220 protein-coding genes, 10 pseudogenes, 1 riboswitch and 1 other annotated feature (1 of these 232 cut by a window edge) are annotated in these 230,686 nt (G+C 36.1%); of the genes and pseudogenes, 196 read left to right on the forward strand and 34 right to left on the reverse strand.

The annotated features are described in order from the left end of the window. The 23 genes from sigE to pyrE form a co-directional block, all read left to right on the forward strand. Positions 1–160, forward strand: the end of a protein-coding gene (gene sigE, locus JFU54_RS12275) for an RNA polymerase sporulation sigma factor SigE (protein ID WP_002128857.1). 560 nt of this gene lie to the left of the window's left edge; the window shows 160 of its 720 coding nt (coding positions 561–720); its start codon lies beyond the left edge, outside the window; it ends in the stop codon at positions 158–160. Positions 161–317: 157 nt separating this feature from the next. Next, positions 318–1,097, forward strand: a complete 780-nt coding sequence (gene sigG / locus JFU54_RS12280) for an RNA polymerase sporulation sigma factor SigG (RefSeq protein WP_002014725.1) — start codon at positions 318–320, stop codon at positions 1,095–1,097. A gap of 293 nt (positions 1,098–1,390) precedes the next feature. Continuing rightward, positions 1,391–1,669, forward strand: a complete 279-nt coding sequence (locus tag JFU54_RS12285; protein WP_012261605.1) for a YlmC/YmxH family sporulation protein — start codon at positions 1,391–1,393, stop codon at positions 1,667–1,669. Between the two features lie 116 nt (positions 1,670–1,785). Then, positions 1,786–2,595: a peptidoglycan editing factor PgeF gene (gene pgeF, locus JFU54_RS12290; RefSeq protein WP_002128855.1), complete on the forward strand. Its 810-nt coding sequence runs from the start codon at positions 1,786–1,788 to the stop codon at positions 2,593–2,595. Positions 2,596–2,600: 5 nt separating this feature from the next. After that, complete coding sequence (locus JFU54_RS12295; RefSeq protein ID WP_002033757.1) at positions 2,601–3,275, forward strand: YggS family pyridoxal phosphate-dependent enzyme; 675 nt, start codon at positions 2,601–2,603, stop codon at positions 3,273–3,275. Between the two features lie 19 nt (positions 3,276–3,294). Further along, positions 3,295–3,765, forward strand: coding sequence for a cell division protein SepF (locus JFU54_RS12300; protein ID WP_002014721.1), 471 nt, complete (start codon positions 3,295–3,297; stop codon positions 3,763–3,765). Between the two features lie 6 nt (positions 3,766–3,771). Continuing rightward, a complete protein-coding gene (locus tag JFU54_RS12305) occupies positions 3,772–4,035 on the forward strand; it encodes a YggT family protein (protein ID WP_002014720.1) in 264 nt (87 codons plus the stop codon). Positions 4,036–4,050: 15 nt separating this feature from the next. Beyond that, positions 4,051–4,818 carry a YlmH family RNA-binding protein gene (locus tag JFU54_RS12310; RefSeq protein WP_002033759.1) on the forward strand — a complete coding sequence of 256 codons (768 nt, stop codon included), beginning with the start codon at positions 4,051–4,053 and terminating at the stop codon, positions 4,816–4,818. A gap of 89 nt (positions 4,819–4,907) precedes the next feature. Further along, complete coding sequence (divIVA, locus tag JFU54_RS12315) at positions 4,908–5,414, forward strand: septum site-determining protein DivIVA (RefSeq protein WP_001131609.1); 507 nt, start codon at positions 4,908–4,910, stop codon at positions 5,412–5,414. A gap of 51 nt (positions 5,415–5,465) precedes the next feature. Then, positions 5,466–5,690 (forward strand) — a binding site (T-box leader). Positions 5,691–5,762: 72 nt separating this feature from the next. Beyond that, the gene (gene ileS2 / locus JFU54_RS12320; protein ID WP_201064511.1) at positions 5,763–8,528 is read left to right on the forward strand and encodes an isoleucine--tRNA ligase; all 2,766 of its coding nucleotides are present in this window, start codon (positions 5,763–5,765) and stop codon (positions 8,526–8,528) included. 158 nt (positions 8,529–8,686) lie between these two features. After that, complete coding sequence (locus JFU54_RS12325; RefSeq protein ID WP_002014715.1) at positions 8,687–9,016, forward strand: TraR/DksA C4-type zinc finger protein; 330 nt, start codon at positions 8,687–8,689, stop codon at positions 9,014–9,016. A gap of 125 nt (positions 9,017–9,141) precedes the next feature. Beyond that, on the forward strand, positions 9,142–9,600 hold the full coding sequence (gene lspA / locus JFU54_RS12330; RefSeq protein WP_002128849.1) for a lipoprotein signal peptidase LspA: 459 nt from the start codon (positions 9,142–9,144) through the stop codon (positions 9,598–9,600). A gap of 4 nt (positions 9,601–9,604) precedes the next feature. Then, positions 9,605–10,513, forward strand: coding sequence for an RluA family pseudouridine synthase (locus JFU54_RS12335; RefSeq protein WP_002033761.1), 909 nt, complete (start codon positions 9,605–9,607; stop codon positions 10,511–10,513). A gap of 203 nt (positions 10,514–10,716) precedes the next feature. Beyond that, on the forward strand, positions 10,717–11,259 hold the full coding sequence (gene pyrR / locus JFU54_RS12340) for a bifunctional pyrimidine operon transcriptional regulator/uracil phosphoribosyltransferase (RefSeq protein WP_001156489.1): 543 nt from the start codon (positions 10,717–10,719) through the stop codon (positions 11,257–11,259). 146 nt (positions 11,260–11,405) lie between these two features. Then, positions 11,406–12,698, forward strand: a complete 1,293-nt coding sequence (uraA, locus tag JFU54_RS12345) for a uracil permease (RefSeq protein WP_002014712.1) — start codon at positions 11,406–11,408, stop codon at positions 12,696–12,698. Between the two features lie 147 nt (positions 12,699–12,845). Further along, positions 12,846–13,760, forward strand: a complete 915-nt coding sequence (pyrB, locus tag JFU54_RS12350; protein WP_002128846.1) for an aspartate carbamoyltransferase — start codon at positions 12,846–12,848, stop codon at positions 13,758–13,760. Beyond that, the gene (gene pyrC / locus JFU54_RS12355) at positions 13,744–15,030 is read left to right on the forward strand and encodes a dihydroorotase (RefSeq protein ID WP_002088243.1); all 1,287 of its coding nucleotides are present in this window, start codon (positions 13,744–13,746) and stop codon (positions 15,028–15,030) included. The genes pyrB and pyrC overlap by 17 nt, the downstream gene beginning before the upstream one ends. Further along, a complete protein-coding gene (locus JFU54_RS12360) occupies positions 15,027–16,124 on the forward strand; it encodes a carbamoyl phosphate synthase small subunit (RefSeq protein WP_002121861.1) in 1,098 nt (365 codons plus the stop codon). Before pyrC ends, JFU54_RS12360 begins: the two co-directional genes overlap by 4 nt. Further along, positions 16,109–19,327: a carbamoyl-phosphate synthase large subunit gene (gene carB, locus JFU54_RS12365; protein WP_201064514.1), complete on the forward strand. Its 3,219-nt coding sequence runs from the start codon at positions 16,109–16,111 to the stop codon at positions 19,325–19,327. The genes JFU54_RS12360 and carB overlap by 16 nt, the downstream gene beginning before the upstream one ends. Then, positions 19,324–20,103, forward strand: coding sequence for a dihydroorotate oxidase B electron transfer subunit (gene pyrK, locus JFU54_RS12370; RefSeq protein WP_201064517.1), 780 nt, complete (start codon positions 19,324–19,326; stop codon positions 20,101–20,103). Before carB ends, pyrK begins: the two co-directional genes overlap by 4 nt. Beyond that, the gene (pyrD, locus tag JFU54_RS12375; protein WP_002088238.1) at positions 20,100–21,029 is read left to right on the forward strand and encodes a dihydroorotate oxidase B catalytic subunit; all 930 of its coding nucleotides are present in this window, start codon (positions 20,100–20,102) and stop codon (positions 21,027–21,029) included. Before pyrK ends, pyrD begins: the two co-directional genes overlap by 4 nt. Further along, positions 21,014–21,730: an orotidine-5'-phosphate decarboxylase gene (pyrF, locus tag JFU54_RS12380; RefSeq protein WP_012261600.1), complete on the forward strand. Its 717-nt coding sequence runs from the start codon at positions 21,014–21,016 to the stop codon at positions 21,728–21,730. Before pyrD ends, pyrF begins: the two co-directional genes overlap by 16 nt. Beyond that, a complete protein-coding gene (gene pyrE, locus JFU54_RS12385) occupies positions 21,727–22,359 on the forward strand; it encodes an orotate phosphoribosyltransferase (RefSeq protein WP_201064520.1) in 633 nt (210 codons plus the stop codon). The genes pyrF and pyrE overlap by 4 nt, the downstream gene beginning before the upstream one ends. Positions 22,360–22,475: 116 nt before the next feature. Here pyrE and JFU54_RS12390 read toward each other — a convergent pair whose 3' ends face one another. Beyond that, positions 22,476–22,730, reverse strand: coding sequence for a YbeF family protein (locus JFU54_RS12390; protein ID WP_012261598.1), 255 nt, complete (start codon positions 22,728–22,730; stop codon positions 22,476–22,478). A gap of 164 nt (positions 22,731–22,894) precedes the next feature. Further along, positions 22,895–23,002 (reverse strand): annotated as a pseudogene (locus JFU54_RS29720) (MFS transporter); the annotation flags it as partial. Here JFU54_RS29720 and JFU54_RS12395 point away from each other — a divergent pair. Next, positions 22,986–23,162 (forward strand): annotated as a pseudogene (locus JFU54_RS12395) (phage holin family protein); the annotation flags it as partial. The pseudogenes JFU54_RS29720 and JFU54_RS12395 overlap by 17 nt on opposite strands. Positions 23,163–23,283: 121 nt before the next feature. On the opposite strand, the gene JFU54_RS12400 reads toward JFU54_RS12395, so the two are convergent. The 3 genes from JFU54_RS12400 to JFU54_RS30205 all read right to left on the reverse strand — a co-directional run bounded on the left by JFU54_RS12400 (position 23,284) and on the right by JFU54_RS30205 (position 25,469). Then, entirely contained in the window at positions 23,284–23,769 is a 486-nt protein-coding gene (locus JFU54_RS12400) for a DUF2247 family protein (RefSeq protein ID WP_193651961.1), read from the reverse strand. Between the two features lie 12 nt (positions 23,770–23,781). Beyond that, on the reverse strand, positions 23,782–24,747 hold the full coding sequence (locus tag JFU54_RS12405) for a WXG100 family type VII secretion target (RefSeq protein WP_201064523.1): 966 nt from the start codon (positions 24,745–24,747) through the stop codon (positions 23,782–23,784). Positions 24,748–25,076: 329 nt separating this feature from the next. Beyond that, positions 25,077–25,469 carry a hypothetical protein gene (locus JFU54_RS30205; protein WP_201064526.1) on the reverse strand — a complete coding sequence of 131 codons (393 nt, stop codon included), beginning with the start codon at positions 25,467–25,469 and terminating at the stop codon, positions 25,077–25,079. Between the two features lie 101 nt (positions 25,470–25,570). On the opposite strand from JFU54_RS30205, the gene JFU54_RS12415 reads away from it, so the two are divergent. Next, entirely contained in the window at positions 25,571–26,002 is a 432-nt protein-coding gene (locus JFU54_RS12415; RefSeq protein WP_193651960.1) for a YoqO family protein, read from the forward strand. A 15-nt stretch (positions 26,003–26,017) separates the two neighbouring features. Continuing rightward, complete coding sequence (locus JFU54_RS12420; RefSeq protein ID WP_201064528.1) at positions 26,018–26,386, forward strand: YoqO family protein; 369 nt, start codon at positions 26,018–26,020, stop codon at positions 26,384–26,386. Between the two features lie 32 nt (positions 26,387–26,418). On the opposite strand, the gene JFU54_RS12425 is transcribed toward JFU54_RS12420, so the two are convergent. Then, positions 26,419–26,943, reverse strand: coding sequence for a DinB family protein (locus JFU54_RS12425; RefSeq protein WP_002066772.1), 525 nt, complete (start codon positions 26,941–26,943; stop codon positions 26,419–26,421). An 85-nt stretch (positions 26,944–27,028) separates the two neighbouring features. Then, on the reverse strand, positions 27,029–28,099 hold the full coding sequence (locus JFU54_RS12430) for a M24 family metallopeptidase (RefSeq protein WP_201064531.1): 1,071 nt from the start codon (positions 28,097–28,099) through the stop codon (positions 27,029–27,031). Between the two features lie 445 nt (positions 28,100–28,544). Here JFU54_RS12430 and JFU54_RS12435 point away from each other — a divergent pair, with 445 nt between their 5' ends. Next, positions 28,545–29,726, forward strand: a complete 1,182-nt coding sequence (locus JFU54_RS12435; protein WP_201064534.1) for a lysozyme inhibitor LprI family protein — start codon at positions 28,545–28,547, stop codon at positions 29,724–29,726. 40 nt (positions 29,727–29,766) lie between these two features. Here JFU54_RS12435 and JFU54_RS12440 read toward each other — a convergent pair whose 3' ends face one another. Beyond that, positions 29,767–31,476 (reverse strand): Rqc2 family fibronectin-binding protein, encoded by a 1,710-nt coding sequence (locus tag JFU54_RS12440; RefSeq protein WP_201064537.1) that lies wholly within the window; start codon positions 31,474–31,476, stop codon positions 29,767–29,769. Between the two features lie 105 nt (positions 31,477–31,581). Here JFU54_RS12440 and JFU54_RS12445 point away from each other — a divergent pair, with 105 nt between their 5' ends. From JFU54_RS12445 to spoVM, 17 genes are all read left to right on the forward strand, one after another. After that, complete coding sequence (locus tag JFU54_RS12445; protein WP_002033778.1) at positions 31,582–34,305, forward strand: calcium-translocating P-type ATPase, SERCA-type; 2,724 nt, start codon at positions 31,582–31,584, stop codon at positions 34,303–34,305. 99 nt (positions 34,306–34,404) lie between these two features. Continuing rightward, positions 34,405–35,280: a YicC/YloC family endoribonuclease gene (locus tag JFU54_RS12450; protein ID WP_002088227.1), complete on the forward strand. Its 876-nt coding sequence runs from the start codon at positions 34,405–34,407 to the stop codon at positions 35,278–35,280. 67 nt (positions 35,281–35,347) lie between these two features. Further along, complete coding sequence (gene remA, locus JFU54_RS12455) at positions 35,348–35,611, forward strand: extracellular matrix/biofilm regulator RemA (RefSeq protein WP_001251456.1); 264 nt, start codon at positions 35,348–35,350, stop codon at positions 35,609–35,611. Between the two features lie 13 nt (positions 35,612–35,624). Continuing rightward, the gene (gmk, locus tag JFU54_RS12460; RefSeq protein WP_002014492.1) at positions 35,625–36,242 is read left to right on the forward strand and encodes a guanylate kinase; all 618 of its coding nucleotides are present in this window, start codon (positions 35,625–35,627) and stop codon (positions 36,240–36,242) included. A gap of 2 nt (positions 36,243–36,244) precedes the next feature. Beyond that, the gene (rpoZ, locus tag JFU54_RS12465) at positions 36,245–36,457 is read left to right on the forward strand and encodes a DNA-directed RNA polymerase subunit omega (RefSeq protein WP_016100710.1); all 213 of its coding nucleotides are present in this window, start codon (positions 36,245–36,247) and stop codon (positions 36,455–36,457) included. A 197-nt stretch (positions 36,458–36,654) separates the two neighbouring features. Further along, positions 36,655–37,860, forward strand: a complete 1,206-nt coding sequence (coaBC, locus tag JFU54_RS12470; protein ID WP_088040048.1) for a bifunctional phosphopantothenoylcysteine decarboxylase/phosphopantothenate--cysteine ligase CoaBC — start codon at positions 36,655–36,657, stop codon at positions 37,858–37,860. Then, positions 37,857–40,262, forward strand: a complete 2,406-nt coding sequence (gene priA / locus JFU54_RS12475; protein ID WP_201064539.1) for a primosomal protein N' — start codon at positions 37,857–37,859, stop codon at positions 40,260–40,262. Before coaBC ends, priA begins: the two co-directional genes overlap by 4 nt. A gap of 11 nt (positions 40,263–40,273) precedes the next feature. After that, the gene (gene def / locus JFU54_RS12480) at positions 40,274–40,744 is read left to right on the forward strand and encodes a peptide deformylase (RefSeq protein ID WP_002014496.1); all 471 of its coding nucleotides are present in this window, start codon (positions 40,274–40,276) and stop codon (positions 40,742–40,744) included. Positions 40,745–40,766: 22 nt separating this feature from the next. Continuing rightward, positions 40,767–41,711 (forward strand): methionyl-tRNA formyltransferase, encoded by a 945-nt coding sequence (gene fmt / locus JFU54_RS12485; RefSeq protein WP_002014498.1) that lies wholly within the window; start codon positions 40,767–40,769, stop codon positions 41,709–41,711. Next, on the forward strand, positions 41,708–43,042 hold the full coding sequence (gene rsmB / locus JFU54_RS12490) for a 16S rRNA (cytosine(967)-C(5))-methyltransferase RsmB (RefSeq protein ID WP_002128834.1): 1,335 nt from the start codon (positions 41,708–41,710) through the stop codon (positions 43,040–43,042). The genes fmt and rsmB overlap by 4 nt, the downstream gene beginning before the upstream one ends. A gap of 4 nt (positions 43,043–43,046) precedes the next feature. Beyond that, a complete protein-coding gene (gene rlmN / locus JFU54_RS12495) occupies positions 43,047–44,135 on the forward strand; it encodes a dual-specificity RNA methyltransferase RlmN (protein ID WP_002014500.1) in 1,089 nt (362 codons plus the stop codon). Positions 44,136–44,139: 4 nt separating this feature from the next. After that, positions 44,140–44,892 carry a Stp1/IreP family PP2C-type Ser/Thr phosphatase gene (locus JFU54_RS12500; RefSeq protein ID WP_002066780.1) on the forward strand — a complete coding sequence of 251 codons (753 nt, stop codon included), beginning with the start codon at positions 44,140–44,142 and terminating at the stop codon, positions 44,890–44,892. 8 nt (positions 44,893–44,900) lie between these two features. Then, entirely contained in the window at positions 44,901–46,874 is a 1,974-nt protein-coding gene (gene pknB / locus JFU54_RS12505) for a Stk1 family PASTA domain-containing Ser/Thr kinase (RefSeq protein WP_201064542.1), read from the forward strand. A 270-nt stretch (positions 46,875–47,144) separates the two neighbouring features. Then, positions 47,145–48,026 carry a ribosome small subunit-dependent GTPase A gene (gene rsgA / locus JFU54_RS12510; protein ID WP_002014503.1) on the forward strand — a complete coding sequence of 294 codons (882 nt, stop codon included), beginning with the start codon at positions 47,145–47,147 and terminating at the stop codon, positions 48,024–48,026. Positions 48,027–48,028: 2 nt separating this feature from the next. Continuing rightward, positions 48,029–48,673, forward strand: coding sequence for a ribulose-phosphate 3-epimerase (gene rpe, locus JFU54_RS12515; RefSeq protein WP_002014505.1), 645 nt, complete (start codon positions 48,029–48,031; stop codon positions 48,671–48,673). Positions 48,674–48,773: 100 nt separating this feature from the next. Beyond that, on the forward strand, positions 48,774–49,454 hold the full coding sequence (locus JFU54_RS12520; RefSeq protein WP_002014506.1) for a thiamine diphosphokinase: 681 nt from the start codon (positions 48,774–48,776) through the stop codon (positions 49,452–49,454). A 66-nt stretch (positions 49,455–49,520) separates the two neighbouring features. Continuing rightward, positions 49,521–49,601: a stage V sporulation protein SpoVM gene (gene spoVM, locus JFU54_RS12525; RefSeq protein WP_001213599.1), complete on the forward strand. Its 81-nt coding sequence runs from the start codon at positions 49,521–49,523 to the stop codon at positions 49,599–49,601. A 73-nt stretch (positions 49,602–49,674) separates the two neighbouring features. Here spoVM and rpmB read toward each other — a convergent pair whose 3' ends face one another. Then, positions 49,675–49,863, reverse strand: coding sequence for a 50S ribosomal protein L28 (gene rpmB / locus JFU54_RS12530; RefSeq protein WP_000124776.1), 189 nt, complete (start codon positions 49,861–49,863; stop codon positions 49,675–49,677). Positions 49,864–50,241: 378 nt separating this feature from the next. On the opposite strand from rpmB, the gene JFU54_RS12535 reads away from it, so the two are divergent. The 56 genes and pseudogenes from JFU54_RS12535 to dpaB form a co-directional block, all read left to right on the forward strand. Beyond that, the gene (locus JFU54_RS12535) at positions 50,242–50,604 is read left to right on the forward strand and encodes an Asp23/Gls24 family envelope stress response protein (RefSeq protein WP_002014507.1); all 363 of its coding nucleotides are present in this window, start codon (positions 50,242–50,244) and stop codon (positions 50,602–50,604) included. Positions 50,605–50,626: 22 nt separating this feature from the next. Continuing rightward, positions 50,627–52,303 (forward strand): DAK2 domain-containing protein, encoded by a 1,677-nt coding sequence (locus JFU54_RS12540; protein ID WP_002033789.1) that lies wholly within the window; start codon positions 50,627–50,629, stop codon positions 52,301–52,303. Positions 52,304–52,727: 424 nt separating this feature from the next. Next, positions 52,728–54,776, forward strand: a complete 2,049-nt coding sequence (gene recG, locus JFU54_RS12545) for an ATP-dependent DNA helicase RecG (RefSeq protein ID WP_002014510.1) — start codon at positions 52,728–52,730, stop codon at positions 54,774–54,776. Positions 54,777–54,864: 88 nt separating this feature from the next. Beyond that, positions 54,865–55,458: a transcription factor FapR gene (gene fapR / locus JFU54_RS12550; RefSeq protein ID WP_000747354.1), complete on the forward strand. Its 594-nt coding sequence runs from the start codon at positions 54,865–54,867 to the stop codon at positions 55,456–55,458. Continuing rightward, positions 55,455–56,447, forward strand: a complete 993-nt coding sequence (gene plsX / locus JFU54_RS12555) for a phosphate acyltransferase PlsX (RefSeq protein ID WP_002128828.1) — start codon at positions 55,455–55,457, stop codon at positions 56,445–56,447. Before fapR ends, plsX begins: the two co-directional genes overlap by 4 nt. A gap of 14 nt (positions 56,448–56,461) precedes the next feature. Next, complete coding sequence (gene fabD / locus JFU54_RS12560; protein ID WP_088040046.1) at positions 56,462–57,406, forward strand: ACP S-malonyltransferase; 945 nt, start codon at positions 56,462–56,464, stop codon at positions 57,404–57,406. Then, positions 57,406–58,146, forward strand: coding sequence for a 3-oxoacyl-[acyl-carrier-protein] reductase (fabG, locus tag JFU54_RS12565; protein WP_002014514.1), 741 nt, complete (start codon positions 57,406–57,408; stop codon positions 58,144–58,146). The genes fabD and fabG overlap by 1 nt, the downstream gene beginning before the upstream one ends. Before the next feature lie 69 nt (positions 58,147–58,215). After that, positions 58,216–58,449: an acyl carrier protein gene (gene acpP, locus JFU54_RS12570; RefSeq protein WP_002014515.1), complete on the forward strand. Its 234-nt coding sequence runs from the start codon at positions 58,216–58,218 to the stop codon at positions 58,447–58,449. A gap of 58 nt (positions 58,450–58,507) precedes the next feature. Continuing rightward, complete coding sequence (gene rncS, locus JFU54_RS12575; protein ID WP_002033792.1) at positions 58,508–59,245, forward strand: ribonuclease III; 738 nt, start codon at positions 58,508–58,510, stop codon at positions 59,243–59,245. Between the two features lie 148 nt (positions 59,246–59,393). After that, complete coding sequence (gene smc / locus JFU54_RS12580; protein WP_201064555.1) at positions 59,394–62,963, forward strand: chromosome segregation protein SMC; 3,570 nt, start codon at positions 59,394–59,396, stop codon at positions 62,961–62,963. 14 nt (positions 62,964–62,977) lie between these two features. Further along, positions 62,978–63,967, forward strand: coding sequence for a signal recognition particle-docking protein FtsY (gene ftsY, locus JFU54_RS12585; protein ID WP_002088200.1), 990 nt, complete (start codon positions 62,978–62,980; stop codon positions 63,965–63,967). A 132-nt stretch (positions 63,968–64,099) separates the two neighbouring features. After that, on the forward strand, positions 64,100–64,432 hold the full coding sequence (locus tag JFU54_RS12590; RefSeq protein WP_002033794.1) for a putative DNA-binding protein: 333 nt from the start codon (positions 64,100–64,102) through the stop codon (positions 64,430–64,432). A gap of 12 nt (positions 64,433–64,444) precedes the next feature. After that, entirely contained in the window at positions 64,445–65,794 is a 1,350-nt protein-coding gene (ffh, locus tag JFU54_RS12595; RefSeq protein ID WP_002014519.1) for a signal recognition particle protein, read from the forward strand. A gap of 100 nt (positions 65,795–65,894) precedes the next feature. Continuing rightward, positions 65,895–66,167: a 30S ribosomal protein S16 gene (gene rpsP, locus JFU54_RS12600; RefSeq protein WP_000268750.1), complete on the forward strand. Its 273-nt coding sequence runs from the start codon at positions 65,895–65,897 to the stop codon at positions 66,165–66,167. A 14-nt stretch (positions 66,168–66,181) separates the two neighbouring features. Next, the gene (locus JFU54_RS12605; protein ID WP_002088196.1) at positions 66,182–66,409 is read left to right on the forward strand and encodes a KH domain-containing protein; all 228 of its coding nucleotides are present in this window, start codon (positions 66,182–66,184) and stop codon (positions 66,407–66,409) included. A 121-nt stretch (positions 66,410–66,530) separates the two neighbouring features. Next, positions 66,531–67,046 (forward strand): ribosome maturation factor RimM, encoded by a 516-nt coding sequence (gene rimM / locus JFU54_RS12610; RefSeq protein ID WP_002014521.1) that lies wholly within the window; start codon positions 66,531–66,533, stop codon positions 67,044–67,046. Then, the gene (gene trmD, locus JFU54_RS12615) at positions 67,046–67,780 is read left to right on the forward strand and encodes a tRNA (guanosine(37)-N1)-methyltransferase TrmD (RefSeq protein WP_002014522.1); all 735 of its coding nucleotides are present in this window, start codon (positions 67,046–67,048) and stop codon (positions 67,778–67,780) included. Before rimM ends, trmD begins: the two co-directional genes overlap by 1 nt. A 146-nt stretch (positions 67,781–67,926) precedes the next feature. Next, positions 67,927–68,271, forward strand: a complete 345-nt coding sequence (gene rplS, locus JFU54_RS12620; protein WP_002014524.1) for a 50S ribosomal protein L19 — start codon at positions 67,927–67,929, stop codon at positions 68,269–68,271. A 100-nt stretch (positions 68,272–68,371) separates the two neighbouring features. Then, entirely contained in the window at positions 68,372–68,923 is a 552-nt protein-coding gene (gene lepB, locus JFU54_RS12625; protein WP_002066791.1) for a signal peptidase I, read from the forward strand. A 20-nt stretch (positions 68,924–68,943) separates the two neighbouring features. Next, entirely contained in the window at positions 68,944–69,834 is an 891-nt protein-coding gene (gene ylqF / locus JFU54_RS12630; protein ID WP_002014526.1) for a ribosome biogenesis GTPase YlqF, read from the forward strand. A 55-nt stretch (positions 69,835–69,889) separates the two neighbouring features. Beyond that, a complete protein-coding gene (locus JFU54_RS12635; protein WP_002014527.1) occupies positions 69,890–70,663 on the forward strand; it encodes a ribonuclease HII in 774 nt (257 codons plus the stop codon). Positions 70,664–70,856: 193 nt separating this feature from the next. Next, positions 70,857–72,017, forward strand: coding sequence for an ADP-forming succinate--CoA ligase subunit beta (gene sucC, locus JFU54_RS12640; protein WP_002014529.1), 1,161 nt, complete (start codon positions 70,857–70,859; stop codon positions 72,015–72,017). 19 nt (positions 72,018–72,036) lie between these two features. Beyond that, entirely contained in the window at positions 72,037–72,939 is a 903-nt protein-coding gene (sucD, locus tag JFU54_RS12645) for a succinate--CoA ligase subunit alpha (RefSeq protein WP_002033796.1), read from the forward strand. A gap of 88 nt (positions 72,940–73,027) precedes the next feature. Beyond that, a complete protein-coding gene (dprA, locus tag JFU54_RS12650) occupies positions 73,028–73,897 on the forward strand; it encodes a DNA-processing protein DprA (RefSeq protein WP_201064568.1) in 870 nt (289 codons plus the stop codon). 144 nt (positions 73,898–74,041) lie between these two features. Then, complete coding sequence (topA, locus tag JFU54_RS12655) at positions 74,042–76,120, forward strand: type I DNA topoisomerase (protein WP_002088184.1); 2,079 nt, start codon at positions 74,042–74,044, stop codon at positions 76,118–76,120. A gap of 48 nt (positions 76,121–76,168) precedes the next feature. Next, a complete protein-coding gene (trmFO, locus tag JFU54_RS12660; protein ID WP_002014534.1) occupies positions 76,169–77,473 on the forward strand; it encodes an FADH(2)-oxidizing methylenetetrahydrofolate--tRNA-(uracil(54)-C(5))-methyltransferase TrmFO in 1,305 nt (434 codons plus the stop codon). Positions 77,474–77,544: 71 nt separating this feature from the next. Continuing rightward, the gene (gene xerC / locus JFU54_RS12665) at positions 77,545–78,444 is read left to right on the forward strand and encodes a tyrosine recombinase XerC (protein WP_201065582.1); all 900 of its coding nucleotides are present in this window, start codon (positions 77,545–77,547) and stop codon (positions 78,442–78,444) included. Positions 78,445–78,486: 42 nt separating this feature from the next. Then, the gene (hslV, locus tag JFU54_RS12670) at positions 78,487–79,029 is read left to right on the forward strand and encodes an ATP-dependent protease proteolytic subunit HslV (RefSeq protein WP_002014538.1); all 543 of its coding nucleotides are present in this window, start codon (positions 78,487–78,489) and stop codon (positions 79,027–79,029) included. A 22-nt stretch (positions 79,030–79,051) separates the two neighbouring features. After that, positions 79,052–80,443 (forward strand): ATP-dependent protease ATPase subunit HslU, encoded by a 1,392-nt coding sequence (hslU, locus tag JFU54_RS12675; protein ID WP_002014539.1) that lies wholly within the window; start codon positions 79,052–79,054, stop codon positions 80,441–80,443. Positions 80,444–80,520: 77 nt separating this feature from the next. Then, positions 80,521–81,300: a GTP-sensing pleiotropic transcriptional regulator CodY gene (codY, locus tag JFU54_RS12680; RefSeq protein WP_002014541.1), complete on the forward strand. Its 780-nt coding sequence runs from the start codon at positions 80,521–80,523 to the stop codon at positions 81,298–81,300. A 354-nt stretch (positions 81,301–81,654) separates the two neighbouring features. Further along, the gene (gene rpsB / locus JFU54_RS12685) at positions 81,655–82,356 is read left to right on the forward strand and encodes a 30S ribosomal protein S2 (RefSeq protein WP_002088178.1); all 702 of its coding nucleotides are present in this window, start codon (positions 81,655–81,657) and stop codon (positions 82,354–82,356) included. 103 nt (positions 82,357–82,459) lie between these two features. Continuing rightward, on the forward strand, positions 82,460–83,347 hold the full coding sequence (gene tsf, locus JFU54_RS12690) for a translation elongation factor Ts (RefSeq protein WP_002088177.1): 888 nt from the start codon (positions 82,460–82,462) through the stop codon (positions 83,345–83,347). A 66-nt stretch (positions 83,348–83,413) separates the two neighbouring features. Then, the gene (gene pyrH / locus JFU54_RS12695) at positions 83,414–84,136 is read left to right on the forward strand and encodes a UMP kinase (protein ID WP_002014544.1); all 723 of its coding nucleotides are present in this window, start codon (positions 83,414–83,416) and stop codon (positions 84,134–84,136) included. Positions 84,137–84,139: 3 nt separating this feature from the next. Beyond that, positions 84,140–84,697, forward strand: a complete 558-nt coding sequence (gene frr, locus JFU54_RS12700; RefSeq protein WP_000531506.1) for a ribosome recycling factor — start codon at positions 84,140–84,142, stop codon at positions 84,695–84,697. Between the two features lie 85 nt (positions 84,698–84,782). Beyond that, positions 84,783–85,559, forward strand: a complete 777-nt coding sequence (locus tag JFU54_RS12705; protein WP_002014545.1) for an undecaprenyl pyrophosphate synthase — start codon at positions 84,783–84,785, stop codon at positions 85,557–85,559. Between the two features lie 17 nt (positions 85,560–85,576). Further along, on the forward strand, positions 85,577–86,368 hold the full coding sequence (gene cdsA / locus JFU54_RS12710; protein ID WP_002088171.1) for a phosphatidate cytidylyltransferase: 792 nt from the start codon (positions 85,577–85,579) through the stop codon (positions 86,366–86,368). A 23-nt stretch (positions 86,369–86,391) separates the two neighbouring features. After that, the gene (gene dxr / locus JFU54_RS12715) at positions 86,392–87,534 is read left to right on the forward strand and encodes a 1-deoxy-D-xylulose-5-phosphate reductoisomerase (RefSeq protein ID WP_002014547.1); all 1,143 of its coding nucleotides are present in this window, start codon (positions 86,392–86,394) and stop codon (positions 87,532–87,534) included. A 17-nt stretch (positions 87,535–87,551) separates the two neighbouring features. Continuing rightward, the gene (gene rseP, locus JFU54_RS12720) at positions 87,552–88,808 is read left to right on the forward strand and encodes an RIP metalloprotease RseP (RefSeq protein ID WP_201064571.1); all 1,257 of its coding nucleotides are present in this window, start codon (positions 87,552–87,554) and stop codon (positions 88,806–88,808) included. A gap of 109 nt (positions 88,809–88,917) precedes the next feature. After that, the gene (locus tag JFU54_RS12725; protein ID WP_201064574.1) at positions 88,918–90,618 is read left to right on the forward strand and encodes a proline--tRNA ligase; all 1,701 of its coding nucleotides are present in this window, start codon (positions 88,918–88,920) and stop codon (positions 90,616–90,618) included. Positions 90,619–90,742: 124 nt separating this feature from the next. After that, entirely contained in the window at positions 90,743–95,044 is a 4,302-nt protein-coding gene (locus tag JFU54_RS12730) for a PolC-type DNA polymerase III (protein ID WP_002033677.1), read from the forward strand. 333 nt (positions 95,045–95,377) lie between these two features. After that, entirely contained in the window at positions 95,378–95,848 is a 471-nt protein-coding gene (gene rimP, locus JFU54_RS12735; protein ID WP_002088165.1) for a ribosome maturation factor RimP, read from the forward strand. 17 nt (positions 95,849–95,865) lie between these two features. Next, entirely contained in the window at positions 95,866–96,972 is a 1,107-nt protein-coding gene (nusA, locus tag JFU54_RS12740; RefSeq protein WP_002014554.1) for a transcription termination factor NusA, read from the forward strand. An 11-nt stretch (positions 96,973–96,983) separates the two neighbouring features. After that, positions 96,984–97,256: an RNase P modulator RnpM gene (gene rnpM, locus JFU54_RS12745; RefSeq protein WP_002088161.1), complete on the forward strand. Its 273-nt coding sequence runs from the start codon at positions 96,984–96,986 to the stop codon at positions 97,254–97,256. Continuing rightward, positions 97,257–97,568, forward strand: coding sequence for a YlxQ family RNA-binding protein (locus JFU54_RS12750; RefSeq protein ID WP_002033679.1), 312 nt, complete (start codon positions 97,257–97,259; stop codon positions 97,566–97,568). It abuts the gene before it with no gap. Between the two features lie 4 nt (positions 97,569–97,572). Further along, the gene (gene infB, locus JFU54_RS12755) at positions 97,573–99,639 is read left to right on the forward strand and encodes a translation initiation factor IF-2 (protein WP_002014558.1); all 2,067 of its coding nucleotides are present in this window, start codon (positions 97,573–97,575) and stop codon (positions 99,637–99,639) included. Then, on the forward strand, positions 99,636–99,917 hold the full coding sequence (locus JFU54_RS12760; protein WP_002088157.1) for a DUF503 domain-containing protein: 282 nt from the start codon (positions 99,636–99,638) through the stop codon (positions 99,915–99,917). Before infB ends, JFU54_RS12760 begins: the two co-directional genes overlap by 4 nt. A 15-nt stretch (positions 99,918–99,932) precedes the next feature. Then, positions 99,933–100,289, forward strand: a complete 357-nt coding sequence (gene rbfA, locus JFU54_RS12765) for a 30S ribosome-binding factor RbfA (RefSeq protein ID WP_002146104.1) — start codon at positions 99,933–99,935, stop codon at positions 100,287–100,289. 90 nt (positions 100,290–100,379) lie between these two features. After that, positions 100,380–101,303 carry a tRNA pseudouridine(55) synthase TruB gene (truB, locus tag JFU54_RS12770; RefSeq protein ID WP_201064577.1) on the forward strand — a complete coding sequence of 308 codons (924 nt, stop codon included), beginning with the start codon at positions 100,380–100,382 and terminating at the stop codon, positions 101,301–101,303. Positions 101,304–101,346: 43 nt separating this feature from the next. After that, positions 101,347–102,318 carry a bifunctional riboflavin kinase/FAD synthetase gene (gene ribF / locus JFU54_RS12775; RefSeq protein WP_002128800.1) on the forward strand — a complete coding sequence of 324 codons (972 nt, stop codon included), beginning with the start codon at positions 101,347–101,349 and terminating at the stop codon, positions 102,316–102,318. 100 nt (positions 102,319–102,418) lie between these two features. Beyond that, on the forward strand, positions 102,419–102,688 hold the full coding sequence (gene rpsO / locus JFU54_RS12780) for a 30S ribosomal protein S15 (RefSeq protein WP_001229392.1): 270 nt from the start codon (positions 102,419–102,421) through the stop codon (positions 102,686–102,688). Positions 102,689–102,849: 161 nt separating this feature from the next. Then, on the forward strand, positions 102,850–105,003 hold the full coding sequence (gene pnp, locus JFU54_RS12785) for a polyribonucleotide nucleotidyltransferase (protein ID WP_201064580.1): 2,154 nt from the start codon (positions 102,850–102,852) through the stop codon (positions 105,001–105,003). 154 nt (positions 105,004–105,157) lie between these two features. Continuing rightward, positions 105,158–106,057: a polysaccharide deacetylase family protein gene (locus JFU54_RS12790; RefSeq protein WP_002033683.1), complete on the forward strand. Its 900-nt coding sequence runs from the start codon at positions 105,158–105,160 to the stop codon at positions 106,055–106,057. An 86-nt stretch (positions 106,058–106,143) separates the two neighbouring features. Continuing rightward, on the forward strand, positions 106,144–107,385 hold the full coding sequence (locus JFU54_RS12795) for a M16 family metallopeptidase (RefSeq protein WP_002088150.1): 1,242 nt from the start codon (positions 106,144–106,146) through the stop codon (positions 107,383–107,385). A gap of 135 nt (positions 107,386–107,520) precedes the next feature. After that, a complete protein-coding gene (locus JFU54_RS12800; protein WP_002014571.1) occupies positions 107,521–107,769 on the forward strand; it encodes a YlmC/YmxH family sporulation protein in 249 nt (82 codons plus the stop codon). Between the two features lie 172 nt (positions 107,770–107,941). After that, the gene (gene dpaA / locus JFU54_RS12805; RefSeq protein WP_002088148.1) at positions 107,942–108,844 is read left to right on the forward strand and encodes a dipicolinic acid synthetase subunit A; all 903 of its coding nucleotides are present in this window, start codon (positions 107,942–107,944) and stop codon (positions 108,842–108,844) included. Beyond that, positions 108,841–109,266 (forward strand): annotated as a pseudogene (gene dpaB, locus JFU54_RS12810) (dipicolinate synthase subunit B); the annotation flags it as partial. The gene dpaA and the pseudogene dpaB, both read left to right, overlap by 4 nt. A gap of 32 nt (positions 109,267–109,298) precedes the next feature. On the opposite strand, the gene JFU54_RS12815 reads toward dpaB, so the two are convergent. The 4 genes from JFU54_RS12815 to JFU54_RS12830 form a co-directional block, all read right to left on the reverse strand. Beyond that, on the reverse strand, positions 109,299–110,846 hold the full coding sequence (locus JFU54_RS12815) for a recombinase family protein (protein WP_201064583.1): 1,548 nt from the start codon (positions 110,844–110,846) through the stop codon (positions 109,299–109,301). 143 nt (positions 110,847–110,989) lie between these two features. Continuing rightward, on the reverse strand, positions 110,990–111,754 hold the full coding sequence (locus tag JFU54_RS12820; RefSeq protein WP_201064586.1) for a hypothetical protein: 765 nt from the start codon (positions 111,752–111,754) through the stop codon (positions 110,990–110,992). Between the two features lie 120 nt (positions 111,755–111,874). Further along, complete coding sequence (locus tag JFU54_RS12825) at positions 111,875–112,327, reverse strand: ImmA/IrrE family metallo-endopeptidase (RefSeq protein WP_201064595.1); 453 nt, start codon at positions 112,325–112,327, stop codon at positions 111,875–111,877. Between the two features lie 12 nt (positions 112,328–112,339). Continuing rightward, positions 112,340–112,774, reverse strand: coding sequence for a helix-turn-helix domain-containing protein (locus tag JFU54_RS12830; protein ID WP_088034502.1), 435 nt, complete (start codon positions 112,772–112,774; stop codon positions 112,340–112,342). A gap of 155 nt (positions 112,775–112,929) precedes the next feature. Here JFU54_RS12830 and JFU54_RS12835 point away from each other — a divergent pair, with 155 nt between their 5' ends. The 13 genes and pseudogenes from JFU54_RS12835 (at position 112,930) to ltrA (ending at position 121,206) form a co-directional block, all read left to right on the forward strand. Continuing rightward, entirely contained in the window at positions 112,930–113,118 is a 189-nt protein-coding gene (locus JFU54_RS12835; RefSeq protein ID WP_016105994.1) for a helix-turn-helix transcriptional regulator, read from the forward strand. A 52-nt stretch (positions 113,119–113,170) separates the two neighbouring features. Beyond that, complete coding sequence (locus JFU54_RS12840; RefSeq protein WP_201064598.1) at positions 113,171–113,419, forward strand: hypothetical protein; 249 nt, start codon at positions 113,171–113,173, stop codon at positions 113,417–113,419. A 90-nt stretch (positions 113,420–113,509) separates the two neighbouring features. Then, complete coding sequence (locus tag JFU54_RS12845) at positions 113,510–114,097, forward strand: sporulation sigma factor-processing peptidase (protein ID WP_078177823.1); 588 nt, start codon at positions 113,510–113,512, stop codon at positions 114,095–114,097. A 13-nt stretch (positions 114,098–114,110) separates the two neighbouring features. Further along, entirely contained in the window at positions 114,111–114,332 is a 222-nt protein-coding gene (locus JFU54_RS12850) for a hypothetical protein (RefSeq protein WP_016092216.1), read from the forward strand. A gap of 180 nt (positions 114,333–114,512) precedes the next feature. Beyond that, positions 114,513–114,797: a hypothetical protein gene (locus tag JFU54_RS12855; protein WP_201064601.1), complete on the forward strand. Its 285-nt coding sequence runs from the start codon at positions 114,513–114,515 to the stop codon at positions 114,795–114,797. A gap of 278 nt (positions 114,798–115,075) precedes the next feature. Continuing rightward, the gene (locus tag JFU54_RS12860) at positions 115,076–116,026 is read left to right on the forward strand and encodes a DnaD domain-containing protein (protein ID WP_201064604.1); all 951 of its coding nucleotides are present in this window, start codon (positions 115,076–115,078) and stop codon (positions 116,024–116,026) included. Continuing rightward, positions 116,023–117,344: pseudogene (dnaB, locus tag JFU54_RS12865) on the forward strand (replicative DNA helicase). Before JFU54_RS12860 ends, dnaB begins: the two are co-directional and overlap by 4 nt. Positions 117,345–117,346: 2 nt before the next feature. Further along, entirely contained in the window at positions 117,347–117,535 is a 189-nt protein-coding gene (locus tag JFU54_RS12870) for a hypothetical protein (protein ID WP_201038924.1), read from the forward strand. After that, positions 117,510–117,872, forward strand: a complete 363-nt coding sequence (locus JFU54_RS12875) for a cell division protein SepF (RefSeq protein ID WP_201038925.1) — start codon at positions 117,510–117,512, stop codon at positions 117,870–117,872. The genes JFU54_RS12870 and JFU54_RS12875 overlap by 26 nt, the downstream gene beginning before the upstream one ends. A 72-nt stretch (positions 117,873–117,944) precedes the next feature. Then, positions 117,945–118,136 carry a DUF3954 domain-containing protein gene (locus JFU54_RS12880; RefSeq protein WP_000512853.1) on the forward strand — a complete coding sequence of 64 codons (192 nt, stop codon included), beginning with the start codon at positions 117,945–117,947 and terminating at the stop codon, positions 118,134–118,136. Between the two features lie 40 nt (positions 118,137–118,176). Continuing rightward, positions 118,177–118,482, forward strand: coding sequence for a hypothetical protein (locus JFU54_RS12885; RefSeq protein ID WP_201064606.1), 306 nt, complete (start codon positions 118,177–118,179; stop codon positions 118,480–118,482). Between the two features lie 545 nt (positions 118,483–119,027). After that, a complete protein-coding gene (locus JFU54_RS29435; protein ID WP_215561127.1) occupies positions 119,028–119,177 on the forward strand; it encodes a hypothetical protein in 150 nt (49 codons plus the stop codon). Between the two features lie 229 nt (positions 119,178–119,406). Further along, positions 119,407–121,206 carry a group II intron reverse transcriptase/maturase gene (gene ltrA, locus JFU54_RS12890; protein ID WP_201063563.1) on the forward strand — a complete coding sequence of 600 codons (1,800 nt, stop codon included), beginning with the start codon at positions 119,407–119,409 and terminating at the stop codon, positions 121,204–121,206. Positions 121,207–121,345: 139 nt separating this feature from the next. On the opposite strand, the gene JFU54_RS12895 is transcribed toward ltrA, so the two are convergent. The 3 genes from JFU54_RS12895 to JFU54_RS12905 all read right to left on the reverse strand — a co-directional run bounded on the left by JFU54_RS12895 (position 121,346) and on the right by JFU54_RS12905 (position 125,072). Then, positions 121,346–121,540 carry a hypothetical protein gene (locus JFU54_RS12895; protein WP_107134808.1) on the reverse strand — a complete coding sequence of 65 codons (195 nt, stop codon included), beginning with the start codon at positions 121,538–121,540 and terminating at the stop codon, positions 121,346–121,348. Between the two features lie 1,302 nt (positions 121,541–122,842). Further along, positions 122,843–123,919 carry a BclA C-terminal domain-containing protein gene (locus JFU54_RS12900; protein WP_201064610.1) on the reverse strand — a complete coding sequence of 359 codons (1,077 nt, stop codon included), beginning with the start codon at positions 123,917–123,919 and terminating at the stop codon, positions 122,843–122,845. A gap of 937 nt (positions 123,920–124,856) precedes the next feature. Continuing rightward, on the reverse strand, positions 124,857–125,072 hold the full coding sequence (locus tag JFU54_RS12905) for a spore germination protein (protein ID WP_002144261.1): 216 nt from the start codon (positions 125,070–125,072) through the stop codon (positions 124,857–124,859). A gap of 253 nt (positions 125,073–125,325) precedes the next feature. On the opposite strand from JFU54_RS12905, the gene JFU54_RS12910 reads away from it, so the two are divergent. The 4 genes from JFU54_RS12910 to JFU54_RS12925 all read left to right on the forward strand — a co-directional run bounded on the left by JFU54_RS12910 (position 125,326) and on the right by JFU54_RS12925 (position 126,784). After that, a complete protein-coding gene (locus tag JFU54_RS12910; RefSeq protein ID WP_085960919.1) occupies positions 125,326–125,448 on the forward strand; it encodes a DUF3983 domain-containing protein in 123 nt (40 codons plus the stop codon). Between the two features lie 113 nt (positions 125,449–125,561). Then, a complete protein-coding gene (locus JFU54_RS12915) occupies positions 125,562–125,732 on the forward strand; it encodes a hypothetical protein (RefSeq protein ID WP_002066658.1) in 171 nt (56 codons plus the stop codon). A gap of 27 nt (positions 125,733–125,759) precedes the next feature. Beyond that, complete coding sequence (locus tag JFU54_RS12920) at positions 125,760–126,242, forward strand: ArpU family phage packaging/lysis transcriptional regulator (protein WP_201064611.1); 483 nt, start codon at positions 125,760–125,762, stop codon at positions 126,240–126,242. Then, a complete protein-coding gene (locus JFU54_RS12925; RefSeq protein ID WP_201064614.1) occupies positions 126,242–126,784 on the forward strand; it encodes a site-specific integrase in 543 nt (180 codons plus the stop codon). The genes JFU54_RS12920 and JFU54_RS12925 overlap by 1 nt, the downstream gene beginning before the upstream one ends. A 354-nt stretch (positions 126,785–127,138) precedes the next feature. On the opposite strand, the gene JFU54_RS12930 is transcribed toward JFU54_RS12925, so the two are convergent. Then, entirely contained in the window at positions 127,139–127,468 is a 330-nt protein-coding gene (locus JFU54_RS12930) for a WGxxGxxG family protein (protein ID WP_201064623.1), read from the reverse strand. 346 nt (positions 127,469–127,814) lie between these two features. Between JFU54_RS12930 and JFU54_RS12935 the strand changes: the two genes are divergently transcribed. The 23 genes and pseudogenes from JFU54_RS12935 (at position 127,815) to JFU54_RS13040 (ending at position 149,195) form a co-directional block, all read left to right on the forward strand. Beyond that, entirely contained in the window at positions 127,815–128,330 is a 516-nt protein-coding gene (locus JFU54_RS12935; RefSeq protein WP_000512143.1) for a DUF3231 family protein, read from the forward strand. Between the two features lie 564 nt (positions 128,331–128,894). Beyond that, complete coding sequence (locus tag JFU54_RS12940; RefSeq protein ID WP_201064625.1) at positions 128,895–129,062, forward strand: hypothetical protein; 168 nt, start codon at positions 128,895–128,897, stop codon at positions 129,060–129,062. A 56-nt stretch (positions 129,063–129,118) separates the two neighbouring features. Continuing rightward, positions 129,119–129,382 (forward strand): hypothetical protein, encoded by a 264-nt coding sequence (locus tag JFU54_RS12945; protein ID WP_016127471.1) that lies wholly within the window; start codon positions 129,119–129,121, stop codon positions 129,380–129,382. Then, positions 129,369–129,704 (forward strand): HNH endonuclease, encoded by a 336-nt coding sequence (locus tag JFU54_RS12950; protein ID WP_016127470.1) that lies wholly within the window; start codon positions 129,369–129,371, stop codon positions 129,702–129,704. The genes JFU54_RS12945 and JFU54_RS12950 overlap by 14 nt, the downstream gene beginning before the upstream one ends. Before the next feature lie 124 nt (positions 129,705–129,828). After that, positions 129,829–130,140 carry a P27 family phage terminase small subunit gene (locus JFU54_RS12955; RefSeq protein WP_002128755.1) on the forward strand — a complete coding sequence of 104 codons (312 nt, stop codon included), beginning with the start codon at positions 129,829–129,831 and terminating at the stop codon, positions 130,138–130,140. Then, positions 130,137–131,804, forward strand: coding sequence for a terminase TerL endonuclease subunit (locus JFU54_RS12960; protein ID WP_201064627.1), 1,668 nt, complete (start codon positions 130,137–130,139; stop codon positions 131,802–131,804). Before JFU54_RS12955 ends, JFU54_RS12960 begins: the two co-directional genes overlap by 4 nt. Before the next feature lie 8 nt (positions 131,805–131,812). Then, positions 131,813–132,958 (forward strand): phage portal protein, encoded by a 1,146-nt coding sequence (locus JFU54_RS12965; protein WP_201064630.1) that lies wholly within the window; start codon positions 131,813–131,815, stop codon positions 132,956–132,958. Further along, positions 132,958–133,701, forward strand: a complete 744-nt coding sequence (locus JFU54_RS12970) for a head maturation protease, ClpP-related (RefSeq protein ID WP_201064633.1) — start codon at positions 132,958–132,960, stop codon at positions 133,699–133,701. The genes JFU54_RS12965 and JFU54_RS12970 overlap by 1 nt, the downstream gene beginning before the upstream one ends. A 3-nt stretch (positions 133,702–133,704) precedes the next feature. Then, the gene (locus JFU54_RS12975; RefSeq protein WP_201064636.1) at positions 133,705–134,862 is read left to right on the forward strand and encodes a phage major capsid protein; all 1,158 of its coding nucleotides are present in this window, start codon (positions 133,705–133,707) and stop codon (positions 134,860–134,862) included. 5 nt (positions 134,863–134,867) lie between these two features. Further along, entirely contained in the window at positions 134,868–135,167 is a 300-nt protein-coding gene (locus JFU54_RS12980) for a hypothetical protein (protein ID WP_201064639.1), read from the forward strand. Position 135,168: 1 nt separating this feature from the next. Beyond that, complete coding sequence (locus JFU54_RS12985) at positions 135,169–135,519, forward strand: phage head closure protein (RefSeq protein WP_201064642.1); 351 nt, start codon at positions 135,169–135,171, stop codon at positions 135,517–135,519. Position 135,520: 1 nt separating this feature from the next. Next, positions 135,521–135,865, forward strand: coding sequence for an HK97 gp10 family phage protein (locus JFU54_RS12990; RefSeq protein WP_201064645.1), 345 nt, complete (start codon positions 135,521–135,523; stop codon positions 135,863–135,865). Next, the gene (locus tag JFU54_RS12995; protein ID WP_201064647.1) at positions 135,862–136,191 is read left to right on the forward strand and encodes a hypothetical protein; all 330 of its coding nucleotides are present in this window, start codon (positions 135,862–135,864) and stop codon (positions 136,189–136,191) included. Before JFU54_RS12990 ends, JFU54_RS12995 begins: the two co-directional genes overlap by 4 nt. Then, a complete protein-coding gene (locus tag JFU54_RS13000) occupies positions 136,192–136,788 on the forward strand; it encodes a major tail protein (protein WP_201064649.1) in 597 nt (198 codons plus the stop codon). Positions 136,789–136,794: 6 nt separating this feature from the next. Continuing rightward, entirely contained in the window at positions 136,795–137,157 is a 363-nt protein-coding gene (locus tag JFU54_RS13005; protein WP_201064651.1) for a hypothetical protein, read from the forward strand. A gap of 53 nt (positions 137,158–137,210) precedes the next feature. Continuing rightward, positions 137,211–137,372 (forward strand): hypothetical protein, encoded by a 162-nt coding sequence (locus JFU54_RS29440; RefSeq protein WP_075313545.1) that lies wholly within the window; start codon positions 137,211–137,213, stop codon positions 137,370–137,372. A gap of 16 nt (positions 137,373–137,388) precedes the next feature. Beyond that, positions 137,389–138,615: pseudogene (locus tag JFU54_RS13010) on the forward strand (DUF2207 domain-containing protein); the annotation flags it as partial. Between the two features lie 258 nt (positions 138,616–138,873). Next, a pseudogene (locus JFU54_RS13015) lies at positions 138,874–141,255 on the forward strand (phage tail tape measure protein); the annotation flags it as partial. A 41-nt stretch (positions 141,256–141,296) separates the two neighbouring features. Continuing rightward, the gene (locus tag JFU54_RS13020; protein WP_201064655.1) at positions 141,297–142,754 is read left to right on the forward strand and encodes a distal tail protein Dit; all 1,458 of its coding nucleotides are present in this window, start codon (positions 141,297–141,299) and stop codon (positions 142,752–142,754) included. Next, positions 142,751–147,595: a phage tail spike protein gene (locus JFU54_RS29735; protein WP_242489422.1), complete on the forward strand. Its 4,845-nt coding sequence runs from the start codon at positions 142,751–142,753 to the stop codon at positions 147,593–147,595. The genes JFU54_RS13020 and JFU54_RS29735 overlap by 4 nt, the downstream gene beginning before the upstream one ends. Positions 147,596–147,613: 18 nt before the next feature. After that, positions 147,614–147,967 carry a hypothetical protein gene (locus tag JFU54_RS13030; RefSeq protein ID WP_012261545.1) on the forward strand — a complete coding sequence of 118 codons (354 nt, stop codon included), beginning with the start codon at positions 147,614–147,616 and terminating at the stop codon, positions 147,965–147,967. A 38-nt stretch (positions 147,968–148,005) separates the two neighbouring features. Further along, positions 148,006–148,446 (forward strand): phage holin family protein, encoded by a 441-nt coding sequence (locus JFU54_RS13035; protein WP_201064658.1) that lies wholly within the window; start codon positions 148,006–148,008, stop codon positions 148,444–148,446. After that, positions 148,446–149,195 carry an N-acetylmuramoyl-L-alanine amidase gene (locus tag JFU54_RS13040; RefSeq protein ID WP_201064661.1) on the forward strand — a complete coding sequence of 250 codons (750 nt, stop codon included), beginning with the start codon at positions 148,446–148,448 and terminating at the stop codon, positions 149,193–149,195. The genes JFU54_RS13035 and JFU54_RS13040 overlap by 1 nt, the downstream gene beginning before the upstream one ends. 360 nt (positions 149,196–149,555) lie before the next feature. Here JFU54_RS13040 and splB read toward each other — a convergent pair whose 3' ends face one another. The 3 genes from splB to JFU54_RS29740 form a co-directional block, all read right to left on the reverse strand. Next, a complete protein-coding gene (gene splB / locus JFU54_RS13045) occupies positions 149,556–150,584 on the reverse strand; it encodes a spore photoproduct lyase (RefSeq protein WP_001039642.1) in 1,029 nt (342 codons plus the stop codon). Continuing rightward, positions 150,581–150,844, reverse strand: coding sequence for a transcriptional regulator SplA domain-containing protein (locus JFU54_RS13050; protein ID WP_064475375.1), 264 nt, complete (start codon positions 150,842–150,844; stop codon positions 150,581–150,583). Before JFU54_RS13050 ends, splB begins: the two co-directional genes overlap by 4 nt. A 174-nt stretch (positions 150,845–151,018) precedes the next feature. After that, positions 151,019–151,192, reverse strand: coding sequence for a hypothetical protein (locus tag JFU54_RS29740; protein WP_000354585.1), 174 nt, complete (start codon positions 151,190–151,192; stop codon positions 151,019–151,021). 273 nt (positions 151,193–151,465) lie between these two features. Here JFU54_RS29740 and JFU54_RS13060 point away from each other — a divergent pair, with 273 nt between their 5' ends. Next, positions 151,466–151,828: a carboxymuconolactone decarboxylase family protein gene (locus tag JFU54_RS13060; RefSeq protein ID WP_201064664.1), complete on the forward strand. Its 363-nt coding sequence runs from the start codon at positions 151,466–151,468 to the stop codon at positions 151,826–151,828. A 119-nt stretch (positions 151,829–151,947) separates the two neighbouring features. Here the strand turns inward: JFU54_RS13060 and JFU54_RS13065 are convergent, their stop codons facing one another. Next, a complete protein-coding gene (locus JFU54_RS13065) occupies positions 151,948–152,403 on the reverse strand; it encodes a TspO/MBR family protein (protein WP_201064667.1) in 456 nt (151 codons plus the stop codon). Positions 152,404–152,799: 396 nt separating this feature from the next. Between JFU54_RS13065 and JFU54_RS13070 the strand changes: the two genes are divergently transcribed. Beyond that, positions 152,800–153,150 carry a hypothetical protein gene (locus JFU54_RS13070; protein ID WP_207192618.1) on the forward strand — a complete coding sequence of 117 codons (351 nt, stop codon included), beginning with the start codon at positions 152,800–152,802 and terminating at the stop codon, positions 153,148–153,150. 43 nt (positions 153,151–153,193) lie between these two features. Here JFU54_RS13070 and JFU54_RS13075 read toward each other — a convergent pair whose 3' ends face one another. Continuing rightward, entirely contained in the window at positions 153,194–154,702 is a 1,509-nt protein-coding gene (locus tag JFU54_RS13075) for a hypothetical protein (protein ID WP_242489423.1), read from the reverse strand. Positions 154,703–155,116: 414 nt separating this feature from the next. Further along, a complete protein-coding gene (locus JFU54_RS13080) occupies positions 155,117–155,686 on the reverse strand; it encodes a hypothetical protein (RefSeq protein ID WP_201064675.1) in 570 nt (189 codons plus the stop codon). A gap of 195 nt (positions 155,687–155,881) precedes the next feature. Between JFU54_RS13080 and spoVFB the strand changes: the two are divergent. The 34 genes and pseudogenes from spoVFB to JFU54_RS13250 form a co-directional block, all read left to right on the forward strand. Beyond that, a pseudogene (gene spoVFB, locus JFU54_RS13085) lies at positions 155,882–156,070 on the forward strand (dipicolinate synthase subunit B); the annotation flags it as partial. Between the two features lie 149 nt (positions 156,071–156,219). After that, a complete protein-coding gene (gene asd / locus JFU54_RS13090; protein ID WP_002014577.1) occupies positions 156,220–157,266 on the forward strand; it encodes an aspartate-semialdehyde dehydrogenase in 1,047 nt (348 codons plus the stop codon). Positions 157,267–157,289: 23 nt separating this feature from the next. Beyond that, positions 157,290–158,522 carry an aspartate kinase gene (gene dapG, locus JFU54_RS13095; RefSeq protein WP_002088068.1) on the forward strand — a complete coding sequence of 411 codons (1,233 nt, stop codon included), beginning with the start codon at positions 157,290–157,292 and terminating at the stop codon, positions 158,520–158,522. A gap of 11 nt (positions 158,523–158,533) precedes the next feature. Next, the gene (gene dapA, locus JFU54_RS13100; protein WP_002014579.1) at positions 158,534–159,412 is read left to right on the forward strand and encodes a 4-hydroxy-tetrahydrodipicolinate synthase; all 879 of its coding nucleotides are present in this window, start codon (positions 158,534–158,536) and stop codon (positions 159,410–159,412) included. A gap of 606 nt (positions 159,413–160,018) precedes the next feature. Next, positions 160,019–161,689: a ribonuclease J gene (locus JFU54_RS13105; RefSeq protein WP_002014581.1), complete on the forward strand. Its 1,671-nt coding sequence runs from the start codon at positions 160,019–160,021 to the stop codon at positions 161,687–161,689. A gap of 102 nt (positions 161,690–161,791) precedes the next feature. After that, positions 161,792–162,541, forward strand: coding sequence for a translocation-enhancing protein TepA (gene tepA, locus JFU54_RS13110; RefSeq protein ID WP_002014582.1), 750 nt, complete (start codon positions 161,792–161,794; stop codon positions 162,539–162,541). After that, positions 162,538–162,741 carry a YlzJ-like family protein gene (locus JFU54_RS13115; RefSeq protein WP_201064677.1) on the forward strand — a complete coding sequence of 68 codons (204 nt, stop codon included), beginning with the start codon at positions 162,538–162,540 and terminating at the stop codon, positions 162,739–162,741. Before tepA ends, JFU54_RS13115 begins: the two co-directional genes overlap by 4 nt. A 235-nt stretch (positions 162,742–162,976) precedes the next feature. Next, complete coding sequence (locus JFU54_RS13120) at positions 162,977–165,361, forward strand: DNA translocase FtsK (protein WP_002014584.1); 2,385 nt, start codon at positions 162,977–162,979, stop codon at positions 165,359–165,361. A 203-nt stretch (positions 165,362–165,564) separates the two neighbouring features. Continuing rightward, a riboswitch (purine riboswitch) is annotated at positions 165,565–165,666 on the forward strand. 233 nt (positions 165,667–165,899) lie between these two features. Then, positions 165,900–166,625 carry a GntR family transcriptional regulator gene (locus tag JFU54_RS13125; RefSeq protein ID WP_002088063.1) on the forward strand — a complete coding sequence of 242 codons (726 nt, stop codon included), beginning with the start codon at positions 165,900–165,902 and terminating at the stop codon, positions 166,623–166,625. Between the two features lie 90 nt (positions 166,626–166,715). Further along, positions 166,716–167,792: a BMP family lipoprotein gene (locus JFU54_RS13130; protein WP_002190493.1), complete on the forward strand. Its 1,077-nt coding sequence runs from the start codon at positions 166,716–166,718 to the stop codon at positions 167,790–167,792. A 120-nt stretch (positions 167,793–167,912) separates the two neighbouring features. Further along, positions 167,913–169,445, forward strand: a complete 1,533-nt coding sequence (locus tag JFU54_RS13135) for an ABC transporter ATP-binding protein (RefSeq protein ID WP_098636008.1) — start codon at positions 167,913–167,915, stop codon at positions 169,443–169,445. Beyond that, positions 169,438–170,496 carry an ABC transporter permease gene (locus tag JFU54_RS13140; RefSeq protein WP_002190491.1) on the forward strand — a complete coding sequence of 353 codons (1,059 nt, stop codon included), beginning with the start codon at positions 169,438–169,440 and terminating at the stop codon, positions 170,494–170,496. Before JFU54_RS13135 ends, JFU54_RS13140 begins: the two co-directional genes overlap by 8 nt. Further along, positions 170,497–171,456, forward strand: coding sequence for an ABC transporter permease (locus tag JFU54_RS13145; RefSeq protein WP_002033690.1), 960 nt, complete (start codon positions 170,497–170,499; stop codon positions 171,454–171,456). A 210-nt stretch (positions 171,457–171,666) separates the two neighbouring features. Continuing rightward, the gene (yfmF, locus tag JFU54_RS13150; RefSeq protein WP_201064680.1) at positions 171,667–172,941 is read left to right on the forward strand and encodes an EF-P 5-aminopentanol modification-associated protein YfmF; all 1,275 of its coding nucleotides are present in this window, start codon (positions 171,667–171,669) and stop codon (positions 172,939–172,941) included. Further along, on the forward strand, positions 172,942–174,228 hold the full coding sequence (yfmH, locus tag JFU54_RS13155) for an EF-P 5-aminopentanol modification-associated protein YfmH (protein WP_201064683.1): 1,287 nt from the start codon (positions 172,942–172,944) through the stop codon (positions 174,226–174,228). 113 nt (positions 174,229–174,341) lie between these two features. Continuing rightward, positions 174,342–175,055, forward strand: a complete 714-nt coding sequence (gene ymfI / locus JFU54_RS13160; RefSeq protein WP_002014593.1) for an elongation factor P 5-aminopentanone reductase — start codon at positions 174,342–174,344, stop codon at positions 175,053–175,055. A 75-nt stretch (positions 175,056–175,130) separates the two neighbouring features. After that, positions 175,131–175,379: a DUF3243 domain-containing protein gene (locus JFU54_RS13165; RefSeq protein ID WP_000114449.1), complete on the forward strand. Its 249-nt coding sequence runs from the start codon at positions 175,131–175,133 to the stop codon at positions 175,377–175,379. A 139-nt stretch (positions 175,380–175,518) separates the two neighbouring features. After that, a complete protein-coding gene (locus JFU54_RS13170) occupies positions 175,519–176,304 on the forward strand; it encodes a DUF3388 domain-containing protein (RefSeq protein ID WP_000574107.1) in 786 nt (261 codons plus the stop codon). Between the two features lie 21 nt (positions 176,305–176,325). Beyond that, on the forward strand, positions 176,326–177,237 hold the full coding sequence (locus JFU54_RS13175) for a helix-turn-helix domain-containing protein (RefSeq protein ID WP_002142844.1): 912 nt from the start codon (positions 176,326–176,328) through the stop codon (positions 177,235–177,237). Positions 177,238–177,300: 63 nt separating this feature from the next. Next, positions 177,301–177,879 carry a CDP-diacylglycerol--glycerol-3-phosphate 3-phosphatidyltransferase gene (pgsA, locus tag JFU54_RS13180; protein ID WP_002014596.1) on the forward strand — a complete coding sequence of 193 codons (579 nt, stop codon included), beginning with the start codon at positions 177,301–177,303 and terminating at the stop codon, positions 177,877–177,879. Positions 177,880–177,899: 20 nt separating this feature from the next. Continuing rightward, positions 177,900–179,138 carry a competence/damage-inducible protein A gene (locus tag JFU54_RS13185; protein WP_201064686.1) on the forward strand — a complete coding sequence of 413 codons (1,239 nt, stop codon included), beginning with the start codon at positions 177,900–177,902 and terminating at the stop codon, positions 179,136–179,138. A 143-nt stretch (positions 179,139–179,281) separates the two neighbouring features. Further along, positions 179,282–180,313 carry a recombinase RecA gene (recA, locus tag JFU54_RS13190; RefSeq protein WP_002014599.1) on the forward strand — a complete coding sequence of 344 codons (1,032 nt, stop codon included), beginning with the start codon at positions 179,282–179,284 and terminating at the stop codon, positions 180,311–180,313. Between the two features lie 483 nt (positions 180,314–180,796). After that, a complete protein-coding gene (gene rny / locus JFU54_RS13195; protein ID WP_002014600.1) occupies positions 180,797–182,362 on the forward strand; it encodes a ribonuclease Y in 1,566 nt (521 codons plus the stop codon). A gap of 179 nt (positions 182,363–182,541) precedes the next feature. Then, positions 182,542–183,336, forward strand: coding sequence for a TIGR00282 family metallophosphoesterase (locus tag JFU54_RS13200; RefSeq protein ID WP_002014601.1), 795 nt, complete (start codon positions 182,542–182,544; stop codon positions 183,334–183,336). Between the two features lie 149 nt (positions 183,337–183,485). Further along, on the forward strand, positions 183,486–183,746 hold the full coding sequence (gene spoVS / locus JFU54_RS13205; protein WP_000404341.1) for a stage V sporulation protein SpoVS: 261 nt from the start codon (positions 183,486–183,488) through the stop codon (positions 183,744–183,746). 59 nt (positions 183,747–183,805) lie between these two features. Next, on the forward strand, positions 183,806–184,729 hold the full coding sequence (locus tag JFU54_RS13210; protein WP_201052804.1) for a dipeptidase: 924 nt from the start codon (positions 183,806–183,808) through the stop codon (positions 184,727–184,729). 227 nt (positions 184,730–184,956) lie between these two features. After that, positions 184,957–186,714: a 2-oxoacid:acceptor oxidoreductase subunit alpha gene (locus JFU54_RS13215; protein ID WP_002014603.1), complete on the forward strand. Its 1,758-nt coding sequence runs from the start codon at positions 184,957–184,959 to the stop codon at positions 186,712–186,714. After that, entirely contained in the window at positions 186,701–187,567 is an 867-nt protein-coding gene (locus JFU54_RS13220) for a 2-oxoacid:ferredoxin oxidoreductase subunit beta (RefSeq protein WP_002088040.1), read from the forward strand. The genes JFU54_RS13215 and JFU54_RS13220 overlap by 14 nt, the downstream gene beginning before the upstream one ends. A 432-nt stretch (positions 187,568–187,999) precedes the next feature. After that, positions 188,000–189,529, forward strand: coding sequence for a tRNA (N6-isopentenyl adenosine(37)-C2)-methylthiotransferase MiaB (gene miaB, locus JFU54_RS13225; RefSeq protein ID WP_002014605.1), 1,530 nt, complete (start codon positions 188,000–188,002; stop codon positions 189,527–189,529). Positions 189,530–189,532: 3 nt separating this feature from the next. After that, on the forward strand, positions 189,533–189,964 hold the full coding sequence (locus JFU54_RS13230) for a YlbF/YmcA family competence regulator (RefSeq protein ID WP_002033698.1): 432 nt from the start codon (positions 189,533–189,535) through the stop codon (positions 189,962–189,964). A gap of 128 nt (positions 189,965–190,092) precedes the next feature. Then, positions 190,093–190,635 (forward strand): outer spore coat protein CotE, encoded by a 543-nt coding sequence (gene cotE / locus JFU54_RS13235; RefSeq protein WP_002014610.1) that lies wholly within the window; start codon positions 190,093–190,095, stop codon positions 190,633–190,635. 180 nt (positions 190,636–190,815) lie between these two features. Then, positions 190,816–193,488, forward strand: coding sequence for a DNA mismatch repair protein MutS (gene mutS / locus JFU54_RS13240; RefSeq protein WP_012261532.1), 2,673 nt, complete (start codon positions 190,816–190,818; stop codon positions 193,486–193,488). A gap of 8 nt (positions 193,489–193,496) precedes the next feature. After that, on the forward strand, positions 193,497–195,431 hold the full coding sequence (mutL, locus tag JFU54_RS13245) for a DNA mismatch repair endonuclease MutL (protein ID WP_201064688.1): 1,935 nt from the start codon (positions 193,497–193,499) through the stop codon (positions 195,429–195,431). 353 nt (positions 195,432–195,784) lie between these two features. Continuing rightward, positions 195,785–196,771: a choloylglycine hydrolase family protein gene (locus JFU54_RS13250; RefSeq protein WP_002088033.1), complete on the forward strand. Its 987-nt coding sequence runs from the start codon at positions 195,785–195,787 to the stop codon at positions 196,769–196,771. Between the two features lie 447 nt (positions 196,772–197,218). Here the strand turns inward: JFU54_RS13250 and JFU54_RS13255 are convergent, their stop codons facing one another. Continuing rightward, positions 197,219–197,404, reverse strand: a complete 186-nt coding sequence (locus JFU54_RS13255; RefSeq protein ID WP_000461142.1) for a hypothetical protein — start codon at positions 197,402–197,404, stop codon at positions 197,219–197,221. A gap of 486 nt (positions 197,405–197,890) precedes the next feature. Between JFU54_RS13255 and JFU54_RS13260 the strand changes: the two are divergent. Continuing rightward, positions 197,891–200,673: pseudogene (locus tag JFU54_RS13260) on the forward strand (dynamin family protein). Between the two features lie 99 nt (positions 200,674–200,772). Here the strand turns inward: JFU54_RS13260 and JFU54_RS13265 are convergent. From JFU54_RS13265 to JFU54_RS13275, 3 genes and pseudogenes are all read right to left on the reverse strand, one after another. Beyond that, positions 200,773–202,691: pseudogene (locus JFU54_RS13265) on the reverse strand (LTA synthase family protein). A gap of 549 nt (positions 202,692–203,240) precedes the next feature. Then, positions 203,241–204,578 carry an NAD(P)/FAD-dependent oxidoreductase gene (locus tag JFU54_RS13270; RefSeq protein WP_002142835.1) on the reverse strand — a complete coding sequence of 446 codons (1,338 nt, stop codon included), beginning with the start codon at positions 204,576–204,578 and terminating at the stop codon, positions 203,241–203,243. A gap of 303 nt (positions 204,579–204,881) precedes the next feature. Then, a complete protein-coding gene (locus JFU54_RS13275) occupies positions 204,882–205,679 on the reverse strand; it encodes a cell wall hydrolase (protein WP_002142834.1) in 798 nt (265 codons plus the stop codon). A gap of 381 nt (positions 205,680–206,060) precedes the next feature. Here JFU54_RS13275 and JFU54_RS13280 point away from each other — a divergent pair, with 381 nt between their 5' ends. From JFU54_RS13280 to JFU54_RS13325, 10 genes are all read left to right on the forward strand, one after another. After that, positions 206,061–207,050 (forward strand): phosphatidylinositol-specific phospholipase C, encoded by a 990-nt coding sequence (locus JFU54_RS13280; protein WP_002014622.1) that lies wholly within the window; start codon positions 206,061–206,063, stop codon positions 207,048–207,050. Between the two features lie 205 nt (positions 207,051–207,255). Next, positions 207,256–208,665: a glycoside hydrolase family 1 protein gene (locus JFU54_RS13285; RefSeq protein WP_201064691.1), complete on the forward strand. Its 1,410-nt coding sequence runs from the start codon at positions 207,256–207,258 to the stop codon at positions 208,663–208,665. A gap of 30 nt (positions 208,666–208,695) precedes the next feature. Further along, the gene (locus tag JFU54_RS13290; RefSeq protein ID WP_002033710.1) at positions 208,696–209,403 is read left to right on the forward strand and encodes a GntR family transcriptional regulator; all 708 of its coding nucleotides are present in this window, start codon (positions 208,696–208,698) and stop codon (positions 209,401–209,403) included. A 193-nt stretch (positions 209,404–209,596) separates the two neighbouring features. Further along, complete coding sequence (locus tag JFU54_RS13295; protein WP_002033711.1) at positions 209,597–209,791, forward strand: hypothetical protein; 195 nt, start codon at positions 209,597–209,599, stop codon at positions 209,789–209,791. Between the two features lie 32 nt (positions 209,792–209,823). Then, positions 209,824–210,504: a bacillithiol biosynthesis deacetylase BshB2 gene (bshB2, locus tag JFU54_RS13300; protein ID WP_201065590.1), complete on the forward strand. Its 681-nt coding sequence runs from the start codon at positions 209,824–209,826 to the stop codon at positions 210,502–210,504. Beyond that, the gene (locus tag JFU54_RS13305) at positions 210,504–211,301 is read left to right on the forward strand and encodes an alpha/beta fold hydrolase (protein ID WP_002142829.1); all 798 of its coding nucleotides are present in this window, start codon (positions 210,504–210,506) and stop codon (positions 211,299–211,301) included. The genes bshB2 and JFU54_RS13305 overlap by 1 nt, the downstream gene beginning before the upstream one ends. Positions 211,302–211,368: 67 nt before the next feature. Further along, a complete protein-coding gene (pdxR, locus tag JFU54_RS13310) occupies positions 211,369–212,802 on the forward strand; it encodes a MocR-like pyridoxine biosynthesis transcription factor PdxR (RefSeq protein WP_201064693.1) in 1,434 nt (477 codons plus the stop codon). Between the two features lie 33 nt (positions 212,803–212,835). Then, positions 212,836–213,192 (forward strand): CidA/LrgA family holin-like protein, encoded by a 357-nt coding sequence (locus JFU54_RS13315; RefSeq protein WP_201064695.1) that lies wholly within the window; start codon positions 212,836–212,838, stop codon positions 213,190–213,192. A gap of 23 nt (positions 213,193–213,215) precedes the next feature. Then, a complete protein-coding gene (locus JFU54_RS13320) occupies positions 213,216–213,887 on the forward strand; it encodes an LrgB family protein (protein ID WP_016100781.1) in 672 nt (223 codons plus the stop codon). 65 nt (positions 213,888–213,952) lie between these two features. Continuing rightward, on the forward strand, positions 213,953–214,375 hold the full coding sequence (locus JFU54_RS13325) for a YfmQ family protein (protein ID WP_201064697.1): 423 nt from the start codon (positions 213,953–213,955) through the stop codon (positions 214,373–214,375). Positions 214,376–214,402: 27 nt separating this feature from the next. Here JFU54_RS13325 and JFU54_RS13330 read toward each other — a convergent pair whose 3' ends face one another. Together JFU54_RS13330 and JFU54_RS13335 are read right to left on the reverse strand one after the other, a co-directional pair. Next, positions 214,403–214,804, reverse strand: coding sequence for a CBO0543 family protein (locus tag JFU54_RS13330; protein ID WP_044442960.1), 402 nt, complete (start codon positions 214,802–214,804; stop codon positions 214,403–214,405). Then, entirely contained in the window at positions 214,779–215,957 is a 1,179-nt protein-coding gene (locus JFU54_RS13335) for a DUF2515 domain-containing protein (RefSeq protein ID WP_201064700.1), read from the reverse strand. The genes JFU54_RS13330 and JFU54_RS13335 overlap by 26 nt, the downstream gene beginning before the upstream one ends. 467 nt (positions 215,958–216,424) lie before the next feature. On the opposite strand from JFU54_RS13335, the gene JFU54_RS13340 reads away from it, so the two are divergent. The 4 genes from JFU54_RS13340 to JFU54_RS13355 are packed head-to-tail and all read left to right on the forward strand — an operon-like array spanning position 216,425 to position 219,774. Continuing rightward, entirely contained in the window at positions 216,425–217,411 is a 987-nt protein-coding gene (locus JFU54_RS13340; protein ID WP_088039991.1) for a UDP-N-acetylglucosamine 4,6-dehydratase family protein, read from the forward strand. Then, a complete protein-coding gene (locus JFU54_RS13345; protein WP_002128673.1) occupies positions 217,408–218,316 on the forward strand; it encodes an SDR family oxidoreductase in 909 nt (302 codons plus the stop codon). Before JFU54_RS13340 ends, JFU54_RS13345 begins: the two co-directional genes overlap by 4 nt. Beyond that, on the forward strand, positions 218,316–218,660 hold the full coding sequence (locus tag JFU54_RS13350; protein WP_201064701.1) for a DUF6572 domain-containing protein: 345 nt from the start codon (positions 218,316–218,318) through the stop codon (positions 218,658–218,660). The genes JFU54_RS13345 and JFU54_RS13350 overlap by 1 nt, the downstream gene beginning before the upstream one ends. 49 nt (positions 218,661–218,709) lie before the next feature. Beyond that, positions 218,710–219,774 (forward strand): undecaprenyldiphospho-muramoylpentapeptide beta-N-acetylglucosaminyltransferase, encoded by a 1,065-nt coding sequence (locus tag JFU54_RS13355; RefSeq protein WP_201064703.1) that lies wholly within the window; start codon positions 218,710–218,712, stop codon positions 219,772–219,774. Between the two features lie 107 nt (positions 219,775–219,881). On the opposite strand, the gene JFU54_RS13360 is transcribed toward JFU54_RS13355, so the two are convergent. Continuing rightward, a complete protein-coding gene (locus JFU54_RS13360; protein ID WP_016100787.1) occupies positions 219,882–222,602 on the reverse strand; it encodes a putative bifunctional diguanylate cyclase/phosphodiesterase in 2,721 nt (906 codons plus the stop codon). A gap of 425 nt (positions 222,603–223,027) precedes the next feature. On the opposite strand from JFU54_RS13360, the gene JFU54_RS13365 reads away from it, so the two are divergent. Next, positions 223,028–223,417 carry a VOC family protein gene (locus JFU54_RS13365; protein ID WP_201064705.1) on the forward strand — a complete coding sequence of 130 codons (390 nt, stop codon included), beginning with the start codon at positions 223,028–223,030 and terminating at the stop codon, positions 223,415–223,417. A 224-nt stretch (positions 223,418–223,641) separates the two neighbouring features. Further along, complete coding sequence (locus JFU54_RS13370; protein ID WP_002142816.1) at positions 223,642–224,217, forward strand: histidine phosphatase family protein; 576 nt, start codon at positions 223,642–223,644, stop codon at positions 224,215–224,217. A 67-nt stretch (positions 224,218–224,284) separates the two neighbouring features. Here the strand turns inward: JFU54_RS13370 and JFU54_RS13375 are convergent. Beyond that, positions 224,285–224,928: pseudogene (locus tag JFU54_RS13375) on the reverse strand (YczE/YyaS/YitT family protein). Positions 224,929–225,110: 182 nt separating this feature from the next. On the opposite strand from JFU54_RS13375, the gene pepT reads away from it, so the two are divergent. Further along, positions 225,111–226,343, forward strand: a complete 1,233-nt coding sequence (gene pepT, locus JFU54_RS13380) for a peptidase T (protein WP_012261523.1) — start codon at positions 225,111–225,113, stop codon at positions 226,341–226,343. Positions 226,344–226,444: 101 nt separating this feature from the next. Further along, the gene (locus JFU54_RS13385) at positions 226,445–227,509 is read left to right on the forward strand and encodes a lactonase family protein (protein ID WP_201064707.1); all 1,065 of its coding nucleotides are present in this window, start codon (positions 226,445–226,447) and stop codon (positions 227,507–227,509) included. A gap of 34 nt (positions 227,510–227,543) precedes the next feature. Here JFU54_RS13385 and JFU54_RS13390 read toward each other — a convergent pair whose 3' ends face one another. Genes JFU54_RS13390 through JFU54_RS13400 form a run of 3 tightly spaced genes read right to left on the reverse strand, consistent with a single transcriptional unit; the run spans position 227,544 to position 229,559 of the window. Next, positions 227,544–228,455 carry a DNA-3-methyladenine glycosylase 2 gene (locus JFU54_RS13390; protein ID WP_078185584.1) on the reverse strand — a complete coding sequence of 304 codons (912 nt, stop codon included), beginning with the start codon at positions 228,453–228,455 and terminating at the stop codon, positions 227,544–227,546. Beyond that, positions 228,452–228,982: a methylated-DNA--[protein]-cysteine S-methyltransferase gene (locus JFU54_RS13395; RefSeq protein ID WP_201064709.1), complete on the reverse strand. Its 531-nt coding sequence runs from the start codon at positions 228,980–228,982 to the stop codon at positions 228,452–228,454. Before JFU54_RS13395 ends, JFU54_RS13390 begins: the two co-directional genes overlap by 4 nt. 4 nt (positions 228,983–228,986) lie before the next feature. Beyond that, positions 228,987–229,559 (reverse strand): bifunctional transcriptional activator/DNA repair enzyme AdaA, encoded by a 573-nt coding sequence (locus JFU54_RS13400; RefSeq protein WP_201064711.1) that lies wholly within the window; start codon positions 229,557–229,559, stop codon positions 228,987–228,989. A 154-nt stretch (positions 229,560–229,713) separates the two neighbouring features. Here JFU54_RS13400 and JFU54_RS13405 point away from each other — a divergent pair, with 154 nt between their 5' ends. Next, a complete protein-coding gene (locus tag JFU54_RS13405; protein WP_002185106.1) occupies positions 229,714–230,472 on the forward strand; it encodes an exodeoxyribonuclease III in 759 nt (252 codons plus the stop codon). The last annotated feature ends 214 nt before the right edge of the window (positions 230,473–230,686 follow it).

Below are 230,686 nucleotides of genomic sequence, written 5' to 3' on the forward strand. Positions count from 1 at the left end.
TGAAAAACAAATTATGGAGCTTCGGTTTGGACTCGCTGGTGGCGAAGAGAAGACACAAAAAGATGTGGCTGACATGCTTGGAATTTCACAGTCTTATATTTCTCGTTTGGAAAAAAGAATTATAAAAAGATTACGAAAAGAATTTAATAAAATGGTGTGAAGAATAAGACCAGTCGGTATCTAGACTGGTCTTATTCTTTTTTTGTGCATTAGGAAATATGATATTTGTGAAAAATGATGGAAAAACCGTATGCATAAAATCCCCTTCAAAGGAAATACTTTACACTGTACAGCAACTCCCGATAGGAGGGAACACTTTGACGAGAAACAAAGTAGAAATTTGCGGTGTTGATACAGCTAAACTTCCAGTACTAAAAAATGAAGAGATGCGTAAATTATTTCGTGAAATGCAAAGTGGAGAGATAAGCGCCAGAGAGAAATTAGTGAATGGAAACTTACGTCTTGTACTGAGCGTCATCCAAAGATTTAATAACAGAGGAGAATATGTTGATGATTTATTTCAAGTTGGTTGCATTGGACTTATGAAATCCATTGATAACTTTGATTTAGGCCAAAATGTAAAGTTTTCAACGTATGCTGTGCCGATGATTATTGGAGAAATACGCAGATATTTGCGTGATAACAATCCAATTCGTGTATCTCGCTCATTACGAGATATTGCGTATAAAGCGTTGCAAGTAAGAGAAAAATTGATTGCTGAAAATTCAAAAGAACCAACAGCAATGGATATTGCGAAAGTTCTTGAAGTGACACATGAAGAGATTGTTTTTGCACTAGATGCGATTCAAGATCCGGTTTCATTATTTGAACCGATTTATAACGATGGAGGAGATCCTATCTTTGTTATGGATCAATTAAAGGATGAAAAACAAAAGGACGAGCAGTGGGTTGAAGAACTGGCGTTGAAAGAAGGAATGAAGCGTTTAAATGATCGTGAAAAAATGATTATTCGAAAACGTTTCTTTCAAGGAAAGACACAGATGGAAGTTGCCGAAGAAATTGGGATTTCTCAAGCGCAAGTATCACGTTTGGAGAAGTCTGCTATTAAGCAAATGAATAAGACGATTCAAGGATAAGGTCCTCACCAGTTATGGTGAGGTCTTTTTTATATATAATATTTTGCGCTCATAGTAGATTGGGTAGGTTCATATAATGAAAATAAAATGGATGTTCTATTAGTAGCGGTTATATACTGTTTATCCGCTTCGAAATTAGGCTGAAGTAAAAAGTTAGATGGAAGCGGGACTGCCCGTAAAAGTCCGATTGGCATGGGTTAATAATCAGTAGGGATGGGGATAATCCCACTGATTAAGGTTTCACTTTATTTGAGAGCGTACTTACGATTCATGATATAAGGGAGAGGATGAATATGATACGGATTTCGGAGTTTCAAATGAAGGATGTTGTAAATGTTTCAGATGGAAAGAGGCTTGGGAATATTGGAGATATTGATATTGATATAGACACAGGAAAGATTAGGGCGGTTATTATTTCTAAGCAGGCACGAATGCTTGGACTCTTTGGGAAGGAAGTAGAATTTGTGATTCCTTGGGAGCAAATTATGAAAATTGGAGAAGATGTCATACTTGTAAAAGTAGATCATGTTAATTCTGTAACAGAATCAATACAAACACCGACAATTTCATAAAGAATATTACAAATTCCTCTTTTTTTCTGTTGTCATTATGAAAAAATAAAAGTATGGTAAAATAGACAGGAAGTACCATACTTTTTTCTGTTATTTTAATTAAAAGGAGTCGCTTTATGAGAGAACCATTTAAATATGCGGACGGTATACTGTATTTACAAGCGTGGAAAGAACTTGGAAACATTACTGTTGGATTTACGACAAAAGATGGTGGAGTAAGTACAGGCTCCTTTCATGCGATGAATTTAGGATTACATGTGAATGATATCGTGGAGAATGTTCATGAAAACAGACGCATTTTAGCTAATAAGTTACAAAAACCATTAGAAAAATGGATTTGCTCTGAACAAGTTCATGACCATCATGTTGAGAAAGTAGGACTGCAAGAAAAAGGGAAAGGCGTTTATTCATATGAAGACGGTATTCCAAAAACGGATGGCATTTATACGACTAACAAAGATGTTCTCTTAACATCTTGTTACGCTGATTGTGTTCCGCTCTATTTTTATGCACCATCACATGATATGATAGGACTTGCGCATGCTGGGTGGAAAGGGACTGTAACAGAGATTGCGAAAGAAATGATTCAAAAGTGGAATGCAGAAGGTGTTTCAAGTGATGAAATTCATGTCGCAATTGGTCCTGCAATCGGATCATGTTGTTATGTTGTTGATGATCGTGTATTAACAGCAGCACAGCAAGTAGTAAACGGATCTGTTCCTCATAAAGTAATTTCTGATGGTCAGTATGCAATTAATTTAAAAGAAGTTAATCGTATATTATGTGTACAAGCAGGCATAAAAGAAGAACATATTGTAATGTCATCTCTTTGTACAAGCTGTGAAGAACAATTATTTTTCTCTCATCGTCGTGATCAAGGTAAGACGGGGAGAATGTTGAGTTTCATAGGTTTTAAGGAGGAGTGAAGTAAGTGACAGTGCAAGGGAATTTAGCAGATGTAAACGAAGTAATTAAAGAATCTTGTGTACGAGCTGGACGTTCGATGAAAGATATTAAGCTCGTTGCAGTTACAAAAACTGTAGGGATTGAAAAAACAAGCGAAGTAATTGAAACAGGAATTATTGATTTAGGTGAAAATAGAAATGAAGGTTTCTTACAAAAATACGAGCATTTCGGTTCAAAAGTGAATTGGCATTTTATTGGATCATTGCAAACGAGAAAAGTAAAAGAAATCATTAATGAGATTGATTATTTACATTCATTAGATCGTCTTTCGCTTGCAAAAGAAATTCAAAAACGTGCTGATAAGAAAGTTAAATGCTTTATTCAAGTGAAAACATCATCTGAAGAATCAAAGCAAGGATTGGCGATAGAAGAAACAATTTCTTTTATTCAAAGTTTGCAAGAATTGGATAAGATTGAAGTGGTAGGATTAATGACAATGGCTCCGTTTACAGGAGAAGAGGAAGAGATTCGTCGCTGCTTTAAGGAATTGCGCATGCTACAAACAGAGGTGCAGGAGCTAGAATTATTACATGCACCATGTAAAGAATTATCAATGGGAATGTCAAATGATTACACGATTGCAATTGAGGAAGGCGCTACATATATTCGTTTGGGAACGGTTTTAGTAGGAAAAGCGTAGGAGGAAGGAGAAAGTTATTATGAGTTGGTCAAAAGTAAAATACTTCTTTTTTGACACACCGGAAGAAAAAGAAGCAGCTCAATATAGTTATGAAAAGGAGCAAACAGACATGAAAAAGCAACAAGATCCCCCAGAACAACAAGATGTTCCGTTTGCGAAAGTGCAACCGAAGCAAAATGTAGTGAGTATTGAAACAGCGAAGCAATCTTCAAAAGTTGTTTTACTAGAACCACGTACATATTCGGAAGCGCAAGGCATTTCGGATCACTTAAAAGGTAGACGAGCTGTTGTAATTAATTTGCAAAGAATGTCTACAGATCAAGCTGTACGTATCGTTGACTTTTTAAGTGGTACTGTATACGCTATAGGCGGGGATATTCAAAAAATAGGCCCGAAAACATTTATGTGTACACCTGAAAATGTTGATATCGTTGGTGCGATTTCAGAGTTATTCGGTGAAGAAGAAGAGACAAATATAAAGAGGTGGTAATACGCCATGACAACAGTTTTAACAGTGTTACTTACTGCTATCGAGATTTACTCGTGGGCACTAATTATTTACATTCTCCTATCATGGTTTCCTGGCGCAAAGGAATCAGCTTTTGGAGATTTTCTTGCGCGTATTTGCGAACCGTATTTAGAGCCGTTTAGGAGGTTTATTCCACCATTTGGTATGATTGATATTTCTCCACTTGTTGCTATTGTTGCCTTGAAACTTGCTAGAGGTGGCTTAGTGAGTTTATTCAACTATTTTTTATAGTGTGAGGTTAAATACATGAGCATCTATGAGCATTTTAGACCTGATGAAGAGGTCTTTGTGGATAAAGTATTAGAGTGGAAACAGGCTGCTGAGTACCATCAAGTCAAGTTAACAGATTTTCTTGATCCAAGACAGCAACAAATTGTTTCTATGGTAATAGGGCAAGGAGATGTAGCTGTACGGTTTGATGGTGCGATGCCTGAAGCCGAACGGAAAAGAGCACTAATTTATCCAGATTATCTAGAATTAAATGAAGAGGAATTTCAAGTAGAAGTATTAGAAATTGACTATCCTTCCAAGTTTTTTACGCTAGAACATAGGCAAATATTAGGTGCATTCATGTCGCTTGGTTTAACAAGGGAAAAATGTGGTGATATTTTGCTTCAAGAAGACCGTGCCCAAATTGCAGTTGCCAAAGAAGTTGTATCGTATATTGAAATGAACTTACAATCAATAGGGAAAATGAAAGTCACACTCTCTCCTATACAAGTAGAGAAAATTTTGCGTGTAGGTGAAAAATGGGGAGAAAAATCTGGGACTGTTTCGTCACTTCGTCTAGATGTTTTATTAGCTGAAATGCTACATATATCTAGGCAGAAGGTACAGCCTCTTATAAAAGGTGGCTTAGTAAAAGTCAATTGGAAAACAGTAGAGCAAACTTCGTATGAATGTTTTCCAGGGGATGTTTTCTCGGTTAGAGGGTATGGACGAAGTAAATTATTTTCTGTAGAAGGTAAAACGAAGCGCGACAAATGGAGAGTTTTGTATGGTATACTAAAATGATTGGTTTTTTAGAAGGAAATTCTCTTATTTTGTCGAAGAAAAGATATAATTGAAAGAGGAAATTTAGATAACTACTTGGAGGTGGCGTTGTGCCGTTAACACCATTAGATATTCATAACAAAGAATTTGGTCGCGGATTTCGTGGCTACGATGAAGATCAAGTAAATGAGTTTCTTGATCAAATCATCAAAGATTATGAATTAGTCATTCGTGAGAAAAAAGCTTTAGAAGAAAAGGTTGCACAATTAGAAGGAAAGTTAGATCATTTTTCTAATATTGAAGATACGCTGAACAAATCTATCATTGTCGCACAAGAAGCTGCTGAAGAAGTGAAGCGTAATGCACAAAAAGAAGCAAAATTAATTGTACGTGAAGCAGAAAAAAATGCAGATCGTATCATTAATGAAGCGTTAGTGAAATCAAGAAAAGTTGCTTTTGATATTGAAGAGTTGAAGAAACAAGCGAAAGTATTCCGAACTCGTTTCCGTATGTTATTAGAAACACAACTTGAAATGTTAAACAACGATGATTGGGATAAACTAATTGAATTAGAAGACGAAGTGGACGAACTGTTGAAAAAAGAAGAAACAGTGTAAGCTTGACGTTTTTCTCATTATTACATATAATTTTAAACAGCATATTTATTAAGAAAAACGAAGATAGGGATAAGTACCTTTTTCATACCTTATATAGCGAACTGAGGATGGTGTAAGCTCAGGATAAGGAGATAATGGGAATATCACCCTGGAGTTCCGCGCTGAACAAATTTAGTAAGCGTAGGCGTATATTCGCGTTAAGAATATAAAGAGGACCTTATGCATTTGTATATGGTCTACTAGGGTGGTACCGCGGGAGACTTTCTCGTCCCTTTTTGGGGATGAGAGGTCTCTTTTTTATTCCCTTTTTTAAGGTCTGTCGTTTATATATTTAAGGAGGAATTGAGCATGGAGTACAAAAATACATTACTAATGCCAAAAACAGAATTCCCGATGCGTGGGAATTTACCGAAACGTGAGCCTGCAATGCAAGAAAAATGGGCTGAAATGAATATTTATGAAAAGGTACAAGAACATACGAAAGGCCGTCCTTTATTTGTACTACATGATGGACCTCCATATGCAAATGGTGACATCCATATGGGACACGCACTAAATAAAGTGTTAAAAGACTTTATTGTTCGTTTTAAATCAATGACCGGATACTGTGCACCATATGTACCAGGTTGGGATACACACGGTTTACCAATTGAGCAAGCTTTAACAAATAAAGGTGTAAAGCGTAAAGAAATGACAGTTGCTGAGTTCCGTAAGTTATGTGCAGAGTATGCATATGAGCAAGTAGAACGTCAACGTGAACAATTTAAGCGTTTAGGTGTACGTGCAGATTGGGATAATCCATATATTACTTTAGAGCCAGCTTATGAAGCACAACAAATTAAAGTGTTTGGTGACATGGCGAAAAAAGGTTATATCTATAAAGGACAAAAACCAGTTTACTGGTCTCCAACAAGTGAATCAGCTTTAGCAGAAGCTGAAATTGAATATCAAGATAAAAAATCAGCATCTATTTACGTAGCATTCCCTGTAAAAGATGGAAAGAACGTATTAGAAGGTGATGAGAAATACATTATTTGGACAACAACGCCTTGGACGTTACCTGCAAACTTAGGTATTTCTGTTCACCCAGAACTTGAATATGCTATTGTGAAAGTAAATGATGAGAAATATATCATCGCTTCTGAACTATTTGAGACAGTTGCAAAAACGTTAGAGTGGGAAAATGCTGAAGTTGTGAAAACGGTAAAAGGTAGCGAACTTGAGTATACAGTTGCAAAACATCCATTCTACGATCGTGACTCATTAGTTATGCTAGGAGAGCACGTAACAACAGATGCAGGTACAGGTTGTGTTCATACAGCACCAGGACACGGGGAAGATGACTTCGTTGTTGGTAAAAAGTATGGCTTAGAAGTACTTTGCCCAGTTGATGATAAAGGTGTATTAACAAATGAAGCACCTGGATTTGAAGGCTTATTCTATGATAAAGCTAACAAGCCAATTACGGAAAAATTAGAAGAAGTAGGCGCGTTACTGAAACTAACATTCATTACGCATTCATACCCACATGATTGGAGAACGAAAAAACCAATTATTTTCCGTGCGACAGCGCAGTGGTTTGCATCTATTGAAGCGTTCCGTAAAGAATTATTAGAAGCTGTTGCGGAAACAAAATGGGTACCAGCATGGGGAGAAACTCGTCTTCATAATATGGTTCGTGACCGTGGTGACTGGTGTATTTCTCGTCAGCGTGCATGGGGTGTGCCAATTCCTGTATTCTATGCAGAAAATGGTGATCCAATTATTACAGATGAAACAATTAATCATGTAGCAGATTTATTCCGTGAGCACGGTTCTAACGTATGGTTCGAGCGTGAAGCGAAAGATTTATTACCAGGAGGATTTACACATACAGGTAGCCCAAATGGTGAATTCCGTAAAGAAACAGACATCATGGATGTATGGTTCGATTCAGGTTCTTCTCACCAAGCGGTATTAGAAGAGCGCGAAGACTTACAACGTCCAGCTGATTTATATTTAGAAGGATCTGACCAGTATCGTGGTTGGTTTAACTCTTCATTATCAACAGCAGTTGCTGTAACTGGTAAAGCTCCGTATAAAGGCGTACTAAGCCATGGTTTCGTACTAGATGGTGACGGACGTAAAATGAGTAAGTCGATTGGAAACATCGTCGTACCGAAGAAAATTATGGATCAATTAGGCGGAGACATTTTACGCTTATGGGTATCTTCTGTTGACTATCAATCTGATGTACGTATTTCAGATGATATTTTAAAACAAGTAGCAGAAGTGTATCGTAAAATCCGTAACACATTCCGTTTCTTATTAGGAAACTTAGATGATTTTAATCCAAGTGAAAATACAGTAGCGGTAGCTGAACTTCGTGAAGTAGATCGTTACATGTTAGTGAAGTTAAATGACTTAATTACAAAAGTAAAAGATGCATATGAAACATATGACTTTGCTGCTGTATATCATGCAATTCACAACTTCTGTACAATTGATCTAAGTTCATTCTACTTAGACTTTGCAAAAGACATTTTATATATTGAAGGTGCAGATCACGCGGATCGTCGTGCAATTCAAACTGTATTATATGATGTTCTTGTTGCATTAACGAAACTTGTAACGCCAATCTTACCTCATACAGCTGATGAAGTATGGCCATATGTTCCTGGTGCAGAAGAAGAAAGCGTACAGTTAACTAATATGCCAGAAGCTACAGAAGTAGAGGGTTCAGAAGCGTTAAGAGCAAAATGGGATGCATTTATGACATTACGTGATGACGTTTTAAAAGCGTTAGAAGTAGCTCGTAATGAGAAAGTAATTGGTAAGTCATTAAATGCGAGCATTACGCTATATCCGACTGCAGAAATGAAGGCTATGCTAGAGTCTATTAGCGAAGACTTAAAGCAATTATTCATCGTCTCTGAGTATAAACTTGGTGGTACAATTGAAGAAGCACCAACAGATGCACCAAAGTATGAGCATACAGCTGTAGTTGTAGCACAGGCGACAGGTGAGACGTGTGAACGTTGTTGGGTTGTTTCAGAAACAATTGGTAAAGATGCAGAACATGAAACATTATGTGAGCGTTGTGCAACGGTTGTTAAAGAAAATTATGTAAAATAATGAAAAAAAGCTGACTGCTCATAATAGCAGTCAGTTTTTTGTTGATGATATATCAAAATAACTTTCACTCTCTTTCCTATGAAGGAAAAATGTGTGTGAGGTAAGCGTGGAAATTTCGGACACACTAATTGTACATTGCAGCTGGGAGGAATGTACACGTGAATGAAATTTATATGGAAATAAAAGAAGAATTACAATTGATGAGAAAAGAGTTGCAAGATAGATTGGCAAAAGAAGTAATGCACACATACTATATGGAATTTGGGCAAGAACTTGGATACGAAATAAAGGAAGAGACAAAGAAAAAATTGCTATTACATGATATAAAAGAGGATTTAAAAGATGTAGAACGTGCATTGTTTAAAATGGAAATAGATATGTACGGTATTTGTGAAGAAACTGGAAGAGCGATTTCTACAAAACAAATGAAAACAATGCCGACTGCTCGTACTATTCATGAATTTTTCTATGAAAAGGTAAATGTATGAAATACGCACAACGATATTATGTTACCTTTTTTTAATTTATTTTATTCTTCTACAAAGGTTCATTGTGAAAAGGTAGCAGCTATGCTAAAATTTTGAGGTACACTGTCTTTGTGGGGGAAATGAAAATGATATATTATGTAATAGCGTTATTTGTCATTGCCATCGATCAAATATCGAAGTGGCTAATTGTAAAGAACATGGAATTGGGTACGAGCATTCCGATTATCGATAATGTATTATACATAACATCTCATCGAAATAGAGGAGCTGCCTGGGGTATTTTAGAAAATAAAATGTGGTTTTTCTACATTATTACAGTCATTTTCGTAGCATTTATCGTATTTTATATGAAAAAATATGCGAAAACGGACAAGCTTCTAGGTATTTCATTAGGTCTAATTTTAGGCGGAGCAATTGGCAATTTTATTGATCGTGTATTTAGACAAGAAGTAGTGGATTTCATTCACGTGTATATTTTCTCGTACAACTATCCGGTATTCAATATAGCTGACTCAGCATTATGTATTGGAGTTGTATTAATTATTATTCAAACAGTATTAGAAGGAAAGAAAGCGAAGGAGTAATTGAATGAGTGAAGTAGTACAAGTAACAGTTGCAGAAGAACAAAAAAGCGAGCGAATTGATAAATTCGTTGCAGAAATAAACAGTGAATGGTCACGTTCACAAGTGCAGCAATGGATTAAAGATGCTGTTGTGACAGTAAATGGGAAATCAGTTAAAGGGAATTATAAAGTAAAAGGAAATGATGAAATTACAGTAACAATTCCCGAGCCAGAAGAGTTAGATATTCAACCGGAAGATATGAATTTAGAAGTTTATTATGAAGATGCCGATGTACTAGTTGTAAATAAGCCGCGTGGCATGGTAGTACATCCAGCACCAGGGCATACGAAGGGTACGCTTGTAAACGGACTTATGCATCATTGTACAGACCTATCAGGTATTAACGGTGTAATGCGTCCTGGTATAGTACACCGTATTGATAAGGATACATCTGGATTATTAATGGTTGCTAAAAATGATATGGCGCATGAATCACTTGTAAATCAACTTGTAGCAAAAACGGTAACAAGACGTTATAAAGCGATTGTACATGGTGTAATTCCACATGATAAAGGAATAATTGACGCTCCAATTGGTCGTGATAAAAAAGAACGTCAAAGTATGACTGTTGATGAAAATGGTAAGAATGCAGTTACACATTTCCAAGTGTTAGAGCGATTTAAGGATTTCACACTTGTAGAATGCCGCTTAGAAACGGGACGTACACACCAAATTCGTGTTCATATGAAATATATTGGTTATCCACTTGCAGGGGATCCAAAGTATGGTCCGAAGAAAACATTAGATATGAATGGACAAGCACTTCATGCAGGGATTTTAGGTTTCGATCACCCTCGTACTGGTGAATATATTGAGTTTGAGGCACCGATTCCAGAAGTGTTTGAAGAAGCGCTAAATATTTTACGGAAATAGTATTGACAAATCATAAGAAAACTGAGATACTGACAACAGTTAAATAATGATCCTTTAACACAGCCCCGTGAGGTTGAGAAGGTAACGGTTTGAAATACTTAGGGTATGTTGTACCCTTTTTTCAAAAGTCCTCTCGCACACGCTGAGAGGACTTTTTTTATACCATTACTCTCACGCAAGAAAAAAACTTGGAGGTGTAGAGCATGCAAGAGAAAGCTGTCGTTTTAGATGACCAAATGATTCGCCGCGCTTTAACACGAATTAGTCATGAAATCGTGGAACGAAATAAAGGTGTCGATAATTGCGTTCTTGTCGGAATAAAAACACGTGGAATTTTTATTGCACAACGTTTGGCAGAACGAATTGGTCAAATTGAAGGAAAAGAGATGGAAGTAGGAGAGTTAGATATTACGTTGTATCGTGATGATTTAACACTACAATCCAAACATAAAGAACCACTTGTAAAAGGTTCTGATATTCCTGTAGATATTACGAAGAAAAAAGTTATCCTTGTGGATGATGTGTTATATACAGGAAGAACAGTTCGAGCAGCAATGGATGCTCTTATGGATTTAGGTAGACCATCACAAATCCAATTAGCTGTTCTTGTTGATAGAGGTCATCGTGAATTACCAATTCGCGCTGATTATGTAGGAAAGAACATTCCAACATCTAGTGAAGAGCGTATCGAAGTTGATTTGCAAGAGACAGATCAACAAGATCGAGTAAGCATATACGATAAGTAAAGCCCTTTTAAATGTAGTCCTGTGAGGCTGCCAAAGGGTCTTGGCTTTCATATGTCAAATTTGGCATACGAAAGTGTAGGACTCTTTGTGCACAGGCACAAAGAGTTTTTTTATTGCAAAAATTAAAACTGAAGGAGGATGTAACAATGGAGCAAAAGCCAGTGTTAGACATTCATGAAGTACCGAAACCGGGAAAATGGTTATTATTAAGTATACAACATTTGTTCGCGATGTTTGGATCAACAGTGCTTGTTCCGTTTTTAACAGGACTGAATCCATCAGTAGCTTTAATATCAAGTGGATTAGGAACGCTAGCGTTTCTTCTAATAACGAAAGGTCAAGTACCAGCATATTTAGGATCATCATTCGCCTTTATTGCACCAATTATTACAGCAAAAACAGCAGGTGGACCTGGAGCAGCGATGCTTGGAGGAATGCTTGCGGGACTTGTGTACATCTTAATCTCACTCGGAATTAAGAAATCTGGGTCAGAATGGATTATGAAATTACTTCCGCCAATCGTAGTTGGGCCAGTCGTAATGGTAATCGGTTTATCTTTAGCACATACAGCAGTGAACATGGCGATGAACGGTGCGGATGGTAAGTATAGCATTACACACTTTTCAGTAGCATTAGTAACATTAGCAATTACAATCATTTGCTCCATATTCGGGAGAGGATTTTTCAGTATCATACCAGTGCTACTTGGAATCATCGGCGGGTATATATTCGCTTACTTCCAAGGGCTAGTAGATTTAAAGCCAGTAGCTGAGGCAAAATGGTTTGTCATACCAGACTTCACAGTACCGTTTGTAACATATACTCCGGAGTTTTCATGGAAAATTGTACTCTTAATGGTGCCAGTTGCACTTGTAACAATTTCAGAACATATCGGACATCAAATTGTACTTGGAAATGTTATTAAAAGAGATTTAATTGAAAAACCAGGTTTACATCGTTCAATCTTCGGTGATGGGATAGCAACATTGATCGCATCACTAATAGGAGGACCACCGAATACAACGTACGGTGAAAACATCGGTGTGCTAGCAATTACGAGAGCATACAGTGTATACTTATTCATCGGTTCAGCAGTGTTCGCAATCATGTTTGGATTTATCGGGAAGATTTCAGCACTGATTCATTCGATTCCAACACCAGTTATGGGTGGTGTATCAATCTTACTCTTCGGTGTAATCGCATCAAGTGGTTTACGTATGATGGTAGACGATAAAACAGACTTAGGTGACAAACGAAACTTAATGATTGCATCAGTTATACTAGTAATCGGTATCGGCGGAGCGGTACTGCACGTAGGTGAATCGTTCCAAGTAGAAGGAATGGCGTTAGCAGCAATTGTAGGTGTACTATTAAATCTACTACTACCAGAGACAAAACAAACAAATAAAACAAAACAATCTAAGCAGATTGCTTCATAAAAATAACCTTTTAATTCAGTCCTGTGAGATAGAAAAGGGTGGCTACTTTAACGCACCCTAGTCTCAAAGACTAGGGTATTTTTATACAGTTATTGTTATATAAATTCAATGGTGTTATCATAAAAAACAGAAAGATGAGGGATGACGATGAGCCATTTGTTAACGATGAGTGAATTATCGGAACAAGAAATTTCAGAAATCCTAAAAGACGCAGAAGATTTCGCGAATGGAAAAGAGAGAAAAACGACAGAGCAAACATTTGTTGCGAACTTGTTCTTTGAGAATAGTACGAGGACGAGATTTAGCTTTGAAGTTGCTGAGAAGAGATTAGGACTTGAAGTATTAGACTTTTCCGCAGATGCATCTAGCGTACAAAAAGGAGAAACTTTATACGATACGATAAGAACACTAGAATCAATCGGAACAAAAGCGGTAGTCATCCGCCATGAGCAAGATCGTTACTTCGATGAATTAAAAGATCAGGTGAATATCCCAATCTTGAACGCTGGAGATGGATGTGGAAATCATCCAACGCAATGTCTACTCGATCTTCTAACAATTAAACAAGAGTTTGGAAGATTTGAAGGTTTGAAGATTGCAATAGTTGGGGATGTTCGTCATAGTCGAGTAGCACGTTCTAATGCAGAAGCATTAACGAAACTGGGCGCGACAATTTACTTTGCAAGCCCAGAAGAGTGGAAAGATGAAGAGAACACATTTGGAACGTACAAGAGTTTAGATGAACTTGTTCCAGAAGTGGATGTGATGATGTTACTTCGTGTACAACATGAGCGTCATGACCATTATGAAACAGACATTATGAAAGAGTATCACGAGCAACATGGGTTAACAGTTGAAAGAGAAAAACGTATGAAAGAAGGAAGCATTATTATGCATCCAGCCCCTGTAAACCGTGATGTTGAAATTGCGAGTGAACTTGTCGAGTGTGAACGCTCACGCATATTCAAGCAAATGGAAAACGGGGTCTACGTAAGAATGGCTGTACTAAAACGCGCATTACCAAATGTATTAGGAGGAATGAAACATGAATTATTTGTTTAAAAATGGTCGTTATATGAATGCAGAAGGAACAATCGTAGCAACAGATCTTCTCGTACAAGACGGTAAAATTGCGAAGGTAGCAGAAAATATTACGGCAGATAATGCTGAAGTAATCGATGTAAATGGAAAGTTAATCGCACCTGGATTAGTAGATGTACACGTTCATCTTCGTGAACCAGGTGGTGAACATAAAGAAACAATTGAAACAGGAACACTTGCAGCAGCAAAAGGTGGATTTACTACAATTTGCGCAATGCCAAACACACGCCCAGTACCAGATTGTAAAGAACATATGGAAGACCTGCAAAAGCGTATTAAAGAAAAAGCACATGTAAATGTATTACCATATGGAGCAATTACAGTACGTCAAGCAGGTTCTGAAATGACCGATTTTGAAACGTTAAAAGAACTTGGAGCGTTTGCTTTCACTGATGATGGCGTAGGCGTGCAAGATGCAAGCATGATGTTAGCTGCAATGAAGCGTGCATCGAAATTAAATATGGCAGTTGTTGCACACTGTGAAGAGAACACACTTATTAATAAAGGATGTGTACATGAAGGGAAGTTTTCTGAGAAACACGGATTAAACGGTATCCCATCAGTATGTGAATCCGTACATATTGCCCGGGACATCTTACTTGCGGAAGCTGCAAATTGTCACTACCACGTATGTCATGTAAGTACAAAAGGATCTGTACGTGTAATCCGTGACGCGAAACGTGCTGGAATTAAGGTGACAGCAGAAGTAACACCGCATCACTTAGTATTATGTGAAGATGATATCCCATCGGCTGATCCTAACTTTAAAATGAATCCACCGCTTCGAGGAAAAGAAGATCATGCAGCGTTAATTGAAGGACTATTAGATGGAACAATTGATATGATCGCAACTGACCATGCACCGCATACTGCAGAAGAGAAAGCGCAAGGGATTGAAAGAGCACCGTTCGGAATTACTGGTTTTGAAACAGCATTCCCGCTTTTATATACGAACCTTGTGAAAAAAGGAATCATTACATTAGAGCAACTGATTCAATTCTTAACAGAAAAACCAGCTGACACATTCGGTTTAGAAGCAGGGCGCCTAACAGAAGGTAGAACAGCTGATATTACAATTATCGATTTAGAACAAGAAGAAGAAATTGATCCAACAACATTCTTATCAAAAGGAAAAAACACACCATTCGCAGGTTGGAAATGCCAAGGTTGGCCGGTTATGACAATCGTTGGTGGTAAGATCGCATGGCAAAAGGAGAGTGCATTAGTATGAAAAGACAACTTATCTTAGAAGATGGAACAGTATTAATTGGAAAAGGTTTCGGAGGAGAAATAGAAAAGTCAGGTGAGGTTGTATTTACAACTGGGATGACTGGATATCAAGAAACTTTATCTGATCCATCATACTGCGGTCAAATCGTAACATTTACGTATCCATTAATCGGAAACTACGGCATTAACCGTGATGATTTTGAATCAATTCACCCATCTGTAAATGGTTTAATCGTAAACGAAATTTGTGATCACCCATCAAACTTCCGTAATGAAATTTCGCTAAATGATTACTTGAAAGAAAGAAATATCCCAGGATTAGCAGGAATTGATACGAGAAAATTAACAAGAAAAATTCGTCAATATGGAACTTTACGCGGACGTCTTTGCAATATGGATGTGGATGTAGAGGACATCGTTAGCCAATTGAAAGCAACTGTCTTTACAGATCATGTGAAACGCGTATCAACAAAAGATCCATATCCAAGTCCAGGCCGTGGACACCGAGTTGTACTTGTAGACTTCGGAATGAAACATGGTATTTTACGAGAATTAAATAAGCGTGATTGCGATGTAATTGTTGTACCTTACAATACAACAGCAGAAGAAATTCTACGCCTTAGCCCAGATGGAATTATGTTAAGTAATGGACCTGGGGACCCAAAAGATGTACCAGAAGCAATTGAAATGTTAAAAGACATTATTGGTAAAGTTCCTTTATTCGGGATTTGCCTAGGACATCAATTGTTCGCCCTGGCATCTGGTGCGAATACAAGTAAGTTAAAATTCGGTCACCGTGGTTTAAATCATCCAGTAAAAAATCTTGCAACTGGAAAAGTAGCAATTACATCTCAAAACCATGGTTACGCAGTAGAAGAAGAATCAGTTGGAAATACAGAACTGGAAATTACACATGTTGCTTTAAATGATGGAACAGTAGAAGGTCTTCGTCATACGAAGTTCCCAGCATTTACAGTGCAATACCATCCAGAAGCTTCTGCAGGACCAGAAGATGCAAATGATTTATTCGAAGATTTCTTAGCAATGATTGAAAACTTCAAGAAAGAAGGGGAAGAGTTATGCCAAAACGCCTAGACATTAACACAATTTTAGTAATCGGATCAGGACCAATTGTAATTGGGCAAGCAGCAGAGTTTGATTACTCTGGTACACAAGCTTGTCAATCTCTTAGAGAAGAAGGTTACAAAGTAATCCTTGTTAACTCTAACCCAGCAACAATTATGACAGATACTGCAACAGCAGATAAAGTATATATAGAACCATTAACATTAGAATTCGTAAGCCGTATCATTCGTAAAGAACGTCCAGATGCACTCCTACCAACATTAGGTGGTCAAACAGGCCTAAACATGGCTGTTGAACTTGCGAAATCAGGCATACTTGAAGAGTGCGGAGTTGAAATTTTAGGAACAAAATTATCAGCAATCGAGCAAGCCGAGGATCGTGATTTATTCCGTACATTAATGCAGGAATTAAATGAACCAATTCCATCTAGCACGATTATTCATACGCTGGAAGAAGCACATGAATTTGTAAAAGAAATTGGTTATCCAGTTATTGTTCGCCCAGCATTTACAATGGGGGGAACAGGTGGCGGAATCTGTAATAATGAAGAAGAACTAATTGAAATCGTATCAGGTGGATTAAAACATAGTCCAGTAACACAATGTTTATTAGAAAAGAGTATTGCCGGTTGTAAGGAAATTGAATATGAAGTAATGCGTGATTCGAATGATAACGCGATTGTAGTATGTAACATGGAAAATATCGATCCGGTTGGGGTTCACACAGGTGATTCTATCGTTGTAGCACCGAGCCAAACATTAAGTGACCGTGAGTATCAAATGTTACGAAACACTTCATTAAGAATTATTCGTGCATTAGGAATTGAAGGTGGATGTAACGTTCAGCTTGCACTTGATCCACATAGCTTCCAATACTATGTAATCGAAGTAAACCCGCGTGTGAGTCGTTCGTCTGCACTAGCATCTAAAGCAACTGGATATCCAATTGCGAAGCTAGCGGCGAAAATTGCAGTCGGTTTAACATTAGATGAAATTATAAACCCAGTAACACAAAAAACATATGCTTGCTTCGAGCCAGCATTAGACTATGTTGTTTCAAAAATTCCACGTTGGCCATTTGATAAGTTTGAATCAGCAAACAGAACACTTGGTACACAAATGAAGGCAACTGGTGAAGTTATGTCAATCGGACGTAACTTAGAACAATCATTATTAAAAGCGATTCGTTCTTTAGAGCTTGGCGTTTATCACCTAGAGTTAGACCACTTAAAAGAGCTTGATAAAGAAACGATGAAAAAGCGTATTATAAAAGCTGATGACGAGCGTCTGTTCGTTGTAGCAGAAGCAATCCGTCAAGGTGTAACGAAAGAAGAAATCAACGAATGGTGTGAAATGGACTTCTTCTTCTTACAAAAAATTGAAAATATCGTAAACATGGAACGCGAAGTAAAAGCGAATGTAGGAAATATGGAAGTGTTACAATCTGCTAAAGAAATGGGCTTCAGTGACCATTACATCGCCAATGCTTGGAACAAAACAGAGCGTGAAATTTACGATATGCGTAAAGAAAGCAATATGATTCCTGTTTATAAGATGGTAGATACTTGTGCGGCAGAGTTTGAATCTGCAACACCATACTACTACAGCACATATGGTGACGAGAATGAATCGATTGTAACAGATCGTAAGAGTGTAGTTGTACTAGGATCTGGTCCAATCCGTATTGGTCAAGGTGTTGAGTTTGATTATGCAACAGTTCACTCTGTATGGGCAATAAAAGAAGCTGGATATGAGGCAATCATTGTTAATAACAACCCAGAAACAGTTTCAACAGACTTCAGTATTTCTGACAAATTATACTTTGAACCATTAACAATCGAAGATGTAATGCACATTATCGATTTAGAAAAGCCAGAAGGTGTTATCGTCCAATTCGGCGGACAAACGGCAATTAACTTAGCGGCTAAATTAGAAGCACATGGTGTGAAAATCTTAGGAACATCACTTGAAGATTTAGACCGTGCAGAAGATCGTGATAAGTTTGAAGCAGCTTTAACAAAGCTTGGTATCCCGCAACCAGTTGGTAAAACAGCAACGACTGTAGAGCAAGCAGTAGCGATCGCTGACAAAATTGGTTACCCAGTATTAGTAAGACCATCTTACGTACTAGGTGGACGTGCGATGGAAATCGTATATCGTCAAGAAGAATTACTGCACTACATGAAAAATGCGGTTAAAGTTCACGCAGATCACCCAGTATTAATCGACCGTTATATGGTTGGTAAAGAAATTGAAGTAGATGCAATTTCAGACGGTGAGAATGTATTCATTCCAGGTATTATGGAACATATCGAACGCGCTGGAGTTCACTCTGGGGATTCAATTGGAGTATATCCACCACAGAGCTTATCTGAAAAACTAAAAGAACAAATTATTGAACATACAATTGGGCTTGGAAAAGGTTTAAACATTGTTGGATTACTAAACATTCAGTTTGTAGTATTCAAAGATGAAGTGTATGTAATTGAAGTAAATCCACGTGCGAGCCGTACAGTACCATTCTTAAGTAAAATTACAGGCGTACCGATGGCAAATATCGCAACGAAAGTTATTTTAGGTCAAAACCTTGTAGAACAAGGATATGGAACTGGCTATCACCCAGAAGAGAAGGAAGTGTATGTAAAAGCACCGGTATTCTCATTTGCGAAACTACGCTCAGTTGATACAACATTAGGGCCTGAAATGAAATCAACAGGGGAAGTAATGGGTAAAGATTTAACGCTTGAAAAAGCATTATATAAAGGACTTGTTGCTTCAGGAATTAACATTCCAACGCACGGATCAGTAATCATCACTGTAGCGGATAAAGATAAAGAAGAAGCGCTGGAAATTGCAAAACGCTTCCATGAAATCGGCTATAACTTATTAGCAACAGCAGGAACAGCACAATCGCTAACAGAACAAAACATTCCGGTGCAAGTTGTAAACAAAATTGATTCTGAAGACTACAACTTACTTGATATTATCCGTCAAGGGAAAGCGCAGTTTGTAATCAATACATTAACAAAAGGAAAACAACCAGCGCGTGATGGTTTCCGCATTCGCCGTGAATCAGTAGAAAATGGTGTGGCTTGCTTAACATCACTTGATACAACGAGAGCAATCTTGAGAGTATTAGAATCTATGACATTCTCAGCTCATTCAATGAAAGAAATTACGCAAACGAAGCGTCACGAGGTGGTACATGCATGATGCAAAAGCAAAATATGATCGTCGTTAACCAAAAAGAAATCGCAAAAAACATTTACGAATTAGTGCTTCAAGGGGATTTAGTGCAGCAAATGAACGATCCAGGACAATTTGTACACATTAAGGTAGCAGAGGGCATTACGCCCCTTCTGCGCCGCCCAATTAGTATTTGTAATGTCGATCAAGACAAGAACGAATTTACAATGCTATATCGTGCGGAAGGACAAGGGACAAAAACATTAGCGAAAAGAAAACAAGGTGAACTTGTAGATGTGTTAGGACCACTTGGTCATGGATTTCCTGTAGAAGAAGCGGAATCTGGACAAACGGCTCTATTAGTTGGTGGGGGAATTGGTGTACCACCACTATATGAATTGTCACAGCGTCTTGTAGCAAAAGGAGTACGCGTTATTCACATCTTAGGTTTCCAAACGAAAGATGTTGTCTTCTATGAAGAGAAATTCGCAGAACTTGGTGATACGTATGTTGCAACAGTTGATGGTACACATGGTACAAAAGGGTTTGTAACAGATGTAATCGATAGCTATGGAATTGACTTTGACATTCTCTACTCATGTGGACCTTTAGCGATGCTTCGTGCATTAGAAGGACGCTATAAGGAGAGAAAAGCCTACATTTCATTAGAAGAACGTATGGGCTGTGGTATCGGAGCATGTTTCGCATGTGTATGCCATTTGCAAGCAGATCAGAGTGGACATTCTTACAAGAAGGTGTGTAGCGACGGACCAGTATTTCCAATCGGGGAGGTTGTACTATGAACAGATTGCAAGTTGAATTACCAGGGTTATCATTAAAAAATCCAATCATCCCAGCATCTGGTTGCTTCGGATTTGGTCGTGAGTATGCACAGTTCTATGATTTAAGTGTACTTGGATCAATTATGATTAAAGCGACAACAGAACAACCTCGTTATGGAAACCCAACGCCTCGTGTTGCTGAAACACCAGGCGGAATGCTAAATGCAATCGGGCTTCAAAATCCTGGATTAGAAAAGGTAATGAATTCTGAATTACCTTTTCTCGAGCAATTTGATCTTCCGATTATTGCAAACGTTGCGGGTTCACAAGCTGAGGATTACGTAGCGGTTGCGAAGGCGATTTCAAAGGCACCTAATGTTCATGCGCTAGAATTAAATATTTCTTGTCCAAACGTAAAAACGGGTGGTATCGCTTTTGGTACAAATCCTGAAATTGCTGCTGATTTAACGAAGCGAGTAAAAGAGGTTTCTGAAGTACCGGTATATGTGAAATTGTCACCGAACGTGGCAAACATTGTGGAAATTGCAAAAGCAATTGAAAATGCGGGTGCGGACGGTTTAACGATGATTAATACATTGCTTGGTATGCGTCTAGATTTAAAAACTGCAAAACCAATTTTAGCAAACCGTACGGGCGGACTATCAGGGCCTGCGATTAAGCCAGTAGCAATTCGTATGGTACATGAAGTAAGTCAAGCGGTTAACATTCCGATCATCGGAATGGGTGGTATTGAAACAGCGGAAGATGTAATTGAATTCTTCTATGCGGGCGCAAGCGCGGTCGCAGTTGGAACGGCGAACTTTATCGATCCGTTCGTATGTCCGACAATTATTGAAGAATTACCAGCATTACTAGATGAATTAGGATTTGATCATATTTCGGAATGTCAAGGAAGGAGCTGGAAGCAAACATGTCACAGTCGTTAATCGTTGCACTAGATTTTCCAGGGAAACAAGAGGTAGAACAATTCTTACACCACTTTGAAGGGGAAGAGTTATTTGTCAAAGTTGGTATGGAGTTGTTTTACAAAGAAGGTCCTGCAATTATTACGTACTTAAAAGAAAAAGGACATAAAATCTTCCTAGATTTAAAACTTCATGATATTCCGAATACGGTAAAAAGCGCTATGCGTAGCCTAGCTAGTCTAGATGTAGATATGGTAAATGTTCATGCTGCTGGGGGAAGCAGTATGATGAAAGCTGCGATTGAGGGATTAGAGGAAGGTAAGCAAGAAGGAAAAGAGAGACCGATTTGTATTGCAGTTACACAATTAACAAGCACTTCGGAAACTATGATGAAAAAAGAGATTGGCATTGAGAAAACGTTAGAAGAAGCGGTTGCTCATTATGCAAAATTAACGAAAGAAAGTGGACTTGATGGAGTTGTTTGTTCAACACTTGAAGTACCAAAATTACGTGAAGTATGCGGAAATGAATTTGTAACAGTAACACCGGGGATTCGTCTTGCAAGCGATGATGTAAATGACCAAGTGCGCGTAGCAACACCGAAACGTGCGAGGGAACTTGGTTCAAGCTACATCGTAGTTGGACGTAGTATTACAAAAGCAGAAAATCCGCTTGAAGCGTATAAAACAGTAAAACAACAGTGGGAAGGTGTAACAGTATGAAAAAAGAAATCGCATCGCATTTATTAGAAATTGGAGCAGTATTTTTACAACCGAATGACCCATTTACTTGGTCTTCTGGTATAAAATCACCAATTTATTGTGATAATCGTTTAACTTTATCTTATCCAAAAGTACGCCAAGCGATTGCAGCTGGATTAGAAGAGTTAATTAAAGAGCACTTCTCAACTGTAGAAGTTATTGCAGGAACAGCAACTGCTGGTATTGCGCACGCTGCATGGGTAAGCGATCGTATGGATTTACCAATGTGCTACGTGCGTAGTAAAGCAAAAGGTCACGGTAAAGGGAACCAAATCGAAGGAAAAGCTGAAAAAGGTCAAAAAGTAGTAGTAGTAGAAGACTTAATTTCAACTGGCGGTAGTGCAATTACATGTGTAGAAGCACTTCGCGAAGCTGGCTGTGAAGTATTAGGAATCGTATCAATCTTCACATACGAGCTTGAGTCAGGAAAAGAGAAACTAGAAGTAGCAAACGTAGCATCATATTCTTTAAGTGATTACAGTGCATTAACTGAAGTTGCAGCAGAAAAAGGTATGATCGGACAAGCTGAAACGAAAAAGTTACAAGAGTGGCGTAAAAATCCAGCAAACGAAGCTTGGATTACAGCGTAACACGAAAAAAGACGACCGCGGGGGAACGTGGTCGTCTTTTTTATATCATTGCTAAAATTTTATGTAAAGTTCCATCGATATCAAAGAAAATCATATTTCAATCTCCTCACTAATAACTACTTATTGTTTTCTGCAACTTCATATCCTCTCACAAACAATAGAGTCATATAAGAAATAATAAATGAGAAGATACTATACATACCGACCCAAAAGAAAAACTTTGGAGGGAAGGCGATAGCACCTACTATTAAAAAACTAGCAAACGTTACAATCGGCATTACGTAATACGTTTTCGTCTTGCGCGTTCCAATAACAGAAACGATAAAGATAAGTAATGGACAAATTAATAAGACGAAAATCAATTCATTCATAGTTATGTCCCCTTTTCTAATTGAAGTAATCTGTTGCTCGTAAACGTTTTGAAATAATTACTCTCATAATATAATTTCGCTATGTAATAAATAAACCCTTTTGAAGGTTAGTATATTTCAATATTTAACCTAAAAAGGCGTAAGCAAGTATTATCTTGCTTACGTTACAGGATAAACATCACAACGATAGTGGTGACGATTAAGCCGATAATAACTGGCAAAAAATTCCGGCGTGCGAGTTCAAATGGATCTACTTTACAAATAGCAGCGGCTTCACAAGCTGATGTGGTTATGGGAACAAATAGCGCTATTCGTGAGGCAACAATCTTTTTATTTATTGGAAATGAGTTGCTATCACTGTTAGAAAATGCTGGTCGTATGGGAATCCCTTTACCTTCAGCATTAACGAATGCATTTGAAATTTTAGATTAGTATAATGATATTTGTGTAAAATAAAATCTACTTAATTGTAAATAAAGCCTATGTATATGTGAAATAAAGAAGAGCCGTCCTGTTGGGCGGCTTTTTTCTTATTGATTCTCCTAATGTTTCCTTATTCATATTTAAATCTCGATCTCTCTAAGTTTAAAAATTTTTCAAACCTATTTATCAGATCTTCTTTCGTAGTTGGGACTTCTTGAGGCATATAATTAACAAAACTCACCATATCTTCTGGGTAGTGATGATTTCCATAAAACTCTGCAATTTCATTTAATAATTCATTATCTTCTTTACATCTTTCTTTTATTTCAGATAAACAAACAAATCTTAGTTTTCTATTCTCCTCTACTAACATTGTGCTTTCTTCATCTAATTGAGGAAAATAATTAGTTTTTATTTCTAACATCACCTTATCTAAATCTTCACTAGATACTCCCCATGCAAGTTCACTAACAAACTCACTTTCATCACCAATATCCATCAATTCTACCGCATAATCGGAAATGACGTCTTTATTAAAATAATTTTCTTGGATGCCTATAAAAATAGTTTTCCAGTCATACTTAATATGTTTATTTTTTAAATCTTTTAAGTTCATATTATTTACCTCTTACTTTTTTGGAATTTGATTTGGCTTACCCGTCATAACACCATTTTCAATGAATCTCCTGTGGCTCACATCACCATTGGGCTCAACAATCCATTCAAAAACACCTTTATTACCATTGTTACTTCCTGTTATTTGATATAATTCCCTTTTAATACGGTCCCCTCCTACTAGTGGAAACTCCTCCGCAAATCTTGAATAATTATCAATAACATCAGAAAAACCATGTTCCTTTGATACATGAGGGAACTCTTTTTCTATAAAAGGTTTCCCTTCTTCATCTCTTCCCCAAACTGGTTTTACATTATCAACCTTTTTTCCACTTCCAACTCGTTTTCCATCTATAACAGGTCCTTTAAGTTCTTCAATTACTCTAAGATTAGCTCCGCTGTTTGTCCCAGCAGTGACTTTTTTAGCTGTATTTGCAGCCTCAGTAGCCTTAGCAGTCATTTTAACTCCTTTTCCTACTTTAGCTATCTTTCCAAAGGGTGTAAGGCCGGCTACAGCCATGACACCTGCCCCAGCACGCTCCCACCCCGAAAGTTTTTCGCCAGTAGATGGATCAATACCATCCCAAACACGACGAACATCATATTCACCACTTATTTCACCAGCAATATCTCTAGCTAATTTTTTACCATCAAAGCCATTCTCTTCAGAAGAAGGTTTACCACACATTGCACCTTCTTCCATTGTAACATCTTGATTATCTGTATTGCGGAATTTTTCGGCAATTCGTTTCAGATCTTCTTCCACTTGTATAATTGAATTGATAGATGTAAAAGCTTTTGGTCTCGCTTCATTGAACATTTGAATGAACTGTTGATTAGAGGCACCAATCCATTGAAAACACAAATGATCAATTTCATTACATAAATTATTATGTATAGATTCTAATGCGATTCTGGTATTACTTGCACGATTAGCAACTTCTTCTAGCATTTCAGGTGTCACTTTGATTTGAACCATTTCTTTCTTCCCTTTTCCCAATTAAAATTATGAGATAAAAAGAAAAAAATGTAAACACAGAAATTTTAGACTAGTATAGTAATATTTATATAAAATAAAATTTGCTTAATTGTAAATAAAGCCTATGTATATGTGAAAGAAGAGCCGTCCTGTCGGGCGGCTTTTTTTATTTATATGTAATTAAAATTTACTTTTAGATAATGCTTTTAATATAGGTTTAAAGATTTTACTCAATAAACGAAATGCGTGGAAGATTGAACGAATGACTTTCATAAAGGTAGAATCTCTCCTTATTTTAAACACCTACTTTTTGTGTACTAGTTACACTTTTACTGTAGATCAGATATCTTTCTAACTTCTTTTTCCTTCGCTTTAAATTCTCTTTTATATTGCTTGAAATCCTGTTTATCTACTCTGAACGTTTCCCCAGTGGCAACATTTTTTACTAAATATGTTTTAAATGCAAATTCCCTTAAAAAAAAATACACCAAAAATAATAGCAAAGATATCCCAAGTGTTGGTAATAGCTCAGTAATGGCGTAAATGAAACTTTGAAAAATACCGCTAATAGCAAGAGGGAGAGAACTTGTAGCGGTTAATGCTAATAAAAAGATAAAAACAATACAAATAATTGTCGTATCTTTTCGAAGAATAAAAAAGGTAATAATAGTGAGTAAACAAAGAATATAGAGAGCATGTAAAAGCGTTAATTCAACTCCCATAACATTCACATCCTTTAGGCATTCGTGTAGTTCATTGTATGAAAGCGGTGAAGGTATGTGAGTATAGGAAAAAAGAAAAAAGTGAAATTTCATGTACTGTAATGGTAAGAATAATAAATGGATGTTACAATACAATTAATCCTAAAAATGGAATTAAAGGAGGACTTATGCGCAAAAAAATTGGATTTTGGGGATTCATCATATCTTGTAGTCTATTAATCATTTTAAATCTGTTTACAAGCAATGAATGGATAAGTATCATACCTGTTTTCGGGTTTGTATTTATACTTTTATATAACTGGGATGATATGAAACAATATAGTAAGAAAAGTATCGGAATTATGATAGGTATCACTGTTGTTTGCTCATTTTTCGTAGGGTTTCTTTTAATAGAAGGGCAGAAACAAATGGAGAAAATGTCTATTTTTCAAGAATGGATGTCTTCTGCAAAAGGTCTTTATATTGTACTTGTAGTTGTTATTTTTCTAAGAATTGTTATAAGCATAGCAAGTTACATATTAAAGGAGAAGTAGAATGGTGGAGTACGAATGAGAGAGAAAATAGGGTATTTTGGTGTGCTCGTTTGTTTACTATTATCAGTTGTTTCAGGGCAATTTCTTAAAAGTGAATGGGTACCAGTAATATTATGTATAGGAGTATTGATTTTTGCTCCTATGTATCGCTGGGATGAATGGAAAGCATATAGTCGAAAAAAGAAAATTGTTTTCAGCATCGAGTTTGTCATTATAATTAGCACGATTCCGTTTTTGTTATTGAAAGGAAATGAGATAATAGATGGAATTGTAATGTTTCAAGGGGGGGTATTTATTGCGAAATTGCTATATTTAATATGCATTTTAATATCGGTAGCGGTAGTCGCTAAAAAAGTAAACGAAAAGTTATTCGTTAATGAATAAAAGAAAATGCCACCTTATTCGGTGGCATTTTCTTACTTTACTGAATGAGCTTTTTGCATCTTTTTAATTAAACGAATTTGTCCGCGATGATTGATTTCATCTTCAAATACGTGAAACCATTTAAAGTAGTTATTTGCTGGTTTGTCATGCCAAAAGTCGGTCGTTTTAAATAGCCATTCGTCAGGTAAAGACTGAAATGTTTCGATCGTTTTAGAGCGCACTTCTTGTAACGTATTTATGTAAAATTCTATTGAGTTGCCTTTTATTTTCTCGCGTCCAAGATTTCCTAACTCAACAGCAGGTAACCAACGTTCTAATTCAGCATCTGTTGGTTCACGATCTTCAAAAGTATGAATTTGGTAGTAAAATTCAATAGCAGCCATATGGTACAAAAGCATACCAATTGAATTTGCTTCATCATCATATAAATAATCAAGTTCTTCAATTGTTAAGCCTTCGACAGCCTGCATTGTTGTATAGCGAGCGTAATTCATCATGGAAACAAGTTTTGAAAACTCAACTTGTAAACCATCTACCTTATCGATTACAAAGTTCAATTAAAATTCCCCCTCTTTAAACAATTACTCCAGAGAAGGAATTCTATGTGTAAAGAAAAAACTCCTGTTAAAAAGTTCATGATTTTTAACAGGGAATGACAATTAGTTCCCGATTTGCCTTTGTAATAACCTCATGGCCCTCTTTTGTGATGACAATATCATCTTCAATTCTACACCCGCCCCAGTTTGGTATATAAATACCTGGTTCAACTGTAACAACCATACCTTCTTCTAAAGTAGCCTTACTTTCTTGGGATAGACGGAGAGGTTCATGAATTTCTAACCCAAGCCCATGACCAGTAGAGTGGCCGAAATATTGACCGTATCCATGTTCTGTAATGTAATCTCTCGTTATATCATCGATACTTTTCGCAGTTTCTCCAGGTTTAATGGCTGCAGTTCCACGCTTTAATGCTTCTAATACAACATTATATATTTTTTTGAATTCTTCCGATGGTTCGCCAATCGCTACAGTACGTGTTAAATCGGAACAATACCCGTTATAAAGTGCACCGAAATCTAAGGTAACGATATCGCCGTGCTCGATTATTTTATTCGATGCAACGCCATGAGGAAGTGAAGAGCGAACGCCAGAAGCTACAATAATTTGAAATGATGAGGATGTAGCCCCTTTCTTTCTCATGAAAAATTCTAATTCATCTCGGACATCAGTCTCACTTATTCCTGGCTTTAGAAACGTAAGGATGTGGTGAAATGATTCGTCAGCAATATTAGCCGCAATTTTCATTGTTTCTATTTCAGGTGTGTCTTTAATAATGCGAATATCTTCGATGATTTCGCACACTTGCACCATTTCCGCATGTATGTATTTTTGTAAGTTTTTATATTGTTGTAATGTCATGTTATTTTCTTCAATTCCAAGTTTTTGAATGTTTAATTTCGATACTTGATTTGCGATTTCTTTTTCTAAATTTCCTTTATGCATAATAATTTTAGCTTCTTTTATTTGTGATTTCGCTTGATCTACATAGCGGAAATCAGTTATAAAAACAGCTTTATCCGCAGAGATTAAGACGACGCCAGCGCTACCTGTAAAGCCTGTTGCATATTGGCGATTTTCTTTTTTTGTAATAAGTAATCCGTCAATTTCATATTTTTGTAGTTGATTTTGGATTTTATTAATTCTTAAAGTCATGTTAATTTCCCCCTTTTCACAGTATTGAATAAAGCAAATAGCGTGCCAAAAGTTAACTTTAGAGAAAGGATAGTGGGGAATATATATAAGGGAAGGTAAAGTTCTGTCCGCCATTTGTGGGAAGGACTATTTGAAAACTACGGATTGCTTCAAAATATTAGTGAGCAAATGAAAAGAACATCGAATCGATTTTTTTACACACTGTAAAAAAATTTATACAAATACGAGAAAGTAATGTCAAATTTTTTTGGAATATCGAAGTTAGGAAAGAAAAGGATAAGCGATGTTTAGAGTGTATATTTGAAAATAACATTACATTTATTATTTATTTTAATATAAAAATTAATATATAAATAAAAAAATTATTGATACAATAGGTAATTGTTGGGTTTCTCTCGAAGATAGGGATACGTAACGAATAAATAGGATTAAGGAATGTGAGTATATGAAAAAATTAAGTAAAGTAATGTCATTTTGCTTGGTAGTTAGTATGTTTGTTCTAGCAGGTTGTGAAAAAAGTGAAAACAAAGTTCAAGTAAATGAAAAGATTGAACAGCTTGATGAAGCACCAGAAGTGACAGGAAAAGAAGCGAAAAAGATTGTACGAAAGAGCGTAGATAGGATAGCAAACGCTTTTAGTGAGATGGAAAAAGAAAATGGATGGAGCCGAAATAATCCTGGAGATATGGAGACAGCGAAAAAAGGAGTTAAGGGATTAGTTACAGATAAGTTTGTAGAAAATCAGCTTCCTAAGTCGCTTGACACATTTAATAGGTCTAGAGAGACGGATATGTTGCCATTCCCAATTCATATTGAGCCAGACGTGAGAATAACTTGTTCACAGAAAAATGATGTTTTAAAGATTGAGACGCTTATCCTTGCAAATGATATGGGGAATGAAGCGGAGACGTGGGAATTTGTTTTAGTTTATATCGATGGAAAATGGTTAATGGATAAATGGTCATCAAATACGTCAGTAGATTTAAAGTTAACTAAAGAAGAAGCTAACGAAATTCTTAGAGTTCAAGGTTTCAAGAATGTTTCTTTCGTTAGAGAAGAGAATAGTGGAAATAAGAAATATATTTTTAAAGAAAGTAACGGAGTAGTTGCTGTGGATGCCCAAACATCTGTTATTACTCACAATGTAGATGATGAAGAGCAAGAGAAGGTAACGAAACAGGATTTTATTCAAGAGCAAGAAACAGCTAAGGGAAATGATTCCAGTACGTATACTAGTTCAAAAGAAGAGAAGCAGCCAAAAAAAGAATCTTCTTCAGTATTAGGTAAAACTAAGGCTCTAAATGAGTTAGTTGCTCTAGAAAACGAAGAAAAACATACAAATGTTATGTCAACAAATGACATAGTAAATGAAATAGAAGGAAATTATCAACTATGGGATAATAAACTAAATGAAATTTACAGTACATTAAAAAATACGATGTCAGCTGATGCATTTCAGTCATTAAAAACAAAACAGATTGCATGGGTTAAAGAAAAAGAAAGTAAAGTTACAGCGATTGGTATAGATCCAAATAATGGAACGATGAGACGTATAGAGGCTTCGGAAGAGAAATATAAGATGACAAAAGAAAGATGTTACGAATTAGTTAATGGATATATGAACTAAATTAAAGAATGCGTTGCTAGCAAGCAACGCATTTTTTAATTTACGCTTTTAATTTCATTACTGTATCAGCATCTGGTGTTACATATAATGTTTGTTGATTGTCATATGTAACAAATCCAAGTTTTGCACCGCTCGGTTTTTTGACATGGCGTACCTTTGTGAAATCTACAGGAACAGAACTAGAATCTTTTGCTTTACTGTAATAAGCAGCGATTTTAGCGGCCTCTTGTAAAGTCTCTTCCGTAGGTTCAAGAGAACGAATGACAACGTGGGACCCAGGTATGTCTTTCGTATGTAACCAAATTTCATCACGACGGGAGAATTTCGTTGTTAAATAATCATTTTGCTTATTGTTTTTACCGACGAAAATTTCTGTGCCATCACTAGCTAAATATTTGTCCAATACTGGTTTTGTCGTTTTTTTCTTTGAGTTTTTCTTCTTACGATTACGTACATAACCTTCTTCGGTCAGTTCTTCACGAATCTCTTCAATATCTTTTGAAGAAGCAACCTCCATTTGTTGAAGTAAGCTATCGAAATAAAGAATTTCTTCATTTGTTTTTACGATTTGTTCTTCTACAATAGCAACTGAATTTTTCGCTTTTTGGTACTTTTGGAAATAGCGTTGTGCATTTTCAGATGGTGTTTTTAAAGGATTTAATGTGATTTTTACAGTCCCACCATTTTCGTCGTAATAGTTAACGACTTCTATCTCTTTATCACCTTTTTTCAAAGCGTACATATTGGCTGTAAGTAGCTCTCCAAATAGTTGATATTTATCTGCTTTTCCGGCATCTTGTAATGTTTTTTCTAGTTTAATTAGCTTCTTTTCGTTTTTTGTTTTTTCATTTTGCATAAAGCGTTCTAAATCGTGAGCTTGTTGTTTTACACGATCGCGCTCTGCTTTACCAAAGAAGAAACGATCTAATAATTCACTAACAGATGAAAATGTTTTTTCGTTTCCTTGTAAGTGAGAAAGAGGGAATAGGTAAAAGAACTCTTTTCCATTTGCTGTTATCATTGCTGGCACGTACTGATGTGTTAGCAAAGGTTTTTGCAAGCTGAAGAAAGCTTCAGATAATGCTTTTTCATTTGCCATACCTGCTTTTTTTACAACTTCTTTTGCAAATAATGGGGAAATTCCCATGAATGCTCCGACAAGTTGTTTGTCCATGTTGCCAGATAAAAAGTCTAGCGGTTTAATAAAATCATCTTCTGTTTCGATAAGAAGCGGATTAACTTTATGTTGTGCCGGTGGGGCAACATATTCAGCTCCAGCATATACAGTACGATGTCGGTTTACCGCTAAAGAAACGTGTTTTAAGCTATCTAAAATAACATTTGTTTTCGTATCTACTAAGATAATATTACTGTGTCGTCCCATTATTTCGATTACTAATGTTTTTACTGATTCGTCACCGATTTCATTGCGACTGCGGACTGTAATTTGAATAATACGTTCTAAGTCAATTTGTTCAATTTTTTCAATAAATCCACCTTCTAAATGTTTGCGAAGAAGCATACAAAACATCGGCGGTAGCGCTGGTGAATTGTAGTTTTGATTTGTTAAGTGCATACGCGCATATGTAGGGTGAGATGAAAGAATTAGTTTTTTGTTTTTTCCGTTTGCTCGAATATGTAATAAAACTTCATATTTTGAGGGTTGATATATTTTTGAAATTCTTCCTGTTTGAAGAGAATTTGCAATTTCATGTGTAATTGCTCTTGTAAATAATCCATCGAATGCCATGAATGAACACTCCTTTCTAACTAAAAGTTAATTATAGCATTTTTTTGGACGAGGCTGAATAAGCTTTCATTAGAGTATGTCTGGAATCAGGAGGTCGATGGCAGGATGAACTGGTATGAAATGCGAGCACATGAAGTGGAGGAAAGAACGAATACGAATGTGGAGGTAGGTCTTACAGAGCAAGAAGCAGAGGGCCGATTAAAGAAATTTGGCACAAATGAATTGCAAGAAGCAAAGCGGCCTTCTGCGCTTATGGTGTTTTTAGCGCAATTTAAAGATTTTATGGTACTTGTTTTATTTGGTGCTACAATTATTTCAGCTTTTTTAGGAGAGTATATTGATTCGATTGCAATTGTTGCAATTGTTATTATTAATGGTGTCCTCGGTTTCTTCCAAGAGAGGAAAGCTGAAAAATCGTTGGAAGCTTTAAAAGAATTGGCAGCTCCTCAAGTTACTGTACTAAGAAATGGGAAGTGGATAAAAGCGCCGTCAAAAGCGCTTGTACTAGGTGATATTATTAAATTTTCTAGTGGTGACCGTATTGGCGCGGATGTTCGCCTTGTGGAATCTTCAAGTTTATATATTGAAGAATCGGCTCTTACAGGAGAGTCATTGCCTGTACAAAAGAAGGTAGATGCGTTACAAGGTCAAGATGTTTCAATTGGTGATCAAAAAAACATGGCATTTATGGGGACGATGATAACGAGAGGTGCTGGAACAGGGGTAGTCGTAGCGACTGGAATGAATACAGCTATGGGGCAAATTGCAAATATGTTGCAAAATGCTGAGCAAATGGAAACGCCATTACAAAGAAGATTAGAACAGCTTGGAAAAATTTTAATTATTGTTGCTCTTATATTGACGGCTCTTGTTGTACTAGCTGGTGTATATCAAGGGAATGAAGTGTATCACATGTTTTTGGCTGGGGTTTCGCTTGCTGTTGCAGCTATTCCAGAAGGATTGCCAGCTATCGTTACGGTTGCGCTATCACTTGGTGTACAGCGTATGATTAAAAAGAGGGCAATTGTGCGAAAGTTGCCAGCTGTAGAAACGTTAGGCTGTGCTTCTGTTATTTGCTCAGATAAAACAGGAACAATGACACAAAATAAAATGATGGTAACACATATGTGGTCAGGCGGAGAATTGTGGAAAGTAACAGGTCAAGGCTATGAGCCAACAGGTTCGTTTATGAAAGGTGAAGAAGTAATTGACCCTACTAAGACGAAATCACTGTATCAACTACTTACATTTGGCTGTTTATGTAATAATGCGAATGTTATTCAAAAGAAAAAGACGTATGTGTTAGATGGAGATCCAACAGAGGGAGCTCTCGTTGCTGCTGCAATGAAGGCGGGAATATCACGTGAAGCTCTTAAAGGAAAGTTTGAAGTCATTCGTGAATTTCCTTTTGATTCAACTAGAAAAATGATGAGCGTTATCGTTCGTGATCGTGAAGGTAAAAAATTTGTTATTACAAAAGGAGCACCAGATGTTCTTTTGCAGATGAGTCAAACAATTTTGTGGGGAAATAAGCAGCAGCCTTTAAGTGAAATGTATCGAAAAGAAGTGCAGGCAGCGATTCATAGTTTAGGAAGTCAAGCTTTACGAACGATTGCGGTGGCATTTAAACCGTTAAAAGCTACAGATTCAATTGAACATGAAAGAGAAGTCGAGCAGGATTTTATGCTTGTTGGAATACAAGGAATGATAGATCCGCCAAGACTAGAAGTGGCGCAAGCGGTGAAAGAGTGTAAGGAAGCTGGTATTAGAACGGTAATGATTACGGGAGATCATAAAGTGACGGCAATGGCAATTGCGGAACAGCTAGGGGTTTTACCGGCGGGTGGACGCGTTGTTGAAGGTGTAGAACTTGCGAATATGGATGTAGAGGCATTAGAAGATATTGTAGAAGATACGTATGTATTCGCTCGTGTGTCTCCTGAGCATAAATTGAAAATCGTTAAGGCGCTACAAAATAAGGGACATATAGTAGCTATGACAGGTGATGGAGTGAACGATGCTCCAGCTATTAAAACAGCTGATATAGGGATTGCGATGGGAATTACAGGGACAGATGTTGCAAAAGAAGCTTCGTCACTTGTGTTGTTAGATGATAACTTTGCTACGATTAAATCGGCGATTAAAGAAGGTAGAAACATATATGAAAATATTCGGAAGTTTATTCGGTATTTGTTAGCATCTAACGTTGGTGAAATTTTAGTTATGTTATTTGCGATGTTACTTGCACTGCCATTGCCGATGGTTCCAATTCAAATTTTATGGGTGAACTTAGTTACTGACGGTTTACCAGCGATGGCATTAGGTTTGGATAAGGCTGAAGGAGATGTGATGAAGAGAACACCACGCCATCCGAAAGAAGGGGTGTTCGCTAGAGGGCTTGCGTGGAAAATTATAAGTCGTGGTTTTCTAATTGGAGCAGTGACATTAGTAGCGTTTATTATTGCATTTAACCAGCATCCGAATGAATTGAAGTATGCACAAACGGTAGCCTTCGCAACATTAGTACTGGCTCAGCTTATTCATGTATTTGATTGTCGTAGTGAACATTCTATATTTCACCGCAACCCGTTTGGAAATATATATTTAGTAGGGGCGGTTATTATTTCTTTACTGTTAATGCTTGTAGTTATATATTATCCACCATTACAGCCGATTTTTAGCACAATGCCGATACAAGCACGAGATTGGTTGTTAATTGGAGGATTATCATCTATTCCGACCTTCTTATTAGTAGGATCCTTATTAACAAGAAAAAAGGAGAAAAAGAAAAAGCCGCTGTTATATAAGAAGGGATTAAACTTGAAATAGTCAATGATATGAAAATATGATATAATTTACAGAAGGTAGTAGAGCCTTGTCTCTATTGCCTTTTTCATTGAGTTATTTCATGGCTTGGATGTGATAAAGATGATTTGTAGTATGACAGGATTTGGAAGATCGAAGGTAGAAAACGATACTTTTCAAATAACAGTAGAAATGAAGTCGGTGAACCATCGTTTTTTAGAAATGAGTATTCGGCTTCCGAAGCAAATGATGGCGTTTGAAGACAAGATTCGTAAAATAATTGCAAAGCAAGTTCGCCGTGGACGTATTGAAGTGTCTATTAGTATAACAGGTGAAGGGCTTGTTGAAAGAAAATTAACTGTGAATTGGGAACTTCTCAAGCAGTACCAATCCATTATGGAAGATATAAAAGGGAAATTTCAATTACAAGATTCTATTACACTCGGGCAACTAATGGGAATGCCCGAAGTAACGGCAGTTGAAGAAATAGAAAATGTAAATGAACAATTTGAAACCGGTTTATATGAAGCTGTTCGCCAAGCTGCTCATATGTTGAAAACGATGAGAGATGGCGAAGGAGAACGATTACATAAAGATATAGCATATCGTTTGCAAGAGATTCATAATTGTGTAAATGCAATTATTCCACATGCACCAATTGTTACACAAAAATATCGTGAACGATTAGAAAATCGCTTAAAAGAATTACATAATCAAGATTTAGATGAACAACGATTGTTGACAGAAGTAGCAATATTTGCAGAGCGTTCAGATATTCACGAAGAATTAGTTCGATTACAAAGTCATTTAGATCAATTTCGTGAAGCACTGCAAATTACAGAGCCTGTTGGAAGGAAAATGGACTTCATCGTGCAAGAGATGCATAGGGAAGTTAATACGATAGGTTCTAAGGCAAATGACTTAACAATTTCAAAATATGTCGTAGAAATGAAAAATAACCTTGAAAAAATTCGTGAACAAGTACAAAATATTGAGTAGCTTTCAAAAAATATATAAAGTTATACGTGGTGGAGAAATCGGATAGACTTACTAGGAGGCGCAAACTATGGCCATGCGGTTTTTAAATATTGGATACGGAAATATTGTATCTGCTCATCGAATTATTGCTATTGTAAGTCCGGAGTCAGCTCCTATTAAACGGACAGTACAGGAAGCGCGTGAACATAATGCTTTGCTTGATGCTACGTATGGGAGAAAAACAAGGGCGGTTATTGTTATGGATGATGGGCATGTAGTATTAAGTCCAATTCAGCCAGAGACGATTGCACATCGTTTGAATAATAAAGAAGATTTAAGTGAGGAAGGGTAGGTTTTACATATTTATGAGAAGTAGAAGAGGATTGCTCATCGTTCTTTCGGGACCTTCTGGTGTCGGGAAAGGAACGGTTCGAAAAGAGCTGTTTAGCCATGAAGACACACGTTTTCAGTACTCTATTTCAGTAACGACACGTAAACCGCGTGAAGGTGAAGTAGATGGTGTGGATTATTTCTTTAAAGAGAGAGAAGAATTTGAAGAAATGATTCGTAATGAAAAGTTACTTGAATGGGCTGAGTTCGTTGGTAATTATTACGGAACACCGATTGATTATGTTGAAAAAACGTTACAAGAAGGAAAAGATGTGTTCTTAGAAATTGAAGTGCAAGGAGCAATTCAAGTTAAGAAAGCCTTCCCAGCAGGTGTATTTATTTTCTTAGCACCTCCAAGTTTATCTGAACTAAAGAACCGAATTGTCGGCCGTGGTACAGAAACTGAAGATGTTATTGAAAATCGTTTAACTGTAGCGAAAGAAGAAATCGAAATGATGGACGCTTATGACTATGTTGTAGAAAACGATCAAGTTGAATTAGCTTGCGACCGAATTAAAGCAATTGTGGTTGGTGAACATTGCCGCCGCGAAAGAGTGGCAAAATACTATAAAGAAATGACGGAGGGTCTATAATTATGTTAAATCCATCAATTGACTCATTATTAACAAAAATCGATTCTAAATATACACTTGTAACAGTAGCTGCAAAGCGTGCACGTGAAATGCAAATTGCTGACAATTGTGTTATTGAAAAGCCTGTTTCTCATAAATGTGTAGGTAAATCATTAGAAGAAATCGATGCAGAAGTATTAAAATATGTACCAAGCGATGACACAATAATTGATTAAGACATTCTTTTCGACAAATTAAAACATAGACTTTATAATTTTCTATGTAACGGTAACAACCTATTTACAAGTAGGTTGTTATTTTTTTACGATAGGTATGAAAAAGAATCGAAAAAGACGGAACGAAATACTGGTACTGACGAGCTGGAAATTCTATTTCAGTAGAATAAGTTTGAAAAAGAAAGAGGACGAGTCATATGCTAAAAGGGAAAAAGATACTTCTATGTGTAACAGGAGGCATTGCAGTTTTTAAAGCGGCTGCGTTAACAAGTAAATTGACACAAGCTGGCGCTCTTGTAAAAGTAATGATGAGTGAGTCGGCAATGAAGTTTGTTACGCCTCTTACATTTCAAGCACTTTCTCGCCATGATGTATATACGGATACGTTTGATGAGAGAGACTCCGCTGTTATTGCTCATATTGATTTAGCGGATTGGGCAGATGTTGTACTTGTTGCACCTGCTACAGCTAATTGCATTGGAAAGTTAGCTGGCGGTATTGCTGATGATATGATTACAACTACTTTGTTAGCTACTACAGCTCCAGTGTGGATTGCACCTGCTATGAATGTGCATATGTATGAAAATAAAATTGTTCAAAAAAACATGATGACGTTAAAAACATTAGGATATACATTTATTGAGCCTAGGGAAGGTTTTTTAGCATGTGGTTATGTAGCAAAAGGAAGACTGGAAGAACCTGAAGCAATTATTGGACGATTAGAAGAGGCTTTCTCAGAACAACAACCATTGCAAGGAAAACGAATATTAATAACAGCTGGACCGACACGTGAAAAGATTGATCCGGTTCGTTTTATGACGAATTTTTCTTCTGGAAAGATGGGGTATGCGATCGCAGAAGTTGCAGCAGGCTTAGGTGCTGATGTCATACTTGTGTCAGGACCGACAGCATTAGAGTCACCATTACATGTCACAACAATACAAGTGGAATCTGCACAAGATATGTTAGAGGCAGTCCTTCAGCATTATCAGAGTGTGGATGTTGTCATCAAAACAGCAGCCGTTGCAGATTACCGTCCGAAATATGTTCATGATAATAAAATGAAAAAGAAAAATGGCGATGCTGTAATTGAATTAGAAAGAACAGTGGATATTTTAAAAACGTTAGGTGAGAAGAAGGACCGACAGTTACTTATCGGTTTCGCAGCTGAAACGACAAACATAGAGGAATACGCAACGAGAAAATTACGTGAGAAAAATGCAAATATGATTGTTGCGAATGACGTGAAAGCGCAAGGAGCTGGGTTTGGTACGGATACAAATATTGTGACAATGTATAGAAAAGATGGAGAAATCATTGAGCTGCCACTTTTAACGAAGAAAGAAGTGGCTCGTGAAATATTAAAGCAAATAGAAATGATGTTAGAAGATGATTATGTATGAAGTTTGCAAGTGTAATTGTTGATGTACCTGCACGTCAAACAGATCGACCGTTTGATTATATTATCCCTAAAAAATGGGAAGATATCGTGCAAACAGGAATGCGTGTAGTAGTCCCATTCGGTCCGAGGAAATTGCAAGGTTTTATTATTGGCATAAAGGATTCGGTTGAACTAGAAAGTAAAAAGTTAAAAGCGTTGTATGAAATATTAGATGTCACTCCGGTTTTAAATGATGAATTATTAAAACTTGGGTATTGGCTTACAAGTGAAACGTTATGTTATATGATTTCAGCTTTTCAGGTGATGCTTCCGACGGCGATTAAAGCAACATATAAAAAGCGTCTGCAACTTCGTAACCGAGAAGAAGTAGCACCAGAAATTCTTTCTTTATTTCAAGGGAAGGAAACGATAGATTGGGAAGTTATCGAAGCACAGCCGCACCTATATCGCACTATTCAACAAGAAATTAAAAATTGTACGACTGAAGTGGTTTATCAAGTAAAGGATAAAGTGCAGAAGAAGAAACAAAGAGTAGTTCAACCGGAGTTGCCGGCAGATAAATTGGAATTAGCAGCATTTGAACTGAAAAGTAAAAAACAACAAGATGTACTCTATTATTTTGTAGAAAACTACAAAAGTGTACCGTTAAAAAATTTAACAGAAGAATTACAAATAACAGATGCTCCAATAAAAGCACTTGTTAAAAAGGGTCTAATCTCAGAAAAGTATGTAGAGGTATACCGGAGTCCGTATGACGATGATGATTTTGAACAAACGAAACCATTTCCGCTTACTGAGGAACAAAAACAAGTAATTACACCGATTTTGTCATCAATTACAAATGAAACTTACAATCCATTTTTACTATATGGTGTTACAGGAAGTGGTAAGACTGAAGTGTATTTACAATCTATAGCAGCGGTGCTCGAGAAAGGAAAAGAAGCAATTGTGCTTGTTCCTGAAATTGCGCTAACGCCCCAGATGGTAGATCGCTTTAAAGGTAGGTTCGGTTCGCAAGTTGCAGTTCTTCACAGTGCGCTTTCTGTTGGCGAGAAATATGATGAATGGCGAAAGATATTAAGAAAAGAAGTGAAAGTTGTAGTTGGTGCGCGCTCAGCTATTTTTGCTCCATTCGAAAATTTAGGAATCATTATTATTGATGAAGAGCATGAATCAAGTTATAAGCAAGAGGATAACCCAAAGTATCATGCAAGAGATGTAGCAGTGTGGAGAGGACAATACCATAAGTGTCCAATCGTTCTCGGAAGTGCAACGCCGACACTTGAATCGTTTGCTAGAGCGAAAAAAGGTGTCTATGGGTTGCTTACAATGGAAAAACGTATGAACAAACAAGCTTTGCCGACTGTAGAAATTGTTGATATGCGTGAAGAGCTTCGTGATGGAAATCGCTCAATGTTTTCAAAGGCACTGCATGAAAAAATAGCAGATCGATTAGAAAAGAAAGAACAAATGGTTCTCTTTTTAAATAGAAGGGGTCATTCTACGTTTGTGATGTGTCGTGATTGTGGGTATGTCGTACAATGTCCGCATTGTGATATTTCGTTGACATATCACAAAATGAACCATCGTTTAAAGTGTCATTATTGTAGTCATGAGGAAAATATGCCAACGGAGTGTCCTGCTTGTAATAGTACGTATATTCGTTTCTTTGGTACAGGGACGCAAAAGGTTGAAGAAGAAATCACAAAACTATTCCCTGAGGCGCGGGTCATTCGAATGGATGTGGATACAACAAGCCGTAAAGGAATGCATGAAAAATTATTAAAGGCGTTTGGTGAAGAGAAAGCAGATATATTACTTGGAACACAAATGATTGCAAAAGGGCTTGATTTTCCGAAGGTGACGCTTGTTGGCGTTTTAACGGCGGATACGATGCTTCATCTACCTGATTTTCGGGCGAGTGAAAAGACGTATCAGCTATTGACACAAGTAAGTGGACGTGCAGGAAGACATGAATTGCCAGGTGAAGTTGTAATTCAAACGTATACGCCGGAACATTACAGTGTAGAATTAGCAAAGAATCAACAATATGATGTATTTTATGAGCACGAAATGCAAATGAGGCAAATGAGACAATATCCGCCATATTACTACGTTGTACTTGTAACTGTATCTCATCCGGAGTTATTAAAGGCAGTCCAAGTGACGGAAAAAATTGTCGGTCATTTACGAACGCATTGTTCAAGGCAAACAATGGTGTTAGGGCCGGTTGCTTCAGCAATTCCAAGGATAAAAGATAGATATCGTTACCAATGCATGATAAAATACAAACGGGAACCAAACTTAAAGAACGTGCTCAAAATGGTAAATGAACATTATCAAGCAGAAATGCAAAAAGAGCTACAAATCTCAATTGATTTTAATCCAACAATGTTAATGTAGCGGAGGGAAATATGGCAGTTTTAGAAATTGTAAAGCATCCAAATGAAGTGTTAGAAACACCATGCGAAAGAGTAATTAACTTTGATAAAAAGTTAGTGAAATTGTTAAAAGATATGCATGAAACAATGTTAATTGCAGACGGAGTTGGTCTAGCTGCGCCACAAGTGGGTGTAAGCTTACAAGTTGCTGTTGTTGATATAGGTGATGATACGGGTAAAATTGAATTAATTAATCCTGTTATTTTAGAAAAACGTGGTGAACAAGTAGGTCCCGAAGGCTGCTTAAGCTTTCCGGGACTTTATGGTGAAGTGGAGCGTGCAGATTACATTAAAGTACGTGCACAAAATCGTCGCGGTAAAATATTTTTATTAGAAGCGGATGACTTCTTAGCGCGTGCAATTCAGCATGAAATCGATCATTTACACGGTGTTTTATTTACATCTAAAGTGAAAAGGTATTATGAAGCAGGCGAATTAGAATAGGTTTAAAAGGAGCGGTTTTTGAATGATGAAAGTAGTATTTATGGGGACACCGGACTTTTCTGTGCCGGTGCTTCGTCGTCTTATCGAGGACGGATATGACGTAGTTGGTGTTGTAACGCAACCTGATCGTCCAGTTGGTAGAAAAAAGGTTTTAACACCTACTCCTGTTAAAGTAGAAGCGGAGAAACATGGTATTCCAGTAGTACAGCCGTTAAAAATTCGTGAAAAAGACGAATATGAAAAAGTATTAGCACTAGAGCCAGACTTAATTGTAACAGCAGCATTTGGACAAATCGTACCGAATGAAATTTTAGAAGCGCCAAAGTATGGATGTATTAATGTCCACGCATCATTACTTCCAGAACTTCGCGGTGGTGCACCAATTCATTATGCGATCATGGAAGGTAAAGAGAAAACAGGTATTACAATTATGTATATGGTAGAAAAATTAGATGCGGGCGATATATTAACGCAAGTAGAAGTAGAAATTGAAGAGCGTGAAACAACAGGTTCATTATTTGATAAGTTAAGCGAAGCAGGAGCACACCTTTTATCTAAAACGGTTCCTTTATTAATTCAGGGTAAACTAGAACCAATTAAACAAAGTGAAGCTGAAGTGACGTTTGCATATAATATAAAACGTGAGCAAGAGATAATTGATTGGACAAAAACAGGTGAAGAAGTATACAATCACATTCGCGGATTGAATCCATGGCCAGTTGCTTATACGACTTTGGCAGGACAAGTTATTAAAGTATGGTGGGGAGAGAAGGTCTCTATTACAGAGAAAGCTGAACCAGGTACAATAGTAGCTCTTGAAGAAGATGGATTTGTTGTTGCAACAGGGAACGAGACAGGCGTTAAAATCACTGAATTGCAACCATCTGGTAAAAAGCGTATGAGTTGTTCACAATTTTTACGTGGAACAAAACCTGAAATTGGTACGAAGTTAGGAGAAAATGCATGAGACAAAATGTTCGTGAGTTAGCTCTGGATGGCTTAATTCAAGTAGAAAAAAGTGGTGCATATAGCAACTTACTTTTAAATAATTTGATTGAAAAAAATACAATTGACAGAAAAGATATTGGTTTATTAACTGAAATGGTATATGGAACAATTCAACGTCGTGACACACTAGATTATTATTTACAACCATTTTTAAGAAAAAAGGTTGAAGCGTGGGTAAGAGTGTTGCTTCGCCTATCTTTATATCAAATGCTATATTTAGACCGAGTTCCAGAAAGAGCGGCTATTCATGAAGCAGTTGAGATTGCAAAGCGTCGTGGGCATAAAGGGATTTCAGGCATGGTGAACGGAGTATTGCGTTCAATTCAGCGAGAAGGTGTACCTTCGTTAGAAGAAATCGAAAATCCAGTAGAACGTCTTGCGATTGCAACGAGTCATCCAATGTGGCTTGTACAAGAATGGGCATCCGAATATGGTTTAGAGACAGCAGAGAAAATGTGTGAAGTAAATATGTTGCCACCTGTACCAACAGCACGTGTAAATGTTGATAAAGTAACGGTAGAAGAAGCGGTTGCGTTATTAGCTGATGAGGGTATAGAAGCAAAACGTGGTGAATTGTCAGAGGATGCAATTCAAATTGAAAGAGGAAATGTCGCACATACAGAAGCGTTCAAAAAAGGTTTCCTTTCTATTCAAGATGAAAGCTCAATGCTTGTAGCACGTGCTTTAGAACCGAATAAAGGAGATACAGTTCTAGATAGTTGTGCTGCTCCTGGCGGAAAAACAACTCATATTGCAGAGCGTTTGGACGGAACTGGTAAGGTAATGTCGCTTGATTTACACGCACATAAAGTACGTTTAATTGAACAACAGGCGAAGAGACTTGGTTTAGAAAATGTAGAAACGATGGCTTTAGATGCTAGAAAAGTTCAAGAGCATTTTGCAAATGAATCTTTTGACAAAATATTAGTAGATGCACCATGTTCTGGATTTGGTGTTATTAGACGTAAACCTGATATTAAGTTAGGTAAAGATAAGGGCGATAGTGAAAGGTTATCAACGATTCAACTTGCGATACTAGAAAAAATAGCACCATTGTTAAAACAAGGTGGTCGCCTTGTTTATAGTACGTGCACAATTGAAAAAATAGAAAATGAACAAGTAATAAAGCAATTTTTACAAGAGCATCCTGAATTTGAATGGGATACTACGATAAAAGATCGCATGCCAGAAAAGTTAAATCCGTATATTGATGAAGGTCAAGTACGAATTTTACCGCATTATTTTGCAACAGATGGCTTTTATATTGCTTGTTTAAGAAAGAAGGTGTAGCATCATGGAAACGACTGTAAAAAAACAAAAGAAAAATCTAGAAACAAAGAAACCATCAATTTATTCTTTACAACTTCATGAAATGCAAGATTGGTTAAAGGAACAAGGAGAACCTAAGTTCCGTGCAGGACAAATTTTTGATTGGCTATATAAAAAACGTGTAAAAAATTATGAGGATATGTCAAACCTTGCTAAAGGATTGCGCGATAAATTGTCGAATTCCTTTGATATTACTACTTTAAACACTTTAGTAAAACAAACGTCTTCGGATGGAACGATTAAATTCCTATTCCAGTTATACGATGGATACTCTATTGAAACTGTACTAATGCGACATGAATATGGAAATTCCATTTGTGTAACAACACAGGTGGGTTGCCGCATTGGCTGTACGTTCTGTGCTTCTACACTTGGTGGGTTAAAACGAAACTTAGAGGCTGGAGAAATTGTAGCGCAAGTAGTCGAAGTTCAGCGTGCGCTTGATGAAACAGAAGAACGTGTAAGTTCTCTTGTTGTTATGGGAATTGGAGAGCCATTTGATAATTATGATAACTTAATGTCATTCTTACGCATTGTAAATCATGAAAAAGGAATTCATATTGGTGCAAGACATATGACAGTTTCAACAAGTGGAATTGTTCCAAAAATTTATAAGTTCGCTGAAGAAGATATGCAAATTAATTTTGCGATTTCATTGCATGCTGCAAATACAGAGATACGTTCAAAATTAATGCCGATCAACCGTGCTTATAAGCTACCTGATTTAATGGAAGCTGTTAAATACTATGTAAATAGAACAGGGCGTCGTATTACATTTGAATATGGCTTATTTGGAGGAGAAAATGACCAAGTTGAGCACGCTGAAGAACTTGCTGCGCTCTTAAAAGGTGTAAAATGTCATGTAAACTTAATTCCGGTAAACTACGTGCCAGAACGTGATTATGTACGTACGCCACGAGAGCAAATTTTCTTATTTGAAAAGACGCTAAAAGATCGTGGAGTGAATGTAACCATTCGCCGTGAACAAGGTCATGATATTGATGCAGCCTGCGGTCAGTTGCGTGCAAAGGAGCGCAAAGAAGAGACGAGGTGACTAGATGAAAGCCGTGTTTCTATCGGATAAAGGAAAAGTTCGTCAACATAATGAAGATAGTGCAGGAGTTTTTCGCAATTTAGATGGAAATATTTTAGCGGTAGTAGCAGATGGAATGGGAGGTCATCGAGCTGGCGATGTAGCTAGCTCGATGGCTATTCAATTATTCCATGATTATTGGAAGCAAACGCATAATATGAATGAGCCTAAAAAGGTAGAAAAGTGGTTACATACTAACGTTGGAATTATTAATGAGCGCATATATGCTTACTCTCAGCAGCATGCAGAATGTAATGGCATGGGAACAACACTTATAATAGCCATTTGTACATCGAATTTTGTGACGATAGGTCATATAGGAGATAGTCGTTGTTATATGGTATCAGAGGGGAAAATGACGCTTGTAACGGAAGATCATTCGCTTGTAAATGAACTTGTAAGACATGGCGAAATTTCAAAGGAAGATGCAGAATATCACCCGAAAAAGAATGTTTTGTTAAGAGCATTAGGAAATGAAGAAACAGTTGGATTAGATGTTAAAACATTGGTGCTTGAAGAAGATGATCAATTACTTCTTTGCTCAGATGGATTGTCTAACAAAGTTTCTATTGCTGATATGCAACAAATTTTACAATTGAATGAACAGCTCGAGGCGAAGGGAGAGCATCTCATTCAATTAGCAAATGATCGTGGTGGAGAAGATAATATTACCCTCGTTATTATTGATTATACGGATTCGACAAACGAAAGTAGGTGAAGTGCAACGTGCTGATTGGAAAACGCTTAAATGACCGTTATAAGCTGCTGAAAATGATTGGCGGTGGAGGAATGGCCAATGTATATTTAGCTCATGATGATATACTCGGCCGAGATGTAGCGGTAAAAATATTAAGACTCGACTATTCAAATAATGAAGAGTTTATTAAACGTTTCCATCGAGAAGCGCAATCTGTTACAACGTTGTCGCATCCAAATATTGTGAATATGTATGATGTTGGGGAAGAGGATGATATATATTATCTTGTAATGGAATATGTACCTGGACGAACATTGAAGCAATACATAATTGATCGAGGGATGTTACCGATAGGAGAGGCTCTTGATATAATGGAGCAGTTAACGTCCGCTATGGCACACGCCCATCATTTTGAGATTGTACATCGTGATATTAAACCGCACAATATTTTGATTCGAGATGACGGAGTGGTCAAAGTAACAGACTTTGGAATTGCGACAGCTACAAGTGCAGCAACAATTACACATACAAATTCGGTGCTCGGTTCGGTGCATTATTTATCACCAGAACAAGCGCGCGGCGGTATAGCGAATAAACAATCAGATATTTATTCACTTGGGATTGTTATGTTTGAATTGTTAACAGGAAGACAACCGTTTTCTGGTGAATCTGCTGTTGCAATTGCGTTAAAACATTTACAAAATGAAATGCCATCCCCAAAAAGATGGAATGACAATATTCCACAAAGTGTTGAAAATATTATATTAAAGGCAACTGCGAAAGATCCGTTCCATCGATATCAATCTGCTAACGCGATGAAACGAGATATTGAAACAGCACTATACCCAGAACGAATAAATGAACAACCATTTTACATACCAGAAGATATGGAAGCAACGAAAGCGATTCCAATTATTCAACAAGAACAACTATTTCAAAATGTAAGTGATGAAACGATTGTATTAAAAGGAAGTAAAGTGGATGAACAAGTAAGAAAAGAAGAGACTAAATCAGGTAAGAAGAAAAAGCGAAATAATAAATGGCTGAAAGTTTTAATTACAACATTTTTACTTTTAGCGATAGGGATAACATTAGCACTTACTGTTATTCCAGGCTTCTTTATTCCGAAAGATGTGAAGGTTCCTGATGTGGCTGGTATGAAATATACGACAGCTGTAAATACATTAGTTGAAAAAGGTTTTGAAGTTACTGAACCTAATCTTGTATATACAGATGATGTTGAAGCCGGAAAAGTGATAAAAACAGATCCTATAGCAGGAAGAGTAGTGAAAGAAAACTCTAAAATTACTATCTATCAATCAGGTGGGAAAAAGAAAAGTAAGATGCGTGATTTGACAGGAAAAGATTTCGAGAGTATAAGAGCTGAGTTAGAAGAAGAATATAAACAAGTTACAATAAATTATATTGAAAATGATAAGCCGAAAGGTGAAATTGTAGAGCAAATACCAACGCCTGATCAAATGGTTATAGAGACAGAACAAGAGCTGAAAATTTGGGTAAGTAAAGGACCTTATCAAATAAGACCAGGTGATTTTTCAGGATGGACTGAAAATAGTGTAAAAGGTTATTTAAATGAAAGAAAGCTTGTTTCTGATATACAAAGAGAGTATTCAGATAAGGTTGATAAAGGTCTTGTTATTTCACAGTTACCAAAGCCTGGGACACCTTTAAAAGAAGGAGATAAAGTATCGATTGTTATCTCCGATGGTCCGAAGCCTAAAGTGACGAAAACGGTAAAAGTGGATAACATTTCTATCCCATATGAAGCTTCTGCAACAGGTGAGAAAAAGCCGCAAACAATAGAAATTTATAAAGAAGATATGCAGCAAAAAATGGATAAACCAGTTGAAATGAGAACAATTACTGAGTCAGCGATTATTTCTTTAGAATTTGTAATTCAAGAAGGTGCAAAGGGACACTATAAAATTGTCCGAGATGGAGTAACGATTATGGACAAGGAAGTACCATATCCAGCTCAATAATAGTGAATTCCATCGTCCTTATATAGAAGATGGAATTTATTACTCTTGCCTGTTATGCTGTCTACATCGTGGACTGTATAACAGGCAAAAATATATGATTCAAAAAGCTGTAAAAGTGATACTGTTGTAAATAATATTTCAAATTTGATGGTAGATTAAATATATGAACCTGGATATATATTTGGTGGGCTTTGAACTAATTGTTTACAGAACGCTAGTCTATTCATATTTAATTGCAGTTTCATTTTATACAAAATAAAGGAGAATTATATGCCAGAAGGAAAAATTGTAAAAGCTCTAAGTGGGTTTTATTATGTGCAGAATGAGGAAGGGATTACACAATGTCGTGGGCGTGGTGTATTTAGAAAGAATAAAATTACGCCACTTGTAGGAGACCAAGTTGTTTTTCAAGCGGATAATCCGAATGAAGGTTATGTGTTAGAAGTATTTGATCGGAAAAATGAACTTGTTAGACCTCCTATTGCTAATGTTGATCAAGCTATTCTTGTTTTCTCTGCGGTAGAACCAGATTTTAATCCAGGACTGTTAGATCGATTTTTAGTATTAATTGAATATCATAACATTAAACCAATTATTTGTATTAGTAAGATGGATTTAGTAGATGAAAAAATGAGAGAAACTGTTGAATCTTATGCAAATGATTATCGTGAAATGGGTTATGATGTGTTGTTTACTTCTATAAATACATCGGAAAGTATTGATATTCTGAAACCATTCTTAGAAGGTTGTATTTCCGTCGTTGCAGGCCAATCTGGTGTTGGGAAATCTTCAATGCTAAACGTATTACGTCCAGATTTAGAATTGAAAACTAATGATATTTCTTCACATTTAGGACGTGGAAAGCATACGACAAGACACGTAGAATTAATTACAGTTGGAAGCGGACTTGTTGCGGATACACCTGGTTTTAGTTCGCTTGATTTCATAGATATAGAGGTAGAAGATCTTACATATTGTTTTCCAGAGTTGAAAGAAGCGAGCCAATACTGTAAATTTAGAGGGTGTACACACCTTGCTGAACCGAAATGTGCGGTGAAAGCTGCGGTGGAAGAAGGAAAGATTACCGAATATCGTTATAAGAATTACAAACAATTCGTAGAAGAAATTAGAGAGAGAAAGCCGAGGTATTAGTCATGATTAAAATTGCACCATCGATTTTATCAGCAGATTTTTCAAGATTAGGGGAAGAGATTAAAGATGTAGAAAAAGGCGGAGCTGACTATATTCACGTCGATGTAATGGATGGGCATTTCGTACCAAATATTACGATTGGACCATTAATTGTAGAAGCAATCCGTCCTATTACATCATTACCGTTAGATGTACATTTAATGATTGAAAATCCTGATAACTATATCCCAACTTTCGCAAAAGCGGGAGCGGATATTATTACTGTTCATGTAGAAGCGTGTCCTCATTTACATCGTACAATTCAGTTAATTAAATCTCATGACATTAAAGCAGGGGTTGTATTAAATCCGCATACTCCAGTTTCAACGATTGAGCATGTATTAGAAGATATAGACATGGTATTACTTATGACAGTAAATCCTGGATTTGGCGGGCAGAAGTTTATTCATTCTGTATTACCGAAAATCAAACAAGTTGCAGAAATGGTTAAAGAGCGAAATCTAGAAGTGGAAATTGAAGTTGATGGTGGTGTCAATGCTGAAACGGCAAGACTTTGTATTGAAGCAGGAGCGAATGTTCTTGTAGCGGGATCAGCAGTATACAATCAAAAAGACCGCGGTGAAGCAATTCGTGTAATTCGCGGATAAAGAATGAACGAACCTTTATCCTAGTGAAGCTTCTAGTTCATTAAGACTTCACTATTTATACATGTTAGAGTGGCAAATAAGGAGAAAGGCAATCTACCGAATGGCAGATTGCCTTTTTACAATAGAAGGGGAAGGAAAAATGATTATTCATATTTTAGCGGGAGGACCTGCAGAATACTGCGCAGATTTTTCGCGGTATGAAAATGAAGAAGTAGTTTGGGCGGCCGTTGATAGAGGAGTGTACCGTTTGTTGAAAAGAGGAATCACTCCGGCTGTTGCGTTTGGGGATTATGATTCAGTTACTGATGAGGAATTAGCATGGATGAGGCAACAAACAAATGAATTACATATCGTCCCGCGAGAAAAAGATCAAACAGATTTAGAAATTGCAATTAGCTGGGCTTTAGAACAGAAACCAAAATTAATTCGTATTTTTGGTGCTACTGGTGGAAGACTTGATCATGGTTTAGCGAATATTCAGATGCTTTTAAAGGGATTAGAAGTAAATATAGAAATGTGTATTGTGGACAATAAAAATGAAATAATGGTGAAAAAGTTTGGTATGTATATAATTGAAGGAAACGAACATTTTCCATACGTATCATTTGTACCAGTTACTGAAAGGGTAGAAGGTATTACACTTCACGGTTTTAAGTATCCCCTTACTAATAAAACAATAGAGTGGGGATCGACACTTTGTATTAGTAATGAACTCGTTGAGGAAAAAGGTACTTTTTCATTCACTTCTGGCATATTAATGATGATAAGAAGCACTGATTGAAGAAACAATTTTGCTCCTTGCATCATATAGTGAACAAGTGGAGTAATGGGGATTAGGAGGGAAACCATGAGATTTTATACAATTAAGTTACCTAAATTTCTTGGTGGAATTGTTCGTGCGATGTTAAATACCTTCAAAAAAGACTAAAAAAAGCACCTATTACCGGTGCTTTTTCCAATGGTATAATAAAAAAAGAGCCTAGCGGCTCTTTTTTTTATTATTAAACACGTTCGATTTTGCCAGATTTTAATGCTCTAGCAGAAACGTAAACACGTTGAACTTTTCCGTCGATGCGTACGCGAACTTTTTGAAGGTTAGCGCCCCATTTACGTTTTGTAGCGTTCATTGCGTGAGAACGAGAGTTACCAGAACGAGCTTTTCTTCCAGTGATAGCACAAACACGAGCCATTTATATTTCCCTCCCTTAACTACCGTAACATACGTAATTTTTCAATATTAGTCTTTTATGCGATGCTAAAAACACTACTATAATTTAACACAACTAAAAAGAGAATGCAACACCGTAGGAAAAAGAAATCAAGAAAAAATACTTGACACTATATGTCAATGAAGAAAAGGTGAAATCAAGAAAAATTGCTTGACATATTATAGTGGTACATGTTGTATAATAACAATGGACTATTTTGCTCATCATAAAAAAATGTAATTTAAAACATAAAATATGAGAGTGAAAAAGAAAGAACGATGGAATTTTCTTTAAAAAGATTATATGATAGTAACTAAAGTAGTCTAGCTCACTTTCACCATTTATGAAGGGGGAAACGAGATGTCAATTGAAATTAAAACGAAGTACGGTCAAATTGATATTAGTACAGATGTAATTGCAACAATTGCTGGAGGTGCCGCAGTAGATTGCTACGGTATCGTAGGTATGGCATCAAAAAATCAGTTGAAAGATGGATTAACAGAAATTTTACGAAAAGAAAACTTCACTAGAGGCGTTATTGTTCGTAAAAATGAAGATGAAGTACATATTGATATGTATATTATTGTGAGCTATGGTACGAAAATTTCAGAAGTAGCACATAACGTGCAGACTAAAGTGAAATATACATTAGATCAAACTGTAGGACTAGCAGTAGATTCTGTAAACATCTACGTACAAGGAGTTAAAGTAATAAACTTGTAATGTGCATTAAGGAGGAAAATCTGTGTCAATTCAAAAAATTGATGGAAAACGTTTATCACAAATGATCATTCAAGGAGCCAATAATTTAACAAATAATGTTCAGCTTGTTGATGCATTAAACGTATTCCCAGTTCCAGATGGCGATACCGGTACAAACATGAACTTATCAATGACTTCAGGCGCACGTGAAGTGAAAGCAAATCCTTCGCAGCATGCTGGTAAAGTCGGTGTAAGTTTAGCCAAAGGATTATTAATGGGAGCTCGTGGTAACTCTGGGGTTATTTTATCTCAGTTATTCCGTGGTTTCTCTAAATCCATTGAACAAAAAGAAGAATTAACGACAGTTGATTTTGCTGCAGCTTTAGAAGCTGGAGTAGAGGCAGCTTACAAAGCGGTTATGAAACCAATTGAAGGAACGATTTTAACGGTTGCAAGAGAAACGGGTAAATATGCAGTGACAGTTGCGAAAAAACAGCGCGACTTTGTTTTGTTTATGGAAGACGTTGTAAAAGAAGCAAACGCATCGTTAAATCGTACGCCAGATTTATTACCTGTATTAAAACAAGTTGGCGTTGTAGATAGCGGTGGTAAAGGTCTTGTTGTTGTATATGAAGGATTTTTAGCTGACTTAAAAGGAGAAACGATTTCTTCTGATATGCCTGCCCAACCATCTATGAATGACATGGTACGTGCAGAACATCACCGTAGTGTACAAAGCCAATTGAGTACAGAAGATATTAAGTATGGATATTGTACGGAGTTCATGGTGAAATTAGAGCCTGGAAAAATGAAGGAACATAATTTCTCTGAACAAAAATTCCGTGAAGATATTAGTGTGTACGGAGATTCACTACTTGTTGTATCGGATGATGAGGTTGTAAAGGTTCATATTCATGCGGAACATCCTGGAGATCCTATGAACTATGGACAACGTTACGGTAGTCTAATTAAGATCAAAGTAGAAAATATGCGTGAACAGCATACTGCTTTATTAGATGAACCTACCATGGTACCTGAACAAACGAATCAGCCAATAGAGAAACAACCGTATGGTATTGTAACTGTAGCTATGGGATCGGGTATTAAAACTCTATTTGAGAGCATTGGTGCAACGAAAGTTATCGAAGGTGGCCAAACGATGAATCCGAGTACGGAGGATATTGTGAAGGCGATTGAAGAGGCGAATGCTGAAAAAATCATCATCTTACCAAATAACGGGAATATCGTGATGGCAGCAGAACAAGCAGCGTCAGTTGTAGAACAAGAAGTTATTGTTATTCGTTCAAAAACAGTTCCTCAAGGTATGGCTGCAATGTTAGCATTTAATCCAGTTGGAACGCTAGAAGAGAATGAAGAAAACATGAAAGAAGCTTTAGCTCATGTGAAAACAGGTCAGATTACGTATGCTGTTCGTGATACGGAAATTGACGGTGTAGCGATTCAAAAAGATGATTTCATGTGTATTGCAGATGGGAAAATTGTATCTACAAATGCTGAGAAAGTAGGAGCTGCAAAGCAATTACTAGAAGCGCTAATTGATGAAGATTCTGAAATCGTAACGATTCTACAAGGTGAAGATGCAACAGATGAAGAAGTGGCTAAATTAGTTGCGTTTGTAGAAGAGAACTTTGAAGATGCAGAAGTAGAAGTACATGCAGGGAACCAGCCGGTGTATTCTTTCATCTTCTCTGTAGAATAAGAAAAGATTCGATTTGAAAATAAATGGGTTACTTACTTGCTAATGGATAAGAAATAGTGATATGAAGTTTATTACTAGTTTTTATTCAAAAGGCTAGCATATTGATGATAGAAAAGAGCCTTGCTGCTAATAGTGAGGCTCTTTTCTTACGTATTGTACAACTTTGTTTTATCCCGCTATTTGTGGGCAGTAAAACTTCCACCCCCTATATTCGGCTGGAACAAAGAAGTTAAGTGGGAGATTAACTGCCCGTAAGCGCCCGCTGATTATAGTTTCACTTTATATAGAGGGATTAGAGTAGTTTCTCTTAGAATGCCTATGATAGAATATATAAGGTGAAAGAGAGCGATTACAGATGTCAATGATAATAATGGATAATCAATAGAATGAATCAAAGAAAATAATGTGACGGAGCGTGAGAATCTTGAATGAAGTTGTACAAGTTCCTGTTACGGATGTAAAGGGAATCGGAGGAGAAACATCTGAGTTGTTACACGAGATGGGAATTTATACAGTTTCTCATCTATTAGAACATTTTCCGTACCGCTATGAAGACTATGCGATGAAAGATCTTGCTGAAGTAAAGCATGACGAGCGTGTAACGGTTGAGGGGAAAGTTCATAGTGCTCCTTTACTGCAATATTATGGGAAGAAGAAGTCACGTCTTACAGTTCGTGTTCTCGTCGGTCGTTATTTAATTACAGCTGTATGTTTTAATAGACCATACTATAAACAAAAGTTAAATTTAGATGAAACGGTAACGATTACTGGTAAATGGGATCAGCATCGCCAAACAATTGCTGTATCAGAACTGAATTTTGGACCGGTTGTACGACAACAAGAAGTAGAACCTGTATATTCAGTGAAAGGAAAACTGACAGTAAAACAGATGCGCCGGTTTGTTGCACAAGCATTTAAGGAGTATGGAGATTCTATAGTCGAAGTGTTACCAGATGGTTTGTTAAGTCGATATAAATTATTATCACGCTATGAAGCGCTCAGAGGGTTACATTTTCCAGTGGGACAGGAAGACTTAAAGCAAGCGCGTCGCCGTTTTGTATATGAGGAGTTTTTCTTGTTTCAGTTGAAAATGCAAACATTACGGAAAATGGAAAGGGAAAACTCGAAAGGGACGAAAAAGGAAATTTCATTAGTAGAATTGCAAGAGTTTACTGATGCGCTTCCGTTTCCATTAACTGGTGCACAACGCCGGGTTGTAGATGAAATAATGAAAGATATGATATCTCCGTACCGAATGAATCGATTATTGCAAGGGGATGTAGGTTCTGGGAAAACAGTTGTTGCTGCGATTGCTCTTTATGCGGCGAAATTGGCTCATTATCAAGGTGCTTTGATGGTTCCTACAGAAATTTTAGCCGAGCAACATTATCAGTCGCTCGCGGAGACGTTTTCACATTTCGGTATGAAGGTTGAATTGCTAACAAGTTCTGTTAAAGGTGCGAGACGTCGAGAAATTTTGTCGAGATTAGAACAGGGAGAAGTAGACATCCTTGTTGGAACGCACGCTTTAATTCAAGACGAAGTTATATTTCATAGGTTAGGTCTCGTTATTACCGATGAACAGCATCGATTTGGTGTGGCGCAGCGCCGGGTTTTACGTGAGAAAGGTGAAAGTCCAGATGTATTGTTTATGACGGCGACCCCAATCCCGCGTACGTTAGCTATCACTGCATTTGGAGAGATGGACGTTTCTATTATCGACGAAATGCCAGCTGGTAGAAAGGTAATCGAAACGTACTGGGCAAAACATGATATGTTAGATCGTGTCCTCGGCTTTGTGGAGAAAGAGATAAAAAAAGGAAGACAGGCATATGTTATTTGCCCTCTTATTGAAGAGTCTGAGAAGCTTGATGTACAAAATGCTATCGACTTACATAGTATGCTGACTCATCATTATCAAGGGAAATGCCAAGTTGGATTAATGCATGGGAGACTATCATCTCAAGAAAAAGAAGAGATAATGGGACAGTTTAGTGAAAATAAAGTGCAAATTCTTGTGTCGACAACAGTTGTTGAAGTAGGCGTGAATGTACCAAATGCGACTGTTATGGTTATTTATGACGCGGAACGTTTCGGTTTATCACAGCTCCATCAGCTAAGGGGGCGTGTTGGGCGTGGTAGTGAACAATCATATTGTTTATTAATTGCGGACCCGAAATCAGAAACGGGAAAAGAAAGAATGCGCATTATGACTGAAACAAATGATGGATTTGTATTGTCAGAAAAAGATTTAGAGTTACGAGGTCCTGGGGATTTCTTTGGAAGTAAGCAAAGTGGTCTACCAGAATTTAAGGTTGCTGATATGGTACATGATTATCGGGCGTTAGAAACAGCAAGACAAGATGCAGCGATACTAGTTGATTCAGAAGCGTTTTGGCATAATGATCAGTATGCTTCGCTGCGTACTTATCTTGATGGGACAGGTGTGTTCCAGGGAGAGAAGCTCGATTAAAAGTAGTCTGCAAAAGTTTTTGTTGCATTCTACTTTTAATGATTATATACTACTTTTAGTACCTAGTCATAAAAATGGATGGTGCGGTATGAAAAAAAGAAGAAGTAAAAAAGAAAGACAAGAATTATTACAACAAACAATAGAAACGAATCCTTTTATAACGGATGAAGATTTAGCGGAAAAATTTCAAGTGAGCATACAAACTGTTCGTCTTGATCGTATGGAATTATCTATTCCTGAATTAAGAGAACGAATTAAGCATGTGGCTACAAAACAACATGAAGAAGACGTGAAATCTTTACCGTTAGAAGAGGTTGTCGGAGAAATTATTGATATAGAATTAGATAGACATGCGATTTCTATCTTTGAAGTAAAGGTAGAACATGTATTTAAAAGAAATCAAATTGCTCGTGGGCATCATTTGTTTGCACAAGCAAACTCACTAGCTGTTGCGGTTATTGATGAAGAATTAGCTTTAACTGCAAAGTCCACCATTCGATATATTCGTCCTGTAAAATTAGGAGAGCGTGTTGTTGCAAAAGTACGTGTTGAAGATGTAGAGAATGATAAAGGACGGACGGTTGTCAAAGTGCGTAGTTTTGTTGGAGAAGAACTTGTCTTTACAGGCACTTTTGAAATGTATCGATCTAGTAATTATAGTGAGGAAGGTAACAACTTATGAAAATCGCAATAGATGCAATGGGCGGCGATCATGCACCAAAGGCTGTAGTATTAGGAGCAATGAAAGCTATTAAGGAATACTCAGATTTACATATTACGTTAGTAGGGAAAGAAGAGGGAATTCGTCAATATTTAACGAGTGAAGAGCGAATTACTATACTTCATACGGACGAAAAAATTGAATCGACAGACGAACCAGTAAGAGCGGTTCGTCGAAAAAAACAAGCTTCAATGGTACTAGCGGCGCAGCAAGTAAAAGACGGCGTAGCGGATGCTTGTATATCAGCAGGTAGTACAGGAGCTTTGATGGCAGCTGGATTGTTTGTTGTTGGTCGTATGGAAGGAATTGAACGACCAGCTTTATCACCTACAATGCCAACTGTTGATGGAGAAGGTTTTGTTATGTTAGATGTTGGAGCCAACGTTGATGCAAAACCAATTCATTTATATCAATATGCAGTAATGGGCTCTGTTTACGCAGAGAAGGTAAGAGGAATTAAAAATCCACGCGTTGGACTTTTAAACGTTGGAACAGAGGATGGTAAAGGAAACGAGCTTTCAAAACAAGTCTTTGCTATGCTCAAGGATGCACCAATTAATTTCGTTGGAAACGTTGAATCAAGAGATTTATTGCAAGGTGTAGCAGACGTTGTTGTATGTGATGGTTTTACGGGTAATGTAGCGCTAAAATCATTAGAAGGAACAGCACTTGCGTTATTCTCTATGTTAAAAGAACAATTAATGAGTTCGTTTACGAGCAAATTAGCAGCAGCGGTATTAAAACCAAAACTTATGGTATTGAAAGATAAAATGGATTATTCGGAGTATGGTGGAGCGGCGTTGTTTGGATTGAAAGCTCCTGTCATTAAGGCTCATGGTTCTTCTAATGACCAATCGATATTTAGTGCGATTCGTCAAACGAGAGAAATGGTAGCGAAAGAAGTAATTCCTACAATTTCAAGTGTAATGGAGAAGGAGCCGCTTCAATAAGAGGAGGATTTGAAATGGGAAAAATAGCATTTCTTTTTCCGGGCCAAGGTTCACAGGCAGTTGGAATGGGTAGACAGTTAGCGGAGAATAATAAAGAGGTTGCGAAAGTGTTTGCAAAAGCGGATGAGGTTTTGCATGATTCTCTTTCAGAAGTGATTTTTGAAGGACCGCAAGAAAAGTTAACATTAACAACAAATGCGCAGCCGGCACTATTAACAACGAGCTTTGCAATTTTAACAGCTTTGAAGGAGTATGATATTACACCTAATTTTGTCGCAGGACATAGTTTAGGTGAATATAGCGCTCTTGTAGCTGCTGGTGCATTAACATTCGAAGACGCTGTATATGCTGTAAGGAAACGCGGGGAATATATGGAAGAAGCTGTTCCAGGCGGGGAAGGTGCAATGGCAGCTATTTTAGGTGCGGATCCGGATATGCTGAAACGAGTTACAGAAGAAGTAACAAGTGAAGGATATGCAGTACAAATTGCTAATATGAATAGTACGAAGCAAATTGTTATTTCTGGAACAAAGCAAGGAGTAGAACTTGCTTCTCAAAGAGCGAAAGAAAATGGTGCTAAAAGAGCAATTCCGCTCAAAGTAAGTGGACCGTTTCATTCCTCGCTTATGAAACCAGCTGCTGAGAAATTTCAAAGTGTTTTAAATGAAATTACAATTCAAGACACGAATATTCCTGTTATTGCAAATGTTACGGCAGATGTTATTACGTGTGGTACAGATATTCAAGCAAAGCTAATTGAACAGCTCTATTCGCCTGTATTATGGTACCCATCTATTGAGTATATGGTGAATCAAGGGGTAGATACATTTATTGAAATCGGACCTGGAAAAGTACTTGCTGGTCTTATGAAGTCGATTGATTCTTCAGTGAAAGCATATGCGGTATATGATGAAGAGACATTAAAAGATACCATTTCAAATTTGAGAGGAGAAAGCTGATGTTAAAAGGGAAAGTAGCATTAGTAACTGGTGCTTCACGTGGGATTGGTCGTGCGATTGCTATTGATTTAGCGAAACAAGGGGCAAATGTTGTAGTAAATTATGCTGGTAATGAGCAAAAGGCGAATGAAGTAGTTGATGAAATAAAGAAATTAGGTTCAGATGCCATTGCAGTAAGAGCAGATGTTGCAAATGCTGATGATGTTACTGCAATGGTGAAACAAACTGTAGATACGTTTGGACAAGTTGATATTCTTGTAAATAACGCTGGTGTAACAAAAGATAATTTATTAATGCGTATGAAAGAAGAAGAATGGGATACAGTTATTAATACAAACTTAAAAGGTGTTTTCTTATGTACGAAAGCAGTATCTCGCTATATGATGCGTCAACGTCATGGACGTATTATTAATATCGCTTCTGTTGTTGGTGTAACAGGAAACCCAGGACAAGCAAATTATGTTGCTGCTAAAGCTGGTGTAATTGGATTAACAAAAACATCAGCAAAAGAATTAGCGAGCCGAAATATTACTGTAAATGCAATTGCTCCAGGGTTTATTGCAACTGATATGACGGATGTATTAGATGAAAATATAAAAGCCGAAATGTTAAAATTAATTCCTGCAGCTCAGTTTGGAGAAGCACAAGATATCGCAAATACTGTAACGTTTTTTGCTTCTGATCAAAGTAAATATGTTACAGGTCAAACGTTAAATGTTGATGGCGGTATGGTAATGTAATAAAAGAATCGATTTCACCTAGTTTTTTTGGACAATATTTTATATAATATTTGAGGGGAGGTGAATAGAATGGCAGATGTTTTAGAGCGTGTAACCAAAATTGTCGTTGATCGTTTAGGAGTAGAAGAAACTGAAGTAGTACCAGCTGCAAGCTTCAAAGAAGATTTAGGCGCAGACTCCCTAGATGTAGTAGAACTTGTAATGCAATTAGAAGATGAATTCGAAATGGAAATTTCTGATGAAGATGCTGAAAAGATTGCTACTGTTGGCGATGCTGTGACTTACATAGAGAGTCATCTATAATGCTTAAGTGAAGTCCCGTTTTTTAACGGGGCTTCTCGGCTTATATCTGGAGGGACCTATGCCGTACCGAAAACATAGAGAAAAAAAATACGAAGCAAAATATCGTGAAGCTTTTAAAGTATTTCAAGAAGAGATAGGTATTACGTTTACAGATGAAAAATTATTGATTCAAGCGTTTACGCATTCATCGTATGTGAATGAGCATCGAAAAAAACCGCATGAGGACAATGAGCGTCTTGAGTTTCTTGGCGATGCTGTATTGGAACTCACTGTATCACAGTATCTGTTTCAAAAATATCCGACAATGAGCGAAGGAGAGTTAACAAAACTACGTGCAGCTATTGTATGTGAGCCATCTCTTGTTCGTTTTGCAAACGAAATGTCATTTGGTAGCCTTGTTTTATTAGGGAAAGGTGAGGAAATGACGGGTGGACGTGAACGACCAGCTTTATTAGCGGATGTCTTTGAAGCGTTTATTGGTGCCCTTTATCTTGATCAAGGGCTAGAAACAGTTTGGGGTTACTTAAAAGAAGTTGTATATCCAAAAATTAATGAAGGTGCTTTTTCTCATGTGATGGATTATAAGAGTCAATTGCAAGAATTGATTCAGCGTGATGGTAGTGGCAATGTTGAGTATCAAATTTTGCAAGAAAAAGGACCGGCCCATAACCGAGAATTTGTGTCCCGTGTAACTTTAAATAATGAGGCATTAGGTCTTGGAAGTGGTAAGTCAAAAAAAGAGGCAGAGCAACAAGCTGCTGCAGAAGCATTGAAAAAATTAAAAGAACAATCATGAGGAATCCCCCTTTGAATGAGGGGGATTCCTTATGCATAGAATGAAACTTTCCTTTTATTTATAAATAAAAGGAGTGGGAAATCCGTATAGTAGTTTGTTTTCGTACAGACAACGTTTACAACAACGGAGAATAGGAGGAAGGCCTTTCGTGTTTTTAAAAAGATTAGAAATAGCAGGATTTAAGTCTTTTGCTGAGCGTGTATCTGTCGATTTTGTTCCAGGTGTAACTTCTGTAGTAGGACCTAACGGGAGCGGGAAAAGTAATATTACTGATGCAATTCGCTGGGTACTTGGTGAACAATCTGCAAAGTCATTACGCGGTGCAAAGATGGAGGATATTATTTTTGCCGGCAGTGATACGAGAAGAGCGGTTAATGTTGCTGAAGTTACATTAACTTTAAATAATGAAGACCAACGCTTACCGATTGAGTATAACGAGGTGTGTGTAACGCGTCGTGTATCTCGTTCGGGTGATAGTGATTTTTATATTAATAAACAATCTTGTAGATTAAAAGATATTATTGATTTATTTATGGACTCTGGTATGGGAAGGGAAGCTTTTTCGATTATTAGCCAGGGGAAAGTCGAAGAGATTTTGAGTAGTAAATCAGAAGAACGTCGTGGTGTATTTGAAGAAGCTGCGGGTGTGCTGAAATATAAACTTCGTAAAAAGAAAGCTGAAGGGAAATTGGCGGAAACACAAGAAAACTTAAATCGTGTACAAGATATTATTCACGAATTAAGTAGTCAAGTAGAACCACTAGAAAGACAAGCTTCTATTGCGAAAGATTATCTTGAGAAAAAAGAAGAATTAGAGAAAGTAGAAGCTGCGCTTATTGTACATGAAATTGAAGAATTACATGAAAAGTGGGAAGCGCTTCGAAATCAATTTGGGCATAATAAAGATGAAGAAGCTAAAATGTCGGCGAACTTACAAAAAAGTGAAGAAGAGCTTGAGGAATTACGCGGGCAATTACAAGCCGTTGATGAATCTGTAAATTCCTTACAAGAAGTTCTACTTCTGTCTAGTAAAGAACTAGAAAAACTAGAAGGGCAACGCGAGCTGTTAAAGGAAAGAAAGCAAAATGCAACGACACATTGTGCGCAGCTTGAAAAGCTAATTGTTGAGTTAACAGAGAAAACTACAAGTTATGATGGCGAAATTGAAACAAGTACAGAAGCTTTAATGCAATTTGTGAATCAAGTAAAAGAATTGGAGAAGAAATTGCATGATAACGAGCAATTACTTGCGACTTTTGCTGAGAATTTAGAGGAACAAATTGAGAATTTAAAAGGTGACTATATTGAACTTTTAAATCAACAAGCAAGTCTTCGTAATGAATTATCTATGATTGAAGAACAATCAAAACAGCAAAACTCTAAAAACGAACGACTTGATGAAGAAAATGAAAAGTATGTACAGATGCGTGTGGAAATTACAGCGAAAAAGGCGAAACTTGTAGACAGTTATGAGCAAGCGAGAGAGAAAATAGCTGGCATTATTTCTAACATACAGAAGACAGAAACGGCACTTGGGAAATGTAAGTCACAGTATAGTGAAAATGAAACGAAACTGTATCAAGCGTATCAATTTGTGCAACAGGCGCGCTCTCGTAAAGAAATGTTAGAAGAGATGCAAGAGGACTACTCTGGCTTCTATCAAGGGGTACGTGAAGTATTAAAGGCTAGAGAAAATAGACTACAAGGTATTGAGGGAGCTGTTGCAGAACTTCTGACTGTGCCGAAAGAATATGAAATCGCAATGGAAATCGCCCTTGGGGCAGCGATGCAACATATCGTAGTACAAACAGAAGAGCATGCTCGTAATGCAATTGCATTTTTAAAGCAAAATAAACATGGCCGTGCAACGTTTTTACCTCAAGCTGTTATTAAAAGCCGATCGCTATCATTTGATCAATTACGCATTGTGAACCAGCATCCATCGTTTGTCGGTGTAGCGGCAGAACTTGTGCAGTACAATAATAAATATGAGAATGTAGTTTCAAGTTTATTAGGTACAGTTGTTGTTGCGAAAGATTTACGCGGAGCAAATGAGTTAGCGAAACAACTGCAATACCGCTATCGTATTGTAACACTCGAAGGTGACGTAGTGAACCCGGGTGGTTCTATGACGGGTGGAGCTGTAAAACAGGCGAAATCCTCTTTATTGGGACGTCAACGTGAACTTGAAGAGTGGACTAAAAAACTAACTGACATGGAAGAAAAAACAACAAAGCTAGAAAACTTTGTTAAAGCAGTAAAGCAAGAGATTCAAGAAAAAGAAGTACAAATACGAGAGCTACGCCAAGGTGTAGAGACCGAACGTGTAGATGAACAGAAGCTAAGAGAAGAAATTAATCGTTTAGAATTAGATGAACATCGTATTAATGATCGTTTATCGATTTACGATTTAGAGATTGAAGGATTTTTACAAGATCAAGTAAAAATGCAAGGGCGCAAAGAAGAGTTAGAAAAGATTTTAGCGACTCTTCAAGTTGAGATTGGGGAATTAGATAGCAAAATCGTCGTTTTAACGAAACAAAAAAGTGAACAATATTCTTCAAAAGAAAAAGTTCAGAAGGAAATGACGGAGCTAAAAGTACAAGCTGCTGAACAACAACAACGTTTGTCTAATCAAAAAGAAAAAGTCGAACGTTTGACGAAGGAAAAGGAAGAGACTGATGCGACGCTTGTAAAAACGAAAGAAGATTTAGCGTTCTTAAAGCAAGAGATGACATCTAATTCAAGTGGCGAAGAACAAATTACGAATATGATTGAGAAGAAAGCGTATGATCGTAATCAAACTTCGGAGTTAATTCGTTCTCGTCGTGAACAACGCGTATCATTGCAAGAAAGAGTCGAGCAGTTAGAGCGCGGTGTGAAAGAAACAATAGGTAAACATAAATATATTCTTGAGATGCTGAAAGATCAAGAAGTGAAAATTAACCGACTTGATGTAGAGCTGGAAAATAGATTGCAACATTTACGTGAAACATATACTATTTCATTTGAAGCAGCAAAACTTAAGTATACAATGATGATGCCTGCAGAAGATGCACGTAAAAAGGTGAAACTAATTAAACTATCCATTGAAGAGTTAGGCGCAGTAAATTTAGGGGCAATTGATGAATATGAACGTGTAGCAGAGCGCCATACATTCTTATTAGAGCAAAGAGATGACCTAGAAGAAGCGAAATCGACATTGCATCAACTTATTACGGAAATGGATGAAGAGATGAAAAAACGCTTTTCTACTACGTTCGAAGGGATTCGAACAGAGTTTCAATCTGTATTCTCTGAATTATTCGGAGGTGGAAGAGCGGATTTAGTAATGACAAACCCAGAAGATTTACTAAATACGGGTATTGATATTGTAGCGCAACCACCAGGGAAGAAACTACAAAATTTAGGTTTACTTTCAGGGGGAGAGCGTGCTTTAACGGCAATTGCGCTCTTATTTGGTATTTTAAAAGTACGCCCAGTTCCATTCTGTGTTCTAGATGAAGTGGAAGCAGCTCTTGATGAGGCAAACGTTGCTCGTTTTGCGCAGTATTTAAAGAAATTTAGTGATGAAACGCAGTTTATTGTAATTACACACCGAAAAGGTACAATGGAAGAGTCTGATGTATTGTACGGTGTAACAATGCAAGAATCAGGGGTGTCGAAGCTTGTTTCTGTTCGTTTAGATGATGGCGAAGAACTTGTTGCAAGTAGATAGGAAGGATGGGAAGTATGAGCTTTTTAAAAAAATTAAAAGAAAAAATTTCAAAACAAACGGATACGGTAACAGAGAAGTTTAAACAAGGATTAGAAAAAACGAGAAATTCATTTGCTGATAAAGTAAATGACTTAGTGTACCGTTACCGCAAAATAGACGAAGATTTCTTTGAAGAATTAGAAGAAATTTTAATTAGTGCGGATGTCGGAGTTTCGACAGTGATGGAATTAATTGATCAGTTGAAAGAAGAAGTGCAACGTCGTAACATTCAAGATCCGAAAGAAGTACAGGCTGTTATTTCTGAAAAGCTAGTGGGCATTTACAAAGGTGACAGCGATTTTAGTAATGAAGTTAATATACAAGAGGATCAATTAACAGTAGTTTTATTTGTTGGTGTGAATGGTGTGGGGAAAACGACGACGATTGGTAAGCTTGCACATAAATTTAAATCAGAAGGTAAGTCTGTCCTATTGGCGGCAGGAGATACATTCCGTGCTGGGGCGATTGAGCAATTAGAAGTATGGGGCGATCGTGTTGGTGTAGAAGTAATTAAACAAGGGTCAGGATCTGATCCAGCGGCTGTTATGTATGATGCTGTACAAGCGGCAAAGGCCCGTAAAGTGGATGTATTGCTATGTGATACAGCGGGACGCTTACAAAATAAAGTAAACTTAATGAATGAGTTAGAGAAAGTGAAGCGCGTAATTGAGCGTGAAGTACCAGGGGCTCCTCATGAAGTATTACTTGTTATTGATGCAACAACAGGGCAAAATGGTTTAAGCCAAGCGAAAACATTCCGTGAAGCAACGAATGTTACTGGTATTGTTTTAACGAAGTTAGATGGAACTGCTAAAGGTGGTATCGTCTTAGCGATTCGTAACGAAATGGATGTTCCGGTGAAATTTGTTGGGCTAGGAGAGCAAATGGATGATCTGCAACAGTTTGATCCAGAACAATATGTTTATGGTTTGTTTGCGAACGTAGTAGAAACAGAAGAAGTGTAAGTGAAAGAAGCGGTATTTCCGCTTCTTTTTTTATAAAAATATGTGATGTTAAGAAAAAAACTTGACACTCTTTTATACTCCATGTAAACTAAGTCATGTAAAGGGAAATCACTTAACAAAGGATGATCCAACATGCTCGAGAAAACAACGAGAATGAACTATTTATTTGATTTTTATCAATCGTTGTTAACGCAAAAACAAAGAAGTTATATGTCGCTTTATTATCTAGATGATTTATCTCTTGGTGAAATTGCGGAAGAATTTGATGTAAGTCGCCAAGCCGTGTATGATAACATTAAACGGACTGAAGCGATGCTTGAAGAATATGAAGATAAATTAGTATTACTTCAAAAGTTTCAAGAGCGACAGCGACTTGTTGCAAAGCTAAAACAGCTACTCAGCGAAGAAGAGCATGTGAATGAAGAAATGAAACAAGTTGTTGAAGCTATCGAAAAATTAGATTAGGAGGGCGGCAATATGGCATTTGAAGGATTAGCCGACCGACTTCAACAGACAATGCAAAAAATCCGCGGCAAAGGAAAAGTTTCTGAAGCCGATGTAAAAGAAATGATGAGAGAAGTTCGTCTAGCTCTTTTAGAAGCGGATGTTAACTTTAAAGTAGTAAAAGATTTTATAAAGCGTGTGTCTGAGCGTGCTGTCGGACAAGATGTAATGAAAAGTTTGACACCTGGACAACAAGTAATTAAAATCGTACAGGAAGAACTTACAGAACTTATGGGCGGAGAGCAAAGCAAAATTGCTGTTGCTAATAAGCCACCTACTGTTATAATGATGGTTGGTCTGCAAGGTGCGGGTAAAACAACGACGACAGGTAAGCTTGCAAATTTGCTTCGTAAAAAGCATAATCGTAAACCGATGCTTGTTGCAGCGGATATTTACCGTCCAGCAGCGATTAAACAGCTTGAAACATTAGGGAAGCAATTGGACATGCCTGTTTTCTCCTTAGGAGATCAAGTAAGTCCGGTTGAAATTGCGAAACAAGCGATTGCGAAAGCAAAAGAAGATCATCACGATTACGTTTTAATCGATACAGCGGGTCGCCTGCATATTGATGAAGAACTAATGGGTGAATTAGCAAAAGTCAAAGAAGTTGCGAAACCGGATGAAATTTTCCTTGTTGTCGATGCGATGACAGGACAAGACGCGGTAAATGTAGCACAAAGTTTCCATGAACAGTTAGGATTAACAGGTGTTGTATTAACGAAATTAGATGGTGATACGCGCGGTGGTGCGGCATTATCTATTAAGGCTGTAACAAATACACCAATTAAATTCGCTGGTATGGGTGAAAAACTAGATGCAATTGAAGCGTTCCATCCAGAACGTATGGCATCCCGTATTTTAGGGATGGGCGACGTCTTAACATTAATTGAAAAAGCGCAAGCTACAGTTGATGAAGAGAAAGCAAAAGAACTTGAGCAAAAAATGCGTACGCTTTCGTTTACGCTTGACGATTTCCTAGAACAACTTGGACAAGTGCGTCAACTTGGACCGCTTGACGAATTGTTAGGAATGCTTCCTGGTGCAAATAAAATTAAAGGGCTGAAAAATGCACAAGTTGATGAAAAACAAATTGGGCATATTGAGGCAATTATTCGTTCTATGACTAAAGTAGAACGAGAACAACCGGAAATAATCAATGCTAGTCGTAAAAAGCGCATTGCCAAAGGTAGCGGTACAACGGTACAAGAAATCAATCGTCTAATCAAGCAATTTGATGATATGAAAAAAATGATGAAGACGATGACGGGAATGCAAAAAGGTAAGAAAAAAGGACTAGGTGGATTGAAGTTTCCATTCATGTAAGGAAAAAAGATGGCTCTGTTAAGAAAAAATACTTTACAAAGCAATAGTCTTTTTGCTAATATAATTATCTGTGTGAAATAAATTCGGAGGTGCTTTATAAATGGCAGTTAAAATTCGTTTAAAACGTATGGGAGCTAAAAAAACTCCTTTCTATCGTGTAGTTGTTGCAGATTCTCGTTCTCCTCGTGACGGACGTTTCATTGAGGAAATCGGTACTTACAATCCGGTTGCTCAACCAGCGGAAGTTAAGATCAACGAAGAAGCAGCATTAAAATGGTTAGGAAATGGTGCTAAACCATCTGATACAGTTCGTAACCTTTTCTCTAACCAAGGTATCATGGAGAAATTCCACTTATCTAAACAAGGTAAGTAATTGAGGCAATGACAATGAAAATGTTAGTCGAGACAATTGTTAAACCTCTTGTGGATCATCCTGGAGATGTAAAAGTTACACAGGAACTTTGCAACGGAGAAATAAAGTATCGATTAACTGTACATCCTGAGGATGTTGGAAAAGTCATTGGAAAGCAAGGGAAAGTTGCGAAAGCGATTAGAATGCTCTTGTATTCAGTGGGACATCATAATGATGAGAACGTCACACTGGAAATTCAATAAACGTAAAAAGGGCGAGGAGTTATTTCCTCTCCCTTTTTTAACATTTAAAGAGAAATTGCATGTTCCATATATAAAATGGAAATGCTTAATTTATATAGAAACCAGGGGTGACATACTATTTATGACAAAATGGTTTAATGTAGGGAAAATTGTAAATACTCATGGCGTAAAAGGAGAAATTCGTGTTATTTCTCGTACTGATTTTCCAGAAGAGCGATATAAAGTAGGGAACACGTTATACATATGGGATGAGAAAGGTACAGACTATCTTACAGTGAAGGTAACTTCTCATCGTCAACATAAGACATTTGATTTATTAACACTTGAAGGATACAACAATGTAGATGAAGTAGAGAAGTTAAAAGGTTCTTTAATAAAAGTACCAGAAGAGCAGTTAGGCGAACTAGCTGAAGGTGAATACTACTACCATGAAATTATTGGTTGCAACGTTGTAACGGAAGAAGGAGAAGCGTTAGGGACAATCAAAGAGATTTTATCTCCTGGTGCGAATGACGTTTGGGTGATTAAACGTCCAAAGGGTCAAGATTTGTTGATTCCTTATATTGATGACGTTGTACTTCAAGTTAACATTGAAAATAAATTAGTAACCATTCATGTAATGGAAGGGCTACTATAATGAAAATTGACATTTTAACATTGTTTCCAGATATGTTTACGGGTGTATTTGGTTCTTCAATTTTAAAGAAAGCACAAGAAAAAGAAGCGGTAGAGCTTCGTGTTGTCAATTTTCGTGAGTATACAACTAGTAAGCATAATAGTGTAGATGATTATCCGTATGGTGGGGGCGCTGGTATGGTATTAACCCCACAGCCTATCTTTGACGCAGTAGAAGAGTTAACGAAGGAAACAGACCGTAAGCCGAGAATCGTCTTAATGTGTCCACAAGGAGAGCGTTTCACGCAGAAGAAGGCAGAAGAGCTTGCTGGAGAAGAGCATGTTATTTTTGTATGTGGCCATTATGAAGGATACGATGAACGAATTCGTGAGCATCTTGTAACAGATGAGATTTCTATTGGGGATTACGTATTAACGGGTGGGGAATTGGCTTCTATGGTAGTCACTGACAGTGTTGTACGTCTTTTGCCAGGAGTGCTTGGGAATCAAACGTCACAAGTGGAAGACTCTTTTAGCACAGGTTTGTTAGAACACCCACATTATACACGTCCTGCTGATTTTCGTGGTATGAAGGTACCGGATGTACTAATGTCAGGAAATCATAAAAACATTGATGAATGGCGCCATAAAGAGTCACTACGTCGTACGTACACACGTAGACCGGATTTGCTGGAAGAACGAGAATTATCTAAGCAAGAAGAGAAATGGCTGGAACAGATTAAAGAAGACCGATAAGGGCTTGATATATTTTCTATTGCAACAGTCCTAGCAATATGCTATTATAACATTTGTGCTACTGAAATCAGTAGCCGTATTAACGATGTTCCGCTGTAATTTAATAAGACTTTATAAGAGCATCTGTTTAAAGGAGAGAATTTAATATGCAACAATTAATCACAGAAATCACAAAAGGCCAATTGAAAACTGACCTTCCTTCATTCCGTCCTGGAGACACTTTACGTGTACACGTAAAAGTAGTTGAGGGAACTCGTGAAAGAATTCAGCTTTTCGAAGGTGTTGTAATTAAACGTCGTGGTGGCGGAATCAGTGAAACATTCACAGTTCGTAAGATTTCTTACGGTGTAGGTGTTGAGCGTACATTCCCAGTTCACACGCCAAGAATCGCGAACATCGAAGTACTTCGCCGTGGTAAAGTACGTCGTGCTAAGTTATACTACTTACGTAACCTTCGCGGTAAAAAAGCACGTATTAAAGAAATTCGATAAGACATGTATGGGAGCTTGTAAATACACAAGCTCCCTTTTTCCAATCTATATGAAATTTTGGTATAATACGAGCAGCTTACATAACAGTGGAGGGGAAAGCATGAAGAAAGAGAAGAGCTCACTTTGGGAATGGATCAAAGCAATTTTGATTGCTGTTGTATTAGCGGGCGTAATTAGACAGTTTTTCTTTGCCCCAATTCTCGTAGACGGTGTATCGATGTCGCCGACTTTACATGACCGTGATCGAATGATTGTTAATAAAATTGGCTATCACATAGGTGATCCGAAACGCTTTGATATTATTGTATTCCGAGCGACGGAAGAAAAAGATTATATTAAGCGTATTATTGGCCTGCCAGGCGACGAAATCGAATACCGTAATGATAAACTATATGTTAACGGGAAACCTTATGAGGAGCCGTATTTAGATAAGCAGAAAAAACAACTTGCTGACGGACCGCTTACATATGATTTTACTCTTGAAGAAATGACAGGAAAGAAAACTGTTCCAGAAGGTCAATTATTTGTTTTAGGCGATAATCGTCGTTTTAGTAAAGATAGCCGTTCGATTGGTACAATTTCAATGGACCAAGTGATTGGTAAAGCAAATATGCTATATTGGCCGTTAAAAGATGCGCGTATTGTGAAATAAAAGAAAAAGAAGGTGGCAACATGGTAATTCAATGGTTCCCAGGACATATGGCAAAGGCTAGACGCCAAGTAACAGAAAAATTAAAGTTAATTGATGTTGTAATTGAGCTTGTAGATGCTCGATTACCTTTATCTTCTCGTAATCCAATGATTGATGAAATTATTACACATAAACCAAGGCTTGTTGTTTTAAATAAAGCGGATATGGCGGATGATCGTCTTACAAAGCAGTGGATTGCATATTTTGATGAAAGAGGTCAAAAGGCAATTTCAATTAATGCGCAAGCTGGACAAGGTATGAAAGAAATTGCAGCAGCTTGTAAAGTTCTTGTCAAAGAAAAATTCGATAAAATGGTTGCTAAAGGCATTAGACCAAGAGCAATTCGTGCTTTAATTGTAGGTATTCCAAACGTTGGTAAATCTACACTAATTAATAAATTAGCGAAGAAGAATATAGCAAAAACAGGAGATCGTCCTGGTGTGACAACGGCCCAGCAGTGGATTAAAGTTGGGAAAGAAATGGAATTATTAGATACACCAGGTATTTTGTGGCCTAAATTTGAAGATGAATTAGTTGGTCTTCGTTTAGCGACGACTGGTGCAATTAAAGATTCTATATTAAATCTACAGGATGTAGCTATTTATGCGTTACGTTTTATGGAAAAACATTATCCGGAACGTTTAAAAGAGCGATATAATTTAAATGACATTCCAGAAGAAATTGTGGAGTTATTTGATGCAATTGGAAAAAATAGAGGTTGCTTAATGGGCGGCGGAATGATTGATTATGATAAAACATCTGAGCTTATACTTCGTGAGCTTCGTGGTGGAAGATTAGGAAAAATGACATTTGAAACACCAGAAGAGTTTGCAGAGCAGGTAGAAGATGCGGAAAAAGTAGAAGAAGTATAAGACGTGCGTTTGTACGTCTTTTCTTTTTGGTTACGTTTAAAAGGAGTGTAAATAGATGCAAAAAATGACTATTCATGAAGCGGAATGTTTGCTGCAAGAAATTATGAATGAAGAAGACGAGCGTTTTCAAATGTTAGTGAAAGATGAGCGAAAAGGTGTTCAAAAACTAATTTTGAAGTGGTATAAACAAAAAGAGTTAGCGCAAAAAGAAAGAGAAAAATTTCTAGAAATGTCAAAGTACGAAAATGAGTTACGTGAAAAAGGGCTCACATACATTGCTGGTATTGATGAAGTGGGTCGTGGGCCGTTAGCAGGACCGGTTGTGACGGCGGCAGTCGTCCTTCCGGAAGATTTTTATATTCCAGGATTAAATGACTCGAAAAAATTAAGTGAAGCGAAACGTGAGCGTTTTTATGATGAAATTAAAGAGCATGCAATTGCGATTGGAGTTGGAATTATATCACCACAAGTTATTGATGAAATAAATATTTATCAAGCGACGAAGCAAGCGATGTTAGATGCCGTTGCTAATTTATCATGTACACCAGAATATTTATTAATCGATGCGATGAAGCTTCCTACATCAATTCCGCAAACATCAATCATTAAAGGTGATGCGAAAAGTGTCTCTATTTCAGCTGCATCTATTATTGCGAAAGTGACGAGAGATCGCATGATGAAAGAGTTAGGAGGAAAGTATCCTGCATATGGATTCGAACAACATATGGGATATGGGACGAAACAGCATTTAGAAGCGATTGAAGTACATGGAGTATTAGAAGAACATCGAAAATCATTCGCGCCAATTAAAGATATGATTCAAAAATAAGCTGTATATTCACAGCTTATTTTTTATTTTGGTATATAAACATTATTATTTTCGAAAAAGAATAAAGCGATTTCAGTTTTCTGACACTTTATTGTAGACAGCGTGCCAATCATCTTATACAATGGCAATGTAATGTTTTTTAAACATTAAAAAACTTTTCGAGTAAAACAGGAAAACAGGGGAGGATGGGACCATGAATATCCATGAGTACCAAGGTAAGGCAGTCCTTAGAAGCTATGGGGTTAGCGTTCCGAACGGGAAGGTTGCATTTACAGTAGAAGAAGCTGTAGAAGCAGCGAAAGAATTAGGAACGGAAGTATGTGTAGTTAAAGCGCAAATTCACGCTGGTGGACGCGGCAAAGCTGGCGGTGTAAAAGTTGCGAAAAATTTAGAAGAAGTTCGTACATATGCAGAAAGCATTTTAGGAACTACACTTGTGACGCATCAAACAGGTCCTGAAGGTAAGGAAGTAAAACGCTTACTTATCGAAGAAGGTTGCGATATTAAAAAAGAATATTATGTAGGTCTTGTATTAGATCGTGCAACTTCTCAAGTTGTTTTAATGGCATCTGAAGAAGGTGGAACAGAAATTGAAGAAGTAGCAGAAAAAACGCCTGAAAAAATCTTTAAAGAATATATTGATCCAGCAGTAGGTTTACAAGGTTTCCAAGCGCGTAGAATCGCGTTTAACATCAATATTCCAAAAGAACTTGTAGGACAAGCTGTGAAGTTTATGATGGGCTTATACAGTGCGTTTATCGAAAAAGATTGCTCTATCGCTGAGATTAATCCACTTGTTACAACAGGTGACGGTAAAGTTATGGCGTTAGATGCAAAATTAAACTTTGATTCTAATGCGTTATATCGCAATAAAGACATTTTAGAACTTCGTGATCTTGAAGAAGAAGATTCAAAAGAAATTGAAGCTTCTAAATATGATTTAAACTACATTCCTTTAGATGGAAATATCGGTTGTATGGTTAATGGTGCAGGTTTAGCAATGGCTACAATGGATATCATTAAACATTACCATGGTGACCCGGCTAACTTCTTAGATGTTGGTGGCGGCGCAACAGCTGAAAAAGTTACAGAAGCATTCAAAATTATCCTTTCTGACAAAAATGTAAAGGGTATCTTCGTTAACATTTTTGGTGGCATTATGAAGTGTGATGTTATCGCAGAAGGTGTTATTGAAGCGACGAAGCAGGTAGGTCTTGAGTTGCCTTTAGTTGTACGTCTTGAAGGTACAAACGTAGAGCTAGGAAAGAAAATTTTAAATGAGTCTGGTTTAAATATTGTTGCAGCAGAATCTATGGCAGACGGTGCACAAAAAATTGTTTCACTAGTGGGCTAATAGAAAGCGGGGGAGAAAAATGAGCGTATTAGTTAATAAAGATACAAAAGTTATTGTTCAAGGTATTACAGGTTCTCAAGGGTTATTCCATACAAAGCAAATGATTGAATACGGTACGAAAATTGTAGGTGGTGTAACACCAGGTAAAGGTGGCACTGATATTGAAGGCGTACCAGTATTTGATACAGTAGAAGATGCTGTGAAAGCAACAGGCGCAAACGCTTCAGTTGTATACGTTCCACCCGCTTTTGCGGCTGATGCAATTATGGAAGCTGTTGATGCAAAGGTTGATTTAGTAGTATGTATTACTGAAGGAATCCCTGTATTAGATATGGTAAATGTAAAGAGATATATGGCGGGTAAACATACACGTTTACTTGGACCAAACTGCCCTGGTGTCATTACACCTGACGAATGTAAAATTGGTATTATGCCAGGATATATTCACAAAAAAGGTCATGTTGGTATCGTATCTCGCTCTGGTACATTAACGTATGAAGCTGTACATCAGTTAACGCAAGAAGGTATTGGCCAATCTACTGCTGTAGGTATCGGGGGAGACCCTGTTAACGGTACGGACTTTATTGATGCGTTAAAAGCATTTAATGAAGATGAAGAAACGCATGCTGTAATTATGATTGGTGAAATCGGCGGTACGGCAGAAGAAGAAGCAGCAGAATGGGTACAAGCTAATATGACAAAACCAGTTGTAGGCTTCATTGGTGGTCAAACAGCGCCTGAAGGCAAACGTATGGGTCATGCTGGGGCGATCATTTCTGGCGGCAAAGGAACTGCTGCTGAAAAGATTAAAACAATGGAAGCTTGTGGTATTAAAGTAGCGGAAACACCAGCTGTTATGGGTGAAACATTAATCTCTGTTTTAAAAGAAAAGGGATTATTTGAGACTTGTAAAAACTACTAATCTTTTTGAAAGACACCTTCTTATTAGAGGGTGTCTTTTTACACATTTTTTGTTTACATAATAAAAATTATGGGTAAGGAGAATTGAGATGAAAAGAGAACGTTTATTGCACCTTCATTACATGTTGGCGGATCATTGGAAGGTGATGGAGAGACTACTATATGTTGATCCAGAACTGAAGGGAATATACACTTTTAGTCCGAAACAATTTGAATATTACGCTGGAATATCCTCGAAAAAATCTTTAGAACTAGTAAATTTTCTTCAAATTTCAAATCTCCAACAATATGTATCCCAGTTAGAAAAAAAGAGAATGTTTTATATAACAATATGGGATAAGGACTATCCACAATTACTGCGAGAAATACAAGATCCCCCTTTTGTTTTATACGGAAAAGGAGAAAGAGATTTTCTAAATAAAGTAAATAAATTAGCGATTGTTGGAACGAGAGAACCGTCTTTATATGGAAAGGAGAGTATGAAGTTTATTTTACAACCTTTACTTGAAAAAGAATGGCTTATTGTTAGTGGGTTTGCAAGAGGGATAGATACAATTGCTCATGAAGTTACAGTAAGGCAGCATTGCCCGACCATTGCAATATTAGGACACGGATTATCTTATATGTATCCAAAGGAGAATAGAGGTTTATATGACACGTGGAAAGATTATATATTGTTATTGACAGAGTATCCGCCCCATTATGTGCCGAAAAAATGGTATTTCCCAAAAAGAAATCGAATTATTAGCGGTATAAGTAAAGGTGTTTTAGTTGTAGAAGCAAAAACGAGAAGTGGATCCCTTATTACTGCAGACCTTGCGCTAGAACAAAATAGAGAGGTGTTTGCGCTTCCTGGACCTATATTTATAGAGAGTGCAGCGGGAACGAATCATCTAATTCAACAAGGCGCCAAGCTAGTAAGAAATGCGGAGGATATCCTTGAAGAAATTTTAAATTAACCATATATTTTTATGTTTTTATTAAACAATTATTGACAAATGGTAGATTGTCGCTGTATGGTATATTCATTCTTGATTGACAAAAACAAGAGAAATCAATAAGATTGATGAAGACTTGAATCCACCTCTTAAGGAGGCACTAGCATGTCAGATTACCTCGTAATCGTGGAGTCGCCTTCTAAGGCGAAGACCATTGAAAAATATTTAGGGAAAAAATACAAAGTCGTCGCGTCCATGGGACATGTCCGCGATTTACCTAAAAGCCAAATGGGGATAGAAGTAAAGAATAACTTCACTCCGAAGTATATTACCATTCGTGGTAAGGGTCCCGTTTTAAAAGATTTAAAATCAGCGGCAAAAAAAGCAAAGAAAGTCTATCTCGCGGCCGATCCGGATCGTGAAGGAGAAGCAATTGCTTGGCATTTAGCAAATACGTTAAATGTGGACGTTGAATCAGATTGCCGAGTTGTATTTAATGAGATTACAAAAGATGCAATAAAAGAATCATTTAAATATCCTCGTGCAATTAATATGGATTTAGTAGATGCACAACAGGCAAGGCGTATACTCGATCGTCTTGTTGGTTACAATATTAGTCCTTTATTATGGAAGAAAGTAAAAAAAGGATTAAGTGCAGGACGCGTACAATCTGTAGCAGTTCGTTTAATCATCGAACGTGAAAAAGAAATTCAAAGTTTTGAACCTGAAGAATTCTGGACAATTAAAACAGAATTTGTGAAAGGGAAAGACACATTTGAAGCAAGCTTTTACGGTGTAGATGGTGAAAAAGTTCAATTAACGAACGAAGCACAAGTGAACGAAATAATCGAAAAGATGAAAGACAATGCGTTTTCGGTTGAAAATGTAACGCGAAAAGAGCGAAAGCGTAACCCTGCATTACCGTTTACAACATCTTCCTTGCAACAAGAGGCAGCGCGTAAGTTAAATATGCGAGCAAAGAAAACAATGATGCTTGCACAGCAGCTGTATGAAGGGATAGATCTTGGAAAACAAGGGACTGTAGGTCTTATTACGTATATGAGAACTGATTCAACACGTATCTCAGAAACAGCTCAAACAGAGGCTCGTGATTACATTACTGAGGCGTTTGGTGCGGAATACATAGGAACAGAGAAGAGGAAAGAAACGAAAAAGTCGAAAGCACAAGATGCGCATGAGGCGATTCGTCCTACTTCGGTAATGAGAAAGCCAGAGGAACTAAAAAGTTTCTTAAGTCGTGATCAACTCCGTTTGTATAAACTGATTTGGGAGCGATTTGTTGCAAGTCAAATGGCATCTGCTATAATGGATACTGTTACAGCGAAACTCATTAATAACAATGTTCAGTTCCGTGCAAGTGGATCAGTTGTAAAGTTCCCAGGATTTATGAAAGTGTACGTAGAGTCGAAAGATGATGGTGCGGAAGAAAAGGATAAGATGTTGCCACCGTTAGAAGTAGGTGAAACTGTATTTTCAAAAGATATAGAACCAAAGCAACATTACACACAGCCTCCGCCGCGTTACACAGAGGCTCGTCTAGTAAGAACACTTGAAGAGCTTGGAATTGGGAGACCGTCTACTTATGTACCGACACTTGAAACAATCCAAAAACGAGGATACGTTGCTTTAGATAATAAACGCTTCGTTCCGACTGAGCTTGGTGGAATAGTAATCGAACTTATTTTAGAGTTTTTCCCAGAAATTATTAACATTGAATTTACTGCCAATATGGAGCAAAGCCTTGATGAAGTAGAAGAAGGAAATGCAAATTGGGTGAAAATTGTTGATGATTTCTACGTAGGATTTGAACCGCGCTTAGAAAAAGCGGAAAAAGAAATGCGTGAAGTGGAAATTAAAGATGAACCAGCTGGGGAAGACTGTGAATTATGTAGTCACCCGATGGTCTTTAAAATGGGTAAATATGGGAAGTTTATGGCTTGTTCAAATTTCCCGGAATGTCGTAATACAAAACCGATTGTAAAAGAAATCGGTGTTACTTGTCCGAAGTGTGATAAAGGGCAAATTATTGAACGCCGTAGTAATAAAAAGAAACGCCTTTTCTACGGATGCGGTACGTATCCAGAATGTGACTTTGTATCTTGGGATAAGCCGATTGGTCGTAAATGTCCGAAGTGTGAAGGTATGCTCGTAGAGAAAAAGTTAAAAAAAGGCGTGCAAGTACAATGTATTTCGTGTGATTATGAAGAAGAACAACAAATGTGAGCGTAACTGCTCACATTTTTTTCGGGAAGAAAAGGAAAGGTGATATATATGACAACACAAGTAGTAAACGTCATTGGCGCAGGTCTTGCAGGAAGCGAAGCAGCTTACCAAATTGCAAAGCGTGGTGTCCAAGTAAAATTATATGAAATGAGACCAGTAAGGCAAACACCAGCTCATCATACAGATAAATTTGCTGAATTAGTATGTAGTAACTCACTTCGCGCAAACACATTGACAAATGCTGTTGGTGTTATTAAAGAAGAAATGCGTCTAATGGATTCTGTCATTATTCGTGCAGCTGATGAGTGCTCTGTACCAGCAGGAGGTGCTTTAGCTGTAGACCGTCATGAATTCGCGGCGAAAGTGACTGAATATGTGAAAAATCATCCGAACGTAACTGTAATGAATGAGGAAATCACTGAAATTCCAGAGGGACCAACTGTTATCGCGACAGGTCCACTTACGTCTCCGGATCTTTCTGCACAATTAAAAAAACTAACAGGTGAAGATTATTTTTATTTCTATGATGCTGCAGCGCCAATCGTTGAGAAAGACAGCATTGACATGAATAAAGTATATTTAAAATCCCGTTATGATAAAGGTGAAGCGGCATATTTAAACTGTCCAATGACAGAAGAAGAGTTTGATCGTTTTTATGAGGCTTTAATTGCTGCTGAGACAGTGCCTTTAAAAGAATTTGAAAAAGAAATTTTCTTTGAAGGTTGTATGCCAGTAGAAGTTATGGCAAGTAGAGGAAGACAGACGTTAGTATTTGGACCGATGAAGCCTGTTGGGTTAGAAGATCCGAAAACAGGGAAAACACCGTATGCGGTTGTTCAGTTACGTCAAGATGATGCAGCAGGAACATTATATAATATTGTAGGCTTCCAAACACATTTAAAGTGGGGGCCACAAAAAGAAGTGTTACAGCTAATTCCAGGACTAGAAAACGCAGAGATTGTACGTTATGGTGTAATGCATCGTAATACGTTTATTAATTCGCCTAATTTACTTCGTCCAACATATCAATATAAACAACGTGATGATTTATTCTTCGCTGGTCAAATGACTGGTGTAGAGGGTTATGTTGAATCAGCAGCATCAGGATTATTAGCGGGTATTAACGCTGCTCGACTTGTAAAAGGTGAAGAGCCAGTTGTATTACCACCTGTAACTGCAATGGGAAGTATGGCAAATTATATTACTGCGACAAATGCGAAAAACTTCCAGCCAATGAATGCAAACTTCGGTTTATTTACACCGTTAGAGAAGAAAATTAAAAAGAAACAAGAGCGAAATGAAGCGTATGCTACACGCGCTTTGGAAACAATTCAAAATTTTGTAAATATTTAATTAAATTTCTTGCAAAGGCTACTAAGTTGTGATACGATTTAGTAGCCTTTATTGAGGTGAATTATATGGATGTGAATGTGAAGAAATTGTTACAATTATTCGTTGGATATTTACAAATTGAAAGAAATTATTCAAAATATACAATTGCAAGTTATCAAAATGATTTAGAACATTTTGTGCAATTTATGGAGCGAGAAGGCATATCCTCTTTTTTAGATGTTACATACGCGGATGTTCGTTTATACTTGACGACGTTGCACGATCAGAAGTTAGCCCGTAAATCTGTCGCAAGGAAAGTATCAAGCTTACGAAGTTTATATCGTTTTTTGATGCGTGAAGGTTATCAAAAAGATAATCCGTTTGCACTTGCGTCACTTCCCAAGAAAGAATTGTCAATCCCAAAGTTTTTATATGCTGAAGAGTTAGAGGAATTGTTTGAAGTTTCTGATACAGGGGCACCATTAGGTCAAAGGAATCAAGCTATATTAGAGTTGATGTATGCAACTGGGATTCGTGTAAGCGAATGCGTTAATTTGCAACTTACCGACATTGACTTTGCAGTGGGAACAATTTTAGTGATGGGAAAAGGGAAAAAACAAAGATATATTCCGTTCGGAAGCTATGCACAAGATGCTTTAATTACTTATATAGAGAACGGGAGAAAACAGTTAGCTCAAAAGACTGAAGAACAATCTCATATGGTATTTTTAAATGCGAAAGGTAAGCCGTTAACAGATCAGGGTGTACGTTATGTTTTGAACGAACTCATTAAGAAAGCTTCACTTACAATGCGGATAAGTCCCCATATGTTAAGGCATACATTTGCTACACATATGTTGGATGAAGGAGCGGATTTACGTACTGTGCAGGAGCTATTAGGTCATGAGAATTTGTCAACCACACAAATTTATACGCATGTCTCTAAAGAAAGATTGCGTTCTGTGTACATGAAGCATCACCCGCGGGCATAAATTGCTTTTAAGGCTATAAAAACATATAAAGGAGTTTTTTCTATGGGAAATTTCCACGCTACAACGATATTTGCAGTTCATCATAATGGAGAATGTGCAATGGCTGGAGATGGTCAGGTAACGATGGGAAATGCTGTTGTAATGAAACATACAGCTCGCAAAGTTCGCAAACTTTTCCAAGGGAAAGTTTTAGCTGGTTTTGCAGGATCAGTTGCTGATGCATTTACTCTTTTTGAAATGTTTGAAGGAAAATTAGAAGAGTATAATGGCAACTTGCAGCGCGCTGCAGTTGAGATGGCGAAACAATGGCGTGGTGATAAAATGCTACGTCAGCTAGAAGCAATGCTCATTGTCATGGATAAAACAACGATGCTCCTTGTTTCAGGTACAGGAGAAGTGATTGAACCAGATGATGGTATTTTAGCAATTGGTTCAGGCGGACATTATGCACTTGCTGCTGGTCGTGCTTTAAAGCAACATGCAAGTGAACATTTAACAGCGAAACAAATTGCGAAGGCCAGTTTAGAAATTGCAGGCGATATTTGTGTTTATACGAACCACAACATAATTGTTGAAGAATTGTAGAATCGTAAGGGAGGCATTTTATATGCATTTACATTTTACTCCGCGTCAAATTGTGGAAAAATTAGATCAATACATCATCGGTCAAAAAGATGCAAAGAAAGCGGTTGCTGTAGCTCTACGAAATCGATACCGTCGCAGTAAATTAGTTGAAAATTTACGTGATGAAATTGCACCTAAAAACATTTTAATGATCGGACCGACAGGTGTTGGTAAAACAGAGGTAGCACGGCGAATGGCGAAACTCGTTGGAGCACCTTTTATTAAGGTTGAAGCGACGAAATTTACAGAAGTTGGATATGTGGGCCGAGATGTAGAGTCGATGGTCCGTGACCTTGTTGAAACGTCTGTTCGCATTGTGAAAGAGGAAATGGTAGTTAAAGTTCAAGATAAAGCAGAAGAGCAAGCGAATCAACGTCTTGTTGAAATTTTAGTGCCGAGTCCGGAGAAGCAATCTGGATTTAAAAATCCATTAGAAATGCTTTTTGGTGGTAATCAAAATTCAAACCAAACATCTGATGCACAGGAAGATGATGAAATCGAAAAGAAACGTCAAGATGTGGAAAGAAAGCTTGCGGCAGGCCTTCTTGAAGATGAAGTGATATCAATCGAAGTGACGGAACAACAGTCTTCTATGTTTGATATGTTGCAAGGAACTGGCATGGAGCAAATGGGAATGAATTTCCAAGATGCACTAGGAAGTATCATGCCGAAAAAAACGAAAAAACGTAAACTTTCTGTAAAAGAAGCAAGAAAACTCTTGACAAATGAAGAGGCACAGCGCTTAATTGATATGGATGAAGTTACACAAGAGGCTGTTTATCGTGCTGAACAGCTCGGGATTATTTTTATCGATGAAATTGACAAAATTGCTGGTAAGCAGTCGAATAGCGTAGATGTATCGCGTGAAGGTGTGCAACGTGACATTTTACCGATTGTAGAAGGATCGAATGTAGCAACGAAATACGGATCAGTAAAAACCGATTATATTTTATTTGTTGCAGCTGGAGCGTTCCATATGTCTAAACCGTCGGATTTAATTCCGGAATTGCAAGGGAGATTTCCGATTCGAGTAGAATTAACAAAATTATCGGCGGATGATTTTGTTAAAATATTAATCGAGCCTGACAATGCGCTAATTAAACAGTACACGGCGTTATTAGCGACTGAAGGTATAGAAATTGAATTTTCAGACGAAGCTATTCGTAAGATTGCTGAGATTGCTTATCAAGTTAATCAGGATACAGATAATATTGGAGCGAGAAGACTTCATACTGTTATGGAGAAGCTCCTTGAAGATTTATCGTTTGAGGCATCTGAAATTACGTTAGAGAAAATAACGATAACACCTCAATATGTTGAGGAAAAATTAGCGACAATAGCTAAAAATAAAGATGTGAGCCAGTTTATTTTGTAATAGTGTCATCAGGTGACTCGCCCTAGTTTCCAAGTGATGAAAAAATATGTAAGTAACATGTAGGAGGAAATTTTGAAATGGAATTATTAGCAAAAACGAGAAAATTAAATGCGTTATTACAGAGCGCAGCAGGAAAGCCTGTAAACTTTAGAGAGATGTCTGACACAATGTGTGAAGTAATTGAAGCGAACGTGTTCGTTGTAAGTCGTCGCGGTAAATTATTAGGATATGCGATTCACCAACAAATCGAAAACGAACGTATGAAGCACATGCTTGCAGAGCGTCAATTCCCAGAAGAGTATACGCAAAGTTTATTCAATGTTACAGAAACATCTTCAAATTTAGGTGTAGATAGTGACTACACAGCATTCCCAGTAGAAAATAGAGAATTATTCGGTCAAGGTTTAACTACAATCGTACCAATCGTTGGTGGCGGTGAGCGTCTAGGTACACTAGTATTAGCTCGTCTTGGTCAAGAGTTCTTAGACGATGATTTAATTCTTGCTGAATACAGCTCAACTGTTGTAGGTATGGAAATCTTACGTGAAAAAGCAGAAGAAATCGAAGAGGAAGCACGTAGTAAAGCTGTTGTTCAAATGGCGATTAGCTCATTATCTTACAGTGAGTTAGAAGCAATCGAGCATATCTTCGAAGAATTAAATGGAACAGAAGGTTTACTTGTTGCAAGTAAAATTGCTGATCGCGTAGGAATTACTCGTTCGGTAATCGTAAATGCACTACGTAAATTAGAAAGTGCTGGTGTTATTGAGTCTCGCTCTTTAGGTATGAAAGGAACATACATTAAAGTGCTAAACGACAAGTTTCTACAGGAACTTGCTAAATTAAAAACAAACTAATTTATAAAAAAGCTCTCCTCGCTTGAGGAGAGTTTTTTGTTTTTTTAAGTGAATGATTTTGCTTACGTAAGGCGTCATGACAACATTCATTAGAAAACTATTAATTAACCTTCAATTCCTTGCTTAAAGGAATTGAAGGTTGGTAATACTAGGATTTGAGCGTAAAAAAAAGAAAGTTTTACATTGTTCGCATTTTCGACTTGATTGTAATATTTCAGTATGATATAGTAAGCAGTGGTGTCAGTACAAAGTACACACGTTTACTGATTTAAGTGTTGGTGCTACGTTCGTAGTTTCGCTTAGAGATGAAGTAAACGGAGGATATCAAAAAAACCATTTAGGAGGAACTAAATTATGTCAGTAATTTCTATGAAACAATTGCTTGAAGCTGGTGTTCATTTCGGACATCAAACTCGTCGTTGGAACCCAAAAATGAAGCGTTACATCTTCACAGAGCGTAACGGTATCTACATCATCGACTTACAAAAAACTGTGAAAAAAGTTGAGGAAGCTTACAGAACGATGCGTGACATCGCTGCTGAAGGTGGAGACATTTTATTCGTAGGTACTAAAAAACAAGCACAAGAAGCTATTAAAGAAGAAGCAACTCGTGCTGGTATGTACTTCGTTAACCAACGTTGGTTAGGTGGAACTTTAACAAACTTCCAAACAATCCAAAAGCGTATCAAGCGTCTTAAAGATATCGAAAGAATGCAAGAAGATGGTACTTTCGAAGTACTTCCTAAGAAAGAAGTTGTTCAACTTAAAAAAGAGTTAGAGCGTCTTGAGAAATTCTTAGGCGGTATTAAAGATATGAAAGGTCTTCCAAGTGCATTATTCATAGTAGACCCTCGTAAAGAGCGTATTGCAGTTGCTGAAGCACGCAAATTACACATTCCAATCATCGGTATCGTTGATACAAACTGTGATCCGGACGAAATCGATCACGTTATTCCAGCAAACGATGATGCAATTCGTGCTGTAAAACTTCTTACATCTAAAATGGCAGACGCGATCCTTGAAACAAAACAAGGTGAAGAAACTGTTACTGCGTAACAAATTTGGAAAGGTGATAAGGGGTTCGGCCTTTTATCACCTTTTTTAAGGTATAAACACCTTTATAAAAGGTATAAATACATATTTTAGGAGGATGAAAAATATGGCAATCACTGCACAAATGGTAAAAGAACTTCGCGAAAAAACTGGCGCAGGTATGATGGACTGCAAAAAAGCTTTAACAGAAACTAACGGCGACATGGAGAAAGCAATTGACTTCTTACGTGAAAAAGGTATTGCGAAAGCTGCTAAAAAAGCAGACCGCATCGCTGCTGAAGGTTTAACTTTCATCGAAACAAACGGTAACGAAGGTTTAATCTTAGAATTAAACTCTGAGACTGATTTCGTTGCGAAAAACGAAGGTTTCCAAGCGTTAATTAAAGAATTAGCTGCTCACTTATTAGCTAACAAACCTGCTAACGTTGAAGAAGCTATGGCTCAAACAATCGAAGGCGGCAAAACAGTAGAAGAGCACATCAACGAAGCAATCGCTAAAATTGGTGAAAAACTTACACTTCGTCGTTTCGAAATCGTATCAAAGACTGATGCTGATGCATTCGGCGCTTACCTACACATGGGTGGACGTATTGGTGTATTAACAGTTCTTGAAGGTTCTACTGACGAAGCAGCTGCTAAAGATGTAGCAATGCACATCGCAGCAGTTAACCCTAAATACATCGACCGCGATGCTGTAACAGCTGAAGAAGTTGAGCATGAGCGTCAAGTATTAACACAACAAGCTTTAAACGAAGGCAAGCCTGAAAAAATCGTTGCGAAAATGGTAGAAGGCCGTCTTGGCAAATTCTTTGAAGAGATTTGCTTACTTGACCAAACATTCGTTAAGAATCCTGACATGAAAGTTCGTCAATTCGTTGAGTCTAAAGGCGGAACATTAAAAGGATTCGTTCGCTACGCTGTTGGTGAAGGTATCGAAAAACGCGAAGACAACTTTGCTGAAGAAGTAATGAACCAAGTAAAAGGTAACAACTAATACAAATTAGGGAACACATTGTGTTCCCTTTTTTAAAATAAAGATGTAAGCAATTGGAGGTTCATTATGAGTAAACCGAAATATAATCGTGTCGTTTTAAAGCTGAGCGGAGAAGCTTTAGCTGGTGAGCAAGGATTTGGAATTAACCCAGCTGTTATTAAGTCAGTTGCGGAACAAGTGAAAGAAATTGCAGAACTTGATGTAGAGGTTGCTGTTGTTGTTGGTGGCGGTAACATTTGGCGTGGGAAAATTGGAAGCGAAATGGGCATGGATCGTGCAGGAGCAGATTACATGGGCATGTTAGCAACAGTTATGAATTCATTAGCTCTTCAAGATAGCTTAGAGAATATTGGAATTCAAACTCGCGTACAAACTTCAATTGAGATGCGTCAAGTGGCAGAGCCTTACATTCGTCGTAAAGCAATTCGTCACTTAGAGAAAAAACGTGTTGTTATCTTTGCTGCAGGTACAGGTAACCCATACTTCTCTACAGATACAACAGCAGCATTACGTGCAGCTGAAATCGAAGCGGACGTTATTTTAATGGCGAAAAATAATGTGGATGGCGTATATAGTGCAGATCCATCTATTGACCCAACAGCTACGAAATACGAAACACTTACTTACTTAGATGTATTAAAAGCAGGTTTAGGTGTAATGGATTCTACAGCTTCTTCTTTATGTATGGATAATGATATTTCATTAATTGTATTCTCGGTTATGGAAAAAGGTAACATTAAACGTGCCGTTTTAGGCGAAAATATTGGAACAGTTGTAAGGGGGAAATAAATTATGGGACAACAAGTATTGAAGTCTTCAAATGAAAAAATGGAAAAAGCAGTTGCTGCTTATTCTCGTGAATTAGCAACAGTTCGCGCTGGTCGTGCAAGCTCGTCTGTATTAGATAAGGTACAAGTTGATTACTATGGTGCACCAACACCAGTTGTGCAATTAGCGAACATTACAGTTCCAGAAGCACGTTTGCTTGTAATTCAACCTTATGATAAAACTTCTATCGGTGATATTGAAAAAGCAATTTTAAAAGCAGATTTAGGCTTAAACCCTTCTAATGATGGAACTGTAATTCGTATTGCATTCCCTGCATTAACAGAAGAGCGTCGTCGCGATCTTGTAAAAGTTGTGAAGAAATATGCTGAGGAAGCAAAAGTTGCTGTTCGTAACGTACGTCGTGACAGTAATGATGACCTTAAGAAGCTTGAAAAAGCTGGCGACATTACAGAAGATGATTTAAGAGGATATACTGAAGATATTCAAAAAGAAACAGATAAATATATTGCAAAAGTTGACGAAATCGCAAAAAACAAAGAAAAAGAAATTATGGAAGTGTAATAGCGATAATTTCGCAAATATGACCCTCTTCTTAAGGGGGTCTTTTTACACTTTTAGGCATACGTCTGCTTGTTGGAGGGTATGAATGATGTTTAAAAAGTTTCCTTTTTTTAAAAGTAAAAAGGTCACATCGTTTGATCATCTCATTGAAAAAGTGAAAAAAGGATATATCCCAGAACATATTGCTATTATTATGGATGGTAATGGAAGATGGGCAAAGAGAAGAGCCATGCCTCGCATTGCTGGTCATCATGAAGGTATGCAAGTTGTGAAGAAAATCACAAAATTTGCAAGTAAGCTTGATGTGAAAGTATTAACTCTTTATGCTTTTTCGACTGAGAACTGGAAAAGACCGAAAAAAGAAGTTGATTATTTGATGAAGCTTCCAGAAGAATTTTTAGGTGCATTTTTACCAGAGTTGATTGAAGAAAACGTACAAGTCCGAGTAATAGGGCAAAAAGATCGTCTTCCTACGCATACGCGCAGAGCGATGGAAAAAGCCATGGAAGATACGAAAGAGAATACGGGATTAATTCTTAATTTCGCGTTAAACTATGGAAGTCGAGATGAAATCGTTTCTGCTGTGCAACATATGATGAAAGATAGTGAGGAAGGAAAAATTCGTTCGGAAGAAATAAGTGAAGAAAAGATTTCTTCTTACTTAATGACGAGTTCTTTACCTGATCCAGAGTTGTTAATCCGTACAAGCGGAGAGCTACGTATTAGTAATTTCATGTTATGGCAAATTGCTTATTCGGAATTTTGGTTTACAGATGTGTATTGGCCAGATTTTACCGAGGAACATTTGCTAAATGCGATTACAGACTTTCAACATAGAGGGCGCAGATTCGGAGGCGTGTAGAAAGAGAGGGTTTGGTAGTGAAACAGAGAATTATTACTGGAGTGATTGCTGCCGCGCTATTCATTCCCATCGTAATTTACGGTGGCGTGCCTTTTACAGTTTTAGTGTATGCACTTGCTTCTATAGGTTTATATGAATTAATTCGTATGAACAAGCTTACGCTTATTTCGGTACCAACAGTTTTAGCTGCAGTATTATTGTGGATTATTTTAATTCCGAGTAGTGCATCAGAACTGTTTACGTGGATTGGGTTAGGTAAATTAGAAATCACATTTGTGATTGTTTTATTACTTTTATCATATACAGTCCTTTCTAAGAATACATTTACTTTTGACAATGCTTCATTTTTACTTATGGCAACGACATATGTTGGAATGGGATTCTTATATTTAAATGAAACGAGAATATTAGGAATCAAATATGTGTTCTGTGCACTATTTGTCATATGGGCAACTGATTCAGGTGCATATTTCATAGGGAAAGCATTTGGAAAAAGAAAATTATGGCCAGAAATTAGTCCGAATAAAACGATTGAAGGTTCATTAGGCGGTATTGTTTGTGGAATTGTTGTTGCACTTGTTTACAATATGTTCTTCCCAGTTGAAGCGAATGTAGGAGTTTTAATCGTTCTGACGATTATCATTTCTATTTTTGGACAAATTGGTGATTTAGTGCAATCTGCATTTAAACGCCATTATGGTGTAAAGGATTCAGGTACAATTTTACCTGGACATGGTGGTATTTTAGATCGAACAGATAGTTGGTTATTTGTGTTACCAATTCTATACTTCTTATTACAATACAATTAATAAATGAACGAGGGGTTGGAGTCATGAAAAACATTAGTTTACTAGGTGCAAGCGGATCAATCGGTACACAAACATTAGATGTGTTACGCTCGCACCCAGACCAATTCCGTCTCGTTGCTTTTTCTGTAGGGAAAAATGTTGATTATGCAGTAAAGGTAATTCAAGAATTTTCCCCGCAAATTGTCTCTGTGCAAAGAGAGGAAGATGTTTTAAAATTACAAGCTGTTTCTGGTAATACAAAAGTAGTATATGGTAGCGAAGGCTTATTAGAAGTAGCGCTGCACCCAGATACAGAAATTGTAGTGAATGCTGTTGTAGGTAGCGTAGGGTTGTTACCGACACTCCGCGCAATTGAGGCGAAAAAAACAATTGGAATTGCAAATAAAGAAACGTTAGTAACTGCAGGGCATCTTGTAATGGAAGCAGCACGAAAACATAATGTATCGTTACTTCCAGTAGACAGTGAACATTCAGCTATTTTTCAATGCTTGAATGGTGAAAATGAAAAAAGAATCTCTCGCTTAATTATAACTGCTTCAGGCGGAAGTTTTCGTGATAAAACGAGAGATGAATTGCATCAAGTGACCGTAGAAGATGCACTTCGTCATCCAAACTGGTCAATGGGTTCGAAAATTACAATTGATTCTGCTACAATGATGAATAAGGGGCTAGAAGTAATTGAAGCACACTGGCTTTTTGGTATCCCTTATGAGCAAATCGATGTTGTTCTACATAAAGAAAGTATTATTCATTCTATGGTTGAATTTGAAGATCGTAGTGTAATGGCACAGCTTGGCTCACCTGATATGCGAGTACCGATTCAATACGCGCTTACATATCCTGATAGATTGCCTCTTTCAGACACGAAACAGTTAAATTTATGGGAAATGGGAACATTGCATTTTGAGAAAATGAATCAAGAGCGTTTCCGTTGTCTACGTTTTGCGTATGAAGCTGGAAAGACAGGTGGAAGTATGCCGGCTGTAATGAACGCGGCAAATGAAGTAGCTGTTGAAGCTTTTTTACAAAAGAGAATTGGTTTCTTAACAGTGGAAGACCTCATTGAAAAAGCAATGCACCATCACACTGTCATTGCACGTCCGAGCTTAGAGGAAATTCAGGAAATTGACGCAGCCACAAGACGGTTTGTGATGGAACAAATTTAGCAAAGGTGGTTATGGAATTGAATACAGCGATTGCCTTTATATTAATTTTCGGTGCACTCGTATTTTTCCATGAGCTAGGGCATCTATATTTCGCAAAAAGAGCAGGTATTTTGTGCCGCGAGTTTGCGATTGGTTTTGGTCCGAAAATATTCTCATTTGAAAAGAATGAAACGGTGTATACGATTCGATTACTGCCCCTTGGTGGCTATGTAAGAATGGCTGGCGAGGATGCGGACACAGTTGAGTTAAAACCTGGAAAAAAGGTTGGACTTGTATTAAATGAAAAAGACGAAGTTGTGAAATTAGTTTTTGACGGACATGAAAAATATCCAAATGTTCGTGTCATTGAAGTCGAACAAGCTGATTTAGAGCATAATCTTACAATTTTGGGTTATGAAGAGTACGAGGAAGAGCTGCAAACATTCCGAGTAAATGAAAAAGCTCGTATCATTTCTACGGGGGAAGAAATTCAAATCGCTCCGTACAATAGACAATTTGGCTCTAAAAAATTGGGCCAACGTGCTCTAACAATCTTTGCAGGTCCTGCAATGAACTTTATTCTAGCATTTGTTGTTTTTGTGATTCTTGGATTTGTACAAGGAGTTCCTGTTGACAAACCAATGGTCGGAAAAGTAATGGAGAATAGTGCTGCAGAACAAGCTGGATTAAAAGAAAACGATACAATTCAAGCAATCAATGGGAAAAACACTAGTACATGGAAAGATGTTGTAACGATTGTACGTGAAAACCCAAATAAAGAAATTACGTTACATGTAAAGCGTGATAGTGAGCAATTTAATGTGAAAGTAACACCAACGCTTGATAAAGAAGGAAAAGACGAAGTTGGTAGAATTGGTGTTTATTCTCCTGTAGAGAAAACAGTGATGGGTTCTATTAAATCAGGGTTTGAACAAACATACGAATGGACGAAACTAATTTTTGATTCTCTTGTGAAATTAGTAACGGGTCAATTTTCTATTAATGAGTTGTCAGGTCCAGTAGGAATTTATAATCTAACAGATCAAGTTGTAGATTATGGATTTACGCGTGTACTAAGTTTAGCGGCAGTTTTAAGTATTAACCTTGGTTTATTTAATTTATTACCAGTCCCAGCTTTAGACGGTGGACGTTTGTTCTTCTTCTTAATTGAAGCATTACGAGGAAAACCAATTGATCGTCAAAAAGAAGGAATGGTTCACTTTATTGGGTTTGCATTATTAATGTTGCTTATGTTAGTTGTAACATGGAATGACATCCGTAAGTTTTTCTTGTAAAATAAGAAGAAGTTTATAATGAAATAGAGCTCATAGAATAAAATCCCTCACCTAACTCGAGGTGAGGGATTTTATTGCGTGTAAGAGTAAAATGAAGAGGTGCGAATAAATGAAACAAAGTATGGTATTCAGTCCTACATTACGTGAAGTTCCAGCAGATGCTGAAATTAAGAGTCATCAATTATTACTTCGCGCAGGGTTTATGCGTCAAAATGCTTCTGGTATTTATAGTTTTCTACCATTTGGTTTAAAAGTGTTACACAAAGTAGAACGTATTGTTCGTGAAGAAATGGAGCGCGCAGGGGCAGTAGAACTATTAATGCCAGCTATGCAAGCTTCTGAATTATGGCAAGAATCAGGTCGTTGGTATTCTTACGGATCAGAATTAATGCGTATGAAAGATCGTAATGCTCGCGAGTTTGCGCTAGGGGCAACTCATGAGGAAGTAATTACAGATCTTGTACGTGATGAAATTAAATCATACAAAAAACTACCATTAACATTATATCAAATTCAAACAAAATTCCGTGATGAGCAAAGACCACGTTTCGGTTTATTACGCGGAAGAGAATTTTTAATGAAAGATGCGTATTCTTTCCATGCAACACAAGGAAGTTTGGATGAAGTATATAGCGGTTTATACAAAGCGTATTCTAATATCTTTGCTCGTTGTGGTTTGAATTTCCGTGCAGTTATCGCTGATTCTGGAGCAATGGGTGGAAAAGATACACACGAATTTATGGTGTTATCTGATGTAGGTGAAGATACAATTGCGTATTCTGATACATCTGATTATGCGGCAAATGTTGAAATGGCTCCTGTTGTTGCTACGTATACGAAGAGTGATGAAGCCGAAAAAGCACTTGAAAAAGTAGCAACTCCAGATCAAAAAGCTATTGAAGAAGTATCTGCATTCTTAAATATCGCAGCGGAAAAATGCATTAAATCTATGGTGTTTAAAGTAGATGCGAAATTAGTAGTAGTACTTGTTCGTGGTGATCATGAAGTCAATGATGTAAAAGTGAAGAATGTATACGGAGCTTCAGTCGTTGAGTTTGCTTCACATGAAGAAATAAAAGAGTTATTAAACTGTGAAGTGGGTTCTTTAGGACCGATTGGTGTTACAGGGGATATCGAAATTATCGCTGACCATGCTGTAGCATCAATTGTCAACGGATGTTCAGGAGCGAACGAAGAAGGGTTCCATTATGTAAATGTAAATCCAGAACGTGACTTTAAAGTAAGTCAATATACGGATTTACGCTTCATCCAAGAAGGAGACCAATCTCCAGATGGAAATGGAACAATTCTTTTCGCACGTGGAATTGAAGTTGGTCATGTATTCAAATTAGGAACTCGTTATAGTGAAGCAATGAACGCAACGTTCTTAGATGAAAACGGAAAAACAAAACCACTTATTATGGGTTGTTACGGTATCGGTGTATCTCGTACAGTGGCAGCAATCGCAGAGCAGTTTAATGATGAGAACGGTTTAGTTTGGCCAAAAGCTGTTGCACCGTTCCATGTGCATGTAATTCCAGTAAATATGAAATCTGATGCACAACGTGAAATGGGTGAAAATATCTACAACTCATTACAAGAACAAGGGTACGAAGTATTACTAGATGATCGTGCAGAACGTGCAGGTGTTAAATTTGCAGATGCAGATTTATTCGGCCTTCCAGTTCGTGTTACAGTTGGTAAAAAAGCAGATGAAGGTATTGTAGAAGTGAAAGTACGTGCTACAGGCGAGTCTGAAGAAGTGAAAGTAGAAGAACTTCAAACATATATTGCTAATATTTTAAAATAAGAAGAGGTACCTCGTAATGAGGTACCTTCTCTTTCTTTGTAAACGTATTTTGTAAAAGAAGAAGGAAGAAATCTTTCTTTGTAGTACGTTTCAATTTATAATAGCAAATGGAAGGAGAGTGCTTATGTCATTAACAAATGAACAACAAGAGCGATTTCAAATTTTGCTCCAACAGTTGCAAATACCAGAAGACCTTATAAATCAATATTTACATGGCGGTGGTATTGAAAAGCTAGTTATTGATAAAGCGAATAAAAGTTGGCATTTTGACTTACAAGTGCCACGTATTTTGCCGACAGAATTATATGAGTTGCTAGAAACAAAGCTTAAGCAATCATTTTCTCATATTGCAAGAACAACATTTGCATTAGAAGCAGAGAATAAACAATTTACAGAAGAAGAAGTGAAGGCATATTGGCCGCTTTGTACAGAACGAATTACATTTTCACCTATGTTCGCGTACTTAAAGAAGCAACTTCCGCAGGTCAATGGCGTGAAGTTGCTATTAAATGTGAATAATGAGCTGGAATCTACTACTTTAAAGAAAAACGTTGCGAAACCAGTAGGTGATCAATACGAAGCTTTTGGATTCCCGCGTTTTCAGTTAGACACACATATAAAGCAAAATGCAGAAGAAATGCAAAAGTTTCGTGAGCAAACACAGGAAGAAGATCGTCAACGAGTTATACAGGCTATGGAAGAGATGGCTAAAAGGCAAGCTGAAGAAAGTGATGTTGTTCACGAAGGACCAGTTGTGCTTGGTTATCTTATTAAGCCAGATGAAGAGATTACGCCGCTGCGTGAGATTCAAGATGAAGAAAGAAGAAAAACCGTTCAAGGGTATGTTTTCCATGTAGAGACGAAAGAACTTCGTAGTGGACGTACATTATTAACTTTAAAGATAACTGACTATACGGACTCTATTATGATTAAGATGTTCTCACGTGATAAAGAAGATATCCCGATGTTACAATCCTTGAAAAAAGGAACTTGGGTAAAAGCGCGTGGTTCAGTTCAAAATGATACATTCGTGCGTGATTTAGTTATGATCGCAAATGATATAAATGAAATAACGGGACCTTCTCGTAAAGATAAAGCAAAAGAAGGAGAAAAAAGAGTAGAACTTCATCTTCATACTCCAATGAGTCAAATGGATGCTGTTACTTCTGTTTCTAAGCTCGTTGCCCAAGCCGGAAAATGGGGGCATGAGGCTATTGCAGTTACAGACCATGCTGTTGCACAGTCGTTCCCAGAAGCATATTCTGCTGGTAAAAAGGCTGGAGTTAAAGTTCTATATGGTGTAGAAGCAAATTTAGTTAATGATGGTGTGCCGATAGCATATAACGAAGCACATCGTCTACTTGCAGAAGAAACATATGTTGTCTTTGACGTTGAGACAACAGGGTTATCTGCTGTATATGATACAGTCATTGAGTTAGCTGCTGTAAAGGTAAAAGGTGGAGAAATTATTGATCGCTTTGAATCTTTCGCAAATCCCCATCAACCATTATCGGCGACGATTATTGAATTAACAGGTATTACAGATGATATGTTAACTGATGCACCAGAAGTGGACGAAGTGTTTAAAAAGTTTGAGGAATGGATGGGTGACCATACACTTGTTGCTCATAACGCAAGCTTCGATATGGGCTTTATTAACGTAGGTTTTAAAAAGGCTGGGATAGAAAAAACGAAAAATCCAGTTATTGATACGTTAGAACTTGCACGGTTCTTATTCCCAGAAATGAAAAATCATCGATTAAATACGATGTGTAAAAAGCTTGATATTGAATTAACGCAACATCACCGTGCGATTTATGATACAGAAGCAACGGGATATTTACTTGTGAAGATGTTAAAAGATGTGATTGAAAAGGGATTTGAATATCACGATCAACTAAACGATAGTATGGGACAAGGGGATGCGTATAAACGTGGGCGTCCAAGTCATATGACGTTACTTGCCACATCAGATGTTGGGTTGAAAAACTTATACAAACTTGTTTCATATTCTCACCTGAATTACTTTTATCGTGTACCACGTGTACCACGATCACTATTAAAAAAATATCGCGAAGGCATTTTAGTAGGAACAGCTTGTGACAAAGGTGAAGTATTTGAAGCTATGATGCAAAAAGCGCCTGAAGAAGTAGAAGAAATTGCACAGTTTTACGATTACATTGAGGTTATGCCTCCAGAAGTGTTACGTCATTTAGTGGAACGTGAACTCGTTCGAGATGAAGGACAGTTAAAAACAATAATTTCTAACTTAGTAAAACTAGGTGAGACGTTAGATAAGCCAGTTGTTGCTACTGGGAATGTGCATTATTTAGATCCAGAGGACGCGATATATCGGAAAATTTTAGTCAGTTCGCAGGGAGGAGCTAATCCGTTAAATCGCCATTCATTACCGCCTGTACATTTCCGTACAACAAATGAAATGCTAGATTGTTTTTCATTCTTAGGTGAAGACAAAGCAAAAGAAATTGTTGTGACAAATACACACAAAATCGCATCATTAATTGGTGATGTTCGTCCAGTAAAAGATGATTTATACACACCGAAAATTGAAGGTGCTGATGATGAAACACGTGATATGAGCTATATAATGGCAAGAAGTATCTATGGAGATGAACTACCGGAAATTGTAGAAGCTCGTTTGGAAAAAGAATTGAAAAGTATTATTGGACATGGATTCGCCGTTATTTATTTAATTTCACATAAGCTTGTGAAAAAATCGTTAGTGGACGGTTATCTAGTAGGCTCGCGTGGATCGGTAGGTTCATCATTTGTTGCAACGATGATGGAAATTACAGAAGTAAACCCATTACCACCGCACTATGTATGTCCAAAGTGTAAACAATCAGAGTTCTTTAATGACGGTTCTGTAGGTTCTGGTTTTGATTTACCAGATAAAGAATGCCCAACATGTAATGTTCCATATGTGAAAGATGGCCATGACATTCCTTTCGAAACGTTCCTTGGATTTAAAGGGGATAAGGTACCGGATATCGATTTGAATTTCTCCGGAGAATACCAACCACGCGCCCATAACTATACGAAATTACTGTTCGGTGAAGATTATGTATACCGCGCAGGAACAATTGGTACGGTTGCGGAAAAAACCGCTTATGGGTATGTGAAAGGTTATGCTAATGATCATAACTTAACAATTCGAAATGCAGAGATTGATCGCTTAGTTGCAGGATGTACAGGTGTAAAGCGTACGACCGGACAGCATCCAGGTGGTATTATCGTTGTACCAGATTACATGGATATCTTTGACTTTTCACCAATTCAGTTTCCGGCTGATTCAATAGGTGCTGAGTGGAGAACAACGCACTTTGACTTCCACTCAATTCATGATAATTTATTGAAACTTGATATATTAGGACACGATGATCCGACTGTTATTCGTATGCTTCAAGATTTAAGTGGTATTGACCCGAAAACAATCCCAACGGATGATCCAGAAGTAATGAAAATTTTCTCTGGTCCAGAATCTTTAGGGGTAACGGAAGAACAAATTAACTGTAAAACAGGTACACTTGGTATACCAGAGTTTGGTACGAAATTCGTAAGACAAATGTTAGAAGAAACGAAACCAACGACGTTTTCAGAGCTTGTCCAAATTTCTGGACTGTCCCATGGTACAGATGTATGGTTAGGTAATGCGAATGAATTAATTTATAACGGTACGTGTACACTGAGTGAAGTTATCGGTTGTCGTGATGACATCATGGTATATTTAATTTATCAAGGCTTGGATCCATCATTAGCCTTCAAAATCATGGAGTCGGTGCGTAAAGGTAAAGGTGTACCAGAAGAATGGGAAGAGGAAATGAGAAATAACAATGTACCAGGTTGGTATATTGATTCATGTAAGAAGATTAAGTACATGTTCCCTAAAGCCCATGCGGCTGCTTACGTACTTATGGCTGTACGTATTGCATACTTTAAAGTACATTTCGCACTTTTATTCTATGCGGCATATTTTACAGTTCGTGCAGATGACTTTGATGTAGAGGCGATGGCGAAAGGTTCAGCATCCATACGTGTAAAAATTGATGAAATTGCACAAAAAGGATTGGATGCAGCACCGAAAGAGAAGAGTTTATTAACGGTACTAGAAATGACACTTGAAATGTGTGAGCGTGGTTATTCATTCCAAAAGGTTGATTTATACCGCTCGCATGCAACCGAATTTATAATTGATGGGGATACTTTAATTCCTCCATTTAATGCGGTTCCCGGTCTTGGTACAAACGCAGCTTTCAGTATTGTTGAAGCTCGTAAAAATGGTGATTTCTTATCAAAAGAAGACTTACAGCAGCGCAGTAAGGTTTCTAAAACGATTATTGAGTATTTAGATGGTCAAGGTTGTCTAGGAGATTTACCGGATCAAAACCAATTGTCACTGTTCTAATAGGTAGGAAAAATCTTTGCAAATCAACATTTGCTATGGTATACTATAAACCGAGATAACCATGTCATGTATATTTTGTGAAAAAGAGAGTGGGGAAACCCACTCTTTCGTGTTACTATCTACATTTTGCTGATGTAGATAGTAAAGATATTTCTGTCGTATATACATATTTTGTTACAAGTTTTACTTCTTAAATTTGGTAATACTAAGACAGATATTCCCTGCTTAACGGCAGGGGCTTTTGTTAGCTAACGAGAAAGAATAAGATAGACCGTCTTTATGAACGGGATCTTTTCTTGTAAATGGTACATGGCGGCAGGAAGGAGGCTGTTTATGGATAAGAAAGTCACAGAAATTGTAGAAGCATTTGCGCAGCCAATCGTTGAAGAGTTAAATCTTGAACTTGTAGATGTAGAGTATGTGCAAGAAGGACAAGACTGGTTCTTACGCGTATTCATCGATTCTGAAAAGGGAGTCGAAATTGAAGAATGCGGTGCGGTAAGTGAACGTTTAAGCGAAGCTTTAGATAAAGAGGATCCAATTCCTCATCTTTACTTTTTGGATGTATCATCTCCTGGAGCGGAACGTCCATTAAAGAAAGAGAAAGACTTCCAGCAAGCGGTAGGAAAACAAGTGGCAATTAAAACATATAAGCCGATTGATGGTGAGAAGATGTTTGAAGGAAAGCTACTTTCCTACGACGGTAATACAATTACACTACTATTAACAATTAAAACACGTAAAAAAGAAATCCAAATTCCAATGGATAAAGTTGCAAATGCGCGACTTGCTGTTACGTTTTAGTAAGAAGGGGGATCTTCATGAGCACTGAGTTGTTAGATGCTTTGCTCGTATTAGAGTCAGAAAAAGGTATTAGCAAAGATATTATTATTGATGCGATTGAAGCAGCATTAATCTCTGCTTATAAACGCAATTTTAACCAAGCACAAAACGTTCGTGTGAGCTTTAACCCAGAAGTGGGAACAATTCAAGTTTTAGCACGTAAGGACGTTGTAGATAATGTGTTTGATCCACGTCTTGAAATCTCTGTAGAAGAGGCAAGACAAATTAATCCAAACTACCAAGATGGTGACGTACTAGAAATTGAAGTAACGCCAAAAGATTTTGGTCGTATTGCAGCGCAAACTGCAAAACAAGTTGTAACACAACGAGTTCGTGAGGCGGAACGTGGTGTAATTTATTCAGAATTTAGTGATCGTGAAGAAGACATTATGGTTGGTATTGTACAGCGCCAAGATGCTCGTTTCATCTATGTAAGCTTAGGTAAAGTAGAAGCTTTATTACCTGTAAGTGAGCAAATGCCAAATGAGCAATATAAACCACATGATCGTATTCGCGTATTTATTACAAAAGTAGAAAAGACAACAAAAGGACCACAAATTTACGTATCACGTACACATCCTGGTCTTTTAAAACGTTTATTCGAAATGGAAGTTCCAGAAATTTATGATGGAACTGTAGAAATTCGCTCTGTAGCACGTGAAGCAGGCGACCGTTCTAAAATTTCTGTATATGCAGAGAATATCGATGTTGATCCAGTAGGTTCTTGTGTAGGACCGAAAGGACAACGTGTACAACGCGTTGTAGATGAACTAAAAGGTGAAAAGATTGACATCGTTCGCTGGTCGAATGACCCAGTTGAATATGTTGCAAATGCTTTAAGTCCATCACAGGTTGTTAAAGTACTTGTAGATGAAGCAGAGAAAGCAACAACTGTTGTTGTTCCAGACCACCAGCTTTCATTAGCGATTGGTAAGCGTGGACAAAATGCGCGTCTTGCAGCTAAATTAACAGGCTGGAAAATTGATATTAAAAGTGAGTCTGATGCGAAACAACTTGGTATTGTGACAGAAGAAGATAGCGTAATCGCATTCGGATTCGATTCAGCTGAAGACGAAATCGAATAGAGGTGATGAGTATGAGCAATCGAAAAGTTCCGTTACGAAAATGTATTGCGACGCAAGAGATGAAATCAAAACGAGAGCTAGTTCGCATTGTTCGTTCCAAAGAGGGCGAAGTGTCTATTGATTTATCAGGAAAAAAATCAGGACGAGGTGCATATTTATCAAAAGATAAAGAAAGCATTATTCAAGCCCAAAAGAAAAACATTTTGGAACATCATCTAAAAGCGAAAATCGACAGTTCTCTGTACGAAGAGCTTCTTGAGCTTGTTGAGAAGGAGTCGAAATAAGTGTCTGATTGGAAATCATTTTTAGGACTAGCAAACCGCGCTCGAAAACTTATTTCGGGTGAAGAACTCGTTTTAAAAGAAGTACGAAGTGGCAAAGCAAAGCTAGTATTGCTTTCTGAAGATGCGTCAGCGAACACTACAAAACGTATCATTGATAAAACCACGTACTACAACATACCAATGAGAAAAGTCGAAAATCGACAACAATTAGGGCATGCGATTGGGAGAGACGAGCGAGTCGTTGTAGCTGTTTTAGATGAAGGCTTTGCGAAAAAGCTACGTAGCATGCTCGATACAAATTACCGGGGGTGAAGGTATGAGTAAAATTCGAGTACATGAATATGCAAAAAAAAATAATATCTCAAGTAAAGATCTTATGACAAAACTAAAAGAGATGAATATCGAGGTTTCGAATCATATGACAATGTTAGAAGATGAAGTAGTAAACAAATTAGATAATCAATATAGCGCTGGAGCGGAAAAACCTTCTGTTGCAGATGAGTTTGAAGTAGAAGAGAAAGTTGTTCGCAGTAAAAAGAACAGCAATAAGAATAAGAAAAAAGGCAAAGCAAATGAAGATAAACGTCAAGATAACTTTGCTGGAAGACAACAAACACCAATAGTAGAAACACCAGATAAAATCACTTTCTCTGGAAGCCTTACAGTAGGTGACCTTGCTAAAAAGTTAAGCAAAGAGCCATCTGAAATTATTAAAAAGCTCTTCATGCTAGGAATTATGGCGACAATTAACCAAGACTTAGATAAAGATACAATTGAGTTAATTGCTACTGATTACGGTATTGAAGTAGAAGAAGAAGTAGTTGTAAGTGAAACTGAATTTGAAACATTCATCGATGAGCAAGATGATGAAGAAAACTTAAAAGAACGTCCAGCTGTTGTTACAATTATGGGACACGTTGACCATGGTAAAACAACATTGCTTGACTCTATCCGTAATTCAAAAGTAACTGCTGGCGAAGCTGGTGGAATTACTCAGCATATCGGTGCATACCAAGTTGATGTAAATGATAAGAAAATTACGTTCTTAGATACACCAGGTCACGCGGCATTTACAACAATGCGTGCTCGTGGTGCACAAGTAACAGATATTACAATTCTTGTTGTTGCAGCTGATGACGGTGTTATGCCACAAACAGTTGAAGCGATTAGCCATGCGAAAGCAGCTGGAGTACCAATTATTGTTGCTGTGAATAAAATGGATAAACCAGCGGCAAATCCTGATCGTGTAATGCAAGAATTAACAGAATATGAATTAGTTCCAGAAGCTTGGGGCGGAGACACGATTTTCGTACCAATTTCTGCAATTCAAGGCGAGGGAATTGACAACTTACTAGAAATGATCCTTCTTGTGAGTGAAGTAGAAGAATATAAAGCAAATCCAAATCGCTATGCAGCTGGTACTGTAATTGAAGCACAGCTTGATAAAGGTAAAGGAACTATCGCGACACTACTTGTTCAAAACGGTACACTTCGAGTTGGAGATCCAATTGTTGTTGGAACATCATTCGGTCGTGTTCGTGCAATGGTAAGTGATATTGGTCGTCGTGTAAAAGTTGCTGGTCCATCAACTCCTGTTGAAATTACAGGTTTAAATGAAGTGCCACAAGCGGGAGATCGTTTCATGGCATTCGCTGATGAGAAGAAAGCTCGTCAAATTGGTGAATCACGTGCACAAGAAGCGTTAGTTGCACAACGTGGTGAGAAATCTAAATTCAGCCTGGAAGATTTATTCCAACAAATCCAAGAGGGCGATGTAAAAGAAATTAACTTAATTGTGAAAGCAGACGTACAAGGTTCTGTAGAAGCAATGGCAGCATCACTTCGTAAAATTGATGTTGAAGGCGTAAAAGTAAAAATTATCCATACAGGCGTAGGTGCGATTACAGAATCTGATATTATTTTAGCTTCTGCATCTAATGCAATTGTAATTGGATTTAACGTACGCCCTGATGTGAATGCGAAGCGTACAGCTGAATTAGAGAAAGTTGATGTTCGTTTACACCGTATTATCTATAAAGTAATCGAAGAAATTGAATCAGCAATGCAAGGTATGCTGGATCCAGAATTCGAAGAAAAAGTAATCGGTCAAGCGGAAGTTCGTCAAACATTCAAAGTAACAAAAGTTGGAACAATCGCAGGTTGTTACGTAATAGACGGTAAAATTACACGTGATAGTGGCGTTCGTATTATCCGTGATGGCGTAGTAGTCTTCGAAGGAAAACTTGATACGTTAAAACGTTTCAAAGACGACGTAAAAGAAGTTGCACAAAACTATGAGTGTGGTATTACAATTGAGAGATATAATGATCTTAAAGAAGGGGACATCATTGAAGCATACGTTATGGAAGAAGTGAAGCGATGATTATCGCTTCACTCTCATTCGAGTGTATGATTTACGATGTGCATTCTTTAAAAGAGAAACGAGCAATTTTGCAACGTGTGTTAACTCGTGTGAAACAGCGCTATAATGTAGCTGTTTCTGAAGTTGGGCATCAAGATGTATGGCAACGTACAGAAATTGCAATTGTTTCCGTATCCTCAAATCGTGTTGTCTGTGAAAAAGAAATGAATCGTGTACTTGAGTATATCGATTCATTTCCTGAAATTGAACGTACGATAACACATTTGGAATGGTATTGAATGAGGTGAAGAGTTATGAAATTACGTGCGAACCGTGTGGGCGAGCAAATGAAAAAAGAATTAGGCGACATTATCAGTCGTAAAATTAAAGACCCACGTATTGGATTTGTTACAGTAACAGATGTACAGGTAAGTGGAGATTTACAAATTGCTAAAGTATATATTTCTGTTTTAGGTGACGAAGAACAGAAAGAAAATACATTAAAAGGTTTAGCGAAGGCAAAAGGCTTTATTCGTTCAGAAATTGGCCAACGTATTCGTCTTCGTAAAACGCCGGAAATTTCCTTCGAGTTTGATGAGTCTATTGGATATGGTCATCGAATTGATACACTTTTACATCAAATTAATAAAGACGGTAAACGTGAAGAATAATGGATAGACATTTGTCTATCCATTTTTTCAATGTAAAATAAGTTTTGCATAATTGCAATTACTACAAAAGAATAATGATGAGGTGAGTATATGGAAGGTGTAGTATTATTACATAAGCCAAAGGGAATGACATCACATGATTGTGTGTTCAAATTAAGAAAGATATTGCGTGAGAAACGAATTGGTCATACAGGGACACTGGATCCAGAGGTAACAGGAGTATTACCTATTTGCGTTGGGCGTGCAACAAAAATTGCGCAATTTTTAACAAGTGAAACAAAAACATACGAAGGTGAAGTGACATTAGGATTTTCAACAACAACAGAAGATGCTTCTGGTGAAGTTGTGGAGAAACAAGATGTAAATCGTGTCATTACACGTAAAGAAGTAGAAGAGGTACTAGCGGAATTAACAGGGACAATTGAACAAATGCCGCCGATGTTCTCAGCTGTAAAAGTTAACGGGAAAAAACTATACGAATATGCAAGGGCAGGACAAGAAGTTGAACGTCCAGTTCGTACAATTACAATTCATGAATTTGTATTACTTGATGAACGTGAAGTTTTTGAAGGAGAAAATATTTCATTTCGTTTCCGTGTAACGTGTAGTAAAGGAACATATGTAAGAACACTAGCAGTAATGATAGGTGAAAAACTTGGATTTCCATCACATATGTCTCACCTTGTAAGAACAGCATCTGGTGAATTTTTGCTAGAAGATTGCATATCATTTGAAGAAATTGAAGAAAACGTGCAAAATGGAACAGTAGAGTCTATTTTCATCTCAATTGATGAGGCGCTAAGTAAGTTTCCAAAAATGGTTGTAGATGAAAAGCAAGCTGAAAAAATAAAGAACGGTATGTTCTTAAACAATGAATTAGAAACAACAGCACCATTTATTACAGTATTTGATAAAAATGATCGTTGCTTAGCAATTTATGAGCATCACCCAAAACACCCTGGAATGCTAAAGCCAATGAAAGTACTTGTGAATAATCAAGAACTAAAGCTATAATGAATTATTGGAAGGATTATTACAGAAAAAGGTGAATTCAAGCGTGAAACTTATTCATTTAACTCATCCACATGAACAAAATAAAATAGAATTACCACCTACTGTAATGGCATTAGGATATTTTGATGGCATTCATTTAGGACATCAACGTGTGATTCGAACAGCGAAAAAAATAGCGGATGAAAGAGGATGTAAAAGTGCTGTCATGACGTTCCATCCACACCCATCTGTTGTATTAGGAAAAAAAGAAGCGCATGTGGAGTATATTACACCGATGCGCCTTAAAGAAGAAATCATCGCAAGTTTAGGAATTGATATCTTATATGTGGTGAAATTCGATGAGCCATTTGCTGGATTATTACCACAGCAGTTTGTCGATGAGTATATTATTGGTTTAAATGTAAAGCATGTAGTAGCAGGCTTTGATTATTCATATGGACGTTTAGGAAAAGGGAAGATGGAGACTTTACCATTTCATGCAAGAGGGGAGTTTACACAGACCGTGATCGAAAAAGTTGAATATCAAGAAGAAAAAGTAAGTTCTACTTCATTACGAAAGTTAATTCGAAACGGTGAAATGGAACAAATTCCATCTATTTTAGGGAGAGCTTACACGGTAGAAGGAACAGTTGTACACGGTGATAAGCGTGGACGTCAAATTGGTTTCCCAACTGCAAATGTAGGTTTAAGTGATGAATATTTGTTGCCACCTGTAGGTGTATATGCGGTAAGGTTGAAGGTTCATGATGAATGGCATGATGGTGTATGTAATATCGGATATAAACCAACTTTCAAAGAGAATGAGCGTCAATTATCTATTGAAGTGCATCTATTTGAATTTAATAAAGACATATACGATCAAAGTGTTACAGTGGAATGGCACATGCGTATAAGAGAAGAAAAAAAGTTTAATGGAATTGATGAGTTAGTTGCGCAAATCGCTCAAGATAAAAAGGTTGCCCAAGAATATTTTGCGAGCGTAAAGAATATACTTGCTTTTTCAAATGAAAAGTAGTATTCTATGTTATGTACTTTATGACAACCATTACTTGGCATTGCGACTCACCGATGCTTGCTAGGTAACTGGGGGTTTAATTATTAGGAGGTGAAATAGGATGGCTTTAACACAAGAGCGTAAAAATGAAATCATTGCACAATTTAGAACTCATGAGACTGATACTGGTTCTCCAGAGGTTCAAATTGCTGTCCTAACGGAGCAAATTAACACTCTAAACGAGCACTTACGTACTCACAAGAAGGATCATCATTCACGTCGTGGTCTATTAAAGATGGTTGGTAAACGTCGTAACTTACTTACTTACCTTCGTAATAGCGATATCACACGTTACCGTGAATTAATCACAAAGCTTGGCTTACGTCGATAGTCAAAGAAGCGGGAATATTCCCGCTTTTTTGTTAGGTAAAAATATATCTTCTACTCTTTATAGCTTACTTAATTTTCGGCAATACTAGAGGAAAGAATATTGTGATATACTACCCATTTACATAGAAGAATTGAATATTTTAAATTGAGAGGGGTACTTAAATGAGTCAGGAAAAGCAAGTCTTCTCGATAGATTTAGCTGGTCGTCAGCTAACAATTGAAACAAGTCAGCTTGCAAAACAAGCAAACGGAGCAGTATTAGTAAGATATGGCGACACAGCAGTTCTATCTACAGCAACTGCATCAAAAGAGCCAAAAAATGTAGATTTCTTCCCGCTTACAGTAAACTATGAAGAGCGTTTATATGCAGTTGGAAAAATCCCAGGCGGTTTTATTAAGCGCGAAGGCCGTCCAAGTGAAAAAGCAATTTTAGCAAGTCGTTTAATTGACCGTCCAATCCGTCCACTTTTCGCAGATGGTTTCCGTAATGAAGTACAAGTTGTCAGCATCGTAATGAGTGTTGATCAAGATTGTTCTTCTGAGATGGCAGCTATGCTTGGTTCTTCATTAGCATTATCTATTTCAGATATTCCATTTGAAGGTCCAATCGCAGGTGCGACAGTTGGTCGTATTAATGGCGAGTTCGTTATTAATCCAACAGTAGAACAGCAAGAACAAAGTGATATGCACCTTGTTGTAGCTGGTACGAAAGATGCAATTAACATGGTTGAAGCAGGAGCGGATCAAGTACCTGAAGAAACAATGTTAGAAGCAATTATGTTTGGACACGATGAAATTAAACGTCTAATTGCATTCCAAGAAGAGATTGTACAAGCTGTCGGTAAAGAGAAAACAGCAGTGAAACTTTATGAAGTGGATGCTGATTTGAACCAAGCTGTACGTGAAATGGCTGAGACAGATATGCATTCTGCAATTCAAGTGCACGAAAAACATGCACGTGAAGATGCAATTAGCGTAGTGAAAAAGCGTGTAATTGAGCATTACGAAGCTGAGGAAGCTGATGCTGATACATTAGGACAAGTAAGTGAGATTTTATATAAAATTGTAAAAGAAGAAGTACGTCGTCTTATTACAGTTGAAAAAATCCGCCCAGATGGTCGTAAAGGTGACGAAATTCGTCCTTTAGCATCAGAGGTTGGCATTTTATCTCGTACACATGGTTCTGGTCTATTCACACGTGGACAAACGCAAGCATTAAGTATTTGTACATTAGGTGCATTAGGCGATGTGCAAATTTTAGATGGTCTAGGTGTAGAAGAGTCAAAACGCTTTATGCACCATTATAATTTCCCTTCATTTAGTGTTGGTGAAACAAGACCAATGCGTGGACCAGGTCGTCGTGAAATTGGTCACGGAGCACTAGGAGAACGAGCTCTTGAACCTGTACTTCCATCTGAAAAGGATTTCCCATATACAGTTCGTCTTGTATCTGAAGTATTAGAGTCAAATGGTTCTACTTCACAAGCAAGTATTTGCGGTAGTACATTAGCGATGATGGATGCGGGTGTACCACTTAAAGCACCAGTTGCTGGTATTGCAATGGGTCTAGTGAAATCTGGTGAGCATTACACAATTTTAACAGATATTCAAGGAATGGAAGACCATTTAGGTGATATGGACTTTAAAGTAGCAGGTACTGCAAAAGGTGTAACTGCACTACAAATGGACATTAAAATCGATGGTTTATCTCGTGAGATTTTAGAAGAAGCATTACAACAAGCGAAAGTTGGTCGTATGCACATTCTAAATCACATGTTATCTGTTATCGCTGAACCTCGCATTGAGTTATCTGCGTATGCTCCGAAGATTATTACAATGGCAATTAACCCAGATAAAATTCGTGATGTTATTGGACCAAGTGGTAAACAAATCAATAAAATCATTGAAGAAACTGGCGTTAAAATTGACATCGAGCAAGATGGTACAGTATTCATTTCATCAATTAATCAAGAGATGAATGAAAAAGCGAAGAAAATTATCGAAGATATCGTTCGCGAAGTACAAGTAGGCGAAATCTACTTAGGAAAAGTTAAACGCGTTGAAAAATTCGGTGCGTTCGTTGAATTATTTAGCGGTAAAGATGGACTTGTTCACATTTCTGAACTTGCACTTGAGCGTGTAGGTAAGGTAGAAGACGTTGTGAAAATCGGTGATGAGATTTCAGTTAAAGTTATCGAGATTGACAAACAAGGTCGTGTAAACTTATCTAGAAAAGTATTGCTAAAAGAAGAGCAAGAAAAAGAAGAAGCTAAAGAAGAAGCAGCTAAAGAAGAAAACGCACAAGAGCAACAATAAGTGAAAGCCAGTTTAGCTGGCTTTTTTTGTTATGTAAAAAATGTGATTTATTTAGATTTTTATGTGAGTATAGGTATAGTTTTCATCATAACGCTCAAATTAACAAAGATAAGAAGAAAATGGTTTCTTTTTTATAGTTAATGGGAGGGTTTATATGAAAGCTCGTATATTAGCGTACATATTTATATTTTCTTTATATATGGGTTGTGGCTCTTATTCCGTTTTTGCGCAGGATAACTTGCATGAAGAGATTCAAAAGCATGTAAAACAGTACGAGATTATGCCGCAAAATGCGATGATTGATAAGATTTGGAAGGCGACGCCTGGGTATAATGGAAAACAAGTGGATATAGAAGCGTCCTATAATAATATGAAGAAAATCAAGAAGTTTGATCAAAAACAACTTGAATTTAAGGAAGTATCACCGAGTGTTCACTTAGAAGATTTACCACCAGCTCCCATTTATCGAGGACATCCAAATAAAAAGATGGTGGGATTAACAATTAATGTGGCCTGGGGTAATGAGTATTTGCCACGTATATTAGAGATATTGAAAAAACATGATGTGAAGGCGACTTTCTTTTTAGAAGGACGCTGGGTGAAAGAAAACTTACGATTTGCCAAAATGATTGTCGATGCAAATCAAGAAGTAGGAAATCATTCTTACACACACCCTAATATGAAAACGCTGTCTACAGATGAAATACGAGATCAATTACAAAAAACGAATCGAATGATAGAAGCAGCTACAAATCAGAAAGTGAGATGGTTTGCTCCGCCAAGTGGAAGCTTTCGGGATGAGGTAGTAAAAATAGCGGATGATTTCCAAATGGGGACGATTATGTGGACTGTAGATACAATTGATTGGAAGCGGCCAGAACCGGGTGTGCTATTGCAGAGAGTAATGCGAAAAATACATCCAGGTGCTATTGTGCTAATGCATCCTACTTCATCTACAACAGAAGCGCTAGATACTATGATTAAAAATTTAAAGGAACAAGGATATAAAGTGGGGAATATTACAGAATTACTAGATGAAAAACGTGTGGATTAAATACATTTGCATGACATTCATCTCTAAACTTGTTATCATTAAATAATAGCAATTATTTAGAGAAACTGGCATTAGGAGGAAAGTTTTTGATTAAAAAATATACGTGTAAAAATGGTGTAAGAATTGTTATGGAGAATATACCAACTGTACGCTCGGTTGCGATTGGTATATGGATCCACGCAGGTTCAAGAAATGAAAATGAAAAAAATAATGGGGTTTCGCACTTTTTGGAACATATGTTCTTTAAAGGGACAGAAACGCGAAGTGCAAGAGAGATTGCAGAATCATTTGATAGCATTGGTGGACAAGTAAATGCTTTTACTTCAAAAGAATATACATGTTACTATGCGAAAGTGCTAGATGAGCATGCTAAATATGCATTAGATGTTTTAGCAGATATGTTCTTTAATTCAACATTTGATGAGGAAGAACTGAAAAAAGAGAAGAATGTTGTATGTGAAGAAATAAAAATGTACGAAGATGCGCCAGATGATATTGTGCATGATATGTTAACGAAAGCAACATATGAAACGCATCCGCTTGGATATCCTATTTTAGGAACAGAAGAAACGCTTGAAACATTTACAGGTGATACGTTACGTCAATATATGAAAGATCATTACACACCTGAAAATGTTGTTGTATCAATTGCAGGGAATATTGATGAAGCATTTTTACAAACTGTAGAGCAATATTTCGGTAGTTACGAAGGGACAACAAATCGTGAACAAGTACATAGCCCAATCTTCCATTTCAATAAAGTAGCACGTAAGAAGGAAACAGAACAAGCTCATTTATGTTTAGGATATAAAGGCTTGCAAATGGGACACGAAGATATTTATAACTTAATTGTATTAAATAATGTTTTAGGCGGTAGTATGAGTAGCCGTTTATTCCAAGAAGTACGTGAGCAACGTGGATTGGCGTACTCAGTATTCTCTTATCACTCTTCTTATGAAGATACAGGAATGTTAACACTTTACGGTGGAACAGGTAGTAAACAATTAGATACACTGTATGAAACAATGCAAGAAACGTTAAATACGTTGAAAAATACAGGTATTACAGAAAAAGAGCTTGTTAACAGTAAAGAACAATTAAAAGGAAACTTAATGTTAAGTTTAGAAAGTACGAATAGTCGTATGAGCCGTAATGGTAAAAACGAATTGCTTCTTCGTAAACATCGTTCTCTTGATGAGATTATTGAAAGTGTAAACACTGTAACAAAGCAAAATGTAGACGAGTTAATTCGCAATATGTTTACCGATGAATTCTCTGCGGCACTTATTAGTCCAGATGGAAAACTGCCAAAAGGAATGAAACTTTAATCGATCTTGTAATTCATTCGCTTTCGGAAATAACCGTATCTCTTTTATATGAGATACGGTTATTTTTTTTATATATGCAGAATAGGTACTTATTATAGGATAACCTTCATAAAAAGTAGGATAGGGGGAGATTTAATGCGTTTAAGTGAATTAAGTGGCAAAGAGATTGTGGATTTAGAAAGAGCAGAAAAAATGGGAGTTTTAGGTCATGCAGATTTAGAAATTGATGAGAGAGATGGAAAAATACAAGCGCTTATTATACCTGCTGGGAAATGGGGAGGTTTTAAAAGAGAACAGCAAGAAGTGAGAGTAGAATGGAGCAAAATAAAGAAGGTTGGAAATGATATGATACTTTGCGATCTTACGAACCATTCAAGATCATAGTGAAAGATGACCATTTTGGTTGTCTTTTTTTTATCTTTATATAAAGAAGATAAATCACGTGTGCTTTTTGTTTTTCAATCACCTCAAACTCGTACATTACATATGATGTGGAGGAAAAAGAAAAAGTAGGCATTTTTCTTATAAATGAAAGAAAAAGAAGGTGAATTAGGGAATGTTGACTGAGATGCATATTGCTGTCATAGGAGGAGATGCACGGCAGCTAGAAGTAATTCGCAAGCTAGTCGAACTGGACGCGAAACTTTCATTAATAGGGTTTGAACAGTTAGATCATGGCTTCACAGGGGCAGCAAAGGAAAGTATACAAGATTTAAATTTCACTTCTTTAGATGCAATTATTTTGCCGGTTGCAGGGACGAATGCCAGAGGAGAAGTAGATACTATTTTTTCAAATGAGAAAGTTTCCATAACGAAAGAACAAATTGAAAAGACGCCAGAAAACTTCACTATATATTCAGGTATTGGTACACCTTACTTGGAAAATCTCGTAGCTACTACAAATCGCAAACTTGTAAAATTATTTGATCGTGATGATGTTGCAATCTATAACTCTATTCCGACCGTAGAAGGTACACTAATGATGGTTATTCAACATACTGATTACACAATTCATGGATCGAATGTAATGGTTTTAGGATTTGGTAGAACTGGTATGAGTGTTGCAAGAGCCTTTCAATCATTAGGAGCACATGTCAAAGTTGGAGCGAGACGTTCGGAACATATTGCTCGTATTACAGAAATGATGTTTTCTCCTTTTCATATGCAAGACATAGAGAAAGAAGTAGGTAATATCGATATTGTTATTAATACAATTCCGCATCTTGTTGTGACAGCGAATGTTCTTTCAAAAATGCCAGCTCATACGCTAGTTATTGATTTAGCTTCTAAGCCAGGTGGCACGGACTTTCGCTATGCGGAGAAGCGTGGAGTGAAGGCACTATTAGCACCTGGTCTTCCTGGGATTGTTGCACCGAAAACAGCAGGACAAATATTAGCGAATGTTCTTTCTCAGTTATTAATAGCAGATGCAATCGCAAAGGAGGATGATGAGAAATGAGTTTGAAGGGAAAACGAATTGGTTTCGGATTTACAGGGTCACATTGTACGTATGAAGAAGTTATGCCACATTTAGAGAAGTTAATTGCAGAAGGTGCAGAAGTACGTCCCGTTGTTTCTTATACTGTCCAATCAACAAATACTAGATTTGGCGAAGGGGAAGAATGGATTAAAAAGATCGAAGAAATAACCGGTTTTAAGGCAATTAATTCAATCGTTGGCGCAGAGCCACTAGGACCGAAAATTCCACTAGATTGCATGGTGATTGCACCACTAACAGGGAATTCGATGAGTAAATTTGCAAATGCAATGACAGACTCTCCAGTATTAATGGCAGCAAAAGCGACGCTTAGAAATGGAAAGCCTGTCGTATTGGCTGTTTCGACGAATGATGCTTTAGGGCTTAATGGAGTAAATCTAATTACACCAACAAGGTGACGACAAAGCGCGAACGCTTATATGTCGCCATCTTGAGGGAGCTTAGGGTAAAGCACAAGTTCGAAATCATCGAGCCTTTGCCATTTTTCTTTCTTATAAACAGCCTTTTCTAAAACTGACTTTAGGAGGCTGTTTTTCTTTTTTGGATCATCTGTTTTGGAGTACAGATCAAGAACATGCTCCACTTGAGGAATTGTATCTTTCTTCACTTTTTCTTTTTTGATTTCTGTTTTAATTTCTTTCTTTAACTTTTCCATTGTTTCGGTAATCTCATTAATGCGATCAGAAACTACATTCGAACGTTCTAAAAACATATCGACAGTGTAAACGCCACGTTCTAATAAATCATGTAAATTGTTTTTTTGTTTTTGGACATCCACTAACTCTTTTTCAAGCTTTCGTAATGCAACTTCATTCATTTGGATAACTTGAGTTTCTTTCAACTTATCATCTTGCCTATGTTTTTCGAAATCCGCTTTATAATTGATGTACCATTCTTTTAAAGCCTCGAGTAAACGTTTTTCAATTAGCTCGGTATAGCTTGATTTGTTTTCGCAGCCACGGTGTTTACAATCCATAGCCTCCTTTCGGTTTTTCGGATAACGTTGGACCATACTGTAACCACATTTACCACATTTAATAATACCAGCCAGTGGATTTTTAATTCCGTTTGTATTGTAAGGAACGTGATACCTTGAATTTAATTTATCTTGCACTTGTTCAAACAAACTTTCGGATATGATAGGCTCATGTTTTCCATCAGCAATAATCCAATCTGATTTATCTTGCCTTGCACAACTACGTTTCACAGCGCCAGGACTTTTCACTTCTTTTCGTTTTTGCCACGTTACTTTTCCGATGTACACATTGTTTTTTAATATATCCAAGATGCTATAGGGGTTCCACTCATTTCCTAACTTACTTTTGTAGCCAAGATCATTTAGCTTGCTTCTGATTGCGTTAGCCCCCATATCCTCATTTGCATACCAATCAAATATCATTTTTACAACAGAAGCTTCTTCTGAATTAATCGTCAAAGTACGCTCTCGCTTATTTAAACGATGGATATCATATCCGAATGGTGCATGTGTACCAAGGTAATTCCCGGCCTCTACACTAGCAACACGACCTCTTTGCATACGGCGTGTAATAATCTTTAACTCCTTACGTGCCATAAACGCTTCAAATTCACTGTATTCTTCGTCCCACTCATCATTAAGGTCATAAGTCTTCCTAGGTGTCATAATCTTCGTATTCGAGCGTTTAAACGTCTCTAAAATGATTCCTTGCTCTTTCATACCACCACGACCTAAACGGTCCATATCCATGCAAAGAACAGCATCATATTTGTTATCTTCAATTTCTTCAAGTAGCGCCAACATTTCAGGGCGTTTCACTAAGCTCTCACCAGAAACAATTTCCTCACGGACAGCTAAAATATTTAAGTTCATTTCCTTGGCAATTTTCAACAGGGTAGAGCGATGCTTTGCTAACGTTTCTCCTTCGCCGCGTGTTTCGGCTTCTAGATCGGCACGGGATTTACGTAGGTAAATTGCAGTTTTCATAGTAGTACCTCCTCAATAATATGTATTATATGAAAAACAAACATTGTGAAGAAATAAATATGATAATTAATAAAAGAAAGGCCTCTTAAGAGAGGCTCACCTTTTATTTTTATGTTAATTATTGTGTATAAGTTGTTTTTGAATTACTGGGAAACGTTCTCTGTTCTCAATTCATTTGTGTTTATATCGAGTTCTTGAAATGGAGTATACTTTAAATATATTTTTGAAGAAAAATCACAAACATAAAAAGTTTTTCTAGAGAGGTCCCCACCATGATATAAAACTGATTTTTTATCATCGATAATATAAGCGTGGATTAATGGAGTTTGCTTTAATTCTTCTTCAGTGAGAATATCTACTAGATATTCTGTAGTAGAAGGTTTCTTTTTTGTTTGATTTGCAACTAAGTTTAAAAATAAACTATACAAAAGAGCAAATAAAATTATAGCAGGCATTGCAAGCCAACTCTTGCTAGTAACCACTAAATAGGAAATAGGATAGAACCAAATTAAACTTAATATCATATTCGCCAATCCCCATTTGCGGGCTTTAGAATATTTTTTTACCGGCAAGTCTTTTTGAAAAGCGTAAATAAAAACGGGTACGAAACAGCATATAGAAATCATCATAAATAGCAGCCCAAACGTCCCTAGGTACAAACTCCAATTATGGGATGGTTTTTCAAATTGATAGAATGCAATTAATGGCATTAAATACATTGCAAAGAACAATAGAAACCAATCGGAAAGGAATTGAAAATCAGTAAGTTTTTTTTGTTCAGATTTATTCAAGAACAATTTGTCAAATTCGTTGAAAGTTTTAAATTTAATGCGAAATTGATAGAATGCAATAACATTTGTTATCAGGGCAATTAGTAAAGTAATAATTGGTTCAATAAATTTATCCATAGTAATTTCACAACTCCTTAAGTTTTTGATTTAGAGTTACGATATAAATCTAGCAATTGCTTGTATAAATGACTTGATATACCTGTACTTAATAACTATCGCATCAATTAAGTAATAATTTCAACGTAAATGATTATTGTACAGTAACAAATTTTTCAAACGAGCAAAATCCCTTGGAACGCCATGAATTTCTGCTATTTCTTGAATTGATAGATTAGTATTCTGATATTCAGAAATCATTTCATCAGATAATAGAAGTTCGACTGCAAATGTATTTGCTTCAATTTCTAATCGATCTACAGAGTATAGAGTTTTATTTCTTAAAAATGGAGTATTTGCTTTTGGGTGTAATAGAGCATGTCCTAATTCATGAGCACACACAAAGTGTTGAGTAACTTCATCAATTTTATTATTTATATGTATGAATTTAAAACGTTTATATGTGTTGTAAAAACCAAGAGTATCCCCAAGGTCTTCAAACAACACTATAATATTTTTTCGTCTAGCAATTTCAAATGGGTTTGTTGTTTCATGCTTTTCTGCGATTTTGAGTGCGTATTCTTTAATGTCCATTTCTCGCTCCGTTCAATCTTTTTTATACTTGTTTGGAGTGAATTTTTGTTTTGCTAATTGTTTTGCCATTCGCATTGAGTTTTCTAGAGAAATACGAATCATTTCTTTTGTATGTTCGTCTATTGGCTCTCCGTCAAACATTAACGCTTCATCACTGTTTTCTAATTGTTCTAGAGTTCTTTCTAAGTCGCGAGCAATATCACGAGTATCTTTTTTAGTTAAGTCAGGAAGGAGGTTGGATACTCTTGATTCATCTTCTCTTCCTAATAAATAATCTGTTGTCACTCCTAAAACATTAGCTAAATCTTTTAGCATTTCGTTTGAGGGAGTGCTATGTCCATTCTCATAGTTACTAATGGTGCCTTTAGTTGTATTTACTTTATTGGCTAATTCTTGTTGAGTTAGTTTACGTGTTTTACGTGTTTCTTTTAATCTTTGTTTCAACATTTTTAGCACCTCCCGTTAATAAAAAGTACAAAGATATTGTACCTTATATAAATGAAACATTAAACTTTGTACAAGATTATTGTACAAATGTATTGACGTACAAGAATCTTATACTTATAATAAAAGTACAAATTACTTATATAAGGAGCGAGACAGTGAACAAAAATATTAAGTTAATTAGAGCTAGGAAAAAAAGTAAGTTAACGCAGCAAGAACTTGCAGGTAGAATGCAAGTTACAAAATCTACAATAAGTAATTGGGAAAATGGTTATAGTAATCCAAATCTTGAAAAAGCTATAAGATTGGCTGCCATTCTTGGTTGTGATGTAAAAGATTTAATTTGACGCATCTAAGTACAAGAATCTTATACATTTTAATTGGGAAGTAGGTGGAAAAATGACAGCAACTAACATGGCAGTACCAACAGATCCGTCGCATAAACATATAAAAAGTACTTCAAGAGGTGACACCATGAGCCAACAAGAAGAATATGCGGCGACTTATGAATTTGGGAAAACGAAAGTCCATGTTGTGGCTCCTGAGCCAAAATCACAAAAGGATATTGATAAACTCCTTCAAGCATATTACAAGGCTGGTTGGGCCATCATCAAAGAAATGCAAGTGAAAGAAAACATTGAGGAATAGTTCCTCTCTTTTTACATGAATAATAGACAAGTTATGTATGTACTAAATTCATTGTAACCATTTGAAAACTAAATATGGAGGCGAACAGATATGGGAACAAGCATATACTGCAATTCGGCAATAGGAGAATTATTACAGAATGCTAGAGAATGTTGTGATAATGTTCAGCTGAAAACGAAGAAAGGACTATCTAAGTACCTTGGCATTACCCATGAACGCTTAACTCGTATTGAATCTGGACTTTCTAAACCAGAATTTGAACTTGCGATGGATTGGTGCCATGCAACAGGAGCAAAATTAAATCAACAAGCAATCAAACATATTTATGGTGTTGGATTACCGCCTACAGATCCACGATTAACTCAAGATGTGAATTTACAATTGATGAACTACATTAAACAGGCTGAAGAGGGGATTAAAGCAGCGAAGGAAATCATGAACTTACAAGTTGCAACCAGGTCATGGAAGTTGGATGAAAAGAAGAAACATGAATACACAGTTCACGCAAAAGAAATTTTCGATACAATCCAAGCTACTCAATGTGTAGTACAAGCTCTTGAGCAAGTACACTTTGGCATTATGGAACAAATACAAAGAAGTTGGTTGCAAAAGGCTATGGCGGAGAACGTTATTATTCAATCGGTGGATAGCTTAATGACTTTAACAAAGGTGCTGTAAAGGAGGAAGAAAAATGACAGTAGATTATAAGAAACCAAGTTTAAGAGAATATAAGGAACTAATACGCTATGATGCAAAACTAACTGGTGAAATTAAAATAGCGAAAACACTTGGTGAGGATTCAAAGTCAGTTGAGTTAAAGCAAGAGAAAAAGTTAGTGGGGATTCGCATCAAAATTATTGAAGCATCATTCATTTTGAAACATAAATGGGCAAAAGAAAAAGCTACCGCCTAGACAACAGTAGCTCTGAAAAATATCGTAAAGCAATTATAACATTATATAAATCATTTGGACAAGCCACTGTGCTTGTCGTTATGACCAGAAAGGGATTGTTCCTCCCATACCCCTACAATGTTCCTTTCTGGTTGTAACGATGTGTACAGCATCAACTCAAAGAGAAAGGAGATGTACTTCATGACATATAAAAACGATCGTCTTCATGATCTAGTTCTTCCAGGAGACTTTTCATTCGCGAATAAACTTCATAACTGTATGGTTGCATGTATTCATAACATGTTTAATGCAGAATCAACTGAAGAATCAAATCATTGGGAAGAAGAACTGGAACGATGTATGAAAGAATTTAAAATGCTTCGTGATGCAAAAGAAGAACATGAGGCTTCGATGAGCTATCGTGTAGTAATTAAAGATTTAAGAGCAAGAGGAGTTAACGCTTCATTAGTAAGACGTAGAAAATAAAAAATCTATCACTTAGCAGAGTGATAGATAAATGGTTTTGCAAAAGATCTTAGGATTAATTATATCAAATTAGCATTCGTATAACAACGGGGTGTATTGCATGCTTTTAGACAAGTCATTATATAGAGTGTTGCTGAATCCTAAAGTGTTTCAACGAGCAACATCAACACAACACTTAATTTACTTAGTAAACCAATATCTCAAAACAGGATATAAGAATTATCGCTTATTACGTGTAGAGGACGGATTTGCGATATGTAAACGGGAGGATGAATAATATGGCAGTTTATAGACCAGTACACGTTTCATTTTGGCAGGATTCATTTGTTTTAGATCTTACACCGGAGGAGAAGTATTTCTACTTATATTTGATGACAAACAGTAAGACGTCTCAATCAGGAATCTATGAGCTTCCACTTCGTATTATTGAAACCGATACAGGATATAACCGTGAAACTGTTATGAAGCTACTAGAACGTTTTGCTGAGTACGGAAAAATTAATTACAACCAAAAAACAAAAGAGTTGTTCTTAATCAACTGGTTGAAATTCAATCCGATTAAAAATGTCAACATTGAAAAGTGTGTTTTAAAAGAAATTCAATCTGTAAAAGATCAAGATTTTCTGGTTGATTTCTATGAAACATGTTTGCAATTAGAGCGAGAGCAAGGTTTTAAAATCCCTCGTATTAAGGAGTATTTATCAGTCCGTTTGGAGGGGCTTATAAGGGGCTTCCAAGACCCTAGCAAGGAAGAAGAAAAAGAAAAAGAAGAAGAAAAAGAACAACAACAAGAAGAACGCCCAGGCGCGGAAGAAGTTGTTGAGGTTAATCCAATTTCTTTTTACGAGCAGAACTTCGGATTCATTACACCTTTTATCGCAGATGGTATTCACGCTTGGATAGATGATTTAAATGCGGAGCTAGTTGTAAAAGCTATGGAGATTGCTTTAGAGAAAAATACGAGAAACATGTCTTACGTAAATACGATTTTACGAGATTGGCATCTTAAAGGTTTTAAAACGATAGTAGATGTTGAAGTAGCTGATAAAGCATTTCGTACTCAACGATTAGCAAAGGCACAACAACCGACGCAAGCTCCTTATCAACAGAAAGGCTTATCAGAATCTACTAAGAACGTAATACAGCAGCAACAATCATGGGAGAAAAACATTCCAACGGATGAAGAACTTGCAGCACTTAATCAACAAAATGGGTGGATGGTTCAATGAGTAACGATATGATTCGTAACGCAGAAGCTGAACAAAGTGTTTTAGGTAGCATTATTCAAGAAGGCGATTTAATTAAAGATTGCCAGCTAAAGGCAAAACAGTTTTCTTTACCAACACACCAAGTGATTTTTAAAGCGATGAGAGATTTAGAGGATGCTGAGGTTCCAATAGACCTTGTCGCTCTCATGGGGAAATTCGATGAGAGCTTTATGAATCAGATTGGCGGAATTGAATTCTTTGTAAACCTGACAGAAGTTGTAGCGACAACTAAAAACTTCTCGTATCATGAAGGTTTAGTGATTGAAGCTTGGAAGATGCGACATGCTCAAGAGGTTGCTGGTAACTTATATAATCGTCTTCAGGATGAAAGAGATATTAGTGCTATTAGTACATCAATTGATGAATTAAGCGCCATTGAGGAAACGGGTTATTCAGATGAATTTAATCTAAAGGAAACCTAGTTGATCTGTATAAGAATATGCAAATTGATGTAGGAGATTTAACCGGTATACCAACTGGTTATGACGACTTAAACAGAATGACCGCGGGATTGCAAGAAGGCGATTTAATTATTATTGGTGCCCGTCCTTCGATGGGGAAAACAGCATTTGTATTAAACGTTGCTTTCCATGCAGCAAGCGCTCATGCAGCAACGGGAGTTTTTTCGCTAGAGATGGGAGAAGAGCAGTTACTTAAGCGTATGATCTCAAGTACTGGAAATATAGATGCTACGAAATTAAAGAATCCTAAAAAACTATGTAATTTGAAGGATTGGGAAAAGATTAGTCAGGCTATGGGCTTGATAAATGATTTACCACTAGAAATATACGATAAAGCCAATGTAACGATGCAAGAAATTTACGCAAAGACTAGGAAACTAAAGCGCAAATACCCAGACAAAAAGGTGCTAGTCGCAATTGATTACTTGCAGCTTATTGTAGGTGATCCAAAGCACAAAGGAAATCGCATGCAAGAGATTGGTGAGATTAGCCGTAAGCTAAAACTTATGGCAAGAGAACTAAACGTATGTGTGGTTGCATTATCGCAGTTAAGTCGTGCTGTTGAAAGTAGGCAAGATAAAAGGCCGTTACTTTCAGACCTACGTGAAAATGGTCAAATTGAGCAAGATGCGGACTTGATCGCATTCTTATATCGTGAAGATTATTACGACCGTGAAACAGAAAATAAAAACATAACGGAAATTATTTTAGCGAAACAGAGAAATGGTCCAGTTGGAGTTGTTGAACTAGCATTCATTAAAGAGTTTAGTAAGTTTGTAAATTTAGAGCGAAAGTTCAATCAGCAACAGGAGGCGTAATCATGTCATTACGGCAGGAAGTAGAGCGTAGAAAACTAGTAATTATTCGTAAACTATTGGGATTAGGATTAGCTGAAATTAACGGACAAACATTAAATCAACTAACGTTAACGCAGCTTGAAGGAATCTTAATTGCAAGTTTGCAGGTATTGGAGGGGAAAAACAATGCCAAAGCAATTAACAATTTTTGACGTGGAACCAGTTGTATCATTTGATCCTAAGAAAGCTCATATTCAACGTTTGAATTCAAAATTACGGTATGCAGATGTGGTTGTACAAATACCACGTCAAGCCAAAGCGATTGATGAATTAAAACCAACGACAGCGCCTGATGAGCGTTACGAATTATTTGAGGATTATACAATTGGGATTTGGCGTTATAAGCGAGTGGAGGATAAACAATTTGTATGGGAAGAAGCTGAAGAGATATGTAAGCGAGCAAGGGATAGCAAAGAGCCGATTCCAATACGGCTTCATTTATCTCTTGGACAAGCATTTGTTCCAGAAAATGTTGTGCAATATCTATAGAAAAATAAAAAAAGCTGAGATCACTCTCAACTTACTTCGACAAAGTAATTATAACATATGGGAGTGATAGTGGTGGGAATCAGAAAAGAAAATCTTGTAGAAATGACAGCTGAAATAGATCTGAAAATAAACGGAATATATGTTGTTAAAAATGGTCAAGTCCAACTAATAGAACCACCTCAAGGTGGATTTGGCGAACAATCATTTGTATATCAAAGTGGAAAAGTAATTCGTATGGAAGAACGAAAAACACAGTTACTTTAATCAAATTTGAATTTTGTTGAGAAAGTGGAGGGGAATAGATATGATGAAAGTTTTTAAAATGAATGACTACGATTGGGTAGCCGCAAAGAACGAAGAAGAAGCGAAAAATTTTTATGAGCAATTCATAGATCGGGAGGAAATTGAAGAAGATTTTGTTGGCGAAGTTAGTTTGCAAGACAAAATGCATATCAGTATTGATGAATTGCCGGACGAAGAGCAACGAGTGGCCCCAGCCGAACCAGTAATTCATAGAGGCGGAGAGACGTGTGTTTTAAGGTCATTCGAATGGGTGATAAAGCAAGATAATATTACAAAGCCATGTGTCATTGCTTCAACAGAATACTAAACAAAAGCGTTATTGTAAAGAAAAAGAACAGCTAGCAAAAGCTAACTGCTGTACTTAATTTATGGCTTATTCCAAAAAAGAGACATACCACCAAAATATAAAATTATTAAAAGGAAAATTACTATGAAAATAACTGAAGAAATCTTTTTCCATGAGTTTTTCATCAATAGACCTCCTTTATTAAGAATATTAACATCTATCTAATATTTGAACAAAATAGTTATTTGCGCGACACGTTTCCTTATAAGTGTGCGAACACGAAATAGGAGGGTTATCAATTTTTGATAACAACAACTGATTGACTGAAAGTAGGAATGAAAGCCGTCAGGTTGAGCTGAAACTACTTATCTAATACTCCTACATGCAAGGAGTGATAGTAGTCACAAATTGTATGAAGCTAGGTGAAGTCGGCTGAACAAAACCTAAGTGAGAAATCATATGGTAATGGATAGGTCGGGATGCTACAAACTATCTATGGTGAGAATGTCCAAACGGACTGACGAACTTGCGAATGTACGGGTCTAAACTATTAATACATTAGAAATGTGTATGTCGTTAATGACGACGTTATTTACCGAAAAGTAAGAGTAGATAATATGAAATTCGGAACATCCAACGATGAGGATGTAAAGATAACAGGCTTACAGCAAGCACCTAAGGATATATGTATAGCTAAGTCAATCGGAACGTGGTAAGCAAGAAACTGTCATCAACGCCTACTAGCGGACAGATGCATATAAGGTTCTAACGAACCGAAATTGCTTCATTCTTGTGAAGGTGGGGACACAGTACCAACGAAACATGTAACGAATGTGGAGGGATAGTCTCTAGTCTTGTTCTTTGAAAACTAAATTAACTAGATGTAACTCACAGGATCGAGTAAGATGATGGGACTTTTCGTAAGAAAGGGGAATTAACACATCGGTGAGTACAACATTACGACATGCAGAATATTATGACATGCAAAAAGTGTTTGATGATTTATATCAACGGAGCAAAAACAACGCTACTAAAGGTATAAATTTATATAAACATCTCATATCAAAAGAAAATATTCTATTGGCATATAGAAACATAAAGGCTAACACTGGCTCTAAAACTGAAGGAACAGATGGTATCACAATCGACCATTATAAAATGGAAGATGTAGATTTTTTCGTTGATAACATAAGAAAGAATCTTGTAGACTACAAGCCAAATACGGTACGTAGGGTAGAAATACCTAAACCAAATGGAAAGAAACGTCCATTAGGAATACCTACAATGAGAGATAGATTGATTCAACAAATGTTCAAGCAGGTTCTAGAGCCAATATGCGAAGCAAAATTCTACAAGCATTCATATGGATTTAGACCCAATAGGTCAACGCATCATGCGATGGCTAGGTGTCAATTCTTGATGAACCGCGGGGGATATAGTCATGTAGTTGACATTGATATACAAGGTTTTTTTGATAATGTAAACCATTCCAAACTACTAAAACAACTATATAACATAGGTATAACTGATAGAAAAGTACTGACAATCATTTCTAAAATGTTAAAAGCACCAATCAAAGGAATAGGCATTCCTACAAAAGGAACTCCGCAAGGAGGGATTCTAAGCCCATTACTAAGTAATGTTGTATTGAATGACTTAGATTGGTGGATAACTAGTCAGTGGGATAATATCAAAACAAGGAAAACATATACACTACCAAACAAAAATTATCATCTATCAAAAACAAAATTAAAGAGAATGTATATAGTTAGGTATGCGGATGATTTCAAAATATTTACAAACAATCACAAATCTGCAACTAAAATATTTTATGCAGTGGAAGGTTACCTCAAAAATCACTTAAACCTTGATGTATCTAAGGAAAAATCAACTATAACTAACCTAAAAAGAAAATCTTCGGATTTTCTAGGGTTCTCTATTAAATTTGTTAAAAAACGCAAAAGATATGTGGCAAATACACATGTAAGCGAGAAAAAGAAAAAGGATATTCTTGAAAAAGCAAAAACAAGAATTAAAGCAATTCAAAAAAGTCCATCTGGAAAAACAATACAGGACTATAATTCCTATGTGCTTGGTATAAAAAACTATTACAAAATAGCAACACATGTATCTATAGACTTTACTGAAATAGCCTTTCGTCTCTCGAAAACCTTGTTTAATCGTCTAAAATCAATAGGAAAATATAAGATTCCTACTAATACAAACGCATTATACAAAAGAACTCACAGGAACAATTATAGAACCTTTGAAATAGCAGGTAATCATGTATATCCATTAGCGGACATACAAACACGATTCCCTCAAAGTTTCAGTCAAGATATATGTAATTACACTAAAAAAGGAAGACAAAAACTCATCAAAAGCTTAAAAGGTAACATTGCCAATGAAATGCAAAAAATGTTGCTATCCTCCACCAAAGGGAAAAGTATGGAGTATATAGATAACAGAATGTCGAAATATTCCATGCAAAATGGAAAATGTGCTGTCACGGGAATCTTTTTGCTAGCTGATGAAGCACACTGTCATCACAAAGTACCGAAAGGTATGGGAGGAACTGACGAGTTCAATAACCTAATTATTGTACGTGAATTTGTCCACAGACTGATTCACGCTATAAATGAAGAGACGATTAGAACGTATATGAGAATACTTCAATTGAACGATAAACAATTGAAGAAAATAAATAAGCTCCGTAAAGCTTGTAATCTAGTTACTTTAGTATAGAAGAATAAGATGGGACGCCGTATGTCGGGAAACTGACACGTACGGTGTTAGGTGGGGGAAAAGGTGGAGATGATATCAAAGCCTTACCTATCACGCACGGTATTAAAAACATATGTAATGACACAAATAGCGTGTCATCTTATTCAATAAAGATATGTTTAATCTCTTTATTGTCATCATAGATACCAGAAACATGAGCACCTATAAATGGATTGCCATGCACCTTATCTTTGGTAATTATAAAGTTAAATTTAGAATGGTTATCTATTGTACAAGTTATAAGATATTCATTATCAATGTCGCGAATATCAACAAGCGTAGCTGCAAAGAACATGTTGATCACACCTTTTCTTATTCTGAATATAGAAATACTTTATTCTTCACGTAAGGTAACGGCTTGTGCTAATAACGCAGTATTAAACAAAATTCTTATTTAACAACAAATAAAAAGAGCGCATTTTTATATGCACTCTTAGTAAGATAGGTGAATGTCTCATGAGATATAAAAAATTCAAAAAATCGTAATCAGATTTTCATGAGTGAATTTTTATATTGTATTCGTTACTTGGAGTTATTGAGCCTGTCACTATAAAAATAAAGAGCGCTTTTTAAGGCGCTCTATGACCAGGACTCATATCGAAAAGCTTACCATGATTTATGTATGTATGTATGTATGTATGTATGTATGTATGTATGATTTTAATGTATGTGCAGTTTTTTAATAAAATCCTTATTTTAAAATTAAAGAGCGCTTTCCAAGGCGCTCTTCTACCCAAACTTACATTGAAAAAGAATACACGACATTGTATGCCTATTTCTTTCGCTTTGTGTAGTTTTAAAACAAAATCTTTATTGTATAAAAAAAGGCTAGGATTTCTCCTAGCACTCAATAAAAGGTTATGTCGCATGGGAAATAAGATAATAAGCGAATTTGAGCGCTCATTTCAAATGTAGTATATAACGTTTTTAAGGAAGAAAGTAAGGAAAACAGTAATATTTACAAATGTTTTACGTAGCAATAAAGATATTAATAAATAATAAGATTTTTATTTAAAATGGTTCAGCCCCTTGGGGTGCGCTCCAAGGGGCTGAGATTCGAGAACTCTTAAACTCTTGTTTAATTACATGATAACTCCCTAAGGAACATCCATAATATTGTAACATATCACCAATCTGGTCGGCAATTTAGATATTTAGATTTAAATTTAAATCTATCTGTTTTAAAAAGACATTCTAAATGTAACGTATGAATATTTCGAAAATGTAACAAAAAGTTAACAAAATCGTTATTTGATGATAAATAACAAAGAGCACACATATAAGCATGCTCTTTGTTAAGAAAGGTAGTTTTTTATGAATGGAGAGTCTCCATACAATAACATATGCTTGGCCAATGAAAAGGTGCAAATAATTTAACAAAAACTTCATTTTGTAGAATAAGGGAAACAAAAAAGAGCACTAACTTACGGTACTCTTTAGGAGAAAAGTGAAATGTTGAAAAGTAGATTAGGGTTTCTTGGTTCGAAATAATATATGACCATTTCATCGTAATGTAACAATGAATCACTAATGCTAACTACTTGTTGAAAAAAAGAACCCCCTCTAGATTATTGACTGCCAGAGCTTCAAGCAATAATTAATCTAATTTTTCAATTATAATTGAAGCATTTATATTTGTTTGTGTTCCACCTGCTAAAGTCTGCAAAGTAACTGCAGCAGCGGACGTATGATTATTAAGGGTAAGAATATCACCTGCGGCTAAAGTAAGAACTGTTTGCCCATTGTTTTGTTGAGTTCCTGCACCTGATCCATAAACGGAGTTAGTAACGGGGGCCCCGTTTAAAAATAGTGCAAATTGATTAGGCTCAACTCCTGATACAGAAAAGGAAATTTTATAATCTCCGGCATTTGTAACCATCATCTGAGAAGTTCCAGGGGTAAAAGTAAATCCAGACGTTATTACCCCATTTGAATTAAAAAGAATAGGTGCTTCTAAGGCAACTACTTGAGCTGCTGTATTGAAGATATAAGCATATTGAGATAATCCAGATGCAGTAAGTCCAGTAGCACCAGTATGTCCAGTTATCCCGGTAGGACCAGTAGCACCAGTAGGTCCAGTTATCCCGGTAGGTCCAGTAGCACCAGTAGGTCCAGTTATCCCGGTAGGTCCAGTAGCACCAGTAGGTCCAGTTATCCCGGTAGGTCCAGTAGCACCAGTAGGTCCAGTTATCCCGGTAGGTCCAGTAGCACCAGTAGGTCCAGTTATCCCGGTAGGTCCAGTAGCACCAGTAGGTCCAGTTATCCCGGTAGGTCCAGTAGCACCAGTAGGTCCAGTTATCCCGGTAGGTCCAGTAGCACCAGTAGGTCCAGTTATCCCGATAAGTCCAGTAGCACCAGTAGGTCCAGTGGCACCAGAAGGACCAGTAGCCCCGGTTATTCCGGAAGGACCAGTAGCACCAATAGATCCAGTGGCACCAGAAGGTCCAGTTATTCCGGAAGGACCAGTAGCACCAATAGATCCAGTGGCACCAGAAGGTCCAGTTATTCCGGTAGGCCCAGTAGGACCTGGAGGCCCACCAGAAGGACCTGTCGCCCCGGTTATTCCGGAAGGACCAGTAGCACCAGTAGATCCAGTGGCACCAGTAGGCCCTATTTGAGGCAAAGGAAAGGCACATGGAAAGGGTATGTGACAATTCTTTTTAAATTTACTCATTTTTACATCTCCCTTATAAATTAACTAACCAATTGATACTATAACAACTTATGAGCAAACCGACACAAAGGTATAAGCAAGAAACCTGTGAAAATCACAAAAGGTCTTAAGAGTAAGCCTTCATCTTTTGTTCTATAATATGTAGACTTATATTTTTACTTCGAAATTTTTTGGGAATGTATGTGGTAACTTTTCAGACAGTGATTTGTAAAACTGCATGAACGGATAGAAGGTCATACAAAGGGAAGTGTTACCATCCGAAAAACTAAACAAAAATTTCATTTTGTAGAAAATCTTCGCGCAAAAAAAAGCACTGTATACAAGTGCTCTTTAAACGGAGGGCCCTATGAGTGAATAGGTTCCATATCCGTAATATATGCTTCATTAATTAAATGGTGACAAGCTAATAAAGATTTTATTTTCGTAGTAGTTTTTTCAGAAAAGATTACTTATGTAAGAAAGAATGCTTTTCTAAAGCGTTCTTTCACAGGTTGTTTATATATATGTGTGTATGAAGCCCTCTCAGGATAGTATATGCATGTTCGAATTCATAGTTGCCTGTACTAAAAAAAGAACAGTCAGCAAAAGCTAACTGCTCCATTTCCCAAAAAAGGTTTCAGGCTGCAAACACTGTTAAGAAAGCAGCTTATGAGTAGTATGTACAGAATATTGAAGATTATTAGGATGAAAAAAAGAGCACCTTCGAAAAGTGCTCTTTCATAAAGGTTATGCGGAAATAAAATGACGAGATCACTTAGTAGAAAGGATGGCACAAAATAATATATGAACGTTTATCTAATGGGTGACAGTGAAATGAAAAGAGCAGCTAGCAAAAGCTAACTGCTCACCCAAGAAAAACAGAGGAAAGATAACCATGTGTCTATAGTATTGACAGAATGTTTAGTTTTATTCAAGGGGGAGAAGGAAGTGAATAAATTTAAGCTGTCCCAACTTGATTTTGGTCTGCAACATCAGCATCAAATGTGTTTGTTGCACTAACACCGCTAAAGGTATTGACAACAAAACCAACATTTGATGCCCCTGAACCATTATAAGATTTTGTATTCTCTTTTGGAGAAACGTTATAAAAATCGCCTAAGTTGAAAGAACCAGCACTATTTTGTACGACAAGGTTTGCTACAACTGTTGGCATAGTATTCACCTGCTTTCCTAGAAAGTATTTAAATTAGCATATGGTGTATTCGTCTAGAGGTTCATTGGGATCTAAGAATTCGAAGTTATGGCTTATGAAGATTTTAATAAAATAATCCTTTTGTGGGGAAAAGGACTTTATAAAATAGGTACAATTCACGTTTAGATTATTTTTGAATGTAATATAGGTATCAAGAGGAGTGAAACGCTCCAAAATGGAAATGAGAGACGTTTGCATGAAAGGGATGAGAGGAATGGCAAATGCAAAGAAAAAGAAAATAAGAAAAGCTATCGCTCGTCGTGCGATAGACGTTGATAAATACCAAGTTAACAAAGCTTGGAGAAACATCTTTGTGCAGGCTGGTATTATCAAATAAATGAAAACAGAATACAGTCCGGCTAGAAAACTAGAGGATACCAATTTTTAGAGCAGCAATAGAGCTGTTTTAAGAAATGGTGTCCTTTTTATTTTGAAAAGGGAGATGGAGAAATGAAGGTGCTAAGGGATCAATTGCGTGAGTGGAATAAGCAATCAAAACAAGCGAAGAAGAAAAACAAGAAAAAACAAAAAGAGAAATTAAGCACTCGTGACATTGAAGATTTAATGGGGATTCGTGGACCACGTTATGAACGTAGACGTGGAGCTTTAAGACAAAAGTAATTAAAAAATAAAAAGGGGTGGTCTTATATGACTAAACAATTATCTTTCTTACCAAAAATCGATAGAACGGCAACACAAGAGGAATTAGAAGGCGTGTTGGAAAGTGTACGTATACATAGACAATTTGGGATGATGCGTAAAGAAATGAAAGTCACTCCTTCTTATGAAATGCGCGAGCACGGTCCTACACATGCAGTTGGTAAGTCATTAGAAGATGTTGCCATAGCGAATATTCAACAAAGTAAACGTGAAGAATGGCTCGAAAGAATGTCATTACGTATTGATCAATTTCTAAATCGATTAGGAAACGGACGTGCAGGAAGTATCCAAAGGGATATTATTTGTAAACGTTATTTAGAAGAAGAGGATGTATGTGATTACATGGTTTATAACGAAATCGGAATGTCAGAGCGTACTTACCGCCGTTGGAAGTCTAAAGCATTTTATAAACTAGCTTTTGCACTTGGATTAGAAGTTTACGAGACAGAAGAGACTGGAGGTAATGAATAATGAATTTTGTTCAACCAATACGTAATCTAGAGCAAATACAACAGATAAAAGAATATTTGAAAGAAAAGAGTGACCGTAATTATATCTTATTCGTGATGGGAATTAATACAGGGTTACGTATAAGTGATATTTTAAAACTAAAGGTTGGAGATTTAAAAAGCAGCCACATCTCAATGCGTGAAATGAAGACAGGTAAGCAGAAGCGTATACAGATTACAACAGCACTAAAGAGAGAGCTTAAATGGTTCAATGAAAATAGAGAAGATGATGAGTACCTATTAAAAAGTAGACAAGGGAAGAATCGTCCGATTGGTCGCAGTATGGCATATAAGATATTAAGTGGAGCTGCAGCAGAGTTTGGATTAGATGAGATAGGGACGCATACTTTGAGAAAGACGTATGGGTATCACATGTACATGCAAACCAAAAACATAGCATTACTTATGGAGATATTCAATCACTCGTCAGAGAAGGTCACGTTACGTTATATAGGTGTAAATCAAGATGCAATGGATAAAGCAATGAGTAGATTTAAAATCTAAGCATTGTTTTTTCTTTTTAATCTATACAGTTACGCATAATTTTCTTACTGTGTAACTCAAAAGAGAAAGTGTTATAAAACTATGAATAGCAAGGGCTGTAGCGTTTGACTCAGTTACACAGAATATAAGATATGGGTAAGTGAAGAAAAGGCATAAAAAAGGAGCGTAGTTCGTCAAATAGATGTAATGCTCTATTACTATTAAGTTAAGAAATTCATTGTTTCCGATTAATTGCATCTGTTTATTGTGATTCTTATTGATTGTAAAAAATAAAAAATTGCCTTATTAAAGGCGATTCATCTTGTATTCTTTTGATAAATAAATATCTTTTAAAATTAAATACAATGTTCTACATTAACGCGTTTCTGGATCTTTGTCTTTTTTTCTAAGACCAAATAATCCTAGTAGTCCCAATAAACCAAGCCAAGTCCAATTATTATTTTTATTACGATTATCATTTAAATCATTTGTCGTATTTACATTTCGAGTTCTCACATCATTATTAACTCTATTCATGTTATAGTCATTAACTCTATTCGTGTTATAGTCATTAACTCGAGTTGTAGTATTATTATTGATAACTCTACTCGTATTAGATCCATCGTATTCAGCATGGACGCTTGTACCAAAAACTGTAATAGTTAGTAATAGGGCACCTAAAATAGATGAAAGTTTTTTCTTCATGGTTTTCCCTCCTTTCGTATTTAGTAATGTCTCCAGTTCCTTTAGACAATATTCGGTTGAAAATATATAAAACCATTTGAATTCAAATTATGATAAATATCTTTAATTTTTATTATTAAAAGTACTTAATAATAATGGATTAAGTTAATTGAAATGTATTTATTCTTTATAAGCATAAATTTTTGGTAACGGTACATTCTATGAGAGGTAATTACTATATTTGGGTAAGGTGTTCCTTATGAGTTATAAGAACTTATTTTCTTTAATCAAGAACATGATTGGGAAAATTTTTTCTATAGTAAGTATTGTTGCTAAAAGTCTAATTTCTTTAAGGAGGAATATTTTTATGGGTATTTTAAGTGGAAATCCACAAAATGAACCAATGCACTACGGAGAAGTCTTTGGGATTTGGAGTTACCTTGCAGCGGCACAAGGCGCAATTGCTGGATATCAAGTTCTTATTAACCACACAGGAGACGAGGATTTAAAGAAATTTTTAGAAAACCTTGTAGAGAATGATATTCAATCAGAAGTTGAAGAATTAAAAAATATATTAAAATTGAATGGTGTTGCATTACCACCAGCACCTCCAGAAAGACCAGTTGCATCTATTGAAACGATTCCTCCTGGTGCTCGTATTAATGATGCGGAAATTGCAGCTAAAGTTTCTATGGATCTTGCTGCTGGGTTAGTAGCATGTAGTCAAGCTATGGGACAATCTCTTCGAGAAGATGTTGGAATGATGTTTGGTCAATTTCATATGAAAAAAGCACAAGCTGGAGCTATATTACTTCGTCTGAATAAGAAAAAAGGTTGGATTATTCCACCTCCATTACATGTTCTACAATCAGATCAAGCATAATAACTAAATGAAAATTCAATCTATTCTTTGTGGCTGTTGCAGTGAGGTAGTCTAGGAAAATAAAGGTTATTAACGAATTAAAATAAGTGGCAGAGTCATGACCGCTTTTTGGCAGTATATGTGCCGGTTATTTTGGAATTAACGTGTTATATTTGTATTGTGAGTAGTGGCGGAAAACATTTCTCACAAAATTCCTGATAAATGAAAATGGATCGTCATGACCGGTGGCGATGGTTGCAGATTGGATGACTAGTTGTTTCTTGATTCCACATTAAATTGCAATTTACGTTGTGTAAACGGAGAAGGGCTTTTGCTCTTCTTCCAGTTACTTAATATTGTGGGAGCGAATGAATGTAACGGTATTAAGTGATTGGAACAAGAATAAATACCGTATTTATATAGTAATAACAAAAGATTTTGACGAAAGGGCAACTGGTGCACGGTTGCTCTTTCATTATGCAAAAATTGCATGAGTAGTGTGAGGATTGAAAGAATAGTATATTATCCTTCTCAATGTACATATTAAGTAAAGTATTTAATATCATACATAAAAGGCGGGGTAATATGAGTGAAAATAAGAAAAATGAAGAATTGAATAAGGTGAAGAAGTATTATTTTAATGAGGATAATCAGCCAGTAGCTGGCATAGAGTTAACCTTGCCGTCTGATATAGGAAGCATGTTAGACCCGAAATCAGATGATGATGAAAGTAGAGAAAGTAATAATGAATAAGTTTAATCTAAGCATCCATTCGGGTGCTTTTTATTTTGGTTAAGGAGTGAGGGTAATTGGATAGCGTTTTAAACGATAGGATTGCTGCACTTGGTCTTATACCCATTGATAAGAAAGCATACATCAAATACCTTAAGCCTAATGAGAAGGCGTACAAGAAGGTTGGGATTGATGTTAATCGATTTAAGTATTATAAACTGTATGAACAGAAGCCAATGTTTTACTCTGTAGAATATCTCATGCAAACACCAATAAAAGATTTATTGGAAAGAGATAGAGGGAATCAAACACGCTGGGTAAAGACAGATGAAAGAATATAAAACCAAACAACAGAAGCGTAAGTTCTATGACAGTAGTGATTGGAAGAGTACACGTGAACAAGTAAAGAAGCGTGACAACTACGAATGCCAGGAATGTAAACGAAACGGTCGAGTACAAACGGATACCAATGAGTACAGTGAGAGTGCAAAGCGTAAGAAGATACAGTTAGTTGTCCATCATAAAAAAGAACTTGAACATCATCCAGAACTTGCATTAGAAATCGACAATCTCGAAACAGTATGTGTGGATTGCCATAATAAAGAACACGGTAGAATATTCAAAAAGAAACAGAACAAATGGGAACACGATGAAAAGTGGTAAAAATGATTCAGTAATAACACCCCCCCTTAAAATATTTCATCAAAAAATGCTCTAAGGGGCACCGGAGGAGGGGGTTAACTGTCAGGTTTTTTTCGAAAATACGCACGTAAGGGGGGGTGGGTAGATGGCTGTTAGTATTGTAAGGTTAAAGGAACAGCTTATGAATAGTATTGATACGACAGATTTAGTTGAAGTTGAAAAGGTAGAACGCTATATTGATCTAGTTAAAGCATTTCGAAAAATTAATAAAACGATAACTAAAGAAGGGGAATCCGTAACAATTAAAAATGGGACTCAAGTTTTCGTTAAGGCCCACCCTCTTATAAGTGAGAGGAATAAAATTAACAGTTCTTTAATTGCATTAGGGAGAGATATAAAGTTTGTTGTTAAGAATACTATCCCTAATACAGGTTATAGCAAAAGTGATCTTACATGATTAAGCAAAAGTATGTGGAAGAATATATTGAACTTTATCGAAGTGGGAAAGTAAAGTTCAATAAAGAAAGAGAACTGTTAATTGAATATCTAGAAAAACATGTTTTAAACAGAGACGATTTGTATTTTGATGATGAAATGATTGAGGATTGTATAAACTTCGGTGAGAAGTGGTATTTTCCATTGCAGTCATTTCAAAAATTCTTAATAGCATTCGTCTTTTTATTTTATAAGAAAAATGGACGTGTATTTTATCGTAAATTCCTGTGGATGTTAGGACGTGGCGGCGGTAAAAACGGTCTGATTTCTGTTATTATTCACTTTTTAATTAGTGAATTGCATGGCATTCCAGAGTATAACATTTCAGTTGTAGCGAATAGTGAAGAACAAGCAAAAACAAGCCCTGACGAAGTTCATAAATGTGTGAAGAAGAATGAGGTCTTGAAAAGAGCCTTTAAAACGACGTTAACTCAAACAGTTTCAAAGGCTACTGAAAGTGTACTGAAGTTTAGGACTTCAAATGGAGATACAAAAGATGGTTTGCGTGATGGTGCGGTTGTATTTGATGAAATACATCAATACGAAAGCAATAAAGATGTCCGTGTTCATATCAGTGGTTTAGGGAAAAAGAAAAACCCACGTGAATTTTACATTGGTACAGATGGATATGTTCGTGACGGTTTCTTAGATAAGCAAAAAGAAAAGGCAATGAAGGTACTAAACGGCGAAGCACGTCCGAATGCTGTCTTTCCTTTTATTTGTAAATTAAATGATGAAACTGAAGTAGGTGATCTTGATAATTGGGAGCTTGCGAATCCCATGTTATCTAAGCCTTTAAGTGAGTATGCTGAGGGATTACTTGAAACGATAAAGGAAGAATATGAAGATTTAGAGGATGATCCAAGCAACCGAGAAGAGTTCATGACAAAGCGTATGAACTTACCTGTTACAAACTTAGAACGTTCCGTTGCAAAATGGTCAGAAATTCTTGCTACAAATCGACCGTTTCCAGATTTACATGGTCAAGAATGTATTGGGTCGTTAGACTTTGCAAGTATTCGAGATTTCGCGGCGTGTGGTCTTTTATTTAGACAAACTGGTCAGTATATCTTTAAAACTCATTCCTTTGTCCGAAAAGAATTTGTTGATATCTACTATGGATATTCTAAAAAAGCAGGTGAGTTCAAAAAACAGAAGTTTGCGCCAATAAAAGAATGGGAAGAACAAGGCTTACTAACTGTTGTGGACGAGCCTACTATCAATCCTCAACACATTGTTGATTGGTTTGTAAAAATGCGTGAACAATATGGTATTAAGAAAATCATAGCTGATAACTTCCGAATGGAAGCGATAAGACCTTTATTAGTAGCTGAAGGATTTGAAATAGAAGTTATAAGAAACCCTAAGGCAATTCATAGTTTATTAGCGCCACGGATTGAAATGGCATTTGCAAATGAGCAGATTGTTTTCGGTGACAACCCTCTTATGCGTTGGTATACACAGAATGTATTGGTTGTGATTAAAGGTGACGGGAACAAAATATATGAAAAGAAAGAGCCGGTGCGAAGAAAAACTGACGGATTCCAAAGTTTTGTTCACGCTCTCTATAGAGCTGATGAAATACAAGAAGTAACTGACTTCATTATAGGTGATATTAAATTCTAATAAAGAGGGTGATAGCCATTGGGTGGTTAGGTTCAGTATTTAAAAGAAATAAAGAATTAGAATTTATGGTGGATCTGGGCATAGTTGCTGATACAGCAAACAGGGTTCATATGAAACGATTAGCAATTGATACATGCGTGTCATTTTTAGGAAGGACGATTAGTCAATCTGAATTCAGAGTAAGACAGGGTAAAGAATTTGAGAAGAATGAACTTTATTATCGATTAAACGTTAGACCGAACAAGAATATGACCGCAAGTACCTTTTGGGAAAGGTTTATTCGCAAACTTATTTATGATAATGAGTGTTTAGTTATACAAGCGGATGATGGTGATTTACTAATTGCAGATGGATTTCAGCACAATGAATACGCTGTGTTTGAGGATACTTTTACCGATGTAATAGTAAAAGATTATACGTTTAAGAGAAGTTTTAGGCAAAGTGAAGTAATTCACTTAAAGTATCGAAATGATAAATTATCTCCACTTATTGATGGTTTATTTGCAGATTACGGGGACTTATTTGGTAGAATACTAAGCTCTCAAAAACGTAAAAATCAAGTTCGTGGAACAGTTGATATGGATATGACAGGTGCCAAGACGGAAGAGAACATAGCGAAATTACAAAAGTTTATTGATGATATGTATCAAGCGTTTGGTAATAAGGATATTGCTATTGTTCCACAACAAAAGGGCTTTAATTATAACGAAATATACAATGGTGTTGCGAATGGCCCAAGTGTGGAAGAAATCAATAAAGTAACAAATGGTTTCTTAAATCAAGTAGCTATGACAATTGGTATTCCAACAGCTTTGATATATGGCGAGATGGCTGATGTAGAGAAGCAAACGAAAAACTATATGCTTTTCACAGTACGGCCATTATTAAAAAAATTATCTGATGAAGCGAATGTTAAATTCTTTGAAATGAATGAGTATCTTTTAGGGAAAAAGATTGAGGTTAAAGCAGTTTCTTATCAAAGTATATTTGATCTTGCAACAAGTATTGATAAGCTCATTTCTTCAAGTGCATTTACAGGAAATGAGATTAGATCAGAAGTAGATTATGAAAATTCGGATGATCCGAACTTAAATATTCATCATATTACGAAGAACTATACGAAACTAAATGAATCTGAAGGAGGTGAGAAATGATGGAACATGTGAATATGAATAAGCTTTTAAATTTAAAACGAGATATTCGTTTTGAAGCTAAAGGAGAAAATGAGTGTAAATTAACTGTTTATGGGTCAATTGGTGGATGGTTTAGCGAAAATAATGCTGAAGCAGTAAGAAGAAAAATTCAAGATGTTAAAGTAGAAAAAATTCACGTTCATATTAATTCGGGTGGAGGTTCCGCATTTGATGGTGTAGCAATTTGTAATCAGTTAAAGCAGCATAATGCTGAAATTATTGTTCATATTGATGGTTGGGCAGCTAGTGCCGCATCTGTAATTGCAATGGCAGGTGATAAAATCATTATGCCTAGTAATACTATGATGATGATTCATCAAGCGAGTACCTTTGAATATGGAAATGCAGACCTATTTGAAAAAACAGCACGAGATTTACGAAAGATTGATTCAGCTTTAGCGGCATCTTATAAGAAACGTTTTGTTGGAACAGATGAAGAATTAAAGCAACTATTAAAAGATGAAACTTGGCTAACAGCAGAGGAAGCAGTTGCTCTTGGTTTAGCTGATGAAATTGCTGATGAAATCGAAATAGATGATACGCAAGAAGAGGAAGAAGAGGAAGTTGTAGAAAATTTTAAAGAAGATTTAGTAGCTAAGTATACGAAACAGCCAAATATTCAAAAACCAAAAGAGCCTATTCAAGAGCCTGTTAATACAAAACAGAATCTGAGTACGCTCTTTTTAACTTTAGGAGGAAAATAAAATATGGTTATCAAGTTTAATAGTTTTGAAGAGAAGAAACTAGCATTTGCGAAAGCGACACAGGAAGGAACACCAGAGGAACAGTCAGTAGCATTAAATTCTATGATTGAAGCACTTGCTACAGATGTTCGCTCAGATATCTTGAATCAAGTCAATGAATCTATTGTAGACCGTTCTATTATGCAGTCTCGTGGTTCTAATGTATTAACCAGTGAGGAAATGAAATTCTTCAATGCAGTAGTTCAAGATGGTGGCTTTAAAGATACTGAAACATTACCTAAGACAACACAAGAACGAATTTTTGATGATTTAGTTCAAGGTCATCCGTTGTTAGAACATATAGGATTAGAAAACTTAGGTGCTGTGACAGAATTTATCTATGGAGATCCAGAAGGTGCAGCTGTATGGGGACCATTATTCGGTGATATTAAAGGGCAGCTAAATGCTACATTCCGGAAAGAGTCTATCTCTCAACTTAAATTAACGGCATTTATCCCATTGGCAAATGACATGCTTAAACTGGGGCCAGTGTGGGTGGAACGCTATGTTCGTACAATGATTTCAGAAGCTATGTCTGTAGGTTTAGAACGTGGATTCGTAATTGGTACAGGTAAAGATGAACCTATTGGATTGTTAAAAGATCCAAGTGGAAGTGTTGTTGGAGGAGTATATCCAGATAAAAAAACAGCAGGGACTTTAACGTTTGAACCAGGTCGCAAAACAATCAATGAATTAAAAGGCGTGGTTAAATTACTGGCTAAAAAGCTAAATCCTGATGGTAAAACTGATGCAGACAGACCAAAAAATATTGCTGGGAAAGTAGTTATGGTAACAAATCCGTTTGATACTTTTGATATCCAAGCAAATGCAACAATTCAAAATGCGGCTGGAGCGTATGTGACAAGCTTACCTTTCAATCCAACTCCTACAGAATCTGTGTTTGTACCTCAAGGTAAGGTCCTGTTTTTTGTTAAAGGAGAGTATATTGCAGCGATGGGTGGAACGGAACCAATTAAAAAATATGAAGAAACATTAGCATTAGAGGATGCAACGCTTTATATCGCTAAGCAATTCGCTACAGGTAAGCCAAAGGATAAATATACATCACAAGTTTACACGTTAAAACTTGAAGAAGCACCAACTCCACCAGCTCAAGGGTGATGTGAATGGAAACAGTAATTTCTAATGAAATATTGCAGGAATTCAAAGATAGGATGCACTTAGGTGATGATGAAGATGATAACCTAAAGCGCATCCTATCTACGTCTAATAAAGCTTTATTAAGAATTTGTGGGGATTATGATATTAACAATGACGAGGCTGAAGAGTTCAAGGAATTAGTCTTTGAACGTTCTCGTTATGTTTATAATGATGCTCTTGAGTATTTTGACCAGAATTTTTTAAGTCAGATTAATAGTTTGGGCATTGATAAAGCATTAGAAGAAATTAAACTGGACGGTGATTAAGATGCGTCCTTTTCAGTACAAAAAACCTTTAAATACAGGTGATTTTAGAAATCGAATTAGCATTGAACAACCTGTAGTAATAAAAGATGAATTGAACCAAGTAATCGAAATATCTTGGCAGGAATTAAAAAAAGCGTGGGCAATGATAAAAACGGTGAAAGGGTCTGAGTATATCGAAGCTTCAGCTTCACAAGCTACTCGAATTTATCGATTTGTAATCCCTTATACATCGGATGTTACAGAAGAAATGCGGATTAAAATGAATGATCGTATCTTTGACATTATCGAACCGCCAATGAATGATGATGAAATGTATCAAACTTTGACTATAATCGCAAAGGAGCATACTTAATATGAATGATTTTGCGAGTGATCTTGCTAGAGAATTACAAAGATATGCAAATGTTATGGAAGAAGAATTACTGACAGCACAAGAAGAAGTAGCTGATGTTGCTGTCAGTAAATTAAAGCAAAATAGTCCTAAAAAAACAGGTGCTTATCGTAAAGGATGGCGTAAGAAAAAAGAAGGTAATGGTGTTGTCCTTCATAATACGCAAGGACAATTAACGCATCTTTTAGAAAAGGGACATGCGAAAGTCGGTGGTGGTCGAGTTCCAGCACAAGTTCATATTCGTCCAGTTGAAGAGTATGTAATTGATGAATTGCCAAAACGTATCGAAAGGGCGGTTCAACAATGACATTAGGAGAACTAACAAAAATTCTTGAAGCTACAGGTTATCCTGTGGCTTATTCGCATTTCACAGCTACACCAGGTAATCCAGTTCCAGCACCACCTTATATTTGTTTTCTTGTGGACGGATCAGCAAATTTAATGGCTGATAACAAGGTCTATCACAAGATAAACGATTTAAATATTGAGCTTTATACAACTAGGAAAGATTTAGTTGCAGAAGCCAAACTTGAAAAAGTCCTAGACGATCATGAGATTCCTTATGAATCGTATGGGACTTTTATTGAATCTGAAAAAATGCATCAAAAAAATTATGAAACGAGGTTGATGTAGGTGAATAAAGAAAATAAAGTTACGTTTGGTCTGAAGAATGTACATTATGTTCCATTCGATACTCAAGATTTTTTAGTGAAATTTGGCACACCGATTCCATTACCAGGTGGGGTTGAACTAACTTTTGAGCCACGCGGTGATTTAATTGAATTTTATGCTGATGACATGCTTTATTATGCGGCAAGTAATAACCAAGGTTACGATGGAACGTTATCTATCGCGACTATTCCGGAGCAATTTGCTATCGATGCATTAGGAGAACAATTAGATGAAACAGACGGTGTGTTAAATGAATTGGCTGATGCTAAAGGGAAATCATTTGCGTTATTATTTGAATTCGATGGTGATGTGAACGCGACTCGACATGTTATGTATAACTGTGCAGCAAGTCGTCCGACAATCGCATCTAAAACAAAAACAAATTCAGCTGAACCAAATACAAACGAATTGAAGTTTGTATCTAGTCCAATTGTTTTAGTACCTGGTGGAAGACCAATGGTTAAAACAAAAACAACTTCTAAAACAACTCAAACGATTTACGATAACTGGTACAAAGAAGTGTACGTTAAAAAAACAGCAGCACCAAAAGGAGCGTAATAGTAAATGGAAAAGACAATTACAATAGACGGAAAACAAGTCAGATTAAAAAGTACAGCAGCCACAGTTAAACGATATAAAGCACAATTTAGACGTAATTTATTTGCAGATATGATGGGGTTAGGAGCAATTAACGCTTTAACTTCACCAAATGGATCAGAACAACCTATTAATATGTCTAATGTTGATATAAGCAAAGTGGACTTTGAACTTATTTATGACTTGACTTGGTTATTCGCTAAAACGGCTGATTCAAGTATTCCTGATCCTATGACGTGGCTGGATGAATTTGAAGAATTCCCAATTGAAGAAATCATGCCAGAAATAATGGAACTAGTTCAAGTCACTATGGGAGCAAAAAAAAAATAACAGGAAATGATGAAAAGCAAGGGACATTCAGTGATGAAGAATTAACCACTGATTTGTTCCTTGCTCTTTGTTATAAAGCAAAATTAACGCATTGGGATTTAGAAACCATGACAATCGGTGATTGTTTTGATTACATCGCTGAGTTTGCTGAAATGGAGAACCCAGACAAAGAAAAAGTTAGAAAAGCAAATCAAAAAGACTTTGATTCATTCTAAGAAATGAGGTGAGAAAATGGCCGGAAGAATTAAAGGGATTACGATAGAAATCGGCGGGAATACTCAACCGTTACAAAATGCTTTAAAAGATGTAAATAAACAAAGTGACGCTTTGGCTAAAGAATTAAAAGATGTTGAGCGCCTTTTAAAATTTGATCCAGGTAACGTGGAAGCTTTGGCTCAAAAACAAAAGTTACTTACACAACAAATTGAAAATACAACACAAAAGCTAGATAAATTGAAGGCAGCGGAACAACAAGTACAAGCTCAATTTCAAAACGGTAAAATTTCTGAAGAACAATATCGTGCATTCAGACGTGAAATTGAATTTACAGAAGGGTCACTTAATGGTCTTAAAAATAAACTAGGAAACATGAAAGCTGAGCAAGAGAATGTAGCGAGTTCCACAAGGCAATTAGAAACATTGTTTAGAGCTACGGGAAAAAGCGTTGATGATTTTGCAGGAGCATTAGGAAATCGTCTTGTGAATGCAATTAAAAGCGGAACAGCTACAAGTCGCCAATTAGAACAAGCGATTGGGATTATTGGTCGTGAAGCATTAGGAACTGAAGCGGATATTGAAAAATTACAACGTGCCCTTCGATCTGTGGATGCTGGGAATTCAATTCAACAAGTACGAAATGAATTACGAGATTTACAACAAGAAGCCCAAAGGACGCAAAGAGAATTTAAAGAGTTAGATATTGGTTTAGAAAACGTTCTTGGAGCAATGGTAGCTGGTGGTGGAATTGCCGGGACAATCGAAAAAGCACTTGATATGTCTAAGTTAAAAACAAAGATTGATATTACTTTTGATGTACCTGAGTCCTCCAAAAAGTCAGTAGAAGAAGCTATTAGAGGTGTTACTACTTATGGAGTTGATGCTGAAGCATCTTTAGAGGGCGTGCGCAGGCAATGGGCTTTAAATAAAAATATTAGCGATGAAGCTAACGCATCTATAGTAAGAGGGGCAGCGGTAATTGCAACATCTTATGAAGGTATAGATTTTACAGAGTTAATACAAGAAACATATGAAATAGGAAATGAATTAGGGATAACTCAAGATAGTGCCCTTGGTATGGTTGATGCGTTGTTAAAAATGGGATTTCCGCCAGAGCAACTAGATATTATTGCCGAATACGGAAGTCAGCTGACTCGTGCAGGTTTTAAAGCTGAAGAAGTCCAAGCAATTATGGAAGCAGGCGTTGAAACAGGTACTTGGAATATTGACAACCTATTGGATAAACAATTGTCCCTATGAGTGGTGACATTCATAGCAAACTCCTCTAATTCGGTGAAACTCTCACATAAGAGACAATACCGAGCCAATCCTATAAATAGGAAGTGTGTAACGACTAGTCGAAAGACGTAGGGTGTAAGCAAATGACATCCGAAACGGGGAGCATCTTATATAAGATGATGATATAGTCTGGTCTTACTGGTGACAGTAAGCAGTCCTTAGAGGACGGGTGAAGTGTTGCGAACTTCACTGAACATTACGGGTCTAAAAGAAGGACGGGTTCAATTAACTGAATTTGCACAAGGGGCGGATAAGGCATTAAAAGAAGCGCTTAGTGGTTCTGGGATTGCCGCAGAGCAAATAGAAAAGTGGGGAGCATCTGTCGCTAAAGGCGGAAGTGAAGGCTCAAAAGCTATGGTAGAAGTAGCTAAAGCGATTGAAGGGATAGAAGACCCGATAAAAAGAAATCAAGTAGGGGTTAAAGTTCTAGCAACGATGTTTGAAGATCAAGGACAAAATATTACCAATACTTTGATAAGTGCTTCAGAAAAAACCGTAGACTTTCAGAAGAATCAGGATAAATTAAATGAATCTATTAAAAAAATGGATGCAAGTCCAGCTGTAAAATTCCAAAAAGCTATGCAAGATTTACAAGTTGCTCTTCAGCCGGTACTTGGAGTTGTAGCCGATCTTATTTCTAAATTTGCTGAATGGATTTCTAATAATCCAGAATTGGCAGCGACATTAGCAGCCGTAGCAACAGCCATTGGTATAATATCGGGGGCGATTATGGCACTTGCGCCAATAGTTGTAACGGTAATGAGTATATTTGGAATTGGTGCGGCTGCTGCAGCCGGGATAGTTGCCATTGTGCCGATTATCGTAGCAGCTATAGTCGCTCTAGGTTTTGCTATTTATAAAAACTGGGAAGATATCAAAAACTGGACAATAGAAACCTGGAATTCTATTAAGGAATATTTAGTAGGACTGTGGGATAGTATCGTTCAATCATCCAGTGAAGCGTGGAGTTCATTTTTAGAAATAATGCATGCATTTTTTGATCCTATTGGTCAATTTTTTAATGATTTATGGACAGGTATAGGTCAGGTATGTAGCGATGCATGGAATTCTATTGTTGAATTCTTTTCTGGGGCCTGGGCTTCATTCACTGAAATGATGCATAGTTTCTTCGATCCAATAGGCGAATTCTTTAGTAACTTATGGTCCGGAATTGTTGAAACGGCTTCTTCTTGGTGGACATCTTTAGTTACAATGGCTTCCGAATTGTGGGGCATGTTAACGCAAGCATGGCAAGACACTTGGAATACAATTGTTACTTTTTTAGACCCTATCATTTCATTGATTTCAACAGTTTTAGAAGCAGGTTGGTTACTAATTCAAGCCGGGGTGCAAATTGCTTGGGCGGCAATCAGTCAATATATTATTCAACCAATCCAAGAAGCTTACAATTGGGTAAGCGGACAAATTGGCGAGTTAGTTAACTGGCTTAGTAAGCAATGGGAAATAGCAAAGGCAGCAGCGCAAATCGGATGGGGTTTATTTAAACAATATATCATTCAACCAGTACAGGAAGTATGGAACTTGGTGAAAGAAAAATTTTCTGATTTGGTTTCTTGGCTTGGTTCACAGTGGGAAACAGCGAAATCTTATACACTAGCAGGCTGGAATTTAATAAAACAGTATGTTATTCAACCAGTTCAAGAATTGTGGAATACAACAAAACAAAAGCTCGGAGATTTAGCAAATTGGATATTAAGTAATTGGGAAACAATAAAATCTTATACACTTTCAGCCTGGAATTTGGTGAAACAATACGTAATTAATCCGGTCACTGAAACGTATAATCAAGCTAAACAAAAATTTACTGATTTATATAATTCAGCGAGAGAAAAATTTGATTCCGTGAAGAATGCTGCACAAGAAAAATTTGAAGCAGCGAAAAGATTTATTATGGATCCAATAAGGGATGCGGTTGATGGAGTTAAGGGATTCATTGATAAAATCAAAGGATTCTTTGAAAATTTGAAGTTGAAAATTCCTAAACCTGAAATGCCACCTCTTCCACATTTCAGCTTACAAACTAGTACGAAAAACGTTTTAGGAAAAGATATTACGTTTCCATCTGGACTCAATATAGATTGGCGTGCAAAAGGTGGTATCTTCACTAAACCTACTATCTTTGGAATGAATGGTGGAAACTTGCAAGGAGCAGGAGAAGCTGGAAAAGAAGCGGTTTTACCTTTGAATAAAAAGACACTTGGATCTATTGGTGAAGGTATTGCAAAAACTATGATCGGCACTACCGGTTCTATGGGTCAATTAATGGGTGATATGATTCGCATGATGGATAGTTCTATGAGCCAATTATCGGGATTGAAAACTGTTATGAGCGGTGTGTATGGCAGTATGGCAAATAGTAGACAAGCGATGACAAGCGGTGTATCCAATCAAGTATTCAATTACTCGTCTGGATCACCTGGCGGTGGAGCAATTCCAATGCTTGGTGGTGACTTGGTAGTTGAGGTTCCTGTTGTTATAGAGGGGCGAGATGTGGCACGTGGTACTTATCGATATACAACCGAGTATCAAGATAGAGAAACAAAGAGAAACTCAGCCTTTTAGGTTAGGGTTTCTTTTATTTTATAAAGAAACGAGGTGTTAACATGAGTTCTTTTACATTTAACAACCAACGAAAAAACTTTGTTCAAATAGAAAAAGGATGGAAAAGACCTACATGGGCACCATTAAAAAGGAATTTTCTAAGTGTTCCGGGTTACCCCGGAGCAAGGCTATTAAATACACAAACTGACATACGTGTTCTTTCTATTCCTGTTGGAATTATCGTCCCCGATGGATCGGATTTAGAAACATTGAAAGAAGAAATTGCAGATTGGTTAATTACAGATCAACCAGCAGAGCTTATTTTCGATGTAGAGCCAAACAGAACATATCTAGCTGTTGTGGACGAGGGGTTTGATCCAGATGAATTCGTCACTCTTGGTAAAGGAATTCTTAAATTTATTTGTCCAATGCCTTATAAATTAGGACCTACTCGAACGGTAGAATTTCAAACAAATGGACTTGGTTTAATTGCTAACGTTCAAAATAAAGGCACTGTAGAATCAGAGCCTATTATCGAAATTGAAGTTGAAAATCCTTCTACATTTTTAGATGTTTGGAAGAGGAATGAATACTTTAGGATTGGATATCCACTTGCAGCTTCTCAACTTCCAGTAGAGAGAAAACAACGTGTAATGTGGGATGAAATTTCTACTATAATAGGCTGGACGAATGTATCGGAATTTGAAGATGCTAAGGGTGGCGGTGTACTTAAAACAAATGGACATCAAGTTTATGTAACTGATTATGGTGACAATAGTTACAAAGGTCATCATGGGGCGATTATGAAGAAAAGCATTCCAGGTGGACCTATACAAGATTTCATTATGTCCGCATACGTAAGATTCATTAGTTCCAGTTACGTTCAAATGGGACGAGTTGAAATAGCTTTACTGGATGAAAGTAGTAAACCTGTCGCTCGTTTATCAATGAACGATGTATTTTGGGAAGCAGAAGAAACACATGGATTCGCTAAACTTGCTTATCCTGGTCATCAAGCGGAACAAACTATGATCAATACGCGCGGTAAATATTCAAACACTTGGAATAACTTCTACGGTAGATTACAAGTATACCGAATCGGAAATGAGTGGGAATTTTTCATTACAAAATTTGCTGAAGGTACTGAAATTGATGATGCTGGAGCAAAAGCACGTTGGATAGATACAGACGGGATCTTAATGAATAAAGTCGCACAAATACAAATTTCTATCACACAATGGTGGAATAACGATCCAACTACAACTATGACAGTTGATGATATAAAGGTTTGGAAAGTAAATCAAAATACAAGTGATAATCCTCCTTACATTATGGAAAAAGGGGATAAAGTACAAATTGATACGGCTAAAAGTCTTGTGAGTATTAATGGTGCAAATGCAATTAATCTGAAAGACTTGTTTAGTGATTACCCTAAAATCAATAAGGGCCAGAACAAACTAGAAATTATGCCAGCAAATATCGGAACAGCAAAGGTGATATATAGGGAGAGATATAGATGAGAACACCTAGCGGTATACTTCATGTTGTGGATTTTAAAACAGAACAAATTGTTGCAAACATCCAAACAAAAGATTATTGGGATGATAAAAGGCATTGGGAAATCAAAAATAATATCGATACTTTAGAATTTAGAGTGTTTGATAATACGGACCATGCAGCAACTCTTATGCAGCAAAATTTAGTGTTAAAAGAAGTGCGTGATGGTCGAATTGTTCCATATGTAATTACTGAAGCGGAAAAAGACTCTAATGACAGATCAGTAATCGCATATGCATCTGGTGAATGGATTCAACTTGCTAAAGCTGGAATTATTCCTCCACAAAAAATAGAAGGCAAGACAGTAATGGAAATGATGGATATAGCTCTTTCAGGTACAAAGTGGAAGAAAGGAAATATAGCGTATGCTAGTTTCCGTTCTATGACTATTGATGAATTCATCGATCCATTATCTTTCCTTAAAAAGATAGCATCATTATTTGAATTAGAAATACAATACCGTGCTGAAGTGGTCGGCTCTCAAATCGTTGGCCGTTATGTAGATATGGTAAAGAAGCGTGGTCAAGAAACAGGGAAAGAAGTAACTCTTGGTAAAGATTTAGTGGGTATTAAGCGTGTTGAGAACTCGCAAAACATTTGTACATCCTTAGTTGGTTTCGTGAAAAAAGAAGGCGACACTATTATCACAGTTGAGAGCATTAATAATGGTCTCCCTTATATTGTGGACAGTGATGCATTTCAAAGATGGAATGAGCGCGGTCATCATAAGTTCGGCTTCTACACGCCAGAAACAGAAGAAGATATAACACCGCAACGTTTAATGACACTTATGAAAACAGAGTTAGCAAAACGTGTAAACACTTCAGTTTCGTATGAGGTTCAATCACAAAGTATCGGGCGTATATTCGGGCTGGCTCATGAGCTAATTAATGAAGGAGATACAATCCGAATTAAGGATACTGGATTTACACCTAAATTGTATCTTGAAGCGCGCGCAATTGCTGGGGATGAATCATTTACTGACCCTTCACAAGATAAATATGTGTTTGGTGATTATCGCGAGATTACTGATCCGAACGAAGAATTAAGAAAGATTTACAATCGAATTCTTAGTTCTTTAGGAAATAAACAAGAAATGCTAGATCAGTTAGACAAATTAGTGAAAGAAGCTAATGAAACAGCTAGTAATGCTAAGAAAGAATCAGAAGTAGCGAAAACACTTGCCGAAAAAGTTCAAAAAAATATCGAAGATAATACCGTTGAAATCATTGAATCAAATTATCCACCGACAACAGGGATTAAAGATAGAAAAACATTATGGTTAGATATTTCTAACGGTAAGCCTGGTATTTTGAAACTTTGGAAAGATGGTATATGGGACCCTGTTGTCCCTGATGTGGAATCAGTTAAGAAAGAAACATTGGAACAAGTGAGCAAAGATATTGAGACCACAAAAAACGAATTAAATGAAAAGGTTCAAAGTGTGGAAGGTAAAGCGCAAGAAATAGCTGGGCAAATAGTTGATGTTCAAAAGCAAATTAATAACAAAGTAGATCAAACATGGATTAATACACAATTAAAAGATAAAGCAGATAAATCTGGTGTCTTTACAAAAGATGAAATTAATAATGGATTTATTGGTAAACAAATATATGAAACTGATAAGCAAGGAAATGTTAAGAAGTTCCAAGAAATCAGTACATCCTTTGAACAAACAAATGAAGCTATCAAATCAAAGGCAGAAAAACAAAGTGTTACGGATTTAGGGAATAACTTGTCACAAGTTTCTAAGGTTGCTAATGAAGCGAAGCAAACTGCTGATGGTAATACACGTACCATTTCGCAAGTGGATTCTAAAGTAAACCAAACAGCTACAGACTTTACCAAAAAGACAACAGCAATAGAAGAAACTGTTACTGGGGTTTCAACAAAAGTTACCAATATACAAACTGAACAAGGCAAAATCAGTGAGCGTGTTACTAAATCGGAGCAAACAGCAGATGGTTTTAAAACTTCCATTGAATCATTAACAAAGAAAGATAATGAAATTGGCAATAAATTAAATTCGATTGAACAAGATGCAAACGGAACAAGGCAAAAAATTGAGCGTGTCGAGAGTAATATGAACAATTTAGAAGTTGGTATGAACAACTTGTTTATTGATACTGAATTCATTGATCCATGGGCAACTTGGTGGGCGCATATTTCTAATATCGAGGGTACTGAAGAGCACGGTGATCGTGTTTTAAAAGTAACGCCTGTAACTAATAATCAAGGCGGTGTTTACCAACCGATAGGTGCTAAACGTGAAGGTGCAAGAAAGCCACTTCCTTTGGGATGGTATACGGTTAGTGTTTGGGTTCAAGGCGTTCCTGGAATGGGTATCGGGATTATTGCTGAAGCTGCTGAAGGTCATCTCCACACTAGTATTGTTTTGACGAGAGAGTGGAAAAGATACAGTTTAAAATTCGAGGTAACCAACCCTAATAACAACGCTACTATTTGTTTTTATGCTGATAATGGAAATGAATTAAATACATTTTTTATCAAGAAACCACAAATTCAAGTTGGTAAAGTTCTGGGTGATTACAATAAATCAGTAGATAACTACACGGATTCAGCTACGTTCAAAAAGGTCACAACTGAAATCACGCAAGAAGCTGGACGGACTAAAGAAACCATGACTCAAGTGAAAAGTCGCATGGATAATCTTGATATTGGAGCTAATAATTTAGTTATTCATTCTAGTTGTAATAATGAATGGCCTTTATTCTTGCCACAAGAGCATGGAGGTTATGATGGTGGTGTAGAGAAACAATTTTACAATGAACATATTGCTATGAAGTGTGTACGACATACAGACGCTTTCTACCAGCTAGGGAACTATGAAAAAACACTAAGAAATTTAGAACCTGGAAAGCAAGTCACAATTTCAGTTGATATAAATTGCGAATCTACTGATTATCATTTTGAAATGTTCTACACAACGAATGCAGAGGGCACCAACTGGGATGCTATATATGGTAATCCATACAAAGAATTGAATGTTTGGAAAAGACAACATTATACATTTACAATACCTACAAATGCTACTGCTGTATTTTTCCGTATTTATTTTGGCAGATATGAAAGCTCAACGGGCACATACTTGAACTTCAAAAATGTTCAAATTGAAAAAGGTAATGTTGCGACAGGGTACAAACGAGCTTACCAGGATCAAGTCACTGTCAATGAATTCACCAAGAAAACAACCGAGATTGAAAAAAGTGTGGAAGGTGTTAAAACCACAATAACAAATGTGCAAAACAGCCAAGCTGGATTTGAAAATCGTATGACTACAGTAGAGCAAACAGCAAGCGGATTATCTTCCACAGTTAGCAATTTAAACAATGTAGTATCAGATCAGGGGAAAAAGATTACTGATGCTAACACAAAGATAGAACAGCAAGCACAAGCAATTAAAGCCAAGGTGGAGATTAAGCAAGTTGAAGATTATGTTGGTGGTTTTCAGATTCCTAAGTTGAAGAATACTGTTACAAAAAACAAAGAAGATTTAATTGAAGAGATTTCCAAGAAAGTAGCTACAAAAGATTACAATCAAAAAACAACTGAGTTGGAACGTCTTATCTCTGCTAATGCAGAGGGGATTAGTTTTGCTGCAATAAAAACTGAAGTATATACCAAAGTACAGGCTGACGGAAAATATGCAGATAAAGCTTATGTAGAAAAACAAGCAGCTCGTATTGATCTTACTGAAAAGAATATTCTTAGTACCGTTCAAAAAGGCGACATCATATCTGCTATAAACCAGACAGCTGAAAAGATAACCATCGATGTAGCTAAATTAAATATCAACGCTGATACCGTTGTGAAATGGTTAACTACAAAAGGTATAGACGCTGATGTCATTAAAATAAGTGGTGATAAGGTTACGATTGATAAAAACGGAGTCACTGTTAAAATGGCTAATTTTCTTTATGAAGATGAATTGGGCCAGAAGTTTTCGATAATGCCTAAGAAAAACCTTATTGCAGATCATATGTTTTCTAGTATTTCATGTTATCTTCAACAAAATAACATGCGGAAAGTAAAATATAGTCCCGAATGGAGAATCACGGGCGAACCATATATTGAAAATAACTATTATGACTTTGGATATGAACAAATGATTAACGCCATGCGCATTAATATACAGCATTGGATTAGATATCCGTTGTTTAGTGGTGTGAAAAAAGGGAAGAAATATACGCTATCTGCTCATTTTCGTGCAGCGACTCTGAATGGCAATATCACATCGGATTATCCGCGTTTACGGGTTATAACAGGACACTTTGCACCAGATGGACGGCCGATAGAGGATTTAAGATTCGAAAAAGCATTTGATGCGCCAGGAAGAAACATAGTTCGTTATTCTAACACTTTTACAATTCCTAATAACTTTCCTGATAACGGATTTTGTTATTTTGATATTTATGGAGCTGGGGATTACGCAAGTAATATGGCTGTTTGTGTATCAGGTGTACAACTTGTGGAAGGAGAATTACCATCTGTCTATAGTTGGGAAACTACGATGGATAATTTAGCATCTGGTTATACACCCGTACAGTCACTAGCTATAGGTGACAATAATACATTTTTAGGTTATGGGGTTAATACTCCTGAGTTTCGAATTAACACGAATGCAGATGTTCATTTCAACAGAAAAGTATCAACTTACGGAGTAAATGTAGGGGGACAAGCATTTGGAGCTTACGGTTCTATCTTTTATGTGAATGGTGCATCTGGTTGGTCATTCTATACGATGGGGATTGATGGTAACTGGAAAACTTGGAATGGTATATAGAATAAAGGAGGGATTAGAATGGAAAATAATAATGTCCAAGGAATGCCTTTACTAGCGGGTGAGGGAAGTCCTTTTATGGGTAGATTAGTAGATGCGGAACGTAGTGGAAATGGCGTTCTGGTACAAATACCTTTCGATATGTTGGATTATGCCGGCATTCAAGAAAAAGAGAAAGTTGAAGTTTGGGGCATGTCAGACGGCACACTAAGTATTCGTATGGCAACAAAATGTCAAATGTGTAATAGAGGGGCTAGACTCTTCGAATTACAAATTGGAAGTAATGTAAAGAAAGTCTGTGCAGAAGATTATTATAAGCTTACAGGTGAACAACCTCAAATAACATTAACTGAAAACAAACCCGAGCAGCCATAAGCTGGTCTTTTTTTATTACTTAAAAAGGAGATGAAAAGATGGATCGTATTGATGTATTAATGAAAACATTTATAGCTACCTTCGGAGCATTTTGCGGGTACTTTTTGGGAGGGTGGGATACAACATTGAAAGTTCTAGTAATCATGGCAGCTATCGACTATTTAACAGGAGTATTCGCGGCAGGATTTAACGGAGAATTGAAGAGTAAAGTTGGGTTTAAAGGCATCGCCAAAAAGGTGGTGCTATTTTTATTGGTCGCAGCAGCCACGCAAGCTGATGCAATTATGGGCACAAATAGCGCAATTCGTGAAGCGACAATCTTCTTCTTTATTGGAAATGAGTTGCTATCACTTTTAGAAAATGCAGGACGTATGGGAATCCCTTTACCTTCAGCGTTAACGAATGCAGTTGAAATTTTAGGTGGCAATAGCAATAAGACAAGTTCTGAATATGATAATAAAAAAGGAGATGTTGAATAATGACTCGTTATAGTTTACATGGAGGACACAACAGTATTGTACAAGGGGCTAATTCAGGAAATCGAAAAGAGCATATTATGGATCGTCAGGTGAAAGATGCGGTGGCAGCTAAGTTAAGAGCTTTAGGACATACAGTCTATGATGATACAGACGAAGTAGGAAGCACTCAAGCGCAAAATTTAAATAATATCGTTCGTAACAGTAATTCTCATGATGTGGATTTAGTCATTTCTTTTCATCTTAATGCAAGTGACGGAAATGGACAGGGTGTGGAAGTTCTGTATTATGATCAGAAAGATGTGGCGGCTAAAATTTCGGCTCAATTGGCAAAAGATATTGGATGGCGTGATCGTGGCGCAAAGCAACGTACAGATTTAGCAGTATTGAATGGGACAAAAGCACCAGCTATTCTTATCGAATTAGGATTCATCGATAACGAATCCGACATGGCTAAATGGAACGTTGATAAAATCGCTAACTCAATCGTTTACGCTTTAACTGGACAAACTGTTGGAGATGGCGGTTATCAATACGTTAAGTCGGGCGGTTTTGGTACTGCATCGCTTAATGAAGCAATTCAAGCTATGGCTGAACGAGGAACAAAAGGGAAAATTATTGTTGATCCATTGTCAGGTCTTGCTTATATCCAAACGGATGTCTTACCTAATTCTGAATTAGATAAAATCACTTGGTGGATGGATACTAGACCTGGTGGTAAGTGGTGGTACGAATATATCAAAGTGAACTAACGGTAAAGCCGTCCTTAATTGAAGTGCACCCCGATTGTTAGACACAGTCTAACAATCGGGGTGCACTTCATTTTGGGCGGCTTTTTGGTTAATAAACATATTTTTAAAAATTTCAGGGGTTGAATAGCATAATAGAATTTCGTATATATGTTTTTTAAGTGAGCTGTTAGCGAATTGTTAAGGGATACTGATTCGTGCTATCATCGGATTTGGATTTTTAATTTTTCTAAAGGTTGCATTAGCGCTATATAACGATTAAAAAATATGTTGAAAACCCCATAACGATTTCAACATATTTTTTCATTTTTGGGGTGATTAATTTCTTAGATTGGTGATGAAAAGAACGCTGTTCTGTTCTTATTATGTGAAATATTCTAACTTTGCATTAGGAAAGAACTGTTTCATATAGGAATACAGATGATTTTTTATATCCTCTTCTTCTTCTTTTTGATAAATGTATTTTCCGATTCCATATTTCCCCCATTTATATCTTCTTTTCTCTTCATCTAATTCTAATTTTGTCATCGGGTAGTTTTTTTCAATCACTCTCTTAGCGGGTTTTGTAAAACGATGTTGAATAAATTCAAATGTAATATCATCCCGTGCGTCAAGAGGTAATTCAGCATTCAGGCGTTCAAACATATGATAGTATCCATCCTGCCAACCTTCATGAAGATAAATAGGGGCTACAATGAAACCAAGTGGATATCCTGCTCTAGCTACTTTTCCTGCTGCCTCAATTCGTTTCACTAAGGGAGAAGTTCCTGGTTCAAAGTTTTTAATCACATAATCAGCGTTTACACTAAAGCGAAATCTTGTTTTTCCATTATGTTTGGCATCAAGTAAATGATCTACATGGTGGAATTTCGTAACAAATCTCAATTTCCCATATTCAGATTCCCCAAAATGCTCAATGGCCCGTTTAAGGGTATGCGTTAAATAATCGATTCCTACAATATCTGAAGTACACGACGCTTCAAATCTTGTTACTTCAGGTGCACGCTCCTTCATATATTTGTCAGCAGCATCTAAAATTTCTTCAACATTTACATACGTTCGTATATAAGGCTTACTTCCCATCGTTGTTTGTAAATAACAATAATGACAATGTCCCATACAGCCCGTTGCAAAAGGAATTGCATACTCCGCTGAAGGCTTGGAAGTATCAAATTTCAGAGTTTTTCTAACACCAACGACAAGCGTAGATTTTGCTACTCGATACTTTTGAAAATCGTTATCGCCTGGCAAATCTCTCACTTGATTATGGGAAGTGGTATGGCGAATTTCAACATCCATCTTTGAAAATTTCTCGAAAAGCTCTCTCCCCAAAGGATAATCTAATGCTTTAGGTTCAAAATATACAAGCTTAGGCATAAATGGCTTATTCATTCCAACATCCCCTCTGAAATATCACCATAATAGTAAGTGTACGCTTGGTTTGCCTCATCTTCAGTAGCATATACAGCCATCTCATTTGTTAGTGGATAATACGTTTCATAAAGAAATAGTGCTAATTCATTGGGTCTTTCAGGATTATTTACAACCGCTGCAGCTTGTATATTAGCTACGTCCTGAGTATGGGGATTTCGGTAAAAAATATAGACAATGTCACCAGCATGATACGTTTTACTTTCAGAAGAAAATTCCATTCCATCACCTTCTCATTTCATATAATTCAATGTGTAAAGTTTTACTTTATAATTTTCCTGTAGTGTAACTATTTAATTTCATTGATAAGATTACGTTATACAAATATATTTTGAAATATGAATAATAATTGCACTACCAAAAAGGCAAGCATATATTAATGCTTGCCTTTTGTTCTAACGACGATGTTCAACAAGATCAATTACACCTAAAACAACGTGAGCTAAACCAAAACCAAATACTGTATTTGCAATCATTTTATTAGTTCCACGAGTTTGTTTAAGAGCATAACCTGCTGCTGTCACTGCTGTACCTAGAGCTGTTGGAATTAATCCTTCACGAATATCCACAGTGATGCCTCCTTGTATCGTAGTTAGTGAATTTGTTTTAATACTTTGAAGTAAAGTGTTAAAACAAGTATTAGTATTTATCTTTTTAGTAAAATTATGTGGAGTTTTCATGAATAAATATTTCGGATTCATTACAGCAATAGAGATTGAAGAAAAATATAATTCAATTTTCTTTTTTAACCTGTTTTCTTTTACTAATTATGATTAATCAAAACTGTTTAGGCCCATAATAAGCTGTGTTTAATACATACTAGATATGGAGTTGAATGCAAAATGGAACATAAAGGTAGAAATTCAACAGAAGATGCACTACTTCAGTACAAATATGGTTTGGGGATATTTGCTGAGAAGATGCCGAAACTTACTGAACAATTTAATTCATTTACGGAAGAGTGCTTTAAAGATGGTGCGCTATCAAAAAAGCAAAAACAATTGATTGCATTAGGCATTAGTCTTTATTCTCAGGATGAGTATTGTATTATTTATCATACAAAGGGATGTATTGATCAAGGAGCTTCTGAACAAGAAATCCTAGAAACCGTTGGAGTAACAGCTGCATTTGGCTGTGGCCCTACCATGAGTCAAGCGGTCACACTTGTTCAAAAATGTATAGAAGAATTAAAGAACATGAATTAATTAGAATAGGATTGCTTGCATGAAAGCATAGATTTTTTATTTTCACAATGTCTATGTATCGACTAACAAATATGAAAAAACTTGAGCATTTTTGGTTATGCTCAAGTTTTTATACGATATTAATTCATACTAAAAATCGTCCAGGATAAGTATGTAGCAAATGCAGCCCATAAAAAATATGGAATGAACAAATATGCTGATATCCTAGATAATTTGAAAGAAAAAACAATTAGTAACAACGTGGTAATAGTGACTAAAAAACAATCTATTGTTGCTAAAAGTAAATTCTTTTGGCTAAATTGAAAATAAGTGAACGCTTGATTGCAGATATAATTTAAAAGGAATAGGGACCAAAATAGTTTTTGATTAAACCCGTACTTGTTATAAATAATTGTAACTGAGAATGCAATAAGTCCATATAATAAAGCCCAAATAATTCCGATTATCATACCAGAAGGTGTCCAAGGTGGTTTTTCCAGGGCATCATACCAAACACGATCGATAGGGAATAAAATACTGGAAAGATAAAACAAACCATATGCGAGTAAGAATACCATGATACTAGATTTTTTCATACACATTCTCCTTATTTTATAGAAGATTACAGAACTCTATATAATAGTATGTCCTTTCAATAAATAAAATTATTATATTCAATCTGTACATAGGTATTCTTACATTTTTAATTCATCATTAATTAATGACTTTATATTCACTACGTTCTTTTCGGGAGATTTAAAATATAAAACCAACTATTTATAATGAGGGTTTTATATTTTTATGAATTTAACATGTCGATAATTGAGTCCCATCAATCAATTTAATGTGTTTATATGTAACAGTTAATGAAGTCTATGTGTATGTGAAGTGAAAACAAGTGCCGACCTTAATTGGGCGGCTTTTTTGTTCTGCTCTTTTTCGCATACGCATAGAGTATGGTGTAGAGTGAAATAATGAAACGCGAGGTGTATATGGTGGATAAACAACATTCGAGTGTGTTCACTTCTAGTACGACTTCTTCAGATCCTATCCCAAAAGAAGACAAAGTACTAGAAAAAGAAACTACATCGGTTATAAGGGATGTTTTAAATGACTTGAAAATAAATTTAAAATTACAAAAATTACAAGTCAAGAAAGATGTTCGCAACATGGGGGCAGCGAATAAACAAGAAATCTTGAAAAATACACAAGAACGTTTACAGAGCATTCTTGCGGATGCAAAAGAGCAAATTCGAACGAGAATAGAAAAGATACAGAACGAAGAAGAGGCTGTTGTTGTTCCAATTGAAGAAGAAACGGAAAAAGAGCAAGACAATAAATAAGGGGAAGAGAGCGAAGAATGGTGACCATTCAATGCTCTCTTTTTCATGATAAAGTTTGTGTTGGAACTGTGTAACCTGCAATCGAACATAAAGAAAATACATAAATCGTTGTTGGGGTTGTTAAATCATCTACAAAAAATGCAAGACAATCACATATTTTTAATACAAACAAATTATCAATGCTTGTTGCAAGACCACGAATAAACAAATTGATTTTTAAACCAATGGTTGCAAATGTCTCTAATTCGGAACGAAGTGTATTAAAACAACAAGAATTTTGTTCACAATCACAGCTTGAATCACAATCACAACATTTATTTTCTTTTTGGAAATTACTACAATTGTTTGCAATTCCCAGTAAAAAATCAAAAATATCGTTTGTCGTGCTTATATCATTTACAGCACTAATTCCTGCAATTGTATTCAGTTGTAGTGTTGTATTTGGTGTTGCAGTAATTTGACTTGCATCTTTAAATGTAATCGAAATACAATCGTTCACATTAGTTAAAACTTGGTTCGGGATCGGATTTGGGGTTGGGAGTGAGGTGTTTGTATAAATTGTAACTTGTTTATCTATTGGGAGTGGAATACTAGCCTGTGCGGTTTGAACCATTTGTAAAAGCGTAGCAATGGATGAAGTGCAACAATCACAGCCCTCGTCGCAGCAATCGTGCTTCTGATTTTTCTTTTCGTTACAACCACATTCAACATTTAGATTCACAGTTACACCACTCACAGTAGTGGAGATGGTTTGGCTGTTGTTTAATGGAGAGTCATTCGTATGACCCTGAATAGTTTGTTGTCCTTGCGCCTGAAGTTGATCTCCTAAGGTTTGTGTTTGTGTTTCACTTTGTTCCTGGGTTTGCCCCTCTTGTGAGGTCATTTGAGTAGGGTTTTGATTTGTTGTTTGGGTTGTCATCGGTGTAGTTTCTGTTGTGTTCGTGATAGTTGGTGTAATTGTTGTTGTAGATTCAGTATCTGTAATGGGCATGGTGACATTGCTAGAAGTGGCTTCTGTATCAGATGTGACGGTTGGTGTTACCGTTGTATCGAGTGTAGTTGTGGTTTCCGGATCTGACATAATAGTCGGTGTTACCATCGTATTTAAAGTTGAAGTTGTATCAGTGTTTTGTGATGTTTCTTGGTCGGGAGATGGTCCAATTATAATAGGGTTTTGTGTTGTATTTTGTTCTTGGTCAGTATCTGCGCCATCTTGTTTGGATATTTGAATTGTATTTTGATCCTGTTCTTGAGCTTGCTCCGAACCTTCTTGAATGGCGTTTTGTTCTTGAGCACTATCCCCACCATCTTGTTTTGACACTTGAAGTGTAGTCAATTCTTGATCTTGATCTGAACCTTCTTGGGTAGCATTTTGTTCTTGATCTTGTGCTTGAGTTGCCTCTAATTCTGAACCTGTTTGAATAGCATCTTGTTCTTGATGCTGATCTTGATGCTGATCTTGATGCTGATCTTGATGCTCTTCTTGATTTTGTTCTTGTTTTTGACAGTGACAAGGGTGTGGTGCACAGGCGTTACAACAACGACAGTCCATTTTTGATTGTAAACATTGTTTACAAAACATATTGGGGAATTTTGAACCTTTTTTCTTGTGACATTCATCTTCCTTATGACTCATATAGTAAACTCCTTCCATACGGGCTGTTTCATTATATTCAACATAAAGTGTTTAGTGTCATTATTAAGGTTTGATAGCGAGATTTTTTGTTTATTGATTGTGGAAGAAGTCGGAACAACTAATGGGGAATCAAGGGAGAAAGCGTATGAATGAATTGAAAGCCCACTCTTATGAGTCGGCTTTTTTAGTGCTATTAAACTTAGGATTTACTTTTTGATAATGCTTTAAGTATTGGCTTTACAATTAAACCTATTAAGCGAAAACCTTTAAATATGGAGCGTACAACCTTCATAATATATTCTCCTAAATTTTAAGTGGATTATGTTAGTTCTATTTATTCATTTTATTTAAAGCTTTATCCATTTGGCGTTCGTTTGCTTGTGTAGCGCTACTTGTTGCATTTTCTACGCCGCGGTAGTTGTATTTTGAGTTTTGCCAGAAATCGAAAGCGAAATCCTTTAATGGTTTTTCTGATGCTTTTTTATCGACAACTTGCGACTTGAAAATATTCGTTAGCATATACTCATGGTTAGATACATCTTTAATATATTTTTTATCTTTATATTCTTTAATGATTTCATCTCCAAAAGTTTTCACTTCATCATTAGATGATTTGTAACTATTGGCATATTTGCTTACTTCATCGAATTTTTCAGTTGTAGTTTTATCGTTTGATGCCACTTCTTTAATTTTATTTTCCCATTTAACTACGTTGGTAGTTTCTTGGACAGCTTCTTTTTCTGGTTTAGTAGTTGGTTCCTTTACGGTATCTTTCGCAGTGTTTTTGATAGTTTCTTTTGTTTTTGGATCGTCATTAGAAATATCTACAATCATTACAATGACAAGAATTGCAAATACCGCAATAATACCTAGACAACCGAATTTGAAAAATTTCTTCATGAATTGTTCCTCCTAGTGGATATTAATAACTTTATCATTATATCAAACTGTAGAGATGTTTGGATTGTTTATGAAATAATAAAATGTGTATTTTAGAGGTTTTGGTTTCATATAAAATCAAAACAATTTAACTAACCCTGATTTTTATATATAATAGAAGAAATTAAAAACCCCCTCTTTTGTTATCACCCTGTTGGTGTCAACCTCATGCGCCTAATGGCTACAAAAGACATCTACTTCGTACCATTTGGCCAAGATGCACCAGAGAAAAAACCGAACTCAATGGTAGCTCGTATGGAGTTACTTGAAGATACAGTATTGGAAGCGCTACAAGGAAAACAATTACAACCTGTTGTTGTAGAAAAATTCAGATATATGAATTAAAAAACGAAAAAAACGTACAATTTTTGTTGAAACCATCATTCTTACTGTAGAATATGATAAAATTAACGTTATTAAGATTAGAGGGGGCATTGTAAGCTCCTTCTAATTCTAAGTTATAGAAGGATTGGTATCTAGAAAGGGGCATAGTGATGGAAAAGCAAAAAACTTTTCATGTCGCTGTAGTTGGAGCAACCGGCGCAGTTGGTGAACAAATGTTAAATACTTTAGAGAAACGAGAATTTCCAATTGGGAAGTTAACGTTACTTTCATCTAAACGATCTGCAGGTAAGAAACTTGTATTTAAAGGCGAAGAATTTACAGTTCAAGAGGCAACTCCTGAAAGTTTTGAAGGAGTAGATATTGCACTATTTAGTGCAGGTGGATCTGTATCGAAACAATTAGCGCCAGAAGCAGCAAAGCGCGGTGCAATTGTTGTTGATAATACAAGTGCATTCCGTATGACAGAAAACGTGCCACTTGTTGTACCTGAAGTAAATGAAAATGATTTAAAAGAACATAATGGTATTATTGCAAATCCAAACTGTTCTACAATTCAAATGGTAGTAGCTCTTGAACCAGTTCGCCAGCAATATGGTTTAAAACGAGTAATCGTTTCCACATATCAAGCTGTATCAGGTGCTGGTGCGGCAGCTATTGAAGAACTTCATGAACAATCACAAGCAATCTTAAATGGCGAAGAAGTAAAGGCGAATGTTTTACCTGTATCAGGTGACGAAAAGCATTTCCAAATCGCTTTTAATGCTATTCCACAGATTGATAAATTCCAAGATAATGGATTTACATTCGAAGAAATGAAAATGATTAATGAAACGAAAAAAATTATGCATATGCCTGAATTAGAAGTAGCTGCGACATGTGTACGTTTACCAGTTGTATCGGGTCATTCCGAGTCTGTGTACATTGAAGTAGATAAAGAAGGCGTAACAGTAGAAGAAATGAAAAACTTACTTGCAAATGCAGAAGGTATTGTACTGCAAGATAATCCAGCAGAGCAGTTATATCCAATGCCAGCTACTGCAGTAGGTAAAAATGAAGTATTCGTTGGAAGAATCCGTAAAGATTTAAATAATGATAAAGGATTCCACCTTTGGGTCGTATCTGATAACTTATTAAAAGGCGCTGCATGGAATTCTGTTCAAATTGCAGAGCGCTTAGTAAAATTACAATTAGTGTAAACGGCTAAGAGAAGGTGCAAAATATGAAAATTATTGTTCAAAAATTTGGTGGTACATCAGTACGTGATGACAATGGGCGCAAGCATGCGCTTCACCATATAAAAAAATCGTTAGCTGCTGGTTATAAAGTAGTTACTGTTGTATCAGCAATGGGCCGTAAAGGTGAACCGTATGCAACTGATACGTTATTAAGTCTTGTAAATCAAGAGGAACCTAATATTTCTAAACGTGAGCAAGATTTATTATTATCATGCGGAGAATTAATCTCAGCAATTGTTTTCTCTAACATGTTGAATGAGAATGGTATAAAAGCAGCAGCATTAAATGGTGCGCAAGCTGGTTTTGTAACGAATAATGACTTTACGAATGCTAAGATTATTGAAATGAATTGCGATCGTATACATGAAGAGTTACAAAATGTAGATGTTATCGTCGTGACTGGATTCCAAGGTCAAACGAAAAATGGAGATACGACAACACTTGGACGCGGAGGTAGTGATACCTCAGCTTCAGCATTAGGTGTTGCGCTTCATGCTGAATATATCGATATCTTCACAGATGTTGAAGGTGTTATGACTGCGGATCCTCGTATCGTAAAAGATGCACGTCATCTTCAAACTGTAACATATAACGAGATTTGTAACATGGCTTATCAGGGTGCGAAAGTTGTTCATCCGCGTGCGGTTGAAATTGCGATGCATGCAAAAGTACCACTTCGTGTACGTTCTACGTATTCTGATAGTGAAGGTACGCTTATTGCGGCATATGATGGTGCTACAAAAGGGCAGGATGTAGAAGAACGTCCTGTTACAGGGATTGCCCATGTGTCAAACGTAACGCAAATTAAAGTGCTTGCAAAAGAAACTGCATATGATTTACAACAACACGTGTTTAAAGAAATGGCTAATGAAGGGATTAGTGTGGACTTAATTAACATTTCTCCTACTGGTGTAGCTTACACAGTAAAGGATAGTGTATCAGCGCGTGCAGTTGAGGTTTTAAAGCAACTTGGATATGATCCAGTGGTGACAGAGCATTGTGCGAAGGTTTCTATCGTTGGTGCTGGAATGGCAGGTATTCCAGGGGTTACAGCGAAAATTGTCACAGCTTTAGCGGAAAAAGGTATTCAAATTCTGCAATCAGCAGATAGTCATACGACAATTTGGGTTCTTGTAAAAGAAGCCGATTTAGTGGAGGCTGTGAATGCATTACATAGTGCATTTGAGCTTTCAAAAGAAAAGCAACTGGAACAATAAGGAGTGAGATCATGATAGATTTTGGGACAATTGCAACCGCGATGGTAACACCGTTTGATAAAAATGGTAATATCGATTTTGCAAAGACAACGAAATTGGTAAATTATTTAATTGATAACGGTACAACAGCAATCGTGGTAGGAGGGACGACTGGAGAATCTCCTACATTAACATCAGAAGAAAAAGTAGCGTTATATCGCCATGTCGTATCTGTTGTCGATAAAAGGGTGCCCGTCATCGCTGGAACAGGTAGCAATAATACGCATGCTTCTGTCGATTTAACAAAAAAGGCAACTGAAGTTGGTGTTGATGCAGTTATGCTAGTGGCACCGTATTATAATAAACCGAGTCAAGAAGGGATGTACCAGCACTTTAAAACAATCGCTGAAAGCACTCCGCTTCCGGTAATGCTATATAATGTTCCAGGACGATCTATTGTACAAATCTCTGTTGATACAGTTGTTCGTTTATCAGAAATAGAAAACATTGTTGCGATTAAAGATGCAGGCGGCGATGTATTAACAATGACAGAAATCATTGAAAAAACAGCGGACGACTTTGCAGTATACAGCGGTGATGATGGTTTAACATTACCAGCTATGGCAATTGGAGCAAAAGGTATTGTTTCTGTAGCATCTCATGTTATCGGGAATGAAATGCAAGAAATGATTGCTGCATTCCAAGCTGGAGAGTTCAAAAAAGCGCAGAAATTACATCAATTACTAGTAAAAGTAACGGATGCACTATTTATGGCGCCGAGCCCAACACCAGTAAAAACAGCATTACAAATGGTGGGATTAGATGTAGGTTCTGTACGTTTGCCACTTCTTCCATTAACGGAAGAAGAAAGAATAACGTTACAATCCGTAATGCAATCTATTCCTCGTTAATAAAAATGACCTAGTGTGAAACTAGGTCATTTTTATTTTGACTAACTATATGTAAGTGATGAAAATTAGCTATAGTTAATAGGCTGTAATAAGAAGGGGATGGCAGGGGGAGAATTAGTAAGAAACTGATTACAGAGATAAGATTTTTTTGTGAATATCGTTTCATGTTTATGTAAAGAATTTACATGAATATTTTTCCATCAAACTCTTATTACGTAGGGCAAATAGTAAAACTGATATGAATTTTGCCCTCTTAAATTATAATCTCATTTTAGTGTCTTCTCTTGTCTTTCGCATAATTTAACTTGTGTTCTATTTCTTGTATCAGTTATAATATGGCTAAGTAGCTTAGTACGGGTATGCTTAGCAAAATTGGTAAAAATTAAGATTTAATGAAATTTTCATATCATATCGAATAAGATATTTGATTTATATAATGAAAGAGAGGTGAAACCTGGTTTAAAAAATTAACAAGGACATGATATCGCATAACGGTAAGGACATTCGTCTTGGACGGTGAATATATGGTGGTTGTAGAGTTTCCCCTGGTGTCTCTGCAATTTTAGTGAAATCAGTGTTTGCAAGATTTTTAAACCAGGCAACAACATGAAGAGAAAAGAGAATGAGTCTGTTAAAGTATTTGCTCTTGGCGGAGTAGGTGAAATCGGAAAAAACATGTACTGTGTTGAAATTGATTCTGAAATCTTTATTGTAGATGCCGGATTGATGTTCCCAGGAGATGAAATGTTTGGGATTGATATTGTTATTCCTGACATTACATATTTAGTAGAAAATCAAGAGCGAGTAAAAGGACTATTTATTACCCATGGTCATGAAGATCATATTGGTGGAATTGTTTATGTGCTTCGTAAATTATCTATTCCAGTATATGCGACGAAATTAACGGTAGGACTTATACAAGAAAAGCTTGGCGAAGCAGGAATGTTAGGCCGTGTAGACTTAAAAACAATTGACTCGAATTCAACAGTAGAGTTTAATTCAACAAATGTGTCATTCTTCGGAACGACACATAGTATTCCGGATTCTGTGGGTGTTTGTTTCCATACATCAAAAGGTGCTGTAGTATATACAGGAGACTTTAAATTTGATCAAACTCCAATCGGAAATAGTGGAGCAGATCTTGGGAAAATGGCGCAAATTGGAAATGAAGGCGTACTTTGCTTGTTATCTGATAGTACAAACGCTGAACGTCCTGGTTATACAGGTTCGGAAAAAGAAGTTGGTATAGAGATTTCTAAAGTATTCTATAGTTCAGAAGGACGTATTATTGTTGCTTCATTTGCATCGAATGTACACCGTATTCAACAAGTGTTTGATGCAGCTGCTGAAACTGGAAGGAAAGTAGCGGTAGTAGGACGTAGCATGGTGAAAGTGGTAGATATTGCAAGACGTCTTGGTTATTTAGATGTTCCAGAAGGTATGGTTATTTCATTACAAGAAATAGACAATTTCCCGGAAAAAAAGGTAGCTATCTTAACGACTGGTAGTCAAGGGGAACCGATGGCAGCCCTTTCTAGAATGGCGAAACAAGCTCATAAACAAATTTCAATTCGTAAAGGTGATACTGTTATTATTGCAGCTTCTCCAATTCCAGGAAATGAAGTATCTGTATCAAAAATTATTGACTTGTTATTTAGATCTGGTGCTGAGGTTATTTATTACGGTGAAAGAAAAGTTCACGTTTCAGGTCATGGTAGCCAAGAAGAATTAAAGCTGATGATAAATTTAATGAAGCCGAAGTATTTTGTACCCGTACATGGTGAGTTCCGTATGCAAAAAGCACATGCGTATTTAGCGGAAGATGTAGGTATTGCGAGAGAGAATATCTTTATCGTAGAAAAAGGCGATGTAATTGCTTTTGGTGACGATGAAGCAAAATTAGCTGGTAAAGTGCAAGCTGGTAATGTTTTAATTGATGGATTAGGTGTAGGTGACGTCGGTAACATCGTTCTTCGAGATAGAAAGATGTTATCTCAAGATGGAATTTTAGTTGTTGTTGTAACACTTGGTAAGGATGAAAAGAAAATAATCTCTGGTCCAGAAATTATTTCACGCGGCTTTGTATATGTTCGTGAATCAGAAGCATTAATCGAACGATCCACAGATATTGTACGTATGATTGTTGAACAATCAATTAAAGAATATACAATTGAATGGTCTATGTTGAAACAAAATATTCGTGAATTATTAGGGCAGTTCTTGTACGAAGAAACGAAGAGAAAGCCAATGATTTTACCGATTATTATGGAAGTATAAAGAAGGTCACCTTTACAGGTGATCTTTTTCTTTTTTAACCCTATCGAATGAAATTCATAACTTAAGAAATAATAGTTATATACGAGTGAAAGGGGATGCGATATGACAGAACGTGATCGTTATACAAATGAAGAAAAAGAAGCTGAGCCGAAAGAAGTTCCAAAAGAGGCTTCTATAGTGGAGAAAATTCAGCAACTTGGACAGACAAATGTACCACAAATGAATGAATCGCGTATTCATTGCTTAACAATTGTTGGGCAGGTGGAAGGTCATATTCAGTTGCCACCACAAAATAAAACAACAAAATATGAACACATCATTCCGCAAATTGTCGCGATTGAACAAAATCCAAAAATTGAAGGTTTACTGTTAATATTAAATACAGTTGGGGGTGACGTTGAAGCTGGATTAGCGATTTCTGAAATGGTGGCCTCGCTTTCAAAACCAACTGTATCTCTTGTTTTAGGAGGAGGGCATTCAATCGGTGTACCGATTGCGGTCTCAACTGATTATTCATTTATTGCCGAAACAGCGACGATGACAATTCATCCAATTCGTTTAACAGGTCTTGTTATAGGTGTGCCACAAACATTTGAGTATTTGGATAAAATGCAAGAAAGAGTCATTCGATTTGTGACAAAGCATTCGAAAGTAACGGAAGATCGTTTTAAAGAGCTTATGTTTGCAAAAGGGAATTTGACGCGAGATATTGGGACTAATGTAATAGGTGGAGATGCAGTGAAGTATGGTCTTATAGATGGTGTCGGTGGTATTGGTAGCGCACTTCGAAAATTAAACGAATTAATTGATGAACGCAAGGATAATAGTACAGAAGGGACAATGCTACAATGATTTTATATACAATTATGCCAGAGCAACTTGTGTATCCGGCCGATTATTCACAATACGAAAGCCAAAAAGTTGTGAATATAAATGGCGTGGAATTAGTGGTTTCTGAGGAGGATAATCAATGTTACTCTATTGTACGTGTATTAAGTACGAATCCGTCTCACTACCTAGAGTTTGAGCCCGGACAGAAAATTACCTTTTAGCAAAAAGAAGGATTTTGTTTAGGAGCTATGGTATAATATAAAAAACAAGACGGTTGAGCAGCCATGAGTAGGCTGCTTTCTTCTGTTTATTTAACATTTTACAAGAAGTGTAAAAATAGAAGATATAAAGACCTGAAAAATAGAGAGAAAGACCTGAAAAATAGAGAGAAAGACATGTAAGTAGATCTTTTTTATAAGAAAGTTGTACTTAATTTCTAGAACACGAGGTGAAGAAATGGCAAAACAAAAGCAAAGAGGGACGAAGGCTAAGGCAAGACGTACGATAAAGCCAACTTTGTATTATGAAATCGTCGGGTTGACTCTTTTTGCACTTTCGATTATTACGATTTTACAGCTAGGTGTTGTAGGGAAATCGTTTGTGTTATTTTTTCGCTTCTTCTTTGGTGAGTGGTACATAATTGGTGTGTTAGGTGTAATAGCTTTATCTGTTGCGTTTGTAATAAAGCGGGGATGGCCCAACCTTTTAAATAAACGGCTAATAGGTGTTTATTTAATTGTACTAGCAATATTAATGTTTAGTCATATTACATTATTTAACCTGCTTACGAAAGATGGAGCTGTGCAAAATACTTCTGTAATTGTTAGTACAAAAGATTACTTCTTCCTTGAAATGAAAAAGGGCCCGGATAGTGTTCATTTAGGTGGTGGTATGTTCGGTGCATTGATGTTCGCAACGTGCTACTTCTTATTTGACGAAGTAGGGGCATATATCATTGGAATTATTTTAGTTATTCTTGGAATACTTTGTATAACAAATAAACATATTGGAGAAGTACTTGCTCCGGTAGGGAGAATTCTTAGAAGTCAGTTTCAAGTAATGCAAGGGGATTATAAAGATTGGAAATCTCAAAGGGTCGCCGAGCAAACTGAAAAGAAAAAAACAACAAGAAGCAAGAGGCGTGAACGTGTTGCTGAACAAGAAGAAGCTATTGAGCCAGTAGAAGAAATAGAAATTGGTCCACCAATTATTTCGAATTTTACTGAGAATTATCCAGTACGTGAAGAGACGGAAAAGCAGATAGAAGAAAATGATTTAATCACTCCTCCGTTTATTGAAGAGGCAGTTCCGCCTGCGCCAGAAGAACAACCTCACAAGAAACGAGGAGAAAAAATCGTTGAATCGCTAGAAGGTGAAACGAAAGCACCTCCTATGCAATTTTCTAATGTGGAAAATAAAGATTATAAGCTTCCTTCGCTTGATATATTAAAGTTTCCCCAAAATAAGCAAGTTACAAATGAAAATGCGGAAATTTATGAAAATGCTCGTAAATTGGAACGTACATTCCAAAGTTTTGGTGTGAAAGCGAAAGTAACAAAAGTACATAGAGGTCCTGCAGTTACGAAATATGAAGTGTATCCTGATATGGGAGTAAAGGTAAGTAAAATTGTTAGTTTAAGTGATGATTTAGCGCTTGCTTTAGCAGCGAAAGACATTCGTATTGAAGCACCTATTCCCGGGAAATCAGCTGTAGGGATTGAGGTTCCGAATTCAGAAGTTTCTATGGTAACGCTGAGAGAAGTTCTTGATTCAAAGGCGAATAACCACCCAGAAGAGAAGTTATTAATCGGTCTTGGACGTGATGTTACAGGAGAGGCTGTATTGGCACGTTTAAATAAAATGCCCCATTTATTAGTAGCTGGTGCGACTGGTAGTGGAAAGAGTGTATGTATTAATGGAATTATTGTAAGTATTTTAATGCGTGCAAAACCGCATGAAGTAAAATTAATGATGATTGATCCGAAAATGGTAGAGTTAAATGTATATAACGGTGTTCCGCACTTATTAACACCAGTCGTAACTGATCCGAAAAAAGCATCACAGGCTTTGAAGAAAGTTGTGAGTGAAATGGAGCGTCGTTATGAATTATTCGCGCATAGCGGTACGCGTAACATTGAAGGATATAATGATTATATTAAAGAACATAATAGCCAATCGGAAGCGAAACAACCTGAATTACCATATATTGTAGTAATTGTGGACGAGTTAGCTGATTTAATGATGGTTGCTTCTTCGGATGTAGAAGATGCGATTATGCGTTTAGCGCAAATGGCACGTGCTGCTGGTATTCATTTAATTATTGCGACTCAGCGCCCGTCAGTTGATGTTATCACAGGTGTTATTAAAGCGAATATTCCATCGCGTATTGCATTTGCTGTATCTTCCCAAATAGATTCTCGAACGATTCTTGACGGTGGTGGTGCAGAAAAGTTGCTAGGTCGTGGAGATATGTTATTCATACCAATTGGTGCATCGAAACCTGTTCGTGTACAAGGGGCATTTTTATCAGATGATGAAGTTGAGAGAGTCGTAGAATCTGTTATTGCGCAGCAAAAAGCGCAATATCAAGAGGATATGATTCCACAAGATGTTCCTGAAACAAAGCAGGAAGTAGAAGATGAATTATACGATGAAGCGGTTCAGCTTGTAGTAGAAATGCAAACAGCATCTGTTTCTATGTTACAACGTAGATTTAGAGTAGGATATACGCGAGCAGCTCGTTTAATTGATGCCATGGAAATGAATGGTGTAGTAGGTCCTTATGAAGGTAGTAAACCAAGGGGAGTACTCATTAAAGATGTGCAAGAAAAAAGTTCTTAAAAAAAGCCTAATTGTTTTTACAATTAGGCTTTTTTATATGCTGTTTTTGTTATATACTATAGTCATCGACTAAGAAAGGGCTTACATTTTTAAGGGTCCTTTAGAATACGAATGCTTATCGTTTTGGTTTTCAAAACGTTCGATATTTAATGTAGAAAAATGTTGAAATCTGTTGACACATATGGGAGCAAGTGGTAAGATTACTTCGAAAAGAATCACTGCCTCATATAATCTTGGAGATAAGGTCCATAAGTTTCTACCTGGCAACCATGAATTGCTAGACTATGAGGGGAAAAGTGTCTAACAAAGGATGTAAGGAATCTTTGTGCCGAACTTTTTCTCTATATGAGAAATGTTTATGGTACAAAGTTTTTTTTATGGAATAAAGTGTGAAAATTTCATCTTGAAAAATTATTAATATTTATTCGATAATTACGCTTATTTTTAGTATTTAGTAATTTATACTATGTTGTAAGTTGAAAAAAGAGAAAAGAAGTCTTACATCAGAGGTCGAATAATTGAAATGCGGGGGAGTCTTATGTCAGTAAAATCCGATAGTCGTCACCTATATTTGCGGGTGATTGATCACATCAAAGGAAAAATTAAAGATGGGGCTTACAAAGAAAAACAAAAGTTACCTTCAGAGTTTGATCTAGCGAAAGAACTTGGTGTAAGTAGGGCAACTTTAAGGGAAGCACTACGTATTTTAGAAGAAGAAAATGTTGTTATTCGTAGACATGGTGTAGGGACATTTGTAAATGCGAAGCCGTTATTTTCTTCCGGAATAGAGCAACTTTCTAGTATTACAGATATGATTTCTAGTGTGGGGAAAACACCAGGAACAATCTTTTTATCATCATCTACAACAACTTTAACAGAAGAAGAAAAAGAGAAATTTAATTGTGAAGATGCTTTTAGCGCAGTAATGATTGAACGTGTTCGTACAGCGGATGGGGAACCAGTTGTATATTGCATTGATAAACTGGCAAAAGAGATATTACCAGATTTATCGGGATACAATGAGGAATCGCTGCTTACAGTAATACATAATAATACGCACAAGCGTATCACATACGCAGTTGCTCACATTGAACCGATTGGTTATCACCCGAAAATTTCACCGATTTTAGAATGTGAACCTGAAACGGCACTGCTAGTTTTAAAACAAATGCACTATGATCAAAATGATGAGCCAATCTTATATTCTATTAATTACTTTAGAGCTGATAAGTTTAGCTTCCACGTATTAAGAAAACGTATGTAGGGAAGTTCCTTTTTAGGGAGGTGACAGCAAGAAGTAAGGGACAGCAGCGTATGAATCATTAGACAAAACATTTCAGGAGGGGTTTCTAGTATGAAGAAAAAAACAGGTCTTTTATTATCGTTAACGTTAGCAGCAAGTACAGTGTTAGGTGCATGTGGTAACTCGGATAAAGCGGATAGTGACAAAAAAGGGGATAAAGAGTTTAAGGTTGGTATGGTTACAGATGTTGGGGGCGTTGATGACAAATCATTTAACCAATCTTCTTGGGAAGGATTACAACAGTTTGGTAAAGATAATGGATTAAAAGAGAAGACAAATTATCGTTATCTTCAATCTGAAAAAGAAGCGGATTATATTCCGAACTTAAAGAAATTTTCAAAAGATAAGTATGATTTAGCTTTCGGTATTGGGTATAAATTAGAGGGAGCAATTAAAGAAGTAGCAAAAGAATCTCCAAAACAACAATTTGCAATTGTTGATACTGTTGTAGATGCACCAAACGTAACAAGTATTACATTTAAAGATCATGAAGGGTCATTCCTTGTAGGTGCGGTGGCAGCTATGTCAACAAAATCGAATAAAGTAGGATTTGTTGGTGGAATGAAGAGTGATTTAATTAGTAAATTCGAGAATGGATTTAAAGCTGGTGCTAAGGCAGTGAATCCAAATATTGAAATCGTATCTGAATATGCTGAAGCATTCGATAAGCCTGAAAAAGGTACAGTTCTTGCGTCAGCAATGTATGGTCAAGGCGTAGATGTTATTTATCATGCTGCTGGTGGTACAGGTAACGGTGTATTCACTGAAGCGAAAAACCGTAAGAAAAAAGGTGAAAACGTTTGGGTAATCGGTGTTGACCGTGACCAAAATCAAGAAGGTATGCCTGAAAACGTAACATTAACTTCAATGGTAAAACGTGTTGATATCGCTGTACAAAAAGTAGCAAAAGAAGCGAAAGATGGAAAATTAAAAGGTGGTAAAATTGAAGCGTTTGGCTTAAAAGATGACGGTGTTGGTATTGCAAAAACAACTGATAACGTGAAAAAAGTTAACCCTGAGATTTTAACAAAAGTAGAAGAATTTGAAAAGAAAATTACAGCTGGAGAAATTAAAGTACCAGCTACAGATAAAGAATATAAAGAATATGAAGCTTCTCTAAAAAAATAAAGATAGAGAAATAGCAAAGGTTAGTTCTTAGAACTAACCTTTGTATGTATAAAACTTCCAAATTGCTTAATAAGTTAATAGTGTAATAGGGGAATGTTCCCTGTTAAAAGGAGGAACGAAATGGAATACGTAATTGAGATGAATAATATTACGAAAGTATTCCCAGGCATTGTAGCGAATGATGATATTACGCTGCAAGTAAAACAGGGAGAAATACATGCTTTACTTGGAGAAAATGGTGCAGGGAAATCCACATTGATGAATGTACTATTCGGTTTGTATCAGCCAGAACAGGGTGAAATTAAAATTAAAGGAACGCCTGTAAAAATTACAAATCCGAATATTGCGAATGATCTTGGTATTGGGATGGTCCATCAACATTTTATGCTTGTTCATAATTTTACAGTTACAGAGAATATCATTCTCGGTAATGAACCGAAGAAAAAAGGGAAAATAGCTGTTGAAGAAGCTGCTAAAGAGATTCAAAAGTTGTCTGAACAATATGGTTTAGCTGTAGATCCATACGCGAAAATACAGGATATTTCTGTTGGTATGCAACAGCGTGTTGAAATTTTAAAAACACTTTACCGTGGAGCGGAAATTTTAATATTTGATGAACCGACTGCAGTGTTAACACCACAAGAAATTCATGAATTGATTCAAATTATGAAAAAGCTTGTGCAAGAAGGAAAATCTATCATTCTTATTACTCATAAATTGAAAGAAATTATGGAAGTTTGCGATCGTTGTACAATTATTCGCAAAGGAAAAGGGATTGGAACTGTTGACGTTGCAAATACGGATGAACATAAACTTGCAGAATTAATGGTCGGACGTCAAGTGAATTTTAAAACAGAAAAAATAGACGCTACGCCCAAAGAAGAGGTACTTTCTATTGCAAATCTTGTTGTTCACGATGCACGCCAACTGCCTGCTGTAAAAGGCCTTGACTTAACTGTTCGTGCGGGGGAAATTGTTGGTATTGCAGGAATCGATGGAAATGGACAAAGCGAATTAATAGAAGCAATTACTGGTTTACGAAAAGTTGAGTCAGGTTCTATTGCAATTAAAGGGAAAGAAATAACGAATTGGCCTGTTCGAAGAATTACAGAAGAAGGAATTGGTCATATTCCAGAAGATCGTCATAAGCACGGACTAGTTCTTGATTTTTCTGTTAGAGACAATATAGTTTTGCAAACGTACTATAAAAATCCATTTTCAAAGAAGGGGATTTTAAACTTTAGCAAAATCACAGGGAAAGCGAAGGCACTTATTGAACAGTTCGATGTACGTACACCTAGCGAACAAACATTAGCGCGTGCTCTATCTGGTGGGAATCAGCAGAAAGCTATTATTGCACGTGAAGTAGATCGTAATCCGGATTTATTAATTGCAGCACAGCCAACACGTGGTTTAGATGTAGGTGCAATTGAATTTATTCATAAAAAATTAATCGAGCAGAGAGATAATGGGAAAGCGGTTCTTCTTTTATCTTTAGAATTAGAAGAAATTTTAAATGTGAGTGATCGGGTTGCGGTTATCTATGAAGGGGAAATTGTAGCAATTGTGAATGCGAAAGGCACAAATGAACAACAGCTTGGTTTGCTAATGGCTGGAGGAACAGAGAAAGAGCAGGTGGGTACAAATGGCTAAAAAACTTTTAACAGAGCGAACGATAAATATTTTAGTCCCAGTACTATCCGTTATTTTTGGTTTAATTGTTGGAGCGATTGTAATGCTGGTTAGTGGCTATGATCCAATTGTTGGTTATAGTGCGCTTTGGACAGGTATGTTCGGCAGTGCTAGTGCGATTGGTGAGACACTTCGCACTATGATACCACTTATTCTTGCTGGATTATCGGTGGCGTTTGCATTTCGTACAGGTTTATTTAATATCGGGGTAGAGGGTCAACTATTAGTTGGTTGGCTTGCGGCAGTTTGGTTCGGTTATGCGGTCTCACTACCAGCGTTTCTTCATATTCCATTATCTATTTTATTTGCAGCAATGGTGGGTGGAATATGGGGCTTTATTCCTGGTTATTTAAAAGGGAAGTTTAAGGTTAATGAAGTTATTGTAACAATAATGATGAACTATATCGCGTTATATGTAACGTATGACATAATTAAACGCTTTTTACATGAGGGCAATGATAAAACATACGATATTAAAGCGAGTGCATCTTTATCTTCAGATTGGTTAGCTGCAATAACTGATGGTTCACGTCTTCACTGGGGAATTATTGTTGCAATTTTAGTAGCAATCTTAATGTGGTTCTTATTAGATCGAACAACTCTAGGTTATGAATTAAAGTCAGTAGGATTTAATCAACATGCTTCTCAATATGCAGGTATGAAGGTTTCTCGTAATGTAGTATTCTCCATGACAATTGCTGGTGCATTTGCTGGGATTGGTGGAGCAATGGAAGGGTTAGGAACATTCCAAAGCATGACAGCAATGTCTTCATTTACAGGGATTGGATTTGACGGAATTGCCGTAGCGCTTCTTGGAGGAAATAATCCATTTGGTATTATCCTTTCAGCATTGTTATTTGGTGGTTTGAAAAGTGCTTCCCCTCAAATGAACTTTGAGGCAGATGTACCATCAGAACTTATTAACGTAATTATTGCATGTATTATCTTCTTTGTTGCATGTAGTTATGTTTTAAGATGGGCGCTTACACGCATGAGCAAGGAGGGGAAATAAATGAGCTTTTTAGATATATTAGCCATTCTTGTGACAGGTACGTTATATACATCAGCACCTTTAATTTTTACAGCATTAGGTGGTGTATTTAGTGAACGATCAGGTGTTGTAAATATTGCGTTAGAAGGACTAATGCTATTTGGTGCATTTGTTGGAATTGTTACAACCTTATTAATGGGTGATACTTGGGGAACGATGACTCCATGGATTGCATTACTATTTGCGGCAATTGGTGGTGGATTATTTGCATTACTTCACGCGGTAGCATCTATTACGTTCCGTGCTGATCAGGTTGTAAGTGGTGTAGCGATTAACTTCTTATCTCTTGGTTTAACAGTATTTGCGATTAAGAAGATTTTTGATAAAGGGCAGACAGATTTTATTCAATACCGTATTGAAAAAATCGATGTCCCAGGTCTATCAGATATTCCAGTTATCGGAAAAATATTTTTCTCAAACGTACCGTTAACATCGTATATTGCCATTATTTTAGCATTTGTTGTTTGGTACATTATTTATAAAACACCGTTCGGTCTTCGTCTACGTGCTGTTGGTGAACATCCAATGGCAGCAGATACGATGGGGATTAATGTATATAAAATGCGTTATATTGCAGTTTGTATATCTGGAATGTTTGCAGGAGTGGGTGGTGCGGTCTTCGCAATGTCGATTTCTGGTAACTTCTCAGGTGCTACAATTACTGGACAAGGTTTCTTAGCACTAGCAGCTATGATCTTTGGTAAATGGAATCCACTTGGTGCTCTTGGAGCAGCATTGTTCTTCGGATTTGCTCAATCACTTGGGATAACAGGTGGTACAATTCCTATATTAAAAGAAATTCCAAGTGTATTCTTAACGATATTACCGTATGTATTTACAATATTAGCACTTGTTGGTTTTGTAGGCCGATCTGAAGCTCCGAAAGCATTAGGAACGCCTTATGAAAAAGGAAAACGATGATTATTTAGAAAGTATAAAAAAAGCTCGCACATTAGTGCGGGCTTTTTTACATAGAATATATTTAATACGGAATTTTACTATGTTCCTTACATATTAAAGTTTTTAGAAAGACTCAAATGTAAGCATAATAAGGAAGAAAAGTTGATTTTTTATTTCTAAAAACTGTATATTGAAGAGGAATATTCCTACATACGTAAAGGAGGGCTATTAATGAAACTAATGGAACAGCAACTGCATGAATTAGGTGGCTTGCGAGTACATATTATTCCGACTGATAAATTTAAAACAAATACCTTTGTATTTCGTTTTAAAGCACCTTTAAATGAGGAGACGGTGACAGAGCGTGCCCTATTGCCGTACGTATTGCAAAGTGCGACAGAAAAACTGCCTTCTGTAATTCGTCTTCGTCAATATTTAGAAGAATTATATGGATCTTCTTTAGCGGTAGATGTAAGTAAAAAAGGGGAAGACCATATCATCTCTATTTATGTAGACATTGCAAATGAAACATATTTACGCGATGCACCACCGTTATTTGAAAAAGCACTTTCTATGTTATCTGATATTGTTTTACATCCAGCAACAGAAGGGGACGGTTTTCTATCTTCTATTGTAGAAAGTGAGAAACGAGCACTCTTGCAACGAATTGAAGCTACTTATGATGATAAAATGCGTTATGCAAATGAGCGTTTAATTGCAGAAATGTGCAAAGTAGAACCATATCGCTTAAGTGCAAATGGAAAAAAAGAAAGTGTTACTTCTATTACAAATGAAAGTTTGTATCAATATTATCAAAAAGTGTTAGCTGAAGATGAAATGGATTTATATATCATTGGTGATATTTCAGAAGATGCTGTGAAGCTTGTAAATAAGTATTTTTCGATCTCACCTCGCGCTATGAAAGAGAGAAATGTACTTCTTCATAAACGAAATAATGAAGAAAAAGAAATTGTTGAAAAACAAGAACTAAAGCAAAGTAAATTAAATATCGGCTATCGCACATTCATTACGTATAAAGATGAAGATTATTTTGCATTACAATTGTTTAACGGATTATTTGGAGGGTTTTCTCATTCGAAGTTATTCGTAAATGTCCGTGAAAAAAATAGTTTAGCGTACTATGCAGCATCGAGATTTGAAAGTCATAAAGGTTTGCTCTTCGTTATGTCTGGAATTGAAGCGAAGAACTTTGAAAAAGCTGTTGAAATTATTAAAGAACAGATGAAAGCAATGCAAAGCGGTGATTTTTCAGAGGAAGAGATTCAGCAAACGAAAAGTGTAATTCAAAATCAAATCTTAGAGGCAATTGATACACCACGTGGTTTTGTTGAAATGCTTTATCACGGGGTGATTTCAGAGCGTACGCGTCCAGTTGAAGAATGGCTAACGGGCATAGAAAGCGTGACGAAAGAAGAGATTGTGAAAGTTGCTAATAATATTGAACTAGATACAATTTACTTTTTACATGGAACGGAGGGAGAATAAATGGAGAAAATTGTGTATGAGCAATTAAAAGAGACGCTATATTATGAAAAACTTCCGAATGGATTAGACGTATATATCTTACCGAAACAAGGCTTCAACAAAACATTTGCAACATTTACGACGAAGTACGGTTCTGTTGATAATACATTTGTACCGCTTGGAAAAGAAGACATGACTCGTGTACCAGATGGAATTGCTCATTTCCTTGAGCATAAATTGTTTGAAAAAGAGGACCATGACGCGTTTCAATTGTTTAGTAAACAAGGTGCTTCAGCGAACGCTTTTACATCTTTTACAAGAACCGCTTATCTCTTTTCCTGTACATCAAATGTGGAGAGAAATTTAAATACGTTGTTAGACTTTGTACAAGAACCGTATTTCTCTGAAAAAACGGTTGAAAAAGAAAAAGGTATTATCGGTCAAGAAATTCAAATGTACCAAGATAACCCAGACTGGCGTTTATACTTTGGGTTAATCGATAGTTTGTTTGTGAAACATCCAATTAAAATTGATATTGCAGGGACGATTGAGTCTATTAGTAAAATTACAAAAGACCTACTGTATGAATGTTATGAGACTTTTTACCATCCGAGCAACATGTTATTATTTGTTGTTGGAGCGATTGATCCTGAAAAAACAATGGATTTAGTTCGTGAAAATCAAGCGAAAAAAGATTACGAAAATCAACCAGAAATCGTTCGCTCTTTTGAAGAGGAGCCAGAAGAAGTAAATGAAAAGAAAAAGATTATTTCAATGCCTGTTCAAACTCCAAAATGTTTAGTTGGTATTAAGGCAACGAATTTAAAAGAAAAAGGGCAAGCTCTGTTAAAACAAGAAATTGCACTTACATTACTTTTAGATTATTTATTTGGAAAAGGGTCAGTTCATTACGAATCTTTATATAATGAAGGTCTTATTGATGATTCGTTCTCGTATGACTATACAGAAGAAAATAACTTCGGTTTTGCAATGGTTGGTGGAGATACGAAGCACCCTGATGAATTGGCAGAGCGATTAAAAGGTATTTTACTACAAACGAATTATGATCAGTTAGATGAGAATGCGCTGGAACGGGTGAAGAAAAAGAAAATTGGCGGATTTTTACGATCGTTGAATTCACCTGAATATATTGCAAATCAGTTTACACGATATGCGTTTAATGAATCTAGTTTATTTGATGCTCTTACAGTGTTAGAAGGATTAACTGTTCAAGACCTACAACAAGCAGCAAAAACATTATTAATTGAAGAGAAAATGAGTGTCTGCCAAGTGTTACCAAAAAAATGAAGTAATATGTGAATAAAAAACGCAGTATCTATATCCCTCATCTAACGTTTGGTTATTGCCAAATGATAAGATGAGGGTATTATTTATATATAAAAAGATAAGAGAGGGAATTTATGAAAAAGTATGCATTAGTAACTGGAGGAAGCGGAGGGATTGGCTCTGCTATTTCGAAGCAGTTAATCGAGGATGGTTATACAGTCTATATTCATTACAATAAAAGCGAAGAGAAGATAAGGGGGTTACAAAAGGAGTTTGATGCAGTGATTCCTGTGCAAGCAAATTTAGCTTCTATCGATGGAGCAGAGAAATTGTGGGGACAAATCGAACATCCTATTGATGTTATTGTATACGCAGCTGGAAAGAGTATATTTGGATTAGTAACGGATGTTACGAATGAAGAATTAGATTATATGGTGGAGCTTCAAGTGAAGAGTGTATATAGACTTTTATCGATGGCGCTTCCACCGATGATCGGGCGGAGAAGTGGTAATGTTGTTGTTATTTCATCCATTTGGGGGCAAATAGGAGCGTCTTGTGAGGTGCTGTACTCAATGGTGAAAGGTGCACAAAATTCATATGTGAAGGCTTTAGCGAAAGAAGTTTCTCTAAGTGGATTGCGCGTTAATGCGGTAGCGCCAGGTGCGATCGAAACAGAAATGTTAAATGTATTTTCAGAAGATGATAAAAATGAAATTGCTGAAGATATTCCATTAGGTAGAATAGGACTACCCGAAGAGGTAGCAAAAACAGTATCATTCCTCGTTTCGCCAGGAGCTTCTTATATTACGGGGCAAATTATCGGAGTGAATGGCGGTTGGCATTGCTAAAAATTCTTACATAAAAAACAAGAAATTGTACAAATTAAGCATGATTCTATTACTAAAATAGTGAGGTGCTTAAACATGTCAGTGTTAGATAATTTTGATCAGTGGAAGAGCTTTTTAGGAGAACGTTTAGAACAAGCGGGGGGAAAAGGGCTTGATGGTGGTGCCGTATCAGATATGGCATTTCGTGTTGGTGATTATTTAGCAAATGAAGTAGAAGCGCGCAACGATCAAGAAAAATTATTGTCTGAGCTTTGGAAAGTTGCTGATGAACAAGAGCAACATACAATTGCAAATTTAATGGTGAAGTTTGTACAACATAAGTAAAAGTAGAGAGGAGCTTCTCCTCTCTACTTTTTTTGTATAGTAATTAGGAGGAATAGATTATACATTTAGCTTCCCTATTAAGGTGAAATCATATAATATAGTACGTAGGTGTAAAGTAAGCGTAGGGGAGTGATCTTGGATGATTGAATGGTATTTTGAATATGAAATACATAAAAACCGACCTGGCTTACTTGGTGACGTTTCTTCGTTAATCGGTATGCTTGGCATCAATATTGTCACAATTAATGGTGTAGATAATGCACGACGTGGACTTTTGCTTATGTGTGATAATCAAGAGCAAATCTCTAGACTTGAATCAATTTTAAATACGATGGATAATATAACGGTAACGAAATATCGTCCGCCAAAGCTTAGAGATAAGCTAGCAGTTAGACATGGTAGGTACATACAACGAGATGCAGATGATAAGAAAACATTTCGATTTGTGCGTGATGAATTAGGATTGCTTGTAGACTTTATGGCGGAGATAATGAAAAAAGAAGGTCATAAATTAATTGGGATACGAGGAATGCCTCGTGTCGGAAAAACAGAATCTATTGTTGCCGCAAGTGTTTGTGCAAATAAGAGATGGTTATTCGTATCATCTACTCTCATTAAGCAAACTGTTCGTAGCCAATTGATTGAAGATGAGTATAGCGACGATAATATTTTCATACTAGATGGAATTGTGTCGACAAAGCGTGCAAATGAAAGACACTGGCAGCTCGTTCGTGAAATCATGAGATTGCCTGCAACGAAAGTTGTGGAACATCCGGATGTGTTTGTGAGTCAGTCAGAATACACATTGGATGATTTTGATTATATTATCGAATTGCGTAACGATTATGATGAAGAAATTCAATATAATTTAGTAGATGAAATTGAGCAAGGTACGCAAAACAATTTCTCTATGTTCGACTTTTAAAGAAATATTGAGGTGTTAGTAGTGACGGAATTAGGACAAAAGCTGACAGAAGCAAGAGAAGCGAAAGGCTTATCTATTGATCAGCTGCATGAGATTACAAAAATTCAAAAACGCCATTTAGTAGCGATTGAAGAAGGCAATTATGATGTGTTGCCAGGAGCTTTTTATGCGCGTGCATTCATTAAACAATATGCAGATGCTGTTGGATTAAATGGAGAGGAACTGCTTGTGGAATATCAGAGTACGATACCACAGTCTGAAAAACGTGAAGTTCCACAAGTATCAACTGGACAAAAAACACAAGAAACAATGCAAAAATCTTCATCATGGCCAATTGCGGATCATATGCCCAAAATTTTGATTGCGTTGTTAGTAATCGCATTTGGAGTGGTAGTCTGGTTTGTTATTCAAGCGTTAACTGGAAAAGATGATAGGCAAGTTCAAAATGCTCAAAGTGAGAAAATTGAGGTTCAAAAAGCAAAAAATTCTCCGTTAGATACGAAGAAAGATGAAGCGAAAGCGGAAGAACCAAAAAAAGAAGAACCAAAAAAAGAAGAACCAAAGAAAGAAGAGCAACCAGCGCAACCAACTGGACAACAAGAAGTGAAGGTAGTTGGAACGAGTGGTAAGGTATCTACTTTGGAAATTCATAATAATAAAACATTAGAACTGGAAATTTCAGCGAAGGGTGCAAGCTATGTAGATGTTAAAGATGATGCGGGTAACGAAATTCTAAACACTACAGTACAAAGTGGTCAAACAGAAAAACGTGATTTATCAACAGTAAAAGAAGTGCGGCTTAATATTGGAAGTGCACCGAATGTTGAAATTAAACTGAATGGCCAAGTGGTTACTTTCCCATTAGATCCAGCAAAAGAATATCACCAAAGATTGGTGATAAAAAACCAAGGGATAGGGCAAGCTGCGCAATAACAGTCATCGCTTCGATGACTTTTTTCAATGAACAAATGTTTTTGACATGATGGAGGAATAGCTGTGAATTTACCAAATAAAATTACAATATCTAGAATCTTCTTAATTCCAATTTTTATGGTAATTATGTTAGCGCCCTTTGAGTGGGGCTCATTTATAATTGGTGATGTAGAGTTACCAATTCAACATTTAGTAGGGGCACTTATCTTTATTATTGCTTCGGCTACAGATTGGATTGATGGACATTATGCAAGAAAGTATAATCTTGTAACGAATTTAGGGAAATTCCTTGACCCGTTAGCAGATAAATTACTTGTTTCGGCAGCACTTATCACATTGGTAGAAATGCAATATGTACCTGCTTGGATCGTTATTGTAATTATAAGCCGTGAGTTTGCAGTAACAGGTTTACGCCTTGTACTTGCTGGGACAGGGGAAGTAGTTGCAGCAAATCAGCTAGGGAAAATTAAGACATGGACACAAATTATTGCAATTGCAGCATACTTATTACATGATGTACCGTTAAATCTACTTCATATTCCAGTTGCAGATATTTTCATATGGATTGCATTATTCTTTACCGTTATTTCAGGATGGGATTATTTCTGGAAAAATAAAGATGCTTTTGTAAACTCAAAATAGAAGTTTATGGGGGAATTGGGATGAATGCTGAAATTATTGCGGTTGGAACGGAATTATTACTTGGACAAATTGCAAATACAAATGCCCAGTTTTTATCTGAAAAGTTAGCTTCAATCGGAATTAACGTGTACTACCATACTGTTGTTGGGGATAATAACAAGCGATTACAGAAGGCAATTGAATTGGCTGAAGAACGAGCTGATATGCTCATTTTTACAGGTGGATTAGGACCGACAAAAGATGATTTAACGAAAGAAACAATAGCGTCTAGTTTAGATGAAGAGCTTGTGTATGATGAAAAGGCATTAACATCGATAAGCGATTATTTTAAGCGTACAGGCCGTGAATTTACGGAGAATAATAAAAAGCAGGCGCTCGTTTTAAATGGATCGACTGTATTTGCGAATAATCACGGTATGGCGCCTGGTATGGGATTAAATACGAATGGAAAAGTGTATATTTTATTACCAGGACCACCAAAAGAAATGAAGCCGATGTATATAAGTTACGTAGAGCCTTTTTTATGTAAGTTTACAACGGGGGAAAATATTTATTCTCGTGTTCTTCGTTTTTTTGGTATTGGGGAATCTCAATTAGAGGTGAAAGTTCAAGATTTAATTGATGGACAAACGAACCCAACCATTGCACCACTTGCAAATGATGGAGAAGTGACATTACGTTTAACTGCCAAACATCATGATGCTGATGAGGCGGAGAAACTGATTCAGCATGTGGAAGATTTGATTTTAGAAAGAGTAGGAGAATTTTTCTACGGATATGACCAAGATTTCCTTCATTACAAGGCAATAAGGCTATTGAAGGAAAAAGGGTTAACTTTAGCGTGTGCAGAAAGTTTAACAGGTGGTCTTTTTGGAAATCAAGTAACAGAAAATGCTGGTGTTTCGTCTGTATTTAAAGGCGGTGTCATTTGTTATCAAAATGATGTGAAGCAACAAATTTTACATGTACCTGAAGAAGTGTTACGTACTGATGGCGCGGTTAGTAAACAGTGTGCTCGCTATCTTGCTGAAAATGTAAAGGAACTGTTAAAAGCAGATATCGGAATTAGTTTCACTGGGGTGGCAGGACCGGATGCTTCAGAGCATAAAGAACCAGGAACAGTATTTATTGGATTGGTGATTAAAGATGAACCAGCTGTAGTCTTCTCGCTTAATTTAAGTGGAAGTCGTCAACAAATTAGAGAACGCTCTACAAAATATGGATTTTATCATTTATTTAAAAAGCTAGAAGAGATATAAATTTCTTCTAGTTTTTTTTGTTGGAAAACCTAGTTTTATTCGATATAAAATAAAAAAATCGAATAAATGTTCGATTTTTGTTGGCAAATTGAATTGAAAATAGGTATAATAAGATTAGCAATTTAGTTAAGGAGGAATTTTGAATGAGCGATCGTCAAGCGGCATTAGATATGGCGTTAAAACAAATAGAGAAGCAATTCGGTAAAGGTTCAATTATGAAATTAGGAGAACAAGCGGAGCGTAGAATTTCTACAATTTCAAGTGGTTCTTTAGCACTTGATGTGGCACTAGGGGTAGGCGGATACCCACGTGGCCGTGTTATTGAAATTTATGGACCTGAAAGTTCAGGTAAAACAACAGTTTCATTACACGCAATCGCGGAAGTACAGCGTCAAGGTGGACAAGCAGCGTTCATTGATGCGGAGCATGCAATGGATCCTGTATATGCACAAAAATTAGGTGTTAACATAGATGAATTACTATTATCACAGCCTGATACAGGGGAGCAAGGACTAGAAATCGCAGAAGCACTTGTACGAAGTGGAGCGGTTGATATTATCGTAATTGACTCTGTGGCAGCTCTTGTACCGAAAGCTGAGATCGAAGGGGACATGGGTGACTCTCACGTTGGTTTACAAGCACGTTTAATGTCACAAGCACTTCGTAAACTTTCAGGTGCAATCAACAAATCAAAAACAATCGCAATCTTTATCAACCAAATTCGTGAAAAAGTTGGGGTTATGTTCGGGAACCCAGAAACAACTCCAGGTGGTCGTGCGTTGAAATTCTATTCAACTGTCCGTCTTGAAGTACGTCGTGCTGAGCAGTTAAAGCAAGGTAACGATATTGTTGGTAATAAAACGAAAGTAAAAGTAGTTAAAAATAAAGTAGCACCGCCATTCCGTGTTGCTGAAGTTGATATTATGTACGGAGAAGGTATTTCAAGAGAAGGTGAAATCTTAGATATGGCTTCTGAACTTGATATCGTTCAAAAGAGCGGTGCTTGGTACTCTTATAATGAAGAACGCTTAGGACAAGGTCGTGAAAATTCGAAGCAATTCTTAAAAGAGAATACGGATTTAAGAGAAGAAATTGCCTTCTTTGTTCGTGAACATCACGGAATTGGTGAAAACTCTGGTGTTGAAGACACGGAAGATTCAACTCGTCAAGATTAAAAAATAAAAGACACGGTCCCGTGTCTTTTATTTTTTAATCCACTATGAAAGCGTTATATATAGCTGGAGATAAAATATTTATTCTATCCAAAAGGCTATGTGTAAAGGGGAATATTCATATATTTTAAGTGAATGAATTGGGATTTTCTAAGGTTTTCCAGGATAATATGCTGTCTGTTTTTTAAATCCATATAAGATTCAGGGCTTAAGGTAAAGAAAGTAAAAGTAGACAACGCTTGACAATGAAAATTGCGATAGATACAATGAGAATGTATATTTTTTCTTATATACGATATACTCTTCTCAAGAAGAGAAGTAATATTCGGAGTAAGACTTAAATCTTGCCGAAATAATAATATGACATTTTAATTGTGAAATGAAGAAAGTCCCTTAAAAAAGCGGGACGACGGTCTTTGCTGTACGTTGTAATTCAATGTACATGCCGACAGTCTTTTTTCATTCATAGCAAGGGGAGGTGAAATCATGAGTAGTAGTACAGTTTGGATACTCATCTCCATTTTGCTTGCAACAGTCGGTGCAGTTGTTGGCTTTTTTGTTCGAAAGTCTATTGCTGAAGCGAAGATTAATGGTGCAGCTAATGAAGCAAAACGTATTCTAGACGAAGCGAATCGTGATGCTGAAGCACTTAAGAAAGAAGCGCTTTTAGAAGCAAAGGATGAAATTCATACACTTCGTACAGAAGCTGAATTAGAAATTCGTGACCGTAGAAGCGAATTACAAAAACAAGAAAATCGTTTAATGCAAAAAGAAGAGAACCTTGATCGTAAAGACGAAACGCTCGATAACCGCGAGCGACAGTTAGAAAAGAAAGAGGAATCTCTTGTAGCGAAACAACAACAGATTGAAGAGTTGGAAAGCAAAGTGGGAGAGTTAGTTCAAAAGCAACAAACAGAATTAGAGCGCATTTCCAATCTGACCCGCGAACAAGCGAAAGCAATTATTCTTGGTAAAGTGGAAAGTGAAGTTTCTCATGAAATTGCCGTTATGGTAAAAGAAAGTGAAGTTCGCGCGAAAGAAGAAGCGGATAAGAAGGCAAAAGAGATTTTATCTCTTGCAATGCAAAGATGTGCAGCTGATCATGTTGCTGAAACAACCGTTTCGGTTGTAAATCTTCCAAATGACGAAATGAAGGGACGTATTATCGGACGTGAAGGTCGTAACATTCGTACGTTAGAAACGTTAACAGGTATTGACCTTATTATCGATGATACACCAGAAGCTGTAATTCTATCTGGATTTGACCCGATTCGTCGTGAAACAGCTCGTATCGCTCTTGATAAACTAGTACAGGACGGACGTATTCACCCAGCGCGTATTGAAGAGATGGTCGAAAAATCAAGACGTGAAGTGGACGAGTATATTCGTGAAGTCGGAGAGCAAACAACGTTTGAAGTGGGTGTTCATGGCTTACATCCAGATTTAATTAAAATTTTAGGTCGTTTAAAATACCGTACAAGTTACGGACAAAACGTCTTAAAACACTCTATGGAAGTTGCATACTTAACTGGACTTATGGCAGCGGAGCTTGGTGAGGATGAAAAACTAGCAAGACGTGCTGGTCTATTACATGATATCGGAAAAGCAATCGATCATGAAGTAGAAGGTAGCCACGTTGAAATTGGTGTTGAACTCGCAACGAAATATAAAGAGCATCCTGTTGTAATAAACAGTATCGCATCTCACCATGGTGACACAGAACCAACTTCTATCATTGCAGTTCTAGTTGCTGCAGCAGATGCATTATCAGCTGCAAGACCGGGAGCTCGTAGTGAAACGCTTGAGAATTACATTCGTCGTCTTGAAAAGTTAGAAGAAATTTCAGAGTCTTATGAAGGCGTAGAAAAATCTTTCGCAATTCAAGCAGGACGTGAAGTTCGTATTCTGGTAAAACCAGATACAATTGATGATTTAGAAGCTCATCGTTTAGCTCGTGATATTCGAAAACGTATTGAAAATGAACTGGATTATCCAGGACATATTAAAGTAACTGTTATTCGTGAAACACGTGCAGTGGAATACGCAAAATAAAGTGGTGAAACACCACTTTATTTTTTTGTGTTGGAATTGGGTAAAATAAAGAAAATTATTTATGAGCAGTATGCAAGTGAAAGAAACTTATAATAGATAAATTGTAACTGTTGTAAGGAAATAGCTTTAAGGTTATAGTATGGTAATAAAAAATGTAGTACATAGAAAGGGTAAGACATATGAGAATATTATTTGTTGGGGATGTAGTAGGATCTCCTGGTAGAGACATGATTCAACAGTACGTACCGGCATTAAAGAAGAAATATACACCGACAGTAACAATTATTAATGGAGAAAATGCTGCGGGTGGACGTGGAATTACGGAAAAAATATATCGAAACTTTTTAGAGTGCGGGGCACAAGCGGTTACGCTTGGAAACCACGCTTGGGATAACCGTGAAGTATTTGAATTTATCGATGATGCAAAATATCTTGCAAGACCAGCTAACTTCCCAGAAGGAACGCCGGGAAAAGGGCTTATCTTTGTAAATTGTAATGGAACAGAAGTTGCAGTTATTAACTTACAAGGACGTACTTTCCTTCCTCCAATTGATTGTCCATTCCGTAAAGTGGATGAGTTAATCAGTATTGCAAAAAAACGTACAAACATTATCTTTGTTGATTTTCATGCTGAAACAACAAGTGAGAAGCAGGCGTTAGGTTGGTATGTAGACGGTCGTGCTACAGCGGTAGTAGGTACACATACACACGTTCCTACAGCTGATAATCGTATTTTACCAAGCGGAACAGCTTATATTACAGATGTTGGTATGACAGGCCCATATGATGGGATTTTAGGTATGGATCGCGAAGCGGTATTGAAGAAGTTTTTAACGAACTTACCAGTGCGTTTTGAAGTGACGAATGGTAGAACACAATTAAGTGCAGTGTTAATTGATGTGGATCCTAATACAGGGAAAGCAAAGAAAATTGAGCGCATTTTAATTAATGATGACCAGCCATTTTTTGACTGATTTTTAACGAAAAGTTAGAGAATTCGTTATATTTTAATTTTTTAGAAAAATTACAGAAATTTAGCAGGAATACGTGCCATTCCTCGTGAATATAAGTTAAAGTGAAATAATTGCTATTACTTTTTATAGAAACGAGGAGGAAACGCGGAATGGAAATATTAAAAGTTAAAGCAACGTCGGTCCCTAATTCTGTAGCTGGTGCACTTGCAGGTGTTATTCGCGAACGCGGAACAGCAGAAATTCAAGCTATTGGTGCAGGTGCATTGAACCAAGCGGTAAAGGCAGTAGCAATTGCAAGAGGATTTGTAGCGCCTAGCGGTTTGGACTTGATTTGTATCCCAGCGTTTACAGATATTATGATTGATGGTGAAGAGCGTACAGCGATAAAATTAATTGTAGAACCTCGTTAAGTTGAAACAACCTGTTTGCATGTATGCAAACAGGTTGTTTTTGTAATGGAGGAATGAAAATGAAAATTTTTGATGCACATTGCGATGTACTCTTTCAGTTATGGAGTGCAAAGGGAAAAAAAGACTTTCAAAACGATTCACAATTACATATTACATTTGAACAATTAATGAAAAGAAAAGGAAGTATACAATGCTTTGCTATATATATACCAGAAACAGTAGCGTATGAAAAGCGTTTTGAAGTTGCGCTGCAAATGATAGATATTTTTCATAATGAAATTCTATCGCTACCAGGAATGAAGTTTATTCAGACAAAAAACGATATTAACATGCTAAAACAGGACGAGATTGGAGCATTATTAACATTAGAAGGATGCGAAGCAATTGGAAAAGAAGAGATGAAATTACGTTTGTTTTATCGCTTAGGTGTACGTTCCTTTGGATTGACATGGAACTATGCCAATCTGTTAGCTGATGGAGCGCTAGAGGCACGTGGAGCAGGTTTAACTACATTTGGTAGACAAGTTGTACAAGAACTTAATACGTTACATTTATGGACCGATGTGTCTCACTTAAATGAAAGAAGCTTTTGGGATGTTATTGAAATTGCTAAAAACCCAATTGCATCTCATTCAAACTGTTATCAACTTTGTGGGCATCCACGCAATTTAACCGATGAACAAATAAGAGCCCTTATAAAGAAAAATAGCATTATTGGTATTACTTTCGTACCGCAGTTTTTAACGAATGAAAGACAAGCGAATATAGCAGATATATTAAGGCATGTGGAATATATTTGTTCATTAGGTGGAGAAAAAAATATAGGATTCGGTTCTGATTTTGATGGGATTTTAGAAACTGTTGTAGGTGTAGAAGTATATAGGGATTATGAAAATATAATTAATCACCTGTGTAAAAAGTATAATGAATCAACTGTAGAGCGATTTTTGTATAAAAATTTTGTTGACTGTATAACGTTCTAAAGAATGTGTTTTAAAAATTCAGAAGAATTAAAATAAATTCACTTGAATTTATTGATTTTTTTAAGACCTAATACTAGAATGGTAAACGAAATAGCATTATACTAAAGATTCAGGGAAAACAGAAGAGGCATAATTTGCGTCCATTGTAGTTTATTTGCATAAAAAATGCTAAACTAATACTGTAAAAAAATACACTACAATGAATGCAGCCAAAAGGGGTGTAGGAGATGATTAGTCAACTTTCATGGAAAGTTGGAGGCCAACAAGGTGAAGGAATTGAAAGTACAGGGGAAATCTTCTGTATTGCATTAAACCGATTAGGATATTACCTATACGGTTACCGCCACTTCTCATCACGTATTAAAGGCGGCCATACAAATAATAAAATTCGTGTAAGTACAACAGAAGTACGCGCGATCTCAGATGATTTAGATATTTTAATTGCTTTTGATCAAGAAACAATTGATTTTAACTTCCACGAACTACGTCCGGGCGGAATTGTAGTTGCGGATGCGAAATTTAATCCGACAATACCTGATAATACAGATGTAAATCTATATGTGATACCGTTTACAGATATTGCTTCAGAATTAGGCACATCTTTAATGAAAAATATGGTTGCTGTTGGGGCATCTAGTGCGGTATTAGGATTAGACGAAACAGCTTATTTAGAGGTTGTTGAAGAAATCTTTGGTCGTAAAGGAGAGCAAGTCGTTCAAAAGAATATGGAAGCAATTAAACGCGGCTCTCAATACATGAAAGAATTGCTTGGTGAGAAAGTAAACATGATGCAGCTTGAAAAAGCTGACGGTAAGAAACGCATGTTTATGATTGGAAACGACGCAATCGCATTTGGTGCGGTAACTGGTGGCGCTCGCTTTATGTCTGCATATCCAATCACACCTGCATCTGAAATTATGGAATATTTAATTAAAAAGTTACCGAAAGTCGGCGGAACAGTAATCCAAACTGAGGATGAAATCGCAGCTTGTACAATGGCGATCGGTGCAAACTACGCTGGTGTTCGTACATTAACAGCATCTGCTGGTCCTGGTCTTTCTTTAATGATGGAAGCAATTGGTTTAGCAGGTATTACTGAAACACCGCTAGTTATCATTGATACACAACGCGGTGGTCCAAGTACGGGCTTACCAACAAAACAAGAGCAGTCTGACTTAATGGCTATGATTTACGGAACACATGGTGAAATTCCAAAAATCGTAATGGCGCCAAGTACAGTTGAAGAAGCTTTCTATGATATTGTAGAAGCGTTTAACTTAGCAGAAGAATATCAAGTGCCTGTTATTTTCTTAACAGATTTACAGCTTTCTTTAGGAAAGCAAACAGTAGAACCACTTAAGTTAGATAAAGTGGAAATTCGTCGTGGTAAGCTTGACTTAGAAGTAGAATTACCAGAACGTGAAAATAAAGCATACTTCAAGCGTTATGAAGTAACAGAAGATGGAATTTCACCACGTGTTTTACCTGGTATGAAAAATGGTATTCACCATGTTACAGGTGTAGAACATGATGAAACGGGTAAACCATCTGAATCAGCGTTAAATCGTAAAGATCAAATGGACAAACGTTTCCGTAAAATGGCGAATTTACAGTTTAATACCCCTATTTACAAAAATGCTAAGCATGATGACGCAGACGTCTTGTTAGTAGGCTTTAACTCAACTCGTGGTGCGATCGAAGAGGCAATGCAGCGTTTAGAACAAGAAGGAATGAAAGTAAACCATGCCCATGTACGTTTAATTCATCCGTTCCCAACAGCTGAAATCGATCCACTTGTGAAAAAAGCGAAGCGTGTTGTAGTAGTAGAAAACAATGCAACTGGTCAGCTTGCTAACATTATGAAAATGAATCTTGGCAATGGCGAGAAAATTTCTAGTCTTTTAAAATACGATGGAAATCCATTCTTGCCGAAAGAGATTTACAACGAATGTAAAAAAGGGGTTGTATTAAATGGCAACATTTAAGGACTTTCGTAACAGTGTAAAACCAAACTGGTGCCCAGGTTGCGGAGACTTCTCGGTGCAGGCTGCGATTCAGCGTGCGGCAGCTAACGTTGGTTTAAATCCAGATGAGCTAGCTGTTATTTCTGGTATCGGCTGTTCCGGTCGTATTTCAGGGTATATTAATTCATATGGTTTGCATAGTATTCACGGACGTGCTCTTCCAATTGCACAAGGTGTGAAAATGGCAAATCGTGATTTAACAGTTATTGCATCCGGTGGTGACGGTGATGGTTTTGCGATTGGTATGGGACATACAATCCATTCTATTCGTCGTAACATTGATATTACGTACATCGTAATGGATAACCAAATTTACGGATTAACAAAAGGGCAAACTTCACCACGTAGTGAAGCTGGATTTAAAACGAAAAGTACACCACAAGGTTCAATTGAACCATCACTAAATGTTATGGAAATGGCTTTAACAGCTGGTGCGACATTTGTGGCGCAAAGCTTTTCAAGTGATTTAAAAGAATTAACGCAAATTATTGAAGCTGGTATTAACCATAAAGGCTTTTCATTAATTAATGTATTTAGTCCATGTGTTACTTATAATAAAGTAAATACTTATGATTGGTTTAAAGAGAATTTAACGAAACTAAGTACAGTAGAAGGATATGATCCATCTAACCGCATGATGGCTATGCAAACATTAATGGAAAAGAACGGGTTAGTAACAGGTTTAATTTATCAAAACACAAAGCAGCCTTCTTACCAAGAGCTTGTAAAAGACTATAGTGAAAAACCTTTAGTGCAAGCTGATTTGAATATGGATCAGAAAATGTTTGATGAGCTTGTTGCTGAATTTATGTAATAATCGGAGAGAAGGTTGCCGCTTGGTAACCTTCTTTTTGAGTGAATAAAAATAATTAATAGATTTGTTTACTTAGAAAATTCAGAATGATAAAATAATATATAAATCGTTGTATAAAAATAGCATGTTCAATAACTGTGAAATGAAATATAGGATAAGAAGCCTTCTTCGTTAAAGTTGGCTAAAGGCTCTATACTATGATAATGTGTATAGGGATAAAGCAATATACTTTTGGGTAGGACAAGATGAAATAAAAAAAGGGAATGTCTATTTGTGTGGGGAAGACTTCATTCTTACGGATGATTAGATCGATTACTCAAGTTTCAAAGGGCAAGTTATCTCTCATGCTATCTAACATCATTGAGATGGGTCTAAGCGCATTAAAATGGACTACAGAGTGTGTGTATAGTTAAGGGTGAAAGGAGATTACCGATGAACGAGCAACAACGATTAGCAAGTCGACAAGCAAATTCCTCTACGAAAAAAGAAGAGAAAGATTATAGTAAATACTTTGAAAGTGTATACCAACCACCTTCCTTGAAATTGGCGAAAAAGCGTGGGAAAGAAGAAGTTAAAATTGAAAGAGATTTTGGCCTACCTAAAGAGTTTCGCGATTTTGGCGCAGGAAGAAAGTTTTACATTCGTACATATGGCTGTCAAATGAATGAGCATGATACAGAAGTAATGGCTGGGATTTTTACAACACTTGGATATGAGCCAACCTTTTCAACTGAAGAGGCAGATGTGATTTTATTAAATACTTGTGCAATTCGTGAAAATGCTGAAAATAAAGTGTTCGGTGAACTTGGTCATTTAAAATCATTAAAGCGAAGAAATCCGGATCTTATAATTGGTGTATGTGGTTGTATGTCTCAAGAGGAATCTGTTGTAAATAAAATTATGCAAAAAAATCAGCATGTAGATATGGTGTTTGGTACACACAATATTCATAGATTACCGTATATCTTAAAGGACGCAATGTTCTCAAAAGAGACGGTAGTTGAAGTTTGGTCAAAAGAAGGGGATGTAATTGAAAACCTTCCGAAAGTACGTCGTGGTGATATTAAAGCTTGGGTAAATATTATGTATGGCTGTGATAAGTTTTGTACATATTGTATTGTACCGTATACACGCGGAAAAGAGCGTAGCAGACGTCCAGAAGATATTATTAAAGAAATTCGCCATCTAGCTGCGAACGGTTATAGAGAAATTACGTTACTTGGACAAAACGTAAACGCATACGGTAAAGACTTTGAAGATATACAATATGGTCTTGGCGATTTAATGGATGAACTTCGTAAAATCGATATCGCGCGTATTCGTTTTACAACGAGTCATCCACGTGATTTTGATGATCATTTAATTGATGTTCTTGGAAAAGGTGGTAACCTAGTAGAACATATCCACTTACCGGTTCAATCTGGTAGTACAGATATGCTTAAAATTATGGCGCGTAAATATTCGCGAGAACACTATTTAGAGCTTGTACGAAAAATTAAAGAAACCATTCCGAATGCAGTGCTAACGACTGATATTATCGTTGGTTTCCCAAATGAAACGGATGAGCAGTTTGAAGAGACGATGTCGTTATATCGTGAAGTAGGATTTGATACGGCATTTACATTTATTTATTCTCCGCGTGAAGGTACACCAGCTGCAAAAATGCAAGATAATGTTCCGATGGAAGTGAAGAAAGAGCGATTGCAACGCTTAAATACACTAGTGAATGAATATGCAGTTAATAAGAATAAGCGTTATATAGGTCAAATTGTAGAAGTATTAGTTGAGGGAGAAAGTAAGAATAATCCTGAAGTACTTGCGGGATATACACGTACGAATAAACTTGTAAACTTTGTTGCTTCAAAATCTTTAATTGGTCAGCTTGTGAAAGTAAAAATAACGGAAGCAAAAACTTGGTCTCTTAACGGGGAATTGGTTAAGGAGCCGATTGAGGTGAAATAATAGATGAAAGTATATACGAAAGATGAAATTGTTGAGCAAGCGAAAGAATTAGCGAAAATGATCTCTGAAACAGAAGAAGTCGATTTCTTTAAGCGAGCAGAAGCACAAATTCATAAAAATGAAAATGTAAAGCGAGCAATTGATGAAATAAAAGCTTTGCAAAAACAAGCAGTAAACTTGCAACATTATGGGAAATGGGAAGCTTTGAAAAAAGTAGAAGCTGAAATTGATGCACTTCAAGATAAGTTAGATAATATCCCAGTTGTACAGGAGTTTAAATCTTCACAAACGTATGTAAATGACTTACTACAGCTAGTTGCTAGTACCATTTCTAACAATGTAACAGATGAAATATTAGTTTCAACTGGCGGCGATGTGTTGAAGGGTGAAACTGGTGCAGCAGTAGAAAGTAAAAAAGGAAATTGTGGTTGTTAAAGAGATGTCTTATTGACATCTCTTTTTTTTAGTGGGTTATATCGGAAATTCTTCTCAAAAAAAAGAATGACACATTCCGCTATTGTCACGCATATGATTAAGTGAATAGTGATTGAGGAGGGTTACGAATGTCCGAATTTAGAGAGATTATTACAAAAGCAGTGGTTGGAAAAGGACGTAAGTATACAAAGTCAACGCATACATGTGAATCGAATAATGAGCCAACAAGTATTTTAGGGTGCTGGGTAATTAACCATTCGTACGAAGCGAGAAAGAATGGAAAACATGTGGAAATTGAAGGTTTCTATGATGTAAACACTTGGTATTCATTTGATGGAAACACAAAGACTGAAGTTGTAACAGAACGTGTTAACTACAATGATGAAGTAAGTATTGGGTATCGTGATAAAAACTTCTCTGGTGACGATTTAGAAATTATCGCTCGTGTAATTCAGCCGCCAAATTGTTTAGAAGCTCTTGTATCGCCAAATGGTAATAAAATTGTTGTGACGGTAGAACGTGAATTTGTAACAGAAGTAGTTGGGGAAACGAAAATTTGTGTAAGTGTAAATCCTGAAGGTTGCGTAGAATCAGACGAGGATTTCCAAGTCGATGATGATGAGTTTGAAGAATTAGATCCGAACTTTATCGTCGATGCAGAAGAAGAGTAAGAGAAAGCTAGGGAGAAGTTCTTCCTAGCTTTTTACAGTACATAAGTGGTTCTGCATGAACATGATTCCTTATGAAATGTGCTATAATGAGGAAAGACTCCTGGAATAGGAGATATGGATGTCCGTGAAGTGTGACATATATGAATATAGATTATTATGTAAGAATTATGGAGGAAAGACATGACGCAATATACGCCTATGATACAGCAATACTTAAAGGTTAAGGCAGACTATCAAGATGCCTTTTTATTTTTCCGATTAGGTGATTTTTATGAAATGTTCTTTGAAGATGCGGTTAAAGCAGCTCATGAACTTGAAATTACATTAACGAGCCGAGATGGTGGTAGTAGTGAACGTATACCGATGTGTGGTGTACCGCATCATGCAGCTAAAAATTATATTGAACAACTTGTTGAAAAAGGATATAAAGTAGCTGTTTGTGAGCAAGTGGAAGACCCAAAAACAGCTAAAGGTGTAGTACGTCGTGAAGTAGTACAACTAATTACGCCAGGAACGATGATGGAAGGGCGTACAATAGACGAGAAGGAGAATAACTTCTTAGCAGCATTAACACATTTCGAAGATGGATCTTATGCGCTAGCTTGTAATGACTTAACGACTGGACAAAATACAGTGACGTTATTAACTGGTTCAGTAGAAGATATTTTATTAGAAGTGTATGCGACTGGTTCAAAAGAAATTGTTGTAGATTCTACATTTTCAAAAGATGAATTAAATAAGTTAACTGAAACATTAAAAATGACGATTTCGTATGAAGATACAACAACTATTCCAGAAGGATTAGAACATCTTGTGAAAAGTGTTTCCCAAGCAAAATTAATTAAAGCAATTGGACGCTTATTTAACTATGTGATAAGAACACAAAAACGTTCGTTAGATCACTTGCAACCAGTAGAAATTTATTACACGAATCAATTTATGAAAATTGATGTGCATTCAAAACGCAATTTAGAGTTAACAGAGACTCTTCGCACGAAGGAAAAGACAGGCTCATTATTATGGCTATTAGACAAAACAAAAACGGCTATGGGTGGGCGTATGTTAAAACAGTGGATGGAACGTCCGCTAATCCAGAAAGAAAAAGTTGAAGAGCGTTTAGAAATGGTTGAAACGTTTGTAAATGATTACTTCTTACGTGAAGATTTAAAAGAAAAGTTAAAAGAAGTATATGATTTAGAGCGTTTAGCAGGGAAAGTTGCATTTGGTAATGTAAATGCACGGGACTTATTACAATTAAGACGTTCTTTACTGCAAGTACCAGCTATTTTAGAAGCGATTAGTCTGTTAGATAATGCTTATGCTGCAAGGTTAATTCAAGGTGCGGATCCATGTGAGAGCTTAACTGAATTACTAGGAAGAAGTATTCAAGAAAACCCACCGCTTTCTATTAAAGATGGAGATATTATTAAAGACGGTTATAATGACAAGCTTGATCAATATCGTTACGTTAGTAAAAACGGGAAAACGTGGATCGCTGAGCTTGAAAAACGAGAGCGTGATATTACAGGAGTTAAATCGTTAAAAATCGGGTACAACCGTATTTTCGGTTACTACATTGAAGTAACGAAAGCGAATCTTGGAGCACTTCCAGAAGGGCGCTATGAGCGTAAACAAACGCTTGCTAATGCTGAACGTTTCATAACAGATGAATTAAAAGAAAAAGAAACATTAATCTTAGAAGCAGAAGAGAAAATTGTACAATTAGAATACGATTTATTTACAGCGCTTCGCGAAGAAGTCAAAGTATTCATTCCGAAATTACAGCATTTAGCGAAAGTAATTAGTGAACTAGACGTACTGCAAAGCTTTGCGACAGTTAGTGAAGAAGAGCAGTTTGTAAAACCTGTTTTAACAAATAAGCGCGAAATCTTTATTAAAGATGGTCGTCATCCTGTCGTTGAAAAAGTATTGAACGGGAAATTGTATGTACCGAATGATTGTATTATGCCGGAGAAGATGGATGTCTTTTTAATTACAGGACCGAACATGTCTGGTAAAAGTACGTATATGAGACAATTAGCACTTGTTACTGTTATGTCACAAATTGGTTGTTTTGTACCAGCGACAGAAGCAGTATTACCTGTCTTCGATCAAATCTTTACGAGAATTGGTGCAGCGGATGATTTAATCTCAGGTCAAAGTACATTTATGGTTGAAATGTTAGAAGCGAAAAATGCAATTGCAAATGCATCAGAGAGAAGTTTAATTTTATTCGATGAAATTGGACGCGGTACATCTACGTATGATGGTATGGCACTTGCGCAAGCAATCATTGAACATATTCATGACCAAATTGGTGCGAAAACATTATTCTCTACACATTATCATGAATTAACAGTGTTAGAAGAAAGTTTAGACCAACTAAAGAATGTACATGTTTCAGCAATTGAAGAGAATGGAAAAGTAGTTTTCCTTCATAAAATTCAAGATGGAGCGGCTGATAAAAGTTACGGAATTCACGTTGCTCAACTTGCCGAGCTTCCAGAGAGCTTAATCGCTCGCGCGAAAGAAGTGTTAGCACAACTAGAAGGACAGGAAGAAATTGTTATTCCGAAACGAGTAGAAGTGAAAGTGCCAGAAGTCGCTCCAGAACCAGTTGTTGTAAAAGAAGAACCAGCAGAAATACAAGAGACGAAAGTAGAGACTGAGGAAGAATCGCAATTATCATTCTTTGGTGGAGAACAGTCTTCGAAAAAACAAGACAAGTCAGTTCTAGATGCAAAAGAAACGGCAGTACTTGCACAAATTAAAAAGATTGATTTACTCGATATGACGCCTTTAGAAGCGATGAATGAACTGTATCGTTTACAGAAAAAGTTAAAGAAAGGATGAGTAAGTAGATGGGGAAAATTCGCAAACTCGATGATCAACTCTCTAACTTAATTGCGGCAGGAGAAGTAGTAGAGCGCCCTGCCTCAGTTGTAAAAGAACTCGTGGAAAATTCCATCGATGCGAATAGTACATCTATTGAAATCCACTTAGAAGAAGCTGGATTATCGAAGATTCGCATCATCGATAATGGAGATGGTATTGCTGAAGAAGATTGTATCGTTGCATTTGAACGACACGCAACGAGTAAAATTAAAGATGAAAATGATTTATTTCGTATAAGAACGCTCGGTTTCCGCGGAGAGGCCCTGCCGAGTATTGCCTCAGTGAGTGAATTAGAGTTAATTACGAGCACAGGTGATGCGCCTGGTACACACCTTAGTATTAAAGGTGGAGACATTATAAAACAAGAGAAAACGGCAAGCCGAAAAGGAACAGATATTACTGTACAAAACTTATTTTTTAATACACCAGCGCGTCTTAAATATATGAAAACTATTCATACAGAGCTTGGGAACATTACAGATATCGTGTATCGTATTGCAATGTCTCACCCAGAAGTATCGTTAAAACTGTTTCATAATGAAAAGAAATTGCTTCATACATCAGGAAACGGTGATGTAAGACAAGTACTTGCATCGATTTACAGCATTCAAGTTGCGAAGAAGCTTATTCCGATTGAAGCTGAATCTCTAGACTTTACAATTAAAGGATATGTAACATTACCAGAAGTAACGAGAGCGTCGCGTAACTATATGTCAACGATTGTAAATGGCCGTTACGTTCGAAATTTCGTATTAATGAAAGCAATTCAGCAAGGATATCATACGTTATTGCCAATCGGACGATACCCAATCGGCTTCTTATCAATTGAAATGGATCCAATGCTTGTTGATGTCAACGTACATCCAGCAAAATTAGAAGTACGCTTTAGTAAAGAACAAGAATTGCTAAAGCTTATCGAAGAAACATTGCAAGCTGCATTCAAAAAAATACAACTCATTCCAGATGCTGGTGTAACAACGAAGAAAAAAGAAAAAGATGAAAGTGTGCAAGAACAGTTCAAGTTTGAGCATACAAAACCGAGAGAATCATCTATGCCTAACATCGTTTTACCAACAGGAATGGATGAGAAACAAGAAGAAACAACGACTGTAAAACAACCAGCACAACTGTGGCAACCGCCGAAGCAAGAATGGCAACCACCACAGTCACTCGTAAGAGAAGAGCAAAGCTGGCAGCCATCCTCTAAGCCGGAAACGGTTCGGGAGGAAAAGGAATGGACTAGCAACGATGACGATTTTGAATTAGAGGAATTGGAAGAAGAAGTTCACGAAATAAAAGAGATTGAAATGAACGGTAATGATTTACCACCGCTTTATCCAATTGGACAAATGCACGGAACATATATTTTCGCTCAAAATGATAATGGGTTATATATGATTGATCAGCACGCAGCGCAGGAACGTATCAATTATGAATATTTCCGTGATAAAGTAGGAAGAGTAGCACAAGAAGTACAAGAACTACTTGTACCGTACCGTATTGACTTATCTCTTACTGAATTTTTACGTGTCGAAGAGCAGCTGGAAGAACTAAAAAAAGTCGGACTATTTTTAGAGCAATTTGGCCATCAATCCTTTATCGTTCGTTCGCATCCAACGTGGTTCCCGAAAGGACAAGAAACAGAAATCATTGATGAGATGATGGAGCAAGTCGTAAAACTGAAAAAAGTAGACATAAAAAAACTACGTGAAGAAGCAGCCATCATGATGAGCTGTAAAGCATCTATTAAAGCAAATCAATACTTAACGAACGATCAAATATTCGCTTTACTTGAAGAACTTCGTACAACAACAAACCCATATACATGTCCGCATGGAAGACCGATTCTGGTGCATCATTCTACTTATGAGTTGGAGAAGATGTTTAAGAGGGTTATGTAGGGTTAATGTCCAAAGAGAAAAAGTTCGTTCCCAGTTATTTGAAACGGTTTGAAAGTGCCTAGTATTATTTATATGTGTTGAAAGAAAATAAAATAAATATGTAATAGCAATGTTCTCTACAGTTATTTTAATAAAATATAGAGAGAAATAAAAAGGGGCGATAGTAACAATTCGCTCCTTTTTAATATAATTCTTTTGCAACTATATTTTAAAAATTCATTTATAAACTAGAGATAACCTATTTGTAATTTATATGTGCTTTCTCATTTTTTTGTAAGGAAAGGGGCTTTTAATTTACAGATTTATCAGAATTATGTAAAGTGTAGATAAAACCATAAAATGGGGTGTTCTTTATGTGTACTAGTTTGACATTACAGACAAAAAACGGTCAGCATCTTTTTGCAAGAACGATGGACTTCACATTAGATTTGAATCAAGAAGTAATAATCATTCCTCGGCATTACCAGTGGAATAATATAACTGGTGAAATCATCAATACGAAACATGCTACGGTCGGAATGGGAATTAATCATCAAGGAAGGATTATTATGGCGGACGGAGTAAATGAAGCAGGTATGACATGTGCAACACTCTATTTTCCAGGATTCGCTACTTATAGTCAAAGCATAGATGACAACAAAACGAATTTGGCTCCATTTGATTTTGTGACTTGGAGTCTCACACAATTCAATTCTGTCAAAGAGTTAAAGAAATCTGTAGATAGCCTTACCTTTTTGGATATACCATTACCGGATTTAGGACTTACACCACCACTACATTGGATTTTAGCGGATAAATGGGGAGAGTGCATTGTACTGGAGCCGACAAATGAAGGATTAAAAATGTATGACAACCCACTAGGAGTGATGACGAATAGTCCGGAGTTTAATTGGCATTTACAAAATTTAAGACAATATATTGGCCTTAAATCGCAGCCATTCGCGCCAACAGAGTGGAGTAATGTACCATTAAGTGCTTTTGGTCAGGGCTCAGGTTCAATGGGACTTCCAGGGGATTTTACCCCACCATCAAGGTTTGTGCGGGCAGCATATGGCAAACAAAACATTCAAGATATAGATAGCGAAGAAGAGGGAGTATCAGCCCTTTTTCATATCTTATCAAATTGCGAGGTTCCTAAAGGCGGAGTAATAACAGAAGAAGGTACATTAGATAATACCATATATACAAGCGTAATGTGTATGGAGTCCGGAACATATTATTATCATACCTACGATTGTAGACAAATTATAGCTATTCATTTATTTCATGAAAATTTAGATACAGATGAGATTAAAGCCTATTCGTTCCAACGGAAACAAAAAATATTTTATGAAAACTAAGTAGCTTTGAAATAACGCTTAGTAAATTTTTAAATATATATATAATAGAGCAATAATGACCTATAAAAAGTAGGAATCGGAAGGAATATAATTGATAATCTAATAAGTAACCCGAATAAATATCCCTTAAGAAAAAATAGACGCAAAATATTCAAGGTATTATATAAATTCAATACAACGATTTCTAGAAGGGCCATTAAAGTGCTATTAGGTAAAATAAACATGGACGTACTACTCCATTTATAAATAGCAAAGCACAAAAAAGGTGTGGAAAATATCCATACCTTTTTTGTGCTTCTATTATCTATGTATAAAAAAGCGCCGTATATCAGCACTTTTTAAAGGTACGTAAATTGTATAATAAGGATTTCTACATTATTAAACACATAACTATGCATGGCCAAATATTGATTCTTATTTGGTTAATTGTTATAAGGATCTATACGGTTATTTATTTTTATTATTATTAATTTTTTCAGTATATAAAACCTGCTCTTTATAATGCTTTTTAATTGGGAAGTTATGTGTACCAGAGCCGTTTTTGAAAGTTTTATTGATGGGGTTTTTTAGAGGGACTGTTGTAGTTTCAGTAAATTCATATGGGTAATTTATTTTAGATTTATCTTCAAACATGAAAATGCCTCCTTTTTAGGATTTCCTGAATTCTTTACTATAACATGATATGCATATAGATTTTTTTTGGACTAGTTATTTATATAGGTTAATGGAATTTAATTACGTAACTACTGAAATATTTCAAAGGAAAACAATGTGAGAAATATATTATAATGATTTCTTTTATTTATTAGCGAAGGGAATATTGCATATATATTCGTTATAGATTGTTTTTATAATGTAATATATATATAGTTTTCCTGATAATATAATGTGGAATATTATAGTGTTATTAGGTTATTAGGAACATTTAATGTTGTTTCACAACTGAAAGCGAATTGAAAAAAAACTGAAACTTTTCTCATAAAAATTCAATCTTACTTGAAAAATGAAAGGAAAATGAAATTTTTCAAAAGGAATTCTTTGTTAAGATAAAAAGCATACATACAAAAAAGTATTGACATATCTCAAAAAATGTATTTTCGAGATATAGTGGGGGAAAAGATGAGATTAGAAAAACAATTAATAAAAAAGATGTATTATGAAACATTCCTAATGGAGAATGAAACACACCCACCTCTTCAAGTACTTGGAGAAGCTTATGTAAACGAAGAAAAAAATGAGATTTCTGATGGATCTTATATTCGTTTTGCACAAGGTGAATTTTATTATCACCATCAAGATTTTGAAGCAGCTATTTTTAAATGGGAGAAAGTTAGTAATGAATTAGCGCCATGGGCACAAAAAAATATTGCGGATGCTTACTTCGAACTTAACCAATTATCAGTTGCTGAAAACGTGTATACTTCCATTACTACTGATAATAAAATACTTATGACTGAAATTGTACTGCAATTACTGTCTCTTTACATCGAGCAAAATAATTTTGATTCAGCTTTCGCTGTTATAAAAGAAGCGGTTTCTTTAAATCCCGATTATCCAAACGTCACAACAATTGCCCGTTCCTTTTATGAAGAACAGCAAGATTTGGATAGTGCAGTAGAGCTTGCTGTGAACGAGTTAATTCGAACAGAATCTTATCCGTGGTTTGAGGTTCTAAAAGAATATATCGATAAAGGATTTACTAAAAATATTTCACCAGACTATTTTTATAAAGTATTAGTTACATTAAATAATGTAGATCAAGTACAATTTACGCAAATTGTTTCATCACTTTGGCACAGCTATAAAGATGAACAAAATTACTTATTATGGCTCAACACAATAAATGAATTTTTCATACATATCGAAATACATTCGTCCGATATATGGGACGAAATTTCTTCTCTTTACGAAGAAACATACTTTGAATTAATTCAAGGTCAATATATGCTTAGACAATTACACGATATCATTCCAAACCTGTTAACAAATTGGTTAAAGGTAGTCAATCCATCTCATGCTGTATTTCCATCTGCAGCAGTATTGGCATGGGATGAGATTTTTCCTTCTAAAATAGATTCAGCGGATATAAAAGATGCAGAAGACCTACTGTCATATTCTATTAATCATGTGAATGGCTTAGAGTATAGTTTACATCTTTTTGAATCTATTACACACTGGGCACAAGAACATGATTTAGAAATGGGTAACCGATTTAGCTGGTTAGTTGGTGAGCTTGCAGATTTAAGAACAAATCGCCTATTAGTAACTGGAACTTCAGGGAACGGAAAAGCTTCATTTATTAACTCTATTTTAGGAGAAAATATATTAGAAAACTCAATCTCAAATGTAGTTGTTTTTAAAAATGACGCTTATACAGAAATTAACGCTATAACAGATTCGGAAATTACAACAACTGAGAATTTCTCTGATTTCCATAACATGATGGCAGTGCATCGTCAAACATATAGAGATAGAGCGTGTGTTGAATTTAAATTACCATGCAGGTTTTTAAGTAAAAATAAACTTACATTCGTTGTTACACCTAGCTTTAATAGGAACAATGACGCGAGAGATGAGGTGTTTGAATATTTAAACTCTGTAGATGAATTATTATTCGTATTGAATACGGATTCACCTTTTACTGACAAAGAACGTGACATTCTATTAAGTATCCAAGAACATACACCAAATCTACAAGTTCATTTCTTATTAAATAAAATCGATAACATTTACAATGAAGCAGAAGCAAAAAGAGTTATACAAGATACGCAAGTGAGAATAAATACATATTTCCCTAATGCAAGAGTTTTCCCTTATTCTTCGTTATATACAAATAGTAAACAACTAAACGATTTAACTGAGTTTATTCATTTTAACTTTAACCATAAAAATATCGATGCAGAACGTACTGAAAAGCTATTGTTTTTCATTCGAAAAACAATTACATATCTTTTGGATAAACGCGTCGAGAGGGAAAATAATCTAGTGGATTCTATTAATTGGAATGAAGATATGTTAGTTAAACTAAATGCTTGTATTAATAACCTTACTGCTTTTGAGAAGGAAAAATTCATTTAATTACAGAAACATATCGTACAATGAAAAACGAAATTACTAATGATCTTACAGAACATATTCCGAAACTATTGCAGAGTTGTTCCGATTTAATTAGTGAAGAAAGTGATTTTGGGCACATTGATATTGAACTAAATACAGCGATGAATGAAAGGGTGCAACAATATCTAGAACAAACTGTATTACCTAATCTTGCTCGCTCTATGCAAAATTGGATTGCGACTTCTAATAACGAGCTCCTTCAAAGTCAATTGTACTTAGCAGAAACCAGTGAAGGACTTAATTCTTTATTTGGAGAAAATCGAATACAGTTAGAATGTGACTTTAAAGTAATTGATGACTGGCGCAGAGATACTGATAGAATGACAACTAGAATACAAATGGAAGAAGTAAATATTTTACGCCGATTTACGCCAGCACAATTTTTACTGAAAAGTGCCGGTAAATTATTTGGAGTTCTTCCTAAAAATAAAGCTATGCTATATAACAAATACAAACAGTATTTGGAAAATGAAGATTATACCGATGTAACGGCTTCTATTATGAAGAAATTTTTCTTGCAGTTTGAGCTATTTGAAAACACACAAGAGCGGGATATTAATATGTTCTTTAGAAATCCATTTGGCTCGTTGGAACAAGCTGTAAAAAACACTCATTTAGAAATAAAAGAAAAACAAGATAAACTGCATAAAATGAAATCAAACCCTGAAGTTTATCATGATCCTATAACGCTCTTTGAATTGAGATTACGTCAATGTGAAGTAATCTTAAATATAGGTGAGGATAATGCCTATACAGATTTAACTTTAGAAACAAGCGTAGAATAAAAGTAAAATATATCAAGTTTTTTATATAAAATTGCATCATGTGTTATAAGAGGGGAAAAGGGAGCAACCGTAATGAGTTGCTCCCTTTCTTTATATAGATTACTTTTCAGTTTCTTTAATTTTAGTTTTTACTTCTCCAGTTTTAATTTTATTACTTTCTGAGAAACGTAATAAATCGCCTTCAATAATTTTGTCAGACATTCGTAATTCATTTTGTGCACGGTTAATCATTTCTTGAGCTTCTTTTTTGGTAAATCTACAACCTCACCTGTTTCTCGATTATAAAAAGTATGATTTGTATATGCATACTTGTCTGTAATAAAGCTACCATCACGTAAAACAACAAAACCGGTATATTCATCTGAAAACATATCATGGCCAAAACGGATATCGTTAGTAGTATCAATCCCTAATAAATTTAGAATAGTAGGTTTCATATCGATTTGTCCCGTAGGCTTTGAGATAGTTTGACCTTCTGTTTGGCCAGGGATATGAATATATAAAGGTGTGCGTTGTAAATTTAAAGTATCAAATTCTGTTATTTGATCTTTTTCTAAAAACTGTGCCATTGCGCGATTATGTTTTTCAGAAATGCCGTAATGATCACCGTATAATACAATAACAGAATCATCATACATTCCCTCGGCTTTTAAACGCTCAATAAATTTTTTAATTGATTCGTCTAAGTAACGTGCTGTTACGATGTAGCGATCAAATACGCCATTACCAGAGTTGTATGGTTCAATGAATTTTGTATCTTCATCATACGTAAATGGATAATGGTTTGTTAAAGTAAGGAAACGAGCGTAAAATGGTTGATCAACAGTTTTTAATATATCTACGGATTGATCAAAGTATTCGATATCTTTTAATCCCCAATTTAAATTTGTTTCGGGTGTAATTTTGTAATCAAGTTCATTATAGTAACGATCATAACCGAGAGCAGAGTACATAATGTTACGATTCCAAAATGTTGCGTTATTCGCATGGAATACAGAAGTGAAATAACCTTGCTGACGTAAAATTTCTGGAGTCGCAGTATAATCGTTGTTACCGTGCGTGAAGAATACAGCTCCTCGATTTAATGGATACAACGATGTATCTATTAGAAATTCAGAATCTGATGTTTTTCCTTGACCAGTTTGGTGGAAAAAGTTATCAAAGTAATAGCTTTCATTTATGAATTCATTCAAGAACGGTGTAACTTCTTGACCATTGACGGATGCACCTATTAAAAAGGTTTGCAAGGATTCAAGAGTAACGACAATTACGTTTTTTCCTTTAGCTGCACCAAACATGTTAGGATTCGGCTCGCTATGGTTTGCCTTTACGTAGTTTTCAGTTTCTTGTAATTTACTACTATCTGCAAGTGCCTTTTGGGATCCAGCTTTTACTTGTAGTGTTAAATCATATACTTGATGAGTGTATAGTCCTAAATTTTTCACAAGCATTACGCGGTCGAAGGATCTCGTTAATAATTCAGGTCGTTCTTTTTCTGCAAGCTGTAGATTTGCAAAAAATACACCAATCGTTAAGAGAAAATATAACAAGCGTGCAGAATGAGTTACACGTCCTGTTTTAAAGACTATCGATTTCTTCTTTAACAAAATAAAGAAGAAAATAATGTCTACGAATGCGAGTATAATTTTGTAGTTTAATATTTCTTTAATACTGCCGCCTAACTGTGTAAAGTTAGATGTTTGTCCAAGCACTGGTAACGTAACAAAATCGCTATAAAAATCATAGAACATTACATTTCCAACGAGAACTATAGTTAATAAGAAATTAATACATAGCGCTATATAATTTCGCTTTTCACCAGTTGCAAATAATGCTAATCCAACAAATGCTAATGATGCAGCTAGAGGGCTAATAAACAAAATAAGTTCTTGTGTGGAAGACTCAATTTTCAAATCAAAACTGAATCGCGTAATAAGATATGTTTTTAACCATACTGCTAAAGCAATTATTAAAACAAAGCTTATATTTTGCATTTGTAAATTTATTTTATTCTTCATTTTTACACCTTCTTTATAGAGTTTATTTAACTAAGGTTATATATTATGTTTTTATAACTATTAGAGTGTGGTGAACCATTTAGATTATATTTTTCTAAAGGTAATAATTTGAAGTATTCATATACATACAATGGAGAATTTTAAAGCGAAGTAACATACATCTAATTTTTTTGAAACAGAGCAGAAAAAGTCATAGTCGTAGTAAAAAATACTTATAGACATCCTAACATATTAAACACTACGGCGATGTTACAAAATATCGAACAAATGAAAGTGAAAATGAATAGATGGTTTTTAAACCATTGACATTCAATAAGTTTGAAATTCCAGAAAAGTCAACTTGAAGAAAACGGTTATATTAATTAGTAGAAAACTACATTCTATATAGAATGTAGTTTTTCATGTGTTTTCAATATATCCCGTAAAATCCTGATTCTTTGTGGCTTAATCATCAGCGGGGGAGGGATAATAATTTCGTTAAAGCTATTATTAGATAAGTAAAGTGTTGGTGAAACTTAAAACATTTGACTGGCATCTTAATTAAAAAGTTTAAATACCTGATAAATATTTTCCAACATACAGACCACTTGCAGCTGCTTGAGATAATGAGTGAGTGACGCCTGAACAATCTCCAATTAAAAATAGCCCATTCATACTTGTTTCAAAGTGGTTATTGATTTTTATTGTAGGAGCATAGAACTTTCCATCAATTCCATATAATAAAGTATCTTTATCGATAGGTTCTTGGATAAATTGTTCTAAACGTAATAAAAATTTTTTGATTCCTTCAATATATAATTGAGGAATTTCTTCATTCAAATCTCCATAATCTCCGTGTAGTGTAGGCTGTATACGATTATGTTTCATGTTGTTCTCCGCTGTAGGTTGTTTCTTTATTAAGTCCTCTAAACGCTGTATAACAATCCGATCTCGTCCTTGGTTAATGCTTTTAATAATTGAACTTGCGTATACATTTGCTTCTTTGAGAGTTGGAAAATAGCGCGGGATAAATAAAGTGAAATTTAAGTTAGAAGTGCCAGTTCCTTGCTCTCGAAAATTTTGACCGTCAGGCATAACTAAACCTTCTTCATACTTTCGAATAATGCGTCCTTTTGGATTCATACAGTAAGTAGTAGCCGTGAAATGTTCATGCTGATAAGAAAGTTTCGTCTCAAATGTATCTTTTAATATAGAACGTAATTGATGTTCTTTCATCTCTACCCTAATACCTAAATCTATACGGGTTTGTTCCTGTGCAATTTCAAGGGAAGAGCACATTTCTTTTAACCAATCAGCCCCGGAACGTCCTGTTGCAAATACGAGTTGCTTAGATTGAACTATCCCTTGATTTGTAGCTATTCTAAAATGATCTTTCTGCCTTATGATATGCTCTACATCTATATGAAATCGGATATTTATTTTCGTAAGTAAAAATTCGTAGAGCTGCTGAAAAATGTTACTTGAAAGTGTAGTGCCAAGATGCCTTACTTCTGTTGTGAGCATTTGTAAACCACACGCTTCAGCTCTCTTAGTGAGATTTAGATTTTCTGTAGAATATTTTGAAACGGAACTTCCACCAAACTGACATAGAATTTCATCTACTTCAGCCATGAGTTGTATAAAAGCTTTTTTACCTACTTTTTGCTCAAGTTCGCCACCAAATCCATTTGTATAATTAAATTTCCCTTCAGATTTTCCTAAACCACCAAATCCGAAATATTTATCACATGTAGTACAATTACACACTTTTCCTTGGTCTAAAGGACAATGGCGATCTTTTAGCGCTTTACCTTTATCAAGAATTAAAATCTTTTTGTTACTTTGGGCTAATGAATAAGCCATAAAGATGCTACTTACTCCAGCTCCGATAATTGTAACATCATACATATTCTTTCACCTGCTAACGAATAGTTTGTTTTTTATTTTCTTAGTGTATAACACTTTTATGAAGTTAAGAAATAGCTTTTATTAATAAACAGGGAGTTTTTGAACTTGATGCTTTTTTAATTTCTCCGAGTGGTGGAGTAAATACAAATGTTTTTATTTGAAAGAAGAAATAGATTTAAATGATCACTATGTCATATGATTAATAAAATCTTACATATAAAAAAAACAGACCTTTTAAGTGAAGAGGTCTGCTAATCATTGGAAATAGTTGTTAAGTGCATAAATTTGAAGAGAATTATAGTTTTATTTAGCGAAGACGTGGTTACCGATTACCGCTGCTGTTTGACGTGTCGTAATCCATTTGTTTGTTGAAGTTTTTGGATTATAAAAATAAAGCCAATCAGAATGTATTCCATTTGTAGAGATAGCCTCTTCTACTGCCATTTTTGCTTCTGCGCTTGCAGGCTGATTAATTCTACCATCGGTAACAGGAGTAAATGCATATCCGCGTTTAATAGGTTCATAAATAACACCTGTTATTGTATTTGGAAAACCATTTGCATTTACACGATTCAAGATAACTTTCGCCACCGCTACTTTTCCTTTATATGATTCGCCACCTGCCTCAGCAGTAACTAAGCGTGCCATTAAGTCTTTTTCTTTTTCTGAAATACTTGAATTGATTTTTAAATGTTGTCCTGTATAAAGCTTGTTTCCGACTGTATTGTTAATTTGTTTTATAGATTGAACGGTAACATTGTAACGCTTTGCTATAATTTCTAATGAATCTCCCGGCTGTACTTGATAAATAATTTGTCCAGAGATGTTCTTAGGTTTGTCGTTTTGATGAACAGTGACCTCATTTGATTTCATGGATCCTGGAATATGTAACTGTTCACCAATAAAAGTTTGATCTTTTCCTTTATTATTTGCTTGTTTAATAGATTGTATTGAAACTCCATATTGTTTACTGATACCCCAAAGTGTATCATTCTTTTTTACTGTATGAATGGTGGAAGCCTCAGCTACACCTTGATTACATACGAATGTAATTGCTGCCGCAGATAAAGGAATTATATGTTTTATTTTTAATAATTTCATTGTAAATCCTCCCAATAAAAAATTAAGTTTTAACTGTTGAGTAATGTAGTTCAGAGTATATAAGATATGTATTTATATTTTAATATAAGTATATTAGCACGTATAGAATAAATAATCATTATAAGTTTTTTATTTATATCATGTAGGACCCAAATATGAAATATTGCATATGAAAGCCCATTGAAGTTCGAGTTGTTGCTTACTATAATTTATCTAGTGAAAAGGGATATTAAATTTTTTTAATGCATTGAGATGAGAATATGTGGATGTTTTTAAATTTTACTTATATGCAATATTCCATATTTATGAAATGTTATTTATTAAGTAGCTTATGTTATATTCAACAAGTGTGATATAAAACAGAAAGAGAGAGGAATAAAAATGAGCAATAAGAAGTTTATTTTGAAATTATTCATATGTAGTACTATACTTAGCACATTTGTATTTGCTTTCAATGATAAGCAAGCAGTTGCTGCTAGCGCTGGTAATGGGCTTGAAAACTGGTCAAAATGGATGCAACCTATACCCGATAACGTACCGTTAGCACGAATTTCAATTCCAGGAACACATGATAGTGGAACGTTCAAGTTGCAAAATCCGATAAAGCAAGTATGGGGAATGACGCAAGAATATAATTTTCGTTACCAAATGGATCACGGAGCTAGAATTTTTGATATTAGAGGGCGTTTAACAGATGATAATACGATAGTTCTTCATCATGGGCCATTATATCTTTATGTAACATTGCATGAATTTATAAATGAAGCGAAACAATTTTTAAAAGATAATCCAAGTGAAACGATTATTATGTCTTTAAAAAAAGAGTATGAGGATATGAAAGGGGCAGAAGATTCATTTAGTAGTACGTTTGAAAAAAATTATTTTCTTGATCCTATCTTTTTAAAAACAGAAGGGAATATAAGACTTGGAGATGCTCGAGGGAAAATTGTGCTACTAAAAAGATACAGTGGTAGTAATGAATCTGGAGGATATAATAATTTTTATTGGCCAGATAATGACACGTTTACGACAACTGTAAATCAAAATGTAAATGTAACAGTACAAGATAAATATAAAGTGAGTTATGATGAGAAAGTAACATCTATTAAAGATACTATAAATGAAACGATTAACAACAGTGAAGAGTGTAATCATCTATATATTAATTTTACAAGCTTGTCTTCTGGTGGTACAGCATGGAATAGTCCATATTATTATGCGTCCTACATAAATCCTGAAATTGCAAGCTATATGAAGCAAAAGAATCCTACGAGAGTTGGCTGGGTAATTCAAGATTATATAAATGAAAAATGGTCCCCAATACTTTATCAAGAAGTTATAAGAGCGAATAAGTCACTTGTAAAAGAGTAAAGATTGTCATAGTAAGAAGCGATGAAATACGTCGCTTCTTTTTTGTTTTCTAAAAATTAACATCAAATATAGTTTTACATATCGTACGTTCATGATAGAAAAAAATCGAAACTTAAGCTATAATTACTACATATAAAATTTGTACCTATAAATTTTATATGTAGTAATGAATTTGATTTATTCTAATGAAACGGAGGTATATATTATGAAGTTTCCACATGATTTTTTATTCGGAGCTGCTTCAGCTTCTTATCAAGTAGAAGGTGCATGGAATGAGGATGGAAAAGGTGTTACGAATTGGGATGAGTTTTCAAAAATTCCTGGCAAAACATACGATGGAACAAATGGTGATGTAGCGGTTGATCATTATCATCGATATAAGGAAGATGTTCGTTTAATGGCTGAGATGGGATTGGAATCGTATCGTTTTTCGATTTCTTGGGCGAGAATATTGCCGACTGGAGATGGAGAGGTAAATGAAAAAGGAATTGAATTTTATAACAATTTAATTGATGAATGTTTAAAGTACGGGATTGTACCGTTTGCCACTTTATATCATTGGGATCTACCATTACCGTTAGAAAAAGATGGTGGGTGGACGAATAAACGAACAGCAGAGGCTTTTGTAAAGTATGCAGAAATTTGCTTTAAGGCATTTGGTGATAGAGTGAAACATTGGATTACTTTTAATGAAACAGTAATGTTTTGTGGATTAGGCTATTTAAAAGGTGCACATCCACCAGGAATACAAAATGATGTTCCAAAGTATTTTCAAGCGACTCATTATGTATTTTATGCGCATGCGAAAACAGTTGCGGTGTACAAGCAGCTGAAACAGTATGGGGAGATAGGGATTACACATGTTTTCTTACCTGCTTATAGTGTGGATGATCAAAAAGAAAATATACTAGCAGCAAATCATGCGAATGAATATGAAACGTATTGGTACTACGATCCAGTTTTAAAAGGTGAGTATCCGTCTTATGTTGTACAACAATTAAAGGAAAATGGGTGGACTCCTAATTGGACGGTTGAAGAATTAGAAATCATTAAACAAAATGCCGGAAAAAATGATTTTATCGGCTTGAATTATTATCAGCCAATACGAGTAGAAAGATATGATATGGATATAAAGAGCGAGGAGCATTCTCGAGAAAACTCAACACTTGCTCCAGGTAATCCTTCTTTTGATGGTTTTTATCGAACAGTAAAAATGGATGATAAAACATATACCAAATGGGGTTGGGAAATATCTCCCGAAGGTTTCTTAGATGGATTGCATATGTTGAAAGCTCGTTACGGTGACATAAAGATGTATGTAACGGAAAATGGACTTGGTGATGAAGATCCAATCATTGACGGAGAAATTGTAGATGTTCCGCGAATTAAATTTATTGAAGAGCATTTAAAAGTAATGAAGTGTGCAATTCAAGAGGGAATTAATTTAAAAGGTTATTATGCATGGTCAGTTATTGATTTGTTAAGTTGGTTAAATGGATATAAAAAGCAATATGGCTTTATTTTTGTCGATCATAATGATAACTTAAAACGTAAGAAGAAACTTTCGTTTCATTGGTATAAACATGTGATCGAAACGAGAGGAGAAGAGTTATAACAGATAAAAGAGTATTTTAGGAGAAAGTGTATGAGTGCAAAGTATAAACAAATTGCAGATGTGTTAGAGCAAAACATTCGAGATGGGCTTTTTAATGAAACGAAAAAATTACCTACAGAAGAAGCGTTGATGAATCGATTTGAAGTAAGCCGTAATACGATACGTAAAGTAATTAGTCAACTTGTGAATAGAGGTTATATTTTTCAAGTGCAAGGTAGTGGTATGTTTTTACGTGAAACTTCTGTAACAGATTACATTAATTTAGGAAGTTTACGTGGATTAACGAAAAATCTCGTTTCACAAAATATTGAAACGAAAGTGCTAGAGATTGAAGTAATAGAGGCAAATGAAGAGATAGTAGAACGGATGCAATGTGAGATTGGAACTAGACTATATTTTTTGAAGCGTTTAAGAATTGTAGACGGTAAACCATTCTCTATTGAAGTAAGTTATTTCAAAAAAGATATCATTCCTTATTTGAATGAAGAAATAGCATTAAGTTCTGTATACAGTTATTTCATTGAGGATTTACGATTAAATATTGGCTTTGCCGATAAAGTTATTAGTTGTGAAAAAATAAATAAAGAAAATGCAAAGCTTTTAGAACTAAATGAAGGTGATCCAGCGCTTCTTATTGAAAATACAGTTTATCTTGTAAATGGAACAATTTTCGAGCTATCTCAATCAATGTTTCATTATGAAAAGACCAAACTTTTAAATCGAATTAATTTTAATTGAAAATGAATATAAGTAGCCTTGTAAAAAAGCAACTGGTCCTAAGTGAGCAGTTGCTTTTTATTTTTAAAGTGGATGAGCAAAAAAACACAAAAGTGGTCGGTCCGTTTTTTACAAACTTCTATTATGATAAGAGAAGAAAGGTAGTATTTTATTCATGCTTTAAAATAGACTGGCCTTAGAGAGGTGGAAGACAATGAGTTTTGCGATTTCACTAGTTGTTATTATTGTAGTTGTATCACTATTTGGGACCGTACTAGTCGCACGAAATGTAGAAGAGAATTACGGTAAGTCTACAAAGAGGAATGTGAAAAACTTATCCGCTATCTATGTCATTCTTCTTTTAGTGCTTCTTGTAGGAGTTACTTGGTATGCGGTCGTTATTTTATAAAGTTTGTATATGATGAAGGAGTTAATATATTGATGAAAAATGAGCGCCACGTTTTAGTTGTTTTCCCGCATCCGGATGATGAGTCGTATTGCGTGGCTGGAACAATTTTGGCTTATACTGAGCAGAAAGCCCCTCTTACTTATGTTTGCTTAACACTTGGTGAAATGGGGAGAGCGATGGGGAATCCACCTTTTGCAACTCGTGAATCTTTATATACAATTAGAGAGAAAGAGTTAAAGCGAGCTACAAATATTTTAGGGATTGAAGATTTACGTATGATGGGATATCGTGATAAAACTCTTGAATTTGAAGAGCCTGGAAAATTAAGAAGCTTGATTCAAAACTGTATTGAAGAATTGGATCCTTCTGTAGTTATTTCTTTCTATCCTGGGTATGCAGTTCATCCGGATCACGATGCAACAGGGGAAGCAGTAGTAGAGGCCTTAGCTAATATTTCGGAAAGTAAACGACCAGCCTTTTATGCTGTAGCTTTTTCGAAAAATCATGAAGACGAAATAGGACCTCCAGATTTTAAAAATGAAGTGAAAAAATATGTTCCGAAAAAATTGGAAGCATTACGAGCACATGCATCACAATTTACAACTAAAGTGGATGAGCTGGAAAGGGAGTATGAAGACGGTATTTCAGGCACAGTTGAGTGGTTAGAAAGAGAACCGTTTTGGATATATTCATTCAAAGATAAAAATATGTGATGCTACATCTGAAGGTGATGAATATGTATTTTGAATATAAGAATCGAAAGATTTTTTACAATATAGAAGGATCGGGTCCTGTCATATTGTTTTTACACGGTCTTGGAGGAAATTCGAATAATTGGTTATATCAAAGAAAATACTTCAAGAAGACATGGACCGTAATCTCACTCGATTTACCTGGGCATGGGAAATCCGAAGGGATGGAAATTAGTTTTAAAGAATATTCAAATGTTTTATATGAGTTATGTAATCATTTAAAGCTAAAATCAGTAACAATTTGTGGTCTTTCAAAAGGAGCTAGAGTGGGTATCGATTTTGCTATTCAATATCCACGTTTTGTTTCTAGCTTAATTGTTGTAAATGCATTTCCCTATTTAGAACCGGCAGATCGTAAAGAACGACTTGAAGTATATGATTTACTTAGCTTGCAGGATAAAGGGAAAACTTGGGCTGATACGTTATTGAGAGCAATGGGAGTAGAAGATAATGATGCAATTGTCCGAGGATTTCATCAATCCCTACAAACGATTCATCCGACGCATATTCAAAGGCTATTCGCTGAATTAGTTGATTACGATCAAAGACCATACCTCTCTAACATTGCATGTCCTGCATTAATAATACGAGGAGAGAATGATTATTTTGTTCCGGAAAAGTATGTGAGAGAATTTGAAAAACACCTGAGAAACGTGACTTTCGTTGAGTTGAAAAATAGTGGGCACTTGCCTTATTTAGAACAGCCTACTAGCTTTAATGTGACGGTAGAGGCATTTTTAAATCATGCGCTTGATTAATACCATTTTTGCAGTGAATACTGTTATTAATGAGTTCAGGACACCAGCTTGGAGAGGAGGGTACTAAATGGAATGGCAACCGAATCGTGAAGATAAGATACCAGTTTATAAACAAATTGCTGATTACATTGAAAGAGGCATTTCTACCGGTGAATTCCCTTCTGATAGAAAATTACCTTCCGAGCGTATGTTAGCACAGAATTTACAAGTGAACCGGAGTACGGTCGTAGCTGCTTATGAGGAATTGAAATCACTTGGGGTAGTAGAACGGAAAAAAGGAAGCGGCACTCGGGTGAATACAGATATATGGGGTGTGTCACATAAACGAATACCGAACTGGGGTAGGTACGTTGAGGATGGATCGTTCTTACCTAATGTACCACTTGTTCAACAAATTCGAACGGAAACACAAAAAGATGATTTAATCAATTTAGCGAGTGGTGAATTGTCATCAGATTTAATTCCGAGTGATAGATTTCGAACAATTTTGTCGGAGAAAACATTTATGGGAAATCTCGGTTATGACCATCCGCTTGGAAATGAAATGTTGCGAAAAACCATTGCGGCACATGTCGAGCAATATAAACAAATAGAAGCAGATTCAAGCTCTATTCTTATTACATCTGGAGCTCAGCAAGCACTTAATCTTATCGTTCAATGTTTGTTAAAGCCTGGAGATGCGATTGCAATTGAGGATCCCTCCTATTGTTATTCACTTCCGATGTTTAAATCAGCAGGTTTAAAAATATTCCGTTTACCAGTTGATCAGCATGGTATGAATCCAGATGACTTAATCGATTTGCACAAAAAGCATCGCATTCGTATGGTGTTTTTAAATCCGGATTATCAAAATCCAACTGGAACGGTACTTTCATTGGCAAGACGTAAAAAGGTTTTAGAACTATCTTCTGAATTTGGTATACCGATTGTAGAAGATGATCCGTATAGTTTGACTTCTTTTAATGGAGAAGTGAATCCAACATTGAAATCGATGGATCAAAATGGGAATGTTCTTTATGTGAGCTCATTATCAAAAATTGTTGCATCAGGATTACGTATTGGTTGGGTAATTGGCCCCACGCGCGTAATTGAGAGATTGGCAGATGCGAAGCAGCAAGTTGATTTCGGTCATAGTGTATTTACACAGTGGGTAGCGAACCAATTTTTAGAATCTGAGGATTTTCATACGCATATTACGATGCTCCGTGGACAACTGAAACAAAGAAGAGATGAGTTAATTAGAAAGCTTGAAGAAATATTAGGGGATCAGATTGAATTTTTTGTTCCTGAGGGCGGAATACATTTATGGTGCAAAGTGCAAGGAACGTTTGATGAATATCATTTACTAGGTGAATCTATACAAAATGGTGTAGCATTTGTCCCAGGAAGCGTCCTAGGTTCGAAAAGTGAATATATCCGATTTACTTTTGGCAGAGCGAATGTAGAACAAATTCAGCTTGGAGTTACAAGGTTTGCGGAAACATTAAATAAGATTTCATAATAGCGAAGCGTAATATGGAAATGAGGGAAAGAAATGAAGTACGTGACGCTTTTACTTCAAGTAGGCGTGCTATATGTGTTTAGCTTAGCTGGTACGTGGATTCAAGGAGTATGCCATCTGTCGATGCCAGGAAGTTTAATAGGGATGTTAATATTGTTTCTACTCCTTTCTACTCGTATTTTTCCATTAAAGTGGTTTGAGGTAGGGGCAGAAAAGTTAATAGTATTTTTACCGTTATTTCTAATTCCTTCGACAACAGGATTAATGGAATATGGATCTTTTCTTTTAAGTAAGGGGAGTGTTATATTCCTTTTAGTAATTGCAAGTACGGTAGTAACATTGATTGTTTCAGGGTATGTAAGTCAATTATTAGTAACATCAAAAAAATAAAATCGACAAGGTGCACGATTCAAATGGTCTTAATTATTATTACTGTAGTAATTTATTTATTGGCGACAAAGTTATATAAAAAATTTACGTTTCCATTTACGTTACCGGTATTAACAGTTACAGCAATTATGATTTGCTTATTTTTGATATTTGGTATTTCTCATCATGAGTATAAGGAAAATGGGGGAGACATTCTTTCAGGTTTTTTGAGTCCTGCAATTGTAGCGTTAGCCATACCTCTATTTAAAGAGCGAAAGATACTTATGAAAAACTTTTTAGCGATACTAATCGGCGTAGTGATAGGTATAGTGGCTTTAACGAGTATGAATATAGTGATTGGTGGAATTTTAAATATAGATAAGGAACTTATATTAACAACTTTACCACAATTAGCGACAATGCCTATTGCCATTTCATTAGCGGATCAAATTGGTGGCATTCCATCTATGACTTCTAGTTTTGTAGTTGTTGCAGGAATAACAGGTGCTATTATCGGACCGACAGTACTTAAGTTTTTCCGAATAACAAGTACGATTGGAAAAGGAGTGGGGATGGGCTGTGCATCACATATTATTGGTGTGAGCCGTCTAGTGAAAGAAGGAGAGAAAGAGGCAACTATCGGTTCGGTAACTATGATTGTAACAGGGATACTTATTAGTATATTAGTACCTTATGGAGTGAAATTTTTATTTTGAAAATTAATGAATCGTAATAAGGAGCATAACACTACTCATTTTAGAGCGTAATGGAGATGATTAAAATGACAACATGGTTTATAGTTACATTATTTATTTTTGGTGCTCTTAAAGTACTAGTTTCTAGTATGCCAACTTCTGTTGTAGAATCAATTATTAGTAGATTTGAGTTACACCAAAAACTTGATGAGGAAAATACTACTGTAACGGTAGATGGGGAAAGTATAGAAGGAGAAATGAAACTGCAAGTTATTCATGAATTTAACGAGGCTTTATTTTTAGATAAACATTATTTTCCGCCGCAAGGGAATGGTACACCGATAGTCATGGAGACGAAGAAAGGAAAAAGAGAGATTAGATTTTCTGTATATAGCTACGAGGAACACGTTGATGTAGTAAAGCAATATAAGAAGAAAGTAGTTGCATATCGTTTGCGATCAAAAAGCCTTCAAAGTCGTTCAGTAGCAGTGACTGAAGATTATGCTTAAGGAGAGACCGTTATTATAACGGTCTCTTTATTTTTGCATCCAAGTATATAATTTCCAAATAAGAGAAAAGAAAATGATATATCCAAATAAAGAATAAGCATGATGCCAATTCCCGTTATGTACAAATAAACCTAACCTCTCAGCAACTTGTTCAAAAATACTAGCACAAAGCCCTATTAAAATAATAAATAGAGTTCTAGAAACTGCAGATAATGTTTTTGAAATTTGTATGAAAATGATTGTTAAAATTGGTAGCACAAACAACGTAAAGCCTATGTTAACTGAAAATATAGATGAGAAAGGTCTAACTGGAAAGGAATATATTTGTGTATGCACAAAGAAAGCATCTAAGCAAGTTCCAATAATAGAAGAAAGTAAGACTGTAACTAATAATGCTAAAAAATCATTCTTCTTCTCGAAGGAGGACATTTTTCTTTGCGAGAATTGCGAGTTCAATTTTTTCGAGTGTTTTGCAGTAGTCTTCTGTAATTTGTCCATTTATATTTTCCTCCTTATCAACTAAATAATTTACAACTTGCCAATCGTTAAACCAATCTTCATTTTCAACTTCTTCATGTTTCATATCCCGCCATGCATAGATGAGTGCAGGGCTGTATATACGATACGCGTCACTACGTAACTGGCATTTCTTTATTCGGCGTTTATAAAACTCACGCGAAAAAGATTCATTTACACTAGAAAATAAATGAGGCCAGTAATCTTTTCTTGAGCCTGTATGTGGATGGTGATGGACCCAGTTTATTATTTGAGATAAAATATGTGTATCCCGAAATAACAATGAATACAACCGTTTTCCAAGTGAAATTCGTTCATGCAAAGAAGTGAAATGTTTCATTGTATCACCAAATAGTAATACTTTTTGCTTTTTATCATTTTCGTAAAATGGGAAAAGGATATGATTAAACTGAAAAAAATCAAAGAGTTTAAATCCAATACTATTTAATACAGTCTTTTTAAAGTGTGCATTTTGAATAACTCTTTTTTCTAAGTAGTTTTGTTCATTAACAATAGTTGCGATCGCTAATGTTTTTTTGTTACCTGTTTTCCAAAAATAGTTCCACATTGTTTCCATAAATGTAGAAACATTTAAGTGTGTGAGAAGGTGAAATAGCTTTTTTGATTTTTTTACACTTTGCTCATATAGTAAAAATTGAGGATATACATCTTGGAAAATGAGCCAATTTCCTCTTTCTAAAAAAGAGAAAAATGTAATTTGATCTTTCTCGGATAAAAGCCTCGTATATAAATCTCCCTTTAAATCTGTCATATTCCAGCCACCGTTACGTGATACGATATGCCCAAGTAGTGCCCAATGTATTTCTGGATATTGAATGTAAAATTGGTAGTATGCACGTGTTCTTGTGACGTTATTTTTATTTAGTTCTTTTGTCTGAGCTTTAATTTTATCGATGATAAGTTGCTCTTCTTTCGTTAATTTATATATGGTAACAGAAGAGATGCGATCGCTTTTTTGTTGTAACTCGTTTTTTACGTCGAATAGGGAGAGAGGGAGTGCTTTTGAGAATTCTTTAGACGTATTGTTTGAATTGCTTTGGTACATTCCATTACCTCCCTTTTCTATGAGTTTAAATGTGGTATTGGTTATGAATCATTCCATTTATCCCGCTATTAACGAGCAGTAAGACTCCCATCTCAAAAGTCGGCTAAAGCAAAGAAGTTAGGTGAGGGTGGGGCTGCTCGTAAAAGCCCGATTGATTCAACTAATAATCAGTGGGGGATGGACAAAATCCCCACTAATTAAAGTTTCACTTTATTTTATTACGAGTATAAGAAATAAATGAGCGGTGTTTTTTAAACCAGTAATATAGTTATCATTCAAACAGTATAAAGAAAATCTAATTGCTAAGAAGTGAAATGAAAAACAGAAACTATTAAAAAATAGTTTCTGTTTTTTTATTTTGTCAATTAAATGTAACAAACGACGATTATGATTTGAATCAATTGAAAATAATTCAATAACCTTAATAAATACAATTTGAATTGAAATGTATGGTAGGAGGAAAAGGAATGCTTAATAAAATAATTTTAATTACTGGTGGTACAGGTTCGTGGGGACACGAACTTATAAAACAACTATTAGAAAAATCACCGAAAGAAATTAGAGTTTTTTCAAGGAATGAAACGGTTCAGTTTGAAATGCAGCAACAGTTTATAAATGAAGAGAGATTGAAATTTATTATTGGAGATATTCGTGATAAAGAGCAACTAGTATATGCTTGCCAAGGTGTACATTATGTATTTCATCTTGCAGCTTTAAAGCATGTTCCAGTATGTGAATATTATCCTTATGAAGCTATAAAAACAAATATACATGGTACGCAAAATGTAATTGAAGCATCTATCCAGAATCAAGTTGAGAAAGTTATATATGTTTCAACTGATAAAGCGGCGGATCCATCAAATACGTATGGGATGACAAAAGCAATTGGTGAAAAATTAATGGTTCATGCGAATGTGCAAACGAAGAAAACAAAATTCATTTGTGTTCGTGGCGGAAATGTTCTAGGAACGAGTGGAAGTGTGGTACCGCTTTTTAAAAAGCAAATTAAGCAATCTTCAAAAGTAGGGATTACTGATGCAAATATGACTAGATTTTTCTTAACCATTGAAGATGCTGTTGGATTGTTATTTAAAGCAGCATCTGAAGGAAGAGGAGGAGAAATCTTTGTTATGAAAATGCCAGCATGTAAAATAACGGATTTAGCAAGAATATTGATTGAAGATTCGAAAAAAGAAAGCGTGAAGATAAAAGAGGTAGGGATAAGACCTGGTGAAAAATTAAGTGAAATGCTTTTATCTGAGGTAGAGAGTAAAACAAGTATTAGTTTTGATCAAAATTATTTTGTGGTACTACCGACTATTCCTATAGAAGGACTTCAAGAATATTATGCTAGTTATCCGCTTGTGGATGTGAAGAGTTTTAGTTCTCAACAAGACTTACTTACAAAACATGAGGTGAAACAAATGTTAGAAAAAGGAGGGTTTTTACGATGAAAAGAAATGCGAGCCTTTTAATAACTGGTGCAAATGGATTCACAGGACGTCATGCTTGCCAATATTTTTTAGAGCAGGGCTTTCATGTAATTCCTATGTTTCAAAATCGTTCACATAGAGAAAAAATCGAAAATGGTATTACTTGTGATTTAACAAATAAGAGTGAAGTAATGAAGGTAATTAAACAAATAAAACCAGACTATGTATTGCATTTAGCAGGAAGAAACTCAGTTAATGAGTCTTGGACAGCTTCTCTGGAATATATAGAGATTAACGTAATAGGGACTTTATATTTATTAGAAGCCATTAAGCAGGAAGCCTCGCATTGTAAAACGTTAGTTATAGGATCTGCATTGCAAGCAGATAGTATGAAAAACATAAAAGTTTCAAATCCATATAGTTTAAGTAAAACTATGCAAGTCATTATTGCGGAGGCTTGGGGCGGATTAATGGATTCAAATATTATCATTGCAAAGCCCTCAAATTTAATTGGTCCAGGAGTATCGAATGGTGTTTGTTCAATTCTCGCAAAAAAAATGATAGATATAGAATCGGGTAGAAGTAAAGCGATTATTGAAGTAAACAGTTTGAAAGATAGTAGAGACTTTCTAGATGTACGTGATGCAGTTAAAGCGTATCATGTGTTATTACGTGATGGTATAAATGGAAAACAATATAATATTGGATCAGGAGTAAAACGCTCTTTATTAGATGTATTGGAACAATATAAAGGATTAACACAGTTGAATTTTACTATAAAAGAAACAGAGAATAGTGAGAGCGGCTCAAATGAAAGTTTAGTATTAGAGGATATAAAAAAGTTAGGTTGGGTTCCAGAAATCCCATTTCAGCAATCATTAAAAGATGTACTTGAGTATGCGAAGTGTAGTGACATCTGCATTTAATGAAAAATATAAAAGGATGTAAGAAATATATGAATTGTTATGAGACTATAAATAATCAAAATATGCTATCGCTTTCGATTGTTGATACGCTGGATTGGAAAGATGAAGAAGAACATGTTTTGAGCATCTATGAGGCGATAAATACATGTCGAGCATATGTGGAAAAGGTTAATCGAAAACCCAAAACAATATATACAGGAACTAGTCCTGTAATCCAAGTCTTTACTCAGTATGAATGTAGTGAGTATGGAAATGATTTTTATGAACTCATCAAAGATCTTTTGCAAGACATAGGTCTGGAGTTAAAGATTTATATAAATCATAGTAAGTTAATATACATTTGAAAGATTACTATAAAGCTAGACTTTTAATGATAAAGGTGGGATATAAGTTATGAATAAAACGATTCTCTTTACTGGGGGCGGTACAGCCGGACACGTAATGATTAATATGGTATTGATTCCTAAATTTATGGAAAAAGGATGGGGAGTTGAGTATATTGGATCTCAAAATGGAATTGAAAAATTATTAGTTCAAAATGTTAAGTACAATAGTATTTCAACGGGGAAGCTCCGGAGATATTGGGATTGGGAGAACTTTAAAGATCCTTTTAAAATTATAAAAGGCTGCTTACAAAGTTATAAATTAATTAAGAAAATAAAGCCTGACGTTATCTTTTCGGCAGGAGGATTTGTTTCAGTTCCTGTAGTAATAGGGGCATGGTTAAATAGTGTACCTATCGTAATACGTGAACCAGATAGCACCTTAGGACTTGCAAATAAAATAGCATTACCTTTTGCTACAAAACTATGCACAACATTCCCTCATACAGGGAAGAATGTAAGTAATGAGAAAAAGGTTTATGTAGGACCAATTGTAAGGGAAGAAATTGAGAGAGGTAACGTATTACGAGGAAGAAGGTATTGTGAATTTCAGCAAGATAAACCGGTATTGTTAATAATGGGTGGGAGTCAAGGTGCTAAGTGGATAAATGATATGGTAAGGAAAAGTTTAGATACATTATTATTAAGTTTTAATATTGTTCATATGTGTGGTAAAGGGAAGGTGGATCCTTCTATCGGAATGGAAGGTTATATGCAATTTGAATATATAGGGGAAGAGTTGCCACATATACTGAATATGGCAAGTGTTGTAGTTTCCAGGGCTGGTTCTACTGCTATTTCTGAATTGTTATTTTTGAAGAAACCGATGTTGCTTATTCCGTTAACTAATGGTTCCAGTAGAGGGGATCAAGTTTTAAATGCTGACTATTTTTCTAGGCAAGGATATGCGGAAGTATTACTTCAAGATAGAATAAGCACCAGTACATTTACAGATGTGGTAAATAAGTTGTATGTAAATAAGGAGAGATATATTCAAAACATGAATGGATTTAAGAAAACAAATGAGGAGGGAATTCATCAATTAATAGATTTAATAAATGAAGTAGTTAAATAATAAAAAAAGGAAAGAAATTATTTTCTTTCCTTTTTACTATAGTTGTTCAAATTCATTATTACCTATAACGATTACATTCCGTATAGAGTTATATGCATTTTGATTTACTATGGACGAATACCGTTTTCTAACAGCTTAGTAAATGCATTGGCATAAATAGGTTTACTGTAATAGTAACCTTGAATAAACTGACATTTATTTTTTTGAAGGAAATTTACGTGTTCTTTCGTTTCTACGCCTTCAGCAATGACAGACATTCCTAATGTATTTGCTAATGTGATGATTGTTTTAATGATTTCCATTCCATCTTCACACGTTTCAGACATTGTAATAAATTCTCTTGGGATTTTTAACGTATCGATTGGATATAAAGGTAAGTAGGCTAGGGAAGAATAGCCTGTACCAAAGTCGTCGATTGAAATGTGGATCCCTAAACTTTTTAGTGTACGCAGTTTTATCAATGTTTCTCTCTCATCCATCATTGCAATTCGTTCTGTTAATTCTAGATCAAGGGAACTTGCTGGTAAGCCTGTAGTTGCTAAAGTAGAAGAAATAGATTTTACAAAGCCTTCTTGTTCAAATTCTTTAGCAGATAAATTTACCCCTATTTTTAAATGCGAATATCCGAGTGCGTGCCAACGTTTCATTTGCTCACAAGCCTGCTGTAATGTCCATTTTCCTATTGGAATAATTTGTAGTGTTTCTTCTGCAATCGGAATAAACTCGTATGGAGAAATAACACCTAATTCAGGATGATTCCACCTGATTAAAGCTTCTGCACCGATAATTTTATTAGATTCACTATCAACTTGAGGTTGATACAAAAGGAACAATTCTTCATTTTGTATTGCGTTTGGTAAATCTTTTTCTAATCGTAATCGTCTTTCGATTTTTTTAGCGATTACATCGTCATAAATAGAGACAGAGTTAAGCTCTTTTGCCTTTGCATCATACATTGCAACATTAGCGTTTTTCAGAAGTGTAGCGGTATCGATTCCGGAATGTGGATAAATGGAGATACCGATACTCAGTGATAAAGTTAATTTATGCTCATGTATGACAAACGGCTTTTCCATGCTTTCAAATAATTGGTTACATAACTCGAATAAGGAATCTTCGTCAGTATAGTTTTCAATTAAGATTGTAAACTCATCACCACCGATTCTTGACAGATGAGTATGTGATGGAAGACATGATTGGAAACGTTTTGCTACTTCTTCTAATATGTAATCACCTGACGAATGTCCAAGTGTATCGTTAATTACTTTAAAGCGATCTAAATCTAAATATAATAATGCAAACTCACTTTGTGTTGTTTGAGCATTTTTTATAAATTTTCTTAACTTCCTATGGAAAAAGGATCGGTTCCCAATTTTCGTTACAGTATCGTGGAATGCTAAATATTTTATTTCTTCTTGTTGTTTTTTTAGTGCGGTAATATCCTTTACCATAATATAGCTTCCTGAAATTTGTCCATCTATCATAATAGGAACGATGGTAACGTATAAAAAATAAGTAAAGCCATCTTTATATTGAGAACTAAGTTGTAAGGATGCTGATTCTTGTTGTTTAACTTTTTCTAATGCAGATATCAGTTTATGTTTATCTGCATCTAAAATAATAGAAAAACATGTCTCACCAAGTAACTCGTTCGTTGGTGCTCCAAGTAGTATGCTTCCTGCTTTATTTACATTTAAGAATATTCCATTTAAATCAATCGTAAAAATGGGATCAGGATGATATTCATATAATGATTTGAATTTTTGTTGTTTCTGAGATAGGGCCTCTGATTTATGGACTAAATCAGAAGTTCTTAAAGTAACTTTTTCTTCTAGTTGAGCATTAAATACTTGTAAACGTTTTGTTAGGGTGTCGTTTTGCATACGCACAATAGAATGGCGAATAAGTACGAAAACAAAAGCGATACAATTTCCTGTAATGAGAGTTGAAGACGATGTTTGTTCTTTTAATGTAAACCCGATTAGTATTGCAACAGCAAGATAGGGAAATACGACTAATACTTTTTTTCCTAGTATAGGGTTTACAATGAAATAATTTTTATGGCTATTATCATCTTCTGAAATAGACCCAGCTATTGCGATAAGCAATATAGGTATTCTATATAAAAGACGTAAAAATGTTATAGTGTCAGTTGATAAATGGGTATTTAAGTAAAAATAAATATAGTTAAAAGTTGCAGAACTAATCAATACAAAAATAAAGATATAAATTTTCCGCTTGGACTTAAAAATTGTTGGGCGGAAAAAGAGACTAACACCTAGTAGAAGAAATAATAGATCTGCAATTGGATATAGAAATGAAAGGAAAATATCTCCGAGTGAAAGTGAGAATATATTTAAATTTGGCTGATTAAATAAATACCATTCTAATGTGAATATGGAAGTAAGTACTATACATATATCACAAATAAAGAAAGCTCTTTCCCATTTAGTGCATTCTTTTAAGATCTTATAGCAGAAAGCGATAAGGCAGAAGAATAGAAAAAACATGTAAAATACATCAGAAATAGTAAAATGATGTATTGGAAGTTCGAAAAAGGTATCTTGATACGTATATACTACTTTTCCTAATAAAAAACTACCAATTGCAATTGTAATACATATCCAAAAAGGATTTGAACTAACTTTTTTAGAGTATATAGAGTAAATTAGCGATATAAATGTAATGACTTCAACGATGAGTGAAGCGAAGCGTACATTGAAATTTGAAAAATTAGTAGGGAACAGAAAGAAAAACATAAAATAGATTGAATAGCATATTAATGTTGTGATTAATATACATAGCTGTAAATTTTTATTTAATTTCAAAAAATCACCTTCTTTAAGTATGTACTATATTCGTAATATCTATACGTAATAATATTACTTAAGGATTGTATCAGATTTCCTTATAAAAAGCATGCTTATAAGGAAAAAAACAAGAGTGCAATAATTCTTGAAAATGAAAAAACACTACATTTAATGATTTTTAGTGTATCAAGATTTTAGATGGGAATTGTATATTTAGTCATCCAGTATATTTTAAAGGTTTTTTAGTACTTTGCAAGTGGAGATGCAAATTTGCATATAAAATGATGGGATTTTCTTTCTAGGTGAGTTTTTGATTGTTATAGGCTAGTAAGTAACACCTTTGTATGTATCTATTTTCATACTAATGAGGGATTTCAAAAATGTTTTAAGAATATACAATAAAATATAGTCATTCATTACGTTTTTAGTATGGGAGGAAAAGCATGAAAAATTGGGTGAAGTTTCGAATAGCACGTCCAACAGATAAATTTGAAGAGGTTATAGCATTCTATGAAAAAGGATTAGGTTTAAAGCGTATAGGTGAATTTTACGGTCATGAAGGTTACGATGGCGTCATGTTTGGACTACCAGATGAAGAATATCATTTAGAATTTACAAGATATATAGATGGGAGCCCATGTCCAGCTCCAACAAAAGATAACTTACTTGTATTTTACATGCGAGAAGATAGTGAAATGAAAAAAGTGAGTAAAAGGCTGCATACAATGGGGTATGGTGAAGTAGATCCAGAAAATCCGTATTGGAAAGAAAAGGGGATAACGATAGAAGATCCGGATGGTTGGAGAATTGTATTGATGAAAATAGAAGAATGAGGTGTGGCGAAACTAGAGGAGAAAGACGTTTCGAGTTTTGATAGTGTAAAAGAAAATATATATAAGCTTCCTTGAATGGGATAAAATCAAGGGGAAGCTTTTTTGTGAATTTATCTGAAGATTAACATTTGATAATTTGTTCTGGAAAGATATGAAATAAGAACGTATATTCTTATGGGTTGATAGTCATGTCTTTAAAGAGGGATATAGAAAAGGGAGGAATTATGAATACATATATCTATATGGTTAGGCATGGTGAATCGCCAAAATTAGAAGGAAATGAAAGAACACGTGGATTAACTGAGAAGGGAATTTTAGATGCTCAAAGAATAACTGAGATATTAGAAACAGAGGGAATTAATACTTTCATTTCAAGTCCGTATAAGAGGGCTATGTTAACGATAGAAGAGTCAGCGAATCTCCATGAAAAAGAAATGTTAGTATATGAAGATCTTAAAGAGTGTAAGTTTTCAAATGAAAATAAAATTATATCGGATAAGGAAGTGTACCCACTTGTAAAGGAGATGTTTTTTAATCCAGAATATGCACTGACAGATGGAGAGTCATATGCGGATTGTCAGCGAAGAGTAGTGAGAGTGTTAAAAGAAATATTAATGAATTTTCAAGGACATAAAATTGTAATTGGTACACATGGGCTTGTAATGACACTAATGATGAACTATTTTGATAATCAATATGGACTTGAATTTTTAATGAATACATCCAAACCGGATATATATAAGCTAGAATTTAAAGAAGAGCAATTAATGAATGTAGAGAGATTATGGAGAGAAGAATGAAATGGGGTATATGGAGTGTGTTTTAAAAATTACTTTTAAAACACACTCTTTTGCATTAAGTTGAGTTTTAAATATTTTCACTAATACGTTCTTTGTTTTTGTTATTTAAAGTATGTAAGAGTTTTTGAAATACCTTAAATGAATGCTGGAATATTGGACTTTGAATAAAAGTGTATAGAAAAGTTACGATAAAAACAGGACCTCCTAGCATGAATCCAATGACTAGTACAAAGCATTCTACAATGATTCGAGCACGGCTAATAGATAACCCAGTTTTGTCAGAAATGGTAAGCATGAATCCATCGCGTGGTCCAGCCCAATGCCAGCCGCGACGTACATGCCGCCCCCAATTCCTGTAATTGTAATACCAAAAAATAAAATGAGTAAGTTTATCCATAAATAATCACTAGCGTTTGGAAGGATTTTTGATTGTAAGAAAAAGTCCATAATAGGACCGATAAGTAGTGCATTTAAAAATGTGCCCACGTTTATATATTTTCGATCTACTAGTAAAGAGATAAGAACGAGACATAATCCACATATGACACTCCAAGTACCAATTGTCCACCCAAACCGTTGGTAGAGAGCCATATTTAAAACTTCCCAAGGATGTAAACCGAGGAATTTAACTTTGACTGCGAGAGCATTTCCAAGTCCAAAAAAAATTAATCCTAGGAAAAAAAGAAAATAGCGAAAGAGAGTTAGCCTCATCTTTAAAACCTCCCAATATATAATGATGTATATTACATGTTTGAATTTAAATGTACAAATGTTATGTCTTTTTATGATTTATTAAAAATGTAAATGGATATATATTTTCACAGTCAAAAAAGTTAAAATATTTCGTTATAAGGATTATAATAGAGAGAGAACTATAAAAGGAGTGAACGAATTTGAAACAAGAACTTATTGAAAGATTTACGAGATATGTAAAGATTGATACACAATCAAATGAAGAAAGTCATACAGTGCCTACAACACCAGGGCAAATTGAGTTTGGTAAGTTATTAGTGGAAGAGTTGAAAGAGATTGGGTTATCAGAAGTGACGATGGATGAAAAAGGTTACGTAATGGCAACACTGCCTGCTAATACAGATAAGGATGTTCCTGTAATCGGCTTTTTAGCTCATTTAGACACAGCAACAGATTTTACAGGGAAAAACGTAAAACCACAAATTCATGAAAATTTTGATGGTAATGCGATTACGTTAAATGAAGAATTAAATGTTGTGTTAACACCTGAACAGTTCCCGGAATTACCATCATATAAAGGACATACAATTATTACAACTGATGGTACAACACTTCTTGGAGCAGATGATAAAGCTGGTCTTACAGAAATCATGGTCGCAATGAATTATTTAATACATAATCCGCAAATTAAGCATGGAAAAATAAGAGTAGCATTTACACCGGATGAAGAAATTGGCCGTGGACCATCGCATTTTGATGTAGAAGCGTTTGGTGCATCGTTTGCTTATACAATGGACGGAGGTCCATTAGGTGGTTTAGAATATGAGAGTTTTAACGCTGCAAGTGCCAAATTAACTTTTAGAGGGACAAATACACATCCTGGAACAGCGAAAAACAAAATGCGTAACGCAAGTAAACTCGCTATGGAATTCGATAGACAGTTGCCAGTAGAAGAGGCGCCAGAATATACTGAAGGGTATGAAGGGTTTTATCATTTACTCTCTTTAAATGGTGATGTCGAGCAAAGTAAAGCTTACTATATTATTCGAGATTTTGATCGTAATCATTTTGAAGCGCGTAAAAATAACATTAAAGATATTGTGAAAAACATGCAAGAGAAGTACGGCGAAGATGCAATCGTTTTAGAGATGAATGATCAGTATTATAATATGCTTGAAAAAATTGAACCGGTGAGAGAAATTGTTGATATTGCGTATGAGGCAATGAAAAGTTTAAATATTGAACCGAATATTCATCCAATTCGCGGTGGAACAGATGGATCGCAATTATCATATATGGGATTACCAACGCCAAATATTTTCACTGGTGGTGAAAACTATCACGGTAAATTTGAGTATGTTTCGGTAGATACTATGGAAAAAGCTGTTCAAGTAATTGTAGAAATCGCAAGACGATTTGAAGAACAAGCTTAAAAAGAGAACCAAGTAGTAATGAAGTGCTACTTGGTTCTTTTCTATAGTAAAAAATACAAAGTGAAACTTGTTACAAGACGTTTGTAAAAGGGGGAAATGTTATGAGTGAAAATCAGTTTCATGGTTATATAGGGACATATACCAAAGCAGAGAGTAAGGGGATTTATAAATTTATACTTGATACGAACATCGGAGAACTTAAAGGGATTGAATTAGCAGCTCATATAGGAAGTCCGACATATGTAACGATTAGTCATAACAACGAGTACCTTTATTCTGTTGCGAAAGATAATGGGTTAGGTGGAATTGCTAGTTTTTCTATTCATAATAAATCCGGTAATCTAAATTCGATTAGCATGCAAGTTTTAGAAGGGGCATCGCCGTGCTATGTAAGTGTGAATCGGGAGAATAGTATAGTAGTAGCAGCTAATTATCATAAAGGAACAGTAGAGTCCTATTTAGTGAAAAAGGATAATGGAAGTTTAAATGCTGCTACGGTAATTGTAGAACATAAAGGGTCAGGACCAAATAAGGAAAGGCAAGAAAAGGCACATGCTCATTATATAGATTTTACTCCTGATGAAAAATATGTAGTAGCAGTTGATTTAGGAATAGACAAGGTGATTACATATAAAGAAAGTGATGGAGAACTAATAGAAGTTACACGGTTATCTGTAAAACATGGTAGTGGTCCAAGGCATCTTATATTTCATCCAAGTGCGCAGTATGCATATGTTATGACAGAATTAAGTTCAGAGATTATTGTACTTCAATATGATGCAAAGAGTGGCAGTTTTAAAGAAAAACAATACATTTCTACATTACCTGAAGATTTTAGAAAAGATAGTTACGGAAGTGCAATTCACATTTCTTCTGATGGCAAGTTTGTTTACGCAGCAAATAGGGGACATAATAGTATCGCGGTTTTCCGAGTGAATGAGCACAATGGAGAGCTCGCTTTTATTGAAACAGTATCGACAGAAGGTGATTGGCCACGTGATTTTTCTTTAGATCCGGATGAAAAATTTTTAATTGCAGCGAATGAAAGATCTAATACTTTGACTTTATTTGCTAGGGATGAAATGACAGGGGAGCTAACGCTTGTACAGACGGACGTAAATGTTCCAGACCCAGTATGTGTGAAGTTTTCACATGTGAAAAAATAGATAGGTTTCCCTATCTATTTTTTATTAGGAAATTTTAATATAGCACCCGCCACAAATAAAAAGTCGCGTAAGACTCCCAATTTGTCCAATTTGATGCAAATTCTTTTATTTCATTTTTAGTCGGTTTCTTTTCGGAACCTGCTATAAATTTAATTGCATTATGCAAACCAACATCATCAATTGGAAAAGCTGAAGGGAATCGTAAACAACGCATCAAAACATAGTGAGCTGTCCATGGCCCTATACCGCGAATGCTAGTTAATTGTTTTTCAGCTTGCTTCACGTCTTGTATTTGTAATAGAGATTCTTTTGATAATTTACCTTCTGTAATGAGCTGCGCGACGTCAATTAAGTATTCGCACTTTCTTGTAGTCATTTTTAATGTTGCGAGATCTTCTACATCTAAATTTGCTATTACTTCAGGTGATGGGAATATCCAATGTTTTCTACCGTTCCAATCTACATAATCGCCAAAATTTTCGACTAATCTTCTTTTTAGAGTATAGGCATATGTGAGGTTGATTTGTTGACCTAGAATCCCCCAGCATAGTGCTTCAAATAAATCCGGAATTCCCAAAGTACGAAGACCGTAAAATTCTTTAATGGGTTTTTGAAGGAGTGGGTCGTGTTTAGCTAATTTATAGTAGGGAGCTAAATCAGTAGTTAAATCAAACCACTCTTTTACATAGTTAGATACGGCATCGTGTGCCCATTTTTCAGAGACATATGATTCTCCTAAAAAACGTATTTGAATATTACTATCGGCATTAAAACCAATTTCAACTAATGGATTTATGTTTTGAACAGGAATGACTTTATAGATTTTATTATTTTCAATATGAAACATACATTCATTTTTAGAACGCGATAGATAGCGTAAGTTTTCTTGAAAACTAAATTCTTTTGGAACGACTAAAGACAATATTTCATTACAATCCTCTGTCATATTTGCTCCTCCCGAAGCGCTTCTAATTTGAGCAATTCTTTTTTCATTTCTAAACCACCTCTAAAACCGGTAAGTTTACCATTTTTCCCAATAACGCGGTGACAAGGAATAGTGATAAGCAGAGGATTTGCCCCAACGGCAGTCCCAACTGCACGTACAGCGTTAGGTTTTTGAATTCTTTCCGCAATCTCTGAATAAGAATGTGTCTCCCCATAAGGAATTTCACGTACCGTATTCCAAACAGCTAATTGAAATGCAGTTCCGTAAACATCGATAGGAATTGTAAAGGTTTCTAGTTTGATTTCCAAATACTCGATAAGTTCTTTTGTATATGTTTGCAGATAATCTGGATTTTGGATGAATGTATGTTGTGGCAGTTTTTTGCTAGCCCACGTATTTAGTTCTTCAAAAGTTTCATTTTGCGATCCGATGAAGCATAATCCATTTGAAGTAGCTGCAATATGCATACGCCAATGTTTATGAATAAGCAATGTCCAATATATAGTTTTATTTTCATATGGTTTCATTATTTCATACCTCTTTTATTCCGTTCTTTTTTCGATATTCAGTAGGGGTAAATCCTGTCTTCTTTTTAAATAAAGTCGCGAAATACTCCGGATTTTCTATCCCGACATCAGTACTAATTTCCATAATGGATTGATTTGTATGTGAAAGGTATTCTGTCGCTTTTTTAATTCTGAATTGCTGTATATATTCTATTGGACTAATCCCTACAATTTTCTTGAAAGTGCGTTGTAGATGATAAGGGCTACCATGGCATATTTCTGTGAGTAAGTCGAGGGTTAGCACGTCACAATAATGTTTTTGGATATATTCTTTAATTTGCTCTACCCATTCTTCATTAGGTAAAGTTAGCCCATTTGGTTTACAACGTTTACACGGACGAAAATTTTCATGTAATGCTTGCTCTGCCTTAAGAAAAATACGTACATTGTTTTTATTCGGTATTCTCGATTTACATGATGGTCGGCAAAAAATACCGGTTGATTTTACAGCGTAAAAGAATTTGTCATCATATGTGGAGTCATTATGAATAATTGCTTGCCAATACTCATTTGTTACTGTGAACTCTTCATTATGCACAGAACATCACCTCTGGCATTAGTATAACCTGAATAAAGTACGTATGTACGTATTTACGAATGTAAGAGCAAGATTACAAAGATGAAACTATGATAGGGTATCTATTTTGTGTTAGCATGAAAATTGAAAATGCACATCAAGAGGAGGAACATAGATGAAGTTGATTTCATGGAATGTAAATGGTTTGCGAGCAGTTATTGCAAAAGGTGGATTTCTAGAATATCTAGAAGAATCTAATGCAGATATATTTTGTTTACAGGAAATTAAATTACAAAGTGGACAAATTGATTTAAATCCCGAGGGATATTATACATATTGGAATTATGCTGTGAAAAAAGGCTACTCAGGAACGGCTATTTTCACGAAAAAAGAACCGATTTCTGTTACATATGGTTTAGGGATTGAAGAGCATGATCAAGAAGGACGAGTTATTACGTTAGAATTTGAAGATTTTTATATGATAACGTTATATACACCAAACTCCAAACGTGGATTAGAACGCTTAGATTACAGAATGAAATGGGAAGATGATTTCAGGGCCTATATTAAACGATTAAATGAAAAGAAATCAGTTGTTTTTTGCGGAGATTTAAACGTCGCACATAAAGAAATAGATTTAAAAAATCCAAAAAGTAACCGTAAAAACCCTGGATTCTCTGATGAGGAGAGGGAGAAGTTTACACGTACTTTAGAAGAAGGATTTGTTGATACGTATCGCTACCTTTATCCTGATCAGGAAGGAGCATATTCGTGGTGGTCGTATCGTATGGGAGCGAGAGCAAAAAATATTGGATGGCGTTTAGATTATTTTGTTGTCTCGGAAAGAATGAAAGACAAAATAACAGAGGCGAAAATTAACAGTGAAATAATGGGATCAGACCATTGTCCAGTTGAATTACATATAAATTTCTAAAAAAGGAAGTATCTCGCTAATAATAGGCGGATACTTCTTTTTAATTCAGTTTGTTAAAATTTTTCAAATCATTCTTGAAATAATTGCATATTAAATATATACTTAGTAACGATAATCATTATCATTGAAAAAGGTTATCGATGGATGAAGTGTAAAAGAATTATAGTTTAGGGGAAGTGAATGAGAATGAGTTCCGGATAAAATTATTAATCTA

The sequence above is a fragment of the Bacillus sp. TH19 genome (assembly GCF_016651075.1).
Classification (GTDB): Bacteria; Bacillota; Bacilli; order Bacillales; family Bacillaceae_G; genus Bacillus_A; species Bacillus_A mycoides.

Coding starts and splice junctions, on each gene's coding strand:
- JFU54_RS12285 (WP_012261605.1), top strand. CDS start 1,391: ATGATACGGATTTCGGAGTTTCAAATGAAGGATGTTGTAAATGTTTCA.
- pgeF (WP_002128855.1), top strand. CDS start 1,786: ATGAGAGAACCATTTAAATATGCGGACGGTATACTGTATTTACAAGCG.
- JFU54_RS12300 (WP_002014721.1), top strand. CDS start 3,295: ATGAGTTGGTCAAAAGTAAAATACTTCTTTTTTGACACACCGGAAGAA.
- JFU54_RS12305 (WP_002014720.1), top strand. CDS start 3,772: ATGACAACAGTTTTAACAGTGTTACTTACTGCTATCGAGATTTACTCG.
- JFU54_RS12310 (WP_002033759.1), top strand. CDS start 4,051: ATGAGCATCTATGAGCATTTTAGACCTGATGAAGAGGTCTTTGTGGAT.
- ileS2 (WP_201064511.1), top strand. CDS start 5,763: ATGGAGTACAAAAATACATTACTAATGCCAAAAACAGAATTCCCGATG.
- lspA (WP_002128849.1), top strand. CDS start 9,142: ATGATATATTATGTAATAGCGTTATTTGTCATTGCCATCGATCAAATA.
- JFU54_RS12335 (WP_002033761.1), top strand. CDS start 9,605: ATGAGTGAAGTAGTACAAGTAACAGTTGCAGAAGAACAAAAAAGCGAG.
- pyrR (WP_001156489.1), top strand. CDS start 10,717: ATGCAAGAGAAAGCTGTCGTTTTAGATGACCAAATGATTCGCCGCGCT.
- uraA (WP_002014712.1), top strand. CDS start 11,406: ATGGAGCAAAAGCCAGTGTTAGACATTCATGAAGTACCGAAACCGGGA.
- pyrB (WP_002128846.1), top strand. CDS start 12,846: ATGAGCCATTTGTTAACGATGAGTGAATTATCGGAACAAGAAATTTCA.
- pyrC (WP_002088243.1), top strand. CDS start 13,744: ATGAATTATTTGTTTAAAAATGGTCGTTATATGAATGCAGAAGGAACA.
- JFU54_RS12360 (WP_002121861.1), top strand. CDS start 15,027: ATGAAAAGACAACTTATCTTAGAAGATGGAACAGTATTAATTGGAAAA.
- carB (WP_201064514.1), top strand. CDS start 16,109: ATGCCAAAACGCCTAGACATTAACACAATTTTAGTAATCGGATCAGGA.
- pyrK (WP_201064517.1), top strand. CDS start 19,324: ATGATGCAAAAGCAAAATATGATCGTCGTTAACCAAAAAGAAATCGCA.
- pyrD (WP_002088238.1), top strand. CDS start 20,100: ATGAACAGATTGCAAGTTGAATTACCAGGGTTATCATTAAAAAATCCA.
- pyrF (WP_012261600.1), top strand. CDS start 21,014: ATGTCACAGTCGTTAATCGTTGCACTAGATTTTCCAGGGAAACAAGAG.
- pyrE (WP_201064520.1), top strand. CDS start 21,727: ATGAAAAAAGAAATCGCATCGCATTTATTAGAAATTGGAGCAGTATTT.
- JFU54_RS12390 (WP_012261598.1), bottom strand. CDS start 22,730: ATGAATGAATTGATTTTCGTCTTATTAATTTGTCCATTACTTATCTTT.
- JFU54_RS12400 (WP_193651961.1), bottom strand. CDS start 23,769: ATGAACTTAAAAGATTTAAAAAATAAACATATTAAGTATGACTGGAAA.
- JFU54_RS12405 (WP_201064523.1), bottom strand. CDS start 24,747: ATGGTTCAAATCAAAGTGACACCTGAAATGCTAGAAGAAGTTGCTAAT.
- JFU54_RS30205 (WP_201064526.1), bottom strand. CDS start 25,469: ATGGGAGTTGAATTAACGCTTTTACATGCTCTCTATATTCTTTGTTTA.
- JFU54_RS12415 (WP_193651960.1), top strand. CDS start 25,571: ATGGTAAGAATAATAAATGGATGTTACAATACAATTAATCCTAAAAAT.
- JFU54_RS12420 (WP_201064528.1), top strand. CDS start 26,018: ATGAGAGAGAAAATAGGGTATTTTGGTGTGCTCGTTTGTTTACTATTA.
- JFU54_RS12430 (WP_201064531.1), bottom strand. CDS start 28,099: ATGACTTTAAGAATTAATAAAATCCAAAATCAACTACAAAAATATGAA.
- JFU54_RS12435 (WP_201064534.1), top strand. CDS start 28,545: ATGAAAAAATTAAGTAAAGTAATGTCATTTTGCTTGGTAGTTAGTATG.
- JFU54_RS12440 (WP_201064537.1), bottom strand. CDS start 31,476: ATGGCATTCGATGGATTATTTACAAGAGCAATTACACATGAAATTGCA.
- JFU54_RS12445 (WP_002033778.1), top strand. CDS start 31,582: ATGAACTGGTATGAAATGCGAGCACATGAAGTGGAGGAAAGAACGAAT.
- JFU54_RS12450 (WP_002088227.1), top strand. CDS start 34,405: ATGATTTGTAGTATGACAGGATTTGGAAGATCGAAGGTAGAAAACGAT.
- remA (WP_001251456.1), top strand. CDS start 35,348: ATGGCCATGCGGTTTTTAAATATTGGATACGGAAATATTGTATCTGCT.
- gmk (WP_002014492.1), top strand. CDS start 35,625: ATGAGAAGTAGAAGAGGATTGCTCATCGTTCTTTCGGGACCTTCTGGT.
- rpoZ (WP_016100710.1), top strand. CDS start 36,245: ATGTTAAATCCATCAATTGACTCATTATTAACAAAAATCGATTCTAAA.
- coaBC (WP_088040048.1), top strand. CDS start 36,655: ATGCTAAAAGGGAAAAAGATACTTCTATGTGTAACAGGAGGCATTGCA.
- priA (WP_201064539.1), top strand. CDS start 37,857: ATGAAGTTTGCAAGTGTAATTGTTGATGTACCTGCACGTCAAACAGAT.
- def (WP_002014496.1), top strand. CDS start 40,274: ATGGCAGTTTTAGAAATTGTAAAGCATCCAAATGAAGTGTTAGAAACA.
- fmt (WP_002014498.1), top strand. CDS start 40,767: ATGATGAAAGTAGTATTTATGGGGACACCGGACTTTTCTGTGCCGGTG.
- rsmB (WP_002128834.1), top strand. CDS start 41,708: ATGAGACAAAATGTTCGTGAGTTAGCTCTGGATGGCTTAATTCAAGTA.
- rlmN (WP_002014500.1), top strand. CDS start 43,047: ATGGAAACGACTGTAAAAAAACAAAAGAAAAATCTAGAAACAAAGAAA.
- JFU54_RS12500 (WP_002066780.1), top strand. CDS start 44,140: ATGAAAGCCGTGTTTCTATCGGATAAAGGAAAAGTTCGTCAACATAAT.
- rsgA (WP_002014503.1), top strand. CDS start 47,145: ATGCCAGAAGGAAAAATTGTAAAAGCTCTAAGTGGGTTTTATTATGTG.
- rpe (WP_002014505.1), top strand. CDS start 48,029: ATGATTAAAATTGCACCATCGATTTTATCAGCAGATTTTTCAAGATTA.
- JFU54_RS12520 (WP_002014506.1), top strand. CDS start 48,774: ATGGCAGATTGCCTTTTTACAATAGAAGGGGAAGGAAAAATGATTATT.
- spoVM (WP_001213599.1), top strand. CDS start 49,521: ATGAGATTTTATACAATTAAGTTACCTAAATTTCTTGGTGGAATTGTT.
- rpmB (WP_000124776.1), bottom strand. CDS start 49,863: ATGGCTCGTGTTTGTGCTATCACTGGAAGAAAAGCTCGTTCTGGTAAC.
- JFU54_RS12535 (WP_002014507.1), top strand. CDS start 50,242: ATGTCAATTGAAATTAAAACGAAGTACGGTCAAATTGATATTAGTACA.
- fapR (WP_000747354.1), top strand. CDS start 54,865: ATGAAAAAAAGAAGAAGTAAAAAAGAAAGACAAGAATTATTACAACAA.
- plsX (WP_002128828.1), top strand. CDS start 55,455: ATGAAAATCGCAATAGATGCAATGGGCGGCGATCATGCACCAAAGGCT.
- fabD (WP_088040046.1), top strand. CDS start 56,462: ATGGGAAAAATAGCATTTCTTTTTCCGGGCCAAGGTTCACAGGCAGTT.
- fabG (WP_002014514.1), top strand. CDS start 57,406: ATGTTAAAAGGGAAAGTAGCATTAGTAACTGGTGCTTCACGTGGGATT.
- acpP (WP_002014515.1), top strand. CDS start 58,216: ATGGCAGATGTTTTAGAGCGTGTAACCAAAATTGTCGTTGATCGTTTA.
- rncS (WP_002033792.1), top strand. CDS start 58,508: ATGCCGTACCGAAAACATAGAGAAAAAAAATACGAAGCAAAATATCGT.
- ftsY (WP_002088200.1), top strand. CDS start 62,978: ATGAGCTTTTTAAAAAAATTAAAAGAAAAAATTTCAAAACAAACGGAT.
- JFU54_RS12590 (WP_002033794.1), top strand. CDS start 64,100: ATGCTCGAGAAAACAACGAGAATGAACTATTTATTTGATTTTTATCAA.
- ffh (WP_002014519.1), top strand. CDS start 64,445: ATGGCATTTGAAGGATTAGCCGACCGACTTCAACAGACAATGCAAAAA.
- rpsP (WP_000268750.1), top strand. CDS start 65,895: ATGGCAGTTAAAATTCGTTTAAAACGTATGGGAGCTAAAAAAACTCCT.
- JFU54_RS12605 (WP_002088196.1), top strand. CDS start 66,182: ATGAAAATGTTAGTCGAGACAATTGTTAAACCTCTTGTGGATCATCCT.
- rimM (WP_002014521.1), top strand. CDS start 66,531: ATGACAAAATGGTTTAATGTAGGGAAAATTGTAAATACTCATGGCGTA.
- trmD (WP_002014522.1), top strand. CDS start 67,046: ATGAAAATTGACATTTTAACATTGTTTCCAGATATGTTTACGGGTGTA.
- rplS (WP_002014524.1), top strand. CDS start 67,927: ATGCAACAATTAATCACAGAAATCACAAAAGGCCAATTGAAAACTGAC.
- lepB (WP_002066791.1), top strand. CDS start 68,372: ATGAAGAAAGAGAAGAGCTCACTTTGGGAATGGATCAAAGCAATTTTG.
- ylqF (WP_002014526.1), top strand. CDS start 68,944: ATGGTAATTCAATGGTTCCCAGGACATATGGCAAAGGCTAGACGCCAA.
- JFU54_RS12635 (WP_002014527.1), top strand. CDS start 69,890: ATGCAAAAAATGACTATTCATGAAGCGGAATGTTTGCTGCAAGAAATT.
- sucC (WP_002014529.1), top strand. CDS start 70,857: ATGAATATCCATGAGTACCAAGGTAAGGCAGTCCTTAGAAGCTATGGG.
- sucD (WP_002033796.1), top strand. CDS start 72,037: ATGAGCGTATTAGTTAATAAAGATACAAAAGTTATTGTTCAAGGTATT.
- dprA (WP_201064568.1), top strand. CDS start 73,028: ATGAAAAGAGAACGTTTATTGCACCTTCATTACATGTTGGCGGATCAT.
- topA (WP_002088184.1), top strand. CDS start 74,042: ATGTCAGATTACCTCGTAATCGTGGAGTCGCCTTCTAAGGCGAAGACC.
- trmFO (WP_002014534.1), top strand. CDS start 76,169: ATGACAACACAAGTAGTAAACGTCATTGGCGCAGGTCTTGCAGGAAGC.
- hslV (WP_002014538.1), top strand. CDS start 78,487: ATGGGAAATTTCCACGCTACAACGATATTTGCAGTTCATCATAATGGA.
- hslU (WP_002014539.1), top strand. CDS start 79,052: ATGCATTTACATTTTACTCCGCGTCAAATTGTGGAAAAATTAGATCAA.
- codY (WP_002014541.1), top strand. CDS start 80,521: ATGGAATTATTAGCAAAAACGAGAAAATTAAATGCGTTATTACAGAGC.
- rpsB (WP_002088178.1), top strand. CDS start 81,655: ATGTCAGTAATTTCTATGAAACAATTGCTTGAAGCTGGTGTTCATTTC.
- tsf (WP_002088177.1), top strand. CDS start 82,460: ATGGCAATCACTGCACAAATGGTAAAAGAACTTCGCGAAAAAACTGGC.
- pyrH (WP_002014544.1), top strand. CDS start 83,414: ATGAGTAAACCGAAATATAATCGTGTCGTTTTAAAGCTGAGCGGAGAA.
- frr (WP_000531506.1), top strand. CDS start 84,140: ATGGGACAACAAGTATTGAAGTCTTCAAATGAAAAAATGGAAAAAGCA.
- JFU54_RS12705 (WP_002014545.1), top strand. CDS start 84,783: ATGATGTTTAAAAAGTTTCCTTTTTTTAAAAGTAAAAAGGTCACATCG.
- dxr (WP_002014547.1), top strand. CDS start 86,392: ATGAAAAACATTAGTTTACTAGGTGCAAGCGGATCAATCGGTACACAA.
- JFU54_RS12725 (WP_201064574.1), top strand. CDS start 88,918: ATGAAACAAAGTATGGTATTCAGTCCTACATTACGTGAAGTTCCAGCA.
- JFU54_RS12730 (WP_002033677.1), top strand. CDS start 90,743: ATGTCATTAACAAATGAACAACAAGAGCGATTTCAAATTTTGCTCCAA.
- rimP (WP_002088165.1), top strand. CDS start 95,378: ATGGATAAGAAAGTCACAGAAATTGTAGAAGCATTTGCGCAGCCAATC.
- nusA (WP_002014554.1), top strand. CDS start 95,866: ATGAGCACTGAGTTGTTAGATGCTTTGCTCGTATTAGAGTCAGAAAAA.
- rnpM (WP_002088161.1), top strand. CDS start 96,984: ATGAGCAATCGAAAAGTTCCGTTACGAAAATGTATTGCGACGCAAGAG.
- infB (WP_002014558.1), top strand. CDS start 97,573: ATGAGTAAAATTCGAGTACATGAATATGCAAAAAAAAATAATATCTCA.
- JFU54_RS12760 (WP_002088157.1), top strand. CDS start 99,636: ATGATTATCGCTTCACTCTCATTCGAGTGTATGATTTACGATGTGCAT.
- rbfA (WP_002146104.1), top strand. CDS start 99,933: ATGAAATTACGTGCGAACCGTGTGGGCGAGCAAATGAAAAAAGAATTA.
- truB (WP_201064577.1), top strand. CDS start 100,380: ATGGAAGGTGTAGTATTATTACATAAGCCAAAGGGAATGACATCACAT.
- rpsO (WP_001229392.1), top strand. CDS start 102,419: ATGGCTTTAACACAAGAGCGTAAAAATGAAATCATTGCACAATTTAGA.
- pnp (WP_201064580.1), top strand. CDS start 102,850: ATGAGTCAGGAAAAGCAAGTCTTCTCGATAGATTTAGCTGGTCGTCAG.
- JFU54_RS12790 (WP_002033683.1), top strand. CDS start 105,158: ATGAAAGCTCGTATATTAGCGTACATATTTATATTTTCTTTATATATG.
- JFU54_RS12800 (WP_002014571.1), top strand. CDS start 107,521: ATGCGTTTAAGTGAATTAAGTGGCAAAGAGATTGTGGATTTAGAAAGA.
- dpaA (WP_002088148.1), top strand. CDS start 107,942: ATGTTGACTGAGATGCATATTGCTGTCATAGGAGGAGATGCACGGCAG.
- JFU54_RS12815 (WP_201064583.1), bottom strand. CDS start 110,846: ATGAAAACTGCAATTTACCTACGTAAATCCCGTGCCGATCTAGAAGCC.
- JFU54_RS12820 (WP_201064586.1), bottom strand. CDS start 111,754: ATGGATAAATTTATTGAACCAATTATTACTTTACTAATTGCCCTGATA.
- JFU54_RS12825 (WP_201064595.1), bottom strand. CDS start 112,327: ATGGACATTAAAGAATACGCACTCAAAATCGCAGAAAAGCATGAAACA.
- JFU54_RS12830 (WP_088034502.1), bottom strand. CDS start 112,774: ATGTTGAAACAAAGATTAAAAGAAACACGTAAAACACGTAAACTAACT.
- JFU54_RS12840 (WP_201064598.1), top strand. CDS start 113,171: ATGACAGCAACTAACATGGCAGTACCAACAGATCCGTCGCATAAACAT.
- JFU54_RS12845 (WP_078177823.1), top strand. CDS start 113,510: ATGGGAACAAGCATATACTGCAATTCGGCAATAGGAGAATTATTACAG.
- JFU54_RS12850 (WP_016092216.1), top strand. CDS start 114,111: ATGACAGTAGATTATAAGAAACCAAGTTTAAGAGAATATAAGGAACTA.
- JFU54_RS12855 (WP_201064601.1), top strand. CDS start 114,513: ATGACATATAAAAACGATCGTCTTCATGATCTAGTTCTTCCAGGAGAC.
- JFU54_RS12860 (WP_201064604.1), top strand. CDS start 115,076: ATGGCAGTTTATAGACCAGTACACGTTTCATTTTGGCAGGATTCATTT.
- JFU54_RS12870 (WP_201038924.1), top strand. CDS start 117,347: ATGTCATTACGGCAGGAAGTAGAGCGTAGAAAACTAGTAATTATTCGT.
- JFU54_RS12875 (WP_201038925.1), top strand. CDS start 117,510: ATGCCAAAGCAATTAACAATTTTTGACGTGGAACCAGTTGTATCATTT.
- JFU54_RS12885 (WP_201064606.1), top strand. CDS start 118,177: ATGATGAAAGTTTTTAAAATGAATGACTACGATTGGGTAGCCGCAAAG.
- JFU54_RS12895 (WP_107134808.1), bottom strand. CDS start 121,540: ATGTTCTTTGCAGCTACGCTTGTTGATATTCGCGACATTGATAATGAA.
- JFU54_RS12900 (WP_201064610.1), bottom strand. CDS start 123,919: ATGAGTAAATTTAAAAAGAATTGTCACATACCCTTTCCATGTGCCTTT.
- JFU54_RS12905 (WP_002144261.1), bottom strand. CDS start 125,072: ATGCCAACAGTTGTAGCAAACCTTGTCGTACAAAATAGTGCTGGTTCT.
- JFU54_RS12910 (WP_085960919.1), top strand. CDS start 125,326: ATGGCAAATGCAAAGAAAAAGAAAATAAGAAAAGCTATCGCTCGTCGT.
- JFU54_RS12915 (WP_002066658.1), top strand. CDS start 125,562: ATGAAGGTGCTAAGGGATCAATTGCGTGAGTGGAATAAGCAATCAAAA.
- JFU54_RS12920 (WP_201064611.1), top strand. CDS start 125,760: ATGACTAAACAATTATCTTTCTTACCAAAAATCGATAGAACGGCAACA.
- JFU54_RS12925 (WP_201064614.1), top strand. CDS start 126,242: ATGAATTTTGTTCAACCAATACGTAATCTAGAGCAAATACAACAGATA.
- JFU54_RS12930 (WP_201064623.1), bottom strand. CDS start 127,468: ATGAAGAAAAAACTTTCATCTATTTTAGGTGCCCTATTACTAACTATT.
- JFU54_RS12935 (WP_000512143.1), top strand. CDS start 127,815: ATGGGTATTTTAAGTGGAAATCCACAAAATGAACCAATGCACTACGGA.
- JFU54_RS12940 (WP_201064625.1), top strand. CDS start 128,895: ATGAGTGAAAATAAGAAAAATGAAGAATTGAATAAGGTGAAGAAGTAT.
- JFU54_RS12950 (WP_016127470.1), top strand. CDS start 129,369: ATGAAAGAATATAAAACCAAACAACAGAAGCGTAAGTTCTATGACAGT.
- JFU54_RS12955 (WP_002128755.1), top strand. CDS start 129,829: ATGGCTGTTAGTATTGTAAGGTTAAAGGAACAGCTTATGAATAGTATT.
- JFU54_RS12960 (WP_201064627.1), top strand. CDS start 130,137: ATGATTAAGCAAAAGTATGTGGAAGAATATATTGAACTTTATCGAAGT.
- JFU54_RS12970 (WP_201064633.1), top strand. CDS start 132,958: ATGGAACATGTGAATATGAATAAGCTTTTAAATTTAAAACGAGATATT.
- JFU54_RS12975 (WP_201064636.1), top strand. CDS start 133,705: ATGGTTATCAAGTTTAATAGTTTTGAAGAGAAGAAACTAGCATTTGCG.
- JFU54_RS12980 (WP_201064639.1), top strand. CDS start 134,868: ATGGAAACAGTAATTTCTAATGAAATATTGCAGGAATTCAAAGATAGG.
- JFU54_RS12985 (WP_201064642.1), top strand. CDS start 135,169: ATGCGTCCTTTTCAGTACAAAAAACCTTTAAATACAGGTGATTTTAGA.
- JFU54_RS12990 (WP_201064645.1), top strand. CDS start 135,521: ATGAATGATTTTGCGAGTGATCTTGCTAGAGAATTACAAAGATATGCA.
- JFU54_RS12995 (WP_201064647.1), top strand. CDS start 135,862: ATGACATTAGGAGAACTAACAAAAATTCTTGAAGCTACAGGTTATCCT.
- JFU54_RS13005 (WP_201064651.1), top strand. CDS start 136,795: ATGGAAAAGACAATTACAATAGACGGAAAACAAGTCAGATTAAAAAGT.
- JFU54_RS13020 (WP_201064655.1), top strand. CDS start 141,297: ATGAGTTCTTTTACATTTAACAACCAACGAAAAAACTTTGTTCAAATA.
- JFU54_RS29735 (WP_242489422.1), top strand. CDS start 142,751: ATGAGAACACCTAGCGGTATACTTCATGTTGTGGATTTTAAAACAGAA.
- JFU54_RS13030 (WP_012261545.1), top strand. CDS start 147,614: ATGGAAAATAATAATGTCCAAGGAATGCCTTTACTAGCGGGTGAGGGA.
- JFU54_RS13035 (WP_201064658.1), top strand. CDS start 148,006: ATGGATCGTATTGATGTATTAATGAAAACATTTATAGCTACCTTCGGA.
- JFU54_RS13040 (WP_201064661.1), top strand. CDS start 148,446: ATGACTCGTTATAGTTTACATGGAGGACACAACAGTATTGTACAAGGG.
- splB (WP_001039642.1), bottom strand. CDS start 150,584: ATGAATAAGCCATTTATGCCTAAGCTTGTATATTTTGAACCTAAAGCA.
- JFU54_RS13050 (WP_064475375.1), bottom strand. CDS start 150,844: ATGGAATTTTCTTCTGAAAGTAAAACGTATCATGCTGGTGACATTGTC.
- JFU54_RS13060 (WP_201064664.1), top strand. CDS start 151,466: ATGGAACATAAAGGTAGAAATTCAACAGAAGATGCACTACTTCAGTAC.
- JFU54_RS13065 (WP_201064667.1), bottom strand. CDS start 152,403: ATGAAAAAATCTAGTATCATGGTATTCTTACTCGCATATGGTTTGTTT.
- JFU54_RS13070 (WP_207192618.1), top strand. CDS start 152,800: ATGGTGGATAAACAACATTCGAGTGTGTTCACTTCTAGTACGACTTCT.
- JFU54_RS13075 (WP_242489423.1), bottom strand. CDS start 154,702: ATGGACTGTCGTTGTTGTAACGCCTGTGCACCACACCCTTGTCACTGT.
- JFU54_RS13080 (WP_201064675.1), bottom strand. CDS start 155,686: ATGAAGAAATTTTTCAAATTCGGTTGTCTAGGTATTATTGCGGTATTT.
- asd (WP_002014577.1), top strand. CDS start 156,220: ATGGAAAAGCAAAAAACTTTTCATGTCGCTGTAGTTGGAGCAACCGGC.
- dapG (WP_002088068.1), top strand. CDS start 157,290: ATGAAAATTATTGTTCAAAAATTTGGTGGTACATCAGTACGTGATGAC.
- dapA (WP_002014579.1), top strand. CDS start 158,534: ATGATAGATTTTGGGACAATTGCAACCGCGATGGTAACACCGTTTGAT.
- JFU54_RS13105 (WP_002014581.1), top strand. CDS start 160,019: ATGAAGAGAAAAGAGAATGAGTCTGTTAAAGTATTTGCTCTTGGCGGA.
- tepA (WP_002014582.1), top strand. CDS start 161,792: ATGACAGAACGTGATCGTTATACAAATGAAGAAAAAGAAGCTGAGCCG.
- JFU54_RS13115 (WP_201064677.1), top strand. CDS start 162,538: ATGATTTTATATACAATTATGCCAGAGCAACTTGTGTATCCGGCCGAT.
- JFU54_RS13120 (WP_002014584.1), top strand. CDS start 162,977: ATGGCAAAACAAAAGCAAAGAGGGACGAAGGCTAAGGCAAGACGTACG.
- JFU54_RS13125 (WP_002088063.1), top strand. CDS start 165,900: ATGTCAGTAAAATCCGATAGTCGTCACCTATATTTGCGGGTGATTGAT.
- JFU54_RS13130 (WP_002190493.1), top strand. CDS start 166,716: ATGAAGAAAAAAACAGGTCTTTTATTATCGTTAACGTTAGCAGCAAGT.
- JFU54_RS13135 (WP_098636008.1), top strand. CDS start 167,913: ATGGAATACGTAATTGAGATGAATAATATTACGAAAGTATTCCCAGGC.
- JFU54_RS13140 (WP_002190491.1), top strand. CDS start 169,438: ATGGCTAAAAAACTTTTAACAGAGCGAACGATAAATATTTTAGTCCCA.
- JFU54_RS13145 (WP_002033690.1), top strand. CDS start 170,497: ATGAGCTTTTTAGATATATTAGCCATTCTTGTGACAGGTACGTTATAT.
- yfmF (WP_201064680.1), top strand. CDS start 171,667: ATGAAACTAATGGAACAGCAACTGCATGAATTAGGTGGCTTGCGAGTA.
- yfmH (WP_201064683.1), top strand. CDS start 172,942: ATGGAGAAAATTGTGTATGAGCAATTAAAAGAGACGCTATATTATGAA.
- ymfI (WP_002014593.1), top strand. CDS start 174,342: ATGAAAAAGTATGCATTAGTAACTGGAGGAAGCGGAGGGATTGGCTCT.
- JFU54_RS13165 (WP_000114449.1), top strand. CDS start 175,131: ATGTCAGTGTTAGATAATTTTGATCAGTGGAAGAGCTTTTTAGGAGAA.
- JFU54_RS13170 (WP_000574107.1), top strand. CDS start 175,519: ATGATTGAATGGTATTTTGAATATGAAATACATAAAAACCGACCTGGC.
- JFU54_RS13185 (WP_201064686.1), top strand. CDS start 177,900: ATGAATGCTGAAATTATTGCGGTTGGAACGGAATTATTACTTGGACAA.
- recA (WP_002014599.1), top strand. CDS start 179,282: ATGAGCGATCGTCAAGCGGCATTAGATATGGCGTTAAAACAAATAGAG.
- rny (WP_002014600.1), top strand. CDS start 180,797: ATGAGTAGTAGTACAGTTTGGATACTCATCTCCATTTTGCTTGCAACA.
- JFU54_RS13200 (WP_002014601.1), top strand. CDS start 182,542: ATGAGAATATTATTTGTTGGGGATGTAGTAGGATCTCCTGGTAGAGAC.
- spoVS (WP_000404341.1), top strand. CDS start 183,486: ATGGAAATATTAAAAGTTAAAGCAACGTCGGTCCCTAATTCTGTAGCT.
- JFU54_RS13210 (WP_201052804.1), top strand. CDS start 183,806: ATGAAAATTTTTGATGCACATTGCGATGTACTCTTTCAGTTATGGAGT.
- JFU54_RS13215 (WP_002014603.1), top strand. CDS start 184,957: ATGATTAGTCAACTTTCATGGAAAGTTGGAGGCCAACAAGGTGAAGGA.
- JFU54_RS13220 (WP_002088040.1), top strand. CDS start 186,701: ATGGCAACATTTAAGGACTTTCGTAACAGTGTAAAACCAAACTGGTGC.
- miaB (WP_002014605.1), top strand. CDS start 188,000: ATGAACGAGCAACAACGATTAGCAAGTCGACAAGCAAATTCCTCTACG.
- JFU54_RS13230 (WP_002033698.1), top strand. CDS start 189,533: ATGAAAGTATATACGAAAGATGAAATTGTTGAGCAAGCGAAAGAATTA.
- cotE (WP_002014610.1), top strand. CDS start 190,093: ATGTCCGAATTTAGAGAGATTATTACAAAAGCAGTGGTTGGAAAAGGA.
- mutS (WP_012261532.1), top strand. CDS start 190,816: ATGACGCAATATACGCCTATGATACAGCAATACTTAAAGGTTAAGGCA.
- mutL (WP_201064688.1), top strand. CDS start 193,497: ATGGGGAAAATTCGCAAACTCGATGATCAACTCTCTAACTTAATTGCG.
- JFU54_RS13250 (WP_002088033.1), top strand. CDS start 195,785: ATGTGTACTAGTTTGACATTACAGACAAAAAACGGTCAGCATCTTTTT.
- JFU54_RS13255 (WP_000461142.1), bottom strand. CDS start 197,404: ATGTTTGAAGATAAATCTAAAATAAATTACCCATATGAATTTACTGAA.
- JFU54_RS13270 (WP_002142835.1), bottom strand. CDS start 204,578: ATGTATGATGTTACAATTATCGGAGCTGGAGTAAGTAGCATCTTTATG.
- JFU54_RS13275 (WP_002142834.1), bottom strand. CDS start 205,679: ATGAAATTATTAAAAATAAAACATATAATTCCTTTATCTGCGGCAGCA.
- JFU54_RS13280 (WP_002014622.1), top strand. CDS start 206,061: ATGAGCAATAAGAAGTTTATTTTGAAATTATTCATATGTAGTACTATA.
- JFU54_RS13285 (WP_201064691.1), top strand. CDS start 207,256: ATGAAGTTTCCACATGATTTTTTATTCGGAGCTGCTTCAGCTTCTTAT.
- JFU54_RS13290 (WP_002033710.1), top strand. CDS start 208,696: ATGAGTGCAAAGTATAAACAAATTGCAGATGTGTTAGAGCAAAACATT.
- JFU54_RS13295 (WP_002033711.1), top strand. CDS start 209,597: ATGAGTTTTGCGATTTCACTAGTTGTTATTATTGTAGTTGTATCACTA.
- bshB2 (WP_201065590.1), top strand. CDS start 209,824: ATGAAAAATGAGCGCCACGTTTTAGTTGTTTTCCCGCATCCGGATGAT.
- JFU54_RS13305 (WP_002142829.1), top strand. CDS start 210,504: ATGCTACATCTGAAGGTGATGAATATGTATTTTGAATATAAGAATCGA.
- pdxR (WP_201064693.1), top strand. CDS start 211,369: ATGGAATGGCAACCGAATCGTGAAGATAAGATACCAGTTTATAAACAA.
- JFU54_RS13315 (WP_201064695.1), top strand. CDS start 212,836: ATGAAGTACGTGACGCTTTTACTTCAAGTAGGCGTGCTATATGTGTTT.
- JFU54_RS13320 (WP_016100781.1), top strand. CDS start 213,216: ATGGTCTTAATTATTATTACTGTAGTAATTTATTTATTGGCGACAAAG.
- JFU54_RS13325 (WP_201064697.1), top strand. CDS start 213,953: ATGACAACATGGTTTATAGTTACATTATTTATTTTTGGTGCTCTTAAA.
- JFU54_RS13330 (WP_044442960.1), bottom strand. CDS start 214,804: ATGTCCTCCTTCGAGAAGAAGAATGATTTTTTAGCATTATTAGTTACA.
- JFU54_RS13335 (WP_201064700.1), bottom strand. CDS start 215,957: ATGTACCAAAGCAATTCAAACAATACGTCTAAAGAATTCTCAAAAGCA.
- JFU54_RS13340 (WP_088039991.1), top strand. CDS start 216,425: ATGCTTAATAAAATAATTTTAATTACTGGTGGTACAGGTTCGTGGGGA.
- JFU54_RS13345 (WP_002128673.1), top strand. CDS start 217,408: ATGAAAAGAAATGCGAGCCTTTTAATAACTGGTGCAAATGGATTCACA.
- JFU54_RS13350 (WP_201064701.1), top strand. CDS start 218,316: ATGAAAAATATAAAAGGATGTAAGAAATATATGAATTGTTATGAGACT.
- JFU54_RS13355 (WP_201064703.1), top strand. CDS start 218,710: ATGAATAAAACGATTCTCTTTACTGGGGGCGGTACAGCCGGACACGTA.
- JFU54_RS13365 (WP_201064705.1), top strand. CDS start 223,028: ATGAAAAATTGGGTGAAGTTTCGAATAGCACGTCCAACAGATAAATTT.
- JFU54_RS13370 (WP_002142816.1), top strand. CDS start 223,642: ATGAATACATATATCTATATGGTTAGGCATGGTGAATCGCCAAAATTA.
- JFU54_RS13385 (WP_201064707.1), top strand. CDS start 226,445: ATGAGTGAAAATCAGTTTCATGGTTATATAGGGACATATACCAAAGCA.
- JFU54_RS13390 (WP_078185584.1), bottom strand. CDS start 228,455: ATGACAGAGGATTGTAATGAAATATTGTCTTTAGTCGTTCCAAAAGAA.
- JFU54_RS13395 (WP_201064709.1), bottom strand. CDS start 228,982: ATGAAACCATATGAAAATAAAACTATATATTGGACATTGCTTATTCAT.
- JFU54_RS13405 (WP_002185106.1), top strand. CDS start 229,714: ATGAAGTTGATTTCATGGAATGTAAATGGTTTGCGAGCAGTTATTGCA.